Raw genomic sequence first — 230686 nt, forward strand, 5'->3', positions numbered from 1 at the left:
AAAAACTCGCGTAAATCGGTAGATACAATGTCAAATATTGAAGTTCCTATAGCTTCTTTTGCTGAAGACAGCGTTTTAAAATCACCAGCCACATTATCCGTCATTGTACGACTGACTTTTTCCGCTGTGCCTTTCGCATCTTTAAGCATATTTTCATAGTTTTGAATTGTGTCTTTTGCTTGTGTTACCAATTCGGAGGCACCAGCTAACCCAATTTTGCCAAAAATATTATCAAAATATTCAAGGCGTTTAGCCGTTCCCATTTTTTCGGTTTTCTGCATTATCTGTTTGAGAATTTCGGGAACTTGTTTTAAATTACCTTTGGCATCTTTAGTGGATACACCAAGTTTTTTTAAGGCTTTTTCCGCTTCTTTTGGCGGTGCGGCTAAACGCACAAACATATTTTTTAAAGTCGTGCCGGCTTGAGAACCTTTAATCCCTACATTTCCCAATAACCCCGCTAATGCTGCCGCACTTTCAAAAGATTGACCTGCAGCAGTCGCAATAGGTGCACCTTCTTTCATAGTCTCATAAAGTGTTTCAAGAGAGGTATTAGAGGTAGTAAATGTAAGTGTTAACACATCAGCAACACGCCCCATATCATCAGCCTGAATTTTAAAACCTGAAGATATATCAGAAGCAATGTCCGCAACACGAGCTAAATCCGTACCTGATGCCATAGACATGTTTAACATAGAAGGGACGGAAGATTTAATTTGCTTGTCATTAAATCCCGCCATAGCTAAATAGCCTTGTGCCTCTGCAACTTCTGTTTGGGTAAAAGCCGTTTCGGCACCTAGTTTAATAGCCTGATCTCTTAATGCCTTAATTCGTTCCGCATCTTTGATTTTATCTAATCTTGTTAAGGCTTGCACCTTAGAAAAAGCCTTTTCAAATTCAATAGCAGTAGAAAGAATGCTACCGGCAACCATACCCGTCGAAGCAGCCGTAATCATAGACTGTTGCCCATATTGTTTTAAATTATTACTTGTATTTTTTAGGACTTCTATTTTTTTATTATATTTCTCTTGCTTTTTCTTTTGTTGATTTAATTTTTCAAGAGCTTGAGTTTGTTTTTTTATTTCTTGAGTGGTTTTCTCAATTTTATTTTTTAATCTTTCTTGAGCTTGCGTTAACCCTGTTTTTTTTACTCGCTCTTGTGCATTTTCCAATTTTTTTAATAGGTTTTTATTGGCTATTATTGCTTGTGAGGTTGATTTTATTTGTTTTGATGTATTGCGAAAAGGAGCGGTCAATTTATCAACGGCATTTAGCAATACTTGTATTTTTAAATTTTTGTTCATAAACAATCCTTTTTTTCATTTATTTTTTATTATCAATAATCACGATCTCGAGAACAATTTATTAATGTGTTTAAATAAGATTGACAACGTAGAAAAAATAAACAAAGATACACAAAAAACACAGGAGGTTTTTATGCGACACGATGAATTAAAGTATGAAAATTTTACTTTTTTTTGGGTTACTCATTTGTACTACATCAGTGCTATGTTTACCGTTATTGTGTTGTTTGGTATTTCGCTAAGGATGAGTTGGGAAACCTTATCTGTCATTCATTTTTTCAGTTCCTTGCTTATTTCCGTTTTTTTGCTTTCTATCCCTGTCGGTATAGGTTGCGTGTTATTCACGTTTGCATTAACGCCTTTGATGTTACTTTTGGATACAGTGCTAATGGCAATTCAAAAGAAATCCGGACGTTATCATGCTAAAGAACAGGTCGATTATCAATTTAGCCTTGAATGGGGCATAAGTGCCATCATTCTTATTGCGGTTATTTGCTATTTTTTAATATAAAAAGACAATAACGACAAAAACTACGGTGGTTCTATGAAAAGTAAATTGACTGTTAATGATTTTATTGACCTTATTTTTGTGTTAATTGTCGCGTGTCCTTACCTTATTTGTTATTTTTATTTTGATTTAAGCGTTGGGCTGACGTTTATTTTTGGCAGTGTTGCTTTATTTTTTATCTTTGTGTTGTTTTATGATACGTCCAATCGTGATAAAAATTGTTGCCACTGCAAAAATAAGAATTTAGATGATGACATCTAATCAATATTTTCACTCAATGCCTTAATCACAAACGCTTCAATCATTTCTTTGTCCCGTTCCGTAAAGCCGAGCAATTCACGCTTGGCGTATTGTACTTTGTGTTCTTTGTGTCGTTCTACTCTTGCTCTTAATCCATATTGATGAATAGTGGCGATGTAGGCGGTATTTCCGCTAAACCCTAGTTCTATACCGTCTTTTTGGCGGCGTAGCTTCATGTGCCTTGCTTGGGTGATTTTTTTAAACATGGCTTGGGTTTTAATTCTGCCTTTTTTTGACCGCACTTTTTGCTTGCGTGGTTGATAGGCTGAACCGTCCGGATTTTGCTGTGCTTTAATTCGTTTGCGTTGACTGCGTGCGAGTTCTCGTCCGATTTGTTGGTAAAGCAGTCTTAGCCGTTTTGGTGAAACGTTTTTAAGCAGACGTTCAAAAGCGGTTTTTACCTGTAGCATTTCATCCATGTTGTAGCTCTTTTATTTTTCTGTCTTTTTTTCTATGATTTCTTGGTATTTTTGTGAGCTTGGTTCATCAAGATGTGTGATGATATTTTTTCCGTTCTCTTCTTTTACCGATATTCGTTCGGTGAGTTTTAGGAAGATGGATAGATCTATGCTGTCGTGGTTGTTGTGATCGGCGATAAAGCGGAATCCGTCTTTTCTTTTGTCCGGATTATGGATTAAATCAGGTTGGTTTTCTCGGATAAAGTCCATAATCGGGGCAAAAATCATATTGGGCGATCCGTTAAAATCACGTACGATAATATTTAAGGTGTATTGCAATTCATAGGAGGAAGATGTCGCACCGGCACTAACGACAACCCCTTCATCAATGAATAATTCCAATTTATCAGGGTTGGTATTGAGGTCTTTTGAGGTGCTTTGTAACAAACTGCGGATAAGCTCTGCTTTTAACATGTTCTCTTCCTTAACTGATTGACGAGTATCTATAAATACGTTGGTGTTTTTCGATAATGCGTTGACAATCTATACAACGACAATAGCCGTTCTTTTGGCGTATCTCCGGTATTTCTTCTTGGCAATCTAGACAGTATTTCACTGTGCTTTTTTTCCGTGTTTTTTGTTGGTGTTTTTGGATGGCAAGTTGTTGCATTATTTCTGTGTATTCGTTGGCTCTGTCTACGTGATCAGTCATGTTTTTTTTCCTGTAATGTGCGGTTGTAGTTTTCTATGCACTGTGTAAGTGCTTGATTTATCAGCGTACATTTTTCTATTTCATTGAGTGTTTTATCCAAGGCAACGACGAGATCTCCGTTATTTTTTAGTGTTATTGTCGGTTTTTGGCATAGTTGATCTGTCGGGCAAAGTAGCGGTATCGGCTCTATTAATCTGATGTGTTCGTTCGTTGAACAGGCGGATAATGCGATTAGGCACAGGCTGACCGCTCCAGCTCTCATATTGTAACGCTTGTTTAATTTCATCAGTCCGTTTCTCCGCTTGGTGTAAATGAGTTAAGAGGTTGTCATTCAGTTTTTTTACTTGTTCTTGATAGTGGTTGAGTTGTTTTTTTGCATGATCTAATTGAGCCTTTAGTTGTTTGGTCGTTTCCTTTTCTTGGTTGAGGATGTTGTTTGCGTTGATGAGCTTTTGTTCTTTTACCTGGTTGTTAAAATACAAATAGCCGTTGATGCTGATAAGTATAGCAACTGCAACGATGATGACTTTGTTTAATGTGGTGTTTAAAAATAATGCACGGTTAATCATGGTATTCACCTAAACAGAAGGCTTTTTCTTTTGCTCTGCGTGCTACTAAGCCGTTTAATTTTTTTCCGCCTGCGTAAATCCAGCGTTCAAACTGGTGACAGAGTTGAGGGGTAAAGCCTTGGTTTGCTTGTTTAAATAAGGTGCTTTTTTGCATTTTTCCACATCCTACATTAAAGGTAATGGAAACAAAGGCATCAAACGCCCCTTGCGGTAGATTTTTGCCGTTTCCATAGCGGTTTACGCATTGTTCCGCCAGGCGTAAATCATATGCCCATCGTTGGGCTATTTCTTTGTCGCTATAACGTTTTTTGGGGTCAATGTTTTTTCCGTTTGCTTCCGTGGAGCCTATGCCCACCGTTAAGACGTCGGCGGGGCAGTGATAGGGGTCTCTTCTGCAACCTTCTACATTTCCTATAAGGTCTAAGCCTTGTTGACTTATGCGTAACTCTTGATGGTTTGTTTTGACAAGGGCAATAATGGCAACTACGCTACAAATAGCCCCTGTCCCCCATTTTGTGAATTTATTCATGGTCGCCTTCCTTTAAGTCAATCTTTTGTTTGAGTGCGGTTTCTTTTAATTTGATTTCTTTGTTTTTGTAATACCAGTTAATCAGCATGGTAAATAAGCCGAATAAAATTCCAAAGATAGCTGCCCAGTCTGCCAAGGTAAAGCCGCTATAAATGGCGATGGCAGATCCGACATACGCCCCTGTTGTTTCACTATTTTTTAACATGTTAAACCTCATTTAATCCCATAAACTCAATGTATTTTTGTTGGTGGTCGTTTGTATATCTTCACTATTAGGCAAGATAACGACGGTACCAATGGCGAGGATTGGTAAGTTGGCTAATGTTGGGTTTAGCTCCAATACGTGTTCTACTAAGCCAAGCGTTTTCCCAAAATAACGATAGACAATGCTATCTAGTGTGTCGTTTTGTTTTGCATAAACCATTCTTGCCATTAGATTAACTCTACTATCATTCTGTGTTGTCCTACTATATCGCGGATAGCAAAGCGTCCGTCACGTCTTAAATCATCTACGCTTTGTTCAAAGTCCTGTGCTTTTTCCGCCCCTTGTTTGGTGGTGTCGTATGAGCGATAGCGTTCGTTTAAATTGGCTAAGGCGAAACAATACACCGCTCTTTTGTAGCGTTGTATTACGATATTTTCGCCGTTGATTTTTTCGTCATCCATGTCTTCAAGGCGATGAATGTGTTTTTCTTTTAGGGTTTTTTGGTAATGTTTTAAGGCGTTGTTAGCGGTTGCTATGGCTTCGATAACTTCCATTTTCAACCGTTCATTCGTTACCGTTCCGTCTATTCGCATTGCATTTCTTACATCAAGTAAATGAATATCAGGGAAAAAGCCGTTGTTTTGGATTGTTTCGTTATCTGTTGCTTGTTCTTCCGCCTGTCGTTTTAAGTCGTCCATGGCGTAATTTTTGACTTTTTTGATGGCGATGCTGTTATGCATGATGTTCCTTTAACTGTAAAAAAGCGAGGTGAGGAAAGTGATGAGGCAAAAAACCTTTACTTTCCGCCTCGCTTGGCTTGTGCTAGGTTGCTCTGTTTCGTGTTCAGCGGGGATTTTCTTGCGTTAATTGTTTTCGCAATTTTTTTACATCCCCTTGAACGCCAATATTTAAATTCAGTTCTAATGCCTTTTCCAAGTAGGCTAAGGCGGTTTGCGGTGCTGATGTGAGCTTTAATAGTCCGATTTCTCTATAAAGTCTCGCTCTACTTTCATCCGGTATATCTTGGTCATCAGTGAGGTTCGCTACTCGTTCTAAATAAGCCACGTCAAAAGGGCGGTTAAGTTTTTGTGCAATTTTGGCTTTATCAGCAAATTCTTCCGCTAGGGCAGAACATAAGGTGCGGTTAAAGTTTTCGGGTAATACTAATCCTTGATGTATAGCATAGTCGGCAATTTGTAATGCGAGGTGATATTGCTCACAGTCTATTGACCAAATTAGCCATGTCATTAAGACGTTATCTTGTTTGCCACTTGCACTACTTAACGCTCCCTCTATCCAAGGTAAATAATCCGGTAAAATGTTCTTTTTGTAGTCCGCTTTTAACGCCATAGAATGAATTTGTTTTAAATCCTTTTTATGGCGTGCAAGAAGATACAACATTCTTTCGTATTCCGTCGCTTCGCTAAGTATGCGTTCTTCTTGCATATGTGCCTTTTTCGCTGAAACTTCTAGAAAATGCCTTCTTGTTGGACGCATTCACACTTTCCTTATTCAGCTTTTTTCGCTTTGATGTCTTCAGGGGCGTCTATCATGTTGATATTTTTTAACAATGCCACACTTTCATAGTTTTCGACGACAAAGTCATCATTAGAAGAGGTGTAATCTTCATAGCGGTCATATTCTGCATTATCTTTTAATGTTCGACGCATTGCCCCTTCTTGGTAATAGATTGACAGGTTATCAAGTCGGGTAATTAAGATGGTGCCTTTTGGTACAAAAGGGGCTTGAACGGCTTGTAATCCGCCCACTCGTTTTGTACTCATAATAATATCACCGGCAACTTGTTCACTCGCCTTGCTTTGATTGAGCAGAGGGAAGTATTTATCAGCCAGCAAATCACGGCTCATAATGGCGACTAATTTCGTGTCATCTTGGAATTGAGGTGCGATTAAATCGCTGACAGCAGAAAACACAAGGGCATCTAAATTTTTGTATGTTTTTCCTTCCCCGACTTCAATTTTTCCGCTGGACTTTTTGTCTTCTGTCATGACACGTTCAGGTGCATTGTCTTCAATTTTTTTCAACCAGCCTACAGCGACATCTTGTAATAATGGGTTTGTCTTTCTGTTAGAGGTTGCTGCACGACTTGTTCCGTTAAAACCGATCATAATTCTATCCAGTGCCATGCGTTCGGCTTTTAATGTGCCGATGCGTTTAGCGAAATCAGGGAATTTTGCCCACATATCCAAGATGGCATATTTGAGATGTGTATCATAGTTAATTTGTTGGCAGTGATACGGAATTTTGTTTAACGCATGAATGGCTTGCGTTTTACGTCCTGTCGCATTGGTATCTGTTGTTCCTGCAATGGTACCTGATACGCCTAACCCTAAGATTTCACCTTGTTGTTCATCTACCGGTACAATGTTGATCAGTTTTAGGAAATCCGAGCTTTCTTGTACTGCATTTTCAAGACGTTGCTGTACACTTGGCGTCACATTAAATTTCGCCCCTCTTGCAATTCTTGAGAAATCCTCTTGGTTATCGTTTGAAATACCTTGAATGTAATTCATTAATGTTTGTGCGGTGGTTTTTTTCATCGTGTTTAAGTCCTGATAATTGATTAAAAGAAACGTCCATCATTCATACTATCGCCACTAATTAAAGGGCGTTCGGTATAGTTGGTATGCGGTTTTTTTTCTAACACGGCGAATTTTTCGCTGTGTTCGTTTGTTTTTTCTGTGTATTCATTTAGCGTTTGTTTTAGCGTTTGATTTTCCGTTTCAAGTGCGGTGGTTTTTTGATGGAGATGTTGTACTTCTTTTGAAAGTAACATGACCGCTTGATCTATATCGTTAAAACGTTGTTTATCTGTCCGCTCTTTTTGGCTAAACATCGCTGTAATGCGTTCAAAGAGAGTAGGTTTTTCCGGCTCCACGTCGTTAAATTCTAAGCAGACTTCTACGGCTTCAGTAAACAAATTTTCTGTTTTTAATTTGCGAGCATTAAACGGATTGGCTTTTGCTGTTGCTGCAAACTGTAACATTTCCGTCCCTAAACTTGCCGGGTTATCCGTGACTGCAAGACCTACTAAATAGGCTTTTCCTGTGTCGCTGAAATTGATATCGATTTCAATTGAGGTATACACTTTTTGACGTTTTTTGTTTAACGCAATGAGTTCTTCTGTGGGGTCAATTTGTGCTAAGAGTTGTAATTTTCCTTCGCTTTCTTGGGTTTTTAAGGCGATGACATCACCGTAAGCTTGAGCGTGCGGTTCTTCTTCTCGGTAAAGATAAGATTTGATGTGATCTATATTAATACGTGCTCCATAGGTTTTAGGATTATAGCTTTCTGCCATTTGTTCAATCCAAACTCGTGAAATATTACGTCCGTCTGTGGTCGCCCCCTCGGTTGCAACAACAAACCATTTTGATTTGTATTTTTTCATGGGTGTATTCCTATTTTTTCTTTTCAATTTGTTTTTATACTGGTTGATTTCTTTTTTCTTGTCATTTGCTTATCAATGTTAATTTTTTTTTGACAGTTTACAGGGGTCATGCATTTTCTTGGATTTCCTTATTATGCTGTGAGTGAGAATTAAGGATGGATAGATGATTGATATAACGTTAGACAGTAAGCGTGAAAGCCGTTTGCTTTATTTTTCAGGTTGGCGGATTACGGATATTGCCGACAAATTAGGGGTGCCTATTTCCACGATTTCAAGTTGGAAAGACAGGGAGAAGTGGGATGATATCGCCCCTGTCGGTCGGGTTGAAAATACCTTAGAGGCGAGATTGAATTTACTTATTTTAAAAGAAGATAAAACCGGTCAGGATTTTAAAGAAATTGATTTGTTGGGTCGCCAAATGGAAAAAATGGCAAGAATTAAGAAATATTCCAACGGTGGCGGTAATGAGGTTGATTTAAACCCTATAAAAGCTCAAGCGTTTACCTAGGCAAACAAAATAGAAATGGAAATAATGGAAAATTTATACCAAGATGTAGCTAACATACCATTTGAGCACGTGATCGACAGATACCTAAACGAAGTAACATCACAAAAAAGTAGGAGTAGAGTGTTCCGAAATAATCACATCATCATTGATTACTTTTACCGATATTTTTTATTCACCTTAATTATTCTACTTTTCAAAAGATTGTTTATAAAAGAAAGCCTGTTTTCACAGGCTTCCTATTTATCTCATTAGAATGTTAGCTCTGCACTAAGTTTGAAGTTACGTCCCGGGGCATTGAAGCGGTTTAAACCTTTGCCGGTGACGTAATCAATTTTATTGCTTGTACCAAATTGTCTAATTGAACGAGCAGAATCCCAAGTGACATATTTACGATTAGTGAGATTATAAACACCAAATTGTAAGATCAAATTTTTGATTGGTTTGGCATAAGCGATTACATCAACCAAAGTGTAAGCATCACTTCTCCATCTAATAGAGCTGTCAGTGGTAACATTAGTATTACCGATGTTGGTAGGATTAGTTATTTTTTCTTCATTTTGTGTTTCTCTCCACGTATCATTATATGTATCAGATGCTTTTTTAGCGGCAACACGAGTTACATATAAATCCACACCAAATTTACCATTTGTATTATGATAACTTAGCCCATAAATGCTTGTTTTTGGCTGAATAGCATTCATTGGAGCGGTAATATTAATAAATTCATTTGGGTTTGCAGGGTTTAAATACTCTTTAACTTTTACTCGCCCTTTTTGCTTACTAAATTTATAACTAAACTCAAATTCACTTAAGGCTTTATGCAAAATGCTCAAATTTAAACGAGCGTTAATCTCAATCCCACTCGATTTAGCGGATTCTCTGTTTATATTTTGTCTAATTTCATATGGAGTTTTACCACCATTTGAATTTTTGTGATATCCAATCGTTCTAGCAAAATCAATGAAGTTTTTATATTTCGTTTCAAAATAATTGAAGGTAATAAAGCCGAAATCTTTATAGAAAGTTAGTGCGATTTGATTCGTTTTAGCTAACTCTGGTTTTAATTGAATATTAGGTACAACATGCAAGGTATCTCCATATTTAGGGTTAAAATCCCCCATTTTAAATGCGAAATATATTTCATCGGATGTTGGTGCTCTAAAGCCTTTTGAGTGTTTAAATTGTAAGAGCATAAAATCAAAAGGATCTGTGTTTACACCCAAAGAATAAGAATGTGCAGCAAAACTTTTTTCTTTAACAAAAGCATCAATATTTGCCTGATGACGAGCTAATTTATTTTTCTCTGCGATTTTTTTATTTTGTACAACAGCTTCATTGTATGCTACTACAGAATCATCATATTTACTTTTTTCCTTATTATATTCATTTACTTTCTGATAACCATAATCCGAAAACTTAGGTTCAGGTAATTTTTTTGGTAGCTCGACTGGTTTATATGGATCTTTAAAATCATGAGCGAATCCACCGACAATATCATCTGGAATTTTTGGGGTGACACCGGCAGTATAGCTAGGCTGATATTTAATTTGATCATAACGATAGCCCAACTCGAAACTAATACGATCATTCAATTTAAAATCATCCGCAAAATAAAGGGCCCTTGAAGTTGCTTTAACAGGAACTAAGAAAGAGAAAATATTGCTTTTACCACATAGACTAGAATAACTTGTTTTACAATTCTCTGGATACAATGCCCACCATTTGACATTGATAGCTGAATCGCCCGATTGATTAACCATTTCTTTTTGGGATTTAGACAAAGAGCCACCGTAACTTATATTGTGATCCGTTTTCCCTAATATAAGATATTTTGTGAAATCTAAATTAAATTGTTTGGTGTTTGTGTTCAAAGAGCGGTCTGTCCAAAGATTGGTGTTATGCCCCTTAGATGAAGGTAAAAATAATCTATCTGAATGTAATGCCTCACCACCGATTTTTAATATCGCTAAGTTACGCTCTTTATCTACTTTAAATCCCAATCTTTTGGGCTGATTGTGTTCATCAATAACGGCTATTGTCGAGTCACCATCTCTATCTTTGTCTTTGGTATCACAACTAATGCCATCACAAGATAATAAAAGAGGTGAATTTGTTTGGTATTTCTCAATCCACTTACTGTTTTCCTTGAGAGTTAAGTCAGAATAAACTTGACCATTTGAAATTAATTGCTCCGTAATTATTGTTGCATATATAGGTATCCTACACTTATCAGGGTGTTCAGAAGAGATATCTTTATAACAACTTGTTACACTAGTAGGAACATCCTTTAAAACTCCTAATTTTTCATATTTCTCTTTTATATCATCAGGTATCTTCTCGTTCCAAGTATCAAATACATCTTGACTAACATATTCATAATAAGTTTGTTTCTGATTTGAATATTTATATGTAATAGGATTTCCATCTTTATCAACTAGTTCATTATTTTTGTTGTATTTAATTCCCAATGGGTTTAATGAGCTATTACATTTATCATTCCCATCACAATAATCTTCATTTCTAGCTCTTGTTTTAATTTTTTGCTCAGAATAAGTAAATTTCATCGTATCCCATAAAGGATTGCTAGAATAATTTTCATAAGAGAATGCATAGTTGGTTCGTTTTACCTGATCATTATTATGACGATATTCAAGTTCGGGAGGATCATTTGATTTTTGGAGACCGGTTGCTTTTAATGTATAGGAAAGATCTGCTCCTTTAGAGCGACTATCATATAAATCGGCGGTAACAGTAAAGCGATGATTTTCTGTGGGTTGAAAAGATAATTTTAGTAATGTACTGTCTAAATGTTTGTGATAAGGATCTGCTTTTTCTCTTCTTTTACCTTGTACTGCAGCATCAAAATGGTTATAACCATAGTTCTGTAGTTCATGACCATCACGTTTTGTTTTCACTAATAAGGCATCAAACCATTTATAACGACCGGCTAAAGTCATGGAATCTATATGCTGACGATCCGCACTGTTGTAACCTTTTTTGTAAGAAACATACCAGTTTTTCTCTGTGAGAAAATCTCTAGCGTCTTTAGTTTTAAAAATGACAGCACCACCTAATGCACCGCTGCCAACTTTGAGTGAATTGGCTCCTTTAGCAAGTTGCACTTGTTTCAGAGTTTCAACTTCCGCTCCATTTCTCGTATTATTAAAATTACCATAGCCTTCAAATAATTCTTTAAAGCCCTGAGAACTCAACGTTTCCGCTTGGTGTAAACCATCTATCGTAATGGCTACTCGGTTTTCATCAACACCTCTCATTGCATAGCCACTGGTACCAAAGCGTCCTTTCTCTACAGCAGTGATTCCCGTTTCATAACGCACTAAATCACGAGCATCCTGCACTTGTTGACGTTTTAGTTGTTTTGCACTTTTAATTGTTTCGCCGACCTTTTTTTGTTGTATATCTTGGTCATCTAAATCTGATACAACTTTAATCTCACCTAACTCCGTGATAGTTGAGTTAGTTTGAGCCTGAGAGGGGGGGGAAGTGAGCCATAAACGGACAATACCATTGTGGCTACGATAGAGAGTTTTATTTTATGAGGTGCATGAATTTCAAACATATTTCTGCCTTGCATTAAAAATTAAGTATTTTGATGGCCTTCAACCAAATGAACGAAGCTCACTAAATCTTCATTACTTACTTGGAAAGCTTGACCAAAACCTTTTACAAATAAACCTTGAATCGGTTTAAAACTAAATAAATAAAAATCCTTATAAGTACTAATTTCATCAATTAATGCACCATGGCGTTCTCTAAGAACAGCAATACTTGCTTTCCATTCTTCGGTTTCACGTTCAATCACACGAGATGTGGCATCAAAAGATAAACGACGGCGAGCAAAAATCTCACGACTTTTACTTTCGTCTTCAATAAGCATTAAGGAAACTTTAGGTACTTCCTGTAAATTACGTGCGTGACGGGCAATAGTTGAAATAAAAACCTGATATTCTCCATTAGAAATGGCGAATGGGGCATAGCTCACATTAGGTGTACCATCTTGTCCAACGGTGGCTAACATAATGGTTTTGCTTTGTGCCTTTAATTCTTGAATTTCTGGGCCTAATCGATTTTGTAATACTTCTTGACGGTTTGTTGCTGTCATTTTGATTTCCTCGTTAATTAAATAAATTGCTTAAATTTTTCTACTTGGTGCGGGAATAACTGACGTTGTTCATCACGACCAAGATAGACCTTAAAAATGGTTTGTCCGTTGTTAGCAATAAAGGCGATGTTGTAACTTTCTTTGCCTCTAAATGGCAAACTGACAAATGCGATTTGGGCGAGATTGCTGAGTTTCAAATGGCCATGTAAGGTGCCTTCATTATCTTTCATGTTGAGGTTGTAATAACCACGCCCAACCATACCTGTTGGAAAACGATCTTTAATTTCAAAAATTGAACCTTCTTTTTCAATAATGGTTGTAAAAGTTCCCCATTCGCTAATTTCAGTCATAATTTCCACCGCTCTTTCAGCAGAGAAAATTCGCACAAATTCCTCAGGTAATGCACAAAGAATATTGCCTTCCGGTTGCTGAAAATGTTCCGCCATCTCAAGCGTGATAGAAAGAGGGTTTTGAGCAATGTAATCTGCGATTTGCTGTTTTAATGTGTGCATATAAGTTTTACTTAAATTAGAAATTTCATTTCATAAATGATAATTATTCTTAATTGTATTTGAATTTATCTACTTTGAAAAGAGGGGAGAAGTGGAGTTGAATCGATAATTATTATAATTTTTTAATTTAACGTTTTTTAGATACTTGAAGTCTAAAATAACAACCTTATATTACGAAAACTGCTACAAGAATTAAAAAATTATGGGAAAGAAAAAACGTTCAGCAAGCTCCAGCCGTTGGTTAAATGAGCATTTTAAAGATCCTTTTGTGCAAAAGGCACATAAGCAAAAACTTCGTTCAAGAGCTTATTTTAAATTGGACGAAATTCAGCAATCAGATCGTTTATTTAAACATGGTATGACGGTTGTTGATCTTGGTGCTGCACCAGGAGGTTGGTCGCAATATGCTGTTAGACAAATTGGAGATCTGGGGCGAGTAATTGCTTGTGATATTTTGGAAATGGATCCAATCGTCGGTGTTGATTTTTTACAGGGCGATTTCCGTGATGAAAATGTATTACAGGCTTTATTGGAGCGTGTCGGTGAGAAAAAAGTAGATGTGGTTATGTCTGATATGGCACCAAATTTTAGCGGTATGCCAGCGGTAGATATTCCTAGAGCAATGTATTTAGTTGAACTTGCCCTTGATATGTGTAAACAAGTTTTAGCAACAAATGGATGTTTTGTCGTTAAAGTTTTTCAAGGAGAAGGGTTTGATGACTATTTAAAGGAAATTCGATCATTATTTAACACAGTTAAAGTACGTAAACCTGAGGCATCACGTGGACGATCCCGTGAGGTATATATCGTAGCTATGGGTTATATGGGATAGAAATAACTGGTCTGTTGTCTTATTAATAAATAATAGCCAATTAATCTGATAACTTTAAATCCAAATAGATTTATAGTATCTTATGAAAAATTTTTAATTACTGAAATATGGAGTTCAAACCTTGAACGATATGGTGAAAAATATAGTCCTTTGGATCGTAGTCGCTGTCGTCATGATGACAGCCTATCAGAGTTTTAGTGGAAACTCATCAAATAACGCAATTGATTACACCACTTTTATTAGCGATGTAGAAAATAACCAAGTTTCAGCCACTAAATTTAATGAGGTCGGTGAAATTTTTGTAACTAAAAAAGATGGTTCAAAATATACGACAGTTCTTCCTACACCGTTAGAAGATCGTAAGTTATTAGATGATCTGATTAAATCAAAGGTGAAAATTGATGGTGCTTTGCCTGAGCAACGGGGATTTTTATCGCAAATTTTAATTTCTTGGTTTCCAATGATCTTATTAATTGGCGTTTGGTTCTTTTTTATGCGTCAAATGCAAGGCGGTGGCGGCAAAGCAATGAGTTTTGGTAAAAGTCGTGCCAAAATGCTAACGAAAGAACAAATTAAAACTACTTTTGCCGATGTTGCAGGCTGTGATGAGGCTAAAGAAGAAGTCGGTGAAATCGTTGATTTCTTACGTGATCCAAGCAAATTCCAAAAGTTAGGTGGTAAAATTCCAAAAGGAATTTTAATGGTTGGACCTCCCGGTACAGGTAAAACCTTATTAGCAAAAGCTATCGCCGGTGAAGCACAAGTACCATTTTTTACGATTTCAGGATCTGATTTCGTAGAAATGTTTGTTGGTGTAGGTGCTTCCCGTGTCCGTGATATGTTTGAACAAGCGAAGAAAAATGCACCTTGTTTGATTTTTATTGATGAGATTGATGCGGTCGGTCGTCAACGTGGTGCAGGTCTTGGAGGAGGGCATGATGAACGTGAACAAACCTTGAACCAAATGCTTGTTGAGATGGATGGCTTTGAAGGCAACGAAGGTGTAATAGTGATTGCGGCAACGAACCGCCCTGACGTACTTGATCCTGCGTTGACTCGTCCAGGACGATTTGACCGTCAAGTCGTTGTTGGATTGCCGGATGTACGTGGTCGTGAGCATATTTTAAAAGTTCATATGCGAAAAGTGCCTGTGGCGGATGATGTTGATGCAATGACATTAGCTCGTGGTACACCGGGATATTCAGGTGCGGATTTAGCTAATCTTGTGAATGAAGCCGCACTATTTGCCGCACGTACTAATAAGAAATTGGTTACCATGTTAGAGTTTGAAAAAGCAAAAGATAAAATTAACATGGGACCAGAACGCCGTTCTATGATTATGACCGATAAAGTGAAAGAGAGTACCGCTTATCACGAAGCAGGGCATGCAATCGTTGGTTACTTAGTACCTGAACATGATCCCGTACATAAAGTGACTATTATTCCTCGAGGACGTGCTTTAGGCGTAACTTTCTTTTTACCGGAAGGGGATCAAGTCAGTATTAGTCAAAAGCAACTAGAAAGTAAGCTTTCTACGTTATATGCGGGTCGTTTAGCTGAGGAGCTTATTTACGGTGAAGAAAATATTTCAACCGGTGCTTCCAATGACATTAAAGTGGCAACCAACATTGCTCGTAATATGGTAACTCAATGGGGTTTTTCAGATAAATTGGGACCGATTTTATATTCAGAAGATGAAGGCGAAGTGTTTCTAGGTCGGTCAATGGCGAAAGCTAAACATATGTCTGATGAAACCGCACATACGATAGATGAAGAAGTAAGATCAATAGTGAATCGTAATTATCAAAGAGCAAGACAAATTCTGATTGATAATATGGATATTTTGCATGCAATGAAAGATGCTTTAGTAAAATATGAAACCATTGAAGAAGATCAAATTAGGCAATTAATGAATAGAGAACCGGTTGTTGCTCCTGCAGGTTGGACTAATAATGAGTAAAATTTATTTGTAGTTTTGGCAACGTTTAGTAAAATGTTCCGACTATGTCGTAGGTTCTGATTTTTTAATAAGGGAAAGGGGTTGAAAGTCGGTAATGTAACAGAAGTAACCCCAAACAATTATTCTTTATTTTGGGTAGAGTATGACTTTGGGATTTTGTTACGAGACGGCGGAAGAACAGTTAAGAATATTGAAAAAAACATAATAATAGGGGCGATCTACTATAGCCCCTATTTTTATTGCAATTTAGATAAAGTTTATTTTTTATCGTTACTGAGTTTTTTATTGAAAAATAAATGTGATTAAAAAATATAAAGACTGAGAGTATAGTTATGAAAAAAATTTTTTTAAAAGAATTACAAATGATTTCTTTAGATATTTTGGATTATTTTCATCATATATGTGAAGCACATAATATACAGTATTCACTGGGGGGGGGAACTTTGATTGGTGCAATTAGGCATCAAGGTTTTATTCCTTGGGACGATGATATTGATGTATATATGCTGTGGAGTGAATACCAAAAATTTGTCTCAGTTTGGAATAAATTATCACATAATTTCTATAAAATATCTCCTATTGAAACTTTTGATGGGGATGTTGTGGGGGAAATGGCTAAAATTTATGATGAGAGAACTTATTTATCAGAAAAACATAGGGCAAGTCATATATTTATAGATATTTTTATTTTAGATTATGTGCCTAGTGATTTAGGTATTTTGTATAAATCTATGAAGAAGCATCGTAGATTAACACTTAGGTTTAAGTCTTTAAGGAAACGTTTTTATCGAGCTAAAGATAAGAGTGGTTGTAAAAAAATATTTGGTAAATTATCACAAATTTATTATGAAAAAATGCAAGCTAATCTCAGTCGATTAAGAGAAACGTACAATGAAAAAAACAGTGATAATATCGGTCTTTTTTTATCTGACTATGCTTGCTGGAAAAAATCTTATATGCCTAAAGAATATTTTCGGTCGTTTAAAAAAGTTAAGTTTGAGAATAAATATTTTTATGTAACGGAATATTATCATCAGCACTTAACAGATTATTACGGTGATTATATGACATTACCGCCGGAAGATGAAAGATCTCCTAAGCATGGAATAGAAGTATATTGGAAAGAGTGAGGTTACAAAATTTTATGGCTTATTTTTTTATCTAAATTAACAGCAAACAATAAAACAATAGATAACTTAGAGAAACAAAATGTTGTAAGTTAGATTAATTGAAGGACTGGATTTTGTATGTTAAATAGACCCAGTCCTTTTAGTTTGATACAAATAATATTTGTAATAAATTTCTGTAATTTTTATTTTTTAAAGATAATGTAGATCTGAAATAACATGTGTAATGCTATTAAAAGGTTAGTGGGGTGATACATTTTTTAGTTAATTGAAAAAGTATCACCTTCGTCCATTAGATTTTAGCCCGATTTTTAGGTATAGCCAGTAACATTGGTCATGTTTCCTATTATTAAAATTTCATTGAAATACTCATCTTAACATTACGTCCAACACCTGAAACTTTTTCACTTAGATAAGGGTTGTACTTGCGATTAAAGATATTGTCTATGCTTAGAGAAAGCTTCATTCCGTGTATTTTCTTAGGTTCCCATATGGCAAATAGATGATGTAATGAGTAGCCACTGGATTTAGGAAGTGACCAATACCCCGCATCCGGATCATTATCAATAGGTGATCTATCTTGTCGACGGAAAAACTCACCTTGCCAACCAATTGATATATTCCATTTGGGTAGGTTTGTACCTAATGTCATTATTGCCTTACGAGGAGGGATCTCTGCTATCCAATCTTTGCTTCTAGATTAACTAAAGGATGATCTGATATGTAAGCCCAGTCTAGAGAGACACTTTCGTCAGTCAGTTTGCGATATACCAGTTTCCTTTTCCAAGCAATATCTTCTCCCCATTTCTTTATGTCGGATATACTTGGTGAGGGTAAATTATCACGCATAGCGGCAAACGGTGTCCAACCGGAGTTATTGGAGCGTACAGCTGAAAGCGTAAATTTTTGCTTATCTGAAGGATAAAAATTGACTTTTAATAAATAGCTCTTATTGTCATTTTCAGAGTATAAGAAACGAGATCCGTCAGGGCGTTTTATGTTTTGACTATTACGAACGGTCGTGTAAAATAAGCCCTCCAGATTTTTTGCTTGATTGCGTAGAAAAATTGCACCGCTCCAAATATTCTGTTTATCATTCGTATGGTAACTATATTTAGCAAATCCACCTATATTTTGATTTTCATTGAGAAAATCGCTCGGATTTTTAGTTATAAATTTTAAGGTTCCACCAAATCCGCTATTCCCATATTTTGTAGAAAAGCTTCCTTTATCAACCTCCACCCGACGCAGTAATTCCGGTTCTATAAATACAGATCCTTGACGATATCTTTCAAAGTTTTTTTGTATCCCGTCTAATTCAATACGGACATCTTCACTATCACCAAATCCCCAATATTGATATTTTGACCTCCCGGTCTAGGTGAACCTGACATATTGACACCAGGCAAAACATTAACTAAGGCTGCGGCATTGTCAGCTTGCTGTCGGTCAATATTTTTTGTTAATAGTGTTGAACGTCCGATATCATACTGTTCATTTTGAACTAAGATGACAGGAAGAGCGTCGTATTGTTGAGCGATTAATTTGCTTGTATAAAACGTAGATGAAAGCAATATAGTGATGAGACGGTAGCATTATTGTCCAAACTTGATGTCGATAAACATATAGATGTTGAAATTAAGCTTGATGAGCTTGATTTGACAAGTGCCGAAAGTAAAGCGACTTATGCACAAATCAAGGAATATATATTGGAAAAATTTGATTTAAAGGTTTCGAAACTCTATATTGCACAGATTAAAAAGAAATGTGGAATTGTACTGAGGGAGCATTATAATAAATCAAAAAAAGAGAAACAGGTTATTCCACAATGCACACCGGAAAAAGAGGAAGCTATCATGGATGCGTTAAAGCATTTTAAAATGATTTAGTAGAAATGGAGGGTATTTATGAGATGGATAATAAAAATAATTTTGTTTCCAATAATATTACTTCTATCAATACTAATTTCTTTTCTAAAATTTATAATCAGCGTTAGTGGAATGATTTTAGGAATATTATCATTCTTAGTGGTATTAGGTTCGATTGCAGCACTTGTGCAAAAAGACACAACTACTTTTATTCAAGCACTGATAATAGCATTTTTGATAAGTCCCTATGGATTACCTAAAATTGCATTATGGGTTACAGCATATATTGAATTTGCAAGAGATAGATTGAAATAAATATAAAGAAACTAATGAGGCGATAGATAAAATACTATCGTCTTTTTTCATGCTAAAAATTGAAAAGAAAGGAGGCGACGATATGAGTATGTATTTATTTGATGAACAGCCTATTGTTGCAAATAAAGCATTAGCAAGAGCATTAGGGTTAAATGAAGCCTTAGTATTGCAACAGATAAACTATTGGATTGAGATAAATAAGAAGTCCGGTAAAAACTATCATGATGAGAAATATTGGACATACAATTCTATAAGGGCATGGCAAGAAAATGATTTTGACTATATGAGTGTTGATACAGTAAAAAGAACTTTTGCCAAACTTGAAAAGGCGGGTTATCTTTTGGTTGGAAACTATAATAAAGATCCAAGAGATAAAACAAAATGGTATACGATAAATGATGAAAAATTAGAAGAATTATATCTTGAATTGAATAAGAAAAAGCTGGAACATGAAAGAAGCATTTTAGAGAAAGAAAGTCAAAATACCATGCACAATGCATTAGGGCAAAATGCACCAATGCAATGATGCATATAGCACTGATGCATTCAATGAAAATCTACCAACGCATTATGGCAAATTGCATGAACCGTTACCAGAGATCCCGAGTATTCATCCAACTGATATTTTAATGGGCGTGGGAGTAGCAGTTTTAATTAAATTTATAGTCTATACAAAAGGTAAAAATGCAAAAAAATTCAGGCAGGGGAAAGAGTATGGATCAGCACGATGGGGAACTGCAAAAGATATTCAGCCGTATATGGATGAAAAGTTTCAAAACAATATCTTGCTTACTCAATCTATAAGGATAACGCTGATACAATCGTAGGTAACTGTGATAGTACCTTGTTTCTTGGTGGCAAGAAAGACCACATTAAAGGAACTTTCTGAAACACTGGGAAAAGAAACGATAGATTTATATAACACATCGGAAACAAGGAGTAATCAAAAGAGCTTTGGACTTAATTACCAAAAGACAGGTAAGGAGCTTATGAGCCAAGATGAGATTACTGTAATGGATGGTGGTAAATGTATCTTTCAGCTTAGAGGTGTCAGACCTTTTCTTTCAGATAAATACGATATTACAAAGCACAAGAATTATAAGCTCCTAGAAGATTATGATAAGAAAAATATCTTTAATATTGAAGACTATATCAAGAGAAAAGGTAAAGCCAAGCTTAATAAAAATACTTCAATTATAAGGCTTTAGCAGTTATTTTTACACTGTATGGGTATATTTGATATAATGATATATATACATTTTAAAATATTAGATAATATATCCTGAGGAGGTAAAACTGTGCTAGAAAACTTAAAGCTACTAAAAAAGGATATGGAAAGGCTTGATTGGACAATATGTAGTTTTATTTTTAACTACAAGGACATTGAGTATATCGTTTTAGTAAAAAGATTTGTTGAAAATGAACCAAGGAAAAATAAATATGCCTTGGTAAAATTACATTTTATGAGATCAAATGATTTGTCAAATGATTTGGTTTGTGAAGCAAATAGTCATAGTTTATTAGTAGATACAAGAACTATGAGAGAATACTTTGAAATAGAATATGCAGAAAATTTAGGTGACATATTAAGCCAGTTTACTGATTATTTTGGACGTTATATTCCTATTAGTGTTCCAAACCATATTTCTGAAATAGAAAAAATATCTATGGTAAATTCATTAAGTATAAGTGATGCAGAAGATCCAAGAAAGATATATTGTAGGAATGTAAAGAGAAATCCAGAGGGGCAAAAAAGAACCATGTTTAATGCAGATAAAGCAAAGTTTTTAAGAAAATCATTGTTTGAGCATTTTAAGGATGATAAAAGTGTAAGCTTTTGTTTTTCGATATATCCAGAAAAGGAAAATGATGATGCAGAAATATTGAAGAAATTTGCAATAAATAATTGATTATAATCTAGTTGATATAGCGACATAATAACATGATTTATTATTTTATATTTTGTGAAAGGAGTGTTTGCAATTGTATTATCAAGTTTTAGTTGAAATTAAAGAAAAGATTGGCAAGTCAAATCAAAATAAAGAAATTACAGTTTTAGATGTGGAATCAAGGGATGAGGTGTTAAATGATATAGTCATTCCATATCTTAACAATGAGGAATTTGTTTTTAATGGTTATATGTTAAATAAACGAGAAATAAATAGGCTGAAGGTAATGACAACGGAACAAACAGTTAGGTCGTTATCTCAATATGAAAATGATAATATGCCACAGGGACTTATAATGTATGTGTCACCGAATGACATACTTACATATGATAAATATATAACTGACGTAACCAAAGAATTACTTGATGAAGGTAAGAAAACACAACATACAATATTGGATAGGCATAAAGATGAAATAATAGGAAAAGATAAAAATAAAGTGTTTATTGTTCATGGAAGAGATAATGAAACTAAGCAAGAAGTTGCACGTTTCATAGAAAAGATGGGCTTTGAACCAATCATATTACACGAACAGTCAAGTTTGGGTATGACTATCATTGAAAAAATAGAAAAATACACAAATGTTGGTTTTGGAATTGTACTATATACTCCGTGTGATAAAGGTTACGAAAAAGATAGTCCTAAGGAGATAAAGAGTAGAGCAAGACAGAACGTGGTTTTTGAACATGGATTTTTAATTTCTAAATTGGGAAGAAATAATGTATGTGCTTTAGTAAAAGATGACATTGAAAAACCGAATGATATATCAGGGGTTGTTTATATAACTTTTGATAGTAATGGCGGGTGGAAAATACCACTTGCAAAAGAAATGAAAAGTTCTGGATATGAAGTGGATTTCAATTTGTTTATGTAATTATAGTAATGTTTTAAGCAGTAAGTCTAAAAGATAGATTTGCTGCTTTTTTATTACTCAAAATCAGGAGGCAAGATGATAAGGATCAGAAGTCCCACTAAGGAAACAATTAAATAGTATGAGCGTTAGCGATTGGAAAAGAAAAACTCCGGTCGCTTTTTTTATTGAAAAGAAAAGGAGAAATTTTTAAATGAAGCAAGAAATGATTAACATCAACGCCAACTTATTGGCAGAGCCTACTTTCTCAAGTTTTGAAAATGAAGGAGAGAAAGTGGAAGTTGCAAACTTCACGCTTGTAAAAAAGTACGGAAAGGGAAAGGAGTACATCAACTGTGCAGCTTATGGAGAAAAAGCGGATAAAGCAAAATCCTTTGAAAAGGGCGATTTAATTCATGTATTCGGCTACTTTAAGAAGCGTGAAAAAGAGGGAAGAGGAAGCTACGCAGAAAACAGAGGATAAGAGCTTAACGAAATCTCCCTGCTTAAAGTCTTTTGGAATATCACTCTTTTCTCCATAAGCGGAGCAATTATGATATATCTTGTTACCATCATCATCTTTGGATACTACGGAAAAATTCGCTACCTTGAAGGCTTCTCTGTTCTTATTTTCCCTTTCAACTACATCAACCTCTCCAACGATATTTCCGACAATATTGATAAGATTATCCTTTTCTTCCTGAACATAAGGTAAGTCTTTTATCTGTCCCTGTTCTCTTAAATCCTCAATCATATAGTCAAATTCCTCATGTAGCAAATTAAGGCTGTCATTGTCCATATAAGCATCATAGAGCTTGTCTAGAGCACTTTCATCATTGATACCTTTTTCCATGCTTATAATCGCCTTCATAAAGTCCTTGTGGTTATCATTTACCATATCTTCAATTTTATCTCTTATTGTTTTGTAATCCATATTTTTATCTCCCTTCATGGTAAAGGGGAGGTTGCCCTCCCCTTATCTTAAAAATTCCTGTTCTTTTGTAGTGTGTTTTTCTTCCGTTTTACTTTCTTCCTGATAAGCTCTTATCTGTCCTAAAATAGACGGCTTTGGTCAGATTAGAACTTCCGTTGATGATAAAGGCAAGGAACATACTAACATTAGAATACTTTCTTCAAAGCTCTTAAAGGCAAAAGAACAGATGAAAGGACAGGAAGAAAAGAAAGAATCTGTACTTGGAGCTATCAAAAAGTATCAGGCTGAAGATAAGGAAAAGCCAAAAGAAAAGAAAGAAGCAAACAAAGAAGCAGAGAGATAAATTTACGGTCGGTGTGGTCTTAGGACTGCACCGACTCTTTTTTGTTTGCAAGAGTTCGAATAAAGAGAATATATTTATGAAAAAAGTATATTTTATGGTATAATGTAACAAATATTAGTTTTCTTGAAGGGAGTTTGTTGAATGAAAAAATTTGATAATGAAAAATATCAAATATTAGCAAAAGATTTAATGGGGGATATTTTTTATTCGGAGACATCTAATCGAAATAAAATTGCTACCATTCGCCAGTATGCAGAAGTGATAGTGAGAAAAATTTTAGATATTGACCCAAGTCAAAAGATGACGATTGGTGCGAATGAAATATCTAAAAAAATTGATACTCTTAAAAATAGTAAGTTTTTAAAAGAAGCGTTAGAGAATATTAAAAAGGATGGTAATAAATTTACACATACTGAGTATTTAGAAGAGGTTACATCTAATGAATTTGATATAATTGTTGATAAGCTTTTGGATATGCTTTCTTTTATGCTTATTAATTATTTTGAAACTTATAAATTTGGATCAAGAAACGATGTTTTGCAGTCATTTTCATTGTTACCACCAATAGTACGATATAAGGTGCTAATATTTTTATACAGCAAATATCCTAACAATGTACATGTTGTTGATAAATTAGCGTTAGCAATTGTTAAAGCATTTAGTAGAGAAGAAGCCATTAGATGGACTGAGGAAGAAAAAGATAACCTGATTAATTTAAATGCGATGTCAGATAAGGGATTTGCTGAGATTGCAAAAAATAAAGGGATAGAAATCGCAGAAATCATTAGACTTAGTTTGCCTTATAAAAATATGTATGAGTTGTGTATTGATAAAATTATGAAAATCGGAAATGAAATAGATTCAAAAGGTCATTTATACATTGATTTTGAAGGTGCATTGCCGTATTACAAGCAATATGGAATTATAGATGAGGATAGTGAAGAAATAAAAGAATTTAATGATATTATGGATTTTTTATATCTTGGAAGAAGAACAAAATTAGACGATTTTATTAAACTAAAAGAGCCATATTTGGTTCTAAATGCAATTATAGAGGACGATAATATAGATGAGAGTATTTAGCTATAAAAGACTATTCAAAAAACTTATTGATTTAGATATGACAAATAATGAATTGATGGAAAAGGCAAAAATAAGTAAAAGCACATTTTACAAAATGAAGAATGGGCAGAATATAACGACGGATGTTTTACTTAGAATTTGCAATACTTTGGATTGTGGTATTGAAGAAATTATGGAGTGTAGTGATGAATATAGATAGTGAAGAATTTGAACCAATATTTATGGATATTAAGGAGCGATACCTATCAGGTGTAAATTTCCCCAAATTAATAGTTGGAACAGGGCTTTCTATTGCAATGAATATTCCGGGAATGTCAAAATTGGCTGAAAAATTGGAGGAATCGTTTGAAAGTATCGGTGATTTAGAGTTACAGAAGCAGTGGAACAAATATAAAGGGAAGATCAAAGATGAAGGATTAGAAGCAGCCTTATTAGATGTTTCAATAAGTGAAGAATCGTTTGTGGAAATAATTCGAGAGATAACGAGTGAATTTATTTTAGATGAAGAATATAATCAGCATCGTAATATATTAAATGAAATTTCCGGATTTGAAAAATTATTAAAGTACTTATTAGGAACTGTAAGTGTAAATAATCAAGTAATCGATATAATGACTCCTAATTATGACAGAATTGTAGAACTAATTTGCGATAAATTAAAACTATCAACTACATTAGGATTTTCGGGGAATATGTATCAAACTTTTAATGCAAATATACTAAAGCAACCTTATGATTTTTTTCTAAAAGCGTTCCTTTAGTAAGATTATTTAAGCCACATGGATCAGTTAATTGGATAAAAAAGAATGAGAGAGAATATCAGATTAATGATTATAAGTTACTAAAAGATAACAAGTGCTATATAGATATTATTACACCAGGCAGTATGAAATATAAGTCAGGAATGATTAACGGTATTTTTAGATGTCATAGGGAAATTTTTAATGAATTGATAACAGACTCTAAAAAGAATTTTTCTATATTTATTTATGGATATGGTTTTAATGACCAGCATTTTAATACAGTATTCGAGGATACTCAAAAGGATGTGGTTGTCTTGACAAGGACGATTAAAAAATCATTTTTAGATAGAGCAATGAAAAACGAAAACTGGACTTTATTTTATAAATATGAAGATAAAGAAGAAAATACAGAAGAAGGAAATTATATGGTATATAAAGGTAAAAAATATAATATAAATAAGGAATTGTGGGATATAAATGTATTTTCAGAAACTTTTTTAGGATAGGAGGAAATTATGGAAGATATTCAAAATTATTTAAATCAAGAAATTGGAGTTGTTCAAAATGTTGATACCAAGAAAGTATCTGTGTCAGTAGAAAAGGAAGAAATTTTAAATAGGTTAAAAATAAATGATATAGTTGTTTTATCTGGAAATAATGCAGATGAAAAACTAATTGGAATAGTAACTAGAGTAAGTAAAAAGAGAATTGACATCGATGATGAAGAAGCTGAAGAACAAGAATATTCATTTAACTTTTGTAATATAACTTTAGTAGGTACGTTTTATAAAAAACTGTCTTCAACTAAACAAAATATTTTTAAAAGAGCGGTGAATACTTACCCTGAAATCAATAGCAAGGTTTATTTGGCAGATGGTAAAGCTCTCTCTATTATTATGAACTCTCTTGAAAATGAGATATCTTCAGAAAAAAGATTAATTATTGGCAAATATGCAAGTAATAAAACGGTTGAAGCAATTTTGGATGGAAATAGATTTTTTCAAAGACACGCAACCATAGTGGGTAGTACTGGAAGTGGAAAATCTTTTACTGTAGCAAATATTCTTGAGAAGGCGAATGAGTTGGAACATGCTAATTTAATTGTTTTTGATTTGCATGGTGAATACAATGAATTAAGTTATGCTGAACAGATAAAAATTTGTGACTCTGAGGATGGGTTACATATTCCTCTGTGGTTTTTTAATTATGAGGAAATTCATTCTTTGTTTATTGAATCTTCTGAAGGGACATATACAAATCAAAGGGCAACAGTAATTAAATATATTTTAGAGCATAAGAAAAGGTATCTTGAAGAAAATATGACTGAATTTTCATCAGAAATAATTACAGCAGATACGCCGATTCCTTTTTCAGCAAAAGGGTTAAAAGCATATTTAGAGGATGAAAATATAAAGGAAGAAACAACAGGTGAAGTATATAAAACCGGAGATAAAAAAGGACAAGAAAAGACGAAACAAGGTCAATACTATGGGAAATTAACAAACCTTATTACGAGACTTCAGACAAAAATAGATGATAAAAAATATGGGTTTGTATTTAATGAGAATAACACTGGAAGAGCTGAATATTTGAAAGAATTTATTGATAAAATAATGGGGCTAGATAAAAAAATAAAAGTAATAGATTTATCAGAAGTCCCATCAGATATGTTACCTATAATAATAGGTATTGTAACAAGGTTGGTATATGAAGTTCAATTTTGGATGTCGCCTAAAACAGATGAGACTCGACATCCTATAGCCTTCATTTGCGATGAAGCACACTTATACATGCCAAGAGATACAACAAAATTGAAAGCGGTTGAGAACAAATCGCTGGAGATATTTGAAAAAATCTCTAAGGAGGGGAGAAAATATGGTGTTTCATTGGTGATTGTTTCTCAAAGACCTGCAGAACTAAATTCCACTATCATATCTCAATGCAATAATATTATAAGTTTGAAAATTACGAATGATAGAGATAAATCGGCAGTAGCAACTATGTTAACTGATTCATTGGTAGGTTTGGTTGAAACATTACCCAATCTTGATGTTGGAGAATGTATTGTTATTGGAGATTCGATTAAGCTACCTACTAAAATTATTTTAGATAAACCTAAAGAAGAACCTAAAAGCTCAACTATTGATTTTTGGGATCGATGGATAGACGGAAAAGGTACAGTTTTCGATATTGATGAAGCAATTAAGTGTATGATCAAACAAATAAGGTAAGAGGAGAATATAGAAAAGCTATCTCTCCATCTCCTTGCCCATATAAATTCCGTAATTTTTTCGTATCTTGTAAAGTTCGTCCATAGTAGATTTTGTAGAAGAATACTCTTGCATAAGGGTATTCTTTTTTTCTTGCAATTTATCAAGTTCAGCTAAAATATCTTTTGAATTTGGAATAAGATTTTTTAAGCTCTGAAAGGGCGTTTTCATATAGAGTGATTTGAGTTTTATACTCTTCAAAAAATGCATTGTCAGAAGGATTAGCCTTATATTCATTGTAGCACGCCCTGTATTTTTTTACGGTATGAACTTGTTCCATAGTGGCAGAAAGCAACAGCATTTCCTTATCAATAACCTTGATTTTATCCTGTAAATTTTGCCTTTCATCGGCTGCTTTTTGGATGTACTCATCAAGTTGCTTAACGGATTTAATACCTTGTTCTCTGAGGAAGATAACAGACTCAGCCATTGTATTAAGGTTATGTTTGGTTGCCCAATATTCATAGCCTTTGCTTTCTTTTACTTTAAGATTTGTGTTCATATCAATAACCTTGCCGATGCGTTTTTTGACGGCAGGAGTCTTGATATACTCTCTTTCTGCAATACGTTCTTTTAATCTTTCTTCGGTATAATCTTCTCCGATTGTTTTAGCCCTTGTAAATCTCGCCTTATCTTTTGGCTTAAAAGCAATGTGTTTGCCATACTTAATTTCATAGTCAAGATCAGCCATCTTTTTTAGAAACTCATCCCAATCCTTAGACTGTTTTATCATTCTATCAATGTCAAATTGAAGCTTGCTTTTCCAAGAAGCCCCATGCTTTGTCTGTTCGTTTTCATACCAAGATTTACCGGTAGTCTTATATTTTTTCTTATAGCTTTCGTAAAACTCGTCAACGATGGATAGGCTATTTTCTTTGCATAGCTTATCGCTCTGATAACGGATTTTATGATAGCTTTTTTTATTAGACTGGTAGCACCTACCTGTTACCATATTTACATTGTTAAAGATGATGTGATTGTGTATATGCCCTTTATCTATATGGGTAGATAAGACAAATTCGTACTCGTCTTTGAGTATCTTTGAATTTCTTATTAAATTATACCAGAAGGACACCATAATTTCCACATATAACCTGACAAATATTGAATTATAATTTATTATTAAATATAAATTCAGTATTGGGATGGAAAGAGGTGTGCTATGGCACAAGTATTAAAAGAAGAAGTTAGAAATAGAATACTCGAAGCAGCAGAAAAAGTATTTTATAAAAAGGATTATAGAGGTGCTAAATTAACAGATATTGCAAAAGAAGCAAATATTCCTGTGGCACTCATTTATACCTATTTTAAAAACAAGGAAGTTTTGTTTGATGCAGTAGTAAGTTCTGTTTATATAAACTTCGAGTCAGCTTTTAATGAGGAAGAATCTTTGGAAAAAGGTTCTGCTTCTGAAAGGTTTGATGAGGTTGGAGAAAATTATATTCATGAACTTTTAAAAGAGCGTAAGAAGTTAATTATTTTAATGGATAAAAGCTCAGGTACTAAGCATACAGAAGCAAAGCAAAAACTCATATCGCAAATGCAGGTTCATATTGAAGTAAGTTTAAAAAGACAATCGAAACAGGAATATGATCCAATGCTTGCCCATATTTTAGCCAGTAACTTTACAGAGGGGCTTCTTGAAATAGCAAGGCACTATCAAAGTGAAAAGTGGGCAAAAGATATGTTAAAACTTATTGCAAGGTGTTATTACAAGGGAGTGGAATCCCTATAATCAGCACTAAAAAAATAGACTTTGCGTAATCAGCAAAGTCTTACTTTAAATCTTAATACTAAATTAAAATTCAATATTATTCAATTTTGAAAGGAGAGTTGTTCATGCCGGAAAAAGAATTAAGGAAAAAAGTGATTGGGAAAAATGGTTTACCCAATTCACTTCTTGCTTTAAAAATAGTATTTGATTTGATACCACAAATCTTACTTGTATATTTGATTAGTTCTTTAATCACAAACAATATTAACGAAGGTAATTTAAAGTATATATTCTTGGGAATCTTTATATCGTTTGTATTAAAAGGCGTGTTTTACTATTTTGCAACAAAGGTTGCTCATGAGAAGGCATACGAAAAATTGACAGAACTTAGGATAGATATTATCGGGCATCTAAAAAAACTAAGTTTGGGATTTTTCAAAGAACATAATACAGGGGAGCTTACGAACATTGTTCAGCATGATGTGGAGCAAGTGGAAGTATACCTTGCTCATGGTCTTCCTGAAATAATGGCAGTTACACTTCTGCCTATGTTTCGGCGGTAGATAGTTACGAAAGACTTTCAAGAATTTTATATGCAGATGTAATCCCGGATAAAGTGAATGGAATTGTTCCGAAAGATAATGATATAGCTTTTGAAAACATAGATTTTTCCTATGAAAAAGATGAATTTAAAATGGAAAAATTGAGCTTTTCTATTGCTGAAAAAACAATGACAGCCTTAGTTGGAGAATCAGGTAGTGGAAAGACTACTATAATGGATATGTCATATTTTGTCTTTCAAGATTCAGACTACCAGTTGTTTTCGGAAAGTGTACTTGATGAAATGCTGCTTGGTATTTCAAGTAAAGATAAAAAAGAAAATACCCAAAAGGCAAAGTCTATTTTGAATGTACTTGGCTTAGATAAATACATTGATAGACGATGCTGTCGCTGAGGTAATAATCAAGTTAGTAAGCAATCCTAAATTTGCGTCTATGATACAAGAAAAAATCAATATGAAGGTTGATACATCAGCTATTGAAAATGAGATAGATAATTACCAAAAAGAGCTGAGAAAAAGTCATTCTACAAAGTTTAAGCTCATTGAAGAAATAGATAACTTAGATGTTGATGATAAACATTATAGGAGAAGAAAAACCGATTTAGATGACAGGCTTTATCGTATGTATGATAAAATTGAAGAGTTAGAAGGTCAGTTAATAGAAGCTAAAGCAAAAAAAGAAACAATAGAAGCTGAGAAACTTACTGGCGATATATATATAAGGTTTTGATTTATTTTGACAAACTTTATAAAGTCATGAACGATGTTGAACGCAGACAGTTAATAGAATCACTTATTTCAGAAATTCAAATTTATGAAGAGAAGCAGCCAAATAGACAATGGCTAAAGTCCATTACTTTTAAGCTACCTATCATAGATGAGGATCTAAATATAAGTTTTGACAATGATGAGTAAGTTGATGTATGAAGGGGGGGGAATTTAACAAATTTATTACACATGATTATCGTAATTAATGTAAATAATTGGGAATATAACTAATTATCATTTTAATGTAAAGGTTTTTATATAAGGGAATAAAAAAGAATATGAATTGTATAAACATTCAATATAGAGTTCAAAGGTAAGCTACTTTGGGCGTTTTTCAGTGTTTTATTCATTATTTTTGTATTTATTCTCAAAAATTTTTTTATTTTTGTTCATTCCAATATTCCGCTATAATTGACCGCACTTTTAACTTGATTGCGTAGCAGAGCAAATGAAATTACAAGCAAATAATAAAACTTTAGATCTTTCAAATCCTCAGATTATGGGGATTTTGAATTTTACGCCGGATTCTTTTTCAGACAGTGGACGCTTCTTTTCTTTAGATAAAGCCTTATTTCAGGCAGAAAGAATGTTATCGGAAGGTGCGAGTATTATTGATATTGGTGGTGAATCCACTCGTTCTAATGCGGCAGAAGTAAGTTTGGAGCAAGAATTGGATCGTGTTGTGCCTTTAGTTGAAGCTGTAAGAAAACGTTTTGATTGTTGGATTTCAGTAGATACCTCTAAAGCTGAAGTAATGTTGGAAAGTGCTAAAGTCGGTATGGATATAATCAATGATATTCGTGCATTACAAGAGCCTAATGCCTTAGAGACAGCGGTAAAATTAGGGTTACCGACTTGTATTATGCATATGCAAGGGCAACCTCGTACAATGCAACAAAATCCCCAATATAATAATGTAGTGCAGGAAGTATTGGAATTTTTACAAAATCACACCGCACTTTGTTTACAAGCGGGCATGAAAAAAGAAAATATTATTTGGGATCCCGGTTTAGGTTTTGGTAAAACTGTGCAACAGAATTATAAATTATTACAGCAAGTTGCCCGATTTTGTCAGCAGGATATTCCTGTTTTAGTGGGGTTATCACGTAAGTCTATGATTGGTGCGGTGTTGGATAAACCTGTAGGCCAAAGAGTAATAGGAAGTGCGACAGGTGCATTACTTGCGGCAATGAACGGTGCAAAAATTTTGCGTGTACATGATGTTGATGAAACATTAGATGCATTGAAAATTTGGCAAGCAACAGAACAGGCTTAGTTTTAAAGAGTTGTTCTACAATAAGTTGATTTCACAGAGTGAAGGATAATTTTGCTTCTCTTGCGTTGATGAATAATCAAGGAACGAAAAATGGCGGAACGTAAATATTTTGGAACTGATGGTGTGCGTGGCAAAGTAGGAAGTTATCCTATTACTCCCGATTTTGTGCTGAAATTAGGATGGGCAGCAGGTAAAGTGCTAGCTACACAGGGAACTGGTAAAGTCCTAATTGGTAAAGATACACGTATTTCCGGATATATGTTGGAATCTGCATTAGAAGCGGGGTTGGCAGCTGCAGGATTATCTGCCGCATTTACCGGACCAATGCCAACACCGGCAATTGCTTATTTAACACGTACTTTTCGTTCGGAGGCGGGAATTGTTATTTCTGCTTCACATAATCCTTTTTATGACAATGGAATTAAGTTTTTTTCTGCACAAGGTACAAAATTACCTGATGATGTGGAAGAAGCAATAGAGGCTATGTTGGAACAGCCTATGGATTGTGTTGAATCAGCTAAATTGGGGCGTGCAAGCCGTATTAATGATGCGGCAGGTCGTTATATTGAGTTTTGTAAAAGTACTTTTCCGGCACATTTAAGTTTAGATAAGTATAAAATCGTGGTGGACTGTGCAAATGGTGCAACTTACCATATTGCACCGAATGTCATGCGTGAACTTGGTGCAGAAGTTATTGAAATTGGTACGCAACCCGATGGTATGAATATCAATGAAAACTGCGGTGCAACAGATATCAAAGCATTACAAAATCAAGTATTGGAAACAAAAGCTGATATCGGTTTAGCCTATGATGGCGATGGTGATCGCTTAATTATGGTTGATCATTTTGGTAATAAAGTTGATGGCGATCAGATCTTGTTTATTATTGCTCGTGAGGCGTTACGTTCAGGTAACTTAAAAGGTGGCGTGGTGGGCACGTTAATGAGCAATATGAGCTTAGAGCTCGCTTTAAAGCAATTGGGAATTCCATTTGTTCGTGCAAATGTAGGTGACCGCTATGTGTTAGAAAAAATGCAAGAATATAATTGGATTTTGGGTGGTGAAAATTCAGGTCATATTATTATTGCGGATAAAAATACTACCGGAGACGGTGTGATCGCTTCCTTGGCGGTATTAGCTGCAATGGTGCAACATAAATTGTCTTTAAACGAATTAGCAAGTGCGGTGAAATTATTTCCACAAGTGTTAATTAATGTACGTTTTGCAGGTGGTGCAAATCCATTGGAAAGTGATGCAGTAAAAGCAGTTGCAACAGAGGTCGAAAAACAACTTGCAGGCAAGGGCAGAATTTTATTACGCAAATCCGGAACGGAGCCATTAATTAGAGTGATGGTGGAATGTGAGGATGCTGAACTGGCACAGCTCAGTGCAGAAAAAATTGCTGAGGCAGTTAGATCTAATTAGGTGTGATAGGATAATGAAAATATTTGTAATGCGACATGGCGAAGCAGAAGTGATGGCTAATTCGGATAAAGAACGCCGCTTAACCTCTCGAGGTCGGTTGCAAGTTAGCGAACGAGGTTATTGGTTAAAAACGGTTATTCCTGATTTTGATAAGGTTTTGGTAAGTCCTTATAGAAGAGCGGTAGAAAGTTTTGAAAAAATCGATGAGGCTTATCATCATCAACTAAGTTCAAAGCAGGAAATTTGGGAAGGTATTACACCTTATGGAAGTAGTCATTTGGTGATAGATTATTTATCTGTATTGGCAAATAAAGGTGTTGATAAGGTCTTGATTGTTTCACATTTACCTTTAGTGTGGGATATTGTCACAGAATTGTGTTCTAAACGTAGCCCCATCAGTTTTTATCCCTCTACAATTGTTGGTTTACAGTGGGATTGTGAGCAAAGTGCGGTCATTACGGAGATAAAATATCCGGAGTAGTAATATGCAAAATAACGATTTCTTATCCGCCTTTATTTTTTCAACCAGCGTTACTCTGCCGACATTGTTAATGCTGATGTTGGGTGTTACGTTACGAGCAAAACGAGTCATTGATGATCGTTTCAGCGGACAAGCAACTAAAATTATTTTTAATATTACCCTGCCTGTTTTATTATTTTTAAGTATTTTTAAAAATCCTGTGGATTATAGCCAACAAGTGCCTCTTTTATTGGCAGGAGTGGTTGGTACATTAATTTTATTTGTTGGTGCTGAGATTTTTGCCGCAAAATTTGTTGCAGATAAACGTGAAAGAGGCACTTTTGTGCAAAGTGTTTATCGAGGTAATAACGGCATTTTAGGTTTAGCATTTTGCATTAATGCTTATGGGGATTTAGCGTTGGCACCGGCGTCAATTTATGCGGCTGCATTAACTTTTTTATATAATATTTTAGGTGTTATTACGCTAAGTCGTTCTTTATCCGATGGTAAAGTCGGTGTCAAAAAAATTGTTTTCAATGTTTTAAAAAATCCATTAATTATTGGTATCTTACTCGGTATTTTGGCAAGTTTTAATCAGGTGGTTTTTCCAAAAGCAATCTTGACGACCGCTGATTATCTTGCGAGCATGACCTTACCTTTAGCATTAATTTGTACCGGTGCCAGTATTGATGTGAAAGGATTATTTAAGATTAATGCGGTATCTTTATGGGCGAGTATCGGACGATTACTGGTCGCACCTATTTTTATGGTAGTGATTGGCAAAGTTTTAGGTATCACCGGTATACATTTAGGTATCGTGTTATTGATGTCTTCAACACCTTTAGCAACAGCTGCTTACGCCATGATTAGAGGAATGGGCGGTAATGCTGTAACAGCTGCGAATATTATTGGATTGACAACTTTTGGATCTATGTTTAGTTCTGTTACAGGTCTGTTATTACTGAATCAAATAGGCTGGATTTAAATAATTTTTTCGTTTTTATTTGATTTTGTTATTATTCGGTAACGTTTATATAGTGAATCTATTTTTTGGCAAAATATAACCGCACTTTGGACTTATCTATAAAAGTGCGGTTTAAATTTATAAATCAATGCAACAAATCATTCAAACATTTTCCGGCAACGGCGTATTAAGTAAAAATATCAAAGGTTTTCGTCCTCGAGTTGAGCAAACGGAAATGGCAAAAGCTGTAGGTCGGGCAATTAGTCAAAAAAGTACTTTAGTTGTGGAAGCCGGTACAGGAACAGGAAAAACATTTGCGTATTTAGTCCCGGCGTTATTGGCAAAAAAGAAAACGATTATTTCCACAGGTTCAAAGAATTTACAAGATCAACTTTTTAGTCGAGATCTCCCCACTATAAAAAAAGCCTTGAACTATAGCGGTAAAATTGCCTTATTAAAAGGACGAGCCAATTATTTATGTTTGGAACGCTTGGAACAAGTTATTGCTCAAGGCGTTTTGGGGAATAGAGAAGTGTTGGCGGATTTGGCAAGCGTACGTCGCTGGAATAATGCAACAAAAACGGGCGATTTAACTGAATGTGTTGAACTTGCGGAAGATAGCCCTATTTTACCGCAACTGACCAGTACGGCAGAAAGTTGTTTAGGGGCAGAGTGTCCTCATTATGCAGATTGTTATATTGCCCTTGCACGCAAAAAAGCACTTAATGCTGATTTAGTTGTAGTCAACCATCATTTATTTTTTGCCGATATAGTCGTGAAAGAAAGTGGTTTTGGTGAATTAATTCCGCAAGCTGAAGTGATTATTTTTGATGAAGCACATCAACTTCCCGACATTGCAAGTCAATATTTCGGTCAAAGCATTACTTCTCGCCAATTTTTTGATTTATGTAAAGATATTAATATTGTTTATCGAACTGAAATAAAAGATATGGCACAGCTTGGTGTAGCTTCCGACACGCTGTTAAAAGCGGTGCAAGACTTTCGTTTATTGCTGGGTGAAGGGAATTTAAGAGGCAATTGGCGTGAAGTTTTACGCCAAAGTGCGGTAGAAAAATCGTTCAGTTTGTTACAAGAAAAAGTAGATTTTACAGCGGAAGTTATCAAATTAGGGTTAGGACGTTCACAAACGTTAGACAGTATTTTTGAGCGTATTATTCAGCTGAAAGCAATGCTTCAACGCTTACAAGCAACAGATATCGTAGGATTTTGTTATTGGTATGAAACCATGGGAAGGCAATTCGGTTTACATATTACACCTTTAACCGTTGCTGATAAATTTGGTGAGCAAATGAAAGCTAAAGAAGTCGCATGGATTTTTACCTCGGCAACTTTAGAGGTGGCAGGAACGTTTACTCATTTCTGCAAACGCTTAGGTATTGAAAAGGCGGAACAGCAAGTTTTACCCAGCCCATTTAATTTTACCGAACAAGCACTATTTTGTGTACCTCGTTATTTACCCGTCACCAATCATCGTAACACATTAAATCAATTGGCTGAAATGTTATTGCCGGTGATTGAAAGTAATAATGGATGTTGTTTTGTCCTTTGTACTTCTTATTTGATGATGAAAGGATTAGCTGAGTATTTTCGTGAACATAGTCAATTAAGTGTTCTGCTTCAAGGGGAAACTTCTAAAGGAAAACTGTTAGAGCAATTCATTAAAGAAGATCATTCTGTTTTGGTGGCAACGTCGAGTTTTTGGGAGGGAGTTGATGTGCGTGGAAAAGCTTTATCTTTAGTGATTATTGATAAGTTACCTTTTACTGCACCGGATGAACCTTTACTTAAAGCAAGAATTGAAGATTGTCGTTTACAAGGTGGAGACCCTTTCAATGATATTCAAATTCCGGAAGCGGTCATTGCCCTGAAACAAGGTGTTGGGCGTTTAATTCGAGATGTTACTGATCGAGGTGCGGTGATTATTTGTGATAGTCGGTTGGTTTTTCGACCTTATGGTGAACTATTTTTACATAGCCTGCCTAACGCAAAACGTACCCGAGATTTAAACAAGGTGGTACAATTTCTGGCTCAAATTAAAAAGGAGAAATAACAGAATGATGACAACTTTATTAGCACTTGATACATCAACAGAAGCCTGTTCAGTCGCACTTTTATACAAAGGAGAAGTCACCTATTTTGATGAGTTGGCACAACGCACTCATGCTAAACGCATTTTACCAATGATCGATGAGATTTTGGTGCAGTCCGGTATTCAACTAAATCAATTAGATGCCTTGGTATTTGGGCGTGGACCAGGAAGTTTTACCGGTGTACGTGTTGGTGCGGGGATTGTGCAAGGCTTAGCTTTTGGGGCGGATTTGCCTGTGATTCCTATTTCTAATTTAACCGCAATGGCACAACAGGCTTATGAGCAATATGGGGCGGAACAAGTTTTGTGTGCAATTGATGCCAGAATGAACGAAGTTTATTTTAGTCAATTACAGGCAGAAAAAGTGCGGTTGGAAAATACTGATTTTGTTCAATGGCAAGAGTTAGTCAACGAACAAGTTTGTTCGCCACAGCAGGCCTTAGCTCAATTAAAAGATATCCAGATTGAAGATTGGACAATGGTCGGTACTGGTTGGGAATATGCTGAATTCACCGTAGCGGGATTGAGTGAGAAGACGCAAATTGATCTACCATCTGCCCGTTATATGCTTTCTCTAGCTTTGCCTTCTTATCATCAAAAACACTGGATAAGTGCGGTAGAAGTTGAGCCTGTTTATTTGCGTAATGAAGTAACTTGGAAGAAACTTCCGGGACGTGAATAATTCATGATGTGTTTATTTTTCTATTGCTCGTGTACTTGCTGAATTTTATTTTGAAGAAAATCTTGATTTATAGGGGAAGATTGAAAGATGTTTTATTGCATTGAGGTTTTTGCTAAGAGAAATAAATCTGCTCAAAATAAAAAATTGAAGTATAATGCACTCGATTTTTCACAGAAAAATAGTAAAAATGATAGAAATATCAGTTAATTAAAGAGGATAAATACCATGCAAAAACCTTGGTTTCAAAATTACCCTGAGGGCTCACCGCTGGAACTGGACACTTCAAAATATGAAAGTTTGTTAGACATGTTTGATAAAGCTATTCGTGAGCATCCTGATCGTCCGGCTTATGTAAATATGGGGCAGGTTTTAACTTTCCGTAAATTAGAAGAACGTAGTCGAGCTTTTGCTGCTTATTTACAAAATGAACTAAAATTAAAGCGAGGTGAGCGTGTTGCTTTAATGATGCCGAATTTATTGCAATATCCAATTGCATTATTCGGGACTTTGCGTGCAGGTTTGGTTGTGGTCAATGTTAATCCACTTTATACACCGAGAGAACTGGAGCATCAATTACAGGATAGCGGTGCAACAGCAATTGTTGTGGTATCAAATTTTGCGTCAACTTTAGAAAAAGTCGTTTTTAATACGAATATCAAGCACGTCATCCTCACTAGAATGGGGGATCAGCTCTCTTTTGGTAAACGTACTTTGGTCAATTTTGTAGTGAAATATATTAAGAAATTGGTGCCAAAATATAAGTTACCGAGTGCGGTAACATTTCGTGAAGTTTTGGCTGTCGGTAAAAACCGTCAATATGTACGTCCACAAGTGGAACGCACTGACTTAGCCTTTTTACAATATACAGGTGGCACAACAGGTGTGGCAAAAGGTGCAATGTTGACACATGGAAATATTATTACAAATATTTTTCAAGCGGCTTGGATTGCCTCACCCTTTGTAGGCGATCATAAAAAACAGCGTAAAGCCATTATAGCTTTACCGCTTTATCATATATTTGCATTAACAGCAAACTGTTTACTTTTTATTGAATTAGGTATTACCGCAGTTTTAATTACTAATCCTCGTGATATTGACGGTTTCATTAAAGAATTAAAAAAACATCGTTTTGTAGGGATAACTGGGGTGAATACTTTATTTAATGCCTTGCTGAATAACGAAAACTTTAAAGAGGTTGATTTTTCCGCATTGAAGTTGTCTGTGGGAGGCGGTATGGCTATCCAACAATCTGTAGCGACTCGTTGGCATGAATTGACTGGTTGCAATATTATTGAAGGCTATGGAATGACAGAATGTTCGCCTTTAATTGCAGCATGCCCAATCAATGTAGTTAAACATAATGGAACTATTGGTGTTCCAGTACCGAATACAGATATTAAAATTGTCAAAGATGACGGTTCTTTAGCTGAACTTGATGAACCTGGAGAACTTTGGGTTAAAGGTGAGCAGGTAATGCAAGGGTATTGGCAACGTCCAGAGGCAACGGAAGAAGTGTTAAAAGACGGCTGGCTGGCAACGGGTGATATCGTTATTATGGATAAAACTTATAGTTTACGCATAGTAGATCGTAAAAAAGACATTATTATTGTATCTGGTTTTAATGTTTATCCGAATGAGATTGAAGATGTTGTAATGCTTAATCCTAAAGTAGCGGAAGTTGTTGCTATTGGTATTCCGGATGAAGTTTCAGGTGAAAAAATCAAAATTTTTGTTGTGAAAAAAGATGATAGTTTAACTCGTGATGAAATACGCCAGCATTGTCGTCAATATCTTACAGGGTACAAAATTCCGAAATATATTGAGTTTCGTGATGAATTACCGAAAAGTAATGTAGGTAAAATTTTGCGTCGAGTATTACGTGATGAAGAGCTGGCAAAACATGCGTAAAAATAAATATCAAGTGGGCGATTAAACGCCCACTTTTTGTGTATCGTTTTACCCACAATGATGTAGCAATGAGAAAGGTTATTGAATAATAGATAATTAGCAAGTATGTCCGTTTTAATAAAAGAAATCCAAAATTCACCGCAGTTTCAATTGATTACTACAAATGATCGTTTATATGAGATTTGCCAACAGGCACAACAAAAAACGGTGATTGCTTTGGATACTGAGTTTGTTCGCACCAAAAGTTTTTATCCCAAACTAGGATTGATTCAACTTTATGACGGTGAGCAAGTGAGCTTAATAGATCCTTTTGAGTTGAATGATTTTTCTCCTTTTATTCAACTTTTAGCCAATCAAAAGGTCACAAAAGTATTGCACGCTTGCAGTGAGGATCTGGAAGTTTTTCAACATTATTTTCAGCAGTTGCCAACGCCAATGTTAGATACTCAAATTATGGCGGCATTTTTGCAACATGGCAATTCCATTGGTTTAGCTACATTGCTAAAACATTATTTCAAGCTGGAAATAGATAAAGGGATTTCTCGCACTAATTGGCTTGCTCGCCCTTTGTCTGACGTACAATTGCACTATGCTGCTGCCGATGTATGGTATTTATTGCCATTATATCAACGTATGCAACAAAAATTAGCTCAAACCTCTTGGCAAAGTGCGGTGCAAAATGATTGTGAAAATTTGTTGAAAAAATATACTCAGATAAAAGATAGTAACAATGCTTATTTTTCTATATCTGGAGCGTGGAAATTAAACTCTCAGGAATTAATGCGTTTAAAGCTGTTAGCAAAATGGAGACAAGAAGAAGCGATAAAGCGTAATCTTGCATTAAATTTTGTTATTCGTGCAGAGCATTTGATTTTATTAGCACAACATAATCCAAAATATACTTCACAGCTGTTATCCATTGGTTTATCTCTGCTGGAAGTGCGTATTCATGGTAAAAAAATATTACAACTCTTAGAGAAAGCAAACAAAGCACCGGCGTATGACTATCCACCACCAATTTTGCGAGTCACTGATGATCATCGTTATCGTGTAGCAATTAAATTGCTACAAGCAACGTTACGGGAAATCACTCCGGCAGATTTACCGACTGAAGTTTTGTCAACTAAGCGTATGTTAGATCAGCTGATAAAGTGGCATTGGATTAAACAAGACAATCCTCATGATTTACCTGATTTGCTTTGCGGATGGCGTAGGGAGTTTGGATTATTGTTATTAAAGGCTTTGCATTAATTAGATGCTTTCTTAAATTTTTTGGAACGAACTCAAGAAATCAAAGGGTATACAAATTGATACCCTCTATATTTTTAGACAGGGAAGAATGTTGATCTCTCCCCTATATGTCAATCTTTAATCAAGATATTTGATTACTTTAATTACTTTATTTACCCCTGAAACATGACGAGCGACTTCTGCAGCTGCATCTGCTTGAGATTGAGTTAAATTTCCCATTAAGAATACTTCACCATTTTCAGTAATCACTTTAATATCCGCTGATTTAATATTTGAATTGACGAATAACTTAGATTTAATTTGTGTAGTGATCCAGCCATCCTTACTAATTTGTCCAATAGTAATTGGTTGTGCAAGGCGTAACTCATTATATACTTCGTCAACAAGTTCCACCCCTCTGGCTAAATTAGTTGCCTGTACTTTTAAACTATTATTCGGAACTTGTCCGATTAATAAAATTCGGGAGCTATAAGAAACTACATTAACACGCCCTTCAGCTTTTATTTGTGCATCTTTTTTAATCGCTGACAAGACTTTTTCTTCCAGTGTTTCATCATCAATTTGAGTACCTACTGTTCTCGGATCCGTTGCAACTTTTACCGCAACTGCCGTACCGGTAGCAATACCAATCACAGTGGCTGTTGCACAACCTTGTAATAAAAGAGCTGAACTCAGCAATAGCCCTAACGTTTTATTTATTTTCATCTGATTTCTCCTTGTTGAAATTTTGCCTAGTTTGGGTTGAAACATGGCTTTTTGTCAAGAACTATGAATGTGAAAATAATGAATAATCAATAAGCTCACATAATGTGTTAATAATTAGCAGATGATTTTCAAGAATACGACTTTCCTTACCGGTCGGTACTGAAATTTCTAAATCATTTGCCGTTAAAAATCCTTGTATATGACCGTTATTTTCACCGGTTAAAGCGATAATTTGTACATCTTTATTTAATGCACATTGCAATATATTTAGCATCGTTTCTTCATTGCCGAAAGGAGAAAAAATAATTAATAGATCACCTTGTTGTGCAATTGCGTTAAATTGTCTTTGATACAACATAGTATGACAATTTTCGGAAATAATGGCAGAACCGACCGCACTATCCAAACTTAGTAGAACGGAAGGAAAGCTAGGGCGTTCCAATTCATATCTATTGAGTAAATTTGCTACTAAAAATTGTGCATTAGCATAGGATCTACCATGCCCACTGACAATAATTTTATTACCTTTCAGCAGGCAATTTACAATATGTTGAGTTGCCTCTACGATTTTTGTTGCAAGTAAGCTGGAGGAAGAAATTTGAGTTTGAATACTTTCCGTATAAATATCTTTAACTTTTTCTAACATAATTTTTATTCATCAAGAAAATTAGGTATCCATTGGATATCATTTGTTGTTGCTCCAAAAGCGACCAGATCGAAACGGCAGTCCGCATCTTCTAAACTGGAATCATATTGTGCTAACCATAGGTTGGCTGCATCAAGCCATTTTTGCTGCTTTTTCCAATCTACACTGTCAATTGCTGAACCGAAAATTTGATTTTTACGCTGACGAACCTCAACAAAAACGATCGTTTGCTGATCTTGCATAATCAAATCCAATTCACCGCAGTTAAAGCGTTGGTTAGCTGCAATAAAGGTTAAACCTTGTCTCTCTAAAAAGAGGCGAGCCTGATATTCAAAACTCGCACCTTGTTGACGTTTGGATTGTATCATTCTTCGTTAATCAGATAGATGCTGTCATCTTGCTCGTTAAGCGGATAGATACTGCCATTTTGATATTGGAACCAAGTCATATCACGTTCAACATTACAGTTAGGGCCGGCACTGAGTTTTCCTGTTAACCCATCAATGGTAAATCCGGGAATTTGACGGAATTCATTAAATTGATTTATTAATAACCAAGCATCATAACCCATAGCATATAAATGCATTAATGAGTAATCATTATTGGTCATTTTTTCAATTTTTTTATATTGTTCCGATTCCCTATCTTTGAAGAACGGAATATCACTAAATTGCAGATTATTCAGAAACAAACGATGTTCAGGACCACTGTTAGGCGAATTACTACGTGAACTTGCATAAAGTTTTAGGGTCGGATTAATATTATCCAACACTGCTTTAATTTCAGCTAATTGTTTGTTATTAGCAATAATATACACGCCGTCAGTACTTTCACTTAACCCCGATTTTAATGCAAAATTAATATCTGCAGTTTGATTATAGAATTTAATATTGGCATCAGTACCCAATAGTTGTTGCCAACGTAGAGTAAATGCCGCTGCCGTGCGTCGCCCCAGATTATTTTGCGGTACTAAAACAAGTGGAATACGTACTGTATCATTCCACATTTTACTTGCCGCACTTTCAGCTTCATCTTCAGGCGATAGTCCATAATAACAAAGGTGTTCAATTGCCCGTGCATTAGGCGTAGAGTTCAACGCTAACACATTTAAATCTTGTACCAAATACGGATTATTGACTATAACATCAACATTTTGTTTGAGTAATGGTCCGACAAGAGTGTTAATTCCCTGTTTTTTTGCTTGATTAATAATTTGTTCTATAGACATTTTCATTGAGTCAAATACGTGAACTTGAACATTGTAATTGACTTTGGCATCATCAAACCCGTTTTTAATTGTTTCACCGATAAGTCGTGTATTGCCGCTTAAAGGGAGTATTAGACCGACTTGCGTTAAAGTAGTTTGTTGAAAATTGGCAAGCCCTTGTAATTCTGTAGGTAATAAATGTGCTGCCGTATGTGTTGGATAATAATTTTTCCAAGTCAGTAATGTTTGAATTAATTGTGCAGGTTGATTAAGGTTATCATTGTATAGTTGAGCTAATGTTAACCAACCGCTCAATGTAATATTTCCTTCCGCATCAGTATTATTTAGTACTTCACTATCTGTATTGCGTAGCAATGCCCAAGTGCGGTCATTATTTTGTTGTTTTCGTTGAATATCACTTAAAAAATTATCCATTTGAATTCGAGCTTTTATCGCTGAAATATTATCATGACGATTTTCTGCAATACGAGAAACAATCTCATAATAACGTGATTTTTGTGAAGGACTAAGTGATGTCAAGTGAATTAAAGATAATTGATATTCTGCCGTTTCATTTTTGCCTTTAACGGCAGAAATATGAGCTTCAATCAGGGATTTATCTAGTTTTTGTTCATCATTTAAATCTATCAATTCAGCAAGATATGCTTCCGCTTGCGGGATTTTATTTTCTGTTACTAAAACTCGAGCAGCTAAAAGTTTATAGGTTTGTAAATCTTGTTGATTTTGTGTTTGTTCAATTTTCCGAATGTAAAAATCAGAACTTGCATTGGCATCATTTTTTAAGCTTGCCGTAAAGCTACTGCCTAATAAATTGACACAGCCTGCTAAAAAAAACATAACTAAAATCGGGAGAAAGCATTTTTTTAAGCGTAAACCTTGCATTAAAATAGATAACATAAATTGCTCCTTGAGTATGTGCAATGTAAAATGCACGGTGATCTTACTTATCTCACCAATTAAAAGCAAATAAAAGAAGTGAAAAATGAATAATTCGACAGGAACTCTATACGTTGTTGCAACGCCAATCGGTAATTTACAAGATATTACTCAACGTGCTTTAGATGTATTTACCAAAGTTGATTTGATCGCTGCGGAAGATACACGTCATAGCGGTTTATTACTGAATCACTACGGCATTAAAAGAAATTTTTTTGCGTTACATGATCATAATGAACAACAAAAAGCAGATGTACTGATTGAGAAATTACAACAAGGGTTAAATATAGCACTTATTTCTGATGCTGGTACACCTTTAATCAGTGATCCGGGGTTTCACGTGGTGCGTAAATGTCACCAAGCAAATATCCGAGTGGTCCCATTACCTGGAGCTTGTGCGGCAATAACCGCATTATGTGCATCAGGCATCGCTTCCGATCGTTTCTGCTTCGAGGGATTTTTACCTGCCAAGAGTAAGGCAAGACGAGATAAATTGGCAAACTTAGCAAATGAAGACCGCACTTTGATTTTTTATGAGTCAACGCATCGTATTTTGGATTGCTTGACTGATATTGAACTTGAATTGGGAGCCGATCGCTATGTAGTGCTTGCACGTGAAATCACAAAGACTTGGGAAACAATTCGAGGAGATCAAGTTGGAAAGTTGCATCAATGGCTACAAGAAGATCCTAATCGAACGAAAGGAGAAATGGTGCTAATTGTTGAGGGCAAATCAAAAAGAGAAGATGAAACATTTTCCCCTCAAGCGATTAAAACATTACAATTGGTTAGCCAAGAATTACCTTTAAAGAAAGCAGCATCTATTGTTGCTGAAATTTATGGCTATAAGAAAAATGCACTTTACCAATTTGGTCTTATTCAAGGTTACTAATATAATGAGGCTATAATCTCAGGTTTAATTTGGGTATAATCGCCAAACTTTTTAGGTCTGATTTTTAAGGACAAATATGAGTCAATTTTTTTATGTTCATTCAGAAAATCCACAATCCAGACTGATTAATCAGGCAGTGGAGATTTTACGTCAAGGCGGCGTAATTGTTTATCCGACCGATTCCGGTTATGCACTAGGTTGTATGATTGGAGATAAGCATGCAATGGATCGTATTGTGAAAATTCGCCAACTACCCGAAGGGCATAATTTTACCTTAGTTTGTAGCGACCTGTCTGAGTTATCAACTTATTCAGTAGTGAATAATTCGGTATATCGTTTGATTAAAAATAATACACCGGGTCGTTATACTTTTATTCTAAGTGCAACAAAAGAATTACCTCGTCGTTTAATGACATCAAAACGTAAAACCATCGGTATTCGTGTTCCGGATAATCAAATTGCGTTAGATCTATTAAAATCCTTAGGCGAACCAATTTTATCTTGCTCTTTAATGTTGCCCGGAGAAGAATATACAACACAATCCGATCCGGAGGAAATTCGAGATCGCCTTGAGCACCAAGTAGATTTAATCATTCATGGCGGATATTTAAGTCAGCAACCGACAACAGTAGTGGATCTGACAGAAGATAACCCGGTTATTTTACGAGAAGGAAGCGGTGATATTCGCCCTTTTATATAAATTAACTTTATTCATTCCCATTATCATAGACGCTTGTGAAAGCGACAGTAAGGAAAATAAATGAAAGTAAATAAGCAAAAATCCCGTCCAACTAAACCGCACTTTGCAAAGCAGGTTACCAACGAGTCTATGCGAGATAATACGAAGCGATTTGCAAACAAAGAAACAGTATCTGAACGTAAAAGTGCGGTAAAAAACACTCAAATTTCTCCAATATCAACAAAATCAACTCATGCTATCAATCAGCAAAAAGTCGAAGGGGAAAGACTACAGAAAGTGTTGGCTAGAGTAGGACAAGGGTCACGTCGGACAATTGAAGCAATGATTAGTGCCAATCGTATTAGTATTGACGGAAAAATGGCGACTTTAGGTGATCGTGTTGATATACATTCCGGCGTAAAAATCAGAATTGATGGACATATTGTCAATTTAACTCAAGCACAAAAAGAAGTATGTCGCGTTTTACTCTATTACAAACCGGAAGGAGAACTTTGCACTCGACATGATCCAGAAGGAAGAGCAACGGTTTTTGATCGTTTACCCCGTTTAAACGGATCTCGTTGGATTGCGGTTGGTCGTTTGGATATTAATACATCCGGACTACTTTTATTTACGACTGATGGTGAGTTAGCTAATCGTTTAATGCACCCACGACACGAAGTTGAACGCGAATATGCCGTGCGTGTTTTTGGGGAAGTAGATGATACAATGATTGCTCGTTTACGTAAAGGCGTTCAATTAGAAGATGGACCTGCTAACTTTACCAGTATTAAAGCAACAGGCGGGCAAGGAATGAACCAATGGTTCGATGTCACCTTGATAGAGGGGCGAAACCGAGAAGTTCGTCGATTGTGGGAATCACAAGGCATTCAAGTAAGTCGTTTAATTCGTATTCGCTACGGTAATATTAAATTAACGAAATCGTTACCACGTGGCGGCTGGGAAGAAATGGATCTAACCAATATTAATTATTTACGGAAACTTGTTGGGCTACCGCCTGAAACAGATAGCAAAATTGATACTAAAAAACCTCGTCGTATAAAAACGGGACAAATTCGTAAAGCTGTTAAACGCTATACTGAATTGAATAAACGTTATAAGAAATAAAAAACTTAGGGGCTGTATTAGATTAGTAAGTATGCTAGTCTATAAAAATGAAAATAACTCATTGTAAATTAAAGAAATCTATACAGAAAAAGCTCCTTGAGTTTTTTGTGTTAGAAGTGACAGCTCGATCAGCAGCTAATATTTTAGGTATCAATCCAAATTCAAGTGCCTTGTTTTATCGTAAAATTCGTGAAGTCATCAGCTATCATTTAGCCCTTGAAGCCGATGATGTTTTTGATGGACAGATTGAGCTTGATGAAAGCTATTTTGGTGGTCATCGTAAAGGAAAACGAGGGCGTGGAGCAACCGGTAAAGTGGCTGTTTTTGGCTTGTTAAAACGACAGGGAAAGGTATTTACGGTGGTGGTAGAAAATACCAAAACCGAAACGATAATGCCTGTAATCACAAGGAAAATCAAGCCTGACAGTTGGGTTTATACCGATACATATCGTAGCTATGATGCTCTTGATGTGAGCCAATTTCACCACGAACGCATCAATCATTCGGAGTTGTTTGCAGTGAAAGAAAATCACATCAACGGTATAGAAAACTTTTGGAGTCAAGCCAAACGGATACTCCGAAAATATAATGGAATTGACCGAAAAAACTTTCCTTTGTTCTTGAAGGAATGTGAATTTCGGTTTAACTTTGGAACACCAAAAGAGCAGTTAAAAACATTGCGAAAATGGTGTGGAATTTAGGGCTGATCTAATACAGCCCCAAAACTTATTTAAAAGTGTGAATTAACTCACAAATTTTAAATTACGTATTTGCATTATAGAACATGATTTTTTACATTGCACCTTATAAAAAGTGCTATAAAAAAGTAGCCAACATATTTTGCTTTCCGAGTAGTGCCTCTTTTGAGGCACTTTTTTTGTGTTTGAATAAAACAAAAAACCTAGCAATTCAAAGGTTATCGCTAGGTTAGATAAATAAATTAGTTAAACACGCCGCTGACGCCGACACGGAAACCAACTCGGCCTCTACTATCAGAAGAAATGCCGCCGGATATGGCATATTTTCCGTTTGCGGAAGTTCTACCGAGGTTTAAAGAGACCGCACTTTCGCTGCTATAACGAGCGGCACCGGCGGCATAAGACCATTTACCCGGGACGAAAGGCACATCTTTAAAAGCCATCGCGGCGGCGATACCGGCTTTAGCGTCTTTATTGACCTCTTCAACACGTTGGTTAGTTGCGTGTAATTGACTACCGTTTACTGCGTCAGTTGAGCGATGAGAAAGCAAACCGGCGGCAACATTTTGAATACGGCGTTCATTGCCTTTGCTGCCCACGGAAACGACGCCTTTTGCATCAACGCCGGCGTAATTGCCGTTGACTTTACCGATACCGCCCGTTGTTTCGCCTTTTTCTACATAAGCAGAAGAATCACCGAGGAAGACGGAGTTATCAACCTCAACATTAATATTATTACCGATAACGGTAGTTTTAGTTCCTTTGTTTACAATACTACTACCAATTGAGAATGAGCGTTCTTTATGTGTTTGTACATCGTTACCAATACTTAAAGAGCGATCTCCATACACTTTTGCTTGAGGACCGATGGCTTGTGATCTAAGTCCAGCAGCATGTGAATCCCAACCTATTGCTGTAGATAATTCATTGATGCTTTTAGATTTATAACCAAAAGCATTACTATAATTGCCAGAAGCCGTAGCACCTTGTCCAAGAGCCGAAGCAAATTTCGCAGTTGCTTTCGCTTCATCACCTACTGCTACTGCAAATTTTTCAGTTGCTTTAGAATCTTTACCTATAGAAACCGCCTGTACACCTGCATTTGCTTGGTAGCCCATTGCTACGGCATAAGATTGTGCCTTTGCTGTCTTACCAACCGCAGTTGCTCCTTCATGTGCAGCATTTGCATCAAAGCCTACAGCGACACTAGACTCAGCTACTTTGGCATTTTTTCCAACGGCAACGGATTTGGTATCATCCTTATACCTTCCTTCTGCCTTAGCACCTTCACCAATATAAATATGCCCATTACTAACATTAATATTATTACTATTTGATTGTTGAGCTTGAGCCATAGCCGAATGAGCAGTTAAAACAACTACCGCAGTTAAAGATAAATAAAAAATTTTCACTTAAAAGAAACCCTTAAAAAAAGAGTTAACATAGAAAAATCATAAAAAAGCTAACCGCACTAAGAGGCGATAATTTATGACACGCCTTAAAAAGAGGTAGTGGTTCTACCAAAGCGGGCGAAATTTTAAGCGGGGGGGGGTACTGTCAATAAAAAAATGAAAAAATGTGAAAAAAGATAAAAAAAGTAAAAAATGAAGATAAGAAGCAAAAAAGTGAGAAGTACAAGTAAAAAAAGTAAAAAAAGCCCGCACTTTTTAACAAAAAGTGCGGGTTGGATTGGGAAATTTTGGGTTATGTAGAAAGCGAGAAGCTATGATGATAGTTTTGGCTTGTGGCTTATAAGTAACGTTTAATCCGTTAAGATTTTTTTTACCTTTTCTTTCATTTGGTTGAACTCCAATGATATTCATTGGAGAGTAGTTCTGAAAGTTCATTGAAAGTGTTTTGCGTAAAAAAGAGGAATGCTAGTCTCTTAATTTAGCGGGAGGAATTAGTAGAATAATATCCGCCCATCGCACTGTAAATCGCATTTTGACTTTGAATTAAACTGTATTTCGCATTCAGAATGGCTAATTGAGAGGCATTTTCCATATTAGCTGCATTAAGCCATTCTATTAATTCTGCGATACCGGCATCATAGCGGTTTTTGTAATATTGCGTAATACGTTTGTTGTAACGGTAAGTCTCTTGTAAATTTGCAACATTTTCTTTTGCTTGGGTATAAGAGAAATAGAGGTTGTCTATTTCATTTAGAGCTTTGGTGATGTTTTGTTCAAAATTCAGTTTTGCATTTTCATAAGCTGCCTCAGAAATTTTAACATTCCATTTTACTGTATTCCAATTTAAGAAAGGTAAGTTTATGCCTACCGTTCCTGTCGCAATCGGTATGTTGAAAGCATTGTCAATTTTATTACCGCTTGATGATAATCCTGCTCCCAGTGTGATTGATGGAAACCAACTTTTTTGCATTGCTTTCGCATTTTTAAATGCACTATTGAGGCGATATAAAGAGCCTTTAATATCCGGACGATTGGCAATGGTTGATAATGGAATATCCAAATTTACCTCTGCACTTTTGACTTCCAAGATATGTGGTGTTTTGATGTTTAAATCTTCATTCGGTTTTAAGTTAAGCAAATTACGCAGGGTAGTTTCGGCACGTTTTTTTTGTGTTTGATAATTAATCAGATTATTACGAGCCTTAAGAATTGATTGTTGTGATTGATCTGTACTTGCCCGATCTGCCATACCTTGGTTGAATTTATTTTGCATAATTCGACTAATTTTTGAGTAATAATTAATCGTTTGGTTTGTTACTGCAATGGCATCATTTAAATAGGCAAGTTGATAGTAAGTTGTGACAACTGAGTTGATCAGAGAGAGTTTTGTTGCTTGTAAATCTTGTTGCGTAGCGGAATGTGTCCATTTTGCAGCAGAGGTTTTATCGGCTAAACGTTGCCATAAATCTAGGGTGTAGCTAATATTGAGTGAACCGCCGTGAGTAATTTTAGAGTTACTCCCTGTGTTAATATTTTTGGCGGCTGAAGAATTAACGCCTGTTTGGCGTGTGAAATTTGGTACTAAATCCGCCGCAACCAAATTGGCATTGTACAGAGCCGTGTTTACTGCAATAGTGGCTTTGGCAAGATCTTTATTATTTTCCAAAGCTTGTTTCACCAGTTGGTTAAGCGGTTCGTCATTATATTGTGTCCACCAATTTTCCTGAATGTTATATTGTTGAGTCAATGCTTCATATTGCTGAAAATCTTGTAATGTTGCATGGTAACTGTCATCAATATTTGCACAACCGATTAATATATTAGACACCACTATTGCAAACGTCATTTTAGAAAGTTTTAACATAAGTTTTCCTTATCTTGTAAGCAGAAAAGTGCGGTCTTTTTTTCCGCATTTTCTGCAAATTTTATCATGCTTTTATTCATGTGTCAGAGAGGAAATTGAGTTTAATTTAGATGCCTTTTTGAAGGTATATTTACTTTAAAAAATGGCTTGGTAGTTCCTGATCACATACGATTATGTCAAATTTATCTATCTTATCAATATAAGCTTTTTGAACTTGATTTATTTTTGATGAATCAATTACCAAAATAGCTTGCTCGGTTTTCTCCATTGCTTTTTGTTTTGTTTTTACTTCATCAAAATTAAAGCAAGTTACGCCTTTATTTACATCAATCCCTGCAGCTGAGATGAACGCTTTTGTTGTGCAAATTGCATCCAGTTCATTAGTTAGCTGAATAGGAATTAAAAAAGAGTTATTCTTTGAATAATTTCCACCGCACAAAATGACTTCACAATGAGGTTTATCTTGTAACACCATAAAGGTATTAATTGAACAGCAAAGTGCGGTGAATTTAATGGCAGGATCGATTTGTGAGGCGACGAAAGGAATTGTTGAACCACAGTCAAAAAAACACACATCGCCGTCTTTAATGAAATTAGCCGCAATGCGACCCACTTCCATTTTTTCGGCAATATGCTTTGTTTCTTGTTCAAAAATTTGGTAGCTGTTATCGGTGTTTTTTTGTGGATTTTTGACAATATAGCCACCAAGTAAAACAACTGAGCCTGTATCTGAAGCCAAATCACGGCGAATTGTCATTTCCGATACATTTAAAATAGTGGCAGCATCACGCAAGTGAATTTTATCCATTTGTTTGAGCAAAAAGTCTAATTTTTGAATACGTGATTGTATTTTCTTATCCATAACAGGCTCTATTAATTAAAACGGTTAATAAATAGCGTTATTGTCTGTTAAACCGTTAATAATAGCAATCCCTGAACTTGATCCAATTCTTGTCGCACCATTTTTAATCATTTCAATTGCGGTTTTAGTATCACGCACACCACCTGAAGCTTTGACACCGATATTTTCTCCAACCACTTGACGCATTAGTGCGATATTTTCAACCGTTGCACCGCCTTTATTGAAACCGGTTGATGTTTTAACAAATCCGACCCCCAGTTCACGACAAATCTTACAAGCAGTGATAATTTCCTCTTTGGTTAACAAGCAAGTTTCCAAAATAACTTTAAGTAAAGCACCTTCACAAGCAGCTAAAACAGCTTGAATGTCTGCTTTTACGGATTCCCACTGATTTGATTTAATCCAACCAATGTTAATCACCATGTCTATTTCCGTTGCACCGGCTTTTATTGCTTCTTTAGCTTCAAAAGCTTTTACAGTAGATAAATTAGCACCTAATGGAAATCCAACTACTGTGCATATTTTAACATTTGTATTTTGTAATTTTTGTCTTGCTAGCGGAATATAACCTGAATTAATACAAACAGAAAAGAAATTATGTTCAATCGCTTCGTTACAAAGATCTAGTATATCCTGTTCTGTTTTCTCCGCAGTTAATGCTGTATGGTCAATGAATTGAGCAATGTCATAAGATTGCATAAATATCCTCCTTATTTTAGGTTTATGTGATTATTTTCACTTTTTTATATGATACTGCAAAAAAAATTAAAAACTGTGACTTTGATCACTTTTTTAACATTTTTAATTTTATATACTGAATAAAATGAATTTTGTGAGAATTATAACATTTATTACGGAGAAAAACATTATGGATATTGCAGTCATTGGCTCAAATATGGTGGATTTAATTAGCTATATTAATGATATGCCGAAAATGGGTGAAACGCTAGAAGCTCATGATTTTAAAATGGGTTGTGGCGGAAAGGGAGCAAATCAAGCTATTGCAGCCGCTAAATTAGGTGCATCAGTAATGATGATGACTAAGGTTGGTGATGATGTATTTGCAGATAATACTATTAATAATTTCAAGCAATATGGTGTGAATACCGATTTTGTCGAAAAAGTGGTGGGTGTATCGAGTGGTGTAGCCCCTATTTTTGTTGATCGTTCTTCACAAAATCGCATTTTAATTATTAAAGGTGCGAATTCTTACTTGAAACCGGCAGATATTGATCATGCTGAAGTTCAGTTGAAAAACTGCAAGCTGCTTATTTTACAACTGGAAATTCCTTTAGAAACAGTTTATTACGCAATTGATTTTGCCAATAAACATCAAATTCCAGTCATTCTTAATCCTGCTCCTGCAAGTAAGGAATTAGACATTAGTTATGCTTGTAAATGTGATTTCTTTATGCCGAATGAAACTGAATTGGAAATTCTAACCGGTATGCCAGTTGACAATATGGAACAGATTCAAGCAGCAGCTAATAGCTTATTTTTGAAAGGATTAAAAAATCTGATTGTGACTTTAGGCGAAAAAGGATCGGTTTGGTTTCATCGGGATCAGGTAACACATGTTTCCTCGCACAAAGTTAATGCTATTGATACTAGTGGTGCTGGAGATGCTTTCATTGGTTGTTTTGCACATTTTTATATACAAACTAATGATGTCAAACAAGCAATGCAAATGGCATCAGCCTATTCAGCCTATAGTGTAACCGGACAAGGTACGCAATCTTCTTATCCGGATAAAGCACAATTCGAACAATTTCTACAATCGTTAAAATAAGGAGTATGGTATGAAAAATATTCAACAAATGCCCGATGGTTATCTCAATAAAACACCTATTTTCCAATTTATTTTGCTTTCTTGTTTATTCCCACTTTGGGGAGCAGCAGCCAGCTTAAATGATATTTTAATCACTCAGTTTAAAAGTGTATTTACGCTGAGTGATTTTGCCAGTGCTTTAGTACAAAGTGCATTTTATGGAGGATATTTTTTAATTGCGATACCTGCATCATTGGTGATCAAAAAAACCAGCTATAAAATTGCTATTTTAATTGGCTTAATGCTATATATCGGTGGTTGTTCACTGTTCTATCCAGCCTCGCATATGGCAACATACACAATGTTTTTAGTGGCTATTTTCTCTATTGCGATTGGGTTAAGTTTCTTGGAAACCTCTGCGAATACTTATAGTTCAATGATTGGACATAAAGATCATGCAACATTGAGATTAAATATAAGCCAGACTTTCTATCCAGTTGGTGCTATTTCAGGTATTTTATTAGGTAAATACCTCATCTTCCAAGAAGGTGCCAGTCTTGAAGAACGAATGGTAGGAATGACACCGGAACAGTTGCATTCATTTAAATTATCAATGTTAGAACATACGTTATCGCCATATAAATACTTAATCTTCATATTGATTGCGGTTACTTTTTTATTCGTAATTACCTCTTTTCCTAAATGTAAAGCAGTTACACAAACAGGTAAATCAGAAGTGAAATTTACCGATACGCTAAAATATCTAGCAAGTAATACAAAATTTAAAAAGGGAATTGTTGCTCAATTTCTCTACGTTGGTATGCAAGTTGCCGTATGGTCATTTACTATTCGTTTGGCACTCAATTTAAGTGATATGAATGAACGTGAAGCCTCAAATTTTATGATTTATAGCTTTATTGGATTCTTTATTGGCAAATTTGTCGCTAATTTCTTAATGACTAAATTTAAGTCAGATCTCGTTTTACTTTGGTATTCCATTTTAGGTGTGATCACTCTAGCTTATACCTCTTTTGTTCATGATTTTTCTGCTGTTTATGCGGCTATTTTCGCCAGTTTGTTGTTTGGTCCTTGCTGGGCAACAATCTATGCCTCCGTACTGGATACTGTTAAGCAAGAGCATAGAGAAGTGGGTGGGGCTGTTGTCGTCATGTCTATTATCGGTGCAGCTGTTGTTCCCGCAATTCACGGTTATGTCTCAGATACATTAGGATCTCTCCAACTTGCATTTATTGTACCTTTATTCTGTTTTGCTTATGTTGGCTATTATTTTTATGGAAAATTAAAAGAAAACAAGGAGAAATAGTATGAAAAGCTACCTTTATTTATCTAAATCACAATTTACAGATAAAGAACAACTTATTTTTAAAAATGAAAAGCTAAGTGCGGTCGCATTTCAATATCAATCCGGTATTGAGGCGGTCAAACTGATCAATAGTAAAGGTTTTCTAATTGTTTTACCTTTTTATGGGCAAATCATTTGGGACGTTCAATTTAACGGACAAACTCTCACAATGAAAAATATGTTCAACGAACCTAAGCGGGGAACAACTATTATTGATACCTACGGGTGTTTTGCTTTCCATTCAGGCTTAATTCGTAATGGTTGCCCAAGTCCAAAAGACGAGCATCCTTTGCATGGTGAAATGCCTTGTGCCGTAATGGATAAGGCTTGGTTGATTATTGAAGATGACAAATTAGGGATTGGTGGTGAAGTTGAATATGTGAAAGGTTTCGGTGAGCATTATTCAGCTAGACCGGAGGTGATATTATCTGCTGACAGTACATTATTTAATATCAATATGGCAGTGACAAACCTTGCCAGTGTTGATATGCCGTTACAGTATATGTGTCATATGAATTATTGCTATGAACATGGTGCAACATTCAGCCAAAATATCCCTGAAAGTGCGGTGCAATTACGCCAAACTATTCCGGCTCATGTGAAACCGACACCGCAATGGCTATCGTTTAATGAGGAGATTAAGAAAGGGAATTATACACTGTCATCGTTGGAAAATGATGAAATGTATAATCCGGAGATAGTGTTTTTTATGGATAATTTGCAACAATATCAGTCACAACTTGAATATCGTATGCACTCCCCGAAAGGTCATAATTATTTGGTAAAATTCTCGTCAGCACAATTCAATTATGCAACACGCTGGATTTTATATAATGCCGATCAGCAAGTGGGTGCTTTTGTCTTACCTGCAACCTGTCGTCCGGAAGGATTTTTGGCAGCTCAAAATAATGGCTCATTAATTATGCTAAAACCAAAAGAAATGCGGTATTTTAGTGTCATAACAGGTATTGAATAACATATAGCGAACAACATAAATACGGTTGACAAAAGTTTAACGGCATTGCTAAATGTATATTTAGTTAAAATATCCTAATGAAATGTTTAAAAAAATTGGCTTTTATAAAAATCTCTTGTATAATCGCCGGACCCTGTGAATGTGTCGGATTTCCCACCGCACATTATTTTATCAAGATCACACTCGAAGGGGTGGAGATTAAGATTGATGGTTGTGCTTAAGTTTAATAAGCACTGGGTATTAATATTATTTTATTGGTAATTAATTAATGAAAACTTTTGTAGCAAAACCGGAAACGGTTAAACGTGACTGGTATGTAGTGGATGCGACAGGTAAAACTTTAGGTCGCTTAGCGGCTGAGTTAGCTCGTCGCCTTCGTGGTAAACATAAAGCTGAGTATACTCCGCATGTTGATACGGGTGATTATATCGTTGTTATCAATGCAGAAAAAGTTGCAGTAACAGGTAATAAAGAAACTGATAAACTTTACTACTGGCATACTGGCTATGTAGGTGGTATTAAACAAGCGACTTTCAAAGAAATGATTGCACGCCGTCCGGAAGCAGTGATTGAAATTGCAGTTAAGGGTATGTTGCCAAAGGGTCCGTTAGGTCGAGCAATGTTCCGTAAATTAAAAGTGTATGCAGGTTCAGAACATAACCATGCAGCACAACAACCACAAGTTCTAGATATTTAATCACGAGGTTAGGAAAATGGCAGAGAATCAAAACTACGGCACAGGTCGCCGCAAAAGCTCTTCAGCTCGTGTATTTATCAAACCGGGCAGTGGTAAAATTGTTATCAACCAACGTGAGTTGGACGTATATTTCGGTCGTGAAACATCTCGTATGATCGTACGCCAACCGTTAGAATTGGTTGAATTAACTGATAAATTAGATTTATACGTCACAGTTAAAGGTGGTGGTATTTCCGGTCAAGCGGGTGCAATTCGCCATGGTATAACTCGTGCATTAATTGAGTATGATGAAACACTACGTCCTGCATTGCGTGCGGCTGGTTTTGTTACTCGTGATGCTCGCCGTGTTGAACGTAAGAAAATCGGCTTACACAAAGCACGTCGCCGTCCACAATACTCAAAACGTTAATTTCATATACAAAATTGCAAGCCAAATGGCTTGCAATTTTTTTTCTTATTTTGTCGGTAAATTATGATTGAGGCTTATGCATTGCCTTTTCATTTATGGTAGAATGGAAAGTCTTTATTAATTTTCAAGTCGTCGGAGGAAAAGATGACAAGCGCTGCGAATAAACGTTCAATAATGACTCTTTTTTTAGATAAGGTTGATATTTATTGCCATCAGGTTCGTATTGTTTTAGCTGAAAAAGGTGTTGCTTATGCAACAGAAATAGTTGATTCTGAATCTATATCAGAAGATTTAATGGAATTAAATCCCTATGGCACAATTCCTACTTTGGTTGATCGTGATTTAGTTTTATTCAACTCTCGTATCATTATGGAATATTTAGATGAGCGTTTTCCGCACCCTCCATTGATGCCGGTTTATCCGGTTTCTCGTGGTAAAAGCCGTTTATTAATGTTACGTATTGAACAAGATTGGTATCCTGTATTAGAAAAAGCAGAAAAAGGTTCAGAGAGTGAAAGAGCTATTGCATTGAAACAATTAAAAGAAGAAATCTTGGCAATAGCACCTGTATTTGGCCAGTCACTTTATTTTATGAGCGAAGAATTCAGTTTAGTTGATTGCTATATTGCGCCGTTATTATGGCGAATGCAGCAACTTGGTGTTGTATTTACAGGCACAGGCAGTAAAGCGATTAAATCTTATATGGAGCGAGTGTTTCAACGTGATTCATTTTTACAATCTGTTGGTGAAATGACACCTAAAAATTTAATGGAGGATAAATAGGATTAATATGTCGTATAAATTTTTACCTAAACGTCCCTATTTATTAAGAGCCTATTATGATTGGTTGATTGATAACGACTTAACTCCTTATCTTGTTGTAAATGCAACTTATTCAGGTGTAAAGGTTCCTGTTGAGTATGTCAAAGATGGTCAAATTGTTTTGAATTTATCTGCAAATGCGACAGGTAATTTATTGCTGAATAATGAGGCAATTCAGTTTAGTGCTCGTTTTCAGGGGGTATCTAGAGATATTTATATTCCTATGGGAGCGGCATTAGCTATTTATGCACGAGAAAATGGCGATGGAGTCATGTTTGAACCGGAAGCATTTTATGATGAATTAAATATTGACAGTGTTGATGAACAGCCTTTAGGTTTTGCTGAAGCAGTTGATCAAAAGAAAGTGAAAAAAACTGAAACAAAAACACAGAAAGGAACATCACATTTGCGTATTGTGAAATAAACTAAAGCAATTTTTTGAACCGCACTTAAAGTGCGGTTTTTTTATGAAAAGTAATTTAATCAATTCTTGTAGTTAGAAATTTGCATTACGAGGTGTGCGAGGGAATGGAATTACGTCACGAATATTTTGCACGCCTGTAACATAAACAATTAAACGCTCAAAACCTAATCCAAAACCTGCATGTGGAACTGTTCCATAACGTCGTAAATCACGATACCACCAATAATCTTCAGCTTTTAGTCCCATTTCTGCTATGCGTTTGTCAAGCACTTCTAAACGTTCTTCGCGTTGAGAACCGCCGATAATTTCACCAATTCCGGGGGCCAGAACATCCATTGCAGCGACTGTTTTACCATCATCATTCAAACGCATATAGAAAGCTTTTATATCTTTAGGATAGTTTTTAACTACAACCGGCGATTTGAAGTATTCTTCGGCTAAATAACGCTCATGCTCAGAAGATAAATCAATTCCCCAAGATACAGGAAATTCAAACGCTTTACCGGATTTTAACAGAATATCAATCGCATCAGTATAGTCTATTTGAGCAAAGTCTGAATTGATGAAATCTTTTAAGCGAGTAATTACATTTTTATCAACATGCTTTTCAAAGAATTTTAAGTCATCTTCACGTTCATTTAATACCGCACGGAAAACATATTTCAGCATATCTTCTGCTAATTTTGCATTGTCAGCTAAAGTTGCAAAAGCAATCTCAGGTTCAACCATCCAAAATTCAGCTAAATGACGCGTTGTATTTGAATTTTCTGCACGGAATGTCGGACCAAAAGTATAGATTTTGCTTAATGCACAAGCATAACTTTCACCATTTAATTGGCCCGATACCGTTAGAAAAGACTCTTTACCAAAAAAATCTTGGCTAAAATCAACCGCACCTTTATCTGTGCGAGGCAGATTTTCTAGGTCCAAAGTTGATACACGGAACATCTCACCGGCACCTTCAGTATCAGAAGCTGTGATCAATGGTGTTGCTACCCAGTAGAAACCTTGTTCATGGAAAAAACGATGAATAGCTTGAGCTAAGCAATGACGAACACGAGCTACTGCACCAATGATATTAGTGCGTGGACGCAAGTGTGCCACTTCACGTAAATATTCGATACTATGGCGTTTTGCAGACATTGGATAAGTTTCAGGATCATCAACCCAACCGGAAACTTCAATTTTATCGGCTTGTAATTCAACAGCTTGTCCTTCAGCAGGAGACTCGACAATTTTTCCAGTGACAACAACGGAACAACCGGTAGTTAAACGTAAAATTTCCGTTTCATAGTTCTCAATATCATTATTTACAATAGCTTGGATAGGATCAAAGCAAGAACCATCGTAAATAGCTAAGAAAGATAGTCCTGCTTTAGAATCCCGACGAGTGCGAATCCAACCACGTACTGTTACAGTTTCACCGACCGTGATTTTTCCTTTTAGAATATTAGCCACAGATGCAATTTTTGTCATATAAACCTCAAATCAGTTTTTATAATTGTAAAAATTAGTCATTTTACCGTAACTCATTAAAATTACCAAAATGTATCGGAACTTTTTGTTTTTGTGAGATAGCACACATAATTTATATAAGTCCCTTGTTTATTAGGAAAATTTCTTGGTATAAATGAACAATTTTATGAATTAAAATAATCAGGTAGAACAGGTAGAAAATATGGCAAAAGTGAGAAAAGAGGATAAATTACCTCTGAGAATGAAGCAGCTAGGCAAAATTTATCGCTTAATTGAACAATTTGAAGAAATTTCACGTATTGATTTATCCAAGTTATCTCAACTGGCTCCTGCAACTATCACCTCCTTAACTAGAGAACTTATAGAAAAAAAATTGGTGATTGAAAGAGCGGTACAAAATACGGAAAATCGTGGTCGTCCAGCAGTTGGATTATGTGTCTCACCATTTTACTGGCAATCTCTTTGTGCAACACTGACATACGATCATTTTGATATTTTGCTATGTGAGCTGGATGGCACAACAATAGCCCAAGAAGTTTATCCTCTTGATCTTTCTGATTTATCTTCATTAGAACAAATGTTGCCTTGCTATTTTGAGGATTTTTTATCAAAAGTTGGGACTAAATTGAGTCGTCCGATTACTTTTTCTATTGCAGTGGCGGGTAAACTACACCATTTGTCTGGTTTTCTGCAACGTTTGGGGGAGATCGAATTAAATGTGGATCTAACATCTTTATTTGCAGGCTATTTTGATATACCGATTATTGTAACGGAATATTTTGAAACTTGGTTATTAGCGGAAAGCACATTAGGAAGCGTAATAGGATATGATGATGTGATTTTCTTGCAAATTGATGAAGTCATTAATTTGAGTGTTTTATCAAAAGGGGGTATTCTACAGAGTGATCATAAAACTTGTATGAATATTGACCAAATTATTGTTCCTCGCCTTTATCCAATGCAAGATAAGATCAATCAACATTTATTTGAGCTTGAGCGATATCAAATACATAATCAATTGACTTATAAAGCATTTTGTCAATTTATAGATCTGTATTATCCAAATAATAATTTAATTAACACGACAGAAAAGATCAATTTTTTATGTAAAAAAGCACAGCTTAAAGATCCTTTAGCATTAGAAATTTTAGCTAACATAGCCGATATTATTGCATACATCTTATCCAATTTAGTTAATCTTTTTTCACCTGAGAAAATTATGTTTACTTCTCGTTTGCTATCCGTCAAACATGTTTTCCTTAATCAAATAAATCAGCGTTTAGCACATTATTTGCATAATTCAAAAATATGTGAAGTAATGACGAGCCAGTATGAATGGAATAGTCATGAAGTTATTGCTGCTGCTATTAAACAAAAGATTTATGATGGTAGTTTGTTAGTTTATATGGAAAAATATTAAAATTTTCTTCACTTAGCTGTCAAAAAGGCGTTAGAAAGCATTTTTGATTGCTTGACTATAAATAAAGGTTTCAGCTGAAAGTATCATAGCAAGACTTTTAACTTTTAAGAGTTAAAGGCTTTTGGGGTAGCGAATTTACGCCCCCAGCTCTTTTGAAATGGATTGTGCTGTTTGTTTGAGATGCATGAGCAATATATCTTTGCCGATTTGGTTTAAACGTGCAGTTGATAGAGAAATTGATACGGAGTAGATTACATTGCTATTGATGTCAAATATCGGGCAAGCTAAACAAGTTACGCCTGTTTCATTTTCTTCATTATCTACGGCATACCCTAATTCTCGAATCTTATTTAACTCCAGCTCCATAGCACTCAGTGTTACAATTGTATTAGCTGTTAATTTTGTAATATTCGTTTGATTTTTCTCCCAATAATCATCTAGAATGTGTCTCTTTTCGTATGCCATAAAAATTTTTCCCATAGCTGAACAATAAAGTTCTAAACGCTGACCAATATACGCTCGTGTACGCATCATACCTGTTGTTGGTTCAAGTTTATAAATCATTACAGCATGATGATGATCACGCATAGATAAATTGACTGTTTCACCTGTATTCAAATTAAGTTGCTCTAAGTAAGGGGATGTAATATTTAATATATTAAGTGAACTCAAGGTTTTTTGCCCAATCGTTAAACACTTCATTGTTAAACGATATGTACCAATTGTATTGGTAGGTTTGACATAACCACAGGTTTGTAGTGTTTGTAGCATACGATATGTTGTACTTTTATTTAGATTAGATAATTCAGATAGTTTAGCTAATGGACAACCATTAGGGAAATTGCTCAAAATATCAATTAGTAATAAACCCTTAATTAAACTTTGGTTGCTGCTAGCTTGTTTATTTTTATTCTCTTCTTTCATTTTTTATTCCTAAATAGCTTTTTTGGTTAGTTTTATTTTAGTGATATATCGATAAAATAAAAATGAGATCTTGATCACAAAAAATAAAAAAATTTATATCTATATGATTTATAAAAACTTTTATTTCTTATTTTCATTTGCATACAAATTTTATTCAGACTATAATTTTTTAAAATATCGTTTCAATATATGAAATAAAGATTGGCGTAATGAGGTTAAAACATGAAAGTCAGCTACGAAATACTCAAACAAGAATTTAAACGTATATTACTTGCAAGAAATGTTCGTGAAGACATTGCTGAAGAATGTGCGACTATATTTGCAGATACAACTGAGTCAGGAGTATATTCTCATGGGGTGAACCGGTTTCCTCGTTTTATTTCTCAACTGGAAAAAGGAGATATTGTACCGGAAGCGATTCCGACTAAAGTTCTTTCTTTAGGTGCGATTGAACAATGGGATGCTCATCAAGCGATTGGTAATATCACGGCAAAAAAAATGATGGATCGAGCCATGGAAATTGCGGATCAATTTGGCATTGGCGTTGTAGCTCTTAAAAATGCAAACCATTGGATGCGAGGCGGTGGCTACGGTTGGCAAGCAGCTGAAAAAGGTTATATAGGAATTTGCTGGACTAATTCAATTGCAGTCATGCCGCCATGGGGAGCAAAAGAATGTCGTATTGGCACTAATCCATTGATTATTGCTGTACCGACCAACCCTATAACAATGGTTGATATGTCTTGTTCTATGTATTCTTACGGTATGTTAGAAGTTCATCGTTTAGCGGGTCAACAAACATTTGTTGATGCCGGATTTGATGATGAAGGTAATTTAACTCGTGATCCCGGTACTGTTGAAAAAAATCGTCGCTTATTACCTATGGGATTTTGGAAAGGATCAGGTTTATCTATTGTTCTAGATATGATTGCAACCATACTATCTAATGGTTTATCTGTTGCAGAAGTTACCGAAGAAAAAGATGATGAATATTGTGTTTCACAAATCTTCATTGCTATTGAAGTAGATCGTTTAATTGATGGTAAAACAAAAGATGAGAAACTTAATAAAATCATGGACTATGTGAAAACAGCTGAACGAGTAGATGCTGATGTTGCAATACGCCTACCGGGTCATAAATTTGCGGCAGTTCGTGCTGAAAATAAAATTCATGGTATTCCGGTCGATGATTCTGTTTGGGAAAAAATTAAATCCCTATAACCTATAAGGAATACTTGTTCTCTGGTCATTGTTTTGATCAATAATCAACTAAACCCGTAAAGTTGTTATTAAAATTACGGTAAATGTGAATTAGAGGTAGCATGATGAGATCGATTAGTTTAACCGTAACTAAACTATTAGAAGCATTGGTTGTTATTATTTTAGCAACGATGTCTTGCTTGGTATTCCTTAATGTCGTACTACGCTATGGCTTTAATAGCAGTATCAATATTACAGAAGAAGTTTCACGCTACTTATTTGTTTGGTTGGCATTTCTTGGTGCTATCTTAGCCTTTAACGAAAATCGTCATGTTAATGTTACGATTTTTATCGAGCGTTTATCTCAGCATCAGCGAAATTTTCTACGCTTATTAACGGACAGCCTAATGTTGTTTTGCTGTTATCTTTTAATTACAGGTGGCTGGATACAATTTCAGCTTAATCTAACTAATATGGCACCTATTTCTGGTATCCCAACAGGTATTACTTATTTAGCTAGTTTTATTACAGGCTTAGTTATTGCCATACTACTTATCATTCGACTTTTTTCTAATGCTGGTGCTTTGATAAAAGGAGAAAACAAATGACGGTTATTATCTTTCTTTCCACTTTATTAGGAGGTATTTTATTAGGTATTCCTGTCGCCTTTTCTCTGTTATTGTGCGGTATAGCATTAATGTTGTATTTAGACTTATTTGATGCACAAATTTTGGCACAACAAATCGTGAGTGGTGCAGATAGTTTTTCTTTAATGGCAATTCCATTCTTTATCTTAGCTGGTGAAATTATGAATGAAGGGGGATTATCAAAACGGATTATTGATTTGCCGATGAAATTAGTAGGACATAAATGTGGAGGATTAGGTTTTGTTGCAATTCTTGCAGCGATGATTATGGCGAGTTTGTCAGGTTCGGCTGTTGCGGATACCGCTGCGGTGGCAGCGATGCTATTACCTATGATGAAAACAACAGGTTATCCGCTGGATCGTTCGGCTGGTTTGATTGGTACGGCTGGTATTATTGCACCTATTATCCCGCCTTCTATTCCGTTTATTATCTTTGGAGTCTCTAGTGGTGTGTCTATTACTAAGCTGTTTCTAGCGGGAATTGTACCGGGAATCCTAATGGGAATTTGTTTAGCTGCCCTATGGTGGTGGCAAGCAAAGCACCTTCGCTTAATGACTTTTTCCAAGGCAAGAAAAGAAGAACTTTGTGCTTCCTTTAAAAATAGTATTTGGGCATTAATGTTACCTGTAATCATTATTGGTGGTTTCCGTTCTGGTATTTTTACCCCAACAGAAGCAGGTGCTGTTGCAGCATTTTATGCATTATTTGTCGCACTCTTTGTATATAAGGAATTGAAAATCAAGCAACTTTATCAAGTTTTTCTCGCAGCGGCAAAAACAACTGCGGTAGTTATGTTTCTCGTTGCTGCTGCTCAAGTTACAGGTTGGTTAATCACGATTGCTGAATTACCACATATGATGACAGCATTGTTAGAGCCACTAATTGATACACCAACTTTATTACTTATTGTCGTAATGCTATTTGTTTTTTTGATTGGTATGGTGATGGATCTTACGCCTACTGTATTAATTCTCACACCGGTATTAATGCCATTGGTTGAGGAAGCAGGAATTAACCCTATCTATTTTGGTGTGCTCTTTATTTTGAATACTTCAATTGGTTTAATTACGCCACCGGTAGGTAATGTCCTTAATGTCATTACAGGTGTATCTAAATTGCCATTTGATCAAGTGACAAAGGGCATACTTCCTTATTTATTGATGATGATTGTGTTGCTCTTTATCTTTATTTTCTTCCCTGCTTTAATTTTAATGCCACTTAATTGGTTACAACTTTAAATCTTCATAGGAGAACATTATGACACTATTAAATTTTAAAACGCTTTCTGTGTTCATGGCTAGCATGACTATATTCTCAGGCACTGCCAGTGCTGCAACAACATTACGTTTTGGTTATGAAGCTCCTCGTGGTGATACACAACATGAAGCAGCAAAGAAATTTAACGACCTTTTAAAGGAAAAAACAAAAGGAGAAATCAAGCTAACACTTTTTCCAGACAGTACGTTAGGTAACGCACAAACTATGATCAGTGCTGTACGTGGTGGAACGATTGACTTGGAAATGTCAGGTTCTCCAAATTTTTCTGGATTAGTACCAAAATTAAATGTGATTGATATTCCATTCATTTTCCAAAACCGCGAGCATGTATATGCCGTATTGGATAGTGAAATTGGTCAAAGTTTATTAAAAGAATTAGAAGCCAAAGGATTAAAAGGTTTAGCTTTTTGGGAAGTAGGATTTCGATCTTTTACTAACTCAAAACATCCTGTAAAATCCCCTGATGATATTAAAGGGTTAAAAGTGCGGACTAACCAAAATCCAATGTATATTCAAGCATTTTCAATCTTAGGGGCAAATCCAGTTCCAATGCCATTATCCGAACTTTATACCGCACTTGAAACACGTGCGGTAGATGCTCAAGAACATCCTGTTGGTATTGTTTGGTCTGCTAAATTATATGAGGTGCAAAAATACTTAAGCTTAACTAACCATGGTTATACGCCATTGATTGTTGTTATGAACAAAGCCAAATTCGATGCCTTGTCTCCGGCATTGCAAACAGCATTAGTCGAAGCTGCACAAGAAGCAGGTGCTTATCAACGCCAGCTTAACCTTAGAAATGAAAAAAGCATTATTGAAAAAATGCAAAAAGCGGGCGTTGAAATTATTGAGCGTGTTGATACCGGACCGTTTAGGGCAGCCATTGAAAACGAAGTACGCAAGGCATTCATTGAGAAAAATGGTGATGATTTAGTTAAAAAAATTGATGCATTAGCAAAATAAGTATATTCAATGATAAGAAACAGAATTTTTATTAAATTGACCGCACTTTTACTTATTCCTTATTCGGAAGGAGGAGCTTATGTTGGCAAATGGAGACGTTCCAATCCTTCAGCTACAGCATATCGTCAAACGATTCGGTAATCAGGTAGCAGTAAATGATGTTAGCCTTAATATTCACCAAGGAGAAATTGTTGCATTGCTCGGTGAGAATGGTGCGGGCAAATCCACTTTAATTAAAATTCTGGCAGGTATCTATTCTCGTGATGAAGGTGAAATTTATTTTCATCAACAAAAAATCCAATCGGCACAATCTCTTACCAATAAAAATAAACAACCTATTGCTTTTATTCATCAAGATTTAGGGCTGGTTGAATGGATGACGATTGCTGAAAATATGGCATTTGTAATGGGATTTCCTCGCCGTTTCGGCTTGATTGATTGGAAAAAAATTAATCAACAAGCACAAGAAGCATTGGATTTTGTTGGTATTCACCTTTCTGCTCAAACTCGAGTTTTTGACTTAAGTCGTACAGAAAAAGCGTTATTGACCATTGCTCGTGCGATTGCTGTCAATGCTGAGATTTTAGTGTTGGATGAACCAACTGCCTCTCTACCTGCAGGTGATGTTGAACATTTATTCAAGGTGCTTAATCGCCTACGTAAACAGGGCGTTGGTATGATTTATGTCACTCACCGATTGGATGAGGTCATTAGGCTTTCTGATCGCATTTTAGTCATGCGTGATGGTTATTCTGTGGCAGAAGGTTCGACTAAAGATTATGATGTGAAAGCTCTAGTGAAGGCTATTGTTGGTGAAGAAACAAGAGAAAAACAACGTGAACCATTGCCTAAAAACACACCAGAAGTGGTACGGCTTAACGAAGTTGTTGTTGGTGATACCGGTCCTGTTTCCTTTAGTTTACATCAGGGCGAAATGATTGCATTAGCAGGATTGCGAGGTGCGGGACAAGAAGAGATAGGACGATTATTATTTGGACTACGTAAGTTGGAAAGTGGAGACATTAGTTTAAATGAATGTGCTTATCATGCCGAGTCGCCATGTGAGGCAATTTATAAAGGTGTAGCACTTGTTGCCGGAGACCGTATCCGAGAAGGTCTTGTCATGTCAATGACAACCATGGAAAATCTCTTTATCAATCCTATCTTAAGTGGTCATTTTCCATTAAAAAATTATGCAAGCAAAAAAGAAAGGTCTGAATGTTGGTATCAATTCCAGCTCTTTGATATTCGGCCAAAAAATTTATTTATTGAGGTCAGTTCGCTTTCAGGAGGTAATCAACAGAAAATTGTGCTTGCACGTTGGATGCAGCTCAATACACCTGTGCTGATTTTAGAAGATCCAACTGCGGGTGTAGACGTTGGTGCACGAGCAGAAATTTATGACTTATTAAATCAAGCCTTGAAAAAAGGTGTTGCAATTATTGTGATTTCAAACGATTTTGAAGAAATTGCACATCTTTGTAATCGAGCCTTGGTATTCAACCGAGGCGATATCGTGGGTGAATTATTCAATGAACAAGTCACATTTGCGAATTTGCTGGCACTCGCTTCGGACGCATCTGCTACCATAAATTAATTTTCGTGTTTTTAGACCGCACTTAAACAATAGGAGAGCATCATGGCTCAAACAAATATTAAATCAACCGCTTTAGAACAGCCTGTATCTATTGCACGTGATGGGTTTTGGGCGTGGGTTTCTCAAATGATCACTCGATATGGGTTACTCTGCTTATGTTTTTTACTTATCATACTTTTCTCTATGACAACAGATTCTTTTGCCTCTATGCTAACCTTACATGCGATTTTAGAAAGTAAATCAAAAATTGCACTATTGGCACTCGCAGCGACGACGACCATGATTGTAGGCAAAATTGACTTAAATGTAGGCTTTGGTATTGTTCTTTGGCATATTTTAGCTATTACACTACAAGTTCAATTCGGTTTTTCATGGCAAATGGCGACTATCACAGTACTCATTGTGGCAGCAATTTATGGCTTACTTAATGGGATTTTAGTTGCACTTGCTGACATTGATAGCTTCGTCGCTACATTGGGAACGGGAACGGTATTGTATGCAATTGCTTTATGGCATTCAGGCGGTCGCCAAATTGTCGGTGATTTACCTGATGCTTTTATTGCTATTAACAGTACTGAGATCTTAGGTATTCCTATCTCGGCTTTTTATGTGTTAATCGTTGCTATTGTCATGTGGCTGGTGACTGAACATACCCCAACAGGACGTTGTATGTATGCTGTAGGAGGAAATCCTACCGCCGCTTATTTGAATGGTATTTCGATTAAGAAATATACGATTGTGCCATTTATTGTATCTAGTTTAATCACAGGGTTTACCGGAGTTCTCATCGCAGCACAACAGGGTGTTGGGCAAGCAAGTGTCGGAATGGATTATCTTTTACCCGCACTGGTAGGTGCGTTCTTAGGCAGCACTACAATTAAACCGGGTCGGATTAATGTTTGGGGTACCGTTATTGGGATTGCAATTCTTGCTATTGGCATTTCTGGTATTCAACAATTCGGCGGTGCTTTTTGGGTCGAGCCATTATTTAATGGTGCAACTTTATTATTATCTATCACTATCGCAGGTTATGCACAACGTAAACGTTTATTAGGTCAAAAAGCAGTACACAAGAAAGCAGCAACAAAATAATTTGTTGTGTTAATTACCCATTAAAAGGAGAAAATTTATGAAACAGTTTTTTCATTGTAGTTTAAGTGTAGTGGCTTCTGTAGTCGCACTCTCTTTTGCCGGCAACACTATGGCAAATGATCCATTTGTCGCTGAAGCAAAACAACAAGTTGCTACAGCTGCTGCTCAAAAAACAACTTGGGATGGACCAACAACAGGTCCAAAAGTACAACAAGGAAAAAATATTATTTTCATTGCTTCTGATATGAAAAATGGCGGTGTATTAGGTGTAATTGATGGTATGAAAGAGGCAACGAGTATAGCTGGCTGGAAATTAGATATTCTTGATGGAGCAGGTGCGGTCAATAATCAACTTTCTGCTTTAAACCAAGCGATTGCTCGTAAACCTGATGCCATTGTCATTGGGGGTTGGAATCCAAATGTGGCAAAAATTCCACTTAGCAAGGCAACTAAAAATGGAATCACATTGGTTGCATGGCATGCTACACCGGAACCGGGACCAATTAATAAATATAATATTTTCTATAATGTCACCTCTGATTCTGACCAAATTGCTAAACTTTCAGCTCAACTTGCTGTAGCAAACTCAGATGGAAAAGCAAAAGTGGTTATTCTTACCGATTCACTATATGAAATTGCGTTACGTAAAGCGAATGTGATGAAAGAAATTATTGAACAATGTAAAGAATGTCAGGTATTAGAGTTCATTGATACGCCGCTTGCAGATACCTCAAGTCGTATGCCGAGCCTAACTTTTAGTTTATTACAAAAATATGGTGATAACTTACAATACACACTTGCTATTAACGATCTCTATTTTGATTTTATGACACCGTCCTTACGTTCTGCAAACAAAGGAGAAATGCCATACAACATTTCTGCAGGAGATGGTTCAGTTACTGCCTATCAACGTATTCGGAATAATAATCATCAATTTGCTACCGTACCGGAACCCCTGAATTTACATGGTTGGCAATTAGTGGATGAACTTAATCGTGCTTTTGCTGGAGAAAAACCCTCTGGTTATGTCACTCCTGCTCACCTAGTGATTAAAGACAACGTGGCATTTGATGGTGGGAATAAGAACCTTTATGATCCACAAAATGGTTATAAAGAAGCCTATAAGGCGATTTGGAACGTGAAGTAATCAACTATTGTGGTCGCAAAAAATTGTCAAAAAAGACCGCACTTTCCTAGTAAGGAGAGTATATGTTATCAGCTAAAATTGAAGTTTATGATTCACGCTTTTACCAATTAGTTGGCACTGAAGCTAGATTAGAAGAATTGTTTGACAAAGCGATTTGGGCAGAGGGACCTGTTTGGCTAGAAAAACAGCAAGCTGTTATATTTAGTGATGTCAAAGGTAATACAATGTATCGCTGGACGGCTGAACAAGGTACACAAATATTCCGACAACCATCACAATTTGCCAATGGTAATGCAGTGGATGCTGCAGGTAATTTGATTACTTGTGAACACGGTCGTCGAGCTATTAGCTTAACGGATCATGCAGGTAATATTCGAGTGTTGGTCAATAAATTAGAAGGTAAGCGACTAAATTCACCTAATGATGTAGTTGTGAAATCTGATGGAACAATTTGGTTTACAGATCCACCTTACGGTATTTTAAGTGATGCAGAGGGCAAAAAATCGCCTAGTGAAATAATTGGCTGTTATGTATATTGCTATGATCCTATAACTGACGATATCCATATCGCAACTTTTAATGTCATGCGACCAAATGGTTTAGCTTTCTGTGAAAATGAAACTAAGCTAGTGGTAGCAGATATGTCGGTAGTCGAGTTTAAAAGAACAGGCTTACACCATCTTGTAGTGTTTGATGTTATTGATAATCAGTTATATAACCGTACAAGCATTGCTGCTATTTCGCCAGGTATTCCTGATGGATTCTGTATTGATCACAATAATGTGATTTATTGTAGCTGTGAAACAGGACTGCTGGTTTTGTTACTTGATGGGACTTTTTTAGGAAGAATTTTACTAGATAAAACCGCTTCTAATTGTACCTTTGGTTTAGATCAAAAAACCTTGTTTATTACAGCTACTAATAGTTTGTATTGTTTAACCTTTAAATAAAAAGAGCTGGTAAGGATTATAGAAAATAATCTTTACCGGCTTTTAGCTTTATATATTTATTGAGGATTAATAATTTTGTTTAGCTTTAGCCTGGTCAACCACTACAGGATCAATATAATAAACCTCGGGGATATCTTGCTTATTAATTTGTTTAATTGCATGTTCAATTGCGACAGCAACTTGTTTTTTCGGTAATTGATCAATTGTATTTTGCATTTTGCCTTGTTTAACGTATTCAATAGCGAGAGGAATACCATCATAGCCAGTTATAAGCACTTTGCCTGCTAATCCTGCATTTTCAACCGCAGTAACTGCACCTATTGCCATATTATCATTTGCGGCAAAAATACCTTGAATGTTAGGGTTGGCAGTTAAGATGTTAGTGGTTACATTTAAAGCCTGTTCTGTTTCCCAGTTCGCAGATTGTGAAGCAACAATTTTGATATCAGGATATTCAGAGAATGCTTTTAAAGCTCCGGCTTTACGTTGTTCTCCATTATCGACACCAGGAATCCCCTCAAGTATGGCAATATTTCCTTTTTTACCTATCGCTTCTGCAAGGTTTTTAGCTTCTAAATAACCCCCACTAAAATTATCTACGCCAACATAGTTAAATTTTAATCCAGCTTTTTTAGCTGCTTCTGCATCAAGTCTTACATCTAAATCAATAATTGGAATCCCTGCTTTTTGGGCCTTTTGGAAAGCAGGGATAAAGGCAATAGAATCATTTGGTGTAACAATAATTGCATCTACTTTTTTTGCGATCATATTTTCAACTAATCCAACAAGTTGTTCAGTTGAGTCTTCTTTTTCCGCAACTTGAATTGTCAAATCTACATTTAGTTGTTTAGCAGTTTCTTTAGCACCCTGTTGCATAGAAATGAAATATTCATTGCTTAGTGTTTTCATTAATAATGCAATTTGAGGTTTTTCTGCTGCAAAAAGAGAGGTAGAAATAGCCAATGTACTTGTTATAAGCATTGCTTTGAATAGTTTAGATTTCATAATTGATCTCCAGTGAGTTTGTAGTTAAAAATTGGTAGCAATCCTAAAATAAAACTTGTCTAAAAACTGTGATCTAGTTCTCAAAATAAATAAAACTTTAAAAGTCTATTTTCTCAGCTTTTAAGTTTATTTACTTTGTGTGATACCTATCACGATTTTATTAGTCTTTTTATGTTATTCTTAATATACAGATTGATAAAAAGGGATAATTGCTGTGTTAGATACTTTACCTATTTTGTCACTTAGAAATATTAGTAAAAATTTCTATGACGTAGCGGTTTTAGACAAAATTAATCTTGATATATATTCAGGCGAAGTGCATTGTTTAATTGGAGAAAATGGAGCAGGAAAATCTACGTTATGCAAGATTATCGCTGGCATCTATAATTCAGATGGTGGCGAAATGTTTTTTCATGGTAAAATTTATTCTCCTCGTAATGTAAAAGACGGTCAAAAATATGGAGTTGGTTTTATTCATCAGGAACTAATGCTAGTACCTCAACTTACTGTACTGGAAAATATTTTTTTAGGAAAAGAACATGCGAATTTAGGAAATCGCATGGACTGGAAAATAATGAGAGAGAAAACACTAAAAATTATTCGTGAATTAGAACTCGATATACAGCCGGATGATTTAGTATCAGATCTTTCGATTGCACAACAACAAATGGTTGAAATTGCTAAAGCTATTTTTAGTGAATATAAAGTATTAATTTTTGATGAACCTACTTCTTCTATATCTCGTAAAAATACAGAAACTCTTTTTAGAATTATTCACCGGTTAAAAGAAAAAGGTGTAGCGATGATTTATATTTCTCACCGTTTAGAAGAGTTTCAATATATTTCAGATAAAGTTACAGTATTACGAGACGGAAATATTACTGGCACGATGTTGTATAAAGAAACATCTGTAGAAGAAATTGTCAGATTGATGGTTGGTCGAGAAATTAATTTAGGACATTATCAAAGAGATACAATATTTACACAGGAAAAATTATGTGTTGAAAATATTACTAATAAAAAAATTAAATCAGCTTCTTTTACTGTGCATAAAGGAGAAATATTAGGATTTGCAGGTTTGGTTGGAGCAGGTAGAACAGAACTTTTAAGAGCAATTTATGGAGCAGATGATGCTAAAGGAAATATTTTTATAGATAAGTTAAAAGTTTGCATTAGATCACCGGAACAAGCCGTAAAACATAAAATTGGATTTATTACAGAGGATCGTAAACTACAAGGTCTCATATTAGATCAGAGTATTCGGAAGAATATAACATTACCAATATTAAATCGTTTCTGGACAGGAATTAGATTAGATCAAGAAAAAGAAAAAAATGTAGCAGAGAGCCAACGTGATCGCTTGAGAATCGTGTCTAACAGTGGTGAACAGCACACTAGAACTCTTTCAGGAGGAAATCAGCAAAAGGTTGTAATTGCTCGATGGTTAGAAAGTGGTGTGGATATTTTATTTTTTGATGAGCCTACAAGAGGAATTGATGTTGGTGCTAAATCTGAGATTTATGACTTGATGAGAGAATTTACAGACAACGGCGGTACTATCATTATGGTATCGTCTGATTTACCTGAATTAATCACAATGTCAGATAGGGTAATGGTCATGAGGAATGGTGAAATTGTAGAAGAAGTTAAAGATCGTTCTAGAATTACTGAAGAAAACCTAATGAAAGCTATGGTTGGTGTATGAGGTCTAAAATGGATAACTTAAAATTAATTTTTTCAAAATTAGGAATTGGTATTGCATTAATTGTAATGATTATTGGAATGTCATTTGCATCTGATGCATTTTTATCAGCTCATAATATTCTAAATATTTTATTACAAGTTTCAGTTATATGTATTATTGCTGTAGGTATGACTTATGTTATTTTAACTGGAGGGATAGATCTTTCTGTAGGTTCTATCGTTGCACTAAGTGCCGTATGCTTAGGATTATTTACTCATCTAGGTCTTAAGTGGTTAGGCGATGAAGTATCAGATTTTGCCGTATTAGCGGTGGTTTTAATTGCTATATTAGGGAGCGTTTTAGTTGGTGCACTATGTGGATATATAAATGGAATTATCATTGTGTATGGTAAAGTTACTTCATTTATTGCAACACTTGGTATGATGGGGATTGCTAGGGGATTGGCACTAACGATATCAGATGGAAAAACAATTTATAACTTTCCTGATGCTCTGCGTTTTTTTGGTAATGGAAGAATACCTATTTCAGATTCGTTTTCTATACCTATCCCAGTAATCATTGCTATTTTGGTTGTGTTGGTTAGTTTTTATGTGCTAACGCAAACGATTTTTGGTCGCCAAATTTATGCTTTAGGTGGAAATCGAGAGGCGGTTCGTTTGTCTGGTGTAAATGTTGAGAAATTAGAAGTCAAAACATATGTAATTAATGGGGCATTGGCTGCAGTAGGTGCGGTAATTTTAGTAGGACGTTTGAATGCGGCACAACCTATCGCAGGTACAGGTTATGAATTAGATGCTATTGCTGCAACTGTTATTGGTGGTACAAGTTTGATGGGTGGTTTTGGTTCAGTTATTGGAACTTCAATCGGTGCATTAATTATGGGAGTACTGCAAAATGGTCTGACTTTATTAGATGTGACGTCTTATTTACAACGCCTAATTATTGGTGTTGTTATTATTCTAGCAGTATTTTTTGACCAATTACGGCGTGGTAAAGTTTCAATAGGACAATTAAAGCGTATTTTCTTTAGAGAATAACTTAGAAGATAGTCTAAATAGTTAATAATTTTAATTATTGGTATGCACAGTTATTTGAATAAATATATTGCTTGCTGAAATTTAGGATAAGGAATAGTGAAATGAATTACACACTTGGTATTGACTGTGGAGGCACTTTTATCAAGGCTGCACTCTTTGATACTTTTGGAAAAATGATTGGTTGCGTGCGTGAAAATGTTGATGTGATTAGCGAGCAAGCCGGCTATGCCGAACGTGATATGTATGAATTATGGCAAGTTTGTGCAAGTGTGATTCGTAAGACAATTGAACATAGCCAAATTGAACCTAGTAATATCAAAGGTGTGGGCATTTCTGCACAAGGTAAAGGTGCTTTTTTATTAGATAAGAATCATCGACCTCTTGGGCGTGCGATTTTATCTTCCGATCAACGTTCACTTGATATCGTGAAACAATGGCAAGCTGATGGTATTCCTGAACAACTTTATCCAATAACTCGCCAGACTTTATGGACAGGTCATCCCGTCTCAATTTTGCGTTGGGTAAAAGAACACCAGCCAAAACGTTATGAGGAAATAGGTGCGGTATTAATGTCTCACGATTATTTGCGTTTTTGCTTAACAGGAAAGCTTTTTTGTGAAGAAACAAATATTTCTGAATCTAACTTATATAATATACTTACAAGGCAATATGATCCTGCCTTGGCTGATTTACTAGGTTTATCAGGCATTATTGATAAACTTCCGCCTATTATTGAGTCCAATCAAATTGCAGGCTATATCACGCCTGAAGCGGCTACTTTAACTGGTTTATGTGTTGGTACAGTTGTGGTTGGCGGATTATTTGATGTTGTTTCAACCGCACTTTGTGCAGATTTGGATGATGAAACTAAACTTAATGCTGTATTAGGCACTTGGTCAGTGATAAGTGGGATCACTGATGGTATTGACGATAATCAAACACTTCCTTTTGTTTATGGACGCTATGCACAATCTGAGAAATTAATTATTCATGAAGCCAGTCCAACTTCAGCAGGTAATTTAGAATGGTTTGTGAAGCAATGGCAGCTTGATTATCAACAAATTAATCAACTTATCGGGGAGCTTGAACCTGCTACCAGTTCAGTTTTATTTGTTCCATTTTTGTATGGTTCAAATGCAGGATTAGGTATGCAAGCTGGCTTTTATGGTCTCCAAGCACATCATACACAAGCTCATTTATTGCAAGCAATTTATGAAGGAGTACTATTTAGTTTAATGCATCATCTTAATCGGATGTTACAACGCTTTCCAAATGTGAAGTTATTACGTGTTACAGGTGGTCCGACAAAATCTAAAATCTGGTTACAGATGCTTGCTGATCTCACAGGAATGAAACTGGAAGTACCACAAATTGAAGAAACGGGATGTTTTGGAGCTGCATTGATGGCGAAGCAGGGTTCTAGTGAGTCAACCACTGATGTTTTCCAAACGCAAACTATGTTCAGTGTTGAGCCTAATCCTATTTATTTCACAGCATATCAAAGAAAATATCAACGTTATCAAAAACTTATAGATTCGTTAAAAGCAATGATTTAATGAGGAAAAAATGACAAAGCCACTTATTCAACTTGCACTAGATGAAACAGATTTAAACACCGCACTTGTTACTGCTAAGCAAGTAGCAGACTCGGTTGATGTTATTGAAGTAGGCACTATTCTTGCTTTTGCAGAAGGTATGGGAGCAGTACGTATGTTACGAGCACGATATCCAAAGCATATTTTAGTTTGCGATATGAAAACAACAGATGCGGGTGGTATTTTAGCTGAAATGGCATTTAACGCAGGTGCTGACTGGATTACTGTTTCTGCTGCAGCTCATATTGCAACAATTGAGAGTTGTAAGAAAATAGCTGATTACTATCAAAAAGAAATTCAAATCGAAATCTATGGCAATTGGACATTCGATGATGCTCAAGCTTGGGTCGATTTAGGTATCAATCAGGCTATTTATCACCGTGCACGTGATGCGGAAATAGCAGGTAAAGGCTGGACGGAAGATGACTTAGTAACAATGAAAAAATTATCAAAAATGGGATTATCGCTCTCAATTACAGGTGGAATTGTGCCTGAAAATATCTATTTATTTAAAGATATCAATGCTAAAGCATTTATTGCCGGACGGGCTTTTACAGGTGAAAAAGGAAAATTTACTGTAGAAAAAATGCGGTTAGAAATTGATAAATATTGGTCCTAATATTGCAGAGATAAACATGGAGTATATTGTGAGAACACATAAAATCGGTATTTATGAGAAAGCATTACCTAAGAACCTAAGTTGGCAAGACCGTTTATCCATTGCAAAAGCATGTGGCTTTGATTTTGTCGAAATCTCAATAGATGAAACAGATGAACGTTTAGCACGATTAGATTGGAGTAAAGCTGAGCGTATTGAATTAGTAACTGCTATTATTTCAACGGGCATTACTATCCCATCTATGTGCTTATCAGGCCATCGTCGCTTTCCATTTGGTAGCCGGGATGAAGCAACTCGCCAAAAAGCCTTTGAGATCATGAAAAAAGCAATTCAGCTTGCTGTTGATCTTGGTATTCGAACTATTCAATTAGCTGGTTATGATGTGTACTATGAAGAACAAGATGAAGGAACAATTCAACGCTTCCAGCAGGGATTGGAATGGGCTGTTAAACTTGCGGCAAGTCACCAAGTTACCATTGCTGTTGAAATTATGGATACACAATTTATTAGCTCAATCAGTCGTTGGAAAAAGTGGGATAATATAATCCGCTCACCGTGGTTCACAGTTTATCCCGATTTAGGTAATCTTTCTGCTTGGAATGAAAATGTGAGTGAAGAACTCAAATTAGGCATTGATAAAATATCAGCAATCCACTTAAAAGATACTTATAAAGTGACAACTACTAGCAAAGGGCAATTCCGTGATGTACCTTTCGGTGCGGGCTGTGTAGATTTTGTACAATGTTTTCGTACCTTATCTGAATTAAATTATCGTGGTGCATTTTTAGTTGAAATGTGGACAGAAAAAGCAGAAGAACCAATCACAGAAATTATTAATGCACGTCGTTGGATTGAACAAAAAATGAAAGAGGGTGGTTTTCAATGTTAGAACAATTAAAGCAAAAAGTATTTGAAGCAAATTTAGCGTTACCTAAATATCATTTAGTGACATTTACTTGGGGTAATGTAAGCGGTATTGATCGTGAAAAAAATCTAGTCGTGATTAAACCTTCCGGAGTGGAATATGAGGTAATGACGCCTGAAGATATGGTAGTTGTGGATTTATTCACAGGTCGAGTAGTGGAGGGCAATAAAAAGCCTTCATCTGATACTGCTACCCATCTAATACTTTACCGTGAATTTCCAACACTTGGTGGTATCGTTCATACTCATTCTCGTCATGCTACTATATGGGCACAAGCTGGGGAAGATTTGATTGCTGCAGGCACAACCCACGCAGATTATTTTTATGGTGCTATTCCTTGTACACGCAAAATGACACCTGTAGAAATTCAGGGTGACTATGAACTTGAAACAGGGAAGGTAATTGTAGAAACATTTCGTGTACGAGGGATTGATCCTAAAGATGTGCCTGCGGTATTAGTTCATTCACATGGTCCTTTTGCATGGGGAAATGATCCGGATAATGCCGTACACAATGCTGTTGTTTTAGAAGAGATTGGCTATATGAATTTATTTAGTCGCCAACTTCGTCCTAATTTATCGTCGATGCAACAAGAGTTGCTGGATAAGCATTACTTACGTAAACATGGTAAGAATGCTTATTACGGACAGTAAATATGACATAAGTGCTAAAGTAAATTGCTTTAGCACTGAGTTTTAGATGTTATTAAGAATAGCGTCTAAGACAGAAGCAATTCCCGCTTTATCATGATGTAGAGTAACCATGTTTGCTTGTTGTTTAATTTCGTCCTCTGCATTACCCATTGCGACACCCAGTCCAACTAATTTAAGCATAGAAATATCATTATGATTATCCCCAAAAGCCACAACAAATTGAGGGTCAATGTGCCATGTGTTTAGTAACTCCAATAATCTTGAGCCTTTTGTATTTCCGCTATTGGCAATATCAACACGATCAACCCATGACCACTCACAACTAAACCCAATTGAAGATAAATGATCAACCGCAGTTTGCATCAAGGCATGATCAGGATGGCTAATTACAAATTTCCATATCGTTTCCTGATCATTTAATAACACATTAAAATCAGGAACATGGCGTAGTTTGGGATGTACTTGGGGAGGACAACGCTGTACCCATTCGGAAAATTTACGCAGATGCTCATTCATTATTGAGTAATTCATTGTATCACGTGAATACATTAATAAATGTAAATTGTATTTTTCTGCCAGTTGAATGACTTGTCGGGATTGTTCTAAAGAGAGAGGATTTGCTGCAAGTACGGTATCTGTTTGTGGTTGATACATATAGGTACCGTTACAACAAATCATGGGAGTAGTTAAACTCAGCTCATGGTAATAAGGATAGGCGGCGGTATGATGTCTTCCCGTGACTAAAATGACTTTTAAGCCTTTATCAATACAACGTTGAATCATGATTTTATTTGACGTTAAAATTTGCCCTTGGCTATTTAACAACGTGCCATCAAGATCAAATGCAATGACTTGGTATTTCATCTTTTTTCCTGTTTTGAATATTATTTAGTTGGTACAGTATAGAGCTTTTTAAATCCAAAGGGAATATATTAGTCTTTGCAGGGATAGGACAACTGTATAATTCTGTATAGGAAAATTAAATAAAACTGACCGCACTTTTATGCTCACCTTATACCGCTACGATGCAATTATTTTCAATAGGTACAATGATGAAATGTGTTATGATTAACACATTTCCAGTTTTGATGTAGAGTAAATTATGAGTCAACATGAATCTCACTTCAATCATTTTGCCTTAGCCGAACTGTATCCTTTTGCTACACAATTTCCTTTGCAAAATATAATAGGAAAAAAAGGAATACGAATCGTCTATCGCCATTTTGTTCAAGAACATTGTGCTGAACGTAGATTAGTGATTTTGGTCAATGGACGTGCAGAAAACTTGTTGAAATGGACAGAGTTGGCTTATGACTTTTATCGACAAGGCTATGATGTTTTAGCGTTTGATCATCGTGGACAAGGCTATTCTCAGCGTTTATTAAAAGACCATGACAAAGGCTATATTGATGAGTTTCGTTTTTATGCGGATGATCTTACTTTGTTAGTGGAAAAAATTACTTCGTTGTATCACTATCGTAGCCAACATATTTTGGCACATTCTTTAGGCACTTTAATCAGCACTTATTATCTTGCCAATGATAATCACCAAATAAAAAGTGCGGTATTTTCTGCACCATTTTATGGTATTCCACTGCAGCATTCATTACGAGATGAATTCATTATTAATTTAATGATGTTGCTTGGGCAGGGCTCACGCTATGTATTTGGCAAAGGTGAGTATAAACCCGCTGATTTAGATAAGAATGATTTGAGTCTTTGTCGTACTAGAATGAAATGGATGAATCGTATTAATCGTCGATACCCACATATTCATTTAGGCGGACCAACTTTTCGTTGGGTATATGAGTGTATGTATGCCATTAAAAAATTACCCGTTGTCTTACCCCGAATTGAAATTCCGGTACTAGTTTTACAATCAGAAAGAGAAAAAATTGTGGATAACCAAAATCTGCAAAAATTGACCGCACTTTTGCCTCAAGCTCAACTAGTGCAGATTGAACATAGTAGGCATGAGATTTTATTTGAACGTGATCGAATTCGAGATTTAGCACTAGCAAAAATCAATCAGTTTTTTACTGAAAATAACGCCAAATAAACACGCCTAATGTTGTAAAAAACAAGCAACCGAGAATATGTAACGATGTAATAGTTATGCCTTCTAGCCATTTATGTTGAAGCAGATTTTCAATAACTTCTGCACTGAATGCCGAAAATGTTGTTAAACTACCTAAAAATCCAGTTACAAAAAATAGGCGATATTCAGTTGAAAAAGCAGACGAATGCCAAAACATAGCCAGCATTATTCCCATAATTAAACAACCGATATAATTTGCAATTAATGTGCCAAAGGACAAGAAAGTAAACAACGGATTGAGTAATAATGTCAATCCATGACGAGACATTGCACCAAGAGAAGCACCACAGCTAATTAAGAATAAATGTGTAAATAGATTCATATGTGTATAATAAACAGAATTAAATGATATTAAATAGCGTGCAGAGATACCTCGCTACCGATTCTTGTGCGTTTAACCCAATGATTTCTAAATTCGGGCAAGCTGACTTTAAACGTGGATCAGCATTGCTCATCACACAACCTTTACCAACTTGGGTTAACATTTGTATATCATTCATACCATCTCCAAAAGCAATACATTGCTGCATTCCATAATTCCGCTCAGCTAATACCTGCTCTAGTGCAGTGGCTTTTGATACATTTTGATTCATTATTTCTAAACAAACGGGAGTTGAATAAGTAATGCTGAGTTTATCTCCATATGTGGTTTTGAGAGATGTTTCGATATTGACTAAGTCTTGCGGTTCACGGCCAAGGAAAAACACTTTTTCTGTAGTTTTTCCATGATGTTGAGCAAAATTCACTACTTTATACATAAAACCGGAATCTTGATGGTATTTACGCAACTGAGGAACTTCTGTATTAATAAACCAATCATCCCCTTGATATGAATTAACACATATATGTGTACGATCAAAAGGTAAGTTCATAATTTCAAATGCTATTGTTTCAGGAATGTAATTGCGGACTAAAAGATTGCCTTGCAAATCCTGTGCTCTTGCACCGTTAGAAGTAATCATTACTGCATTGTTGATCTTAATTTTTTTTAAGATTGGTAGCAAATCCGTATGGTTACGCCCTGTTGCTAAGATAATATCTATACCTTGAGATGCAAGCTTTTGTAGTGTCTCGATAGTGAAATCGCCAATCATATGATTGGCATTAAGTAATGTACCGTCTAAATCAGAGACGATGGCACGAAAAGGAACATTTTGCATAGCCTATCTTTATCCTATACTGAAATCACAGAACAGATTATTTAACCCAAGTGACGATTTCATTAAGGGATTTACGGGATTTTGGCTTAATTTCTTTTGCTCGGTAGCCGAAAGTTGCCATTACCGAAACTCCCCATTCGTCTGAATCTAATACACCTGCGTCAGTTAAAATTTGATTTACTTTTTCATAATTAAAACCTTCAATTGGACAACTGTCTATTCCAATTAATGCAGCACCAGTTAACATATTTGCTAAGGCAATATAGGTTTGTTTACTTGCCCAGTCAAATAAAGTGCGGTCATTCTCAAGCGTTTTCATATGTTCTGCTTGAAAGAGATGATATTTTTCTTTGGTAGCTTGTATTTGTTCGCCGGATAACCCACGTCTTTTCATGGATTGTACTAAAAATTCTGAATCATAGCGTGCATTCTTTTTCGCTAAGATAACAACTAAATGACTGGCATCGTCAATTTGAGTTGCCATCCCCCAGCTGACAGGTTTTAATTTTGCCCGTAGTTCCGGATTTTGGATTACTAAAAAATGCCAAGGTTCAGAGCCGACAGAACTTGGCGAAAGGCGAGCAAATTCCAAAACATAAGAGAAATCTTCATCGCTGATTTTTTTATTTGGATCATAGTAACGTGTGGATGCACGACGATTAAAACTATCCAGCACGTGTTCTTTTGAAATAGTCGTCATAATAAATGTCCTTTAAATATTTAGCGAATTGCCATTTGGAATAAAACCACTTCAGCTTGACAACCAAAAACAATACGCATTTTTAAACGAAAACCATTTGAAATGTCGGTAATTTGACTCTCAATATTTGCAGGGTCATTTTCAATATCACGAGCTTTCTGAATAAAATAATCACGAGCGTTTAACGCTTGTTTTTCCGTATCGTATTCCGCTTCAAAAACAACTTCTCTTGCGGAATTATCCAGCATTGAATCGCCTTTGATACGGCACATATTGTGTGCTTCTGCCACTTTTTGTTGCAATGTTTTATCACTCATGATTATTTCCTTATGTTTAATAAATTAACCTACCACACTTGGTAATAAACCTGCTTGAACTAGGAATGGAATAATCACAATAAATACACCAATAACTAATACAGCGATAAGGGAGGCGGAGCCACCTTTTACTCGATACGGTAAGTGCGGGTAAATTTTACGTAATTTCCATACCATTGCAATAGGTAAAACGATTGCATAGAATGCAAACATTTGTCCTGCATATCCTAAAGCTAGAATAAACCCTTGGGGATAGAATAGTGCAAAAGCAAGTGGCGGTAAGAAAGTGAGCAGACCAACTGAAACACGATTAGCTGAAATATTTACTCGTTTTAGCAGATCTTCAATTGCTTCGAACAAACCTAAGGCAACACCTAAGAATGAAGTAATTAATGCAAATGCAGAGAATAGACGAACTGCACCGCCAATAATTTCACTTCCTGTAATTGTAATTGTTGCTGTCACCAATCCATTTAAGGTTGGATCTTGTTGTAAGATTGCCAAAAATTCTGTTTGGCTTAGTACGCCATGAGTGGCTAATTGCCATAGAATATAAGCAACAAGTGGAATAAAGGTTCCGACTAAGATAGAAACGCGTAATGCCTTTACATCGCCATCAAGGTATTTATTCAGGCTGGGAATAGAACCGTGAAAGCCGAAAGAGGTAAAGAAAATAGGGCTTGCTGAGATGATTAAGGCATTATCAATTGGAAGTGCGAGTAAGTTTTCTAAAGAGACTTTAGGCAGTAATAAGAAAAGCACTACAACAAAGAAAGCAATTTTACTGAAAAAAATGATGCGATTAATCTTATCTACGCTATTTGTGCCTGAAATAATGAAAATACCGAAAAGTACAGTAAATAATACACCTGCAATCCGAGATGTGGTTTGTTCATCGTGAATGGTGGGCAACAGTCCTGCAAGTAAAGAGCTTCCGCCGGAAATGTAAGCTGAAACTAAAGCGTAAAGAAAAATTAACAGTACAACAGTAGAAAGAATACGTCCGAAAGATCCGTAATATTTTTCAGCCAAAGTCCCAATTCCAGCATCACTGTCTACAGTCTGATATAGCTCAACGAAAAGTAGGGCGGCAAAAGAGAGTAATAGCCAAAGCCCGATTAATAAAGTAAGTGTAAAGCCAAAACCGATTCCGGCTGAGGTTAATGGCATAGCGAGCATGCCACCGCCAATTGTTGTTCCCGCTACAATAAGCGTACTTCCAAGCGTTTTGTTCATATTTTTCTCCCATAATGAAAATAAAAGTGCGGTTATTGTAACTTATATTTTTTTAAAAGTGTAATTTTATTTTTACAAAATGTAATATTATGTTTACATATTTGTTTTAGGAAAGAGAATTGGCTTAGGATCTTGATAGAACAATTGTACTTTTTGTCCAATTTCTAAGGATTGCATTGTTTGAATGGTGATTTGTTGTACATCAGATAGAGTAACTTGGTACTGATAATATTGCCCTAAAAATTGACTTTGAGCTATTGTGCCATGTCCCTGTAAAGTTGGTATGACCTGAATTTGATGCGGGCGAACCAGCCAATGTAACTCCGTATTTTGTAATAGTGGAGATTGATCAGCGAGTGTGAGTAAGTTGTCGATAGGCTGTATACCAAAGATTGAATGTAATTGATTTTGTTGATCAATATAGCAATCAATATAGTTATATTTACCTAAAAATTCAGCCACAAATTTACTGTTAGGTTGGTAATAGAGTTGATCTGTTGCTCCGACTTGAATAATTTTTCCATCTTTCATCAATGCAATATTATCGGCAAAAGCAAATGCTTCTTCTTTGCTGTGAGTTACAAAGATTGCTGAAATGCTTTGTTGTTTCACTATTTGTTTAATCTCATCAATCATTTGATAGCGAACTTGGCTATCAATATTTGAAAAAGGCTCATCAAGCAATAGTAGTTTTGGCTTGCATGCTAAGGCTCGAGCAATAGCGACACGCTGTTGTTGACCTCCTGACAGTTGGTGAGGGTAACGATCTTCCAGTCCATCTAGATGAACTAAGTTAAGCATATTTTGCGAAATTTGCTTTTTTTCCATCGCACTTTTTTTATCCAAACCAAACTGAATATTTTCTTTGACTGTTAAATGAGGAAAAAGAGCATAATCCTGAAAAATAAAACCTATGTTGCGTTGTTCTACAGGGACAGGTGTTAAATCTTGTCCATTTAAGTAGATTTTTCCTTGTGTAATAGGCTGTAATCCGGCGATGGCTTTTAATAGTGTCGTTTTTCCGCAACCACTTGCTCCCAATAAACATAAAATTTCATTTTTTTTCAATTCTAGATCGAGTTGATGTAAGACAATTTGTTGTTTGTATTGACAACTAAGTGATTGAATTTTAAGACTATTCATTATCGATCCTTTTCTGAATGTAAAATGAGTGAACGAGTGAGCCAAATAACAGGGATTAAACCAACGAGAATTAACGTTAATGCAGGCAAAGCGGCATGTTCTAATTGTTCATCGGAAGTAAAAGAAAAAACATAAGTTGCTAGGGTATCAAAATTAAAAGGTCGCAATAACAATGAGGCGTTAAGTTCTTTCATACTTTCAATAAACACCATTAAAAGTGCGGTTAAAATTCCTTTAGAAAGTAATGGGAAGTGTACTTTTTTTAACATTTTTATGCCATTAGTACCTAAGCTTTGACTTGCCATATCTAATGTAGGAGGAATTTTTTGTAATGATGTTTCAATACTTCCGAGAGCCATAGCGGAAAAGCGAATGACATAAGCGGAAACTAAAGCAAACATTGATCCTGAAAAAATTAATCCTACAGGAGATAAATTTAACTGAGCCAGTATAGCGTTAATTTGATGATCCGCAAATGTGTAAGGAATTAAAATACCGATCGCTAAAACTGTACCTGGAATAGCGTAGCTTAAACTCGCAAAGCGTAAGGTGAATTGTGCACTACGTTGTATGTGATTTGAATGTAGATTTAAGCGTTGGTAAAAATGTAAAAGTAGAGCGAAAATTACACAAACAATTGAGGCGGTAATAGAAACTGACAAACTGTTATAAGCATATTGTGAAAATTTATAGAGTTGTGATTGTTCAAAATAATGAATTGCCCAATAACTCAATTGTGCAACAGGAATAAAGAAAGCACAAGTGACTAATCCCCAGCAATAAGTTTGTACTAAAAAGCCTTTTATTCCTTTTAATGGCTTAAGTGCGGTCTTTTTTTCATACCCTCGTTGATAGGTTTTTTGTTTGTAACGGCTATAATTTTCCAGCAACAAGAGACTAAAAATAAGCAATAAAATGAACATTGAGATTTGAGCAGCCGAGCCGAGATCTCCCAGTCCTAACCAAGTGTCATAAACTGCGGTTGTTAATGTTGGCACTGCAAAATAAGATACAGTGCCGAAATCGCCCAAGGTTTCCATCGCAACTAAAGCACAACCAATAGCAATTGCAGGGCGAGTTAAAGGAAAAATAATTTTTTGTAATAACTTGCGTGGTGAGCTTCCAAGTAATTTAGCACTTTGAATTAAATTTTCGCTTTGTTCCAATAAGGCTAAACGTACTAATAGGAAAATGTAAGGGAAAAGAACTAAAGCAAGAACAATGCAAGCTCCCCATAATGTTCTAATGGAAATAAACCAATAATCTTGTGCACTTGACCATGAAAAAGTTTGCCGTAAAAATACTTGTACAGCACCGGCATAGTCTAATAAATCCGTATAAAGATAAGCAACTAAATAGCCGGGCATAGCGAGAGGTAAACACAATAGCCATTGTAAGATTTTTTGTCCGGTAAATTGATATTGAGAAATAAACCAAGCACAAGGCAAAGCGAAAACTAAACTAAAAGAAACAGTTCCAATAACGAGAAGCAAAGAGTTTAGCAGATAATCAAACAGAACAGTTTGCCAAAGATGTTGAATGTTTTGCCAATTGAGGCTCCAAGATTGATAAAAAATAGCAATGATCGGTGTTACAAAAAACAACGTAATAAAAAGTGCGGTTAAAAACCAAATAATTTTATTTAATCTTGAGGAAAATAAAAACATTCGAAAACTAATTATAAAGTAATGTAAAGTTTAATGGGGCAATTATAGCATAAACTCAAAGTCAGTGAGATCATTAAATGCCCAGTTTAGAAACAGGATAAACAAAGAAAAAAGCCTAGTGGATTTAGCATACTAGGCTTATTCTTTTAGCAAATATTAAAGATCGAATTTAACTTCATCAATAAGTTTTAATGCTTTATCGTAGTTTTCCGCTATTTTATTTAGTGGTAGCGGATCTTTCTTAAATGTTCCCCAAGATTTTACTTTTTCAGACGGTTCAACACCAGCTTTTACTGGATATTCATGATTAAGCTCTGCGTATAAATGCTGTGCTTTATCACCACTTAAATATTCAGCAAGTTTAATTGCATTTTCTTTATTTGGTGCATATTTTGCAATAGCGATACCGCTAATATTAACGTGAGTACCTTTTGCTTTTTGGTTAGGGAAGTTGATATAAACAGCCTCCGCCCAAGAGCGTTGTTTTTCATCGTCTAGCATTTTTCCGAAGTAGTAACTATTGCCTAAAGAATAGTCACATACACCTTCTTTAATTGCTTTAACCTGGTCACGATCGCCACCTTGTGGTTTTTGTGCCAAGTTGTTTTTTAGTCCTTCTAAAAATGCTTTTGCTTTTGCTTCACCATCATGAGCAATCATAGAAGCAACAAGAGAAACGTTGTAAGTGTGTTTACCAGAACGCACACAAACTTTTCCTTTTAATTCAGGTTTTGCTAAGTCATAATAAGTGAAATCAGCAGGTAATTTACCTACACGATCTTTAGAAGTGTAAATCGCACGAGCACGAGTTGTTAGTCCAAACCATTGATCATTAGCATCTCTATATTGTGCTGGAATATTTTTTTCTAAGATTTCGCTATGGATAGGTTGTGCAAGACCCGCATTCACAATTTCCATCACACGTTTAATATCAACAGTTAATAATACGTCTGCTGGACTTAATTCACCTTCACGTTTTACACGTTCAACTAAGCCTTTATTATCAAAAAGAACATTAACTTTAATCCCTGTTTCTTTTTCAAACTCTTTTAAAATCGGTTCAATAAGATAAGGTTGACGATAGGAATAAACATTAACTTCATTTGCAGCTAAAGCACTGGCGGAAACGGTCGCTGCTAAGGCTAAGGTTAATGTGCTGAGTGATTTTTTCATGAAAACTCCTTGTAAGAATAAATATTAAGTAAAGGATACGAAAGAGCTGTATTAAATACTTTAATAGATTAAAAGTCAATAAGAATTATTCTTGATTGTGTAAGTAAAATTTTAAATTTTATGACCGCACTTTACACAAAAGGGAAAATAACTTGATTATTTTCCCTTTTAATTCAATTTGGTAAAGCGGTTATTGCCAATATTTTTTCTTTGAGGTTTGACCTATTCCCGGATTGAAACTATTTGTTGGGTCAAGGGCTTTGTAGAATTTGCGTAATTCCGGTTTTGCTTGATACAAATGCCCAACATTATGTTCCGCCGGATATTCCGCACCACGCTGATCTAATAAATCAAGCATTTGGTGTTCCAATTCTATACAATTATGACCTTTTTTAATGATATAGTCTTGGTGAAAAACATGGCACATAAAATGACCGTAATAAAGTTTGTGTATAATTTTATTTTCAATTTCAGCAGGTAATTTTTCAAACCATTCTTTGTCATTACGACGCAAGGCAACATCCAAAGCAACGATATCTTCAACATCTTTATCGTGAATTGCACGATAACGAATTGCAGCTGAAGCAACAGCAAAACGGTGTAACATTGCTGCTTGAGTTTCTTCTGCATTACATTGGAAATAATTACCTTTAGAGTTATCGGAAAAATACTCTTTTAAGTATTCTTGAGCTTCTTGAACACCTGTACCACCTATTTTTACAATAAGATGATGTTCATATTGGTCACGGTATTGCCATAAAGATTTCGGTAAATGTTCCGGCATCGCTTTTGATAAAATTTGCATAAACTTATCACTGAAATCATTGGGTAAAAAACTGACTTTTTTGGCGATTCGGTCAACTTTAGCTTTCAAGGCAAATAATTTAGGTAAGCGGTGTGTGCCAAATTTTTTAATAATCCAAAAAGTATCTTTACCGTATTTGGCGGCAATGTCAAAAGCATCACGATGAATATATTCGCCAGAGATTGGCAATTGTTGGAAATTAGCTAACATATGGCGACGAATGTCGTTTAACACATCTGTTTGATTTGTTCCAATGTAGAAAACTGCGGTATGTTTTTCCATCGGAAACGTATCTAAGCGGACTGCAAAAACAGCTAATTTTCCGGCACTCCCGGAGGTTTCATAATGTCGGCTTGGATCAGCGTTAAATCTTGCTGGAGAGTTTTCATCAATTTGGCGTACATGTTCGCAATAAGAATGATCGTGTCCTCTGCCACAATGTTGTTGAATATCTTTGCGTTGATAACGTTGGTTTTGTAAATTTTCCAAAATTTCTTCAGGATCATTACCTAAGTCAATGCCTAAATGATTTTTGAGTTCCAATTCTCCCTGTTCATTAAGTTGAGCATAAAGTGCCATTTCTGTGTAAGCCGGTCCTCTTTGCACCAATGCACCGCCTGAATTATTACATATACCGCCAATAACAGAAGCACCAATACAGGATGAACCGATAACGGAATGAGGCTCACGCCCATGTGTTTTTAATAAAATTTCCAATTCATTTAATGTCGAACCAGGTAAGCAAACGGCTTGCTCGGCATTATTGATTAGCTGAATACCGTTCATATACATTGTATTGATAATCACAATATCACGATCATAGTCATTACCGCTTGGTGTTGATCCTCCGGTTAAACCGGTATTTGCCGCTTGATTGATAATAATTACATCAGCCTCAACACAGGCTTTTAATACGTTCCAATATTCAACCAAATTGGTAGGGCGAACAACAGCAATCGCATTTCCGTTGCCAAAACGATAGCCGCTACGATAACTTTCAGTTTTACTTGGATCTGTAATAATAAATTTATTGCCTACAATGTCGGTGAGCTTGGAGATAAGTTGTTGAGTTGTCATCGTCATAAAATGTTCCTTGCTTATTTGAAAAAATCGACAACATTATAACAAATGAATGTTGACTAGAAATGATGAAATTCTATTCAATTATACAGTTTTTTTGATGATTAAAAAGATAATTGAGTTTGAGCTAACAATAAAAGATGAGTTTTGTTGAGAAATATGATACAAAAGACACCGAATTTTTATTTACTCTTAATTAGGAAACGATATGTCGAATTTACAAAATATTATTGAGTGTGCATTTGAACGTGTAGCAGAAATTACCCCGACAAATGCTGAAGCAGAACTTAGAGCGGCGGTAGATGAAGCGATTGAAGGATTAGATAAAGGTATTTATCGTGTTGCGGAGAAAAATGAACAAGGCGAATGGATTGTTAATCAATGGTTGAAAAAAGCGGTTCTTCTTTCTTTTCGTTTAAATGACAATGTTGTAGTTGATGGTGCAGAAACAAAATATTATGACAAAGTGCCGGTGAAATTTGCAGATTATGATGTAGAACGTTTTAAAACTGAAGGATTTAGAGCCGTACCGGGAGCGGTTGTTCGTAAAGGTTCTCATATTTCTAAAGGTGTTGTTTTAATGCCGTCTTTTGTCAATATTGGTGCTTATGTCGGTGAAGGGACAATGGTCGATACTTGGGCAACAGTGGGTTCTTGTGCACAAATCGGTAAAAATGTGCATTTATCCGGAGGCGTAGGGATTGGCGGAGTATTGGAGCCATTGCAAGCAAATCCAACGATTATCGGCGATAATTGCTTTATTGGTGCACGTTCTGAAATTGTGGAAGGTGTGATTGTTGAAGAGGGGTGCGTAATTTCCATGGGGGTATTCATCGGTCAATCAACCAAAATTTACGATCGTGAAACCGGCGAGATTTTCTATGGTCGTGTTCCGGCGGGTTCAGTCGTTGTATCAGGTAGCTTACCTTCCAAGTGCGGTAAATATAATCTTTATTGTGCAGTAATTGTAAAAAAAGTTGATGCGAAGACGTTAGGCAAAGTAGGCATTAACGAATTATTAAGAACTATCGAATAGTTAAAATTCATGTAGTTTCTATTATCTACCTGCCTCTTAACATAAGAGGCAGATTTTTTATAAAACGATAGTTTTATTTTGATACACAAAAATTCTGTCATGAAGTGCCAAATCTAAAGCCTGCGTTAGTACCGCTTTTTCTACATCACGTCCAGCTTTCATCATGGCTTCCGCATTATAAGTATGATCAACATTAATGACATTTTGCATAATAATTGGTCCCTGATCTAGCTCATTATTAATAAAATGTGCTGTCGCACCAATAATTTTAACCCCCCTTTCATAAGCTTGATGATAAGGTTTTGCACCGATAAATGCGGGTAAAAATGAATGGTGAATATTAATCACTCTATTGGGATAACGGCTGACGAATTCGGGATTTAAAACACGCATATATTTAGCCAAAACAATATAATCTGGAGCATATTCGTCAATTTTTTCAGCTAGTAATTTATCATGTTCTACTCGAGTTAATCCTTCATGGCTTACACAATGAAACGGAATATCAAAACGCTCGACTAACGAACATAAAGTTTCATGATTCCCAATCACAGCGGCAATTTCTACATCTAATCCGCCATAATAGGTTTTCATTAAAATGTCGCCTACGCAATGTGCCTCTTTGGTAACTAAAATTACAATACGTTTTCTTTTTGCATCAACTAAACGGCAATTTGTACCATTCGGTAAACTATAGTCTAAATCGGCAAGTAAAGTTTGTTGATTAAAAATACCTTCCAATTCAGTACGCATAAAAAAGTGTTTAGTTTCAAAATCAACAAATTCATTATTATGAATAATATTGAGCTGGTGTTTGTAACAAATATTAGTAATTTTAGCGATTAAACCTTTATCATCAGGACAATCTGTTAATAGGATTTTATTTTCAACCATAATAAATAGTGATTTATTGTGTTAAGTTAATAAAAACTTAAGTTAGAGATTTATAGCATGATTAAATTTCGAAATCAGCCAATGTTTTTCCTGTATTTAATTCCGCTTGCAGAGATAAAGGCATACGCCCCTGCCCCGTCCAAGTTTTTACTTTACCATTTTGATCTGTATACTGGTATTTTGCTTTGCGAGGAGCTATTTTTTTACGAGGGCGTTTAGTGGTAAAGGTTGGATCATCGACTAAATCAGTCAAGGTTAAGCCGTCTTGTGCTAGCAATGCTTTATATTTTGCGATACGTTCCAAACGTTCTTGTTCTTTTCGTTGATTTTCTTCAATTAGTTGACGTCGTTCATTTGTAATTAATTGAAATTTCTCCAATATACTTTCTAACTCTTGCAGAGTGAATTCTTTTGTTGCTACACGCAATGCTCGAATACTGGTTAATGTTTTTAATAGGTCAGACATTTTTACTCCTTAATTTTATATTGATAATTCGCTTTCAAATAATAACGAAAAAATATTTTTAGGTAAATCTTAATTTAAAAATAGTCTAAATTTTAATTTTATATATTAGTTTAATTATTTTACATTAATTATAGATTAATACTTGGAATTTTGATTTTCTTATTGTAATCTTACTCGCTCCTACATATGTAGAGGTGCGGCTGTTATAAGTAATTTTTTGAGTGGATAACGATGAAAAAAATGAAAGGAATAGTTGCCGAAATCAATTAAAAGTCATTTTAATTGGTTGGGGGCGTATTCGAAAGAAACGTCACTGTCATAGTATTTATCCACTATGGAGCGCTACTGGTTAGGTTGGTATGGGTTATTTCGATCACCTTATTTTAATTATATTTAAAATATCAATCTCAGTGGTTCTCCCTTAAATTAGGAAGAACAACATGGAACTTGTAAATTATTCCACATCTATTTATTCGGTTATTCCACCGATATTAGCTTTGCTATTAGCCATTGTAACTCGGAAAGTCATTTTATCTTTAAGCATTGGTATTATTACCGGTGCTTTAATGTTGACCAAAGATACATCCATATTGGATAGTATTCCTTATTTGTGGAATCATATCTCCGCTTTGGTTTATAGTATTGAAGAAAACGGCTCAATCGCATTTGCGTGGGACACAATAAATATTATCCTCTTTTTAGTTTTACTTGGTATTTTGACCGCACTTTTAACTGTATCCGGTAGTAACCAAGCCTTTGCTGAATGGGCTCAGAAACGTATTAAAGGTCGTCGTGGTGCAAAATTAATGGCGGCTGCTTTGGTATTCGTTACATTTATTGATGATTATTTCCATAGTTTAGCGGTTGGTGCAATTGCCCGTCCGGTTACGGATAAATTCAATGTATCTCGAGCAAAATTAGCTTATATTCTTGATTCAACAGCAGCACCTATGTGCGTTATGATGCCTGTATCCAGTTGGGGGGCTTATATCATTACCTTGATTTCGGGACTATTAGCAACTTATGCCATTACCGATTACTCTCCAATCGGTGCATTTATGGCGATGAGTTCAATGAATTTCTATGCAATTTTCTCTATTTTATTGGTATTTTTCGTGGCTTATTTTTCATTTGATATTGGATCAATGGCGAGACATGAAAGATTGGCATTAGAGAGAGGGGATACAGAAAGAGAAGTTGAAATACAAACAAAGATAAAAGGGCATGTACGAAATCTTGTTTTGCCAATAGTGGTATTGATTGTAGCAACTGTGGCAATGATGATGTATACCGGCGGACAAGCATTAATTGCTGACGGTAAAGCCTTTAGCGTGCTGGGTGCATTTGAAAACACAACGGTAGGGATTTCTCTCGTTGTTGGTGGAATTGCCTCAGTGGTGATGGTTACTCTCTGTATTTTAACTGATGGTCAGATTAGTTTAAATGAATATATTAAATCTTGGGGATTGGGTGCAAAATCGATGTCCGGTGCCATTTTAATTCTGTGCTTTGCATGGACGATTAATTCGGTTGTGAAAGATATGCAAACAGGGACATATTTATCCAGCCTTGTATCTGGCAATCTTCCTATTGCAACGTTACCGGCATTACTTTTCATCCTCGGTGCAGTGATGGCATTTTCCACAGGAACCAGCTGGGGAACATTTGGAATAATGCTACCAATTGCCGCAGAAATTGCATCAAATGCTGCCCCTGAATTAATGTTACCTTGCTTATCTGCGGTAATGGCTGGTGCAGTTTGTGGAGATCATTGTTCCCCTGTATCTGATACAACAATTTTGTCCTCTACCGGAGCGAAATGTAACCACATGGATCACGTAACAACACAATTACCTTATGCGTTAACATTAGCTATGGCAACAATTGTAGGCTACTTAGTTGTCGGTTTCACGTTATCCGGATTGTTAGGTTTTATCGCTTGTGGCGTAACATTAGCTGTTTTAATGTTAATTTTAAGAAAACGCTAATATCGTTTTAATTTTGTTTTTGAACCGCACTCATAAGTGCGGTTTTTATTAGAGCGGAGTTTAAAATAAGTGTAGAATGGACAAAAGTTATCGTTCATTTCTTATTTAGGAGTAGGAGCAAAACATGGCAATCTTAGTTACCGGCGGTGCCGGCTATATCGGTTCGCATACGGTTGTTGAATTATTGAATCATCATTTTGAAATTGTTGTTTTAGATAATTTATCAAATTCCTCGGAAGTTTCTTTACAGCGAGTACAACAAATTACCGGAAAAAATATCACTTTTTATCAAGGCGACATTTTAGATCGAGAAATACTACAGCGTATTTTTTCAACACATAAAATTGAAGCGGTGATCCATTTTGCAGGATTGAAAGCGGTAGGAGAAAGCGTAAAAAAACCGTTGCACTATTATCAGAATAATGTGAACGGTTCGATTACGTTACTGGAAGAAATGCTAAAAGCAGGCATATATAACTTAGTTTTTAGTTCATCAGCAACTGTCTATGGAGACCCTGAAATCATTCCAATTACCGAAACTTGTAAAGTTGGTGGAACAACTAATCCTTACGGCACATCTAAATTTATGGTAGAACGTATTTTACAAGACGCAGTGAGTGCAAATCCGCACTTGAGTGTTGTCATACTTCGCTATTTTAATCCTGTCGGTGCGCATGAAAGTGGTTTAATTGGTGAAGATCCTAATGGTATTCCAAATAATTTATTGCCTTATATCAGTCAAGTAGCAGTAGGAAAATTACCACAGCTTTCAGTTTTCGGTAGTGATTATGATACACACGATGGTACAGGTGTGCGTGATTATATTCATGTGGTCGATCTTGCAATTGGGCATCTAAAAGCACTGGAGAAACACCAAAATGATCCAGGTTGTCATATTTATAATCTAGGCACGGGAATTGGATATTCCGTTTTGGATATGGTAAAAGCCTTCGAAAAAGCAAATGATATTCAAATTCCTTATAAGCTAGTTGAACGCCGCCCAGGGGATATAGCAACGTGTTATTCCAATCCTCAAAAAGCATTAGAAAAATTAGGTTGGAAAACTGAGCGAGATTTAACACAAATGATGAAAGATACGTGGAATTGGCAAAAAAATAATCCTAATGGTTATAAATCGTAAGTCGTAAGTGAGCGTTTTAACATACGGATAAGACAATTCAGCTATCAACATTTTAATAACAACAGAACAACATTGATTGTTTCTGTTGTTATTTTAAACGATTTAGCAAAAAAGATAGGCGATAAATTGCAAAGAATAAACTTTTTTCTAAAAAACATTTTCTTTACATTTAAAGTTAGGATAAAATCGCCCGAATAAATTAATAATACTTGACAAATAAAAATAGAATAGAAAAATGTCTACAGTCTACAGTCTACAGTCTACAGTCTACAGTCTACAGTCTACAGTCTACAGTCTACAGTCTACAGTCTAGTATATTGCCTAAAATCAACCTTGCAAGGTAAATTTGTGAGGTTGGACATGTTCAAACAATATCTTAAAAATCACCTATTTCAACCTCAACCTTTCGGCGAAAGTATTATTCGCCTTTTTTTGTTGTGTCTTAAAAAGCAAGGCATCGCCGATTTATTCATCAAACTATCTAAAAAGCAAAAAGTTTAATTAATCAAAAACCATAAAAAAGTTAAAAAAAATCAACAAAATAAACAATTGAAAAAAACATTTTAAAAGATTAAAGAGAGTGAATTTATGAACAAAATCTTCAAAACCAAATACGATGTAACAACGGGTCAAACGAAAGTTGTGTCTGAATTAGCGAATAACCGTCAAGTGGCGAGCCGTGTTGAGGCGACGGAGAGTAAGCCGAAGTGCGGTGTGTTTTTAGGCATGTTTAAGGTGTTGCCGTTGGCGTTGGTGGTGTCGGTAGCTCTCTCATCAAATACTTTTGCTGCATGGATAGGCACTTATGGAGGTACTGTAGGTTCAGAAAAAAGAGAAATGGAATATATTTATAAAGGTAGGGATAAATATAGATTACATGGAGTTGCTTTGAATCCTTCAGGAAATAATAATGGCTCAAATTATTCTAAAGTTAGTATAGGAGGTGTGGCTGTAGGACATGATGCTTGGGCATCAGGGGATAATTCAACAGGTGTTGGGGCAGACGCACACGCTATAGGTATGCAGTCTGTGGTAGTGGGTAATAATTCTGGAGCTAACAATCAGTCTGTCGCTATAGGAAGTGACGTATTTGCTTATGGTAAATCTGCTATTGCTATTGGTAATGATGATATAGATGATCATAGGTTTAATGATAGATTGCCGGTAACAACGATTAACAATTTGTTTAGTAACCTTGGTTCGAATCTAGAATTTTTTAAAGACGGTTGGTCTTCTTTTGCAAAAAAATACATCAGTGACAACGGTACAGATAATCGTCATTACAGCCCTACGTATGCTAAAGGCGTGGGTAGTATTGCGATAGGTTCAAGAAACATTGCGGGTGGAGAGTTTGCTACTTCCTTAGGTGCATTATCTTTTGCATTAGCAGACAGGTCAACAGCCATTGGAGTTCGTGCATTTGTTGACCAAAATTCCACAGGTGGTGTTGCTATTGGAGATGAATCAAGGGTTTTTGCTGCAAATTCATTTGCTATAGGAAATAAAGCTGAATCAACAAATAAAGGCTCTTTATCATATGGTTCAGGAGCAAAAGCGGTAGGAGAAGGATCCATAGCGATAGGGTCGACAGTAATATCTAATGCTAAATATAAAGATGGAACGGATGAAAAGTTTAGAACAAAACTTATGTCTGAATTAGGTATTGGAATGGTTACCGAAAAAGTAGATACTTCAAATCACGTAAAAGAAACCTCAGCAAAGGTAAGTAATCTTAAAGTTGGAAATAATAATGAAATTGTTCAATCCGGATTTTCTGCTCATTTAGATAGAGATCAAATTAATGAAAAAATTAATAAGGTTATTCAAGGCTTAACATTCGCTTATGAAGAAGAAAAAGATACTTTATTATCAGTAGGTGGTACAGATATCAAGAAAACAAAGAGCGATGGAAAACATGGCATAACTGTTGGGTATTACACTGTCAATAGTGGTGATAATACTGTCGCTATAGGTACAGCTTCCTATGTAAAAGGAAGAAATTCTGTCGTTTTAGGTGCGTTAAATAATGTCGGACAATATGCAAGTAATACGATAGCGATTGGGGTTGGGACAAATGTACATAAAGAAAACTCAATCGCTTTAGGAACGGGCACAACAGTAACAGGTGCGGGCGTTGTGGCTATCGGTTCCGGCGTTGGTGTAACAAAAGACAATACAATAGCTGTGGGTTATGGAGCATTGGGAAAATCAGGAGAAAGTATTGTTTTAGGTAATTCAGCAACATTAGAAGAGCATGCCTCAAAATCTATCGTGATAGGTAATGGTGCAAAAGTTGAAAATACAAAGAAAGATGACACAATTAAAAAACTAAGTTGGCCTGAGGATGAAAAATATAGGAATGGTGAAAAAGAATTAGAAATGTCGGCTATTGCTATAGGAACTAGTGCAACAGCTAACGCTCAAAATAGTGTAGCGTTCGGAAATGAAGCTCAAGTAAGCATGGAAAATTCTGTGGCATTAGGGAATAAATCACATACAAAATATTTCTATCAAGATGATAATAACAAAAACATAGCCACGCTCATCGGAAACGGCAAAAATGATGCGATTAATTTAGATCCCTATGTTCCAGAGGGTTCTAGCTATAACTTAAAAACCGATAAAGCGGCGGGTATTGTGTCCGTCGGTTGGACAAAAAATGGCAACGGCAAAACACAAGAACTGGGCTTAAGACGGATTGTCGGGGTAGCACCGGGTGCGTTGGACTCTGATGTAGTAACCGTAGGGCAATTAAAAGCGTTATATTACGTTAAAAAAGAAGGCGTGGTGACTTACTATACTAAAGACGGAAATAATATTATCAAACTTACCAAAGATGCTGATGGTAAGTTCTATAAAGTCAACACCAAAGACGGCACGCCTTACAAGGACTTAGGTGCGGTTGACGCAAAAAATGTTTTCGTTGGTCCAAAAGGGGCGAATGAAACCACCAAAGAAGAAACGATTCAGCGGAAAAAATACTCGCTTGGCGATATGGGAAATAAAATTAAATTCGCTCATATTTTAGATGGCAATATTGAAACAGGATCAGATCAAGCGATTACGGGCAATCAGCTTCATCAGCTTGGTAGCACTATCTTAGGGTTGAAGGTTAAAAATAGTAAAACAGAATTTGAGAAAGTCCAATTTGAAGCAGTAGAAGTAACAGATCCAAAAAAGAAAACGGGAAAGACAGACACTTTTAAAGAAGCCTTAACTGAGGTTATTGAGGCGATTAATAGAGGTTATAAATTTAGTGCTGACCAAGTAAACAATAAAGCCAATGAAACACCTTTCTATCTTGGTGCTACCATTGAAATTAAAGCAGGGGATGTTACAAAGCCAGGTAACACGATAGAGAAATATCTAGGCAAAAACCTAAAAACAGAATTTAAAAACGATAGTTCAAAAGCGACATTCACCATCGGCTTGAAAGAAGACCCGAGCTTTAAAAAAGTCACGATTGAAGACACGATTGAGGATAAAGAAGCTAATAAAAAACTTGCCGTCAACAAAGAGTATGTGGATAACAAACTCAAAAACGTCTCAACCAATTTGCATTTCTTATCAGTACAAGGGAATGATAAAGCCGCAGTCAACTATAATAACGATGGAGCAAAAGCAAATTATTCTGTTGCTATTGGGGTGAATGCTCAAGTAGCAGATCCTATTAATAGTGGAGTGCCTAAAAACAAACCAAAACCGACAGCAACAGCAGGTATAGCGATAGGATATAACGCTAAATCTGAAGCAGAAAATGCGGTTGCTATAGGTAGAGATGTAAGTATTGACGTACCGAATTCTTTTGTTATGGGGTCTAATAATATTGTGACACAAAGTGATAAGGATGTAAGAAGTGCGGTCGTTGTAATAGGTAGTGGAACAAAATTAGTAGAATCAAAAAGTTCTATCGCTATAGGTGCGGTTTATGTGGAAAGAGGTGACAAAAAAGATGGTACTGTAATAGAGAATGCGGCTTGGACAGCGTCTATAGGGAATAAAAATAAAATTAAAAACGGTACGGATATTGTTGCTGTAGGTAATAATATTGAAGTTAAAGATGATACAAATGAGGAAAATCCAAAAAATAAAACAAAAATTGCGAATAATGATTTAATTCTGATTGGTAATGGAGCGACAGCTGAAACTGCAAAAGAAAGTGTGCTTATTGGGGCAAAATCAAACGCCGGCAAGGGTGCAAAAAGTGCGGTGATTATTGGTCATAGTGCTAAAGCAGAGACAAACGCCGTCGGTGCAGTAGCGATTGGGCAAGGTGCAACAGTAAAAACCGACGCCGGCAACTCCATTGCCTTGGGGCAAGGGTCAGAAGCGACGGCAAAAGAAGAGGCTAAAAAAGATGCTACTGTAAGTTTTGACAGTACAAATATTAAATTTAAATGGACAGGAGGCGTTAGTTCCAATAGTGGTGATAAAAAATCCGTTTTAAGCATAGGTAAGAAAAATAATGAGCGTATCATCAAGCACGTCGCTGCAGGTGCGGTAACGGCAACGTCGACCGACGCTATCAACGGAAGCCAACTTTACGCTGTCGCCGATGAATTTTCTAAATTGGCGGTGAATGTATTGGGTGCGGAAAAAGCCGACGGCGATACAGCAGGATTTAAAAAATCGACATTTGACGTGGCTAAATATCAGGGAAGTACAAATACACCAGCACAAAAAGAAATGACCTTTAAAGACGCAATTGGTCAAAATACAACAGCGATTAATAAAGGCTTTATTTTTGGCGTTGGCGATCAAACTAATGAATATGGAACGCATTACTTAGGCGATAAATTAATCATCAAAGCGGGAGCAATCGATAAACCGACGACAATCACGACATCAGAAGATGGCTATTCGCCGAATAATATTAAAACGCACTATGAAAAAAATAGTAAAAATATATTAATCGGCATAAAAGATAAACCGACGTTTAAAAATGTGATTATTGAAAATGGTATTCCTGAAGATGAGGAAGAGCTTAAGAAAGGTAATTATGATAAGCATGCTGTCAACAAAAAATATTTAGACAAAAGATTAGAAAAAGTCGCCGCTAATTTCACGGTTAAGGGGGATAATCCTAAGGCTGGAGAAGGATATACATTAGATAAAGATCATAATGAATTAATAATTGCAGGAGATAGTAAAAATATTGAAACTACAGTTGATAAGGACCATAAAAAAGTCAGTATCAACTTAAAAGATACTTTAACAGGTATCACTTCAATTGCTAATAATGATACAAAAATTGAATTAAACAATGGAACTGGTGGAAATGGAACAAAATCTATCGTTTTCACATCAGGAGATAACAGTAAATCTGTAACGTTAACTGGCGATAAATTCAGCGGAGTTTCTGAAATTGGAAAAGATGATCAGGCTAAAATCACTTTCAAAAATAATGGTTCAAATGAAATAGACTTTAAAGCAGGGAGTACAACCTATAAATTCACTGACAGCGGATTAGATTTAGCTAGCAAAGCAATCACAAATCTAGCAAGTGGATTAGATAATGTTGTAAATAATGGTAAAAAAGACTTAGACGAGTTATTAAAACTTGTTGCTACAAATGGACAATCAAGTGGATCTTCAAATGATGGCAAATTAAACAAAGCAGTCAATGTTAAAGATTTACTTCATGTCGCTAATGAATTAAAAAATAAAGGGCTGACTTTCCAAGGAAATGGCGATGATACTGATAAAGTTACCAGAAAACTGGGCGAAACCTTAAAAATAGTTGGAGAAACATCGTCAACAGGTAGCACACAAACAACAGAAACTGCAGCTGGTAACATTACCGTCGCTAAGAAAAATGGCACGACTAATGAAGCTGATACCTTAGAGATTAAATTGTCTAAAAATTTAAAAGGTATTGGATCAGTTGCTAATGGAGACGATGTAAAAATTGAATTAAAAACTACTGGAACTAGTGGAAGTAATACAAAATCTATCGTTTTCACAGCTGGAGATAGCAGTAACTCTGTAACGCTAACTGGCGATAAATTCAGTGGCGTTTCTGAAATTAGTGGTAAAAACAGTAAATCTAAATTGACACTTGGTGCTGATAACGCAACTGTAGAATTAGCTCATGACAAATCAAAACTTGAATTAAAAGATACTGAAGCAACAATCACAGCTGGAGATAATGCCGGAAGTATTAAAATTACAAGTAATGGAAGCAAGAAAATTGAGTTAAGCCCTGAAAACGGAGCTAAATTAACACTTGAAAAAGATAGCACTACTAATAGTGGTTCTAACTATGTTAAAGCCACTGGTTTATCTCATGTCGGGTTAGATAATGATAACGCTTTAATCTTTAAAAATGGAAATAACAATGGCAATACCGCTGTTTTAAAAGTGGGTAATGCTGATTTAACATTTACACCAACCGGAAGTAATGGAAATCAAAAAGTCCAGATTTCAGGATTATCAAGCGGATTAACTGATATTGGTTCTTCTACCGGTACTAGTGGCAATAATAGTACTCAAAAATTAGATGAATTATTAAAACTAAAACCACAATCAAGTGGAACATCAAATAATCAAGACAAATTAAGCAGAGCAGTAAATGTAGAAGATTTACTTGATATTGCTCAAGGCTTGGTTGATAAAGGACTTAAATTCCAAGGAAATGACACTTCAAGCACAATAACAACAAAACTAGGCGGTACTTTAAAAATAGTTGGAGAAACAGCAACTTCAACATCGGGAACAACTGCAACAACTCAAATTACCACCGCACCTGATAACATTACGGTTAAGAAAAAATCAGGTAGTGAAGATACTTTAGAAATAGGGTTATCTGATGCTTTAAAAGGTATTACTTCTATTAGTGGTAAAAATGGCAGCAATGGAAGTGCGGTAGCGAAAATTGAATTTACGAATGGCGGTACTGGTGGCAGTGCTTCAACCAGCCCAACGGTCAAAATCACCGCTGGCGGTGGAACATTTACCTTTGGTGACAATGGATTAGATTTAGGTAATAAAAAAATCACTAAACTTGAAAGCGGTTTGGGATTAACAAACGGTGTCGGTACAGGTGGAAGTACTGTAAACGGAAACGAGGAAATTATTAAAAAAGTCCTCGAAGGAAATCCTGACGGCACTAATGGTTCCCCTAAAATTTCCAACAACGCCGTCAACGTCAAAGACCTGTCCGAAGTCGCCAAAGCGATTGTGACTAAAGGCTTGACCTTTGCAGGGAATACAGGTGAGGCTAAAGCCGCACTCGGCGATAAAATCACGATTAAGGGTGATGGAACGTATTTGACCAGCAAGGCTTCTTCAAATGGTAGTAAAGAAATTGAGTTTTCATTGACGGATAGTACGAAAAATAAAGTCGATATTATCAATGTCGGCACTACCAACAACGGCGACAATTCCTTTGCGTTGGGTAAAGATTCCAAATGGGAAGGGAAAAAGACCGCACCTAGTGGAATTATACCGAATGCAGGAAAAGATGAAGTCAAATTTAGCTGGACAACAGCAGGGGCTTCTAAAACTACAAATCCTGTTGATATGAAAGAAGTCATTAGTGTTGGTAATACAAACGCTGAACGCATTATTACGCACGTCGCCGCAGGTAAAGTCGATACCGGCTCAACCGATGCGATTAACGGTGGACAACTAAAAAGCGTAATCGATGTCTTTGCTAATTTAGGGATAAATGTATTGGGTGCGGAGAAAGCCGAAGCTGACAAAGACGGCTTTAAGAAAACTACATTTACAGCATTGAAAAATACAAGCGGAGCAAATGAAGCAACTAAAGACACATTTAAAGATGCAATCAATGCCAATACTGCCAAAATCAACAAGGGCTTGAAATTTAAAGGAGATACTAACAATGGAAGCAACGGCGAGCAACAACTCTACCTCGGCTCAACCTTGACGATTAAGGGAGCGGAAACCACCGCACAAACATCTACTCAAGGTGCGGGTGCAGCCAAACATCAAAACATTACTACAACGGCAAAAGATGGTGGAATACTTGAAATCGCTTTGAACACGAATTTGAAGGACATTACCTCTATTGGGAAAGATGAAAATAATGTTTTAACGTTTAAAAATAGTACAAGTGGTGGAAACTCAGCGGACTTAAAAGTCGGTGGAGCCTCTTTAACATTCACTAAATCAGATAATGGTGACAAAGTTAAAATCTCAGGTATTGCAGATGGTGAAAGTGAGAACGATGCGGTAACTGTCAAACAATTAACCTCCTCAAAATTGCACTATTTGTCAGTGAAAGGACCAAATGGAACTTCAAATGGAGACAATTACAACAATGACGGTGCAAAAGCCCAAAATTCTATTGCTATAGGTTCTAAGGCAAGTGTAAAAGACGACAAATCACACGATGCCATCGCTATTGGTTATAACTCATTGGTAGAAAACGCAAAATGGTCAATGGCAATTGGTGCCAATACTCAGGCTAAATCCATTCAATCCTTAGCGTTGGGGTATCAAGCAAAAGTATTGGAAAAGAGTGATGCTTCAATAGCCATCGGTGTATCTGACACAAAAATAGAAAATGCTAAATGGGCAGTAGCATTAGGAAACAAAATAACAATAAATGGTTCCGGTAATAATGTTGTTGCAATAGGAAGTAATATTAATGTAGGAAGTGGCAACGATGATTTAATCGTAATAGGAAATAGAGGCGACAGTTCACCACAAATAACAAACGCCAAAAACTCCGTCATTATCGGCAAACAGGCAATTTCTCAAGCTGAAAGTGCGGTGGTTATTGGTAAAGGTGCAAATGTTGAAACAAACGCAACAGGTGCTGTGGCGATTGGTGATGGTGCAACGGTAGCTGAAACCGCCGGAGATTCTGTAGCGATTGGTAAAAACTCAAGAGCAGATGAAAAAATGTTTGCACCGGACGGAATAGACGCTAATGTTGGTAGTCAGTCGTTGAAAATCAATTGGAAAGACGCAGGTGCTTCAGCTACAGATAAAGATTATAAATCAGTGTTCAGCATAGGAGATGCTGGTAATGAAAGAGTAATAACAAATGTAGCTGCAGGATATGTAATAGATGGGTCAACAGATGCAGTAAACGGCGGACAGTTATATAGTGTAATACACACATTTGGTAATTTAGCAAGTGATGTACTTGGTGCAGAAGTTAATACTGATACGGATAAGGAGGCAGATGGAACACCTAAGTATGGCTTCAAAAAATCAACGTTTGTTGCGGTGAATTATAAGGATAGTACAAAACAAGCGAAAGACACATTCAAAGGTGCAATTGATGAAACCATTACCGCCATTAACAAAGGGCTGAAATTTGCCGGTAATACTGGTGAAAAGCAACTTCAACTGGGCGATACTTTAGCGATTAAAGGTAAAGAAGATAGTGCAAACAGCTCCCATAAAAACATCAGCACAGAAGCGAAAGACGGTGGTATTTTGGAAATCGCCTTGAATTCAGAGTTGAAAGGTATTCAATCCATCGCTAATGGTGATAATGCAAAAATTGCTTTGGATAAAGACGCAAAAACCATTAAATTTACCTCAGGGGATACACCGACAGAGGTTAGTTTAAAAGCTAGTACCTTGAGCGGTATCACTGAGATTAATAAGGCAACGGACAAGGGGGCGTTAAAACTCACTGAGAACAGTGCGACCTTAGAAAGCACGAAAGACAATTCAAAACTTGAATTGAAAGACAAAACGGCGACTTTAGAAAGTGCGAAAGATAAGTCAAAACTTGAGTTAGCAGAAGACAGTGCAACGTTAAGTGCGGGTAATGGTAAAGGAAGCATTAAAGTTAGCAATGGAACATCTAACAAAATCGAGTTAAGCCCGGAAAACGGCTCAACTGTTACGTTTGCAAAAGACACAGCAAATGGTAATACTGTCAAAGCCACCGGCTTGTCTACCATCGGTAAAGATGAGAATAACGCTTTAGTGTTTAAAAACGGTACGAGTGGCACAAGTGGCACGAACACGGCAGAGTTAAAAGTGGGTGGTGCGACGTTAACATTCACGCCAACGAATGGAACTGGAAATGCTAAGACCGTGAAAATCTCAAATGTGGCGGTTGGTAAGATAGAAAGTAGTTCATTAGAAGCTATTACAGGCGGACAACTTGCCGATTTAGCTACTCATTTAGGGGTTGATGTTGATAGCTCAGGTAAAACTGCGTTTACAGCACCATCATTTAATGCGATAAATGGCGGTACAACTCAAAAAACCTTTAAAGGGGCGATTGATCAATTAATCACCGCCGTGAATGGTGGCTTGACCTTTAAAGGGAATGATACTTCCCCAACTTCAACCACATTACAATTAGGCGGTACGTTGACCATTGATAGCTCGACGGTTGGTAGCGGTGCTAATGGAACGACTGAAAAAGACATCACTGTATCATTAGCACCAAATGATAAAGATGTTAAAGATGCCGGTACACTCACGCTTAAATTAAATAAAGCGACAGAAGTTAAAGAAGGCGATGAAAAAGTCGTGACTTCTAAAGCGGTAGCAACAGAGTTGAAAAAATATACGACAACAGCTGATTTAGATAAAGGCTATCTCAAAGTCGATGGGTCGAATATTGGTGAAGATGAAGAGAAGAAGAAACAAGGCAGAAAAACATTCGGTAGCAATGTCGGTATTGCTGAAATCAAGTTAGATGGTGAAAAAAGCAGCACTGAATTAGTACAGGCGGATGCGGTTATCAAGTATCTAAAAGGTAAAGGTGAAAAATCAGTTAAAGTATCCGATAATCCAGAAACTGAGGCTGAAGGAGTCGGTTCTATTGCGATTGGCGATAAAGCGATAGCAAAAAATGAAGGGGCAATTGCTATCGGTTATGGTGCTAATGCTAAAAATAGAAACGCACTTTCTATAGGCAGAGATAGTGAGGTATTGGGCGAGCATGCTACGGCTATTGGTTTCCAAAATAATGTATTGGGTAACGATTCCGGTGCATTCGGTAAAGATAATAAGGTTAGCGGAGAGCATGCTTATGTATTGGGTGCTTATAATGAAATAGGCGGCGAACACACTTATGTCTTGGGTTCAAGTGTCACGACAACTAAAGATATAACAAATGCTGTCATTTTAGGCAATAAATCAACAGGTGTATCGGGAGCAGTATCAGTAGGTGGTGCTGGCGATGGCGAACAAAGAAGAATTGTTTATGTAGCAAACCCAGAAAATCAATACGATGCGGTGAATAAACAATATGTTGATGGACTTGGATTAAAATTCAAAGGTAATGATAGTCAAGAGATCCGCAAAAAATTATCACAAATTTTAGAAATAGTTGGTAAGGGTTTAAATAAAGCCCAAACTGCTAAATTTAAAGGCACAAATGGAAATATTGCCGTTAAATCAAGTAGTGGTAAAGATAAAAAATTAGAAATATCTCTTAATGAGAAATTATCAAATATTAAAACAATAGAAAATAAAGGTAGTTCAATAGAATTTAATGCAAATGATAAAAATGGATCTAGCAAAACAATTAAAAATTTACTTCTTACAGGAAATGGAACAAAAATGGTTCTTTCTTACAAAGGAGTACATTTAAATGAAAAACAATTGATTGGACTAAAAAGTGGACTATTAGAAAAACACAACGGAAAAGATCAAGAAAGAAAAGGTTTAGACGATTTAATAGGAGAAAATTTTGATAAATCATCGATTAAAACTCATGCCGTCAATGTTGGAGATTTAGCTAAAATTTCTAAGGAAATAGTTGAAAAAGGGTATAAGTATAGAGCGGACATTCCGTCAGGTAATAGCAATGATACCAGCATAAAACTAGGCTCAACCATATCTATTGTTAAATGGACAGACACACCGGCATCAGGGACTGGACAACCAGCTGTTAAGTACACAGGAGATAATTTAACAACTCGATATACCTATGACAGTGGCAACGCTAAGATAGAAATTGGATTTAAAGACGCACCGACATTTAGCAAAGTAATGCTTGCTGAAGAACAAACATATAATGACGTAAATGGAAATGGCGGAAGAGGAACTAGCGGAAATACAGATTGGAAAAAAGAACTCATCACCAAAGGCTACCTTGAACAAGCATTAGATAAGTTTAAGTTCAAGGTTGTTAATGGTGATGGTAAACCTATTGAAATCGGTCGTAATGATACGTTGAAGTTTAATGCCGGCTTGAATATTAAACTAGCGTTAGAAGAGGGCGAAAAACCGGCAAATGGTACAACGTCTACCAGTACCACAAGTGCGGTAACTTCAACCCCAGCACCAGCAGTGGCAAGCAGTCCGTCAGGTGGTACAAGTACAAACGGCGGTGGTGCAAATAGAGGAGGTAGCTCAAATGGTGCAGGTTCAAATGGTGGCGGTTCAAACGGGATGGCTTCGCCAAGTACAACCGCTTCAACTGGTACTGGCATGGCTACGACAGGTGCTACCTCAAGCACAATGCCAACAAGTACACCAACAACCACTACTACACCACCAACAACAACAGCTGTAGTAACCATTGGTACAAAAAATGATTTAACTGATATCACCTCGATTTCTTCTAAACCTAAAGATGGAAGTACGGGCGGAAATGGTGCTGGCTCAACTGGAGAAGTGACTAAACTTACCTTAGATCCAACTGATGGTGCGACTTTCCAAGTGGGCAAGCAAGGTGCGAAAGTTAATATTGATAATATGGGCATGAAATTCACACCACAAGGAGCGAATGGTGCAGGTGGGGCGAATGATCCAAATGCTGACAAACCATCTATTACCATTAACGCAGGTTCTGTATCAGCTGCTCCAAACAGTTCAGCACAACCTGCCGAACCAAACTTGCCTGCTGTTGATAACGGACCATCTATTACTTTCTCTACAAAAGACGAGAATGGTAAGAAAATCGGTTTCGGTACGATCAAAGGTCTTGCGGACATTAAGCCGAATGAAACTGATGGAAGCATTGCAGCGAATAAAAACTATGTTGATAGCAAAATAAAAGAAGTGACAGCTGGTCAACCTTTTGAATATGCTACGATAAAGGATAACGCTAAAGTTGTGAGAGGGTTGGACGGTAAACTGTATAAAGAGGCTGATCTGAATAAGTATTATTACGATGAGAAAACTGCTTCATATAAACCAAGGGATCCGAAAAATTCTAGTATGACTGAGTTAAAAGCATTAAAAAATGATGAGGTTATCGTAAACTTAATGCCAAAAGGAGATGATAAATCTCCGATAGCAATTGGAAATGTAAAAAGTATTTTAGATGCAGAGGCTTCAACAAACCAAGATAAAGCAGCAAAAGCAATTGAAGAGCTTATTAAAGAACAGGGAACGTTATCAACTAAGAAAGATAATGTTGCGACAGGTTCTGATATAGCCGCTTTGGCGAAAGCAGGTCTGAATTTTGGTGTGAGTGCAGGAGAAGATGTTCATAGAAATTTAGGCGAAAAAATATCTATTGTAGGTAGAGATCTGAAAGCAGAAATTCTAAAAGAAATGAACATTTCTAATGGAAAAGTTGATGATGATAAAAAAGCGGAATATGAAGCTAAATTGGCGGTAGCTAAGAAAGCAATTGCTGATGGATTTAGCACTAAGAACGTGGTTACTATTGCCAATCAAAATTCTGTTGTGATCAATATTGCAGATAAACCTGAGTTTAAAGCTATTTCTATTAAAGATGAAACAGCACCTGGCATGTCTTTAGATTTAAATCCAAATGCGATTAGTATGGAAGACGATGATGGTAATAACACAGTCATGGATGCTGGCGGTATGGTAGTTACTGATAATAACGGAAGTACCGAAGTAAATGCCAACAATATTAGTTTGACGGATTCCGAGGACAAAGAAAGCAATTTAGAAGCGGGTAAATTGGTATTGTCCCATACAGACAAAGAGCTTGTTATTGAGGCGGGTGAAAAAGGTGGCAAGATAACAGGCCTGGCAGTTCGTCATCCAACAGATAGCGATTATGGTACTGATACAACTCGTGCTGCAACGGAAAGTGCGGTGAAGAAAAACCGAGATGATGTTGAGGATGGCGTAATTGGTCCGATGGTTTATACTGATAACAAAGGTAATCGCTTAGTTAAAGTAGAAGGTAAATATTACCTCGTTTCAGATGTTGAAAATGGTAAAGCCAAGGAAAAAGCCAATGCGGTGGCAAATCCAGCTCTGTCGTTAGTGAATGCTGATAGAAATGGAGGAGATACAAAAGCCCCTGTTGTGTTAAATAATGTTGCAGCCGGAGAACTTTCTGAAAATAGTCGTCAAGCGGTAAATGGGGCTCAGTTACATCAAACTAATGTGCATGTTCAAAACAATAGCTTGCGTATTAATAACTTGCAAAACCAAGTCAATATCTTAAACAAAGATATGCGAGCAGGTGTGGCACAAGCTGTTGCACAAGCGAACTTGCCGGTCAATATATTACCGGGTAAAAGTACGTTAAGTTTGGCGACCGGTAACTATATGGGTACGCAAGCCTTTGCGGTAGGTTATTCCAGAGTATCTGATAATGGTAAACTTAGCGTCAAATTCAGCTTAGGACATGGCGATAAGAAAACTTCTGTGGGTGCGGGAATTGGTTATAGCTGGTAATTCTGGACTTTTCATCCATCAAAAAAGGGCGTTTATACGCCCTTTTTTCTATTAGTGTCGATATTTTTTGTCAATCTAACCGCACTTTTCGTAAATACTAAATTAATTTAAGCAATACCTTTATGTCGCAGTAGTGCATCTAATTGAGGCTCACGACCTCTAAAGCGTTTAAATAGAATCATAGGTTCTTCCGATCCTCCACGAGTTAAAATTTCATCTAAAAATGAACGACCTGTTTCCGCATTAAAAATTCCTTCTTCTTCAAAACGGGAATAAGCATCGGCAGATAAAACTTCAGCCCAAAGATAGCTGTAGTATCCGGCAGAATATCCGCCTGCAAAAATATGACTAAAGCTGTGAGGTGTTCTTGCCCAATCCACACCTTTGATCACCGCAACGTCAGATTTAACCTGTTTTAAGGTCGCTAGGATTTGATTTGGTTTATTAGCTTCAAAATAATGGTGTAAACGGAAGTCGAATAAACCGAATTCTAATTGACGTAAAACAAACATTGCCGCTTGAAAGTTTTTCGCTTTTAGTAATTGATCTAATTTTTCTTTTGGTAGTGGCTTGCCGGTTTCATAATGTCCTGAGATGAATGCTAACGCCTCTTCTTCCCAACACCAATTTTCCAAAAATTGACTTGGCAATTCTACTGCATCCCAAGGTACACCATTAATTCCGGCAACATCAGCGACATCAATTTTTGTGAGCATATGATGAATACCATGTCCAAATTCATGGAATAGGGTAGTGACTTCGTCATGGGTGAATAAAGCAGGTTTGTCGCCAATCGGAGCATTAAAATTACAAGTCAGGTATGCAACAGGTTTTTGAATTGAACCGTCAGCTTTACGTTTTCGTCCAATACAATCATCCATCCAAGCACCGCCACGTTTATTTTCTCGAGCATAAAGATCTAAGTAGAAACTTCCTCTCACTTCATTTTTTTCATCAATTAAATCAAAGAAGCGTACATCTTTGTGCCAAGTGTCTACGTCAAAACGCTCTACTGCTCGAATATTGAAAATTCGTTTAATTAATTCAAATAGACCTGAAATAACTTGATCTTCTGGAAAATAAGGACGAAGTTCCTCATCATTAATTGAGTATAAATACTGTTTTTGTTTTTCGCTATAAAAGCTAATATCCCAAGGTTCAAGTGCGGTGATATTATAATTTTTTTGGCAAAATTCTTGTAATTCGGTCAATTCTTTCTCGCCTTGATTTTTTGAACGTTTTGCTAAACTTTCCAAGAAATCAATAACTTGTTGTGGAGTGTCCGCCATTTTGGTCGCAAGAGAAAGCTCTGTATAAGTATTAAAGCCTAACAAATGAGCAAGTTCGACACGCAAAGTCAAAATTTCTTGCATAACATCTGTATTATCCCATTTTCCTGCATTTGGTCCCAGTTCTGAAGCACGAGTAGCAAAAGCTCGATACATTTCTTCTCGTAGTTCTCGGTTTTCACAATAGGTCATGACGGGTAAATAACTAGGGAATTCCAAGGTAAAACGATAACCATCAAGCCCTTTAGATTGTGCGGATTGTTTTGCTGCTTGTAATGCACTTTCAGGCAAGCCAATTAGATCTTGTTCATTTTCGACGACTTTATCCCATCCCATTGTTGCATCAAGGACATTATTACTAAATTTAGCGTTTAGTTCAGATAAACGAGCAACGATTTCACCGTATCTTTGCTGTTTATCTTCTGATAAGGCAATACCCGATAATTCAAAATCACGCAACGCATTTTCTATCGCTTTTTTTTGTGCAACCGTATATTGGGTAAATTCCGGACTATTTTTTAGTTGCACATAGGCATTATATAACCCTTTATGTTGCCCTAACCAAGTACTATATTCTGAAATCAGCGGTAAACAAGCTTGATAAGCGGCACGCAATTCAGGACTGTTTTTCACCGCATTTAAATGAGAAACAGGCGACCAAGCACGACCAAGTTTTTCCTCTTTATCGTTTAGGGGTTGAATAAAATTCTCCCATGTAAAGTGCGGTTGTTTTAACACTTGTTCTACCGTTTCACGATTTTGTTGGATCAATTGCTCAATCGCCGGTTGAATATGTTCAGGTTTGATTTTTGAAAATTGTGGAAGTTCTGAATGGGTTAACAGTGGATTAGACATAAGTGTTCCTCAAAATAGACAGTTATTTTATATAAAAAAGTGGTAAGTAGATTGGGATTTATTCTAGAAAATCAAGGTTGAGGTCTAAAAAATGTGAATAATTTAGGGGTATTTTATTAATAGTTCATAGGAAAATTTTTATTTTGTTTTCATTTTATTTTTCATATCTTATTTTGTGTACTAGATCACAAAAAAGAAAAAAAGTAAATTAAATATTAAAATTAATAATTTAAAAGATTAATTTCAATAGATAAACTTACTTAAAGTTAGAAAACAGGGGAATTCCATGAAAGAGTTATCTGTGGATTGTATTATTGAGCGGAGAGATTGTCATAGTGCTAAATGGGAATTAGCAAAAAAATATAGTGAAGATATTATTCCTATGTCGGTAGCTGATATGGATATTCCTTCACCTAGAGAGTTAATAGAGTATTTAGGAAAGTTAAATAAAAAAGGGATATATGGATATACTATTTTTCCTAATAATTATAAAAAAATAATTCAAAAATATTTTTTAAGACATTATGGAAGTTATATAGATGAAGAAAGTATAGTATTTTGTCCAAGAATAATACAGGCTGTTTCTATTTATATCAGAGAGTTTACATGTATAAATGATAATATATCTATTTTATCACCTTCTTATAAACCATTGGTAAATGCAATTTCTTTAAATAAAAGAAATGCAATTTTATGTGATTTAATATATAAAAATAATCAATACTATATTAATTTTGATTTGTTAGAAGATTGCTTTAAGAAATCAAAAGTATTTATATTTATTTCTCCACATAATCCTACAGGAACAGTATGGAGTAAAAATGATTTGGAAAAAATAGCCATGTTAGCAGAAAAATATGGCGTTTTTATTATATCTGATGATATACATGCAGATTTTAATTTTTCCAACAATAAGCATATTTTTATTTCATCTGTTAGTGAATATGTTGAGAATAATTCTATTATATGTACATCCCCGTCTAAAACTTTTAATATTCCTGGATTAGAAATATCAAACTTATTAATAAAAAATACCTGCATTAGAAATAAATTTAAACATCACTTAGAAGCATTGGGATTTCATAATCCAAATTATTTTTCTGCATCTGCATTAATAATTACATATAGTAATTGTGATGAGTGGAGAAAAGAATTATTGGAATATATTAGAGAAAATAGATCTTTGGTGAAAGATTTTTTTGAAAAAGAGATTCCTGAGTTAGAGGTTGTTAATAGTCAAGGGACATATCTTGTTTGGATTAACTATAAAAAATTAAATCTAAATGAAGATAAATTAAAATATTGGCTCATTAACTTATCTAAAATTGAAATGTCTTGGGGGTCTGATTTCTTAAGAGGTGGTGAATATTTTTTTAGAATGAATATAGCTATGCCAAGAATAGTTTTAATATCTTGTTTAAGAAAAATAAAAGAAGGATTAATTTTGCTATTAGAGGAATCAAATTATGGAAAATAATATGAAAAGAAAACCGAAATTATTAGAGGCATTATCTCCAATTTTATTTATGCTATTTTTATTGGGGTGCGGTTATGCATTTTTTGATTTGCCACCAGAGCCTTTAATGATTCTTTCATGTGTATTTGCAGGTATTTTAGTGAAAAAGTTAGGGTATTCTTATAATGATATTTTAGATTCAATTTCATTTAAAATATCTAAAACTATGCCTGCATTATTAATTTTAATTACTGTTGGCTTATTAATTGGAACTTGGATCATTGGCGGTACTATACCAATGATGATTTATTATGGATTAAAGGTCATTGATCCTAAATTTATTTATATTACAGCATTATTTCTAACAGCAATAGTATCAATTTGTACAGGAACATCCTGGGGGTCAGCGGGTACAGTTGGTGTTGCATTTATGGGTGTTGCAATTGGTTTGGATGCCAATTTAGCTGCCACAGCGGGTGCCATTGTTGCCGGTGCTTATTTTGGAGATAAACTTTCACCATTATCTGATACAACAAATATAGCTTCTGCTGCAACTAATGTTGATTTATATGAACATATTGCTCACTTACTTTACACAACATTACCATCTTTTCTAATTTCTGCTTTAGTTTATATTGTATATGGATTTAATATTAATATTGATAATGTAGCAACACCTGATAAAGTATTATTGATGATTTCAGGGTTAGAAAGTATTTATAATTTTAATTTATTTTTATTGATACCTGTAATAATTATTTTGTGGGGATCTATCACCAAAAAACCAACAATTCCAGTTATGTTATTTTCAGCAGTTATAGCATCATTTAATGCAATTTTTATTCAACATTTCTCATTAAATGATGTTATTAATAGTGCATTAAATGGATTTAATATCTCAATGTTACCTGATTCTTTAAATATTAGTTCAGATCTTGCCCGTTTACTGAATCGGGGAGGGATGAATTCTATGATGGGAACCTTATTAATTTGTTTTTGTGCGTTATCTTTTGCAGGGATACTTTCACTTAGTGGTGCATTAGATGTAATCATTAATTACTTATTGAGATTAGTGAGATCAACGGCTTCATTAATTTTTATTACTATTCTTTGTGGTCTTACTATGATTGGTGTGACTTGCAATGGGCAAATTTCAATATTAATTCCAGGAGAAATGCTTAAAGATGCTTACATTGACAGAGGTTTACATCCTAAAAATTTAAGTCGTACTGTTGAGGATTCAGCTACAATTATAGAGCCTATCCTTCCTTGGACTGCTGCAGGGGCTTATATGGCTGGTACTTTAGGTGTTGCCACATTAACTTATTTACCTTGGGCAATCCTTTGTTGGAGCGGTATTGTATTTGCGATGATCTACGGTATAAGTGGGATTGGTATCGCTAAATTAAAACAAGAGTAACGTAGGAAGAAAATACTTAAGGAATTACTCGTCCTTTTAATTAAAACCAGTGAAAAAGAGCGGTTAGTTTTAGAAAATTTTATATGAAGCAATTTTTCGTATTTGTATGGTGAAGCGAAAGCTCGATATTATTAAAGGAAGATACATGGATAACACACAAAAATATTACCGCATTGCTTTATTGTTCAACGCCAATAAGGTGTATGATCGAGAGGTGGTGGCTGGCATTGGACAGTATATTCAAGCATCGCAATGCACATGGAATATTTTTGTGGAGGATGATTTTGTTTACCATAAAGAAACCATTGAACGACTGTCTATTGATGGTATTATTGCTGATTTTGACGATCCTGAAACCGTTTCCTTGTTGAAAAATATTGATGTTCCCACTATTGCGGTAGGGGGATCTTATCAGAATTTTGCTGATTATCCGCACTTCCCTTATGTCGCTACTGATAATTACGCTTTAGTCGAAACCGCTTTTTCCCATTTAAAACATAAAGGAATTAGTCAATTTGCCTTCTATGGTTTGCCGACTCAAGGCAATCGGCATTGGGCAAATGAGCGGAAAAATGCTTTTGTAGATTTAATGGAAAAATATGCTTATCAATTTTCTGTATATTTAGGTGATAAAACTGATTCAGGCAGTTGGCAAGTGGCACAATCGGAATTATGCCAATGGCTACAAACATTGCCGGCACATACCGGCATTATTGCAGTAACGGATGCTAGGGCAAGGCATTTATTACAAGCCTGCGAATATTTGAAAATAGCCGTTCCTGAGAAACTTTGTGTGATTGGTATTGATAACGAAGAATTGATCCAATATTTATCTCGCATTTCTCTATCGTCTGTTGCTCAAGGTACCAAACAAATTGGTTATCAAGCAGCGAAAATGTTGCATAGTCTGTTAAGTGGACATAAAGTGAGATTACAACCAATTTTAATTCCTCCCTTAAAAGTAGAAGAACGGGCTTCTACGGATTACCGTTCTTTGCGTGATCCTTTTGTGATTCAAGCAATGCATTATATTCGCCAACGAGCCTGTCATGGTATTAAAACAGAGCAAGTATTGGATCATTTAAAAATTTCCCGTTCTAACTTGGAACAACGTTTCAAATTGGAATTAAACAAAACCGTTCATCAAATTATCCATGAAGAAAAACTTAACCGAGCCGTGTATTTACTTCGCTTTACCGATATTTCTATGCCAGAAATTGCTGAAATATGCGGTTATCCTTCTTTGCAATATTTTTATGCAGTAATGAAGAAAGCCTATGGGATAACCCCAAAGGCTTTTCGTCGATAAATTACTAAAGCACTAATGATTTAGTTACTGATTGAGTAAAATCAGGGTTGAAAATCTAAAAAAAATGAGAATAATTGAAAACTGTTTTTATTTTATTAGTAAGCTGTATGAAAATCGTTTATTTAAGTTTTGGTTTTATTTTTCTCGCATTAGGTATTCTTGGCATTATTATGCCGGGATTACCGGGTTTTCCATTTTTACTCTTGACTATTTTTTGTTTTAGTCGAAGTTCGGAGCGTGTGCATAATTGGTTTTTGCAGACAGAAATATACCAAAAGCATGTTCTACCTTTTAACGAAAATAGGGGGATGCGTAAGAAAACAAAATACAATATCTTAATTTTTGCGACTATTATGATGGCAATTGCTTTTTACTTTACACCCAGTGCGGTTGGCAAATCGATCATTCTTGTTGCCTTAGTCATTAAATATTGGTATTTCTTATTTAAAATCAAAAATTTAAAAACGTAACTGATCTTGTTTACGTGTTTTTGTATAATGTCTCAAATAATTTAAATAAGTAACAAAAATGCCTTTTTATTTCCTTCGTGTTTATCTGTTTTTATTGCTAAAAAGTGCGGTGCTTTTTAGTATGCTTTTTTTATCTGCTTGTAATGAAAAACAAGAAAATATTAAGACTGAAGTTTTTCAACATAAACAGTCTGAGCAAGTTCAGTTGCAAGAAATAGAAAAAAAGCAATTAACACGAGGTATTTATGCTGAGTTGGTCGTAGATCCTTTGTTGCTGAAAGAAGAAGGACAGGCAGAGATTTTGCGTGATATTTTCGAAGGATTAACAGGCTACAATACGCAGGGTAAGATTATTCCGGCGGTTGCAGAATATTGGCAAACGGAAGACAACAAAAACTGGATTTTTGTGTTGCGTAAAGATGCAAAATGGTCTAACGGCGTCAAGGTCATCGCACAAGATTTTGTGGATAGTTGGCATAGACTGGCTTTATCTGATAATCCATTGAAGATTTATTTTCGTCTAATGAATGTCAGTAATGCGGAATCAGTTTTAAATAAAATGTTACCGGTAGATAAATTGGGGGTTTTTGCATCAAATGAACGCTTATTACATATTCAACTTGATAAACCGACACCACAATTACCGGCAATGTTGACCCATGCTGTTTTATTACCTAAATATCAATCGACAGATAATGAATTTATAACAAATGGTGCTTATCAAATTGCTGAACGACAAGAAAAACAAATTGCTTTAGCAAAAAATCCTTATTATCGAGAATCGGAAAACGTTTATTTTGATCGAGTTATTTATCGAGAAATTTCCCAAAATCAATCGATTAACTCTTTAGATTTCGTTCTGAATGCAAAATCATCGCAGGAAAACTTAATTTATTTGCCCCAATTATGTGTTTATTTTTATGAGTTTAATTTTTCTCACCCCCATTTGAAAAAAAGTGCGGTTCGTAGAGCATTAATTTCAATGGCAACCATTCCACAAACTTTTTTTTCAGCGAAAATGCAAGCAATTCATTCTTTTTTGCCTCATTCTTTGCGATTAGGACAAGAAGACATTTGGGAGCCGACTATTGTGGAAAAATTATTCGCAGAAAGCCAAATTACAGAAAAATCGCCGTTAAAATTCACGTTAACTTACGATAAAACGGAAATACAAGAAAACATTGCAAGAAAATTTATTCAACATTGGTCGCAATTAGATTTAATTCATGTAAGAGCAAATCCGGTTTCAAGAGAAGAATTACTGCAACAACGGGCAATTGGTGATTTTGATATTATTCGTTCAGGCTGGTGTGCGGATTATAAGGAACCGTCAAGTTTTTTGCTTAATTTTCATTCTAAGAGTCCGGACAATAAAACAGGCTACCAAAATCCTCAAGTAGATCAATTACTGGAAAAAGCGTTGCAGTCTTTAGAAGAAAAAGAGCGTAATATTTTGTATATGGAAATAATAAAAATTTTGCAACAAGAGCAAGTGGTATTACCTATTTTTCAGCCTCTTATCCCCGTTTGGCAAAACAACATTTTGGGTATTGAACAGAACAATGACAGTGGTGTGATATATAGCAAAGATTTGTATCGACAGAACAAAGCAAGCGAATAAGAATATCTTATTTCCGCATAAATAACCTATTTAACTTTTAAACATATTAAGGAATTATTGTGGCATTAGTGAGTTTAACCAATGGCTATCTTTCTTTTGGTGATCAGCCGTTATTAGATTGTGCAGAATTACATATTGAGGCGGGTGAACGAGTTTGTTTAGTCGGTCGTAATGGAGCAGGAAAATCGACATTAATGAAAATATTGGCACAAGACGTCATGATGGATGATGGACACTTGCAATTTGAACGAGATTTGATTGTGTCTCGGTTACCTCAAGATCCGCCAAACTATGCAGAAGGCAATGTATTTGATTATGTAGCGGAAGGTATTGGACATTTAGCTGATTTATTAAAAGATTATCATCGTATTTCTCTACGATTAGAAAAAGAATACAGTGAAACATTGCTTAATCAATTAGCACATATTCAAGCTGAACTGGAACATACCGGCGGTTGGCAATTTGAAACAAAAATTAAAGAAATTCTAACTAAATTAGATTTGAATCCAGATACTTTATTAAATGAGCTGTCAGGGGGTGGCTACGCAAAGTTGCCCTTGCCAAAGCGTTAGTTTGTAATCCACATGTTTTATTACTTGATGAGCCGACTAACCATTTAGATGTTGACGCAATTGAATGGCTCGAAGAATTTTTATTGACCTTTAGTGGCAGTATTATTTTTATTTCTCATGACCGCTCTTTTATTCGAAAAATGGCGACACGTATTGTGGATTTAGATCGAGGTAAATTAGTTTCTTATCCGGGCAATTATGATTTGTATTTAACAGCCAAAGAGGAAAATTTACGGGTTGAAGCACTAAAAAATGAACTCTTTGACAAAAAATTAGCACAAGAAGAAGTTTGGATTAGACAAGGAATTAAAGCTCGCCGAACTAGAAATGAAGGTCGTGTAAGAGCGTTAAAAGCATTGCGTGAAGAACGTCGGCAACGGAGAGAGGTACTGGGCAAAGCTAAACTACAATTAGATAATTCAAGTCGCTCAGGAAAGATCGTGTTTGAATTAGAAAATGTTTGTTATGAGGTAGCAGGGAAAACCTTGTTAAAAGATTTCACAACGACCATTTTGCGTGGAGATAAAATTGCTTTAGTCGGTGTAAACGGGTGTGGTAAGACAACGTTTATCAAGTTGTTGTTGGGAGAAATTAAACCAACGTCCGGAATAATTCGTTGCGGTACAAAATTAGAAATTGCTTATTTTGATCAGTATCGTGCCGATCTCGATCCGGAAAAATCGGTTATGGATAATGTAGCTGATGGCAAACAAGATATTGAAGTGAATGGTATTAAACGCCATGTTTTAGGTTATTTGCAAGATTTCTTATTTCCGCCTAAACGTGCTATGACACCCGTAAAAGCACTTTCCGGCGGAGAGCGTAATCGCCTGTTGTTAGCAAAATTATTACTCAAACCCAGTAATTTATTAATTCTTGATGAACCGACAAATGATTTAGACGTGGAAACATTGGAATTGTTGGAAGAATTATTGGCGGATTATCAAGGAACGCTTTTAATTGTCAGTCATGATCGTCAATTTATTGATAATACAGCAACAGAATGTTATATGTTTGAGGGAAATGGCGTTCTGAATAAATATGTGGGCGGTTTTTTTGATGCAAAACAACAGCAAGCTAATTATTTTGCTTGTAAAGCAGAGGAACAAGTTAAGCAGAAAAAACATGAAGAAGAGAAAAGAGGCGTAAATTCAGTCGTTGAGAAAGCAGAATACAAAACTCGCCAAGTTAAATTATCCTATAAAGAGCGGCTTGAACTGGAACAATTACCTCAGTTGTTGGAAGAATTAGAAGAAAAAATCACCGCCCTTCAAACGGAAATTAGTGATGTAGATTTCTTTCAGCAACCGCATGAATATACATCAACAAAATTACAAACTTTAGCAGATATGGAGCAAGATTTAGAGACGGCTTTTTTACGTTGGGAAGAATTGGAAGAAAAAAGGAGTTTAGCCAATTGAAATTGGGTTTAAAGGGTAAAATTTAAGGTTTTGTTATCAACAAAAACCGCACTTTTTCAGCAAATGGTAAAAAAAGTAAGAAATTGAAGCGATGTTTTACTAATCCGACCACTTTAATAAAACCCTAAATTTATTTGTTCATATATTTCCTTTGCTTTAGAATTCGACAAATTTTAATGTCATCAAATAAGGAATTGATTGAAAAATGAACGTCAATAAAAAAAAAATCGCTTCTTGCTAAACCTCTAATTGCATCAGTATTGTCGTTATCTGCCGCTTATGCCAATGCGGCAGCTTTCCAACTCGCCGAGGTATCCAGTTCCGGTTTGGGACGTGCTTATGCAGGTGAAGCGGCGATTGCTGATAATGCCGCCGTTGTAGCGACTAACCCTGCCTTAATGAGTTTGTTTAAAGCAAATCAATTTTCTATAGGTGGGGTTTATGTTCAATCTAGAATTAATATAAATGGTGAAGTAAATGTTAATGTAGGGAAGGGAGTTGTACAAGTTGCAGAGGAAAAAGCAGATCAGAAAAAAGTTGTACCCGGTGCATTAGTTCCCAATTTGTATTTTGTTGCACCTATTAATGACAAATTTGCTATCGGTGCGGGTATGAATGTCAACTTTGGATTACAAAGCAAATATAAAAAGGATTATGATGCCGGTGTTTTTGGCGGAACTACTGAGCTGAATTCCATTAATTTAAATTTAAGCGGTTCATATCGTATCAGCAAAGGATTAAGCATTGGAGCCGGATTAAATGCGGTTTATGCTAAAGCAAAAATTGAGCGTCATGCGGGTGTTCTAGATAAGGCAATTGATACTATTGCCGATTATAATGGAATGGTTGGGGGTATCAAAATTCCTTCATTGCAAGTGTTAGTCCCAATTTTCTCCAAGTTAAAAAATGGAGTGAATACGGATACTCTCTTAACACAATTACAAGATAATAATGCATGGGGATTCGGTTGGAATATCGGGGCGGTTTATGAATTTAATCAAGGTAACCGTATCGGTATTGCCTACCACTCTAAAGTAGATATTAATTTTAAAGATGATGATGCCTTGAGTTATCAATTTGAAGCAGTAAATATTATCCCTGTTAAAGAGAAAGGTGGGTTAACGCTACATTTGCCGGATTATTTCGAAATTTCCGGTTTCCATCAATTAACGGCAAAATTCGCCATGCACTACAGCTATAAATATACTAAATGGAGCCGTTTACAAAGTTTACATGCCACTTATGATAACGGTAAGGTTGCTTTCCATAAAGATGAAAAATTTCATGACAGTTCACGTGTAGCTCTAGGGGCGACTTATAATGTGAATGATAAATTAACCCTGCGTGCAGGTATTGCTTATGATGAGTCTGCCGACCATCCGAGTGCTTCAATCCCCGATACCGACCGCACTTGGTATAGCTTGGGTGCAACCTATAACTTTACGCCTAATCTTTCTGTTGATGTAGGTTTTGCTCATTTACGTGGTAAAAAACAGCAATTTAAGGAAAAGCATAAGATTGGAAGTACAGGTGTTGAGTTCGGCAGTATAGATGCAAACTATAAATCAACAGCACGTGCCAATTTGTACGGCTTAAATCTTAACTACCGTTTCTAACGGTTATCCGATTGTTTATTAGTTATAGAAGGCGTATTTTTGAATACGCCTTCTATTTTTTTGTTCAAAACATTACAAAATGTTAGGGGCTGTATTAGATCAGCCCTAAATTCCACACCATTTTCGCAATGTTTTTAACTGCTCTTTTGGTGTTCCAAAGTTAAACCGAAATTCACATTCCTTCAAGAACAAAGGAAAGTTTTTTCGGTCAATTCCATTATATTTTCGGAGTATCCGTTTGGCTTGACTCCAAAAGTTTTCTATACCGTTGATGTGATTTTCTTTCACTGCAAACAACTCCGAATGATTGATGCGTTCGTGGTGAAATTGGCTCACATCAAGAGCATCATAGCTACGATATGTATCGGTATAAACCCAACTGTCAGGCTTGATTTTCCTTGTGATTACAGGCATTATCGTTTCGGTTTTGGTATTTTCTACCACCACCGTAAATACCTTTCCCTGTCGTTTTAACAAGCCAAAAACAGCCACTTTACCGGTTGCTCCACGCCCTCGTTTTCCTTTACGATGACCACCAAAATAGCTTTCATCAAGCTCAATCTGTCCATCAAAAACATCATCGGCTTCAAGGGCTAAATGATAGCTGATGACTTCACGAATTTTACGATAAAACAAGGCACTTGAATTTGGATTGATACCTAAAATATTAGCTGCTGATCGAGCTGTCACTTCTAACACAAAAAACTCAAGGAGCTTTTTCTGTATAGATTTCTTTAATTTACAATGAGTTATTTTCATTTTTATAGACTGGCATACTTACTAATCTAATACAGCCCCAAATGTTAAGTGAATAATTGTCAAGGTTCAGTTTACTTTCGATAGTTATTTTCCCAAAATCTCCGCAAAGACATGAATACCTTTAACGCCCAATGCAGTTGCTAACCCAACGAAATTTGCACCGGCAGTTTTCATTCGTTCAAAACCTGCTTTGTCATTAACACCACCTACACCGATAATTTGTAGGTCTTTTAATTTAGGTTCTTTATCCAGCATTTGACGCAGAGTATAGACATTACCTAATGATAATGCGTGAATTGCTGTTCCTGCCAGTCCTCCAATGCCTGTTCCCGTTTCAGAATTTAATATGGATTTTCCCTCTTGCATCACTAATGAAGAGCCAAGCGTATTAGTAGAAGTAATAAAGGAAATCGGTAGCGTTTTATTTTCTGTTAGCGATTTTAATAGTCCATTAATTAATTCATCATATTGGTTTTGATAGGTAAATGGTGGAATTTTAATGCCAATCGGTAAAGCCTCTTCCCCTAGACTTAACTTGGCTAAAGTGGTTTGTAACGCATTTAAATAAGGTAATAACTCTTCTGCGGCATAGGCAGGCGAAATTTCTCCGGGCATATTGGGGCAAGAAATATTGATTTCCATTGCTAAGGGCATCTTCACTTCTGTTTGTAGCGTCACGATTTGCTCATAGCATTCTCCTACTTCTTCAGGTGAACCAAACACGGAAATAATGAAAGGCTTGTTGGAAGTGGTTTTTAATTCATCGGAGATAGTACGAATAAAGCGAATGGTAGTCGCTAAATTATTGGGACTAAGTCCAATTGTATTTAGGCTGGTAGTTTGTTGTGGAGTAGCATTGGGGGTATTAACACTGGCTGTTTTTTGTGATGTTGAATCAAATAATACATATTGGTTTTTTGTCCAGTCATGAGGATAGGGAACTAGCATAGACGTGCGAGTTGTAACCGCACCTGTATATTGACAAGCATAAAGTTCACGTAAATTTTCTAATTCGGAACACCAAGGGCAAGGGGTATTTAATAGGGCAGGGTGAATGTTAAGTTTTTTCATTTTGGTTTTCTCCATAATTAGATCATAGTTAATAAAAAAGGACGCTATAAATAGCGTCCCGGTAAGTTAAGATTAATTCTTTTCAGATGTAACAAATTCAATAGAATGGTAACTGAATCACAAGATTTGATGTTTTTTAATGAAAATTTATGGATATATATTAACATGTTGCTGATGCAGAAAAAACATTACCATAGAAAGAGGGTTGAACGTGGTTGAGAAAGTCAATCTTTTATTTATACAAGATTTCTAAACCACGTTATTAAACTGGGGCGGTAATATAACTTATTTCAGCAAAAATGAGAAGCTAATTTAGCTATATTTTATCTAAAAATTTTAGGGTATTAGAATTCAGTCAAAATTTTATCCTTTGAAAGAGGGTAATATGTTAAACATCGATAGAAAATGGAAAAGTGCGGTAACAATACCAAATAGAATAACCAGTAGAATAGTGACATTTCCGCCTGCAACCATAAATCCTTGTTTACCATTAGGTAATTGACGTGATTTGTAAGCCAATAATGCAGGGATAATACAAGCCCAAATTGTTGCCACCGCACCTGCATAACCGATAGCTTTCAAAAAACCTAATGGGAAAGCAACTGATAATATTAATGGAGGAAGGAAAGTTACTGCCCAAGATTTTGTTCTCCCTATTTTGTTGTCATCAAATTTAAATAAGTCAGCCAAGAAGTCAAATACACCTAAACCTACACCAATGAAAGAGGATAGAATTGCAGCAATGGAAAAAGCATTAATAGCTTGTTTAACTGATGCAGATTCAATTACATTTCCCAAAGCTTTGAGTAACACATCTAAATTGCCATCACTGGCAATAATTGGTGCAAATTGATTTCGTGGCAGATTACCAAAAATGGAAATGACCCATAGTAAATAAAGTGCAAGGGCAATTATTGTTCCGCCTAAAATAGCTAATTTGGCTTTATGTTCATTTTTATAGTATGCACGCATTGTTGCAACCGAGTGGTGATAACCGAATGATGTTAATGCAACGGGTAATAAACCCATAGTATATATTACATAACTATTATCTGAGTCGGTATTTGTATTAAATAAAATGGCTAAGTCAATATTTTTAGTTAAGCCAAATACACTAAGCATAAAGGAGGTTGCCATAAAAATAATTAATATAACGGAAATGCGATCGACAATGCGAGTGGAATGCCAAACAAAGAAAGAGAATATCAAAACGAAGATAATTGACCAAACTCGAGAGTCAATGTTGAACATTTCATTTGTTAATCCACTTAGGATGCCACCTGATGCTGTAGTATAAGCGTATAGTAAAATACCTCCAACAAAATAAACGGATAAATTGTTGATGATGTTGACAGTATTACCTAATAGGCTTTTGGTGACTGTATTAAAAGAAGCTCGTAAATCAAAATGTTTATAAGCCTCAAGTAATAACCAACCGGATAACGTCATGCAAGTCATCGTAAATCCAATGGTGAGGACAGACCAAATAGTCCAAGCTCCCGCACCAGATGTAGGTAAGCCTAACATTCCGGCACCGACACAGACACTCGCAATAATGCAAGCGCCACCGAAAATAGAAGGTGATTTTTGCATAATATAGCTCCTTTTGAAAACTATAAAAAAACACCGCACTTTTTGTTAAAAGTGCGGTGCCAAATTTAAATCTCTTTTAATCGAGCGGTGAAATGACGCAGTACTTTAGGTTCATAAGTAAAATCTAACCCTTTGATATTTTTTGCATTCTCTTTCACTTGTTTGAATGCTTCAATGATGAAGTCCATATGTGTTTGAGTGTAGGTCGCACGAGGAATAGTTAAACGTAACAATTCAGCCGGGCAAGGTAATTGTTGACCTGTTTTCGGATCTCGTCCTAATAGGAGAGAACCGATTTCTACGGATCGAATACCTGCTACTTTATATAATTCACAAGCAAGAGCCTGAGCTGGGAATTGTTCTGCTGGGATATGTGGTAATAATTTGCCTGCATCCACAAAGGCGGCATGTCCACCGGGTTGTTGACAAACAACACCGATCTTTTCTAAACCTTGTACAAGGTATTCAATTTGGCTAATACGATAAGCTAACCAATCTTGACGCATACCATCACGTAAACCTACAGCTAGGCGTTCCATTGCACCACCTTCTAGACCACCATAGGTAGGGAAACCTTCTTGTACAACACAAAGTGTACGACACTCGTTGTAAACATCTTCCATTGAATTATCTTTGAAGCAGAGTAGTCCTCCAATAGGTACCATTGCATCTTTTTTTGCAGACATAGCCAAGGCATCTGCATATTTATAGCTTTCGTAAGTAATTTGTTCAATAGTCCAATCTTTGTATTCTGCTTCACGTTGTTGAATAAAGTAGGCATTTTCAGCGAAGCGAGCCGAATCCATAATCACAGGAATATCATATTTACGTGCAATTTGGTACATGGCTTTCATATTGGCAAGAGATACCGGTTGTCCACCGGCAGAATTACAGGTAATAGTACATACAATGTAAGGAACATTATTTGCTCCAACTTCTAAAATACCTTGTTCCAGTTTTTCTAAATCAAAATTACCTTTGAAATCATGATCTACATCTGTGTCAAAAGCTTCTTTTATATAGACATTACGTACAGTTGCACCATTTAATTGACTATGACCTTGAGTAGTGTCAAAAAAATAGTTAGAGAAAACAACCATTTTATTTCGATCCAACCCTTTTTCTTGCTCACGTTTTTTGATCAAGACAGGAATATAAATTTGTTCTGCACCACGACCTTGATGGGTTGGAATTGTGTATTCATAACCAAAGATTTCTTTCACTGCATTGGCAAGAGCATAGTAACTGCGACTTCCGCTATAAGCTTCATCACCTCTTAGCATGGCAGCTTGCATATCTTGAGTAACGGCACCTGTACCACTATCAGTTAATAGATCAATAAAAATATCTTCACTGTCTAATAAAAATAGATTCATACCTGCTTTTAAGATAGCTTCATCACGATAGGCACGAGTTGTACGTTTGACAGGTTCAATAACACGAATACGGAACGGTTCTGGTAAATGTTTGAAATTTTCCATGATTAAATCCTCAAATAATTGATTAAAAAATGTATATTACAAAAATATTATTAGGATTGAGGAGTTATGGGAAAATACAGGGATAGCTTTGGATCTACAAGTATCCAAACTTGATTTGGTGATAAAACATTTACCATAGCTTATCCCTTTTTAGAAATGAAATGTAATTTATCTCAGACGAGGAAGATAGTAACTTAGCAATTGCACTTTGTCATATAGAATGTTTTAAATTTGTGAACTAAGTCAAAAATTTTGATAAAAAATAAGACTCTACTTATAGAGTCTTATTTTTATGAAAGTGCGGTTTGTTTCCGCAAATTTTTATTGTGTCGCTTGAATTGCAGTTAATGCAATAGTATACACAATATCATCAACCAATGCTCCACGAGATAGGTCATTGACCGGCTTACGCATACCTTGTAACATCGGACCAATAGAGATTAAATCTGCTGAGCGTTGTACTGCTTTATAGGTTGTATTTCCGGTGTTGAGATCTGGGAAGACAAATACTGTCGCTTTACCGGCAACCGGAGAATTTGGTGCTTTAGATTTTGCTACATCTTCCATTACTGCCGCATCATATTGTAATGGGCCATCTATTAATAAATCCGGGCGTTTTTCTTGGGCAATACGAGTTGCTTCTTTTACTTTCTCAACATCAGCACCGGAACCTGACGTGCCTGTTGAGTAAGAGATCATCGCCACTTTTGGATCAATACCGAATGCTTTTGCGGAATCAGCAGATTGAATTGCAATCTCTGCCAATTGTTCGGCAGTTGGATCAGGATTAACTGCACAGTCACCATAAACAAGCACTTGATCAGGTAATAACATAAAGAAGATTGAAGAAACAATTGAGTTACCAGGTGCTGTTTTAATGATTTGCATCGGTGGACGAATAGTATTCGCTGTTGTATGTATCGCACCTGAAACAAGTCCATCGACTTCGTTAGCCTCAAGCATCATAGTGCCTAATACGACGGTATCTTCTAATTGCTCTCGTGCAGACGTTTCAGTCATACCTTTGGCTTTACGTAATTCTACTAAACGGTCTACATAATTTTCACGTACAGAGACAGGATCAATTATTGTAATACCTTTTCCTAATACAACGCCTTGAGCATCAGCAACACGTTTAACATCATCAGGATTTGCTAATAAGATACATTCTGCAATACCACGTTCTGCACAAAGACTAGCAGCTTTAACTGTACGAGGTTCATCTCCCTCAGGTAATACTATTCGTTTTTTGGCTGCACGAGCTAACTCAGTTAATTGAAAACGGAATGCAGGAGGAGATAAACGACGAGGACGAGTTGAGGCGGCAACTAAATTTTCAATAAATGAAGATTTAAATTGTTGGCTTGTGTATTGTTTAATGTTTTCGATGCGTTCTTTATCATCAACAGGTACTTCAAGGTTGAAGCTTTGTAGAGCCAATGCACTTTGCCATGTATTACCTTCAATTCGAAAAATAGGTAAGCCGGTATTTTCAAATACTGGTTGGCATAGTTTTTTAATTTGATTGTCAATTTTGTAACCACCTGTGAGTAAAATACCACCTAGCTCGATCCCGTTAGTCGCAGCAAGTGCGGAGGCGGTTAGGACATCAGGACGATCAGCGGAGGTAACTAACAGACTACCTGTTTTGAAATGCTCAACCATATTTTGTAATGAACGAGCACAGAAAGTAATACTACGAATACGACGAGTTTTAATATCACCCTCATGTAGAATAGAAGCACCTAAATGATTGACCAAATCAATAGCACGAGTTGCAATAAGCTCCGCATTCCACGGAACGCAAGCTAATACTTTAATAGGGCTTTTTTCAAATAGCTTGTAAACCTCATTAAGGTTATTTTGTTTATGTTGGTAAGCATCAAAAATTTCACTTAGGTCTGGACGAGTACGTCCGGATTCATCAATTGGGGCATTAAATTTATTAATTATGACACCAAGTAAGTTTGGATTATTTTTTCCGCCAAATTGGGAGGCCGCTGCTTCAATGCGTTCTTTTAACTCTGCCGGCGTTTCTGTTGCAGGTGCTGCAACTAATACGATTTCAGCATCTAACGCCTTTGCAATTTCGTAGTTGATACTGTTTGCATAGCCATGCTTGCGAGTTGGAACTAAGCCTTCAACAATAATCAATTCATTATTTTTAGCTAGTTGTTGATGATTTTCAACAATCTTTTCCAGTAACACATCGGATTGATTTTGACCGATTAGATTTTCAGCCACACTTAGCATAAACGGTTCGGCTGTTTCAAGTGTTGTACTGGTACGCACAATTGAAGTAGTGCGGTCTAATTTATCTTCATCGGTACTTGGTTGCGAAATTGGCTTCATGAAACCGATTTTTGCCCCTTTTTGTTCAAGAGCGTGGATTAAACCTAAACTTACACTGGTTAAACCAACACCGGTGCTAATAGGAATAAGGATGATTGTACGAGACATAAAAAAACCTTAAATAATGTTGTTAAAAAAGAAACTGCCGAATTTATCGGCAGCCTATAGATTACAATTAGAAACTTAAACGAGCAGTATCTTGTGCAATTACAAGTTCTTCGTTTGTTGGAATAACGATTGCGATTGGCGTATTATCCGCTGTAATAACACCTTCATTACCAAAACGAGCTGCTGAGTTTTTCTCATCGTCAATTTTATAACCAAATAGTTTTAAATGATTTAAAGTAATTTGACGAACCAAGGCGGCGTTTTCACCAATACCGCCGGTAAAGACAATCGCATCTAAGTTTTCGCCAATAATAGCCATGTATGAACCGATATATTTTGCTAAACGATAGCAGAATACATCTAATGCACGTTTTGCAGCACTTTCTTTTTCATAGTTATCTTCAGAATAACGGCAATCACTCGTTACTTCTGTTAAACCTAACAAACCTGATTTTTTAACTAAAGTTTCCTCAATCTGAGCTACTGACATGCCTAACGTATTGTGCATGTAAAAAATGATTGCTGGATCAAGATCACCGGAACGAGTACCCATCACCAAGCCTTCCAGTGGAGTAAAGCCCATGGAAGTATCAATACATTTACCTTGGCGAATTGCAGCAACAGAGGCACCGTTGCCTAGATGACAGGTAATTACGTTTATTTTATCTTCAGCAATATTTAAACGTTTGGCAGCTTCACGACTCACGAAATAGTGGCTGGTTCCATGCATACCATAACGGCGAACGCCATGTTCTTTGTATAAAGAATATGGCAGAGCGTATAAGAAAGCTTCTTCTGGCATTGTTTGATGGAAGGCTGTATCAAATACGGCTACGTTGTTATCTTTTAAATGAGGAAATGCTTTAAATGCTTCTTCGATACCGATCAAATGTGCAGGGTTATGAAGAGGAGCAAATTCAGCAGCATCTTTAATGCCTTGGATAACTTCATCGGTAATAACAACAGATTTGGTATATTTTTCACCTCCATGAACAACACGGTGTCCAATGGCTGCGATTGAATTTTTAAGATCTTCAGTTAAGATAGTTGAAACGATAAAGTTTAATGCTTCACTATGTGCTGCACCGGCACCTAAATCTGCATTACCTTTCTCACCATTAAGTTTCCACTTAATTCGGGCATCCGGTAGGTAGAACGCCTCGGCCAAACCTGATAATTTTTCAGCACCTGAAACTGGATCAAGAATAGCAAATTTTAAAGATGAACTACCGCAGTTAAGAATTAGGACTAATTTTTGAGACATACGAGACCTATTTTGAAAGTTAAGTTAAAAAATAAATTCATTTACTCAACAATATTCCAAGTAAATGAACTGACATGAAAGTCTTTGCCCTGCATAGAATATACTTTTCAGATAATAAAATAAATTGGTAAAATTAAAAAATACGACTTTTATCAAAAAATGTATCAAACTCATCGTTTAATTTTCTTGATAAAAATGATAGATTTTTTTATAAATAATTCTAAACGAATATGTATCAAACACTAAAATTAGGTCAACGTTATTTGGAAACTTGGCCTTCAATACCTAAACTGAGTATTATTTTTCCTGAAAATCGAGTTATTAAGGTAACATTATTTGCACAAAAATTTATGCCGTTTTTAGCAGTATTTTCATTAGTTTGGCAACAAGTTTATATAAAACATGATCTGGTTGCTTTAGCTATTGCAGTTTTAACCGCTTTGTTTGCGTTGAGCTTGCCATTACAAGGTCTATATTGGCTAGGTAAACGATCAAAGTTGCCTTTACCTCCACAAACAAAGGTATGGTTTGATAAGATAGTTGAGGTGTTACAGCAAAAAAATACTAATCTTGTTTCTATTGAGCAACCAACGTATCAGGATTTGGCAGGGTTATTGCGTAAAGCTGAACAGAAATTAGATACTGAGTTTTGGCAGAGTATTTGAACGAAGTTCATCGCTAAACAGCAAGTGATACATCTAATGGGGTAAATATAGTAAAATTTTCCCCGCACTTGGGTATCAAGTAGCTTATTTTTTCACTAGATAAGGAAAGAAAATGCTTTGTGCTATTTACAAGACTAAAAGAAAAGAAGGGATGTATCTTTATATTGAAAAACGGGGGCATTTTGATTCCGTTCCATCTTCCTTACTTGAGTCATTCGGCAAGCCAATTTTTGTGATGTTATTTAATTTAGCAGGACAAAAATCATTGATTAATGCTAATAATGAAGATGTGCAACAACAAATTAAACAAAATGGATTTTATTTGCAGATGCCAAAACAGCAAGAAAATTTACTTGAACAAGAAAGACAGTATCTTAAGCACAATAAATGACATAATCAATGATATGATTTTTTAAAATTTTTACCGCACTTTGACACTTTTGAAAAAATAAAGGCGATCATAGATCGCCTTAAATGTATAAATTATGCTACACAGACCGTTTCGGTTGGTCAAATACCGTCACTTTCGGTGCGGCTTCTGTGTATTTTTCCACTTGAACAATACATGTATTCGGGGAATTACCTTGTGCTAATTTTGAAGTACCTTCATCACGTGTCAGTACGTTGGCACAACCATTTTTACATAAAGGTTGTTCTGATTGACCTAAATCAGCCGGATCATACCAAGCCCCCTCATGTAATGCGACCGTACCTTTAATAATTCCTTCAGTAACTACCGCACCTGCCAATACTTGTCCTCTTTTGTTGAAAATACGAACAATATCACCATCCATGATGCCACGAGCCATTGCATCTTCTTTATGAATTAACACAGGTTCACGATCGTTTACTGCATATTTTTTCCGTAACGATGTGTGAGCCAATTGACTGTGTAAGCGATAGTAAGGATGTGGTGTAACTAATGCTAAAGGGGCTTCCGTCGTTGTATTACCTGCAAATTCTTCAGGAACAAACCAATATGGATGACCTTTACAATCATCATAATTCATTTTTGCGACAACATCAGAGTAAATTTCAATTTTTCCTGATGGTGTACCAAGTGGATTCAGTAAAGGATCATTGCGGAATGCTTCGTAACGTACCCATTTTTTTGATTTTTCAGTTGGTTTAAAGTTAACAGGTTTATTTTCTTGCCAGAATTTTTCAAATTTCGGCATAAGTACACGATTTTTACGTGCTGCATTAAATGCCACGTTGTAAAAATCTTGCAACCATTCCATTTCCGTTTTTCCTTCAGTAAATTTGTCTTCTACTCCTGCACGTTTGGCTAATTCTGCAAAAATATCATAGTCATTTTTCGCTTCAAATTGTGGAGGAACAACTTGTTTCATTGGAAAAATATTCATCATGGCATAATCACCGGACATAGTTAAGTCGTTACGTTCATAGCTCGTTGTGGCTGGTAATACAATATCCGCCATGCGAGCAGTCGGTGTCCAGTTAACTTCATTGACAATAACAGTTTCAGGTTTTTGCCATGCTTTCACTAATGTATTTGTATCTTGGTGATGAACGAAAGGATTACCACCCGCCCAATAAATTAACTTAATGTCAGGATAGGTCACTTTAGAGCCATTATAATCAATTGTTTTTCCGGGATTCAGCAATACATCAGCAATACGTGCTAATGGGAAAGAGAATTTTGATGTATCATCAAGCCATGTTTTTTCTCCGGCTTGTAGTGATGGATTAGCTGTAATTGAACCAATAATACCACCGACTGCGGAAGGTGCACCACCATTAGAATAATGATAACTGAAACCAAATCCGCCTCCAGGTAACCCAATTTGTCCCAGCATCGCCGCTAAAGTAACTAATGTCCAGTGAGTTTGTTCACCATGGCGTTGACGTTGCATACCCCAACCGCCCATTAACATAGTACGTTTTGACGAAAAATCAGCAGCTAACTGTTTGATGATATCTGCAGGTAATCCACAAATTTTGCTTGCCCAATTTGCGTCTTTCGGTTGACCGTCAGTTTTTCCTAATAAATATTGTTCAAATTTATCATAGCCAGTAGTGTATTTTTTCAAGAATGCCTTATCATGTTTATCTGTAGTAACCAACGTATGTGCAATCCCCAACATTAAAGGAACATCGGTGCCTGTATGCACAGGTAACCATTCTGCATTTAAGAATTCACAGCTTTCACTTCTAACTGGATCAATACAAATAATACGTTTACCGCTTTCTTTCAATTTTTTGAAATACTCAATACCTTGTTGATCGGTGGAAGTCCATGCAATTCGCAAAGTCGTAAGAGGATTGGCAGCCCATAAAACAACAATATCTGAATTTTCTAAAACGGTTTCCCAGCTGGTTTGTTGTTCATAAACTTCAATTGTACCTAATACATGAGGCATAATTACTTGTGCCGCACCTGTTGAATAGTCCCCTTTGACTCCGACAAATCCACCGGTAACATTCATGTAACGCTGTAACAAAGTACGGCTAGCATGTAATGCACCTGAGCTATACCAACCATAAGAACCGGCAAAAATACCGCCTGCACCATAAGCATCACGAACACGTTTCATTTCACCTGCAACTAACTCAAAGGCTTTATCCCAAGAAACACGAACCCATTCATCACGTCCACGCAAACTGGTATCTTTATTACCCTCCAAAAATCCTTTACGAACCATTGGATATTTTACCCTTGTTTCACTATAAAGTTGGTCAGCTACTACGCTTTGTAATTCATTTTCGACTGAAATTGGCATTGCAGATCCTGATTTAACTACCTTGCCATTTTCTACAACTACACCTAAAGCCCCCCAATGAGCAGCTGTTACAACGGTATGTTGTTCAGCCGCAACAGCTTTCGAAGCTAATGTTCCGACAACACCGCCACTTAGAGATACGCCAGCCACGCCTAATGATGAATTTTTTAAAAAATCACGGCGACTTGTATTAACTTTATTTTGTGTTTTCATTTTAAACCTCGTTATTTACTAGGCTCACAATGAACTGGTGAAAGAAAAGACATCGAAACGGTTAGAAAACACACCGCACTTTCTCCAACACATTGTGAAAGTTTTATTTTCGACACCTTTCTAAAGGGAGTGGCACAACCATTTCTAGTTATACCATGTGCAACATTTGACAATGTTACAGGCTTGCAACCTTATTTTGCAACTTAGGTCAACAAGCTCGGAGTCGTCAGTTTTTTCAAAAATTTCAGCGTTTCCTTTAAGCGTAGCTTAATGGCTTTTTTCGCCAAAATCTTTGGCATTGCGTTGTAAATAGATTGTTACAGATCGTACGTCATCTGCTGTCATTGATGTACGATCTTTCATCGAATTTACAACACCAATCCATTGATTTGCAGTGTAATGATCTGCCCCAATTGGTGCATGACAACCACTACAATGAGTTTGATTTAAATTATTTCCAAACTGATTTAATGCCTCTAAATTAGACGTTAGTGCATTTTTTGCCACGTTTATTTCAAACGTAACCTCTTTCCACTCAGAATCTGTGACTTTGTCATGAACAGTTTGCAACACGTTCACATTTTTCTCAATTCCATCACCTAAAGCCAACATAATGCGTTGCCCTAATTGTGCATAGACTATTGTTTCCGCCCCTACTTGTTGCCAACCGTGAATTGTGCCGATAACATTGTCATCTTGCAATTTCCAATCATTCACTTCTGCAAACGGCATTAACCGCACTTCATCGCCTTGTGCCAGCTGTGCCGGACTCATTGCCAAACTATATAATATTTTATCGGTTTGCTTAAATTCTCCTGCATGTTTAGTTAATTCACCATATGCGGCTGTATCATCAACCTCTATTTCAGGCATAAAATGAGCAATACCTTTATGGCAATCAATACAAGTTTGATTTGTTTCGATGCCGGTTTTGTGCATTTTTTGTGCTGTCGGTGTTTGCGAAGACATTTCCATTGCTTCGAAACTATGACAACTGCGACAAGTGGCAGAATCTGATTCTTTTAAATCTTGCCAAACGGACTTCGCCATTTCTAAACGATGCTTTTCAAATGCTTCTTCATCAGGCAATTTATCAGTAACATAAGTATGCCAAAGATCTTTCACTGCAAAGACTTTTGTTTTCACATAATGGAAAACGTTATCTTGCGGGATATGGCAATCCGCACATTCGGCACGAATCCCTTTTCGGTTAGAGAAATGTATAGAGGCTTCCCATTCTGCTTGAGGTTGTTGCATTGAATGGCAAGAAACGCAAAATTCAGTGGTACTGGTTGCTTTCATTGCATACTGTACTCCCGCTAAAATAATCACCCCTAATAACACACCAACGATTCCACTAAACAGCCATTTTTTATTTGATTTTGCCATTCGCTTTTCCCCCAAAAATAAAATTCAATAAATCAATTACAACAAAAAAATCATACTCTTATATTGTAACGATATGATGTTGGTAATTCACTAGGCACACACGAAAAATAACGGCTATTTGCACCGCTCTTGACGTAGATCAATATTTAAATTTAAGAGTGAATATGTGAAATAAAATGCGTAATTTTATGTGGCATTTTTAGTATTTTCACCCATAAATTGAAAGGATTGATATGGTACAATTTTGTTTTTTATCTTATGCAGAGGAAAAGGATAGGTTCTTTTTTGTGCCACTATTAAAGTTAAAGGAGAAAAGCAATCTTGTTGTTTTTTTTCACTCAAATTGACTTGATCGAGTATTTCAAAATTTAATAATTTTATCCAATCAAGGATACGCCAAGTGAAATATTGTTTAAAGGGAAGTGCGGTTTGATTTTTATGATTTAAATTTTGTTTGAAAATCAATGGGCTATAAGGGTTAAATAAGGAAATAAAGAGATAACCGTCATTTTCTAAAACCCTGGCTATTTCACCTAATAATTGATGGGAATGTTGCGTGAAGTTTAATGTATTGGCTAATACGCAAGCGTGAATAGATTGTTGTACAAAAGGAAGTTGTAATGGATCAGCTTGTATCAGACTAATTTCTTCTGTTACGTTTTGATTAGCTGGAAAAAGTGCGGTAGGATTTTTCGTCATTTCCGGCATGAGGATTATTTTGTGGCGTAAAGGTAAATTGAGTTCTAATTCAGCACTTAATCCGCCAATCATGAGCCACTGATCGCCCAAGACTTTTGGAAACCAATCTGCAAAAAAATCATTGATTAGGCTACAATACGTTGTTCCTTTTTGGATATGTTGCCAACTCATCGGCAATCGATAATTTTTTACTGATTTTATGTTGAATTTCATATTTTCTAACTTGATACCCTTTGGAGGAGCTTGATGTTAATTCCTATTCCTGCACTTAATGATAACTATATTTGGGTGTATAAACGAGAGAATTTATCTGTAATTGTGATCGATATACCGGAAATAGCTGCATTATCTCAATTTATACAGGCACAAAATTTAGTGATTGGAGCTTTGCTGATCACACATAACCATAGGGATCATATTGGTGCTTTGGCTGAATTTAAGCAGTTTTATCCTCATGTTCATATTTATGGTCCGGCAGAATGTGCCGATCAAGGGGTGACACAAGTCATTGATGCAGGAAGGTTAATTATTGATGAATATCATATAGATGTATTACCGACCGGCGGGCATACGGCACAGCATCTTAGTTTTTTGGTAGATGGTCATTTATTTTGTGGAGATACTTTATTTTCTGCTGGTTGCGGGCGTGTTTTTACGGGAGACTATTCGCAAATGTTTACTTCTTTACAGTTACTCAAATCCTTGCCGGATGAAACAATAGTTTGCCCAGCTCATGAATATACGTTAGGCAATTTAGCGTTTGCTTTAACTACAGGCAAAAATAAAAGTGCGGTTCAAAAGCAACTTGAAAAAGTAAAAAAACTAAGAGCAGAAAATAATCCCAGTTTGCCGACAACATTAGCATTAGAAAAACAAATTAACCCATTTTTGCAAGTTGAGGGCCTTGAGGAATTTATTGAGTTGCGTAAAGCAAAAGATATGTTTTAACCTAAATTAGCAATTCTATTGTATTGATAGACAATCGAATTTGCTCAATGTGAGACAATTTATTAGAATAGCGACGTTTTTTACATGAATTTCCCAACAATAAATTATTTATGACCATTCTTGTTCTCGGTATTAATCATAAAACTGCGTCTGTTGCACTACGAGAGAAAGTTGCTTTTTCTGACGAAAAGCGTTTGTTGGCATTGAAGCAAATTAAACAAACTCAGCTGGCAGAATGTGCGGTGATTTTATCAACTTGCAATCGAACGGAAGTGTATTTACATAATAAAAATGTTGGACCTCAAAATGATGAAGTCTGGTTAGATAGTTGTGTTCAATGGTTTGCAGATATTCATCAAGTAGATTTAGAAGAACTGAAAAGTTGTTTATATAGTCAGCAGAATTTACAAGCATCTCGTCATTTAATGCGGGTTGCTTCCGGTTTAGATTCTTTGATTCTCGGGGAGCCACAAATTTTAGGTCAAGTAAAACAGGCCTATCAAATGAGTGAAGAGTATTATTCACTGCATTCTGATATTGGCATGATGAGTACTGAGTTATCTCGCTTATTTCAAAAAACTTTTGCTACGGCAAAACGAGTTCGTACTGAAACTCATATTGGAGAAAGTGCGGTATCGGTTGCTTATGCAGCCTGTAGTTTAGCTCGTCAAATTTTTGATAGCTTACGCAATTTGAATATTTTGCTTGTGGGTGCCGGAGAAACCATTGAATTAGTCAGCCGTCATTTATTGCGTCATGGAGTGAACGGCTTAGCTATTGCTAACCGTACGTTATCTCGTGCGGAAAAATTGGTGGAAAAACTAGAAACAACACAAAAGATAGATATTTTTAGTTTAGACAGACTTTCGGAAGGGTTAAAGAGAGCAGATATTGTTATTACCTCTACCGGCAGTCCTCATGTTTTAATCTCCCGAAACTTGATTGAACAGGCACAGCAAATGCGTCATTACAAACCAATGCTGATTGTTGATATTGCGGTTCCTCGTGATGTGGAGGAAAGTGCGGGGGAAATTGAATCTGTATATCATTACACTGTAGATGATCTACATAATATTATTCAACATAACATCAACCAACGTGAACAAGCTTCTCAACAAGCTGAACATATTATTCAGCAAGAAAGTGCAGATTTCTTTGAATGGCTTAAAGTACATCAATTTTCTAATTTGATTCGCAATTATCGAGAAAGCGCGGAGATAATTAGACAAGATTTACTCGAAAAAGCCTTGCAGGCTCTGCAAAATGGTGAGAATACAGAGCAAGTTTTACAAGAGTTGAGTCATAAACTGACTAAGAAGCTGATCCATCAACCTACTCAAGCTATGCAAACGATGGTAAAAGCCGGTAATACAGAAGGTTTACAGGCTTTTTCTCATGCAGTTAAGTCCTAGGAAAGTACAATTTATTTAAGTTTATCCAGTTTTGCCAATAAAATAGGTGCTGGTTGTTGTTGAATTTTATACATACGCCAAAGCAGTAAAATAGCAGCGATTGTTAAACTCACTACAAAAGATACCCAAAAGCCGGCAGCACCGATACTTGGAATAATCCAGTCGGTTCTTGATAAGGAAAATCCTAACGGCATGCCAATGCCCCAATAACAAAAAAGGGTAATGTATAAAATAGCTTGTGTATCTTTATATCCCCGTAATGCACCACTGGAAACTACTTGAGCTGTATCCGAAAATTGATAAAGTGCGACGAGCATCAGCAGACTACTTGATATAGCAATCACTTCTTTATCATTTACAAAAATTGCTGCTATTTCATAGCGGAAGAAAAAGATGATGGATGCCGTCAGGAAAGCAATAGATAAACCTACAGTAAGAGCAGAGAAAGATATCTGCTTGGCATTATCTATTTTGCCTTCGCCTAGACGTTGACCAACAAGAATAGTAGTAGCCATACCTAAAGACATAGGTAACATAAATGCAAAGGAGCTGGTATTTAGTGCAATTTGATGGCTTGCTACAACTTGAGTACCGAGAGGTGATAATAATAGTGAGGTAAGTGCAAATAATGCCACTTCACAACATAAAGAAACCGCAATAGGCAATCCTAAACGAAATAATTTTGCCAAAGTTTTCGTATCAGGTTTTTCAAATAAATGTTCAAAAACCTTGAGATCACGTTGATTTCTAGCATGCTTACTATAGACGATCATCATTAAGCACATTATCCAGTTGACAATAGCTGTTGCAATGCCACAACCAACCGCTCCAAACGCCGGAATACCTAATTTGCCGTAAATAAAAATATAGTTTAGAGGGATATTGCATAGTAAGCCAAAAAATGTAATCACCATAGCCGGTTTTGTTTTGGCAATGCCGTCATTTAAGCAACGGAAGTTAATTAATAATAAATAACCAGGTAATCCCCATAACATTGCACGCAAATAACCGATGGTAATATTGGCAAGTTTTTCTTCCATTTTCATATATTGAATGACAAAATCGCTATTGTAGATTAATAAGCCAAGAGGAATACAGCTAATAAAAACAATCCATAAGCCTTGGCGTATTTGATGAGCAATATGATCTCGTTGTCCGGAACCATTTAAATAAGAGATTGTTGGAGGCAAGGCAAGTAATAAGCCATGTCCAAATAATACTAGGGGTAACCAAATAGATGCCCCAACTGCAACGGCAGCCATATCTGCTGCACTAACACGTCCAGCCATTATTGTATCTACTAACCCCATGGAATTTTGTGCTACTTGTGCAAGTAAAATAGGGGTAGCGATGGCAATTAATTTTTTAGCTTCTGTGTGATATTGTTGAAAACGAGTTAATTTCATAAAAATCCGATTTTGCTATAATATTGGAAATATTTATTTAGAGAGAACTTTATATGTTTACAGGAATTGTCCAAGGAACAGCACAAATTCAGTCTATTATTGAGAAAGCTAATTTTAGAACACAGGTAATTAAAATGCCACAGGATTTATTAGCAAATTTAGAAATTGGTGCATCTATTGCAAATAATGGTGTTTGTTTAACGGTTACAGAAATTAAGGGTGATTTGATTAGCTTCGACTTAATGGCGGAAACATTACGTATTACAAATTTAGGTAATTTAGCGGTAGGCGATTTTGTTAATGTTGAACGTGCAATGAAAATGGGGGATGAAATTGGCGGGCATATTTTATCCGGTCATGTTTATTGCACTGCAACAATCCAAAATCGTATTCAAGCAGAGAATAATTTGCAAATTTGGTTTGAAATGCCTACAGCTGAATTAATGAAATATGTGTTAACTAAAGGATTTATTGCTATTGATGGAATTAGTTTAACCGTTGGCGAAGTCAAAGGGCAGTGCTTTTGTGTGAATTTAATTCCTGAAACAATTAACCGCACTGTGATTGCAAAATATGATATAGGTGATTTAGTCAATATTGAAATAGATTCTCAAACACAGGCGGTTGTGGACACAGTAGAACGATACTTGGCAAACAGATAAATTCATTTTGCCTAAAATCTAAAATTGTGGGAGTGTACTCTCACAATTGTATCTATTTATAGCGTTTTTTTGTGCTTTGCTCATCTAAATTATGCAATCGTGCTAATTTTTCTTTAAGTTGAATTTCCAGTCCACGATCTGTAGGAAAATAAAATTTCGTATCTTTTAATTCTTTTGGAAAATAATTTTCTCCTGCCGCATAGGCATTAGGTTCATCATGAGCATAACGATATTCTGCTCCATATCCCAACTCTTTCATTAAATGAGTTGGTGCATTACGCAAATGTACCGGTACATCATAATCCGGCATTTCTTTTGCGAGTTTTTTTGCTTGTTTAAAGGCAACATATACAGCGTTACTTTTAGGTGCAACAGCTAAATATACAATCGCTTGTGCGATAGCACGTTCTCCTTCAGCTGCACCAACTCGAGTAAAACAATCCCATGCTGCAAGTGCTACTTGCATTGCTCTCGGATCGGCATTGCCTACGTCTTCGGAGGCAATAGCTAATAAACGCCTTGCAACATAGAGAGGATCACCTCCGGCAGTAATAATTCTAGCATACCAATATAAAGCAGCATCGGGAGCGGAGCCACGAATAGATTTATGTAGAGCGGAAATTAGATCATAAAATCGATCCCCTTGCTTGTCGAAGCGAGCCTGTCGTTCCCCTAATACTTCAGTTAGGAGACGATGATTAATCAATTTCCCTTTTTCTGTTTCATCTGCCATATCCACCATGAGTTCTAAACAATTTAGTGCTAAACGGGCATCCCCATTGACATATTCAGCTAAGGTTTCAAGAACATTTTCAGCGAAAATCAACCGCTCTTTTCCCAATCCTTGCTCTGCATCTTGGATGGCATTTTGTAACACTGTCACAATATTAGATGTAGTTAAAGGTTTCAAAATATAAACTTTGACACGAGAGAGTAACGCATTATTTAATTCAAATGATGGATTTTCTGTGGTTGCACCTATAAAAATGATAGTGCCGTTTTCAATATGAGGCAAAAAAGCATCTTGTTGGGTTTTATTAAAACGGTGAACTTCATCAACAAATAAAATAGTTTGTTGACCCATTAAACGGTTTTGTTTTGCCCGTTCAATACTTTCCCGAATCTCTTTCACTCCGGCGGTAACTGCAGAAATACGCTCAACTTGGGCATGAATTTGTTGTGCAATAATCTCTGCCAGCGTTGTTTTTCCTGTACCAGGCGGGCCCCAAAAAATCATAGAATGAATATGTCCGTTTTCAATGGCTTTATATAGTGGCTTTCCAGCTCCGATTAAATGTTCTTGGCCACAATATTGCTTCAGTGTTTGCGGTCTCATTTTTGCGGCTAAGGGTTGAAATGCCGAGTGAGAGAAATCAAGTGAAAAAGTGGACATATAAAACTCCATTAAATGATTAAAAGTGGACGTTTATTACGTCCAATCATTTCAATTTTAATTAATTATTTTTTACGTTGATCGTCAAATTCAACGCCCTTAGGCAAGGTAAATGTGAATATTGCATCATTTAAGGCTGGATTGGTAATCTTACGCAGAATATACAAGTTACTTTGCCCATCTTTCTCTATTGTACTAAAATTTTTTAATACACCATCTTTTTCAATTCGAATATTAAATTGCTTGATGGTACTTTTCTTAGATTTTGGTTTAATAATAAACGTATCGGATTTTTGCTCAACAATATATTGTTGCCAATGACTTGGATTATTACTTGTTAGCAAAACAAAGGGGGTATCGCTTAAGGTATCTTCAACCCAATTTGCTGTTACTTGCTCAACAAAAGGATCGTAGAACCATAATGTTTTTCCATCTGCAATAATTTGACTTTCTTGAGGTGTTTCATTGTCCATACGAAATAAATTAGGACGTTTGAGTTGTATTTTTCCACTACCTTGCTGTATTTTTTTTCCCTGTGCATCAGTCACTTGTTGTGTATAGTCAGCACTTAACACATCAATTTTATTTAAACGATTTTGTAACTCATTAACCGCATTTGCCCAAGTTACATTACTGATACCTACTAATAAAAGTGCGGTTAAATTTAGATATTTTTTCATTATTTGTCCTTTTCAATTGAAAATGAATTGATTCGATATAATCAAAAGGCTGAAATGTTGTATAACATATCATAAAAGATAAGTATAACCCCTAAAAAATAAATAATATTCCGTTCAGTTTATGATACTGTGATCTAGTGCAAAGAAAAATTTTTTTCGCTAGCTATAATACAACTTGGTAGTTTAACAGTTTATTTGAGGAGTATTTCTTATGCAAAATTGGGCACCTGAGGTATGGCAAAGTGCATTAATTGGTTTATGTATTGGAGTTTTTATCGGTTACTTATTATTGCGTTTCACTAAAGGAACGGTCAAAAAACAGATAAAAACAGAGGCTGAGTTGGAGCAAGTGAAAATTCAACTTAACAATCAGAAACGACAATTAGAGCAACATTTTGCTGAAAGTGCAGAGTTGTTAAAAAATATTGCACAGGATTATCAAAAACTTTATTTACATTTAGCTAATTCATCTACAACACTATTGCCTGAATTGGCACAGAAAGAATTATTTTCACCGCATTTATTAGCCACGGAATCTATTTCGTCACAACAAGATAAATCAAAAGATAATCAGCCTAGAGATTATTCTGAGGGTTCATCAGGTATTCTTAAAGCTGAAAAATAACTATTTCTAAATAGGCACATTGAGGTGCCTATTTTGCTGTTTTTCTTTAATCTCTTTGAATTTCTGAAACTTTTTTGTATTTTTTCTGTCTTAAATTAGCGATATGTATGATTTAAATGGAGAAAAAAGTGAAAAAATCTAGCTTTGTTTTAACCGGTATTGCTTTAGGGTTAAGTGTTCTAACAACATCAATTAATGTTCAAGCAAGTTTGCCTATGGCAGTTGATGAACAATCTCTTCCAAGCTTAGCACCAATGTTACAAAAAGTTTTACCCGCAGTGGTTTCTATTGCGGTAGAAGGGAAACAAAAAAATAATTTTTCTTTCAATAATGAAATTCCTGAAGAGTTTCGCCGTTTTTTTGGTGACAGCTTTGGTTTTGAAGGATTTAGCAGTCGTGCACCGCGGAGTTTTCGTGGTATTGGATCTGGAGTGATTATTGATGCAGAAAAAGGTTATGTATTGACAAATAATCACGTGATTGATCAGGCTGATAAAATCACGGTCAAATTAGAAGATGGGCGTGAATTCAAGGCAAAGGTTCTTGGCAAGGATGATATGTCGGATATTGCACTTATTCAATTAGAAAATCCTAAAAATCTGACCGCAGTTAAGATCGCTGATTCTGATAAATTAAGAGTTGGGGATTTTACAGTTGCTATCGGTAATCCATTCGGTTTGGGGCAAACCGCAACATCGGGAATTGTTTCGGCATTAGGGCGTTCAACAGGATTTGATAGCGGAGCTTATGAGAACTATATTCAAACTGATGCTGCTGTAAATAGAGGTAATTCCGGAGGACCATTAGTAAATTTAAATGGTGAGCTTATAGGGATTAATACTGCTATTATTTCTCCAAGTGGCGGAAATGCGGGAATTGCATTTGCGATTCCAAGTAATATGGCAATCAGTTTAGTTAAGCAAATTATTGAATTTGGCGAAGTTCGTCGAGGATTACTCGGTATTAAAGGAGGTGAATTGAATGCCAACTTAGCAAAAGAATTCAATATTGATGTACAACAAGGTGCGTTTGTGAGTGAAGTATTGCCAAATTCAGCGGCAGAAAAAGCCGGACTTCAAGCGGGTGATGTGATCACGGCAATTGATGGACAAAAACTGGCAAGTTTTGCGGAGTTGCGTGCAAAAATTGCAACAAGTGGTGCCGGTAAAGAAATTAAATTGACCTATTTACGTGACGGTAAATCGAAAACTGCGAAAGTGAAATTGCAATCTGATGATGGAGATACAATTTCTGCAGTTGGTAACATTTCTATATTAGAAGGTGCGGAATTAAGTAATTATAATCAAAAAGGCACAAAAGGCGTTGAAATTAAAGAAGTTAAATCAAGATCTCTTGCTGCTCAATATGGTTTAGAAAAAGGCGATATTATTATTGGAGTGAACCGCCATAAAGTAGAAAATTTATCTGATTTACGTAAAATTTTAGGCAAAAAACCTTCAGCTATTGCCTTGAACATTTTACGAGATGACAGTCGTTTTTATTTATTAATCCAATAATTTTACTGAACCTATAATTCTTATTAAGACAAAACGAAATCCGCACTTTAAAGATTGACCGATCAAAGTGCGGATTTTTTGTGTTTAAAGATGATGTTCTTGTCTAATTTTTTTGAGTAACTCATCGCAGCATTTATCCAGTAATTGATAAGTCTGCTGAAAATTGCCGGTATACCAAGGATCTGGAATATGATCACAAGCTAAATCTTCACATATCGTGGTTATTTGAAAAAGTTTAGATGGTGCTTTCGTAAAGAATTTTTCTAAATCATGTAGATTGTTGTTATCCATTGCGATTAAATAATCAAATTGTTGCCAATCACTATTGCGAATTTTTCGGCTGGTAAACCCTCTGTTATCAATAGCATATTGGGTAAGAATCTTTGCCGTTTCTTGGTGCATATTTTCTCCATCATGCCAACCGGAAGTTCCGGCACTATCTGTAAAAATTTGATTATCTAAATGAGCTAATCGAATTTTTTCACGCATAATATATTCTGCCATTGGGGAGCGACAGATATTACCTAAACAGACAAATAAAATTTTAATTTGTGGTTTCATGTTAAGCCTTTGCCTTATGATGAATAAAAGTGCGGTTGTAATTGTACATGTTTTGTGCCAATTTAGATAAGTTTTTATTAGCAATAATCTATGGTAATATTCGCTTCCCCTTTATTTTAAAAGTGACTAATCATGTCTTTACCAAAATATGTTGAACAACTGTTAAAAGAGAAAAGTAATGTTCGGGTATTCTCGTTTAAATATGATGGGAAATCTTATTGGCTAAAACAAACCGAAAAACTTTCTTTTATTTGGCGGTTCTTGAAATCCAATCCAGCGGAAATGTTAAAAAGTGAAATTATTCGCTTACAAGAACTTAATAAAAAATCAGCACCTGTACCTAAGTTAGTTTTATTTGGTGATAACTTTTTTGTGACTGAAGATGTGGGAAGTAGTGCAAATACTTGGGTTGAAAATGAGGATTTATCTATTGAATTAAGAAATAAGGTTTTGTTTGATTGTGCTCAAGCATTGGCAAGTTTACATAAACAAAATATTACTCATGGTCGCCCAGCCTTGAGAGACATGATTTGGTGTGAAGAAAAAGTTATTTTTGTTGATTTTGAATGTACCTCGTCAAGTAATAACATAGATTGGCAAAAAATTCGTGATGGATTAGTTTTTATTCATAGCTTAGGACGTTCTTCAACTGTTTCGGATGAGCAAATAGCATTGACTGTTACTCATTATCGTCAGTATTGTGATGCTGATATTTGGCAGAAAACTGCTGATTTCATCTATAAATATCGTTGGGCATATTATGTTCTTCGTATTTTCAAACCTGTTGCAAGAATGGATTTAATTGCTATTTATCGTTTATTCGAAGCTATTTTAAAAAATCAGGAAACATTATGATAAAAAAAAGTGATTGTTTGGAGTATTTGTGCGGTTTGGTAATGGCAGTTTAAGTGTTAGGGGCATAATAATAGTATTCGACTTTTTATTAAATTGTTTATAACATCAACAAATAACAATAAATTAGTAATTTTATCTTGCTATTTTTTTTATGACAGATATAATGTGTCGCATATTTCGGACGCGGGGTGGAGCAGCTTGGTAGCTCGTCGGGCTCATAACCCGAAGGTCGTTGGTTCAAATCCAGCCCCCGCAACCACTTTACATAGAAGTTTTCGTAAAGGACCCCACTGTGACTTGGGGTTTTTTTATGCGAGTAAACTTGAGATTTAGTAAACGGGCTGATAGCCCTTTTTTTACATCTGTTTGTTATGAAATGTAGAAAAAAACTCAATCTTACGTGCTATTTTGAGAGGAGAGGATAGTGGCAACATTAGAGGATAAATTACAAGAATTATTACAACCTTCAGTAGAGGATTTAGGTTGTGAGCTTTGGGGTATTGAATGCCAACGTTCCGGACGTTTTTTTACAGTACGTTTATATATTGATAAAAAAGATGGCGGTGTAACGGTTGATGATTGTGCTGATGTCAGTCGTCAAGTAAGTGCGGTGCTGGATGTGGAAGATCCTATTGCGGATAAATATAATTTGGAAGTGTCTTCGCCAGGCTTAAATCGACCATTGTTTACATTAAAACAATTTGAGAATTATATCGGACAGGATATTTCTGTTCATTTACGTGTTCCTATGTTTGACCGTCGTAAATGGCAAGGTAAGTTAGAGAAAATTGAAAATGATATGCTGACTTTGATTGTTGATAACCAGCCACAAGTATTAGTTTTTGGCAATATTCAAAAAGCCAATGTTGTTCCCAAATTCAATTAATTAGAGAGACAAAAATGAGTAAAGAAATTTTATTAGCCGCTGAAGCGGTTTCCAATGAAAAATTGTTACCCCGTGAGAAAATTTTTGAAGCATTGGAAAGTGCAATTGCACTTTCGACGAAGAAAAAATATGAACAAGAAATTGATGTTCGTGTAGTCATCAATACTAAAACCGGTGAGTTTTCTACGTTTCGTCGTTGGTTAGTGGTTGAAACAGTACTCAATCCAACGAAAGAGATTACATTAGAAGCAGCTCAATTTGAAGATCCGGAAATAAAATTAGGTGACTATATTGAAGATGAAATTGATTCGATTGCTTTTGATCGCATTGCGATGCAAACAGCACGTCAAGTAATTAGTACCAAAATTCGTGAAGCAGAGCGTAATAAAATTGTGGAACAGTTCCGTTCACAGGAAGGTGAAATTGTTTCCGGTACAGTGAAAAAAGTAAATCGTGATTCTATTATTTTAGATTTAAGTCAACAGGCTGAAGCTGTTATTTTGCGTGAAGATATGTTACCGCGTGAAAATTTCCGTCCGGGTGATAGAGTTCGTGGTGTACTATACAAAGTAAGTCCGGAAAACAAGGGTATTCAATTGTTTGTGACTCGTGCTAAGCCTGAAATGTTAGTGGAATTGTTCCGTATTGAAGTTCCTGAAATCGGCGAAGAGTTGATTGAAATTAAAGGTGCCTCACGTGATCCGGGATTACGTGCAAAAATTGCTGTCAAAAGCAATGATAAGCGAATTGATCCAGTTGGAGCTTGTGTCGGTATGCGTGGCTCTCGAGTTCAAGCAATTACCAATGAATTGGGGGGGGAGCGTGTAGATATTGTGTTATGGGATGATAATCCTGCACAATTTGTAATTAATGCAATGGCACCGGCAGATGTGAGCTCAATTGTTGTTGATGAAGATAATCATTCTATGGATATTGCCGTTGAACCGGAAAATTTAGCACAAGCTATTGGACGCAATGGTCAAAATGTACGTTTAGCAACACAGTTAACTGGTTGGGTCTTAAATGTTATGACAATAGATGATTTAAATGCTAAACACCAAGCGGAAGATAACAAGATTTTAGCTTTATTTATGACCGCACTAGAGATTGATGAGGAGTTTGCTCATATCCTTGTTGATGAAGGATTCACTAATTTGGAAGAGATTGCTTATGTTGCTGTAAACGAATTAACGGCAATTGATGGCTTAGAAGATGAGGATCTTGTTGAGGAATTACAAGCTCGAGCGAAAAATGCGATTACTGCAAGGATGTTAGCTGAAGAAGAAGCATTGAAACAAGCTCAGGTTGAAGAAAAATTATTAAATTTAGAAGGTATGTCTCGTCATATTGCATTTAGATTATCAGAAAAACAAATTACAACTCTTGAAGAATTAGCTGAACAAGGTGTTGATGATTTATCAGATATTGAAGAATTAAGTGCTGAACAAGCTGCAGATTTAATTATGGCTGCACGTAATATTTGTTGGTTCAATTAGGAATAAAGAGTAATAAGATTATGGCAGATGAAATAAAAAAAGAAAATGCACCCAAAAAGTTGAGTATTCAACGTCGAACAAAAACTACAGTGAGTGGAACAAGTACAACGGGAAAAAGTAAAGAGGTTCAGGTTGAGGTGCGTAAAAAGCGTACAGTTACTACCGATCTTGAACGTAAAGCTCAAGAACAAGCCAAATTAAAAGCCAAAGAGGAAGCAGAGAAAAGAGCTGCTGAGGAAAAGCTTGCTGAAAAAGCGAAGCGAGAAGCGGAAAAAGCTAAAGCTGAGCAAATAAAGATAGAGAAAGCTAAGGCTGAACAAGCTAAAGCAAGTAAGAAAAACGTTGATGTAGAAAAAGAAAAACGTCGAGCGGAAGAGGCTGAATTACGTCGTAAAGCCGATGAATTGGCTCGTCAAAAGGCAGAAGAAAAAGCACAAAAAGCGGCTGAAGAAGCTAAACGTTACGCTGATTTTGATGATAGTGACAATGATAACGGTAAGTTGGATGATTATAGCGATTATCACTTAACTTCCAGCTATGCACTTGAGGCAGAAAATGAAGAAGAACGTCGTAATGAAAATCGCGGACGTAGTAAAAATAAAGTAGTTAAAGCTAAGAAAGGTGGACGAGATGATGAAAATGGTAATAAAAATGAACGTCAATCAGATCGCCGTAACCAAAAAGATGTAAAAGGTAAGGGAAAGCACGCTAAAAAAGCCAGTGCGTTACAGCAAGCATTTACTAAACCTGCTCAAGTTGCTAAAGCTGACGTAGTGATTGGTGAAACTATTACTGTGGCTGAGCTTGCAGCAAAAATGGCAGTTAAGGCAACAGAAATTATCAAAACCATGATGAAAATGGGAGAAATGGTAACGATCAATCAAGTGATCGATCAAGATACTGCACAGCTTGTGGCTGAGGAAATGGGACACAAAGTTATTCTACGAAAAGAGAATGAACTTGAAGAAATGGTCATGGAGGATCGTGATGTAAATGCTGAAAAAGTTCATCGTGCACCGGTGGTTACTATTATGGGACACGTTGACCATGGTAAAACTTCATTACTTGATTATATCCGTAAAGCAAAAGTTGCTGCAGGTGAAGCGGGAGGTATTACTCAGCATATTGGTGCTTATCATGTTGAAACTAATGATGGCAAAATGATCACGTTTTTGGATACGCCGGGGCATGCTGCATTTACTTCTATGCGTGCTCGTGGTGCGAAAGCAACGGACATAGTTGTTTTGGTAGTTGCGGCAGATGATGGTGTGATGCCTCAAACTATTGAAGCGATCCAACATGCTAAAGCCGCCAATGCACCATTGGTGGTCGCTGTAAACAAAATTGATAAGCCAGAAGCAAACCCTGATCGAGTAGAGCAAGAATTACTGCAACACGAAGTGATTTCAGAGAAATTTGGTGGAGATGTTCAATTTGTTCCGGTTTCTGCGAAAAAAGGCTTAGGTATTGATGATTTATTGGAAGCAATTTTGCTCCAATCAGAAGTCTTAGAATTAACCGCCGTTAAAGATGGCATGGCAAGCGGTGTTGTCATTGAATCTTATTTGGATAAAGGTCGTGGTCCAGTAGCAACTATTTTAGTTCAATCCGGTACATTAAACCGTGGTGACATTGTACTGTGTGGTTTTGAATATGGTCGTGTGCGTGCAATGCGTGATGAAAATGGTAAAGATATTCAATCGGCAGGTCCATCAATTCCTGTAGAAGTACTAGGTCTTTCAGGTGTTCCGGCAGCAGGCGATGAAGCAACAGTCGTGCGTGATGAGAAAAAAGCTCGTGAGGTTGCTCTTTATCGTCAAGGTAAATTCCGTGAAGTGAAATTAGCTCGTCAGCAAAAAGCGAAACTGGAAAACATGTTTAGCAATATGGCAGAAGGTGATGTTGCAGAGTTGAATGTTATTGTTAAAGCGGATGTACAAGGTTCTGTGGAAGCCATTGTTCAAGCATTACATGAATTATCAACGGCAGAAGTAAAAGTAAAAGTTGTGGGTTCCGGAGTGGGAGGAATCACTGAAACTGATGCAACTCTTGCAGCTGCTTCAAATGCGATTATGGTTGGTTTCAATGTTCGTGCTGATGCAACAGCTCGTCGTGTAATTGAAAATGAAAATATTGATTTACGTTATTATTCAATAATTTATGAATTACTAAATGAAATCAAAGCGGCTATGAGTGGTATGTTACAGCCGGAATTTAAACAAGAAATTATTGGCTTGGCTGAGGTGCGGGATGTATTCCGTCATCCGAAATTCGGTGCAATTGCCGGTTGTATGGTAACTGAAGGGCTGGTTAAACGTAACAACCCAATCCGTGTATTACGTGATAACGTGGTAATTTTTGAAGGAGAACTTGAATCTCTCCGTCGTTTTAAAGATGATGTCAGTGAAGTACGTAGTGGTATGGAATGTGGCATTGGCGTAAAAAATTACAATGATGTTAAAGTCGGCGATCAAATTGAAGTCTTTGAAGTAGTGGAAGTTAAAAGAGCGATTTAATTTGTAACCGGTAATATAATTTTGTTGGTTGAATTATAACTAAAGAGCGAGATTATCATATATTAAGTTGCTTAATGTTTTTGTGGATAAGAATGCCCTTAACTTTGTTTTTTAAGGTTAAGGGCATTGGAGTTTTATCATGTTTGAGAAGAGCAACTGTGTATAGTGGTAAAAATTAGGAAAACTCACCGCTCTTTTTAAGGTGTAATTTCTCAACTCTAGAGTGAATTTACCAACATTAATGGAGAAAAATATGGCAAGAGAATTTAAACGTAGCGATAGAGTAGCACAAGAAATACAAAAAGAAGTAGCAGTTATTTTACAACGTGAGGTTAAAGATCCTCGTATTGGTATGGTCACGGTGTCGGATGTGGAAATATCAAGTGATTTAGCGTATGCAAAAATATTTGTCACTTTTTTATTTGATCAAGATGAAAATGTTATTGAGCAAGGTATGAAGGGATTGGAAAAAGCCAGTCCTTATATTCGTAGTTTATTAGGCAAAGTGATGCGTTTGCGTATTGTGCCTGAGTTACGCTTTATTTATGACCAATCTTTAGTTGATGGTATGCGTATGTCCAATCTTGTGACGAATGTTGTGCGTGAAGATGAAAAGCGTCATGTAGAAGAATAAGCGAATAAAAATATGAGTAAACCACGTAAAAAAGGGCGTGATATCAACGGTATTTTTTTGTTGGATAAATCTCAAGGGATGAGTTCCAATGACATTATGCAAAAAGTTAAACGTCTTTTCCAAGCGAATAAAGCGGGACATACCGGTGCCTTGGATCCGCTGGCAACAGGAATGTTGCCAATTTGTTTAGGTGAGGCAACAAAATTTTCACAATATTTACTTGATGCGGATAAACGTTATCAAGTTATCGCTAAATTAGGCGAGCGTACAGATACTTCTGATGCCGATGGGCAAGTTGTGCAAAAGCGAGAGGTCAATATTGATTTAGCAAAAATTTTGACCGCACTTGAGCAATTTCGTGGTGAAATTATGCAAGTGCCTACTATGTTTTCAGCATTGAAATATCAAGGCAAAGCTTTGTATGAATATGCTCGTGCAGGCATTACTATTGAGCGTGAAGCTCGTCCAATTAGTATTTTTGAATTGAAGTTTATTGACTATCAAATACCTTATTTAACATTGGAAGTACATTGTTCTAAAGGAACTTATATTAGAACCTTAGTAGATGATTTAGGTGAAGTATTGGGTTGTGGTGCTCATGTTACTAGGTTGCGTCGGATTGCTGTTGCAGATTATCCTTATAACAAGATGATGACGTTAGAACAATTGCAGCAATTCTCTGAACAGGAAGATTTGGATTTATTGGATCAACATTTGTTACCTATGGAAAGTGCGGTTATTCGTTTACCTGGATTGCACTTAACAAAAGAACAGGCAAGAGCTGTAGGATTTGGACAACGGATTAAGTTTTTAAATGAACAAGGCATACAAGGACAAGTGCGGTTAATTTCTCCTGAAAATTTATTTTTGGGTGTTGCTGTTATTGATGAAAACAGCATTGTCCATCCTCAGAGAATGGTTGTTATTAAACCCGAATAAATCCAACCGCACTTAAGGGCAGATTTATTCTGCCCTTGTTTTGTCAATTAAGCTAATTCCGCTCGTAATTTTTTAGTGACCGACATCATCACTTCAAGTTGTGCAATGGTCTCTGACCAGCCACGTGTTTTCAAGCCACAATCTGGATTGACCCATAAACGCTCTTTTGGTACAACGTTAAGAGCTTTGCGAAGTAAATGTTCAATTTCTTCTGCTGTTGGTACACGAGGACTATGAATATCATACACACCCGGTCCAATATCGTTTGGATATTTGAAATCACCGAAAGCGGTTAGTAATTCCATATCGGAACGAGAGGTTTCAATGGTGATCACGTCCGCATCTAAAGCTGCAATAGCCGGTAAAATATCGTTAAATTCAGAGTAACACATATGAGTATGGATTTGTGTATCGTCTGCTACACCCATTGAGCTTAAACGAAATGCCTCTCCCGCCCATTGTAAATAAGTATCCCAATCGGCTCGTTTGAGTGGCAATCCTTCACGGATAGCGGGTTCATCAATTTGGATGACTTTGATTCCTGCTTTTTCTAAATCCAATACTTCGTCTGAAAGTGCCACACCAATTTGCTTACATACCGTTGAACGTGGAATATCGTTACGTACGAATGACCACTGTAGAATTGTTACAGGACCAGTGAGCATACCTTTCATCACTTTCTTGGTTAGACTTTGTGCATATTTTGACCAACGTACTGTCATTGGTTCAGGACGAACAACATCACCATAAATTACAGGCGGCTTCACACAACGTGATCCATAGCTTTGTACCCAACCAAATTTAGTGAAAGCAAAACCATCTAATAATTCACCGAAGTATTCTACCATGTCATTACGTTCCGGTTCACCATGGACCAGCACATCTAAATCCAATTTTTCTTGTTCACGCACAACAAGTTCAATCTCTTTTTTCATTGAATTTTCATACTCTTCTAAAGAGAGATCGCCTTTCTTAAACGCTGCTCGAGCACGACGAATTTCGGTAGTTTGTGGAAACGAACCGATACTGGTTGTTGGTAAGAGCGGTAGATTTAGCCAAGCATTTTGTAATTTGATACGTTCACCAAAAGGTGATTTACGTTGATCGGCATTTTTTGGCAAATTAGCTAAACGTTCAGCTACTTCCGGACGGTGAATTTCTTTTGAATTTGCACGAGCATCTGCTGCTACTTGGCTTGCATCTAATTCTACATTTACCGCATTACGACCTTTTTCAAGAGCGGTTTTTAAGACGCTTAACTCTTGTACTTTTTGTAAGGTGAAAGCTAACCAGCTATAAAGAGCAGGGTTGTTCTCTTGTAATTGGGTTTCAACATTTAAATCAAATGGTGTATGGAGTAAGGAACAGCTTGGAGCAATCCATAAACGCTCACCCAGTTTTTCTTTTAGTGGCTCTAATACATCAAGTACAGTATTTAAGTTAGCTCGCCAAATATTACGTCCGTCAATTACGCCGGCAGACAATACCTTGTTGTAATCTTCGAATGCTACTAGTTGCTCCGGAGCACGAACTAAATCTAAGTGTAACCCATCTACTGGTAATTCTTTTAATAAAGTAGCGTGTTCTGTTACTGAACCGAAATAAGTAGCTAATAATAATTTCGCATTCACTTTTTCAGATAGCGTTGCGTAAACGTCTTTGTACGCATTAACCCACTCTTTTGGTAAATCTACCGCTAGTGCAGGTTCATCAATTTGGATCCACTCGGTACCTTCTGCCACGAGTGCGTTTAAAATCTCTACATACACAGGAACAAGTTGAGCGAGTAATTCAAAACGGTTAAAGGATTCGCCTTTCTCTTTCCCTAACCATAAAAATGTTAAAGGCCCAACAATTACAGGTTTAACTTGGTGTCCTGCAACTTTCGCTTCACGAATTTGGTTTACATAATGTGTTGGGTTTGCTTTGAATTGTGTGTCTTTATGAAACTCCGGTACTAAATAGTGGTAGTTGGTATCAAACCATTTGGTCATTTCAATAGCAAATTGGTCTTTGTTACCTCGTGCTAATTGAAAGTACTGATCAAGTGTCAAATTTTTACTATCGAAACCGAAACGAGCAGGAATAGCTCCTGTTGCGACTTGAAGATCTAAAATATGATCATAAAAGGTAAAATCACCTACTGCCATAAAATCCGCATTAGCATCAGCTTGGTGTTTCCAATTTTTTTCACGTAATGCCTTAGCTAAATCTAATAGATCTTGCTCAGCCAACTCTTTACGCCAGTAACGCTCTTGAGCGAATTTTAGTTCTCTTTTGGCTCCAACACGTGGAAAACCTAAAACGTGGAATGTTGTCATAACTAAATCTCCTGTATGGTAAGTACAATTTTGAATAGACGTCTAAACGTCTGTGTTTTGGTATAATGCAATAAAAGTCTTTAATGATGCAATCTCATAATTTTCACGTTTTGTATGAAAAAAATTAATAAAAGAGCGGTGTAATTTAGGTAAGATTAATAGAAAAAAGTAATGAGCATGAAGAGGTTGTTATTGAGGCGTTTTTTTATGGGCTTGGTTTAGCCTCTTCAACAGGTGCAGATAGAACATCCCAAATAGATGGCTTTGGCTCTTCGGGAATGTCATTACAAAAAAATTGATCGTTATTTATCCAAACAGGAAGCTTTTTAGGACTTGAGCAATTCCAGTTTCCATAAGAGTCTATACCAATCCATTCAATTTTAGCTGGTGTTTGTGGATTTAACATTTTTATTTCAGCACGAGATAAATAATCTTGATAGATTTTTAATGCACCACTCGCACCGGTTAATTTTGTTGTTACATTATCATCTCGCCCTAACCATACAGTAACAACATTCTCACCATCAATACCAACATACCAAGTATCTCTTGATTCATTTGTTGTACCTGTTTTTCCGGCAAGTTTAAGTGAAGCGTATTGATTTTGTAAGCTACGAGCTGTCCCTCGTTCAACGACTTGTTGCATAGCAAATAAGGTTTGGAAAGCTGCTTCTTGGGGAACGACTTGTTGTGGCATTATTGAACGTTGGTAAATCAGATTCCCCTGCTTGTCTGTAATACTGTCAAGAGTTGACAACGGAATATGTTTTCCTTCATTGGCAATAGTTTGGAATAATTCTGTAACCTCATAAGGGGAAATAGAGTAACTACCTAACAAAGTTGAAGGCACGTTAGGTATTTTTACATTATCCCAACCCATTGCCATTTGCATTTCAATTACTTTGTTTAAGCCTACTTTCATACCAATATTAACTGTTGGAATATTGAGCGAGCGAACAAGTGCATCTATTAGCATGACGGAACCACTGTATTTTCTATCGTAGTTACGAGGCTGCCATGGCTGAGTTCCTTTGATACGAATTGTAATAGGCTGATTTTGAATAAGCGTATTAAGGCGAAATTGCTCAGGATCAGATAACGCCGCTAAGTAAATTGACGGTTTAACTAAGGAACCAATTTGGCGACGAGCGTGTAAAGCACGGTTAAATCCCGCATAGTTTGTCTGTAAACCACCAACAATGGCTTTTACTTCACCCATTTTATAATCAGCAATAATCATCGCACTTTCTAAATGTGGATTTTTATATTTTCGCTGTAATTCTGAGACTGCTTTTATCACGGATTTTTCTGCATGTTCTTGTTGTTTCGGATCCAAAGTAGAGAAAATTCTTGCACCGGATAAAGAGGAAAGTTTGTTTTCGCCCAGTTTGCTTCTTAATTCTTGCTGTAGAGTTTGAATAAATGCCGGATACTTGCGGTTAATTTGTCCTCTTTTTTGTACGCCGAGAGGACGTTTACTGAGTAAGTCATAGAGTTCATTACTAATCATTTTATGATTGAGCATTAATTTTAATACAACATTACGACGTTCTAAGGCCTTTTGAGGGTTACGCCAAGGATTGTATAGTGAAGGACCTTTTACCATGCCAACCAACAAGGCAATCTGATCCAAACTGATTTCCCGAACAGGTAGCCCAAAATAAAAATGGCTTGCCAATTCAAATCCATGAATTTGTGTGCTGCCATTTTGTCCCAAATAAATTTCATTAAGATAGGTTTCTAATATGCGATTTTTATCGTAACGAAAATCTAAAATCAAAGCCATTAATGCTTCATTCATTTTACGGCTTAATGTGCGTTCGTTGCTTAAAAATAAATTTTTAACCAGTTGTTGTGTCAGTGTACTTCCGCCTTGTACATTATGTCCTGCTTTGATGTTGGTAATTAAAGCACGAATAATGCCAAGCAAACTTATTCCATCATGTTCATAAAAATTGCGATCTTCGGTTAAAAGTAAAGTATCGATCAATAATCTTGGATAATGTTGTAGCGGAATAGCTAGACGTTCTTCTCTATCTGATTGCAACATCGCAATAAGTTTTGGATCAAGACGAAACTCACTGATGGTTTTTACATTGATCAGGTCTTCAATGATAGAAAGTTTATTATCATTATTAAAACGTAGGCGAAAAAGGCGTTGTGCTTCAGGTTGACTTGGGAAAGGGAAGGCTCTGCGTAAAATAACCAAAGTATTATTTTCAATTTTAAAATCACCGGGCGTGGCAAGCATGGTCGTTTGGCGATATTCATTTTCTAACAGTGCTTGTTTGATTTGTTCCAGATTCAGTTGATCAGATAAACGTATGTTTTCAATACGGCTATAAACCTCGGCGGGTAACTGCCAAATTTGACCATCCATTTTATTGCGGATTTTTCCGTCTAAATAAATACCGTAAAATGCAATTCCACATAATAGAGTAAAACCAAGTTTTGCACTAAAAATAAACAACCGTTGTTTTTTATTTTTCTTTTTTGGTTGAGTTGTATTTCGTTTTTGTTTCGCAGCCATTTTTATTTAGTTTAAGCAATAAAAGAGAGATAGGATTTTAGAAAATATTCAAAATCTTCTAAGCCACAAAAAGCAATACTTTCTTCATCATAATAATGGAAATCAGCTTCCAGTTCATCGTGTTCTTCAATTGCTAAATTATTGGCTTTAATCATAACTTCATCTGAATGAATAAAAACAGAAAATTCGTTTCCAATGAGACTAAACTCCTTTTCATTGCGTGATTGTTTTGCTTGTTGCAGATAATTAAGTGCGGTAGGAATCAAGTCAGAATTTAACCGCACCTCTATATTGAACCAATTAGCTATTGCCTCATGTTCCATAGAAAAATTAACTGTTACTTGATCAGCGTTGTGAGTAAATTGATAGTCCATTATTTAGATGCTAAAAGATGAGCCGCAACCGCAAGTTGTTGATGCATTTGGATTGTTTACAATAAATCTTGAGCCTTCTAAACCTTCAGTATAGTCCACAGTACCACCGACCAGGTATTGTAAACTCATTGGATCTACAACCAATTTAACGCCTGAATTTTCAACGATTAAATCGCCGTCATTGGTTTTTTCATCGAAAGTAAAGCCATATTGGAAACCACTACACCCCCCACCGGTAATATAAACACGTAATTTTAATTCTGTATTTTCTTCTTCTGAAATTAAGGTTTTGACTTTATTTGCCGCTGCATCAGTAAATGTCAAAGGAACTGCAATATCTGCCATAGTATTTTCCGATAATAAAAATTAGTGGGCTATTATCTAATAACCAACCAAACCATTCAAGATTTATAAAAAATTTAATGTTATAATGCACGACAAATTTTATGTCTAGAGAAGATATTATGGCGATTCCATTAAGAACAGAACAAGAAATAATAAAGTTACGTACAGCTTGTAAATTGGCATCTGACGTGTTGGTTATGATTGAACCTTATGTTAAGGCAGGTATAACAACCGGTGAGTTAGATCGTATTTGTCACGAATATATTGTGAATGAGCAAAAGGCAATTCCTGCTTGTTTAGGCTATTATGGCTTTCCGAAAGCAACTTGTATTTCATTAAATGAGGTTGTTTGTCATGGCATTCCGACTGAAGGCAAAGTGTTAAAAAATGGTGATATTGTAAACATTGATGTTACGGTGATTAAAGACGGCTACTACGGCGATAACTCAAAAATGTATATTGTCGGTGAAACCAATATCCGCAGTAAAAAATTAGTTGAGGCGGCACAAGAGGCATTATATGTTGGTTTACGAGTGGTGAAGCCGGGGATTCGTTTAAATGAAATTGGTAGAGCAGTGCAAAAATATACCGAGAGTCAAGGCTTCAGTGTAGTGCGTGAGTATTGTGGACATGGCATTGGTACCGAATTTCATTGTGATCCTCAAGTGTTACATTATTATGCTGATGATGGTGGTGTTATTTTACGGGAGGGTATGGTTTTTACTATTGAACCTATGATTAATGCGGGCAAAAAAGAAGTGCGTTTAATGGGCGACGGTTGGACAGTAAAAACCAAAGATCGTAGCCATTCTGCTCAATATGAGCATCAACTTGTTGTAACGAAAGATGGTTGTGAAGTGATGACGATTCGTGAGGAAGAAGAAAAAGTCGGACGAATTAGTAGAATAATGGTTAATATATAGTATCAATTCAACGTGCAATCTTTTCAAGGTTGCATTTCTTTTATTTCAGGACATGCTATGTTTTCTTATCTTCCAATTCCAAATCCAACGATAGCAACAATAAAAGCACAAAAAGAACAGCTTAAACAGTTTGAGTTGACATATTTTCAGCGGTTTTCTGTTGATCAACTCATTCGTAATCGTTCAGTATTTTGTGATCAGTTATTAATTCACCTATGGCAAATTTTTCAGCTTGAGAAAAATCACTTAACCCTTGTTGCAGTAGGCGGTTATGGACGGGAAGAACTTTTTCCTTTATCGGATCTTGATGTTTTGTTGTTAGTTGAAGATGAACCTACTATCGAGCTGGAGGAAAAAATTGCACATTTTTTTCGGTTTCTATGGGATTGTGGATTTGAGGTTGGGCATTCAGTACGCACTTTAGCCCAATGTGAACAAAGTGGACGAGAAGACATCACCATTGCGACCAACTTATTAGAAAGCCGATATTTATGTGGGCAACAAGATTTATTCGAAAAATTAACCGCACTTTTGCAACAAAAAAATTTTTGGCGAAATGAGGATTTTTTTAATGCTAAAGTTGCAGAAAAAGTTACACGCTATCAGCGTTACCATAATACCGGTTATAACCTTGAACCTGATTTAAAGTATAGCCCAGGAGGATTGCGTGATTTACATCTTATTTATTGGTTGGCTTTAAAGCATATAGGTGCTAAAAATTTAGAAGATATTTTGCACGCTGGTTTTATTTATCCACAAGAATATTCTTTATTAAAGCAAAGTCAGCAATTTTTATTTCAAGTGCGGTTTGCTTTACATTTAATTTTAAAACGTTATGACAATCGCCTGTTATTTGATCGTCAGCTTAAAGTTTGTGAATTATTAGGTTTTGTTGGTGAGGGCAATCAAAAGGTTGAGAAAATGATGAAAGTCTTTTTTCAAGCTTCACAATCTATTTCTGTATTAAGTGATATTTTGGTTAAACATTACCAAGAGCATTTTTTAGCCGGTTCACAAATTATTGAGCAACAAGATTTAGATTCCGATTTTTATCTTATCAATAATGCAATTTGTGTAAAAAATCCTGATATATTTATTCAAATGCCGGATAAAATATTGATGCTATTTTACTATTTGACACAACACTCTCATGTTGAAATTCATTCTGCAACATTACGCAAGTTGTATATTGTTACTCAACAATTTACTGGGAATTTATCTGATTTTCCTCTTGCAAGAGAACGTTTTTTACGTTTATTTTCACAACCTAATTCTATTTCTCGTGCTTTGTTACCGATGCACAAATACGGTGTATTGAACATTTATTTACCACAATGGAAAGGGATTAACGGATTGATGCAGTTTGATTTATTTCATTCTTATACTGTTGATGAACATACTTTGCGAGTGATGTTAAAATTAGAAGAGTTTTTAGTGGAAGAGGCGAAAAAAAATTATCCGATCTGCCACACCATTTTCTCATCATTAACTGACCGCACTTTATTATATCTTGCCGCTTTATTTCATGATATTGCAAAAGGCAGAGGAGGGGATCATGCTGAATTAGGTGCAGTTGATATGCGTATTTTTGCACAACAACATGGCTTTGATAGTCGAGAAAGTGAAACTATGGCATGGCTTGTACAGCGACATTTGCTTATGTCTGTTACTGCACAGCGTCGAGATATTCATGATCCTGAGGTTATTCTCAATTTTGCTGAAGAAGTACAAAATAAAGTGCGGTTAGATTATTTAACTTGTTTGACTGTGGCTGATATTTGTGCAACGAATGAAACTTTATGGAATAGTTGGAAAAGATCCTTATTTACGACTTTATACCAATACAGCCTAGATCAGTTTCAACAAGGAATAGATATTTTATTAAATCATCAAGAAAAAGCTGAAGAAAACCGCAAACAAGCGTGTATTTTATTACAACAAAAGTATGGATTTTTATCTGAAGCTCAAATTGAGCATCACTGGCAAGATTTTCCTTGTGAGTATTTTTGGCGTAATAGCCCGAAGCAAATTGCTTGGCATTCTGAGTTGTTACTTGATAATAATCAAGATTTATTGATTAAAGTCAGTAATCGTTTTTCTTATGCAGGGACAGAAATTTTTATTTATTGCCAAGATCAAGCGAATTTATTTTATAAAGTTGCCAGCATTATTGGAGCAAAGAAATTGAGTATTCATGGAGCACAAATTATCACAGGAAAAAATGGCTATGTATTCGATAGTTTGATTGTTACCGAGTTGGATGGGGGCTTGCTGAACAATGATCGTCGCCGTCAATTGGAAGGTGCATTAATTAAAGGATTAAAAACAAACAAGATTGTTAACCCAGTTCGTATAAATAACCATAAATTACAACATTTCCATGTTAAAACAGAAGTCAGATTTTTAAATGTTCATAAGCAAGAACAAACTGAAATGGAGCTTTGTGCTTTAGATAGAGCAGGTTTATTAGCAGAAATTAGTCAAATATTTGTACAATTGGAGTTGAACTTATTAAATGCAAAAATTTCTACAATTGGTGAAAAAGTAGAGGATTTTTTCATTTTAACCAATAAGAAAAATGTAGCTTTAACAGAACAAGAAAGGTTACGTTTACAAGATCGTATTGAAAGTAATTTTAGCTAAAGATAAATGTCTACATTGCATAGATTTTTTATGCTAAAATCCGCAACCGATTTATTTTATTGCTGAATAGGAAAAAGAATGAAGGTTTTAGAAGGTATAGTTACAGCACCTAATGCCAAAATTGCTGTTGTTATTGCACGGTTTAATAGTTTTATTAATGAAAGTTTATTAGAGGGAGCATTGGACGCTCTAAAACGTATTGGTCAAGTTAAAGATGAAAATATTACTTTAGTTCGTGTACCAGGAGCTTATGAATTGCCTTTAATTGCTCGTCGTTTAGCCGATAGTAAAAAATATGATGCCATTGTAGCGTTGGGTACTGTTATTCGTGGCGGTACAGCACATTTTGAATATGTAGCAGGGGAAGCAAGTAGTGGTTTAGGGCAGGTTGCAATGCAGGCGGAAATTCCGGTTGCCTTTGGTGTATTAACTACAGAAAATATTGAACAAGCAATTGAGCGTGCGGGAACTAAAGCTGGTAATAAGGGGGCGGAAGCTGCACTTGTTGCATTAGAAATGGTGAATTTGTTAGCTCAAATTGACAAGGCATAGTAGATAAAATGACAGAAAAAGTAAAAAAAATATCCCCACGTCGTCGAGCAAGAGAATGTGCGGTACAAAACCTTTATTCTTGGGCTATTTCAAAAAATTCACCTGAAGAAATAGAATTAAACTTCATTGTGGATCAAGATAATGAGATGAAAGGCGTGGATATGCCGTATTTCAGAAAGTTGTTTCATCAAACAATTAACCATGTTGAAACTATTGATAGTACAATGGCACCTTACTTAGATCGTGATAATGTTGAGTTAGATCCTATTGAATGTGCAATTCTACGTTTAGCTGTTTATGAATTGAAATTTGAATTGGATGTACCTTATAAAGTGGTGATCAATGAAGCTATTGAGGTTGCTAAAGTATTTGGTGCAGAAGAAAGCCATAAATATATTAATGGTGTTTTAGATAAAATTGCACCTGCACTTTCTCGTAAATAGATAGGTTTATCATAATGAGCAATGGCGAATTTGATATTATTCAACGCTATTTCATCGGATCAAAACGTCCGCAACGTAAAGATGTGATTGTTTCTATCGGTGATGATTGTGCTATTACTGAACATTATCAAAATCAGCGAATTGCTATTACGACTGATACGATGGTAGAAAATGTCCATTTTCTGTCTTCTATTAATCCTTCGGATTTAGCATATAAAGCTGTTGCAACAAATTTAAGCGATCTTGCTGCAATGGGGGCGACTCCCGCATGGTTTTCTCTTGCAATCACTTTACCTTATGTTGATGAAAAATGGCTCAATGAATTTAGTCAAAGTTTATTTGATGTATTGGATCATTATAATGTGTCGCTTATTGGTGGAGATACAACAAAAGGTCCCGTATATACAATAACTATTACTGCACAAGGCATCGTACCTAAAGGGAAAGCACTTTGTCGCCATAGTGCACAAGATGGTGACTGGATCTATGTTTCCGGCACATTAGGAGACAGTGCGGCAGGATTGGAATTACTATTAAAAAATACAGAGGAAACGCATAGTAAAAGTCATCAAAGTGCGGTTGATTCTGCACAAGAATATTTAATTCAACGCCATTTGCGTCCAACCCCCAGAGTTTTGCTTGGTCTGGAACTAGCTAGTGCTGAGTTAGCAAATGCTGCGATTGATATTTCTGATGGATTTATTGCAGATTTAGGACATATTTTACAGCGTAGTCAATGCGGTGCAGTGATCGATTTAGATAAATTACCTTTATCTGAGCAGTTAATCAAAACTGTTGGTATAGAGCGAGCGGAGCGATTTGCTTTAACTGGCGGAGAAGATTATGAGTTGTGCTTTACAGTTCCTGATCGTAATCTTGAAAAGTTAGAGCGAGCTTTAACCCATATTGGTGTGAATTATAGCTGTGTTGGGCAAATTCGTAATAAAAAACGTATCAGTTTTCAACGCAGCGGTAAAACCGTTGAGATTGGTTCATTACTCGGCTTTGATCATTTTAAATAAGATTTCATTATGACAAATAATCCTTTATCTCGTATTTCTTTAACCAATCCTATTCATTTTTTTGCACTTGGCTTAGGTTCAGGGCTTATTCATCCTGCTCCCGGAACTTGGGGTACCCTTGCCGGATTAATTGTTGGTTGTTTGCTATTACAGATAATGTCGGTGTTTTCTTTTGCAATTTTCACTGCACTTTGTTTTTTATTAGGATGCTATTTGTGTCAACAAACAGCGGATGATATGGGCGTACATGATCATGGCTCAATTGTGTGGGATGAGTTCGTCGGTATTTTTACCGTATTACTCGCTATTCCTGAATTATCATTGATATGGTGTAGCATTGCTTTCGTTGTATTCCGTATTTTTGATATTTTAAAGCCTTATCCTATTCATTATTTTGATCATAGATTAGAAAGTGGCTTCGGTATTATGTTAGATGATGTTTTAGCTGCTATTTATACGGTCATAAGTATTTCTATCTTAAATTATCTCGTGTAGAGGCGATTGATTATGCTGAATTTATTATTGGTTAATTTATTCGGGTTACTTACCCCGGGACCTGATTTTTTTTACATAAGTCGTTTAGCAGCTAGTCATTCTAAGAGAAATGCTATTTGTGCTGCGTTTGGTATTAGCTTGGGTTGTTTAGTTTGGTCAACTTCAGCAATTCTTGGACTGGCTGTTTTATTGACAACTTACCCAAGTTTGCAAGGCATTATTATGATGCTAGGTGGCGGATATTTGGCTTACCTTGGTGTATTAATGGTGAAAAGTCATAACAATATTGTCTTTGATAATCGTGAACAAGCAGAAAATTTAAGAAACAGTATGGGTAAAGAAATCTTAAAAGGATTACTGATTAATTTATCTAATGCAAAGGCTATTATCTTCTTTAGTAGCGTGATGTCTTTTGTATTGGTTGATTTAACTGAAACATGGCAGATTATTACCGCACTTATTTTATTAACTCTTGAAGTATTTTTGTATTTTTCTTTTATTGCACTTATTTTTTCTCGTAAAACCGTAAAAAAATTTTATAGCCAATATAGCCATTATATTGATAACTTTGCAGGGATCTTTTTTCTTTGTTTTGGCGGTTATTTAATTTATAGTGCTCTTTTCATAGGATTTGGCAATTGATAAATAGGGAGGGATAAAATGACGTTAAAAATTGGTATTGTTGGTTCGGGTGGTCGTATGGGGCGTCAACTTATACAGGCAGTATATCATACTGAAGGTGTAGAACTTGGTGCGGCATTTGAGCGTGTTGGTTCATCTTTAGTTGGAACTGATGCGGGAGAACTGGCTGGAATAGGTAGGATTGGTATTAAAGTAACCGATAATTTAACTCAAGAAAAAGGTAACTTTGACATATTAATTGATTTTACTCGACCGGAAGGTACCATTCAGCATTTAGCATTTTGTGTAGAGCAACATAAAAATATAGTTATCGGTACAACAGGATTTGATGATCAATCCAAACAAGCTATTCAACAAGCAGCACAGAATATTGCAATTGTTTTTGCCTCTAATTATAGTGTGGGCGTTAATTTAGTTTTTAAACTGTTAGAGAAAGCGGCTAAGGTCATGGGCGATTATTGCGATATTGAGATTATTGAAGCTCATCATCGTCATAAAGTAGATGCACCTTCCGGTACTGCACTATCTATGGGGGAACATATTGCCAAAACGTTAGGCAGAGATTTAAAAACGCATGGCGTGTTTTCTCGGGAAGGTATTACAGGTGAACGTAAGCCGGATGAAATTGGATTCTCAACAATTCGTGCGGCGGATGTTGTTGGTGAGCATACAGTATGGTTTGCGGATATCGGTGAACGAGTAGAAATATCTCATAAAGCCTCCAGTCGAATGACTTTTGCTAATGGTGCTGTAAGAGCTGCAAAATGGCTTTCTACTAAGCAAGAGGGGCTTTTTGATATGACAGATGTACTGGATTTAAATAATCTGTAAGTGCGGTTAGATTTGGTTCTTGAAAATTGTGCATCTTTGATCTTTCAGTATTCGTCATTTAAGATGTTGCTAAGATGTTGATGGAATAAAATCAATGCCAAAATTTTAGTCAGTCCGAAAAATGGGTATAATGCCCACTGATATTATATATTTTAGGAATAGTAGTATGAAATTTATTTCATTTAATATTAATGGGTTAAGAGCAAGACCTCATCAACTTGACAGGATTGTAGAGAAATATCAGCCTGATGTTATTGGGTTACAGGAAATTAAAGTGTCTGATGAAGACTTTCCCTATAATCTTGTTGAACATTTAGGCTACCATATTTATCATCATGGGCAAAAAGGGCATTATGGTGTTGCTTTGTTATTGAAACAAGAACCTAAAGTAATTCGTAGAGGCTTTTCTACTGACGATGAAAATGCACAAAAGCGTATAATTATGGCGGATTTAGAAACAGATTTTGGGTTGCTAACAGTAATTAATGGTTATTTTCCGCAAGGTGAAAACCGCCAGCATGAAACAAAGTTTCCAGCCAAAGAAAAATTTTATGCGGATCTGCAACATTATGTAGAGCAAGAGCATGACAGAAATAATCCAATTTTAATTATGGGGGATATGAATATCAGCCCGACAGATTTAGATATTGGTATTGGTGAAGAAAATCGAAAACGTTGGTTGCGTACAGGAAAATGCTCATTTTTACCGGAAGAAAGAGAATGGATAAATCGTCTATATAATTATGGGCTGATTGATACCTTTCGTCATAAAAATCCGACAATCAATGATCAATTTTCATGGTTTGATTACCGCTCAAAAGGCTTTGATGATAATAGAGGGTTACGAATTGATCATATTTTAGTGAATCAATTATTATTAGAACGTTGCGTTGACGCCGGTATAGCTTTTGATATTAGAGCGATGGAAAAACCATCTGATCATGCTCCGATTTGGGCGGAATTTAAGTGAGGAACATAGAATGGGAATTGAACAAGAATGGCAAAATTATCGATCTAAAATTAATGATAAATTAGCCGTATTTTCAGTTAATTTAAAACTTCTTGAACAATTTCCAGTCGTAAATCATATATGTGAAATTGTTGTCCATTTTGAAGTCCCTTATATTTCAGATGCACAAGGCTTACCGCAAATAGAAAGTTACGCCGGTTTGCAACAAGATTTGCTCAAAATATCCAGTTTAATTTCTGCCCAACCTAATGTTTATTACGCAGGCAATATTCTTTGTAATGGCAATGCTACATTGTATTTCTATTGTAACGATGCTTTAGATATTACAGATGTATTATCTGATAATTTTCCAAACGCTGTAAATATTGAGAAACAATTCGATTCAACGTGGGATCTATATTTTGATTTTTTGATGGCATCTCAGGCAGATTTGAAAGTAAATGCAGCAGAAGAATTATTGGCAACTTTAATTGAAAAAGGAGAAGATATCTCGAAAAGTTATCAAATTGAGCATACTTTTTACTTTTACAAAGAAAATGATCTTTACTTATTTTTGGAGAATATTGCTACTTCTGATATATCATTTTTATCGCTAAAACATTCTTCTAAGCAAATAAGTGTGAATGGATATAATGTATATATTGCTAAAATAGAGCAAGAATTGTATTTAAATGATGCCAGTATCTATGAATATATAAGAAATTTTGAAGAACTCGCTTTGCAACATTCAGGTGAATATATTGGTTGGGAGAGCGAAGATATTGGTATAAATAAAAATCAACTAAATTAATTTTTAAATTTAAAAAACCTTACAACAGAATAAGATGTAAGGTTTTTAATCGGATTAAAGCACCTTGACAATACTTTCACATAAATAACGAATATTATCTTCAGTTACACCGGCTAAATTAATACGTCCTGAACGCACAGCATAAATGGCAAATTCTTCTTTTAAGCGATCCACCTGTTCTGCATTTAGACCACTAAAAGAGAACATGCCATTTTGTTCAATAATGAAGCTAAAGTCTTGCTTTGCACCATATTCTTTTAACAATTCAACAAATTGATAACGCATACGTTTAATGCGATTACGCATTTCGGTTAATTCGGATTCCCATTGTTGACGTAATAGGTCATCACCTAAAATGATAGAAACAGCTGTAGCACCATGAGAAGCTGGGTTAGAGTAGAGAGTACGAATAATTGATTTCACTTGTGTTAATGCTATTGCTGAAATTTCTTCTGTTTCTGCTACTAAAGTAAAGGCACCAACACGTTCATTGTATAAACCAAAGTTTTTGGAATAAGAACTTGCGACTAATAATTCTTTATGATTTTCTGCAAAAGTTCGCAAACCAATAGCATCTTCTTCTAACCCGTTAGCAAGACCTTGATAAGCAAAATCAAAGAGCGGTAACCAACCATTTTTTTCTGACATTTCTGCTAGTATTTTCCATTGCTCAGGGGTTGGATCAATACCCGTTGGGTTATGACAACAACCATGTAATAACACCACATCACCTTCACTGGCATTGCTTAAGTCAGCAATTAAATTATCCCAATCTAAAGCTTTTTTCTCTGCATCGTAGTAACGATATTCACGGATTGTCATACCTACAGCGTTGAAAATAGCATTATGGTTTGGCCAAGTTGGTGAACTAATCCAAACGTTTTGAGATGTGGTTTGACGTTTGATAAATTCGGCAGCAATGCGTAACGCACCGGTTCCTCCTAAACTTTGTACTGTTTTAGCACGTCCTTGTTTAATAATTTTAGAATTTGTACCAAATAATAATTCTTTAGTGTATGAATTAAACTCTGCAATACCATCAATAGTTAAATAGTTTTTAGTGGTTTCTAATTCAAATAGACGATTTTCAGCTTCTTTAACAGCTTTCATAATGGGGGTGTTACCATTAGCATCTTTATAGACCCCAATACCCAAGTTAATTTTATTGGCACGCATTTCAGATTTAAAAGCCTCACCTAAACCTAAAATTGGATCAGCGGGTGCCGCATTAATATTCTCGAACATAGTAGTATCCTCAATAAATAGTTGTGTTTGAATAGATTTCTTTATACTGGTAAAAACTTATCTTTGCAAGCCTTTAGCTAAGTTAAATTTAATTATTTAATTTTAACTTTATAAAATATATTAAAAATTATTTGCTAGATTAAATTATTTCAATTTTTCTAATGCCCAATCTAAACCAAATTGATAATCTTGCGGTAGTATGTAGCGTAATTTTTGTAAATTATCTATTAAAATAGACGGAGTTGGATGAGATAAATTAAGATGCCCAACTTTACGACCTTCTCGTACTTCTTTTCCATACCAATGTAATTGTGAAAATGGCAAATTTAACCATTGTAGATTATGTTCAGTGCCAATTAAATTCACCATAACCGACGGCATAGCCACTTGTAAATCAGGCGTAGGTAAATCTAATAACGCACGAAGATGTAATTCAAATTGGCTAATCGAACAACCTAATTGCGTCCAATGTCCGCTATTATGTACTCTTGGTGCCAATTCATTGACTAATAATTGATCTTGCACAACAAAACATTCCATTGCCATTACGCCAACATAATCTAATTTATCCATAATTTTAGCCAACATTATTTCGGCTTGTTTTTGTTGTTGTGATTGTTGTGGAAAATTTAAATTCATGACGCTGTAACGTAAAATACCATTCTGTTGCAGATTATGCGTAACAGGATAAAAACGAGTTTTGCCATTTTTAAACCTTGCACCAACCAAAGAAATTTCATAATCAAAAGGAATAAATTTTTCGGCAATAACTTCGCCAAAAAGCTCATTGCCGATTACATCTTGATTATTTTTATCTACAATCCATTGTCCTCGTCCGTCGTAACCTCCCATGCGACGTTTTACAACAACTTTTTCACCAATTTCTGTAAAAATAGTGAAAAAATCCTCCGCACTTTGTACCAACCTCCAAGGGGAAGTAGGAATATTTAGTGCGTTAAGCAAGGTTTTTTGTGTAAAACGATCTGCTGTAGTGGCAAAAATTTTTTGATTAATAAATTTATCGTGATTAGCCAACATTTCTGTAAGGGGTGTTTTTTCCCAACGCTCAATTTCTGCTGTAATAATACTGTCAGCAGGCAAATCAAAAACAGGTGCATCAAAAGCAAGAGGTTGGACATTAATATCTAAAGGTGCACCCGCATAACGCAACATTCTGCCCAATTGCCCATTACCTAAAACATACACTGTAGGATATAAAGTGCGGTTTACCATTAAATGATCCTTATACTTAATTAAGATATTGTAAATTTTTATTTACTCTGATTTTACTTGATGAGGTTTTAGTAGTAACTCATCTTCGTTCAATTTAAATAATTTTGCTATTGTATCACGATAGGATATTTCTAAAGTTTCTCGGCTGGTTGCCGTTACACCTTGATCAATTAAAAAACCGTCGTTAACATCATAAATCCAGCCATGCAAAGAAAGTTTTTTTCCACTTTTCCAAGCTGATTTAACAATAGATGAGCTGCCTAAGTTATACACTTGTTCCGCAACATTAATTCTTGTCAACATATCAGCGCGTTTTTCGGGAGATAACTTACCCAATAAATGACCATGTTTAAACCAAATATCACGAATATGTAACAACCAGTTATTAATCAATCCCAGATCTTGATCCACCATAGCTGCTTTAATACCACCGCAGTTGGTATGCCCGCAAATAATAATGTGCTCAATATTCAGTACATCGACAGCATATTGCACCACAGATAAACAATTTAAATCAGTATGAATAACTTGATTTGCTACATTCCTATGCACAAATAATTCACCGGGTTTTAAATTTGTCAAATTTTCAGCAGGAACACGACTATCGGAACAACCAATCCATAAATAGCTAGGTGTTTGATTTTCTGCTAACGCTTTAAAATACTCAGCATTTTCTTCTTTCATCCTATTTGCCCAACTAAAATTATTGGCAAATAACTGTTCAATTTTTTTCATTTTTTTACCGCTCCTAAAGATGCACAGTATAGCCTAGAATAGAAAAACGGTAAAATAAAAAGCCCTGTAAGATAACAGGGCGGTGAAATTTAGGTAGGATTGAATATCATCACAACAATGTCGCTTGTTTCATTTTCTGCACGAATTCTGCCAATTCGGAGAGGCATTTTTCTCGATCTGTGAGATTTTGTTCAATGATTTGCACTATAGCTGAACCCGAAATTGCACCGGCAACACCTGATTTTAACACGTCTTTAACTTGTTGTGGTTGAGCTATACCAAAACCTTGTAAAATCGGAGCTGAGCCATATTTTTTTAAGCCTTTGATGAGATTAGCCAGATTTTTCGCACTTTGTTGATTTTCAGCACTTGTTACGCCGGCTCGAGAAACTAAATAAATGTAGCCTTTGCTTTTTTCCGCTACTGCTTTAAGGGTTGTTTCATCTGCATTGGGTGGACAGATAAAAACCGGTTGAATGTCATATTTTTGAGCGGATTGAATATACGGTTCAGAAGCAAGCAGAGGAATATCAGCCACCAATACCGCATCAACTCCGACTTCAGCACAGCGTTGATAAAATCCATCTAAAGTTTGAGCATAAATTAAGTTGGCACAAAGGAGTAGACTGATCGGAATATCGGGATATTTGGACCGCACTTTGGCAATTAGTTGAAAACTTTCTTTTGTACTGCAGCCTGCGTTTAAAGCACGATGATTAGCAGCTTGAATAACCGAACCGTCAAGTAAAGGATCGGAGAAAGGAAACCCAAGTTCTAAAGCATCTGCACCGTTATCCACTAAGGTACAAATAATTTCAAAAGAGCGGTCGAAATTTGGATCGCATAAAGTAACAAAAGGAACAAAAGCACCTTGTTTTTGCTTTTGTAGTTGTAAAAATTTTTGTTCAAAATATCCCATCAGATAATTCCTTTCTCGGTTAAAATTTTATCTACAGTAAAAATATCTTTATCGCCTCGACCTGATAAATTTACTACAAGTAATTGTTCTTTTTCCGGATTTTGTACAATGAGTTTTAAAGCATAAGCCAAAGCATGTGAGCTTTCTAAAGCAGGAATAATACCTTCATGTTTGGCTAGGGCTTGAAATGCCTCAATTGCTTCATCGTCAGTAATACTTTCATATTGAGCTCGCCCAATAGTATGTAAATAGGCGTGTTCAGGACCAACGGATGGAAAGTCTAAGCCGGCGGAAATAGAATAAGATTCCTCAATTTGTCCGTCTTGAGTTTGCATAATCGGGGATTTCATACCAAAGTAAATGCCAATGGAGCCATGACGAAGTGGTGCTCCATGCTTTCCTGTATGAATACCGTTGCCGGCAGGTTCAATTCCAATAAGTTGTACTGATTTTTCTGCAATAAACTCAGCAAACATACCAATTGCGTTTGAACCTCCACCTACTGCGGCAATAACAGCATCAGGTAAGCGATTTTCCTTAGCTAAAATTTGACATTTAGTCTCTTCACCAATCATTTTTTGAAATTCTCGCACAATAGTCGGGAATGGGTGCGGTCCTGCTGCTGTACCTAATAAATAATGGGTTGTCTCATAATTAGCTGACCAATCACGCATAGCCTCACAACAAGCATCTTTTAATGAGCAAGAACCTTTTTCAACAGGAATAACTTCGGCGCCCATTAAACGCATACGAAATACGTTCGGCGATTGACGCTCAACATCTTTTGCTCCCATGTAAACTCGGCAAGGCATATCCAACATGGCACAAGCTAAAGCTGTGGCTACACCGTGTTGCCCCGCACCGGTTTCCGCAATAATACGTGTTTTTCCCATACGTTTTGCTAGCAAAATTTGCCCTAATACTTGATTGGTTTTATGTGCCCCGCCGTGAAGTAAATCTTCACGTTTTAAATACAATTTTGTTTTTGTACCTTTAGTGAGGTTGCGACATAAAGTTAACGCTGTTGGACGACCCGCATAATTTTTAAGCAAATCTTGAAATTCTTGCTGAAACACAGGATCGTGCTGTGCTTCAACAAAAGCCTTTTCTAATTGTTTTAGTACCGGTACCAGAATTTCCGGTACATACATTCCACCAAATTCGCCAAAATAGGGATTTAAAATTGTACCCATCATATTTTTTCCTTATTGATTTTTGATTTTGTCAAAAACTGTTTGTAATTTTATTTGATCTTTTATGCCGTTGGCACATTCAACACCTGAATTTAAATCAATCCCTAGACAATGTTGTTGCAATGCTTGTTCAATATTTTGAATATTTATTCCACCGGCAAGCATGACTTTGTATTTAATGGAGGGAGGAATATAATTCCAGTTAAAAGTTTGTCCTGTGCCACCTTGTCGATTATCTGCCTTACTATCAAAAACATAACGATCTACATAAGGAATTTCTTCAAAATCTACCGCACTTTTCCCTTGTTCATATTGCTCGGTAACGTCAATCGTAACAGCTTTCCAAATTTGACATTGTGTAGGTAGAACTTGGCGAAGTGCGGTAATAAATTCAGCATTTTCATCACCATGTAACTGCACGGCGAACAATTGTAATTGTGTAGCGATGTTATGGATAAACGCAATAGACTGATTTTGGAAAACGCCAACAAAAAGCAAAGGTGCTTGCTTAACCAATTTCTGTGCTTGACATAGGGAGAGTTTACGAGGAGAACCTTCAGCAAAAATCAATCCGCCGTATAAAGCACCTTGAGCATAGCTTGCTTTGACATCTTGTCCTCGTGTTAAACCACAAACTTTGTGCTCCCCCAAAAGTACCGAACGTACGGCATTGTTAAGATCTTTACCACTAGTTAAACTGCTACCGATTAAAAAGCCATGTACATAGGGTTTTAATTGTTGTACTTGTTGATGAGAAGAAATACCTGACTCGCTGATCACAATGCGATCTGCCGGAATTTGTCTTGCCAAAGGAGGCGTGCGGTTAAGATCTACGGAGAGATCGTGTAAATTTCGATTATTAATTCCAATTACTTTTGCACCCAGTTTTATGGCTCGATCTAATTCCTTTTGGTTGGATGTCTCAGTTAAAACGCCCATTCCAAGGTTATGTGCAAGATCAGATAAAGTGCGGTAAGTTTCATCATCAAGTATCGACAACATCAATAAAATTCCATCAGCTTGATAATAACGTGCTAAATACACTTGATATTTACTCAGTATAAAATCCTTACAAAGAACAGGTTGAGTAGCCTTCTTACGTACTAAGGGCAAGTAGTTAAAATCTCCTTGGAAATATTTTTCATCTGTTAAAACAGAAATGACCGAAGCATAATTTTTATAGACATTTGCAATTTCTACTATATTAAAATCAGAACGAATTAAACCTTTCGAAGGTGATGCTTTTTTGCACTCTAAAATGAAAGCGGGGCGTTGATGTGAGCCTTGGCTTAACACTTGATAAAAAGAGCGGTCGGAATTTTTAATTTCTTGCTGAAAATGAGCAAGAGGAAATGCAGCTTGTTTTTCTGCGATCCATCGTTTTTTATCTTGTACAATTTTTTGCAAAATAGAGGGGATATTGGGTTGCATGATAATTCCTATTTATTGATACAGTTTTAATTGGTTTAATGTTTCAAATGCTTTACCGTTTGCCATAATATTTAAGGCTTTTTCTGCATTGGCTTTAATATCATCATTGCCAAATAACTTCATTAATAAAGCAGTATTCATAGCAACAGCTTGATTATGCTCATCTTTACCTTTCCCTTGTAAAAGTGCGGTCAATATTTTGGCATTTTCTTCTGCTGTACCGCCACGTAACGTTTCTAATGGTTTAGGAGTAAAACCAAAGTCATGAGGTGTTAAACTATAATATTCAATTTTTCCATGACAAATTTCCGCAACATCGGTTTTTCCATGAATAGCAACTTCATCTAAACCGGAACCATGAATAACGATACTATGCTGATGCCCTAGTCTTAATGCACTTTCAGCATAGATTTTAAGTAAGTGCGGTGTATAAACCCCCAGTAGTTGATGTTTTGGGCGAGCGGGATTGCATAAAGGACCTAAAATATTGAAAATCGTGCGTGTTTTTAATATTTGTCGTACAGGTGCGACATGTTTAAATCCTAGATGATATTGTTGTGCCCAGAGAAAACAAAGGTTGAGATTATCTAGGGCTTGTTTGGACTTTTCAGCAGATAAGTCAATTTTTATCCCTAAAGCATTTAATACATCACTTGCACCGCTTTTGCTGGATACACTTCGATTACCATGTTTTACCACTTTGTATCCTAATGTTGCAGCAACAATTGCCGCAGTAGTTGAAATATTGATGGTATTAGCATTATCACCTCCCGTTCCGACAATATCGGCAAAAGGGTAGTCTATGAATGGAAATGGCTTAGCGTTGGCAATAATGGCTTTTACTGCACCGCTAATTTCATCTGTTTGTTCACCACGAAATTTTAAGGCGATAAGTACGCCTGCAAGTTGTTCATTAGAAAGTTGTCCTTGAATAATATAATGAAATAACTGTTGTATTTGTTCTTGGTTTAAATGTTGTCCGTCGAAAAGTTGACTGATTAATTGTTCTGTTTGCATGTTGTTTTCCTTCTTATTTTTCGTTCTATTTTGACGTCGGTAAATCATAAATAATTATATTGTTCTCTACTTTGAGCCAATAACCATTGAATACTTTGCTCTAATAACTGTGAGCCTTGCTTCGTTAATATACTTTCAGGGTGAAATTGAAAACTACAAATAGGCAAGGTTTTATGGCGGATAGCCATAATGATGCCCTTATATTCAGCATTAATAATAAACTCTTCCGAAATTTTTCTTCCCATTAAAGAATGATAACGAGCAACTGGCATAGGATTATCTAACCCCTGAAACATCATTTGGTTATCATGATAAATATTTGATACTTTCCCATGTGAAATTTCACCGGAGGGAACAACGTCTCCACCGAATGCTTCAATCAAAGCCTGATGCCCCAAACAAATGCCAATCATAGCTACTTTACCTTTTAGTGTTTGAATTAAAGGCAATAAAATTCCCGCCTGTGCAGGAGTACCTGGACCTGGTGAGAGGGCTAAAACAGTCTCTTTTTCTGCTAAAATAATTTGAGTTAATAACTTTAAATCGAAGTTATTGCAAAAAACTTGTACTTGATGCCCTAAACTGCGGAATTGATCTACTAGATTGTAAGTAAAGGAATCAAAGTTATCTAAAAATATAATTCTTGCCATATTGTCTCCTTAGTCTTGAGTATTGGTTTGCAATATTGCATTAATCACAGCTTTAGCTTTGTGACGGGTTTCATCAGCCTCCATTTGCGGATCGGAATCTAAGACTTCACCACAACCTGCTTGAATATAAGCAATACCTTGTTGTACAAAAGCGGAACGTATCACAATACAGGTATCAAAATTACCATCAGAAGATAAATATCCTATTGCACCGCCATAACTATGACGCTTTTGTTTTTCAACTTGGTAAATTAATTGCATTGCTTTAATTTTCGGGGCACCAGTTAAAGTCCCCATATTCATACAAGCCTGATAAGCATGAAAGGCATCAAGCTCGGGGCGTAATTTTCCGACTACACGAGAAACAAGGTGCATAATATGAGAATAGCGATCTACTTGCATTAGCTCCTTAACCTGTCTTGTACCGCTTTCACAGACTCGAGCAATATCGTTACGAGCAAGATCAACGAGCATAAGATGTTCTGCGAGCTCTTTCTTGTCTAAACGCAATTCCAACTCCAAACGAGTATCTAATTCAGGATCGATATTACCCTGTTGATCAAAGCCACGAGAACGAGATCCAGCAATCGGATAAATTTCTACTTGGCGATTTTCAGCATTATATTTCAATGCACTTTCAGGAGAGGAACCAAATAAGATGAAATCGGTATCTTGCATAAAAAACATATAAGGACTTGGGTTATTTTTCTTTAATTGACGGTAGCTGGCCAACGTATTTGGGCATTCCAGCATAAAGCGACGAGAAGGAACAATTTGGAAAATATTTCCTGTATAAATATGCTGTTTTAATTGTTCAATAATGGCTTTAAAAGATTCGTCTTCTAAATTTACTTGTACTAAAACACTCGCTTTTGAGACAGCTAAGTGCGGTTCAATTTTCGTTAATTTTTGACAAATTTCCATCGCACTTTTTTGCACATTACCTAATTCTTGCGAATGAAAACAGAATGATTGTAGAGTAGTTTGTTGTAATTGATGATCAATCACCAATAAATTTTCTGCCAAATAAAATACATAGTCAGGACAGGTTAATCCATCATCTTCTAGGCTAATATTTTCCATTGGTATAAAATTAATTACTAAATCATAGGCAAATAATCCCCCTAGAAAAATGGGTATTTTTGATTGAGCATAAATATCTGTTAAACAACGTAAGCCATCAAAAACGGTTGTTGCCTGTAATTTGCTATCTTCATCGAGATTGGGATTAATCGGAGGGATAATAACTTCTAAATCGCTTTCAGACTTCACAAGTATTTTTGCTTTTGGCTGTAATTTTTCTTTAATAAGAGGTAAAACTGTTTTTCCATTGCTGGTTAAAGCGTTAAATATAATAGTATTACCGAAACAAGATATTTTGATTGCGGAATTTACGAACAATAGGCTTTTTAAACTATTTTTACTGGAGATTTCCGCACTTTCTAACAACAATGTATTAGTTCTTTGTTGACAAAGTGTTGCAAAAACTGCGGTAGGATCTTTGTAATAAGGTAACTTCTGAGTTAATACTTCAATAAAGGGGGCAAACATAAAAGAATCCTTCTTTAGAATAAATTTAAAGATGAACTATTAAACTAGTGCGAATTTGTTTTGTCAATAGTGAAGTAGCATTATTTTAAAAGTAAGTATTTGAAATAAAAAAATTGCAATTTTCTTGCGAGAAAGCATAAGCAATAAAATTGCACTTTTAAATAAATTCGTTATGATAATCGACTCATAATTTGACTTATATAAGGAAGAAAAAATGTGGTCTGAGTTATTGATTGGTTATGGCTTGTTTATTTTAGAAATACTCACAATTTTATTAATTGTTGCAGGGATAGTGATGATGATTATGACACTGAAAGAACGTAAATCACATCAAGTCGGAGAGTTGGTTATTACAGATTTATCACGAGAATATGAAAATAACAGTAAAAAATTGCGTGATTTTTACCTGAGTGACGATGCGTTAAAACAACGTGAAAAAGAGCAGAAAAAAGCCGATAAACTTAAAGCAAAAGAAGAAAAAGCCCAACGTAAAAAAGGGGAAACGTTAGCAGAAAAAAGAAAACCACACCTTTTTGTATTGCATTTTAAAGGTGATATTTCTGCTTCAGAAACCACCGCACTTCGAGAAGAAATTAGTGCGATTATTGCGGTTGCAAAAGAAGATGACGAGGTTTTATTACGCTTAGAAAGTCCCGGTGGAGTTGTGCATGGCTATGGATTGGCTGCCTCTCAATTAGCTCGTTTAAAACAACGCAATATTAAGCTAACTGTAGCAGTGGACAAAGTTGCTGCAAGCGGGGGGTATATGATGGCTTGTGTTGCAGATAAAATTATTTCCGCTCCTTTTGCCATCATTGGATCTATTGGTGTTGTTGCTCAAATTCCCAATATTCATCGTTTATTAAAAAAACATGATATAGACGTTGATGTAATGACTGCTGGTGAATATAAACGCACAATGACCATTTTGGGTGAAAATACAGAAAAAGGAAAAGCAAAATTTCAACAAGATCTAGAAGACACTCATTTATTGTTTAAACAATTCGTTACACAAAACAGACCGCACTTGGATATTGATAAAATTGCAACAGGTGAACATTGGTTCGGCAAACAAGCATTAGCGTTACATTTAGTTGATGAAATTGCGACAAGTGATGATTTATTGTTACAAGCAATCAAAGATAAAACAGTGCTTTCGGTAAAATATATGATGAAAAAATCACTCATTCAAAAATTAGGCAAACAAGCAGAAGAAAGTGCTAATAATGTGTTGTTACGATTGCTGAAACGTGATGAGAGTACTTTGATATAAGCTTACTCAACATTGCCCAAAAAGAGATTAAAATTTGGTTTACATTTTTGTTATTTGATATTAATATCTCAAGCAGTGCTGACGTGATTTAATGCGACAATATTTTTGTAAAGATAGAAAATTAAATCGTAAGCTATTCAAAAAATTTGAAGAAATTTATATACATAAAATTAAGGTAAAATAATGAAACTATCACGTTTTGTATTATCTGCTGTTGTAGCAGCAACATTGTCGGCTTGTGGTAATTTAAGTAATGTCACCGAAGAGGGTACATCAGATAACTTAAAGTGGCCTAAAATTGATCAGTCAAGATTTAATCATGATGGTAGCCAATTTGGATCGTGGCCAAACTGGGATAACCTACGTATGGTTGAACGTGGAATGAATAAAGATCAACTGTATAACCTATTGGGACGTCCGCATTTTTCGGAAGGTTTATATGGTGTTCGTGAGTGGGACTATGCTTTTAATTATCGTGAGAATGGCGAGCATAAAATTTGCCAATACAAAATTCTATTCGATAAAAATATGAATGCCCAAAATTTCTATTGGTTTCCAAATGGTTGTAACGGTTATGCATCTTTTAGTTTAAATACGGATCTCTTATTTGATTTTGATCAAGATACGTTGACCTCAAAAGGTGAAGAAGCTGTTGATAATGTTGCAATGCAATTAGAAGCGTTTTCAGCCAAAGAAATTAAAATTGTTGGTTTTACTGATCGATTGGGTACAGATTCTTATAACTTGGATCTTTCTCAACGCCGAGCTGATCGTGTTAAAGAGCGTTTAATTGAAAAAGGGTTAAATATTGATATTATCGCTATTGGATATGGTAAAACGCAACAGATTAAGGCTTGCAATGATGTACCTGCCAAAGAACTAAAAGATTGCTTACGTCCAAACCGTCGTGTTGAAATTTCAGCATACGGAAACATTTCAAAAAAATATGGTAATGGTGAGCTGAAGGGGGGAACAACCGGTCCATCATTATATTACGAAAAATAATCTCTCTTGATATAGGTAAGGGCATCAAACGATGCCCTTTATTTATAGAATTATTTATCACTTTTGTGCAAAATTTGATTAATCAATTTCTGAGTGAGAGAAACATAACTTTGCTTTTTATTATAATAGCGATAGCTGAAATTGAGCAGATAATAGAGCTGATAAATAAGTTTTCTTTCTAAGTAACCTTCTTCCAGTGGATATATTTCATTATAGCGTTGATAAAAATTAGTTGGGAAAGGCTCAAAAAGTGATGAAAAAGCAATATCGCATTCTCTATCTCCCCAATAGCAAGCAGGATTGCAGACAAAAATTTTATCATCTACTTGAATACAGTTTTCAATCCATAAATTGCCATGCAGTATAGAGGGTTTGGGGTTATGTTTGCTCAAAGTATCTGCAACAATTTGCACAATGAGATCTATATTTCCAAATATCAAACCTTTTTCTTTACATACTTGCAATTGCCAACCAATACGATTTTCGCTGAAAAATTTGGCCCAACTTGTCTGCCAATCATTTGGTTGATAAATAGGACCTAACCAAGTATCAAAATCTAATCCATATTTATCTGGTCCTTGTATTTGATGTAGCTGTGCTATTTTTTCAGCGAATATTGTAAAAGAAGACTGTTTATTCTTTGACTTATTTAACGCTTCTAACAGTAAAAAACTATGCCCTTGTGAATTGCCAATTCCATAAACTAAAGGGACATTAATTGAATTAGTTTTAGCTAAAAGAGCTAACTGGTCTGCTTCTGCACGAAACATAGAGCGGTAGGATCTTTCGTTTATCTTAACAAAAACAGTTTGAACCTCATCATTAATCAGCCAAATTTCATTCATTTCACCTGAATATAATTTTTCTTTATGTTTAATAAAATAGTAGGCACCAAATTGTTCTGCCAGTACCTGAGAAATAGATTTCCACATAGCTCCTCCGATATGATTCAAGTTAGCCTGACTAGATGATAATCTGAATACCGGTAATATTCTGTGATAAATATCAAGTTTTAATAAATATCTTATTAAGTAGTGAATTTATGTAACTCTTATCTATTTATATCTTTACTCATATGTTATGTGGATTGAATATTTCAGCGAAATGATAAGGATATACCAATTACTCTAGTTGTTACTAATACAGTAAAATAGATACGTTTTCTAAGAGTTTTCTGTTAAAATGCACCGCACTTTTATTGTACAAGGTAGGTATAAATAAAAGTGCGGTGCTTTCAGCACTTTTTTATTTTATGTTTAACTTAATTTACAAGTAACCTTTCGTATGGGCTACCACTGTATAAGGATTCACAATGCCAATTATTACTTTACCTGACGGTTCACAACGTCAATTCGATAATCCCGTTTCTGTATTGGAAGTTGCTCAATCAATCGGTTCCGGACTCGCTAAGGCTACTATTGCCGGTCGTGTGAACGGCGAGCGTCGAGATGCCTCAGATATGATTAGTGAGGATGCCAATCTTGAAATTATTACTGCAAAAGATGAAGACGGTTTAGAGATTATCCGACACTCAACGGCACATTTATTAGGGCATGCTATCAAGCAACTTTTCCCAAATGTGAAGATGGCTATCGGCCCAACTATTGACAATGGTTTTTATTACGACATTGATTTGGACCGCTCTTTAACCCAAGAAGATATTGATACCCTAGAAAAACGTATGCTGGAGCTGGCAAAAACGAATTATGACGTGATAAAAAAACGTGTCAGTTGGCAAGAAGCAAGAGATACTTTTGAAAGTCGTGCTGAGCCTTACAAAATAGCTATCTTAGATGAAAATATTGCAAAAGACGACCAACCTGCACTTTATCATCACGAAGAATATATTGATATGTGTCGTGGTCCGCACGTACCCAATATGCGTTTTTGTCACCATTTTAAATTAATGAAAGTAGCTGGTGCATATTGGCGTGGAAATAGTGATAATAAAATGCTCCAACGCATTTATGGTACGGCTTGGGCAGATAAAAAACAATTAGCCGATTATTTACATCGATTAGAAGAAGCTGCAAAACGTGATCATCGTAAAATCGGTAAGGCATTGAATTTATACCATATGCAAGAGGAAGCACCCGGTATGGTATTTTGGCATAATGACGGTTGGACAATCTTCCGTGAGCTGGAAACATTTGTGCGTACAAAGTTAAAAGAATACGATTATCAAGAAGTAAAAGGTCCATTTATGATGGATCGAGTGCTTTGGGAACGTACAGGACACTGGCAAAATTATGCTGATTTAATGTTTACTACACAATCTGAAAATAGAGAATATGCCATTAAGCCAATGAATTGTCCTGGACATGTTCAAATTTTCAATCAAGGCTTGAAATCTTATCGTGATTTACCTATTCGTATGGCTGAATTTGGTTCTTGCCATCGTAATGAACCATCAGGATCTTTACATGGATTAATGCGTGTGCGTGGTTTTACACAGGATGATGCACATATTTTCTGTACCGAAGATCAAATTGAATCGGAAGTAACGAGCTGTATTAAAATGGTTTATGACATTTATAGTACGTTTGGCTTTACCGATATTTTTGTCAAACTTTCTACTCGTCCTGAAAAACGCATTGGTGAAGATGTCATGTGGGATCGTGCAGAGCAAGGATTGGCAAATGCACTTAAACACAATGGTCTTGAATATGAAATTCAAGAGGGGGAAGGGGCATTTTATGGACCGAAAATTGAATTTGCATTAAGAGATTGTTTAGATCGTGAATGGCAATGCGGTACAATCCAATTAGATTTTGCGTTACCCGGACGTCTAGATGCTACCTATGTTGCAGAAGATAATGCCCGTCGTACACCTGTCATGATACATCGTGCTATCTTAGGTTCAATTGAACGTTTTATCGGTATTATCACTGAAGAATATGCAGGTTTTTTCCCAGCGTGGTTAGCACCGATTCAAGCTGTTGTGATGAATATTACTGATAGTCAAGCGGATTATGTGCAAAAAGTAGTTAAGCAATTTTCTGAAGCGGGATTACGTGTAAAAGCGGATATACGCAATGAAAAAGTCGGTTTCAAAATTCGTGAACATACCTTACGTCGAGTACCTTATATGCTAGTTTGCGGCGATAAAGAAATTGTGGAAAACAAGATTGCAGTTCGTACCCGTAAAGGGACGGATTTAGGCACGTTTAGTGTTGAAGAATTTGTTGAGATTTTAAAACAACAAGTGAGAAAACGTGAGTTAACCTTGTTAGGTGAATAATGATAAAAAATATAATCGGCACTTAAAGGTGCCGATTTTTTATGGAATTGTTCACTTAATACAGTAATGAATACAACAAACGACGAAATTTATTTGTAATCGGATCGTTATTACCAATGGCAGCTAAAATCGCTAAAAATTGTTGCTTAGCCTCTCCATTTAACGCATTAAGATCTTGTTTTAATATATCAAACAGCAAATTTAATGAAGCCTCATTACGATTGGCTTGATGCAATTGTAATGCTAGTTTTAATGCAATTTCTGCTGTTGGATTTTTAGCAAAATCAGCTTGCAATTGCTGAATTTCAGGGGTATCAGTCGCTTTTATTAAAAGCTCAATTTGAGCAATTAAACCATGCCAGCGACTATCACGATCTTGTAGCGGAATTTTATCTAAAATCTCTTGGGCGGGTTCAATGCGTTTTATCGTAATATAGGTTTCAGCGTAGAGTAGAGCAATATCGCTATTTTTCTTATCAGATAATTCCCATGCTTCTTTGAGCAACGGTAGAGCGTCATTATATTGTTCTTGTTCCAACAAATTTAATGCCTGATTAAATTTCATTTCTTCTTCCTTCGGTAAAATTAGAGATAAACGTTGTTGTAACATAATTTCATCTAAAGAACCTTGGAAAGCATCTAATACTTGTGCTTGATTAAATAAATAAGTTGTTGGTAATGATTGAATATGAAATTGTGCGGCAAGCATTTTTTCTGTTTCACAATTCACTTTACCTAATAAAAATTGTCCTTGATATTTTTCTGCATAACGAGTCAAAAGTGCGGTAAATTCTAAAGAGATTTTGTTACTTGGGGTATAAAAAATTAAAACAAGAGGTGTTTGTACAGAACTTTGTAATACACTTGTTAGATTTTGCTCATTAATATCAATAATATATGACATAAAATTTCCTACGTTTATTTAAAGGTAAAGTGGGTAAATTGTAACAAACCAATCATTTTTTGGGAAAATATTTCTTCGATTTAAGATTTTCTTAATATTTTTTAATAATACAAAACAGCTGATAAAGAATTCGGTCAGGATGCTAAAATAGATGTAACAGAAGTGCAGAAATTAATAAAAACCTTGGTATTGTTTGATATGAGACTGATTTAAAACGTCATTATAAATTCTCCAAAATTTAATCGCTAAAATAGAAGATCTTTGCTAGAATCCGTACGAAAAACACCTTTCTAATGTTTTTCATTTTTGTCATTAATTCATTTGGAAACACATATAATGGAAAATCAATCTTTTCTACAAAAATACTTCAAGTTTAACGAAAAAAAGACGACTACAAAAACAGAAATCATTGCGGGAATTACCACATTTTTTACTATGGTTTATATCGTTTTTGTCAATCCGTCGATTTTAGGTGATGCAGGAATGGATAAACAGGTTGTCTTTGTAACGACTTGTTTAATTGCCGGTTTGGGAACAATTGCAATGGGATTATTTAGTAATTTACCTATTGCACTTGCACCAGCGATGGGATTGAATGCCTTTTTTGCTTACGTCGTGGTAGGAAAACTAGGGTATTCTTGGGAAATTGGTATGGGGACAATTTTCTGGGGATCGGTAGGGTTACTTTTACTAACTGTCTTTCAAATTCGCTATTGGCTGATGGCATCTATTCCGCTGAGTTTGCGTGTCGGTATCGGAGCTGGGATAGGATTTTTTATTGCTTTAATCGGCTTTAAAAATATGGGACTGGTTGTACCTAATCCGGTAACGTTGGTTTCGCTTGGTGACTTACATAGCCCGCAAGTTTTAATGGGGGTTTTGGGATTTTTTATTATTGTAGTGTTGGCTGCACGTAATATTTATTCTGGAGTCTTGGTTTCTATTGTTACTATTACGGCTTTAGCATTGATTTTTGATGAAAATGTGGTTTTTAACGGCGTTATTTCTATGCCCCCAAGCCTTGATGCTGTAGTCGGAAAAGTTGATGTTTTAGGTGCATTAGATACCGCACTTTTAGGCATTATTTTTTCTTTTTTGTTAGTAAATTTATTTGATTCATCCGGAACTTTGCTTGGTGTAACAGATAAGGCCGGTTTTAGTGATGCTCAAGGTCGTTTCCCAAAAATGAAGCAAGCGTTATATGTAGACAGTATTAGTGCTGTAACGGGTTCTTATATCGGTACATCGGCAATCAGCACTTATATTGAAAGTGGTGCCGGAGTATCTGTCGGAGGTCGTACCGGAATGACCGCTGTTGTAGTCGGAATTTTATTTTTACTTACTATTTTCTTCTCTCCATTGGCTGGTATGGTGCCGGCTTACGCAACAGCGGGGGCATTAGTTTATGTAGGTATTTTGATGGCATCAAGCTTAATTCGAGTTGAATGGGACGATTTAACTGAAGCAACATCAGCTTTTATTACTGCGGCAATGATGCCATTTACTTATTCAATTACCGAAGGTATTGCCTTTGGTTTTATCAGCTATTGTGTCATGAAGACTTGTACTGGTCGCTGGAAAGAGATTAATGCACCGGTTTGGGTTGTATCTTTGCTTTTTGTAGCGAAATTTGTTTGGGTTGGATAAATCATTAATTATTGAATAGATCTTTCTAAAGCGGACATTAGTCCGCTTTCTTGTTGATTTAACTAGAATTTTGGGATTTTTATGGAACATAAATTAGAAGATATTATTTACATTTTTAATCGATGCTTTGAGCAAGAGTATAATACAAGGTTAGTTAAAGGTGGCGATGAGCCGCTTTATGTTCCTGCCAATAAAGATTGCTCTTATAATGCTATTTATTTCGCACGTGGTTTTTATAGTAGTGCTTTACATGAGATTGCACATTGGCTTATTGCAGGAAAAGAGCGGCGAAAATTAGAGGATTTTGGTTATTGGTATGAACCTGATGGGCGTTCAATGGAAAAACAGCGTGAATTTGAGCAAGCAGAGGTAAAACCTCAGGCATTGGAATGGATTTTAGCAACTGCGGCGGGATTTCGCTATTTTGCGAGTAGCGATAATTTAAACGGCAATCCGGGAGATACACAACCTTTTAAGTTGGCAGTTTATGAACAAGTCAGATTTTATGCAAAAAAGGGGTTACCGAAACGAGCTGAAACTTTGCGTAAAGCCTTAGCAGAATTTTATAAAACAGAAGACTGCATTGATCTGAGTAAATTTGACGTAGCGAGAATATAAATGTTAGCTTTAGAAATTAAACAATTGACAAAAGAATATAAAAATGGGGTTAAAGCACTATCCGGAATTGAGCTTAGTGTAGAAGAGGGAGATTTTTATGCGTTGTTGGGACATAACGGTGCAGGCAAATCAACAACCATTGGCATCATCAGCTCTTTAATAAATAAAACCAGCGGAACAATAAAAGTGTTTGGTTATGATTTGGATCGGCAATTAGCTCAATTAAAACGGCATATTGGCTTAGTACCACAAGAATTTAACTTTAATCAATTTGAAAAAATTCAAGACATTCTAGTGAATCAAGCCGGCTATTATGGTATTGAGCGAAAAGAAGCACTTAAGAGATCTGAAATATGGCTAAAAAAATTAGATTTATGGGAAAAGAAAGATCAACAAGCTATGCGTTTATCAGGTGGTATGAAACGCCGTTTAATGATTGCTCGAGCATTAATGCACAATCCTAAACTATTAATTTTAGATGAGCCTACCGCCGGTGTTGATATTGAACTGCGACGTGCTATGTGGACTTTTTTAAAAGAACTTAATCAACAAGGAACAACGATTATTTTAACCACACATTACTTAGAGGAAGCTGAAAATTTATGCCGTCATATTGGCATTATTCAGCAAGGTAAACTGATTGTTGATATGTCGATAAAAGCCTTATTGTCACAGTTAGAGACAGAAACTTTTATTTTAGATTTAGCACTTTCTAGTTCAACGCCAAAGGTTGATAATTACAACGTCACAATTATTGATGAGCTAACAATGGAAGTTGAAGTTAAGCGTGGGCAAGGATTAAACCAACTCTTTTCTCAATTAAGCGAACAAGGAATTATCGTATTAAGTATGCGCAATAAGGCTAATCGCTTAGAGGAACTATTTGTTTCTATGGCATTAAATAAACCAAAAATCACGGAGAAAATATAATGTTAGCTTGGATTGCGTTTAAAACAATTTTAACTAAAGAAATTCGTCGTTTTACTCGTATTTGGGTACAAACTTTAGTCCCACCGGTCATTACAATGACACTTTATTTTATTATTTTTGGTCATTTGATTGGATCAAGAATTGGAGAAATGAACGGCTTTAGCTACATGCAGTTTATCGTACCAGGACTAATTATGATGTCCGCATTAACCAATTCCTTTGCTAATGTGGCTTCTTCCTTTTACAGTACCAAATTTGCTAAAAATATAGAAGAATTACTCATTTCACCTACTTCTTCTCATATTATTATTTTAGGATATATGGCTGGTGGTATAGCCAGAGGTTTGTGCGTTGGTATTTTAGTAACAATCGTTGCTATGTTTTTTGTGGAAATGACTGTCTATTCATGGCTAATTATTGTGTTGACACTTTTAATGACAACAGCAACCTTTGCTTTGGGTGGTTTAATCAATGCCGTTTTTGCCCGCTCTTTTGATGATATAAGTATTATTCCAACTTTCGTTTTAACCCCCTTAACTTATCTTGGCGGCGTTTTTTATTCTATTTCTTTGCTTCCGGAATTATGGCAAAACCTATCTAAACTTAATCCTATTGTTTATATGATCAATGGGTTTAGATATGGTTTTTTAGGTATTAGTGATGTTGAAATTTACTATACTTTCTTTGTTTTGGCGTTATTCATTACCGCACTTTATAGCTTGGCATATTACTTGATTAGTCGTGGGGTAGGGTTAAGAAATTAGCCGTCAGATCAATACAAACAAAGGCGAATAATCAATACTCGCCTTACTTTTATGAACCTAAGTTTTTTCCTTTAATAAACAAATAAATTTGCAATTGTTTATATTTGATCTATTTAGGTAGTTTTCCTTGATTTTCTATTTCATAGCAAGGTTCATAAGCATCACCTCCAGGTAATTTCATTCTGTGCTGGTTGATGAAATCTTGCAATAAATTGTCGACTTTTTCCATTAATACGGGATCACCTTTTAGTTTGAATTTTCCTAATTCTGCAATTTTATCTTGAGTATCCGGTTTGATATTTCCCGCTACAATTCCTGAGAAAACTCGGCGTAAATTAGCAGCTAAATCAACTTTAGATTGGTCAAAATGTAAAGCTAAATTTGCCATGTTTTCATGAGTTGGGATAAACGGTTTTTGAAATTCAGCAGTAATTTCTAATGACCAGTTGAAATAATACGACTCATTTTTTTCATAGCGTGATTTTTTAATATCACTTATGGTTTCGTTCATGTGACGAGCAACCGACACAGGATCATCAATAATAATTTGATATAAAGATTGTGCATCTTCCCCTAAAGTGTCACCAATGAATTGATCAATTGAAGCGAAATAATCCGCACTTTCTTTTGGTCCGGTTAAGATTAACGGCAACTTTTGTGCATTATTGGCAGGGTTAAGTTTAATACCTAAAATATAAAGTAATTCTTCAAAAGTACCGGGACCGCCGGGGAAAATAATAATTCCATGTCCCATACGAACAAATGCTTCTAGGCGTTTTTCAATATCAGGCATGATAATGAGTTCATTTACAAGTGGATTTGGCGGTTCTGAAGCAATAATAGACGGTTCTGTAATACCAATAAAACGACTTTGTTTATAACGTTGGTTCGCATGACCGATAGCTGCTCCTTTCATCGGTGCCTCCATGGCACCTGTTCCGCAACCTGTAATAATATTTAATTCACGAAGCCCAAGCTCCAACCCCACAGCACGACAATATTGATATTCAATTTGATTAATTGAATGTCCGCCCCAACAAACGACTAGATTTGGTTGTTCTCCATTAGTGAAAGCCTTTGCATTACGTAAAATAGAGAAGACTTGGTTAGTGATATGTTTACTGTCTTGAATATCACAAGGGTTAATGCGTTGATTTAAGACATTAACAAATAAAATATCACGCAGCACAGCAAATAAATGATATTGAATATTTTTAATCATTTTATTATCAACAAAAGCATTTACCGGTGGGTTATGCAACTCTAAAGCAATGCCACGTTCTCTTGCTACCAAATTAATATCAAAATCGGAATATTGATTTAACAACGCACGGCTGTCGTCCGTAATTGCACCTGAGTTTAATACGGCTAATGAACAATTGCGATAAAGTTGATAAAGCTTACTTTTAGCTTTTTTGGTTAATTGTTCAACTTCCATATGTGAAAGTTGATCCATACTTCCTTTGGGATTAACATAATGTATATTTTTCATAAAAGTTCCTTTTTATTGGCGTGCAAGACGCTGGTTAAGCGGAATAGGCTCAAAATTGGAACGAAATGGATTAATATCCAATCCGCCTCTTCGTGTATATCGAGCATAAACACTCAGTTTTTCAGGTTGTGCAAATTTCATCAGATCACAGAAAATACGCTCTACACATTGTTCATGAAATTCATTGTGTTGTCGAAAGGAAATAAGATAACGCAAGAGTTTTTCTCTGTTTATTTGGTTACCAATATAATGAATTTGCACAGTTCCCCAATCCGGTTGATTGGTAATTAGGCAATTTGATTTCAGCAAATGGCTGACTAATTTTTCTTCGACCCATTGCTTGTTGGTGCAATTTTCTAATAAATTTGGATCAAATTCATAGCATAGTATTTCAATATCTTGTTCATCAATACATTCACCTTGTAGAGTAGCGATGGGTTGTTGAGCATAATTCTGTAACGAATTTAACCGCACTTTTACTTGCCCTTTTGCACATTTTATTAAATCTTGTTGCAGTATTTGTTCAACCTGTTGTAGATTTTCAAACTGACTTTGATTAAAACTATTTAAATAAAGTTTAAAACTTTTTGATTCAATCAGATTTTCACTTTGATAATCAATTTCAACATCAGCAATAGCAACTTGAGGAACACCTTTTAAATTTAGCCAAGAAATTTCATAGGCCGTCCAAATATCCGCACCGAAGCTAAAGGGCTGTTTTGTACTAATACCTAAATCATCTCGGTTAAGTTTGCGTGGTACCGCTTGTAATAAAGTGCGGTCGTAAGTAGAGATATATTCTGTTTTTTTTCCTAATTTTAATGTTTGTAAACTTTGGTCATGGTATTGCATGATTCGTCCTTTTTGTTATTGCCAATGCCAAGATAAATTGGAAACTAGGCGACAATGATCACATTTAAAATGAAAGAGGTTAAATAACGGTTTATCTAAATGCCATTTTTGCTGACAATTAGGACATAAGCGTTGTTGTTCACTTTGCAGATTATCACCGCCAATGCGATAAAGATAATAAAAAGTGGGGATACCGGTATGTTTTTCAATTTCTTGAGTCAGATAATAGCCGTGTTTAGTTAAATGACTATTGAAATCACTGATTTCATACAGTGCTTGTTGCTCTAAAATTGAACCGTTCATTTGCAATTGATCACAAGCCTGCCAATTTTCTTGCCATTTAATAATATCCATACTCAAGTGCGGTATGTTTTTAAATTGTTTATATAATGGAATGGGCAATAAATTATCACCGCTATGTAGCGGAGAACAAGATTGCAAATACGTTGTATACAGCACTTGCCAAGTCGCTACCTCTTTTGGGTAAGTTATATCTGAATTTAAATCATCCGCAATGATTTGAAAACTATCAAAAAAAATCCCCGCACTTTTTGCTTGTTCAAGGGCTTTATCTACTTGTATGTTATTGAATGTAGGTAACAAACTTTGCTGTTCTGGACAAGTTACTCGCAATGCAAATCCCTCTTCATTATTTTGAACTGCAACAAATAATGGAATTTCACGTCCAATAATTTGTCCGTTATAACGCCATTGCTCAATAATTTGATTAATTAGATAAGAAATATTACTAATTGGCAATTTTTGAGGTTGTCGATAGGTAAAAAATACTTCAACTAGATACATATTTATTGTTTGATGATTATTCGAAAGGGTAGATTAACATAATTAATTTGCATAGAATACCGCTTTTTATTTTGGAATATAACGCATGAAAATTGAAATCAAAACGCACTTAAAAGCGTTACAAAAAATTATGCAAGACTTAGAATTATGGCAATCCTTTCCGCCCGATGAACAGGCTTTTTCAAGCACCGCCCCTTTTTCTATGGATACTATGAGTGCTAATGAATGGTTACAGTGGGTTTTTATCCCTCGTATGTATGCGTTGCTGGAGAGTCAACAATCTTTACCGTATAAAATGGCAATTACGCCTTATATCGAAGAAGCATTAAAAGATCTTGATGGATTAAATGACCTACTACAGCCTATTCATGAAATTGAGAAATTATGTCAGAGCCAATAGAATTGGATATTTTATATCAAGATGAGTTTCTCGTTGTAGTGAATAAACCTGCCGGAATGTTGGTTCACCGCAGTTGGCTAGATCGTCATGAAACTCAATTTGTCATGCAAACTTTACGAGATCAAATTGGTCAACATGTTTTTCCTATTCATCGTTTAGATCGTCCAACATCAGGTGTTTTACTTTTTGCCTTAAATGCTGGAATTGCTAATTTATTATGTTCACAATTTGAATTAAAACAAGTGAAAAAAAGCTATTTGGCGATAGTTCGTGGTTATTTGAGCGATGCTCAACGAATTGATTATCCGCTTAAAGTGCAACTGGACAAAATTGCAGATAAATTTAGTCGAAAAGAAGAACTGCAAGATGCAATAACGGATTATTATGGTTTAAAAACCGTTGAAATGCCTTATGGCGTAGGGCGTTATAGCTCTTCCCGCTATTCACTTGTACGTTTAATGCCTTATACGGGACGTAAGCATCAATTACGTCGCCATTTAAAGCATATTTTTCATCCTATTTTGGGTGATACTCAATATGGTGATTTACACCAAAATCGGGCTTTCAGTCAAAATCTTGGTGTAAGCAGGTTAATGTTACATGCTGAAAAACTTTGTTTTCAACATCCGGTAACTAATGAAACAATAGAAATTGTTGCTGATTTAGATGAGCAATGGAAATTGTTATTCAAAATATTTAATTGGTAAATAGCTCAGAACATTTGAGGAAGTATATGTTAAATAATGTAAAATTAACTCATGAAGAACAGCAAAGTGCGGTAGAAAAAATTCAAGAATTAATGCGACAAGGTATGAGTAGTGGGGAGGCTATAGCCTTAGTTGCGAAGGTGTTACGTGAAAAAAAGTTACACCCTGAATCAAAATATAATGAAATTTTGTGATCTCTGTCGGATTTTTGAATATTATTTATTGCAAATATAGTTAATTTCGTTGAGTATTTAGTTAAATTTTAGGAAGGTGGTAAGGCTCACAGTCTTATTATGAAGTATAGAGGTCTGTAAAGGCTTAAAACCAAAGAGGTTAAAATATTATGGAAGTAGGTATTGTTAAGTGGTTTAATAATGCAAAAGGATTTGGATTCCTGTCTGTTGAAAGTAGTGATGTTGATGTTTTTGCACATTATTCAGTCATTGAAATGGAAGGGTATCGTTCTTTAAAGGCGGGACAGAAAGTACAATGTGAAGTCGTGCATGGAGATAAAGGTTCTCATGCCACAAAAATTATCCCCATGGTTGAATAATAAAATCAAAGCTTTTTGTTTCGGTGTATTGAGCAAGGTTTTAACCTTGCTTTTTTATGTGATAAAACTCGCTATTTTAGCAGATCTTTAAGACCTTCTTTCATAACGGAAACTTGATTTTCATATAAGACCTTGCTTTCTCTTTCATCAATCATATAAGAAATAGTTTCCGATAAAGTCATTTTCATTTTACGTGAATAACGAGATAATCGAAGCCAGACCGCATATTCTAGATCAATTGATTTTTTCTTTGTAGATTGTTTCTCGCCATTGAAAAAACGTTTTCTTCTTGCTCTTATAGCTTGATCCAACTTAATAACTAAATTTGATGACAAATGATTTTCTATCCAATCTTCAATTTTTTCAGGGTAGTTTTGGTGTGTCATTAATTGCCGAACAATGTCTTCTTGTAAACTTTGTTCTGTATAACGTGTAATATTTTCACCCTCGCGTGATTTTTTGATCAAATAGAGCCATTTCCAATTTGCTTCTTGATTTGTCAGCTTCTGATATTTCATTTTGTTTACTCATCTGTGACATTGTAACCTATGTAATAATATACGCTTTTTATATTATTTTCTAGTAAATTTTAATCAAGAATACAGAAGTGAATTAAATAGAAATATGCGATAATATGACCTTAATCGTTTAATTTGATAGAGAGTACATGTGACAATTGAGCAAAAAATAAAAAAAAGAGCCGACGAATGCTTGTCAGAACAGTTAATTTCTTGGCAAAATTTATTACCCATGTTACAACTTGATAATGATTTTTTAGACGCTTCATTATCTGAGATTGATTTTTTTACTTTGCAACCAAGAGCTAAAAGTGCGGTTGATCTTTTCCTAAAAAATCCTCAACGATCATTGCTTGTTTTAAAAGCAGATGATCAAGCTGAATATGCAACTTTACTACAAGAATATATAGAACAAAAACTTCCTGTTTCTGAAACAATTAGTGGTGTTCAGTATATTATTGAACAGGGAGACAGTTTTTCTTTTCCACAAATCAGTCTGGCACAGGCAGCATCAGTGGAAGACAACTTTGCAGGAAAACAAAAAGTGGCGAGTGCTTTATTTTTCGATCAAAGTCAGTTATTCGGATCAGTTGTAATTCATCCCAGTTCTCATGATATTCAACTTAATTCAGGATTAGTACATCAAGTAAATAATGGTGTATTGATTTTGAGTGCCGGTGCATTGTTGGAGCAATTTGAGATATGGCATCGTTTAAAACACTTATTACTAACAGGTATTTTCAGTTGGTATTCTCTTAATCCTTTGAAAACATTACCTTGCACAATTCCTAATTATCCCCTAAATCTAAAAGTTATCATTTTAGGTAATCGTTCAGAGTTGGCAACCCTAGGTGAATTGGAGGAGGAACTGTATCATTTCGCAGATTATGCAGAAATTGAAAGTTATTTTTCGCTTAATGATGCACAATCTCATCAAAAGTGGGCAAGTTATGTTCATACGTTGGCAAAAAAACAAGGAATTGAGCTGAGTATTGAAGGAATAAATGCACTTTATCAACTTTTTGTGAGAGAAAGTGAAGATCGTTACTTAATTAGTATCTCACCATTAAAATTAAAAGGGATCTTATTTGACACACAAATTTTAAGTCAAAGAAAACATTTAAGTGCGGTAGATTTTCAATTATTTTTTCAACAAAAAGAACAACAGTACTGTTTCTTACGTGAGCAGGCGTATAAAGGCATTTTACAGGAGCAAATTTTTATTGCTACAGATGGGGAAATAATAGGACAAATTAACGGATTATCAGTCATTGAATATCCCGGTACGCCGGTTTCTTTTGGCGAGCCTTCAAGAATAAGTTGCATTGTTCAATTTGGTGATGGTGAAGTAATTGATATTGAAAGAAAAAGTGATCTGGCAGGGAATATCCATGGCAAAAGCATTATGATTGCAGAAACTTGTCTTGCCGGCATTTTAGATCTTCCTTCTCAATTGCCTTTTTCAGCCTCAATTGCATTTGAGCAATCTTATGGTGATATTGATGGTGATAGTGCGTCTTTGGCTGTTTTCTGCTCGTTATTAAGTGCGTTGGCTGATTTGCCGTTACCACAAAATATTGCCGTAACAGGTAGTATTGATCAATTTGGTTTAGTGCATGCTGTTGGTGGTGTTAACGATAAAATTGAAGGCTTTTTTGAAGTTTGTCAGCGTCGTAGATTAACGGGAAAGCAAGGTGTAATTATTCCAAGTGCGGTATTAAATCAACTCAGTTTATCCAGTAAAGTAATCGAAGCTGTTCAACAAGAAAAATTCTTTATTTGGGCAGTTGACGATATTTTTCAGACTACTGAAATCCTATTTAAGCGATATTTAGTAAGCGAACAGGATGCTGGATTGGAAAAAAATCTTCCCCTCGTAGATGTGATTCGACAACGATTAGAAGAGAGATCTGAACAACAGCATAAAGGTCGTTTTTGGAACTTTTTCTTTAATCGCCATTAAATGTTAAGAAACACGTGATTTTTTAACAGGTTAGTATTATTATTAGGGGCATTTTCGTTTAAACATTGGATTTTTAATTATTTAGAGGACAGGTATGTATAACCTACAAGAAATTACTGAAGAAGCACGGAAAGCAATTGAGGCACTGCAAGATAAGAGCATTGAAAGCTTGGAGGCAATTCGTGTGGAATATTTTGGTAAAAAGGGACATTTTACACAATTAATGCAAGGGTTACGTGATGTGTCGGCAGAGGAAAGACCGGCAGTTGGTGCAAAAATTAATGAAGCGAAACAGAAAGTTCAAGCGATATTAAATGCAAAAAAAGTGGAATGGGAAGAAATAGCGTTAAATGAAAGATTAGCCCAAGAACGAATTGATGTTAGTTTGCCGGGAAGAAAAATGGAACTGGGAGGGTTACATCCTGTTTCAATTACTATTAACCGTGTTGTACAATTTTTTTCAAAACTAGGATTTACTGTTGAGATAGGTCCTGAGATTGAAACGGATTATTACAATTTTGATGCGTTAAATATTCCTAAACATCATCCCGCCAGAGCTGATCATGATACATTTTGGTTTGATGCAGAACGTTTGTTACGTACTCAAACTTCAGGAGTACAAATTCGTACTATGGAAAAAATGTGTCCTCCAATTCGTATTATGGCACCGGGCAAAGTATATCGTAATGATTATGATCAAACGCATACGCCAATGTTTCACCAAATTGAATTATTGTATGTTGATAAAAAAGCTAATTTTACTGAATTAAAAGGGTTGTTGCATGATTTCTTGCGAGCTTTCTTTGAAGAAGATTTACAAGTGCGGTTTCGTCCATCTTATTTTCCATTTACAGAACCTTCGGCAGAAGTGGATGTAATGGGAAAAAATGGTAAATGGCTTGAGGTGTTGGGTTGTGGTATGGTTCACCCGAATGTGTTGCGTAATGTGGGTATTGATCCAAATGAGTATTCAGGGTTTGCAGTCGGTATGGGAGTAGAACGTTTAACCATGTTACGCTACAACGTCACAGATTTACGTTCATTTTTTGAAAATGACTTACGTTTTTTAAAACAATTTAAATAATAAGGGCAAAAAATATGAAAAAATTAATATCAGTCGCGTTGGTTATGTTTTCCCCTTTTACATTCGCTTTTTCACAGGGACAAGTTAAATTGCCTATGCAGGAAAAACAACCGGCAGCAGTCATTCGTGTATTTGATAATTCGGTTAAACCCTATAAAATCATTGAAGGAAAGAAACTATCTCGTAGCAAACCACGTCATCTTTGTTTATATATACTTAATGTCGATCTTCAGGAAAGAAATCTTTTAGCTCAATATGTACAAGCTCCTGCACCGATAAAGGTAAATGTGCCGAATGTTAATGCTAAAGTACGAATGGAAGATAACCAGAAGAATTTTTTGATTATGTTTGACATGATGAAAAAAGATATTAGAAATAATACACCTACTCTATGTTGGGCACTTGGTACAGATGACCCTATCGGCATTTACAAATTGGATGTGCAATTTAATAATGTTGTGTTTGAAAACTTAGAATTTGAATTATTAAAATAGAGAGAGAATTATAAATGAAGTTTAGTGAACAATGGGTGCGTGAATGGGTAAATCCTGCAATAAGTACTGAACAGTTATGTGAACAAATTACAATGTTGGGCTTAGAAGTAGATGATATAGCAAAAGTCGCAGCAGATTTTTCAGGGGTTGTCGTTGGTGAAGTTGTAGAGTGTGCTAAACATCCGGATGCAGACAAATTACGGGTAACCAAAGTTAATATTGGTGGCGAGCGTTTATTAGATATAGTATGTGGGGCACCGAATTGTCGCAAAGGATTGAAAGTCGCTTGTGCAATAGACGGGGCTATATTACCTGGTAATTTTAAAATTAAAAAAACTAAATTACGTGGTCAGCCATCGGAAGGAATGTTATGCTCCTTTAACGAGCTTGGTATTAATGAGGACTCCAGCGGTATTATTGAATTACCGCAAAATGCACCGATAGGTGTTAATTTACGTGAATATTTAACTCTGAATGATAACAATATTGAAATTAGTCTAACACCAAATCGTGCTGATTGTTTAAGTATAGCCGGAATTGCTCGTGAAATTGGTGTAGTCAATAAACTTGAACTAAACTCACCGCACTTTGAACCGGTCAAAGCAAGTATTAAAGATAAAGTCACTATTGAAGTATTAGCACCTGAGGCTTGCCCACGTTATCTTTTACGTGTGGTGAAAAATATTAATGTTAAAGTCGACACACCGATGTGGTTACAAGAAAAATTGCATCGTTGCGGTATTCGTTCAATCGATCCCGTGGTGGATATAACTAACTATATTTTGTTAGAACTTGGGCAACCAATGCACGCATTTGACATGGCAAAAGTGACTCAACCTGTACAGGTTCGTATGGCAAAGCAGGGGGAGGAATTGGTTCTATTGGACGGTTCAACAGCAAAATTGAAAGAAAATACGCTGATAATCGCAGATCAAGAGGGGCCGTTAGCCATGGCAGGCATCTTTGGCGGACAGGCAAGTGGTGTTAATGCAGAAACTAAAGATGTTATTTTAGAAGCGGCATTTTTTGCACCATTGGCTATTGCAGGACGTGCAAGACAATACGGGTTACATACGGATTCTTCGCATCGTTTTGAACGTGGTGTGGATTTTGAATTGGCACATAAAGCAATGGAAAGAGCAACCGCACTTTTAATTCAAATTTGTGGCGGTGATGCCGGTGAAATTTGTGAGGCTTTAAGTGAAGCACATTTACCAAAAGTAAAACAAATTCAGCTACGTCGTACGAAATTAGATACCTTACTTGGCCATCATATTGAAACAGAAACCGTTACTGATATATTCCAACGTTTAGGATTTGCAGTGGAATATGCGAATGATGTCTGGACGGTTACTTCTGCAAGCTGGCGTTTTGATATTGAAATTGAAGAAGATTTAATTGAAGAGGTTGCCCGTATTTATGGTTACAATGTGATTCCAAATAATGCACCTTTAGCACATCTACAAATGAAGGAATTACCAGAGAAATTATTAGATCTCAATCGTATCCGTACCGCATTTGTGGACAGCGACTATCAAGAGATTATTTCTTATAGCTTTGTTGATCCTGACATACAAAAATTGTTACACCCAGAACTAGATGCACTTGTATTGCCAAATCCGATTTCAAAAGAAATGTCGGCAATGCGATTATCGTTATTGCCGGGCTTGCTGAGTGCGGTTGCATATAACCAAAATCGGCAACAAAATCGAATTCGTTTGTTTGAGGCAGGATTACGTTTTATTCCTGATACTACAGCAGAATGCGGTATTCGCCAAGAATATGTGATTGGGGGCGTAATTGTTGGTGATAAACGTCCTGTTCATTGGGAACAAAAAGGTGAACATGTTGATTTCTTTGATTTAAAAGGTGATTTAGAACATATTTTGTCTTTAACTCACGTTGGACATCGTTTGCGTTTCGTGGCTAAATCTTATCCGGCACTACATCCCGGACAATCGGCAGAAATTTTACTTGATAACAAAGAAATTGGTTTTATCGGTACAGTTCATCCAAAAATTGTACAAAAATTGGATTTGTCCGGAAAACCGATTGTATTCCAAATTGAATGGAATGCGATTTCTGAGTGTAATGTCCCTACAGCACAAGAAATTTCTCGCTTCCCAGCCAATAAACGTGATCTTGCCATTGTTGTAGACGCTGACGTTGTGGCTGGAGAAGTACTGGAAGTTTGTCGTGCTGTTGGAGGTAAACAACTCATTAATGTAAATTTATTTGATGTTTATCAGGGGGTAAATCTACCTGCCGATAAGAAAAGTTTAGCACTTAGCTTAATGATTCAAGATACAGAGAAGACCCTTGAAGAAAAAGATATTAATGCGGTAATATCTGTTGTATTATCTGCGTTGCAACAAAATTTTAATGCTTACTTGAGAGATTGATTATGGCACTGACTAAAATTGAACTTAAAAATAGCTTGATTGAACAGGGTTTAAATAAATTAGAGGCGAAGAAAGTAGTAGAGGGCTTCTTTGAACAAATTCGAGTTTCATTAGAAAATGGTGAAGATGTTAAGTTATCCGGATTTGGTAATTTTGAATTAAGAGATAAGTCATCTCGCCCGGGACGTAATCCTAAAACAGGTGAAGCTATTCCTGTTTCTGCTCGTCGTGTCGTTGTATTCAGACCAGGACAGAAATTACGTTCAAGAGTGGAAAAAACCAAACCTAAAAATTAGGGATTTTTTGTTTCTTTAAGAAAAGCCGTTTACATTAAGTAAATGGCTTTTATATTTTAACGTAATAGAAAAGGTATAATGGACAAAATAGTTGCTAAAAAGTGCGGTCAGTATTTTATTTTTTTACACCGCACTTTCTTACCTTAATTTACCTCTTTGAAACTAATCATTTCGCCTTGAATAAAATCTATTTTTTCATCGTTTTCTTGAACGAGGGGAGTAGGTGAGAATGCTTCTTTATCAAAGGCAATATCACCTTCTATTCCTTCCGGAATCTTTCCATGTCGGATACGTTTAAAATCAAATAAGTTAGAATCACATAAATGTGAAGGCACTATATTTTGTATCGCACTAAACATAGTTTCAATGCGTCCGGGATATTGACGATCCCATTTTTGCAACATTTCTTTGACAACTTGACGTTGTAGATTTGGTTGAGAACCACATAAATTACAAGGAATAATTGGAAATTGTTTGGCAACTGCATATTTTTCAATATCTTTTTCTTTACAGTAAGCCAAAGGACGAATAACAATCTGTTTGCCATCATCACTGATCAGTTTTGGCGGCATAGATTTTAATTTGCCCCCATAAAACATATTCAAAAACAAAGTTTCCAGCATATCATCACGATGATGTCCTAAAGCAATTTTAGTTGCCCCCAATTCTGTTGCGGTGCGGTATAAAATTCCTCGACGTAAACGAGAACAGAGAGAACAAGTGGTTTTTCCCTCAGGAATTTTTTCTTTTACAATACCATATGTATTTTCTGCCACAATTTTGTAATCTACACTAATGCTTTTTAAATATTCGGGCAAAATATGTTCAGGAAAGCCAGGTTGTTTTTGATCCAAATTCACTGCCACAATATCAAAATGAATAGGTGCATTGAGGCGTAAATTTAATAAAATATCTAACAAAGTATAACTGTCTTTACCACCGGATAGGCAAACCATCACTTTGTCTCCATTTTCAATCATATTAAAGTCAGCAATAGCGTTGCCTACATTGCGACGTAATCGCTTTTGTAATTTATTCAAGTTATAACTTTGTTTTTTATCTTTTTCGGTAATGATATTTAAACTCATACAGTTTCTGATCTTGTTAAGAATGCGATATAGTAAAGGGGAATTGCCACTTTGCCAACAGAAAACTGTGTTTTTAATGATCTATTATTTAAATTAAGTACGAGATAAAAGTGCGGTAGTTTTTAGTCATATATCTATTAGAAAAAGCAAAATTACGCTATAATCTTGCACAATTTTGCGTAAATTATTGCATTGTGAGAATTGTTAATGCTCGAAACATCACAAACTATTCCTGAATTAGTCAACTGGACGAGAGAACGAGAGTTTTCTTTGAGTCTATCTACAGAACGCTTGGCGTTTTTGCTGGCTATTGCTATTTACAATAATGAAAGACTTGACGGTGAAATGTTGGAAACTGATCTCATTGATATTTTTCGCCATATTTCAAACACGTTTGAACAATCCGCTGAAACTGTTAGTACAAGAGCGAATAACTCCATCAATGAATTAGTGAAACAACGTTTTTTAAATCGCTTTAGTAGTGAGTTTACTGAAGGGTTATCTATTTATCGCTTAACTCCTTTAGGTGTAGGGGTATCCGATTACTATATTCGCCAGCGAGAATTTTCCGCTTTACGTTTATCTGTTCAGCTTTCTATTGTAGCAGATGAAATTCAACGAGCTTCAGAATCTGCGGAAGAAGGCGGTGATGAACATTATTGGCGTAAAAATGTATTTGCACCATTGAAATATTCTGTAGCGGAAATCTTTGATAGCATTGATTTATCTCAACGTATGATGGATGAAAATCAACAGCATATCAAAGAGGAAATTGCTGAACTGCTTACTAAAGATTGGCAAACGGCTATTGCCAGTTGTGAACGTTTATTAGATGAAACCTCGGGAAATTTACGTGAATTGCAAGATACGCTCAATGCTGCCGGCGATAAATTACAGTCTCAATTGTTACGTATTCAAGACTGTGTAATAGGGCATGACAATTTGTATTTTGTTGAGCAACTTATTGTAGATTTACAAGCGAAACTCGACCGCATTATAAGCTGGGGGCAACAAGCTATTGATTTATGGATTGGTTACGATCGCCATGTACATAAATTTATCCGTACAGCCATTGATTTGGATAAAAATCGTGTCTTTTCACAGCGTTTACGTCAGTCTATTCATCATTATTTTGATCATCCTTGGTTCCTTTGGATCGCACAGGCTGAACGCTTAATTGATTTGAGGGAAGAAGAATTAACATTACGTGAAGAAGAAGCCCTTGGGGAACTGCCCGAAGAATTGCAATATGAATCCCTTGCTGATTTACATGAGCAAATTGTGGAAACAATGCAATCTTTATTAATTGAATATCGTCTACAAAATACCCCTATTGATTTGAGTGAGGTTTTGACCGCTCAACTAAAACAATACCCACTTGCTAATCATTTTGATATAGCTCGTATTATTATTGATCAGGCCGTTCGTTTAGGTTTAGCTCAAGATGATTTAAACGGTATTTATCCTAATTGGAGATCGATTAACGAAAATGGTGCAGAAGTACAGGCTCATGTAATTGATAAATATTAACCCAATTTAACCGCACTTTTTGTAACTGATTAATTTAACAACTTTCTGAAAAGAAAAGAGAAAAATATGACAGATAGTATTCAAGATTTACTTTCCATTAAATTAGCTAGAGCTATTGCAAATCCTTTATTCCCTGAAGTGGATAGCCAATTGCGTTCAGGTAAGCACATTGGACAAGAGTATTTAGATAATTATTCATTTTTGGCAGATTTTCAACATGAATTAGATAGTTTCTACCGGCGTTATAATGTGGAATTGATTCGTGCTCCGGAAGGATTTTTCTACTTACGTCCAAAAGCAACCACGTTAATTGCTCGCTCAGTGTTGAGTGAATTGGAAATGTTAGTTGGAAAAGTGCTTTGTTACCTGTATCTCAGTCCGGAACGTTTGGCACAACAAGGGATTTTTACTGTTCAAGAAGTTCATGATGAATTGATCAACTTGGCTGATGAAACTAAGTTATTGAAAGCGATTAATTTGCGTGCAGGTGGTTCTGATTTGGATAAACAAAAATTAGCGGAAAAAGTTCGTTCAGCTATCAGTCGTTTACGCCGTTTAGGTATGATTCATGCGGTAGGCGATCAACATAGCGGTAAATTTACGATTTCTGAATCTGTGTTTCGTTTCGGTGCAGAAGTTCGTTCAGGGGACGATCCGCTTGAGGCTCAATTACGTTTAATTCGAGAAGGGGAAGCGGCAACGGCTCAATCATTACAAGAAGAAAAAAATGGCTTGAAAGATAATATGGATCAAAGTGCGGTAGAAAATGAACAATATTTTGAAAATGAAGAAAATGAGGGGATTGCATAATGGTAGATTTAGCGTTACAGCCGACCATGTCTGAAGAAAACATTGATCAAGTTGAACTACAGGATAAACAAGAATCCCTCGAAAATTTTACGGCATTTTCGCCTTTTCGTTCTCAGGGGGGAGTGGAGCGAGGTAAGTTTCGTTCTTTAACCTTAATTAACTGGAATGGTTTTTTTGCCCGCACTTTTGATTTAGATGAATTAGTAACTACGCTTTCAGGCGGTAATGGTGCAGGTAAATCTACAACGATGGCAGGATTTGTAACTGCACTTATTCCGGATTTAACTTTATTACATTTCCGTAACACCACTGAAGCCGGTGCAACAAGCGGTTCTCGTGATAAAGGGTTACATGGAAAACTTCGCCCCGGAGTTTGTTATGCGGTTTTAGATACTATTAATTCACGTCATCAAAGAACTTTAGTGGGAGCAAGATTACAACAAGTGGCAGGTCGTGATAAAAAAGTAGATATTAAAACCTTTTCTGTTCAAGGCTTAGCATTATCACAAAATCCAACCGCACTTTTCACTCAAATAATTGATGAGCGTCAAGCGAGGATATTAAATCTTAATGAATTAAAAGACAAAGTTGAAAAACTCAATGCTCAATTCAAACAATATCATTCAATAACAGATTATCATGCGATGATGTTTGATTTGGGGATTATCCCGAAACGTCTGCGTTCTTCTTCAGATCGCAGTAAGTTCTACAAATTAATTGAAGCATCTTTGTACGGGGGTATTTCAAGTGCCATTACCCGATCATTGCGTGATTATTTATTGCCTGAAAATTTGGGGGTTCGTAAGGCTTTTCAGGATATGGAATCAGCTTTACGTGAAAACCGTATGACCCTAGAAGCCATTAAGATTACTCAATCTGATCGTGATTTATTTAAGCATTTAATTACTGAAACGACTAATTATGTAGCATCGGATTATATGCGTAATGTCAATGAGCGTTTAGGTAATATTCAACGTGCGATTAATTTTCGTCGAGATTGGTATAAAGCAAAAGGTGAGCAATATTTATCACAACATCGCTTAGTGGAATTGAGTAAAGAAGCTGCTGATTTGGCTGAAAATGAGAAAATCTTAGAAATAGATCATCAAAGTGCGGTAGATCATTTGAATTTAGTTCTAAATGCTTTACGTCATCAGGAAAAAATTGAACGTTATCAACAAGATGTGCTTGAAATCACAGAACGTTTAGATGAGCAAACTTTAGTCGTGGAAAATGCGAATGAGCAGGTAATTGACACTGAAGTACAGTTACAGAATGTAGAAAGTGAATTGGATCAGATTCGTAATCAATTAGCGGATTATAAGCAAGCCTTAGATGCACAACAAACTCGTAATTTACAATATCAACAAGCCATACAAGCATTAGAAAAAGCTAAACATTTATGTGGATTACCTGATTTAGCTGTTAAAAATATTGACGATTATCACCAAGAGTTTGCGGTTCAAGCTGATCAATTAACTGAGAATGTACTGGATCTTGAGCAAAAAATGTCTTTGACGCAAGTTGCAAAAACACAATTTGATAAAGCTTATCAATTGGTATGTAAAATTGCCGGCGAAGTACCTCGTTCAGCAGCATTTGAGCAAGCTAAGGAATTGTTGAGAGAGTATCCGACACAAAAAATACAAGCTCAACAAGTCTCTCAATTAAGTGCTAAATTACATGAGCTTGAGCAACGTTATCAACAGCAACAAAGTGCGGTACGTTTATTAAAAGAACTGAATCAGCGTGCGGATTTACAGGTCGATGAAGCAGAACAGTTGGAAGATTATTATGTAGAACAAGAAACATTGATTGAAGATTTAACCGACAAATTATCAGAGCAAATAGAAAACCGCTCTGTCTTGCGTCAAAAAAGGGATCAACTAACCGCACTTCATCAAGAAAATAGCCAAAAAGCACCGGCATGGCTAACAGCCCAAGCCGCATTGGAGCGTTTACAAGAACAAAGTGGCGAACATTTTGCAGATAGTCAAGATGTCATGAATTTCATGCAAGCACAGTTGATTAAAGAACGCAACTTGACGATTGAACGTGATCAATTTGAGCAAAAGCGTCAGCAGTTAGACATTCAGATTTCTCGTTTAAGTCAGCCGGACGGCTCAGAGGATGCTCGTTTAAATATGCTGGCGGAACGTTTCGGAGGTGTGCTGTTATCTGAATTATATGATGATGTACCTATTGAAGATGCACCTTATTTTTCTGCGTTATATGGACCGGCTCGCCACGCCATTGTAGTACGAGATATAAGTGCGGTGAAATCTCAGCTGGATAATTTGGAAGATTGCCCTGAAGACTTGTATTTAATTGAAGGCGATCCAACCGCATTTGATGACAATGTATTGGATTCAAAAGAATTGGCTCATGGGGTAGTTGTACAGATTTCAGATCGTGAGTTACGGTATTCGAAATTCCCTGAAGTTCCTTTATTTGGTCGAGCGGCTCGAGAAAAACGTTTAGAAGAATTAAATATTGAACGTGATGAAATTTCGGAACTTTATGCACAAAGAGCTTTTGATGTACAAAAATGTCAACGTTTGCATCAGCATTTTAGCCAGTTTGTCGGGTTGCATTTGGCTTTAGCATTTTTACCTAATCCGGAACAAACTATTGCTGAAATTAATCAGCAACGCAATGAAGTAGATCGTGAATTAAATCTACTTAACAGTACAGAACAACAATTGCGTCTTCAATTGGATCAAGCCAAAGAAAAGTGGCAATTACTTAACAAATTAAGACCGCACTTTGCTCTATTGGCTGAGGACAGTTTAATAGATCGTATTGAAGAATGTCGTGAGCAACTGGATTTTGCACAACAAGATGAGTTGTTTATTCGTCAGCATGGTGCGAATTTATCGCAACTTGAACCTATTGTAAGTAGTTTACAAAGCGATCCTGAACATTATGATCGTTTAAAAGTTGATTATGACGAAGCAGTTATTTTGCAAAAAAAAGTACAGCAATGTTTGTTTGCTTTATCTGATGTAATGCAGCGTAAAGCTCATTTTGCCTATCAAAATGAAGTTCAAACCGAAACTTCTGATTTGAATGAGAAACTTCGTCAACGTTTAGAGCAAACGCAACAACAGCGTAATGATTTCCGTGAAAAATTACGTCAAAAGCAAGAACAATTTGCCCAATATAATAAAGTTTTAATTGAGCTGACATCTTCTTTGCATAATAAACAACAAGTACTAAATGAGTTGTTACAAGAAGTAGGTGATCTTGGTGTTAGAGTAGTTCAAGGGGCAGAGCAGTTGGCTCAATCTCGTCGAGATGAGTTATATCAACAACTTTCTATCACTCGCCAACGTCGCACTCATGTCGAGAAAGAATTAACTCGAATTGAAAGCGAATCGCAAAGCTTGCATACCCGTATTCGCAAAGCGGAACGAGAATATAAGGCTCAACGTGAAACAGTAGTAGCGGCGAAAATTAGCTGGTGTGTGGTGATGAGATTATCTCGTGGCAGTGATGTCGAAAAACGTCTAAATCGCCGTGAGTTTGCTTATTTATCTGCCAATGAATTGCGTTCTATGTCAGATAAAGCCCTTGGTGCATTACGTCAAGCTGTAGCGGATAATGAATATTTGCGTGATTCATTGCGAATTTCAGAAGATAGTCGCAAACCTGAAAATAAAGTGCGGTTCTTTATTGCAGTTTATCAACATTTGCGTGAACGTATTCGCCAAGATATTCTTAAAACGGACGATCCTATTGATGCTATTGAGCAAATGGAAATTGAACTTAACCGTTTAACTAACGAACTGACTCAACGAGAACAAAAATTAGCGATTAGTTCAGAAAGTGTGGCAAATATTATGCGTAAGACAATTCAACGTGAACAAAATCGTATTCGTATGCTAAATCAAGGTCTGCAAAATATTGCTTTTGGACAAGTCAAATCTGTGCGTTTAGTAGTGAATATTCGTGATTCTCATGCTATGTTGCTCAATGCCTTATCTAATGAACAGACCGAATATCAAGAACTCTTTACGGATACTCGCATAACCTTCTCCGAGGCTATTGCTAAGTTATATCAACGCCTTAATCCTCATATTGATATAGGGCAACGTACCGCACAAACGATTGGTGAAGAACTTTTAGATTATCGTAATTACCTTGATTTAGAAGTAGAAGTCTATCGTGGTGCGGATGGCTGGTTGCGTGCAGAAAGCGGTGCTTTATCTACCGGTGAAGCTATTGGTACGGGTATGTCAATTCTCTTAATGGTTGTACAAAGCTGGGAAGAAGAAAGTCGCCGTATTCGAGGAAAAGATATTATTCCTTGCCGTTTGTTATTCCTAGATGAAGCAGCACGTTTAGATGGTAAATCCATCTCAACGTTATTTGAATTGTGTGAGCGTTTAGATATGCAACTTCTCATTGCAGCACCTGAAAATATTAGTCCGGAAAAAGGTACAACGTATAAGTTAGTTCGTAAAATTTCAGGCAATCAAGAACATGTTCATGTTGTCGGATTGCGTGGATTTGGTGCAACAGAGTAGTCAAATAAAAGAAAGTGCGGTTAAAAATAAGCAATTTTTGACCGCACTTTTTTGAGGAAAATAATATATGTTGGTTTTCCAAAAAGAAAAAACACAAAAGCTCTCTCTTTTAGAGGAAATACCTTTTAAATTGGAAAAGGACATTCAACGTCTTTTTGAACAAAATCTATCAGAAATCACATCTTATGATTTGGTCAAATCCGAATTTTCAATTAAAAATTATCGCATTGATACATTAGCTTTTGACGAGGAAAGTAATTTTTTGTTATTATTGAATATAAAAGAAATCAAAATATTAGTCTTGTTGATCAGGGAATTTCTTATCTTAGTTTAATGCTTGATAATAAAGGTGAGTTTATTCTTGAATATAATGAAAAAAATGAAACAAAATCATTAAAAAGAAATGAAGTAAATTGGTCTCAGTCAAAAATTATTTTTGTGTCCCCATCATTTACTGATTTTCAAATTCAAGCTACGAATTTTAAGGATTTGCCTATTGAGTTATGGGAAATAAATCAATTCAATCAAGATATTATAACTATCAAACAGATTAAAAAATCCAAATCTGCACCTAGCGTAAAACAGATTAAGGTTACCCAAGATTCATCTTTAGATAAATTAACGAAAGAGATTAAGATTTATACAGAACAAGAACATCTTGAAAATCAATCTGATGAAATAAAAGAACTCTACGATGAATTTAAGCAAGCTATTTTGAAATTAGATAGTGAAATAGAAATAGTTGCCAAAAAAGTTTATATCGCATTTAAAAAGAAATCTAATATTGTTGATATTCAAATTAAGAAGAAAAATTTAAAACTATGGATCAATTTATCTAAAGGAAAACTAGATGATCCTAAAAAACTAGCAGTTGAAGTTGATAAAAAAGGGCATCATGGTAATGGAGATTATCAATTAATCATTAAAAATACTGATAATATTGAATATATTATGAGTTTAGTTAAACAAGCTGTTTAGGAGAAATAATGTATTATCTAATTCTTGCTATTTTTTGTAGTGTTTCTGTTTCCATTTTATTTAAATTCACCAAAAAATATCAAATTGTAACCGCACAAATGATTGCATTTGGTTATGTGGTTGCCTTGTCATTGAGCTATTTTTTATTAGCACCTAATTTTAAGGGACTTACTTTTACCGAATTTTTTGCACAAAGTGAAGCTAAGCCGATCTTTATCAGTTTAGGGATTTTATTGCCTGTCGGTTTTTTAGTGATGTCGAAAGCAGTGGAGTATGGCGGTATTATTCGCACAGATGCTGCACAACGTTTGGCATTGTTCTTGCAAATTATCGCTGCAGTTGTGATTTTCGGTGAAACCTTAAGCGATATGCGAATTGTCGGTATCATTGTCGCATTTTTCGCTTTATTTTTCCTATTAAGCAAACCTGCCGGAGGGATAAAAAGTGCGGTCAAAGCCGCTTTTGCTCTTGCCGGCGTTTGGTTAATTTGGGGAGCAACAGGGATTTTATTTAAGAAAATTGCACTAATGGGCGGTGCATTTCCTACAACCTTGTTTATCACTTTTGTCCTAGCCGGTGTGATTATGTTTATCTACCTATTAATCAAACGCACTAATTGGACAGTATCCAGCCTGATTGGTGGCATTATTTTAGGTTGTTTGAATTTCGGTAATATCCTGTTTTATATCTACGCACATCAACATTTCAAAGAAAATCCAACCATTGTTTTTGCCACAATGGATCTCGGCGTAATCTGTCTTGGTACATTAGTAGGTGCAACTATATTTAAAGAAAAAATCAGCAAATTCAATGGTATTGGGATCTTATTAGGTCTTGTCGCTATTTTGTTGTTACGGGTTTAGGGGAAAATTAAATGATAATCAGCATTCAACAACGTTCTGAACTCCATCGCCAAATTTGGCAAATTGCAAACGAAGTTCGTGGAGCCGTAGATGGTTGGGATTTTAAACAATATGTATTAGGCACACTGTTTTACCGCTTTATCAGTGAAAAATTTGAGAAATATAATGACTGTGCTTTTGAGATTATTGGATATTTAGCAGACTGGGGCAGCTGTTCGAGTGGTGCTTATCATTTTTTTGATTATTATAGGCAAAAAACAGCAGAAGAATTTAAAGAATGTGTGATGAGAGAACTTACGAAAAATTACGAAGAAAACCCTGATGTGAGAACAAAAATGACAGTTGCAGAAATAGAAAAAGAGTTTCTGACTCGTCTATGAACAAGGTAGTTAATTAAGTTTTAAAAGAGGGAAAAAGAGGACTTTATTTTAAATAAAACTACTTATTCTTCATAAATTATGGAAACCAATATTTCAAAGGAGAAGGACTATGCAAATAACAAAAGAAGCATTTAAAACATTAAGTAATAAAGGAAGATTAGAAGTTATTCAAAACCTTGATTGGTGGTCTGATAGAGATAAAATATTAGAATTATTATTGTCAGTTGATATTAGTACATTGGATAGCCGCTTACTTTCAGAACTGGGAAAAGTCTATAACAATACCTTCGAGTATGAAAAAGCGGTCTCAGTTTTGGAAAGGGTAGCAGAAGACGAAAGAGATTCATCATGGTATTATCGCTATGCTTATTCTCATAGTGGATTGGCAACTGAGTCTAACTATGATTTTGAAACCGAAGTGAAAAATGCACTTGAAAAGCTTGAAAAAGCGATCAAGATTTCTAATGATGAAGAAACAATCAGATGGTGTTTAGAACTGGTAGATTTAAGCAATTTTGAGGAAATTCTAGGAAAAAACAAGGAGAAATATCCTATTTTAACAGAGAAATACTTTGAATATATCAAACAAGAAAATGAAAAAATAGAGGAAACAATTGAGATGGCTCAAGCACAAAAGAAATTAAAGTATGTAAAGTTTACCGTAGAAGATATCAAAAGTGTAGCAGAGAACGATTCTAATGATGATATCGTTGAACCGATGTGGGAAACAATTAACATTTATGATGGATATGAGAAGTATCTTCAATCAGCAAAGGATTTTACTTTAGAGCAAAGATATTTATTAGCCATTAATCGGTATTTTGTAGAAGTAAATAATGGAGGTCATCACCAGTTTTTCTATAATTCTACAGGGATCGTTTGGGAAGATGCTCTAAATGGTTTAAAACATTTCGGAATGAACGAGTTTGCAGCTAATTTTCAGAAAGTTATAGACTATTGTGGTGGGACAATATCTTTTGATAGAGAAGAAAGATGCCGTATGCTAGAGATATTAGAGGAAAATGAAGAGGAATTTTATAAGGTCTTAGATGAAGCAGATGACTTTGTTTATGAGTATGAGGGAGAAGAAAATGAACTAATTTACATCAAAAATCATCCAAAGAAATTTGTATTTGAAGGAAAATATTGGACATACGACATTAGAAGTTAGCGAGCTTAGCAAGTTACTAGTCTTTATGTTATGCAAGCTATAAATTTTGTACGAATACTGCATGGCAGACAATTAGAATTTGTAAATTTGAATTTGGAGGTAATATAAAATGGGAATGATAGCCAATTATCAATATTTAAGCAATGAAAATTTGCGGAAAATGAAATCCTTTAATGAAGAAAACGATGAGATTTTTGAAGAACTCTAAGATAGGAATGAAGAAGCAAAGATACTTCTTGATTTAGATAAGATGTGGGATGCACTTCATTTTGTACTTACGGGAGTGAACAGTCTTGAACCAATAGAGAATAATCCTCTCAGTGAAGCAGTTGTAGGCGTATCGTATGCGAAAATGGTACAGATTTAAATGATATTTTGCCGAAAATGAGTCCGCTTAACCCACAATATAAAATGAAAAAACAGACGGTGTTTGAGAAGATTTCCGCCTTTGTGGAAAAATTTAAGGGGATTGGGGGAATGTTTTAATGAATTCTACAAAGTGCGGTAAGTTTTTTAAGGTTTTTGTATATGCAAAATGATTTCAGTTTTTTTATCTACGATTACGAAAGTTTTGGGATTAATCCTGCCACTGACAGACCGGCTCAATTCGCTGGTATTCGTACAGATCAAGATTTTAATATTATTGGCGAGCCTGTAATGTTTTATTGTAAGCAAACCGATGATTATTTACCGTCGCCGGAATCGGTTTTGGTAACCGGTATTACACCGCAAATTTGTAATGAGAAAGGTATTCCCGAACCGGAATTCGCAGAGAAAATTTTAGCTGAATTTAGTCACCCCAACACTTGTATTATGGGGTATAACAATGTCCGTTATGACGATGAGATGACACGTTATACCTTTTATCGTAACTTTATTGATCCCTATGAATACAGTTGGAAAAACGGCAATTCTCGCTGGGATTTAATAGATGTAGTCCGAGCTTGTTACGCTTTACGTCCGGATGGAATAAATTGGGCTTACGATGATGATGGAATGCCGAGTTTTCGTTTGGAAAAATTAACACAGGTAAATGGTATAGAGCATGGTAATGCTCATGATGCAATGGCTGATGTCTATGCCACGATTGCAATGGCAAAATTGATTAAACAAAAACAACCAAAACTTTTTCAATTTTTCTTTGAAAATAGAGGAAAGAGGGAAGTTGAGAAGTTGATTGATATCGCTAATATGAAACCTTTAGTACATGTATCAGGCATGTTGGGTAATTATCGAGGTAATACCAGCTGGGTTGTGCCATTAGCTTGGCATCCTATAAATCAGAATGCTGTTATTGTTTGTGATTTAGCAAAGGATATTGATGACTTATTGGCTAAAAGTGCGGTCGAATTACGTCAAAATTTGTATACACCAAAAGTTGAATTGGAACAACATAATATTTTACCTGTACCACTTAAATTAGTGCATATTAATAAATGTCCTATTCTTGCTCCTGCAAAAACATTATTGCCGGAAAATGCAACCAAATTGGGAATTGATCGAGAATTCTGTTTGCAAAATTTGCAAAAACTGCGTCAATCTCCAGATATTCGAGATAAGGTCATTGAAATTTTCCATGATGAAAGAGAAGTAATACACAGTGATAATGTAGAAACTGAGTTATACAATCAGTTTTTCAGTAATAATGATAAAAACAATATGACGATTTTGCGTCAATTATCTCCGGAGAAATTAAACGAGCATAATTTATCTTTTTCAGATAAACGTATCCCGGATTTATTATTTCATTATCGAGCAAGACATTTCTATAAAACGCTTGATCGCTCTGAACAGATAAAATGGCAAAAATATCGCCAACGTAAACTGGAAAAAAGTGCGGTTCAATTTGAGGAAAGTTTACAACGTCTAGTAGAAGAGTATCAAAATAATCCTGAAAAATTATTGTTGTTACAACAAGTATATGAATATGGAGCAACTTTACTTCGTAAGTTATATTGATAATAGCAATATCTAGAAATGCAGGATGAAAAGGTATTTGGTAAATAAAATAAAAGAGACAACGTAACAACTATAATTTTATTTACTAAAATTTATAGAGGAGAAGAGGGTTGAATATTTTAATTGATTTTGATGGTACTTGTGTAACGCATAATTTTCCTGAAATAGGCGAAGATATTGGTGCTGCACAAGTATTAAGAGATTTGGTTAAGAATGGCCATAACTTGATTTTATTCACAATGAGATCGGAAGATTGTTATCTTGATGAGGCATTGACATGGTTCAAAAATAATGGGATTGAGTTATACGCTGTTAATATCAATCCTGAACAATCTAAGTTTACCAGTTCTCCTAAAGCCTATGGAGATCTTATTATTGATGATATTGCATTAGGCATTCCGAAATGGTCCTGCCATTTTTATCGCCCTTGTGTTGATTGGAAATTGGTGTCGGAAATGCTGTATAGTCAAAAATTGCTAACATTTGAACAAATCAATAAATATGATTTTAGCATGAGAAATTATTTATAATTATGAAACGTTTTAAAAGCAACGCTCACAGCTATGCGAGGACGTTGCTTTTTTTGTAGCTTTTATTTATTAAGCTTTTTCTCCTTAAGACCACACTACAAAACTATTACAAATCATCTCTCTATTTAATAAAGTTAAATAATAATACCTTTCAATGTACAAGGGAGTCTTTATCTGTCTTGCTTAGCTGGTATAACTGGCTTGTGCATAAGTCTGAGATTTATTTATATCGTAGTTTTCGCTAACCGTATAACTGATTACTCATAATGTATATTATGTTAAATTAAATAATTAGATATGTAACTTTTGGACTGGTTTGCCCCTCTATTTTGCTATGAAATATTCTGTTAATTAGATGAGATTAAAAAAATAAAAACGATAAAAATAAAAACTAGTTTTTTATTTTTTTATATTTGATACGGTGTCACTAAATTAAATATAATTTTCATAAAAAAAGCCCTATGACTTTCATCATAGGGCTTAAAATTTTGAAAACTTTATTTATACACGTTTAAAATCAATATGGACTAATTTTGGCTTGAATGGATGGCGTTGCATCGCTTGTACTTTAACAGAAATTTCCTTCCCTTCAATAACTAGGATAATAGTATCCGAATAGAAAGAATCATGAATTTGAGCGTTATTTAATTCATCATGATTTAATACAATTGAAACAGGTGCTTCACTACCACCATAAACGATAGCAGGGATTTGACCATTATGACGCAGGCGGCGGCTCGCACCCTTACCTTGCTTAGAACGAACTTCAGCGTTAAATTTAAATGACATTTTTTATGTTCTCTTGAATAAAATAAAAAAACAAAAAAACCGCAGGCGACCCAGCGATTTCCCTTACGTTATGCTAAAACTTATAGTCATGTTTTAGACATGGTGCTGATTATAATGAGTTATTCTCTATAAATCAAATAAAACATTGAATTTAAACTGGATATTTCTACTAAAAAAGCTAAAATAGCCGTCATACTTTCTTATTATAAATGGGTAGTTCATGGACTTATTAATTAATTTTTTTACTGATTATGGGTATTTTGCAGTTTTCTTTGTTCTCATTATCTGTGGCTTTGGAGTTCCTATTCCGGAGGATATTACTTTGGTTTCAGGGGGGGTTATTGCAGGTTTATACCCTAATGAAGTTAATGTTCATATCATGCTGATTGTGAGTATGCTTGGTGTGTTAATTGGTGACAGTACAATGTATTGGCTTGGTCGCATTTATGGTGTGAAAATATTAAGAACTCGTTTAATCAAGAAAATAGTAACCCTTAAACGTTTAAAAATGGTGAAAGAAAAATTTGCTAAATATGGCAATAGAGTTTTATTTGTGGCACGTTTTTTACCTGGTTTAAGGGCACCAATTTATATGATATCAGGCATTACTCGTCGTGTTAGTTTTATTCGTTTTCTCCTAATTGACTTTTTTGCTGCAATTATTTCAGTGCCTATTTGGGTATATTTGGGTGATTTTGGTGCAAGCAATCTAGACTGGTTACATCAACAAATAAAGAAAGGTCAATTTGCAATTTATATCTTAATACTTCTACTCGCATTGTTCTTATTTTGGAAATGGAAACGTAGTAAGAAAAAAGATATGTAATTTAGACCATCTTACAGGGCGTATTTAATTATGCCCTATTTTATTTACGGTATAGTGATTCGTAAAAAATAACCATACTCTTCTACTTTCGATACACTAGATATCGTATAAAATATTGGGGATATATAATTTAAAAAGGGTACTATAAAAAGTACCCTAATTTATCTTTAAATTAAAGTGCAGATTTTGCTTTCTCAACTAATGCTGTAAAAGCAACTTTATCAAACACAGCAATATCAGCCAAAATCTTACGATCGATCTCAACAGATGCTTTTTTCAAACCGTTGATAAATTTGCTATACGATAAACCGTTTTGACGAGTAGCCGCATTGATACGAGCAATCCATAGTTGACGGAATTGACGTTTACGTTGACGGCGGTCACGGTAAGCATATTGACCAGCTTTAATTACTGCTTGGAATGCAACACGATAAACACGTGAACGTGCACCATAATAACCTTTAGCTGCCTTAAGAACTTTCTTATGGCGTGCTCTTGCAATAACACCACGTTTAACACGAGCCATTATCTAATCTCCTATTGTCCATGAATCTTAAAAAATTTAACTAATCGTATGATTGTGCCCAAAACGCTATTTATGCGTATGGTAAGCATGCTACCACTAAAACTTGGTCTGCTTTCGCAACCATTGATTTATGACGTAAATGACGTTTACGTTTAGTTGTCTTTTTAGTCAAAATGTGACGTAAGTGAGATTGTTTACGTTTGAAACCACCTGAAGCAGTTTTCTTGAAACGCTTAGCAGCACCACGTAAGGTTTTAATTTTAGGCATTGTTTATAACTCCGCATTGTTTAAGTTTAACATCAGATAATTAGGCGAATAAAAATACGGCAATTCATACCGCACTTTACTACTTGAATTTGCACTAATTATTTCTTTTTGGGGGCAAGTACCATAATAGCTTGGCGACCTTCTAATTTGCCAGGTGCAGATTCAACAACAGCAATATCAGCAAGATCATTTTTAACACGTTCTAACATGTCTAAACCAATATCTTGGTGAGCCATTTCACGTCCGCGAAAACGAACAGTGATTTTAGCTTTATCCCCATCCTCTAAAAAGCGAATCAGGCTGCGTAGTTTTACCTGATAGTCGCCTTCGTCTGTACCAGGACGGAATTTAATTTCCTTCACTTGTACAACTTTCTGCTTTTTCTTCTGCTCTTTTGCAGCTTTACCTTTTTCATAAAGGAACTTACCGTAGTTCATAATACGGCATACCGGTGGTTCTGCATTTGGACTAATTTCAACAAGGTCTAAATCTGCTTGCTCTGCCATATTTAAAGCTTGTTGGATAGATACAATACCTACTTGTTCGCCATCTTGGTCAATCAAACGAACTTCTTTCACTCTAATTTCATCATTAATACGATTAGGGCGATTTGTTGCCGGAGCTTTTTTTACGGTTTTAATAATGTTATTCCTCTAACGATTTTAAACTACTATCAAACTGCAATACTGCAGAAGACATAAACGATTGCTGTATTTTTAGCAAAAAACGGCGAGATTTTATAAGATTTTCAATTACTATGCAAGGTATTAAGGCATATATTGACAAGTTTTATAAATAAATGCACTTAATAAAATACATAGAACGCATAGAATTTGAATAAGTTTTTTCTTTGTTAGCTTTTCTGCCGGCATAACTAGTTTCCTTTGCACTTTTTAAATTTAAAACTTCTTAATTATTTTATTTAATGTTATCATTTCTTGAGTTAGATCAAGTTTTGCATTACACGCTTTTATCTCAGTTTCAATGCTTTTGAGGAATGAATGAAAACTTTTCCCTATGAACAAAAAATTGGACGACGAGTTCAATCTACTGGTTGTGCTATTCACTGTCAAGCTTGTAGTATTAGTCAACTGTGTATTCCGTTTATGTTTAATGAACATGAATTAGATCAGCTTGATAATATTATTGAGCGTAAAAAACCTATTCAAAAATCTCAAATTTTATTTAAAGCAGGCGATGAACTGATTTCTCTCTATGCTATTCGATCCGGCTCCATTAAAAGTTATACTATTGGTGAAACTGGAGAAGAACAAATCACCGCCTTTCATTTACCTGGTGATTTAGTAGGATTTGATGCGATTAATGGTATGCGACATTTTAGTTTTGCACAAGCTTTAGAAACATCTATGGTGTGTGAAATTCCTTTTGATATTCTTGATGATCTATCAGGAAAAATGCCGAAATTACGACAACAAATAATGCGTTTGATGAGTCATGAAATCAAAACAGATCAAGAAATGATTTTGTTATTATCTAAAATGAGTGCTGAAGAACGTCTAGCAGCTTTCATCCATAACCTTTCAAATCGATACTCTGCTCGTGGTTTTTCTGCACGAGAATTTCGTCTAACAATGACCCGTAGTGATATAGGTAATTATTTGGGATTAACTGTTGAAACAATCAGTCGTTTGCTGGGACGTTTTCAAAAAAACGGTCTTTTATCCGTGCAAGGAAAATATATTACTATTAATAATATGTCAGAACTTTCTACACTTGCAGGAACGACAAAACCTAAAATTAAAATGATCGGATAAAAACTTGGACGCAATAATAAGTTACTACTTTCGATCATTTTTTAAAGTACAATTACTTGTCATTTTTATAAATATTGCCTATTCTATTTCTATAGTTTGTTTCCACTGGAAAAATATGTTTATTGTTTTTGCAAAATATCGGAGGTTATTATGCAATTTAATAATATACTTGTCGTTTTAAATCCCGAATCAGAAAAGCAATATGCTTTGGCTCGAGCAGTTCGTTTGGTACAAGAACAAAAGAGCGAGAATAGAGTAAGAATTACAACTTTTATGACGGTGTATGATTTTTCTTATGAAATGTCAACTTTGCTTTCTTCCAAAGAAAGAGAAACAATGTGTAAAAGCATTATTAAGCAACATCAGCAAGCTGTTCAACCATATCTCGAAAAATATGCGGATCCGAATATTGAATTTAATTCAATTGTTCTTTGGCACAGTAATGAAGCGGAAGCTATTACAAATGCTGTTGCGGAACATAATTATGATCTTGTCATTAAATATACTCAGGAGAAGGAATCTTTATCGGCATTAATTTTTACACCTCAAGACTGGCAATTACTACGCAAATGTCCTGCACCTATTATGGTAGTACGTGATGGAAATTGGAAACATCAACGTCGAATTTTGGTAGCGGTTAATGTTTCCAATAATCAAGAGGAATATACTTCATTAAATAATGAACTTGTTTCTTTAGGAATTGATTTAGCGGATAAATTAGAACGAGGTAATATTCATCTTGTTACCGCTTACCCTCCCACTCCAATTAATATGGCAATTGATTTACCTGAATTTACAACAACAGAATATGGTGATAGTGTTCGTGGACAATATCTTTTAAATATGAAAGCATTACGCCAACAATTTTGTATAGATGAAGAGCATACTCATGTAAGAGAAGGATTTCCTGAAGATGTTATTCCTGCTGTCGCAAAAGAGCTGGAGGCTGAATTGGTTGTTTTGGGAACAGTAGGAAGAACAGGACTATCTGCTGCATTCTTAGGAAATACAGCAGAACATGTTATTAGCAAATTAGAATGTAACTTGTTGGCAATTAAACCGAGTAAAAAATAACAAAATTATTACACGAAAATCCTAACTTAATCGTTAGGATTTTTTTAAAGTAATTTTAAAAATGAGCCTACGGTATAGAATGAGCCAAATACTAAAATAATATCCTTTTCTGTGGCATTTTGTACCGCACTTTTTACTCCCTCATATACAGAAGAATAAGTTTGAGCAGATAGCTCATTAGTTGTTGATATTTGTTGTAATGTCATAAATAATTCATGACTACTCTGCCCTCTTACGCCATCTAAGGTTACTAAATTCCACTGATCAACAACTTTGATTAAAGGCGATAATATTCCTTGACTATCTTTATCTTTTAGAATGCCACATACCGAAATAATTTTTCCGATTGATTTAGCTTTAAGTGCGGTTAATCTTTCTAATAAATAGGAAGCTGCATGAGGATTATGACCAACATCAACAATAATTTGAGGTAATTGTTTAACTGTTTTTTTACTTAATTTAGCTAAATTTAATAATTTTTCTGGGTTGATTTTCTGAAAACGCCCTGCCAGTTCAACTTCTCTAAGTGATTTATGAATAACTGATATAGAAATATCAAAAGGTAAATAAGCCAACGTTGCTAAAGCTGTTGCAGCATTTGCCAAGGGAATACTACAAATAGGTAAATTATCCATATAAATAGCTTTATTACCTTTTATTGTTTCCCATGTCCAGCCATTTTCCTGTTTGCTGAATTTCCAATCTTTATTACGACAAAATAATATTGAATCTAATTTTTTCCCTTGTTCTAATAAAGAACAGGGAATATTGTTTTCACCAATAACGGCAGGCTTATTTGGACGAAAAATACCCGATTTTTCAAAAGCGATCTCTTCTCGAGTATTACCCAAGAAATCCGTATGATCGATGTCAATACTGGTAATTACGGCAAGATCTGCATCAACAATATTAGTAGCGTCCAAACGACCGCCTAACCCTACTTCTAAGATAACAACATCCAAATTAGCTTGCTTAAAGAGATACAAAGCAGAAAGTGTACTAAATTCAAAATAAGTTAAAGATTGTGATTTATGTTGCTCAATAAAAGCAAATGCTTGAGTATGTTCTTCATCAGCTAATTCTTGATTTTGAATTCTTACTCTCTCGTTATAACGAATTAAATGAGGAGAGGAATAAACACCAACACGAAATCCTGAGTTTAGTAATAATATTTCCAGTAGACGACATGTCGTCCCTTTTCCATTTGTTCCTCCCACAGTAATAACAAAAGGAGCAGGCTGTAATAAATCTAATTGTTGAGCAACTGTCTTGACCCTATCTAATCCTAAGTCAATTGCTTTAGCATGTGCTTTTTCTAAAAAACAAAGCCACTGTTCAAGTGGCGATGTTGCAAATAAATTTAAACTAGACATCATCAGATTTTTCTTGAATTAATTCAGGTTCAACAAAAGGGGATGGCATATTCATGAGCTTGCTTAAAAGATTAGCTAAAGTTTCACGCATCTCAGAACGTTTAACAATCATATCAATAGCTCCATGCTCCAGTAAAAATTCACTGCGTTGAAAACCCTCTGGTAATTTTTCACGCACAGTCTGTTCAATAACACGAGGTCCGGCAAATCCAATTAATGCTTTGGGCTCTGCAATATTAATATCACCCAACATTGCAAAACTTGCAGACACACCGCCTAAAGTCGGATCTGTTAATACTGAAATAAAAGGAACACCTTTTTCTTTCATCTTTGCCAATACTGCACTGGTTTTAGCCATTTGCATTAATGAGAACAAAGCCTCTTGCATACGAGCTCCACCACTTGCCGAAAAACAAACTAATGGACAATGTAATTCTATTGCTTTTTCAGCAGCTTGCACAAATTTTGAGCCTACAACAGATCCCATAGACCCTCCCATAAAACTAAAATTCAAGGCAGCCACAACAATTGGCATGCCATAAAGAGTGGCTGAAACAGTAATCAACGCATCTTTTTCGCCTGTTTCTTTTTGGGCGGCTGACAGTCTGTCTTTATATTTTTTTAAATCTCTAAATTTTAAAATATCTTTAGGTTCTAAATCTGCAGCAATTTCAACAATGCTATCTTTATCCAATAAAGCAACAAGGCGTTCTCTTGCATCAATACGCATATGATGACCGCACTTTGGACAAACTTCTAAATGACGTTTTAATTCATCACGATACAACACTTGCTCACAGGAAGTGCATTTGGTCCATACCCCTTCAGGTACATTTGATTTTTTGCTATTTGAAGTTGTATTTTTACTAAAAATTCTATCAATCCAGCTCATGTTTAACCTTTTATTTATTAACTTAAAACTCGCCTCATTAGACCATAAGTCGGGGGAATTTTCCAGAATTTAACAACTCCGACTAGCCTATTAATTCAAGCAATTTAACTGCCATTAACGCTAGATTAAAGTGTTGCTCATCGGCTACAGACCAAAATTCTATTTTATTTTCCGCCGCACTTAATGTACTAATATGCAATTTCACTTTTTCCTCATTGTTTTCATTTTCTCCGTGAGTAACCGGCGTAATTAATTTCTCTGCATGATATTGAATTAGCTCATTTTCTTGCCAAAAATGTAATTGGCTTTCTATATCAACCAAATAATCTGAAAGTGCAGTCACAAACTGCCCCATTCCATAAAATACAGGCACTTGAATTTGATGAAAGACAATATTCTCTAATTGTGGGTAAATTTTTTGTAACTGTATAACTAAATTTTGAGTTTGTACAGGAAAGACATCAAAGGCTAAACGTTGCTGTTCCGTATCCAGCGGAATCCCATTTAATAATTGTGCTGTCTGTCCAGCCAATTTGGCAACTTGTTCTGCTTCTACATAGGAAGCGGGTAATAATGAAGTCACAACCAATTGATGAATGCTATTAACAATATTACTGATAGCTAAAGCACATTGCGTTACTTGTGGATTTGGAAGGGAAACAATATTTCTTTGGCGTAATTCAATCAATTGATCGTCATTAATACCTGGTACAACAACCGGAATATTTGCAAGGCTTGCACAAATGCCCAGTACATCGATCACAATACAACCTGAATCAGCTATTTTTGCCAAAAGATCAACATGCTCAATTGTCCCTGCAAACAAAACATAATTAAACTCTGTCCAATCTGCCTCTTCAGGCATAATTTGAATAACTGCTTTATTGTTAAAACGAATGCCTTGCTCTTCTTTGAAAGGCTTTATTTCAATAATTGTCAAGCTTTCAATTTCAAGCTGAGTGTGTTCTAAAGTTTCGACAATTTTCTCAGATAACTCAAATTCTGCTGCAATAGCAATACTTAACATTTTTCTCTCTTATAAACTCGGATAGAATGCAGTGCATTTTACAAAATAATTCAGGGAAAAGAAAATGCTCCTGTAATTATTTACTAGGAATATTGCTCAGAAAATTAACGCAATAAATCCCAAACAGGACGACAATTTTCCGGTAACACTAGAGATTTTCCCAATTCAATCCAACTACTTGGAAAATGAAAATCGGAACCAACGGAACTGTATAAATCGTACTCTTCCGCCCAACGAGCAAGTAATAAACGTTGATCCTTGGTTTGTCCACAACCTGCTACTTCTATTGCATCCCCACCCCACTGTTTAAAATCAGCGATAAGACGTTTTATCTTTTTTGTTGTCATGGTATAGCGTAATGGATGAGCAAGCACTGCAATTCCGTTGGCTTGATGAATAATCTCTATTGCATTAGGGATATCAACCCATTGTGTTTTGACATATGCAGATTTTCCTTGTGCTAAGTATTTTTTAAAAGCTTGACTAATGTTAATAACCTTGCCTATTTGCACTAAATAACGGGCATAATGTGCTCTTGTTAATTCTCCATTCGTCAGTTTTTGCGTTTCTGCAAAGGCGTTGGCTACACCTAAATGCTCCAATTTTTTACCGATTTCAACCGCTCTTTGTAAACGAATTTTTGCCTGCTCATTCAAAAGTGCGGTCATTTTTTTTGAATTTTCATCAAAACCTAATCCTACAATATGGATACTATAATTTTCCCAAGAAGTAGAAATTTCAACACCATTGATCAATGAAATACCTAATTGTTCTGCTTGAGTACGAGCTTGCGATAATCCTGCAATAGTATCATGATCTGTCAAGGCTAAAACATTTACACCTTGTTGATGTGCCCTTATCACTATCTCTTGTGGTGATAAGGTACCGTCAGATATAGAACTATGGCAATGCAAATCATAAATTTTGTTCATACTTTCCTAAATTACTTATCAAAAATAAAAAGTGCGATAAATTTCACCGCACTTTCACTTAGTTATGTGTCTGTTTTCGCTATTGAAGGGCTTTTTCTATTTTCTCAAACAAATCTTTCGACAAATTTTCCACTTCGCTTAAGCGAACTAAAGCACGTTTCATCAAAGTTTGCCGTTGAGGATCAAAACGAGAGAAACGAATTAGCGGTTCAATTAAGCGTGAAGCAACTTGAGGATTACTTTCATTTAACCTTAACAGGATCTCAGTTAAAAAACGATAACCTGAACCATCGATTGCATGAAATCCTTTTAAATTATGTACACAAAAGCTACCGACTAAAGCTCTTAAACGGTTAGGATTATTAAAATTAAAACTTGGATGTTCCATTAATTGTTGCACATAGTCCAAAGTATTGTCTTCAGGTCTTGTAGCTTGTAAGGCAAACCATTTATCCATAACCAAACCGTCTTGTTGCCATTTTTGCTCAAAATCCGCTAATAATTGGTCTCGACAAGGTAGTTGAGCCTGTGTTGCCGATTTTAAAGCATTTAAACTGTCAGTCATGTTATTTGCTTTGACATAATGTTTATTCACCAAATTGTTACCTAAATCTGTATAAGCCAAATAATTCAAACAGAGATTACGTAATGCTCTCAACGCAATATCTTGCTCAGTTACTTGATATGTCTCTAACTGAATTTCATTATAAATTTTCAAGAATAACTCTTTCAAATTATTTGCAATATGGCGTTGCATAAATTCTCGCACTGCATAAATACCGTCCGGATCGATCGTTTTGAATAATTCGGCAAATTCAGTTTCTTTTGGCAGTGTTAAAATCGTTGTTACTAAACCAATATCTTGCTGGTAATTTTCTAATACTTGATAAAGTGCGGTAAGAATTTCAGCAGAAAACTCCAGTGCCAGTCCTTGTTGATAATGAATTAAGTTACGTCGTAACTCTGCATTAAATAACATTTGAGCCGCATCCCAACGGATAAAATCATTTCCAGCAAATTTCAACAGTATGATTAATTGTTGTGTATTGTAAGCATAATCTAATTTTACCGGTGCGGAAAAATCACACAATAACGCTGGTACAGGACGTGTATAAATGTTTTGAAATTCAAAAACTTGTTCTTTTTGTGTAAGATTTAATACATCAGAAAGATCTTTGCCATCAGCCTGTAAAAATTGCTCCACACCGCTTTCATCGTATAAAGCGATTTTTATTGGAATATGTAAATTGACTTTTTCCATCTGATCGGCAGTTGGCGGGGTAAATTGTGAGATTTTGAGTTGATAAACGTGATTTTTTTCGTCATAAAAATCTGTTACAACCAATTCCGGCGTACCTGATTGACTATACCAACGACGGAATTGGGTTAGATCAAGTTTATTGGCTTGTTCCATTGCAAGGATAAAATCTTCACAGGTCGCCGCCTTGCCATCATGGTCTGCAATATAACGTTGCATACCTGCCTGAAAACCTTTTTCTCCTAATAAAGTATGAAGCATACGGATCACTTCTGCACCTTTTTCATATACTGTAACTGTATAGAAATTATTCATTTCAATCACTTTTTCCGGACGAATTGGATGTGACATCGGGCTTGCATCTTCTGCAAATTGTACTGTACGTAAAAATTTTACATTATTAATGCGATTGATTGCTCGTGAACCGGTATCTGATGAGAACTCTTGATCACGAAATACAGTCAGCCCCTCTTTCAAACTTAATTGGAACCAATCTCGACAAGTTACTCTATTTCCTGTCCAGTTGTGGAAATATTCATGTGCAATTACACTTTCAATCGCTAAATAATCTTCATCCGTGGCAGTTTGCGGATTAGCCAAAACAAATTTAGAATTAAAGATATTTAATCCTTTATTCTCCATGGCTCCCATATTGAAGAAATCAACCGCTACAATCATATAAATATCTAAATCGTATTCTAAATTGAAACGTGCTTCATCCCACTTCATGGACTTTTTCAATGCACTCATTGCCCAATGAGCACGGTCAAGGTTACCCCGATCAACATATAATTCCAGTGCGACATTACGACCGCTCTTTGTTACAAAATTATCCTGTAATAAGTCAAAATCACCTGCAACTAAAGCGAATAAGTAACTTGGTTTAGGGAAAGGATCTTGCCATTCAACCCAGTGACGACCATCTTTCATTTCACCACAAGCAATACGGTTACCGTTCGATAAAAGATAAGGATATTTCGTTTTATCCGCTGTAATTTTTGTGGTATAGCGAGCAAGTACATCGGGACGATCCAACATATAAGTGATTTGACGGAACCCTTCCGCTTCACATTGCGTACAAATACCCTCACCGGATTGATAAAGCCCTTGCAAAGATGTATTTGCACTAGGGTTTAGATGAGTAACAATTTCTAATTCAAAGGTATCGGCATTTACGTTGGTTAAATCCAACACGAGGCTTTCAGCATCTTGTTGATAAGATTTAAACTCTTCATCATTGAGTTTGACTGAAACAAATTGAAAACTATGACCATCAAGACGTAACTGTTTGCTTTCAGGATTAAGACGTTGAAATTGACTTATTGCTGTTACGATGGTTTGTTGCGGATCAAGTTGAAAATCAAGATAAATATCAGTAACAGTAAAATCGGGGGATTGATAATTCTTTCTATATTTGGCTTTTTTTTGCATAATGACAACCTAAATTTATTGAGAAAAACTGTGCTAGGATATGATTTTTCGCTAGGTATTTCAAGTTATAACAATTAAGGGAGCGTTTCGCTCCCTTTTGAAGTTTTGTTACGCTAATTTTAATGGCTCAATTTTCCATATTTTTTCTGCATATTCTAAAATAGTGCGGTCAGATGAGAAGAAACTCATATTCACAATATTTTGCAATGCACTTTCAACCCAAGCTTCTTGATTTTTATATTTTTCATCCACTGCTTTTTGCATCTCAACATAGCTACGAAAATCTGCAAAAGATTGATAATAATCGTAAGAACGCAATGAATTTAACAAATCATGATAGCGAGTAGGTTCTTTGGGTGAGAAACGACCTGCATTAATCTGATCAATAACTTCACGTAATTGTTCATCCGACTGATAAATATCAAATGGATGATAACCATTACGCCGTAACTCTTCTACTTGCTCTACGGTATTACCAAAAATGAAGATATTATCTTTTCCAACATTTTCCAATATCTCCACATTTGCACCATCTAATGTCCCTAGCGTTAACGCACCATTTAAAGCAAATTTCATATTGCTTGTACCAGAGGCTTCTGTTCCGGCAAGCGAAATTTGTTCTGAAATATCAGCCGCCGGAATAATAATTTGGGCAAGACTGACACTATAATTTGGAATAAACACAACTTTTAAACGACCTTGTAAGCGATCATCATTATTAATGATATTTGCCACATCATTAATTAGGTTGATAGTTTGTTTTGCTGCCGTATAAGCTGAAGCTGCTTTACCGGCTAAAATAAAGACCCGAGGTGTCCAATCTTTTTCTGGATTAGCAATCATTTCATTGTAACGAGCAACAATATGTAACACATTAAGAATTTGACGTTTGTACTCATGGATACGTTTTACTTGAACATCAAATAGAGCGTTTGAATTTAATTCAATACCTAACTCTTGTTTTACATAATTCGCTAAACGTTGTTTATTTTTACGTTTAATCTCTGGAATTGCTTTTTTCAATTCAGGATCTTGAATATGTGCTTTAAGCGTTTCTAATTGAGTTAAATCTTTACGCCATTCAGTGCCTATATATTTATCAAATAATGCGGATAAATCAGGATTCGCTACCGCAATCCAACGACGAGGGGTGATTCCGTTAGTGACATTGGTGAAACGTTCAGGATAAATGCGATAAAAATCTGCAAATGTAGAACTTACCATTAAATCCGAATGAATTGCTGCCACACCATTTACTTTATGCGATCCAACAACAGATAGCCACCCCATTCTCACTTTACGTATATTACCTTCCTCAATCAATGATATACGACGAATAAAGTCGTTATCAGTAGTAACAGAAGTGCGGACATATTCTAAGAAATAATCGTTGATTTCAAAGATAATCTGTAAATGACGAGGTAATATCTTCGCCATCATTTCTACCGGCCAAGTTTCTAGTGCTTCAGACATTAATGTATGACAAGTATAAGAGAATATCTGACAGCACATATCCCAAGCTTTTTGCCAAGTATATCCTTCTTGATCAATTAAAATATACATCAACTCTGGAATAGCTAAAGCAGGATGAGTGTCGTTTAAATGAATTGCAATTTTATCCGCTAAATTATCCAATGTATTATAAATTCGCTTATGGCGTTTAATAATATCTTGTAGAGAAGCTGAAACTAAAAAATACTCTTGGCGTAAACGTAATTCTCTGCCTGCAGCTGTTGAATCATCCGGATAAAGTACTCGAGAAACATTCTCACTAGAAGATTTTTCTTCGATAGCATGGAAATAATCACCACGATTGAATGACACTAAATTAAAAGTTTCACCTGCGTTTGCACTCCATAAACGTAGTGTAGCTGCACTGTCATTGCTATATCCCGGAATCATTTGATCGTAAGCAAGTGCGGTGATTTCTTCTGCATTTTTCCAAATACATTTTTTCCCTTCAAAATAAATATGCCCTCCAAAACGGATATTAAAGCGTTTAGACGGACGAATAAATTCCCAAGGATAACCTTTTTCTAACCACGCATCAGGTTTTTCAACTTGTTTGCCATCTTCAATATATTGCTGAAACATACCATATTCATAACGAATACCATATCCCATACCGGGTATTGCAAGCGTTGCGATAGAGTCCATAAAACAAGCTGCTAGACGACCTAATCCACCATTACCAAGACCGGGATCAACTTCTTTCTCCAATACATCTTCTAAATCGACATTAAGTTCAGCTAAAGCATCTTTAGCTAAGTGATATACGCCTTCAGAAATTAAGGCATTAGATAAAGTACGCCCCATGAGAAATTCCATTGAAAGATAATAAACTCGCCGAGTTTCTTCTTTTCTTGCTTGACGGGCAGTGGAAATCCAGCCCTCTGTTACTAAATCACGTATGGCGTATAAAGTTGCATTTAGCCAATCACGTTGACTTGCCTCCTCCGGAGAACGAGCAATTAAAAAAATTAATTTATATACAATCGATTTCTTCAACGAATCCTTCGTATTTTCCGGACGATTATAAGAAAAAGGAAGGGGAAGTGTATTTACCATTAGGCTCAAACTCCTGATTTAATAAAAAACTACCGAATTTTATTCATCTGTATAAAAAAAACAATAAAATTTTATAAAAAATAATTTGAATATTTCTACTCAAATTATTTCGCTAAAAAATTTATTTATGTAAAAGAATATCATATAGGGATTGATATCCTTTTGCAGATGTCTGCCAACTGAAATCCTGTTCCATAGCATTGACTATCACACTTTCCCATTGACTTGGTTTACGCCACAAAGTAAATGCACTATCAATACCATAACATAATCCCCCAACATCAGCATCATTAAATACAAATCCTGTTGCATGACGTGCTTTGATGTTTTCACTGCTACTATCAATGACAGTATCAGCCAAACCGCCTGTTGAACGAACTAACGGTAAAGTTCCATATTTTAATCCGTATAACTGCGTTAAGCCACAAGGCTCGAAACGACTTGGAACAAGAATGACATCTCCTCCGGCAATCATTAAATGTGATAATGCTTCATCATATCCAATTTTTACTGCGATATTTTCCGGATACTCTTGTGCAAGCCAATTAATACCGGCTTCTAAATGTGCTGAACCGGAACCTAAAATTGCTAATTGCCCACCTTGTTGTACAATTCTCTCGGCACTACCAATTAGTAAATCTACACCTTTTTGCTCTGTTAGACGTGTAACCATTACAAATAACAGTGCATTAGGATTTTGTGGTAAATTAAAATAAGCTTGTAATTTTATTTTATTCTTACGTTTACCCTGCATTGATTTCAATTTGTAATGATCTTCAATATACGGATCACTATACGGATGCCAAATTTTTTCATCTACGCCATTCAAAATACCAACCAATCGTCCCTGTGCTTTCAAAGTTTGCAACAACCCTTGTAAACCATAAGCAAATTCAGGTGTTGTAATTTCTTTGGCATAGGTTGGACTAACTGCAGTAGAAATATCGGAATAATACAGTCCGGCTTTTAAATAAGACATTTCACCATATAATTCCAATCCATCTACATTAAACATCCACCAAGGCAATCCAATTTCAGTTAGATGATAAGGTAAAAAACGTCCTTGATAGGCTAAATTATGGATAGTAAACACCGATTTAGCAGGGCGTCCTTTATGATGCAAATAAGCAGCTGTTAAGCCTGCATGCCAATCATGAGCATGCACAATTTCAGCACGCCACCAAAAGTCTAATCCTGTAGCCAACTCTGCCCCAACCCAAGCCAATAAAGCAAAACGCTTATAGTTGTCCGTATAATCGTTATACCACATATCATGGTATGGATTACCTTCACGGGCATATAAATGCGGTGCATCGATTAAATAAACACCAATACCATTGTATTCACCATAACGTAGTACAACATGTCCGGCAAAATTATCAAATTCAGCAACTACAACGGTATTTGGAATACCACGAGAAATAGCAGGATAAGCCGGTAAAACAAGTCTAGCATCAATACCAATTTCATTTTGTGCAAAAGGTAAAGCCCCCATTACATCAGCCAATCCGCCTGTTTTTAATAATGGATATAATTCGGAACAAACATGTAATACTTTCATTGTTAATTTTAATCCTCCCATCAAGGCGGTAAAAATAAAAAATTCTACCGCACTTATTTATATTTACACCTAGTCTAAATGAATTTCAGAGACAACTTTTTCGCCATTTAATTTTTTCATCATTGATTCAGTTACCAAAATAACTTTTCCGGTACTACTTACACGGAAGCGTTTGCGATCCTCTTCAATATTTACACCAATAACTGTGTTATCCGGGATAACTACTTGGCGATCAATAATACAATTACGTAAAATACAATTTTTACCGATAGTTACTTGAGGCAACACCACTGAATATTCTACTTTAGAATCAGCTTTCACTTTCACTTGATCAAATAACACAGAATAACTAATTTCTGCATCAGTAATCACACAACCACCGGAAATAAGCGAATTATCTACCGGTTTAATATCTTGCTTGTTATAGAAGAATTTTGATGGATAAGTTTGGGTCGGATTACCGCGAATTGGCCAGCGTTGGTCATAAATATCCAATTGCGGATGTTCAGATACTAAATCAATATTTGATTGCCAAAAACTATCTAACGTCCCCACATCACGCCAATAAATCTCCCCATCCGTATTACGTCCCATACAAGATCGGCTAAACGGATGTGCATATAAAACTTCTTCCTCTAAAGATTTTGGCAGAATATCTTTACCAAAGTCATGAGAGGTATACGGTGTATTTACTTCACGCATCAATACATCATATAGATAATCTGCATCAAACACATAAATTCCCATTGAAGCTAAAGAAGTATCCGGTTTATTTGGAATCGCCGGTGGATCTTTTGGCTTCTCAACAAATGCTTTTACTTTCAAATTTTCATCCACTGCCATCACACCAAACTCTGATGCTTGTTCACGTGGAACTTCAATACAGCCTACAGTACATTTTGCATTGCTTGAAACATGATCTAAGAGCATTTGGCTATAATCTTGTTTATAAATATGATCACCGGCTAAAATTAAAATATATTTTGGACGGTAATGATCACGAATAATTGCCATATTTTGATAAACCGCATCAGCTGTGCCACGATACCAAGTAGAATCATCAATTTGCTGACGTGCCGGTAACATATCAATAAATTCACCACGTTCTTGCGGTAGAAATGACCACCCTTTTTGTAAATGGCGTAATAAAGAATGAGCAGCATATTGCGT

General features: G+C 35.7%; 208 protein-coding genes, 1 tRNA gene, 3 pseudogenes and 2 riboswitches (2 of these 214 cut by a window edge). Of the genes and pseudogenes, 123 read left to right on the top strand and 89 right to left on the bottom strand.

From position 1 onward, the window contains the following. Positions 1 to 1304 carry the 5' portion of a phage tail tape measure protein gene (locus HSM_RS05990; RefSeq protein WP_012340339.1) on the bottom strand. It extends 1195 nt beyond the left edge of the window, so only the first 1304 of its 2499 coding nucleotides appear in the window; its start codon is at positions 1302 to 1304; its stop codon lies off the left edge, out of view. Positions 1305 to 1437: 133 nt separating this feature from the next. On the opposite strand from HSM_RS05990, the gene HSM_RS05995 reads away from it, so the two are divergent. Next, a complete protein-coding gene (locus tag HSM_RS05995; RefSeq protein ID WP_012341730.1) occupies positions 1438 to 1815 on the top strand; it encodes a hypothetical protein in 378 nt (125 codons plus the stop codon). Between the two features lie 254 nt (positions 1816 to 2069). Here the strand turns inward: HSM_RS05995 and HSM_RS06005 are convergent, their stop codons facing one another. From HSM_RS06005 to HSM_RS06055, 12 genes are all read right to left on the bottom strand, one after another. Next, positions 2070 to 2531 carry a phage virion morphogenesis protein gene (locus HSM_RS06005; RefSeq protein WP_012340340.1) on the bottom strand — a complete coding sequence of 154 codons (462 nt, stop codon included), beginning with the start codon at positions 2529 to 2531 and terminating at the stop codon, positions 2070 to 2072. A gap of 12 nt (positions 2532 to 2543) precedes the next feature. Next, positions 2544 to 2984: a phage tail protein gene (locus HSM_RS06010; RefSeq protein ID WP_012340341.1), complete on the bottom strand. Its 441-nt coding sequence runs from the start codon at positions 2982 to 2984 to the stop codon at positions 2544 to 2546. A gap of 10 nt (positions 2985 to 2994) precedes the next feature. Next, complete coding sequence (locus tag HSM_RS06015; protein ID WP_041605081.1) at positions 2995 to 3222, bottom strand: TraR/DksA C4-type zinc finger protein; 228 nt, start codon at positions 3220 to 3222, stop codon at positions 2995 to 2997. Then, entirely contained in the window at positions 3215 to 3454 is a 240-nt protein-coding gene (lysC, locus tag HSM_RS11280) for an Rz1-like lysis system protein LysC (protein ID WP_370483414.1), read from the bottom strand. Before lysC ends, HSM_RS06015 begins: the two co-directional genes overlap by 8 nt. Next, the gene (locus HSM_RS06020) at positions 3342 to 3791 is read right to left on the bottom strand and encodes a hypothetical protein (protein WP_041605083.1); all 450 of its coding nucleotides are present in this window, start codon (positions 3789 to 3791) and stop codon (positions 3342 to 3344) included. Before HSM_RS06020 ends, lysC begins: the two co-directional genes overlap by 113 nt. Beyond that, positions 3784 to 4320: a lysozyme gene (locus HSM_RS06025; RefSeq protein WP_012340344.1), complete on the bottom strand. Its 537-nt coding sequence runs from the start codon at positions 4318 to 4320 to the stop codon at positions 3784 to 3786. The genes HSM_RS06020 and HSM_RS06025 overlap by 8 nt, the downstream gene beginning before the upstream one ends. Continuing rightward, positions 4313 to 4525 (bottom strand): phage holin family protein, encoded by a 213-nt coding sequence (locus tag HSM_RS06030; protein WP_041605085.1) that lies wholly within the window; start codon positions 4523 to 4525, stop codon positions 4313 to 4315. Before HSM_RS06030 ends, HSM_RS06025 begins: the two co-directional genes overlap by 8 nt. Positions 4526 to 4537: 12 nt before the next feature. Beyond that, positions 4538 to 4753, bottom strand: a complete 216-nt coding sequence (locus HSM_RS06035) for a tail protein X (protein WP_012340346.1) — start codon at positions 4751 to 4753, stop codon at positions 4538 to 4540. Beyond that, positions 4753 to 5265, bottom strand: coding sequence for a head completion/stabilization protein (locus HSM_RS06040; RefSeq protein ID WP_012340347.1), 513 nt, complete (start codon positions 5263 to 5265; stop codon positions 4753 to 4755). The genes HSM_RS06035 and HSM_RS06040 overlap by 1 nt, the downstream gene beginning before the upstream one ends. A 103-nt stretch (positions 5266 to 5368) precedes the next feature. Next, the gene (locus tag HSM_RS06045) at positions 5369 to 6022 is read right to left on the bottom strand and encodes a phage terminase small subunit (RefSeq protein WP_012340348.1); all 654 of its coding nucleotides are present in this window, start codon (positions 6020 to 6022) and stop codon (positions 5369 to 5371) included. A gap of 11 nt (positions 6023 to 6033) precedes the next feature. Beyond that, positions 6034 to 7086, bottom strand: a complete 1053-nt coding sequence (locus HSM_RS06050; RefSeq protein ID WP_012340349.1) for a phage major capsid protein, P2 family — start codon at positions 7084 to 7086, stop codon at positions 6034 to 6036. A 23-nt stretch (positions 7087 to 7109) separates the two neighbouring features. Next, entirely contained in the window at positions 7110 to 7934 is an 825-nt protein-coding gene (locus tag HSM_RS06055) for a GPO family capsid scaffolding protein (RefSeq protein ID WP_012340350.1), read from the bottom strand. A gap of 163 nt (positions 7935 to 8097) precedes the next feature. Between HSM_RS06055 and HSM_RS06060 the strand changes: the two are divergent. Next, positions 8098 to 8418: pseudogene (locus tag HSM_RS06060) on the top strand (terminase gpP N-terminus-related DNA-binding protein); the annotation flags it as partial. A gap of 272 nt (positions 8419 to 8690) precedes the next feature. Here HSM_RS06060 and HSM_RS06065 read toward each other — a convergent pair. The 3 genes from HSM_RS06065 to hutX form a co-directional block, all read right to left on the bottom strand. Then, complete coding sequence (locus HSM_RS06065) at positions 8691 to 11966, bottom strand: TonB-dependent hemoglobin/transferrin/lactoferrin family receptor (protein WP_075320246.1); 3276 nt, start codon at positions 11964 to 11966, stop codon at positions 8691 to 8693. A 77-nt stretch (positions 11967 to 12043) separates the two neighbouring features. Continuing rightward, on the bottom strand, positions 12044 to 12565 hold the full coding sequence (hutZ, locus tag HSM_RS06070) for a heme utilization protein HutZ (RefSeq protein ID WP_011608875.1): 522 nt from the start codon (positions 12563 to 12565) through the stop codon (positions 12044 to 12046). Between the two features lie 17 nt (positions 12566 to 12582). Further along, positions 12583 to 13077 (bottom strand): heme utilization cystosolic carrier protein HutX, encoded by a 495-nt coding sequence (gene hutX, locus HSM_RS06075; protein ID WP_011608876.1) that lies wholly within the window; start codon positions 13075 to 13077, stop codon positions 12583 to 12585. Positions 13078 to 13279: 202 nt separating this feature from the next. Here hutX and rlmE point away from each other — a divergent pair, with 202 nt between their 5' ends. The 3 genes from rlmE to HSM_RS06090 all read left to right on the top strand — a co-directional run bounded on the left by rlmE (position 13280) and on the right by HSM_RS06090 (position 16999). Continuing rightward, on the top strand, positions 13280 to 13909 hold the full coding sequence (rlmE, locus tag HSM_RS06080; protein ID WP_012340354.1) for a 23S rRNA (uridine(2552)-2'-O)-methyltransferase RlmE: 630 nt from the start codon (positions 13280 to 13282) through the stop codon (positions 13907 to 13909). A 130-nt stretch (positions 13910 to 14039) separates the two neighbouring features. Continuing rightward, on the top strand, positions 14040 to 15869 hold the full coding sequence (gene ftsH / locus HSM_RS06085; RefSeq protein ID WP_012340355.1) for an ATP-dependent zinc metalloprotease FtsH: 1830 nt from the start codon (positions 14040 to 14042) through the stop codon (positions 15867 to 15869). Between the two features lie 332 nt (positions 15870 to 16201). Beyond that, positions 16202 to 16999, top strand: a complete 798-nt coding sequence (locus tag HSM_RS06090) for a LicD family protein (RefSeq protein ID WP_012340356.1) — start codon at positions 16202 to 16204, stop codon at positions 16997 to 16999. Between the two features lie 346 nt (positions 17000 to 17345). Here HSM_RS06090 and HSM_RS11285 read toward each other — a convergent pair. Next, positions 17346 to 18579 (bottom strand): annotated as a pseudogene (locus tag HSM_RS11285) (TonB-dependent receptor plug domain-containing protein). A gap of 15 nt (positions 18580 to 18594) precedes the next feature. Between HSM_RS11285 and HSM_RS06110 the strand changes: the two are divergent. From HSM_RS06110 to HSM_RS06140, 8 genes are all read left to right on the top strand, one after another. Continuing rightward, positions 18595 to 18885: a hypothetical protein gene (locus HSM_RS06110; RefSeq protein WP_012340358.1), complete on the top strand. Its 291-nt coding sequence runs from the start codon at positions 18595 to 18597 to the stop codon at positions 18883 to 18885. Between the two features lie 18 nt (positions 18886 to 18903). Further along, positions 18904 to 19179, top strand: coding sequence for a CD1845 family protein (locus HSM_RS06115; protein WP_041605090.1), 276 nt, complete (start codon positions 18904 to 18906; stop codon positions 19177 to 19179). Positions 19180 to 19261: 82 nt separating this feature from the next. Beyond that, complete coding sequence (locus HSM_RS06120; RefSeq protein WP_012340359.1) at positions 19262 to 19705, top strand: hypothetical protein; 444 nt, start codon at positions 19262 to 19264, stop codon at positions 19703 to 19705. Beyond that, positions 19689 to 20006 (top strand): hypothetical protein, encoded by a 318-nt coding sequence (locus HSM_RS11345; RefSeq protein ID WP_203414990.1) that lies wholly within the window; start codon positions 19689 to 19691, stop codon positions 20004 to 20006. The genes HSM_RS06120 and HSM_RS11345 overlap by 17 nt, the downstream gene beginning before the upstream one ends. 27 nt (positions 20007 to 20033) lie before the next feature. Then, positions 20034 to 20387 (top strand): TraM recognition domain-containing protein, encoded by a 354-nt coding sequence (locus tag HSM_RS06125; protein ID WP_256692751.1) that lies wholly within the window; start codon positions 20034 to 20036, stop codon positions 20385 to 20387. Between the two features lie 90 nt (positions 20388 to 20477). Beyond that, complete coding sequence (locus HSM_RS06130; protein WP_041605092.1) at positions 20478 to 21089, top strand: DUF6037 family protein; 612 nt, start codon at positions 20478 to 20480, stop codon at positions 21087 to 21089. A gap of 73 nt (positions 21090 to 21162) precedes the next feature. Continuing rightward, complete coding sequence (locus HSM_RS06135) at positions 21163 to 22002, top strand: TIR domain-containing protein (protein WP_012340361.1); 840 nt, start codon at positions 21163 to 21165, stop codon at positions 22000 to 22002. Positions 22003 to 22192: 190 nt separating this feature from the next. Next, a complete protein-coding gene (locus HSM_RS06140; RefSeq protein ID WP_012340362.1) occupies positions 22193 to 22462 on the top strand; it encodes a hypothetical protein in 270 nt (89 codons plus the stop codon). On the opposite strand, the gene HSM_RS06145 is transcribed toward HSM_RS06140, so the two are convergent. Further along, positions 22388 to 22912 (bottom strand): hypothetical protein, encoded by a 525-nt coding sequence (locus tag HSM_RS06145; RefSeq protein ID WP_431308817.1) that lies wholly within the window; start codon positions 22910 to 22912, stop codon positions 22388 to 22390. The genes HSM_RS06140 and HSM_RS06145 overlap by 75 nt on opposite strands. A gap of 484 nt (positions 22913 to 23396) precedes the next feature. Between HSM_RS06145 and HSM_RS06155 the strand changes: the two genes are divergently transcribed. The 5 genes from HSM_RS06155 to HSM_RS06175 all read left to right on the top strand — a co-directional run bounded on the left by HSM_RS06155 (position 23397) and on the right by HSM_RS06175 (position 27312). Further along, complete coding sequence (locus HSM_RS06155; protein WP_012340365.1) at positions 23397 to 24338, top strand: hypothetical protein; 942 nt, start codon at positions 23397 to 23399, stop codon at positions 24336 to 24338. Further along, positions 24325 to 24537, top strand: a complete 213-nt coding sequence (locus tag HSM_RS06160) for a helix-turn-helix domain-containing protein (RefSeq protein ID WP_003033056.1) — start codon at positions 24325 to 24327, stop codon at positions 24535 to 24537. The genes HSM_RS06155 and HSM_RS06160 overlap by 14 nt, the downstream gene beginning before the upstream one ends. Next, the gene (locus HSM_RS11010) at positions 24524 to 25099 is read left to right on the top strand and encodes a hypothetical protein (RefSeq protein WP_012340366.1); all 576 of its coding nucleotides are present in this window, start codon (positions 24524 to 24526) and stop codon (positions 25097 to 25099) included. Before HSM_RS06160 ends, HSM_RS11010 begins: the two co-directional genes overlap by 14 nt. 125 nt (positions 25100 to 25224) lie before the next feature. Beyond that, complete coding sequence (locus HSM_RS11015) at positions 25225 to 25587, top strand: hypothetical protein (RefSeq protein ID WP_012340367.1); 363 nt, start codon at positions 25225 to 25227, stop codon at positions 25585 to 25587. Positions 25588 to 25596: 9 nt separating this feature from the next. Further along, positions 25597 to 27312 (top strand): ATP-binding protein, encoded by a 1716-nt coding sequence (locus HSM_RS06175; protein ID WP_012340368.1) that lies wholly within the window; start codon positions 25597 to 25599, stop codon positions 27310 to 27312. 148 nt (positions 27313 to 27460) lie between these two features. Here HSM_RS06175 and HSM_RS06180 read toward each other — a convergent pair whose 3' ends face one another. Continuing rightward, a complete protein-coding gene (locus HSM_RS06180; protein WP_012340369.1) occupies positions 27461 to 28429 on the bottom strand; it encodes a relaxase/mobilization nuclease domain-containing protein in 969 nt (322 codons plus the stop codon). Positions 28430 to 28513: 84 nt separating this feature from the next. On the opposite strand from HSM_RS06180, the gene HSM_RS06185 reads away from it, so the two are divergent. From HSM_RS06185 to rnd, 12 genes are all read left to right on the top strand, one after another. Next, entirely contained in the window at positions 28514 to 29086 is a 573-nt protein-coding gene (locus tag HSM_RS06185) for a TetR/AcrR family transcriptional regulator (RefSeq protein WP_012340370.1), read from the top strand. Positions 29087 to 29190: 104 nt separating this feature from the next. Beyond that, positions 29191 to 29628 (top strand): ABC transporter transmembrane domain-containing protein, encoded by a 438-nt coding sequence (locus tag HSM_RS06190; RefSeq protein ID WP_041605095.1) that lies wholly within the window; start codon positions 29191 to 29193, stop codon positions 29626 to 29628. A 53-nt stretch (positions 29629 to 29681) separates the two neighbouring features. Beyond that, positions 29682 to 30020: an ATP-binding cassette domain-containing protein gene (locus HSM_RS11350; RefSeq protein WP_012340372.1), complete on the top strand. Its 339-nt coding sequence runs from the start codon at positions 29682 to 29684 to the stop codon at positions 30018 to 30020. Then, a complete protein-coding gene (locus HSM_RS11020) occupies positions 29998 to 30357 on the top strand; it encodes a hypothetical protein (RefSeq protein ID WP_203414992.1) in 360 nt (119 codons plus the stop codon). Before HSM_RS11350 ends, HSM_RS11020 begins: the two co-directional genes overlap by 23 nt. Positions 30358 to 30843: 486 nt before the next feature. Next, positions 30844 to 31671 carry a dihydropteroate synthase gene (gene folP, locus HSM_RS06205; RefSeq protein ID WP_012340373.1) on the top strand — a complete coding sequence of 276 codons (828 nt, stop codon included), beginning with the start codon at positions 30844 to 30846 and terminating at the stop codon, positions 31669 to 31671. A gap of 90 nt (positions 31672 to 31761) precedes the next feature. Then, positions 31762 to 33096, top strand: coding sequence for a phosphoglucosamine mutase (gene glmM, locus HSM_RS06210; protein WP_012340374.1), 1335 nt, complete (start codon positions 31762 to 31764; stop codon positions 33094 to 33096). Between the two features lie 13 nt (positions 33097 to 33109). Next, complete coding sequence (gene sixA, locus HSM_RS06215; protein ID WP_012340375.1) at positions 33110 to 33577, top strand: phosphohistidine phosphatase SixA; 468 nt, start codon at positions 33110 to 33112, stop codon at positions 33575 to 33577. Between the two features lie 4 nt (positions 33578 to 33581). Continuing rightward, complete coding sequence (locus HSM_RS06220; RefSeq protein WP_011608885.1) at positions 33582 to 34541, top strand: AEC family transporter; 960 nt, start codon at positions 33582 to 33584, stop codon at positions 34539 to 34541. Between the two features lie 127 nt (positions 34542 to 34668). After that, positions 34669 to 36591, top strand: a complete 1923-nt coding sequence (locus HSM_RS06225) for an ATP-dependent DNA helicase (protein ID WP_012340378.1) — start codon at positions 34669 to 34671, stop codon at positions 36589 to 36591. Between the two features lie 4 nt (positions 36592 to 36595). After that, positions 36596 to 37312, top strand: a complete 717-nt coding sequence (gene tsaB, locus HSM_RS06230; RefSeq protein WP_012340379.1) for a tRNA (adenosine(37)-N6)-threonylcarbamoyltransferase complex dimerization subunit type 1 TsaB — start codon at positions 36596 to 36598, stop codon at positions 37310 to 37312. A 225-nt stretch (positions 37313 to 37537) separates the two neighbouring features. Further along, entirely contained in the window at positions 37538 to 39220 is a 1683-nt protein-coding gene (gene fadD / locus HSM_RS06235; protein ID WP_012340380.1) for a long-chain-fatty-acid--CoA ligase FadD, read from the top strand. Positions 39221 to 39325: 105 nt separating this feature from the next. After that, positions 39326 to 40471 carry a ribonuclease D gene (gene rnd, locus HSM_RS06240; protein ID WP_012340381.1) on the top strand — a complete coding sequence of 382 codons (1146 nt, stop codon included), beginning with the start codon at positions 39326 to 39328 and terminating at the stop codon, positions 40469 to 40471. A 117-nt stretch (positions 40472 to 40588) separates the two neighbouring features. Here rnd and dolP read toward each other — a convergent pair whose 3' ends face one another. The 4 genes from dolP to HSM_RS06260 form a co-directional block, all read right to left on the bottom strand. After that, positions 40589 to 41176: a division/outer membrane stress-associated lipid-binding lipoprotein gene (dolP, locus tag HSM_RS06245; RefSeq protein WP_011608890.1), complete on the bottom strand. Its 588-nt coding sequence runs from the start codon at positions 41174 to 41176 to the stop codon at positions 40589 to 40591. A gap of 61 nt (positions 41177 to 41237) precedes the next feature. Next, complete coding sequence (locus tag HSM_RS06250; protein WP_011608891.1) at positions 41238 to 41822, bottom strand: D-sedoheptulose-7-phosphate isomerase; 585 nt, start codon at positions 41820 to 41822, stop codon at positions 41238 to 41240. A gap of 5 nt (positions 41823 to 41827) precedes the next feature. Further along, complete coding sequence (locus HSM_RS06255) at positions 41828 to 42190, bottom strand: YraN family protein (protein WP_012340382.1); 363 nt, start codon at positions 42188 to 42190, stop codon at positions 41828 to 41830. Further along, positions 42187 to 43947 (bottom strand): penicillin-binding protein activator, encoded by a 1761-nt coding sequence (locus tag HSM_RS06260; protein WP_012340383.1) that lies wholly within the window; start codon positions 43945 to 43947, stop codon positions 42187 to 42189. The genes HSM_RS06255 and HSM_RS06260 overlap by 4 nt, the downstream gene beginning before the upstream one ends. An 85-nt stretch (positions 43948 to 44032) precedes the next feature. On the opposite strand from HSM_RS06260, the gene rsmI reads away from it, so the two are divergent. The 4 genes from rsmI to HSM_RS06280 all read left to right on the top strand — a co-directional run bounded on the left by rsmI (position 44033) and on the right by HSM_RS06280 (position 47386). Continuing rightward, positions 44033 to 44878, top strand: a complete 846-nt coding sequence (gene rsmI, locus HSM_RS06265) for a 16S rRNA (cytidine(1402)-2'-O)-methyltransferase (RefSeq protein ID WP_012340384.1) — start codon at positions 44033 to 44035, stop codon at positions 44876 to 44878. 76 nt (positions 44879 to 44954) lie between these two features. Further along, positions 44955 to 45578, top strand: coding sequence for an L-threonylcarbamoyladenylate synthase (locus tag HSM_RS06270; protein ID WP_011608895.1), 624 nt, complete (start codon positions 44955 to 44957; stop codon positions 45576 to 45578). Positions 45579 to 45638: 60 nt separating this feature from the next. Next, positions 45639 to 46685 carry a 23S rRNA pseudouridine(2605) synthase RluB gene (rluB, locus tag HSM_RS06275; protein ID WP_012340386.1) on the top strand — a complete coding sequence of 349 codons (1047 nt, stop codon included), beginning with the start codon at positions 45639 to 45641 and terminating at the stop codon, positions 46683 to 46685. A 47-nt stretch (positions 46686 to 46732) separates the two neighbouring features. Continuing rightward, on the top strand, positions 46733 to 47386 hold the full coding sequence (locus HSM_RS06280; protein WP_011608478.1) for an IS1595-like element IS1016C2 family transposase: 654 nt from the start codon (positions 46733 to 46735) through the stop codon (positions 47384 to 47386). A gap of 239 nt (positions 47387 to 47625) precedes the next feature. Here HSM_RS06280 and HSM_RS06285 read toward each other — a convergent pair whose 3' ends face one another. The 4 genes from HSM_RS06285 to deoC all read right to left on the bottom strand — a co-directional run bounded on the left by HSM_RS06285 (position 47626) and on the right by deoC (position 52220). Then, entirely contained in the window at positions 47626 to 48795 is a 1170-nt protein-coding gene (locus HSM_RS06285; protein WP_012340387.1) for a YadA-like family protein, read from the bottom strand. A gap of 478 nt (positions 48796 to 49273) precedes the next feature. After that, a complete protein-coding gene (gene tdeA, locus HSM_RS06290; RefSeq protein ID WP_012340388.1) occupies positions 49274 to 50659 on the bottom strand; it encodes a toxin/drug exporter TdeA in 1386 nt (461 codons plus the stop codon). Positions 50660 to 50789: 130 nt separating this feature from the next. Continuing rightward, positions 50790 to 51521 (bottom strand): DNA-binding transcriptional repressor DeoR, encoded by a 732-nt coding sequence (gene deoR / locus HSM_RS06295; protein WP_011608900.1) that lies wholly within the window; start codon positions 51519 to 51521, stop codon positions 50790 to 50792. A gap of 24 nt (positions 51522 to 51545) precedes the next feature. Beyond that, positions 51546 to 52220 carry a deoxyribose-phosphate aldolase gene (deoC, locus tag HSM_RS06300; RefSeq protein WP_011608901.1) on the bottom strand — a complete coding sequence of 225 codons (675 nt, stop codon included), beginning with the start codon at positions 52218 to 52220 and terminating at the stop codon, positions 51546 to 51548. A gap of 169 nt (positions 52221 to 52389) precedes the next feature. On the opposite strand from deoC, the gene rbsK reads away from it, so the two are divergent. The 7 genes from rbsK (at position 52390) to HSM_RS06335 (ending at position 57980) form a co-directional block, all read left to right on the top strand. Continuing rightward, a complete protein-coding gene (gene rbsK, locus HSM_RS06305) occupies positions 52390 to 53310 on the top strand; it encodes a ribokinase (protein WP_011608902.1) in 921 nt (306 codons plus the stop codon). Between the two features lie 10 nt (positions 53311 to 53320). After that, entirely contained in the window at positions 53321 to 54613 is a 1293-nt protein-coding gene (gene fucP / locus HSM_RS06310; RefSeq protein WP_012340389.1) for an L-fucose:H+ symporter permease, read from the top strand. A gap of 1 nt (position 54614) precedes the next feature. After that, complete coding sequence (locus HSM_RS06315) at positions 54615 to 55628, top strand: aldose 1-epimerase family protein (RefSeq protein WP_012340390.1); 1014 nt, start codon at positions 54615 to 54617, stop codon at positions 55626 to 55628. Between the two features lie 268 nt (positions 55629 to 55896). After that, positions 55897 to 56325 (top strand): 50S ribosomal protein L13, encoded by a 429-nt coding sequence (gene rplM, locus HSM_RS06320; RefSeq protein WP_012340391.1) that lies wholly within the window; start codon positions 55897 to 55899, stop codon positions 56323 to 56325. Between the two features lie 16 nt (positions 56326 to 56341). Then, positions 56342 to 56734: a 30S ribosomal protein S9 gene (gene rpsI / locus HSM_RS06325; RefSeq protein ID WP_011608906.1), complete on the top strand. Its 393-nt coding sequence runs from the start codon at positions 56342 to 56344 to the stop codon at positions 56732 to 56734. A gap of 144 nt (positions 56735 to 56878) precedes the next feature. Then, positions 56879 to 57517: a stringent starvation protein SspA gene (gene sspA, locus HSM_RS06330; RefSeq protein ID WP_012340393.1), complete on the top strand. Its 639-nt coding sequence runs from the start codon at positions 56879 to 56881 to the stop codon at positions 57515 to 57517. A gap of 7 nt (positions 57518 to 57524) precedes the next feature. Continuing rightward, on the top strand, positions 57525 to 57980 hold the full coding sequence (locus HSM_RS06335; protein ID WP_012340394.1) for a ClpXP protease specificity-enhancing factor: 456 nt from the start codon (positions 57525 to 57527) through the stop codon (positions 57978 to 57980). 72 nt (positions 57981 to 58052) lie between these two features. Here HSM_RS06335 and asnS read toward each other — a convergent pair whose 3' ends face one another. After that, on the bottom strand, positions 58053 to 59456 hold the full coding sequence (gene asnS / locus HSM_RS06340) for an asparagine--tRNA ligase (RefSeq protein WP_012340395.1): 1404 nt from the start codon (positions 59454 to 59456) through the stop codon (positions 58053 to 58055). A gap of 202 nt (positions 59457 to 59658) precedes the next feature. On the opposite strand from asnS, the gene HSM_RS06345 reads away from it, so the two are divergent. Then, on the top strand, positions 59659 to 60876 hold the full coding sequence (locus tag HSM_RS06345; protein ID WP_012340396.1) for an ROK family protein: 1218 nt from the start codon (positions 59659 to 59661) through the stop codon (positions 60874 to 60876). A 135-nt stretch (positions 60877 to 61011) separates the two neighbouring features. On the opposite strand, the gene HSM_RS06350 is transcribed toward HSM_RS06345, so the two are convergent. Continuing rightward, positions 61012 to 61800, bottom strand: coding sequence for an IclR family transcriptional regulator (locus tag HSM_RS06350; protein WP_012340397.1), 789 nt, complete (start codon positions 61798 to 61800; stop codon positions 61012 to 61014). Between the two features lie 222 nt (positions 61801 to 62022). On the opposite strand from HSM_RS06350, the gene yiaK reads away from it, so the two are divergent. From yiaK to HSM_RS06390, 8 genes are all read left to right on the top strand, one after another. Continuing rightward, a complete protein-coding gene (gene yiaK, locus HSM_RS06355; RefSeq protein WP_011608912.1) occupies positions 62023 to 63021 on the top strand; it encodes a 3-dehydro-L-gulonate 2-dehydrogenase in 999 nt (332 codons plus the stop codon). A 104-nt stretch (positions 63022 to 63125) separates the two neighbouring features. Continuing rightward, a complete protein-coding gene (locus HSM_RS06360; protein WP_012340398.1) occupies positions 63126 to 63608 on the top strand; it encodes a TRAP transporter small permease in 483 nt (160 codons plus the stop codon). Next, complete coding sequence (locus HSM_RS06365; protein ID WP_012340399.1) at positions 63605 to 64885, top strand: TRAP transporter large permease subunit; 1281 nt, start codon at positions 63605 to 63607, stop codon at positions 64883 to 64885. The genes HSM_RS06360 and HSM_RS06365 overlap by 4 nt, the downstream gene beginning before the upstream one ends. A gap of 19 nt (positions 64886 to 64904) precedes the next feature. Continuing rightward, entirely contained in the window at positions 64905 to 65891 is a 987-nt protein-coding gene (locus HSM_RS06370) for a TRAP transporter substrate-binding protein (protein WP_012340400.1), read from the top strand. Positions 65892 to 65970: 79 nt separating this feature from the next. Next, positions 65971 to 67488, top strand: coding sequence for a sugar ABC transporter ATP-binding protein (locus HSM_RS06375; RefSeq protein ID WP_012340402.1), 1518 nt, complete (start codon positions 65971 to 65973; stop codon positions 67486 to 67488). A gap of 42 nt (positions 67489 to 67530) precedes the next feature. Beyond that, positions 67531 to 68580 (top strand): ABC transporter permease, encoded by a 1050-nt coding sequence (locus HSM_RS06380; protein WP_012340403.1) that lies wholly within the window; start codon positions 67531 to 67533, stop codon positions 68578 to 68580. 37 nt (positions 68581 to 68617) lie between these two features. Next, positions 68618 to 69727, top strand: coding sequence for an ABC transporter substrate-binding protein (locus tag HSM_RS06385; RefSeq protein WP_012340404.1), 1110 nt, complete (start codon positions 68618 to 68620; stop codon positions 69725 to 69727). 62 nt (positions 69728 to 69789) lie between these two features. After that, positions 69790 to 70677, top strand: coding sequence for an SMP-30/gluconolactonase/LRE family protein (locus tag HSM_RS06390; RefSeq protein WP_011608919.1), 888 nt, complete (start codon positions 69790 to 69792; stop codon positions 70675 to 70677). Between the two features lie 66 nt (positions 70678 to 70743). Here HSM_RS06390 and HSM_RS06395 read toward each other — a convergent pair whose 3' ends face one another. After that, positions 70744 to 71682: a sugar ABC transporter substrate-binding protein gene (locus HSM_RS06395; protein ID WP_012340405.1), complete on the bottom strand. Its 939-nt coding sequence runs from the start codon at positions 71680 to 71682 to the stop codon at positions 70744 to 70746. Between the two features lie 214 nt (positions 71683 to 71896). Between HSM_RS06395 and HSM_RS06400 the strand changes: the two genes are divergently transcribed. The 6 genes from HSM_RS06400 (at position 71897) to araD (ending at position 78216) form a co-directional block, all read left to right on the top strand. After that, positions 71897 to 73387 carry a sugar ABC transporter ATP-binding protein gene (locus HSM_RS06400; RefSeq protein ID WP_012340406.1) on the top strand — a complete coding sequence of 497 codons (1491 nt, stop codon included), beginning with the start codon at positions 71897 to 71899 and terminating at the stop codon, positions 73385 to 73387. Positions 73388 to 73395: 8 nt separating this feature from the next. Further along, positions 73396 to 74424: an ABC transporter permease gene (locus HSM_RS06405; protein WP_011608922.1), complete on the top strand. Its 1029-nt coding sequence runs from the start codon at positions 73396 to 73398 to the stop codon at positions 74422 to 74424. Between the two features lie 101 nt (positions 74425 to 74525). Next, the gene (locus HSM_RS06410; protein WP_012340407.1) at positions 74526 to 75980 is read left to right on the top strand and encodes an FGGY-family carbohydrate kinase; all 1455 of its coding nucleotides are present in this window, start codon (positions 74526 to 74528) and stop codon (positions 75978 to 75980) included. A 10-nt stretch (positions 75981 to 75990) separates the two neighbouring features. Continuing rightward, complete coding sequence (locus tag HSM_RS06415) at positions 75991 to 76638, top strand: 3-keto-L-gulonate-6-phosphate decarboxylase UlaD (protein ID WP_011608924.1); 648 nt, start codon at positions 75991 to 75993, stop codon at positions 76636 to 76638. 28 nt (positions 76639 to 76666) lie between these two features. Next, entirely contained in the window at positions 76667 to 77527 is an 861-nt protein-coding gene (locus HSM_RS06420; RefSeq protein ID WP_041605287.1) for an L-ribulose-5-phosphate 3-epimerase, read from the top strand. Further along, positions 77521 to 78216, top strand: a complete 696-nt coding sequence (araD, locus tag HSM_RS06425; RefSeq protein WP_011608926.1) for an L-ribulose-5-phosphate 4-epimerase — start codon at positions 77521 to 77523, stop codon at positions 78214 to 78216. Before HSM_RS06420 ends, araD begins: the two co-directional genes overlap by 7 nt. Before the next feature lie 42 nt (positions 78217 to 78258). On the opposite strand, the gene HSM_RS06430 is transcribed toward araD, so the two are convergent. Continuing rightward, positions 78259 to 79080 carry a pyridoxal phosphatase gene (locus HSM_RS06430; RefSeq protein ID WP_012340410.1) on the bottom strand — a complete coding sequence of 274 codons (822 nt, stop codon included), beginning with the start codon at positions 79078 to 79080 and terminating at the stop codon, positions 78259 to 78261. Between the two features lie 238 nt (positions 79081 to 79318). On the opposite strand from HSM_RS06430, the gene HSM_RS06435 reads away from it, so the two are divergent. Further along, the gene (locus HSM_RS06435) at positions 79319 to 80275 is read left to right on the top strand and encodes an alpha/beta fold hydrolase (RefSeq protein WP_012340411.1); all 957 of its coding nucleotides are present in this window, start codon (positions 79319 to 79321) and stop codon (positions 80273 to 80275) included. On the opposite strand, the gene HSM_RS06440 is transcribed toward HSM_RS06435, so the two are convergent. From HSM_RS06440 to dld, 9 genes are all read right to left on the bottom strand, one after another. Next, positions 80253 to 80636 carry a CrcB family protein gene (locus tag HSM_RS06440; RefSeq protein WP_011608929.1) on the bottom strand — a complete coding sequence of 128 codons (384 nt, stop codon included), beginning with the start codon at positions 80634 to 80636 and terminating at the stop codon, positions 80253 to 80255. The genes HSM_RS06435 and HSM_RS06440 overlap by 23 nt on opposite strands. 19 nt (positions 80637 to 80655) lie before the next feature. After that, on the bottom strand, positions 80656 to 81474 hold the full coding sequence (locus HSM_RS06445; RefSeq protein WP_012340412.1) for a Cof-type HAD-IIB family hydrolase: 819 nt from the start codon (positions 81472 to 81474) through the stop codon (positions 80656 to 80658). Between the two features lie 37 nt (positions 81475 to 81511). After that, positions 81512 to 82174 carry an NAD(P)H-dependent oxidoreductase gene (locus HSM_RS06450; protein WP_012340413.1) on the bottom strand — a complete coding sequence of 221 codons (663 nt, stop codon included), beginning with the start codon at positions 82172 to 82174 and terminating at the stop codon, positions 81512 to 81514. 20 nt (positions 82175 to 82194) lie between these two features. After that, the gene (locus HSM_RS06455; protein ID WP_011608932.1) at positions 82195 to 82491 is read right to left on the bottom strand and encodes a YfcZ/YiiS family protein; all 297 of its coding nucleotides are present in this window, start codon (positions 82489 to 82491) and stop codon (positions 82195 to 82197) included. A 24-nt stretch (positions 82492 to 82515) separates the two neighbouring features. Beyond that, positions 82516 to 83727, bottom strand: a complete 1212-nt coding sequence (locus tag HSM_RS06460) for an aromatic amino acid transporter (protein WP_011608933.1) — start codon at positions 83725 to 83727, stop codon at positions 82516 to 82518. Between the two features lie 93 nt (positions 83728 to 83820). Next, on the bottom strand, positions 83821 to 84870 hold the full coding sequence (locus tag HSM_RS06465; RefSeq protein ID WP_012340414.1) for an ABC transporter ATP-binding protein: 1050 nt from the start codon (positions 84868 to 84870) through the stop codon (positions 83821 to 83823). After that, positions 84870 to 86537 carry an ABC transporter permease gene (locus HSM_RS06470; protein WP_011608935.1) on the bottom strand — a complete coding sequence of 556 codons (1668 nt, stop codon included), beginning with the start codon at positions 86535 to 86537 and terminating at the stop codon, positions 84870 to 84872. The genes HSM_RS06465 and HSM_RS06470 overlap by 1 nt, the downstream gene beginning before the upstream one ends. A 156-nt stretch (positions 86538 to 86693) precedes the next feature. Beyond that, positions 86694 to 87710, bottom strand: coding sequence for a Fe(3+) ABC transporter substrate-binding protein (locus HSM_RS06475; protein ID WP_011608936.1), 1017 nt, complete (start codon positions 87708 to 87710; stop codon positions 86694 to 86696). Between the two features lie 190 nt (positions 87711 to 87900). Beyond that, entirely contained in the window at positions 87901 to 89592 is a 1692-nt protein-coding gene (gene dld / locus HSM_RS06480) for a D-lactate dehydrogenase (RefSeq protein ID WP_041605289.1), read from the bottom strand. 211 nt (positions 89593 to 89803) lie between these two features. Between dld and dapD the strand changes: the two genes are divergently transcribed. Then, complete coding sequence (gene dapD / locus HSM_RS06485; protein ID WP_011608938.1) at positions 89804 to 90631, top strand: 2,3,4,5-tetrahydropyridine-2,6-dicarboxylate N-succinyltransferase; 828 nt, start codon at positions 89804 to 89806, stop codon at positions 90629 to 90631. A 57-nt stretch (positions 90632 to 90688) separates the two neighbouring features. Here dapD and purU read toward each other — a convergent pair whose 3' ends face one another. Further along, positions 90689 to 91525, bottom strand: a complete 837-nt coding sequence (purU, locus tag HSM_RS06490; RefSeq protein WP_011608939.1) for a formyltetrahydrofolate deformylase — start codon at positions 91523 to 91525, stop codon at positions 90689 to 90691. Between the two features lie 61 nt (positions 91526 to 91586). Beyond that, positions 91587 to 91991, bottom strand: a complete 405-nt coding sequence (locus HSM_RS06495) for an H-NS family histone-like protein (RefSeq protein ID WP_012340417.1) — start codon at positions 91989 to 91991, stop codon at positions 91587 to 91589. Between the two features lie 181 nt (positions 91992 to 92172). Continuing rightward, a riboswitch (Lysine riboswitch) is annotated at positions 92173 to 92344 on the top strand. An 87-nt stretch (positions 92345 to 92431) separates the two neighbouring features. Between HSM_RS06495 and HSM_RS06500 the strand changes: the two genes are divergently transcribed. The 3 genes from HSM_RS06500 to HSM_RS06510 all read left to right on the top strand — a co-directional run bounded on the left by HSM_RS06500 (position 92432) and on the right by HSM_RS06510 (position 109679). Continuing rightward, entirely contained in the window at positions 92432 to 93979 is a 1548-nt protein-coding gene (locus HSM_RS06500; RefSeq protein WP_012340418.1) for a Na+/H+ antiporter NhaC family protein, read from the top strand. Positions 93980 to 94103: 124 nt separating this feature from the next. After that, a complete protein-coding gene (gene galE / locus HSM_RS06505; RefSeq protein WP_012340419.1) occupies positions 94104 to 95120 on the top strand; it encodes a UDP-glucose 4-epimerase GalE in 1017 nt (338 codons plus the stop codon). 588 nt (positions 95121 to 95708) lie between these two features. Continuing rightward, the gene (locus HSM_RS06510) at positions 95709 to 109679 is read left to right on the top strand and encodes a YadA-like family protein (protein WP_012340420.1); all 13971 of its coding nucleotides are present in this window, start codon (positions 95709 to 95711) and stop codon (positions 109677 to 109679) included. Positions 109680 to 109786: 107 nt separating this feature from the next. Here HSM_RS06510 and prlC read toward each other — a convergent pair whose 3' ends face one another. Continuing rightward, positions 109787 to 111823, bottom strand: coding sequence for an oligopeptidase A (gene prlC, locus HSM_RS06515; RefSeq protein WP_012340421.1), 2037 nt, complete (start codon positions 111821 to 111823; stop codon positions 109787 to 109789). 286 nt (positions 111824 to 112109) lie between these two features. On the opposite strand from prlC, the gene HSM_RS06520 reads away from it, so the two are divergent. The 8 genes from HSM_RS06520 to HSM_RS06550 all read left to right on the top strand — a co-directional run bounded on the left by HSM_RS06520 (position 112110) and on the right by HSM_RS06550 (position 121708). Beyond that, positions 112110 to 113300, top strand: coding sequence for a MalY/PatB family protein (locus HSM_RS06520; RefSeq protein ID WP_012340422.1), 1191 nt, complete (start codon positions 112110 to 112112; stop codon positions 113298 to 113300). Then, positions 113290 to 114699, top strand: coding sequence for a Na+/H+ antiporter NhaC (gene nhaC, locus HSM_RS06525; protein ID WP_012340423.1), 1410 nt, complete (start codon positions 113290 to 113292; stop codon positions 114697 to 114699). The genes HSM_RS06520 and nhaC overlap by 11 nt, the downstream gene beginning before the upstream one ends. A gap of 145 nt (positions 114700 to 114844) precedes the next feature. Then, positions 114845 to 116008 (top strand): XylR family transcriptional regulator, encoded by a 1164-nt coding sequence (locus tag HSM_RS06530; RefSeq protein WP_012340424.1) that lies wholly within the window; start codon positions 114845 to 114847, stop codon positions 116006 to 116008. Positions 116009 to 116115: 107 nt separating this feature from the next. After that, entirely contained in the window at positions 116116 to 116478 is a 363-nt protein-coding gene (locus tag HSM_RS06535) for a YbaN family protein (RefSeq protein WP_012340425.1), read from the top strand. 58 nt (positions 116479 to 116536) lie between these two features. Further along, the gene (locus HSM_RS06540) at positions 116537 to 118099 is read left to right on the top strand and encodes a peptide ABC transporter substrate-binding protein (RefSeq protein ID WP_052292872.1); all 1563 of its coding nucleotides are present in this window, start codon (positions 116537 to 116539) and stop codon (positions 118097 to 118099) included. Positions 118100 to 118158: 59 nt separating this feature from the next. After that, positions 118159 to 118671, top strand: a complete 513-nt coding sequence (locus tag HSM_RS11355) for an ATP-binding cassette domain-containing protein (protein ID WP_431308818.1) — start codon at positions 118159 to 118161, stop codon at positions 118669 to 118671. Between the two features lie 140 nt (positions 118672 to 118811). After that, entirely contained in the window at positions 118812 to 120092 is a 1281-nt protein-coding gene (locus HSM_RS06545; protein ID WP_431308821.1) for an ATP-binding cassette domain-containing protein, read from the top strand. 260 nt (positions 120093 to 120352) lie between these two features. Then, positions 120353 to 121708, top strand: coding sequence for a porin (locus HSM_RS06550; protein WP_012340427.1), 1356 nt, complete (start codon positions 120353 to 120355; stop codon positions 121706 to 121708). Between the two features lie 105 nt (positions 121709 to 121813). Here the strand turns inward: HSM_RS06550 and HSM_RS06555 are convergent, their stop codons facing one another. The 7 genes from HSM_RS06555 to HSM_RS06580 form a co-directional block, all read right to left on the bottom strand. Continuing rightward, a complete protein-coding gene (locus tag HSM_RS06555; protein ID WP_011608478.1) occupies positions 121814 to 122467 on the bottom strand; it encodes an IS1595-like element IS1016C2 family transposase in 654 nt (217 codons plus the stop codon). An 84-nt stretch (positions 122468 to 122551) separates the two neighbouring features. After that, positions 122552 to 123538: a beta/alpha barrel domain-containing protein gene (locus tag HSM_RS06560; RefSeq protein ID WP_012340428.1), complete on the bottom strand. Its 987-nt coding sequence runs from the start codon at positions 123536 to 123538 to the stop codon at positions 122552 to 122554. A 363-nt stretch (positions 123539 to 123901) separates the two neighbouring features. Then, positions 123902 to 125131 carry an aromatic amino acid transporter gene (locus HSM_RS06565; protein ID WP_012340429.1) on the bottom strand — a complete coding sequence of 410 codons (1230 nt, stop codon included), beginning with the start codon at positions 125129 to 125131 and terminating at the stop codon, positions 123902 to 123904. A gap of 65 nt (positions 125132 to 125196) precedes the next feature. Next, positions 125197 to 126612, bottom strand: coding sequence for a tryptophanase (gene tnaA / locus HSM_RS06570; protein ID WP_012340430.1), 1416 nt, complete (start codon positions 126610 to 126612; stop codon positions 125197 to 125199). A 50-nt stretch (positions 126613 to 126662) separates the two neighbouring features. Beyond that, the gene (gene tnaC / locus HSM_RS11295; RefSeq protein WP_075290610.1) at positions 126663 to 126749 is read right to left on the bottom strand and encodes a tryptophanase leader peptide; all 87 of its coding nucleotides are present in this window, start codon (positions 126747 to 126749) and stop codon (positions 126663 to 126665) included. Positions 126750 to 126933: 184 nt separating this feature from the next. Then, on the bottom strand, positions 126934 to 129072 hold the full coding sequence (gene pta / locus HSM_RS06575) for a phosphate acetyltransferase (protein WP_012340431.1): 2139 nt from the start codon (positions 129070 to 129072) through the stop codon (positions 126934 to 126936). A 67-nt stretch (positions 129073 to 129139) separates the two neighbouring features. Further along, on the bottom strand, positions 129140 to 130336 hold the full coding sequence (locus tag HSM_RS06580) for an acetate kinase (RefSeq protein WP_012340432.1): 1197 nt from the start codon (positions 130334 to 130336) through the stop codon (positions 129140 to 129142). A gap of 230 nt (positions 130337 to 130566) precedes the next feature. Between HSM_RS06580 and yfbV the strand changes: the two genes are divergently transcribed. Next, on the top strand, positions 130567 to 131001 hold the full coding sequence (yfbV, locus tag HSM_RS06585) for a terminus macrodomain insulation protein YfbV (RefSeq protein WP_012340433.1): 435 nt from the start codon (positions 130567 to 130569) through the stop codon (positions 130999 to 131001). Positions 131002 to 131113: 112 nt separating this feature from the next. Further along, on the top strand, positions 131114 to 131392 hold the full coding sequence (locus HSM_RS06590) for a YcgL domain-containing protein (protein WP_011608958.1): 279 nt from the start codon (positions 131114 to 131116) through the stop codon (positions 131390 to 131392). A 97-nt stretch (positions 131393 to 131489) separates the two neighbouring features. On the opposite strand, the gene torA is transcribed toward HSM_RS06590, so the two are convergent. From torA to HSM_RS06605, 3 genes are all read right to left on the bottom strand, one after another. Further along, entirely contained in the window at positions 131490 to 133958 is a 2469-nt protein-coding gene (torA, locus tag HSM_RS06595) for a trimethylamine-N-oxide reductase TorA (protein ID WP_012340434.1), read from the bottom strand. Between the two features lie 97 nt (positions 133959 to 134055). Then, positions 134056 to 134193: riboswitch (molybdenum cofactor riboswitch) on the bottom strand. A 32-nt stretch (positions 134194 to 134225) separates the two neighbouring features. Beyond that, positions 134226 to 135347 (bottom strand): NapC/NirT family cytochrome c, encoded by a 1122-nt coding sequence (locus HSM_RS06600; RefSeq protein WP_012340435.1) that lies wholly within the window; start codon positions 135345 to 135347, stop codon positions 134226 to 134228. Positions 135348 to 135533: 186 nt separating this feature from the next. Then, positions 135534 to 136259: a class I SAM-dependent methyltransferase gene (locus HSM_RS06605; RefSeq protein ID WP_012340436.1), complete on the bottom strand. Its 726-nt coding sequence runs from the start codon at positions 136257 to 136259 to the stop codon at positions 135534 to 135536. A 33-nt stretch (positions 136260 to 136292) separates the two neighbouring features. On the opposite strand from HSM_RS06605, the gene gloB reads away from it, so the two are divergent. Both gloB and hemA read left to right on the top strand, forming a co-directional pair. Next, positions 136293 to 136994, top strand: coding sequence for a hydroxyacylglutathione hydrolase (gloB, locus tag HSM_RS06610; protein ID WP_012340437.1), 702 nt, complete (start codon positions 136293 to 136295; stop codon positions 136992 to 136994). 110 nt (positions 136995 to 137104) lie between these two features. Next, a complete protein-coding gene (gene hemA, locus HSM_RS06615; RefSeq protein WP_012340438.1) occupies positions 137105 to 138406 on the top strand; it encodes a glutamyl-tRNA reductase in 1302 nt (433 codons plus the stop codon). A gap of 11 nt (positions 138407 to 138417) precedes the next feature. Here the strand turns inward: hemA and HSM_RS06620 are convergent, their stop codons facing one another. Beyond that, positions 138418 to 139812, bottom strand: a complete 1395-nt coding sequence (locus tag HSM_RS06620) for an MATE family efflux transporter (protein ID WP_012340439.1) — start codon at positions 139810 to 139812, stop codon at positions 138418 to 138420. A gap of 53 nt (positions 139813 to 139865) precedes the next feature. Here HSM_RS06620 and HSM_RS06625 point away from each other — a divergent pair, with 53 nt between their 5' ends. Continuing rightward, complete coding sequence (locus tag HSM_RS06625; RefSeq protein WP_012340440.1) at positions 139866 to 140474, top strand: riboflavin synthase; 609 nt, start codon at positions 139866 to 139868, stop codon at positions 140472 to 140474. Positions 140475 to 140526: 52 nt separating this feature from the next. Here HSM_RS06625 and HSM_RS06630 read toward each other — a convergent pair whose 3' ends face one another. Together HSM_RS06630 and lolA are read right to left on the bottom strand one after the other, a co-directional pair. Next, positions 140527 to 141867, bottom strand: coding sequence for a replication-associated recombination protein A (locus HSM_RS06630; RefSeq protein ID WP_012340441.1), 1341 nt, complete (start codon positions 141865 to 141867; stop codon positions 140527 to 140529). Positions 141868 to 141932: 65 nt separating this feature from the next. Next, the gene (lolA, locus tag HSM_RS06635; protein WP_012340442.1) at positions 141933 to 142547 is read right to left on the bottom strand and encodes an outer membrane lipoprotein chaperone LolA; all 615 of its coding nucleotides are present in this window, start codon (positions 142545 to 142547) and stop codon (positions 141933 to 141935) included. A gap of 211 nt (positions 142548 to 142758) precedes the next feature. On the opposite strand from lolA, the gene HSM_RS06640 reads away from it, so the two are divergent. Next, entirely contained in the window at positions 142759 to 143172 is a 414-nt protein-coding gene (locus tag HSM_RS06640; RefSeq protein WP_012340443.1) for a YhcB family protein, read from the top strand. Positions 143173 to 143300: 128 nt separating this feature from the next. After that, complete coding sequence (locus tag HSM_RS06645) at positions 143301 to 144689, top strand: Do family serine endopeptidase (protein WP_041605098.1); 1389 nt, start codon at positions 143301 to 143303, stop codon at positions 144687 to 144689. An 84-nt stretch (positions 144690 to 144773) separates the two neighbouring features. Here the strand turns inward: HSM_RS06645 and HSM_RS06650 are convergent, their stop codons facing one another. Continuing rightward, positions 144774 to 145250, bottom strand: coding sequence for a low molecular weight protein-tyrosine-phosphatase (locus tag HSM_RS06650; protein ID WP_012340445.1), 477 nt, complete (start codon positions 145248 to 145250; stop codon positions 144774 to 144776). A gap of 132 nt (positions 145251 to 145382) precedes the next feature. Here HSM_RS06650 and HSM_RS06655 point away from each other — a divergent pair, with 132 nt between their 5' ends. The 7 genes from HSM_RS06655 to truB all read left to right on the top strand — a co-directional run bounded on the left by HSM_RS06655 (position 145383) and on the right by truB (position 152576). Beyond that, a complete protein-coding gene (locus tag HSM_RS06655; protein ID WP_011608971.1) occupies positions 145383 to 146105 on the top strand; it encodes a phosphotransferase in 723 nt (240 codons plus the stop codon). Positions 146106 to 146287: 182 nt separating this feature from the next. Then, positions 146288 to 146364 (top strand) — tRNA-Met (locus HSM_RS06660). A 165-nt stretch (positions 146365 to 146529) separates the two neighbouring features. Further along, a complete protein-coding gene (gene rimP, locus HSM_RS06665) occupies positions 146530 to 146991 on the top strand; it encodes a ribosome maturation factor RimP (RefSeq protein WP_012340446.1) in 462 nt (153 codons plus the stop codon). Between the two features lie 14 nt (positions 146992 to 147005). Further along, positions 147006 to 148487, top strand: a complete 1482-nt coding sequence (nusA, locus tag HSM_RS06670) for a transcription termination factor NusA (protein WP_012340447.1) — start codon at positions 147006 to 147008, stop codon at positions 148485 to 148487. A 20-nt stretch (positions 148488 to 148507) separates the two neighbouring features. Then, a complete protein-coding gene (gene infB / locus HSM_RS06675; RefSeq protein ID WP_012340449.1) occupies positions 148508 to 151003 on the top strand; it encodes a translation initiation factor IF-2 in 2496 nt (831 codons plus the stop codon). Between the two features lie 253 nt (positions 151004 to 151256). Beyond that, on the top strand, positions 151257 to 151637 hold the full coding sequence (rbfA, locus tag HSM_RS06680) for a 30S ribosome-binding factor RbfA (RefSeq protein WP_011608975.1): 381 nt from the start codon (positions 151257 to 151259) through the stop codon (positions 151635 to 151637). Positions 151638 to 151649: 12 nt separating this feature from the next. Further along, positions 151650 to 152576 carry a tRNA pseudouridine(55) synthase TruB gene (gene truB, locus HSM_RS06685; RefSeq protein WP_011608976.1) on the top strand — a complete coding sequence of 309 codons (927 nt, stop codon included), beginning with the start codon at positions 151650 to 151652 and terminating at the stop codon, positions 152574 to 152576. 47 nt (positions 152577 to 152623) lie between these two features. On the opposite strand, the gene metE is transcribed toward truB, so the two are convergent. From metE to erpA, 4 genes are all read right to left on the bottom strand, one after another. After that, positions 152624 to 154897, bottom strand: a complete 2274-nt coding sequence (metE, locus tag HSM_RS06690) for a 5-methyltetrahydropteroyltriglutamate--homocysteine S-methyltransferase (protein ID WP_012340450.1) — start codon at positions 154895 to 154897, stop codon at positions 152624 to 152626. Positions 154898 to 155102: 205 nt separating this feature from the next. Further along, on the bottom strand, positions 155103 to 157427 hold the full coding sequence (gene mrcB, locus HSM_RS06695; protein WP_012340451.1) for a penicillin-binding protein 1B: 2325 nt from the start codon (positions 157425 to 157427) through the stop codon (positions 155103 to 155105). Between the two features lie 11 nt (positions 157428 to 157438). Further along, the gene (locus HSM_RS06700; RefSeq protein ID WP_012340452.1) at positions 157439 to 157801 is read right to left on the bottom strand and encodes a YacL family protein; all 363 of its coding nucleotides are present in this window, start codon (positions 157799 to 157801) and stop codon (positions 157439 to 157441) included. 3 nt (positions 157802 to 157804) lie between these two features. Beyond that, positions 157805 to 158146 (bottom strand): iron-sulfur cluster insertion protein ErpA, encoded by a 342-nt coding sequence (gene erpA / locus HSM_RS06705; protein ID WP_012340453.1) that lies wholly within the window; start codon positions 158144 to 158146, stop codon positions 157805 to 157807. A 119-nt stretch (positions 158147 to 158265) separates the two neighbouring features. Here erpA and map point away from each other — a divergent pair, with 119 nt between their 5' ends. From map to HSM_RS06755, 10 genes are all read left to right on the top strand, one after another. Next, complete coding sequence (gene map, locus HSM_RS06710; protein WP_041605100.1) at positions 158266 to 159069, top strand: type I methionyl aminopeptidase; 804 nt, start codon at positions 158266 to 158268, stop codon at positions 159067 to 159069. Positions 159070 to 159126: 57 nt separating this feature from the next. Beyond that, positions 159127 to 161712, top strand: coding sequence for a bifunctional uridylyltransferase/uridylyl-removing protein GlnD (glnD, locus tag HSM_RS06715; protein WP_012340455.1), 2586 nt, complete (start codon positions 159127 to 159129; stop codon positions 161710 to 161712). A 78-nt stretch (positions 161713 to 161790) separates the two neighbouring features. Further along, positions 161791 to 162264, top strand: coding sequence for a 6,7-dimethyl-8-ribityllumazine synthase (ribH, locus tag HSM_RS06720; RefSeq protein ID WP_011608983.1), 474 nt, complete (start codon positions 161791 to 161793; stop codon positions 162262 to 162264). An 8-nt stretch (positions 162265 to 162272) separates the two neighbouring features. Then, positions 162273 to 162707 (top strand): transcription antitermination factor NusB, encoded by a 435-nt coding sequence (gene nusB, locus HSM_RS06725; protein ID WP_012340458.1) that lies wholly within the window; start codon positions 162273 to 162275, stop codon positions 162705 to 162707. 14 nt (positions 162708 to 162721) lie between these two features. Further along, positions 162722 to 163729 carry a thiamine-phosphate kinase gene (gene thiL / locus HSM_RS06730; protein ID WP_012340459.1) on the top strand — a complete coding sequence of 336 codons (1008 nt, stop codon included), beginning with the start codon at positions 162722 to 162724 and terminating at the stop codon, positions 163727 to 163729. Between the two features lie 9 nt (positions 163730 to 163738). Then, positions 163739 to 164224: a phosphatidylglycerophosphatase A family protein gene (locus tag HSM_RS06735; RefSeq protein ID WP_012340460.1), complete on the top strand. Its 486-nt coding sequence runs from the start codon at positions 163739 to 163741 to the stop codon at positions 164222 to 164224. Positions 164225 to 164236: 12 nt separating this feature from the next. Continuing rightward, complete coding sequence (locus HSM_RS06740) at positions 164237 to 164866, top strand: LysE family transporter (protein WP_012340461.1); 630 nt, start codon at positions 164237 to 164239, stop codon at positions 164864 to 164866. A gap of 18 nt (positions 164867 to 164884) precedes the next feature. Then, a complete protein-coding gene (gene dapB, locus HSM_RS06745; protein WP_012340462.1) occupies positions 164885 to 165697 on the top strand; it encodes a 4-hydroxy-tetrahydrodipicolinate reductase in 813 nt (270 codons plus the stop codon). 166 nt (positions 165698 to 165863) lie between these two features. Further along, positions 165864 to 166667, top strand: coding sequence for an exodeoxyribonuclease III (gene xthA / locus HSM_RS06750; protein WP_012340463.1), 804 nt, complete (start codon positions 165864 to 165866; stop codon positions 166665 to 166667). A gap of 10 nt (positions 166668 to 166677) precedes the next feature. After that, on the top strand, positions 166678 to 167457 hold the full coding sequence (locus tag HSM_RS06755; protein ID WP_012340464.1) for a TIGR01619 family protein: 780 nt from the start codon (positions 166678 to 166680) through the stop codon (positions 167455 to 167457). 54 nt (positions 167458 to 167511) lie between these two features. Here HSM_RS06755 and HSM_RS06760 read toward each other — a convergent pair whose 3' ends face one another. The 9 genes from HSM_RS06760 to trpE form a co-directional block, all read right to left on the bottom strand. Next, positions 167512 to 168702: an amino acid aminotransferase gene (locus tag HSM_RS06760; RefSeq protein WP_012340465.1), complete on the bottom strand. Its 1191-nt coding sequence runs from the start codon at positions 168700 to 168702 to the stop codon at positions 167512 to 167514. Between the two features lie 144 nt (positions 168703 to 168846). After that, entirely contained in the window at positions 168847 to 169935 is a 1089-nt protein-coding gene (gene purK / locus HSM_RS06765) for a 5-(carboxyamino)imidazole ribonucleotide synthase (protein ID WP_012340466.1), read from the bottom strand. 42 nt (positions 169936 to 169977) lie between these two features. Continuing rightward, positions 169978 to 170670 carry a carbonate dehydratase gene (can, locus tag HSM_RS06770; protein WP_011608993.1) on the bottom strand — a complete coding sequence of 231 codons (693 nt, stop codon included), beginning with the start codon at positions 170668 to 170670 and terminating at the stop codon, positions 169978 to 169980. Positions 170671 to 170779: 109 nt separating this feature from the next. Then, positions 170780 to 171589 (bottom strand): tryptophan synthase subunit alpha, encoded by an 810-nt coding sequence (trpA, locus tag HSM_RS06775; RefSeq protein ID WP_012340468.1) that lies wholly within the window; start codon positions 171587 to 171589, stop codon positions 170780 to 170782. Beyond that, a complete protein-coding gene (trpB, locus tag HSM_RS06780) occupies positions 171589 to 172785 on the bottom strand; it encodes a tryptophan synthase subunit beta (RefSeq protein ID WP_012340469.1) in 1197 nt (398 codons plus the stop codon). The genes trpA and trpB overlap by 1 nt, the downstream gene beginning before the upstream one ends. Positions 172786 to 172794: 9 nt before the next feature. After that, complete coding sequence (gene trpCF / locus HSM_RS06785; protein WP_012340470.1) at positions 172795 to 174213, bottom strand: bifunctional indole-3-glycerol-phosphate synthase TrpC/phosphoribosylanthranilate isomerase TrpF; 1419 nt, start codon at positions 174211 to 174213, stop codon at positions 172795 to 172797. A gap of 12 nt (positions 174214 to 174225) precedes the next feature. Further along, entirely contained in the window at positions 174226 to 175230 is a 1005-nt protein-coding gene (trpD, locus tag HSM_RS06790; protein WP_012340471.1) for an anthranilate phosphoribosyltransferase, read from the bottom strand. A gap of 44 nt (positions 175231 to 175274) precedes the next feature. Next, positions 175275 to 175880: an aminodeoxychorismate/anthranilate synthase component II gene (locus HSM_RS06795; RefSeq protein ID WP_012340472.1), complete on the bottom strand. Its 606-nt coding sequence runs from the start codon at positions 175878 to 175880 to the stop codon at positions 175275 to 175277. A 9-nt stretch (positions 175881 to 175889) separates the two neighbouring features. Next, entirely contained in the window at positions 175890 to 177431 is a 1542-nt protein-coding gene (gene trpE, locus HSM_RS06800) for an anthranilate synthase component I (RefSeq protein WP_012340473.1), read from the bottom strand. 214 nt (positions 177432 to 177645) lie between these two features. On the opposite strand from trpE, the gene sohB reads away from it, so the two are divergent. Beyond that, positions 177646 to 178704 carry a protease SohB gene (sohB, locus tag HSM_RS06805; RefSeq protein WP_012340474.1) on the top strand — a complete coding sequence of 353 codons (1059 nt, stop codon included), beginning with the start codon at positions 177646 to 177648 and terminating at the stop codon, positions 178702 to 178704. Between the two features lie 183 nt (positions 178705 to 178887). After that, entirely contained in the window at positions 178888 to 179709 is an 822-nt protein-coding gene (locus HSM_RS06810) for an OmpA family protein (protein ID WP_011608995.1), read from the top strand. Positions 179710 to 179759: 50 nt separating this feature from the next. Here the strand turns inward: HSM_RS06810 and HSM_RS06815 are convergent, their stop codons facing one another. Further along, the gene (locus tag HSM_RS06815) at positions 179760 to 180641 is read right to left on the bottom strand and encodes a fructosamine kinase family protein (RefSeq protein ID WP_012340475.1); all 882 of its coding nucleotides are present in this window, start codon (positions 180639 to 180641) and stop codon (positions 179760 to 179762) included. Between the two features lie 380 nt (positions 180642 to 181021). Between HSM_RS06815 and thrS the strand changes: the two genes are divergently transcribed. After that, positions 181022 to 182950: a threonine--tRNA ligase gene (thrS, locus tag HSM_RS06820; protein WP_012340476.1), complete on the top strand. Its 1929-nt coding sequence runs from the start codon at positions 181022 to 181024 to the stop codon at positions 182948 to 182950. A gap of 55 nt (positions 182951 to 183005) precedes the next feature. Here the strand turns inward: thrS and HSM_RS06825 are convergent, their stop codons facing one another. Beyond that, entirely contained in the window at positions 183006 to 183854 is an 849-nt protein-coding gene (locus HSM_RS06825) for a co-chaperone YbbN (RefSeq protein WP_012340478.1), read from the bottom strand. 336 nt (positions 183855 to 184190) lie between these two features. Between HSM_RS06825 and HSM_RS06830 the strand changes: the two genes are divergently transcribed. The 4 genes from HSM_RS06830 to HSM_RS06845 all read left to right on the top strand — a co-directional run bounded on the left by HSM_RS06830 (position 184191) and on the right by HSM_RS06845 (position 187813). After that, positions 184191 to 185501: an NCS2 family permease gene (locus HSM_RS06830; protein ID WP_012340479.1), complete on the top strand. Its 1311-nt coding sequence runs from the start codon at positions 184191 to 184193 to the stop codon at positions 185499 to 185501. 81 nt (positions 185502 to 185582) lie between these two features. After that, the gene (locus HSM_RS06835; protein WP_012340480.1) at positions 185583 to 186119 is read left to right on the top strand and encodes an elongation factor P hydroxylase; all 537 of its coding nucleotides are present in this window, start codon (positions 185583 to 185585) and stop codon (positions 186117 to 186119) included. Continuing rightward, a complete protein-coding gene (locus tag HSM_RS06840) occupies positions 186120 to 187049 on the top strand; it encodes an ABC transporter ATP-binding protein (RefSeq protein WP_012340481.1) in 930 nt (309 codons plus the stop codon). Next, on the top strand, positions 187049 to 187813 hold the full coding sequence (locus tag HSM_RS06845) for an ABC transporter permease (protein WP_012340482.1): 765 nt from the start codon (positions 187049 to 187051) through the stop codon (positions 187811 to 187813). The genes HSM_RS06840 and HSM_RS06845 overlap by 1 nt, the downstream gene beginning before the upstream one ends. Positions 187814 to 187922: 109 nt before the next feature. On the opposite strand, the gene ppnN is transcribed toward HSM_RS06845, so the two are convergent. Genes ppnN through HSM_RS06860 form a run of 3 tightly spaced genes read right to left on the bottom strand, consistent with a single transcriptional unit; the run spans position 187923 to position 190961 of the window. Continuing rightward, positions 187923 to 189305, bottom strand: coding sequence for a nucleotide 5'-monophosphate nucleosidase PpnN (gene ppnN / locus HSM_RS06850; protein ID WP_012340483.1), 1383 nt, complete (start codon positions 189303 to 189305; stop codon positions 187923 to 187925). A 12-nt stretch (positions 189306 to 189317) separates the two neighbouring features. Further along, positions 189318 to 190157: an NADPH-dependent 7-cyano-7-deazaguanine reductase QueF gene (gene queF / locus HSM_RS06855; protein WP_012340484.1), complete on the bottom strand. Its 840-nt coding sequence runs from the start codon at positions 190155 to 190157 to the stop codon at positions 189318 to 189320. A 15-nt stretch (positions 190158 to 190172) separates the two neighbouring features. Continuing rightward, the gene (locus HSM_RS06860; protein WP_012340485.1) at positions 190173 to 190961 is read right to left on the bottom strand and encodes a Zn-ribbon-containing protein; all 789 of its coding nucleotides are present in this window, start codon (positions 190959 to 190961) and stop codon (positions 190173 to 190175) included. A gap of 85 nt (positions 190962 to 191046) precedes the next feature. Here HSM_RS06860 and HSM_RS06865 point away from each other — a divergent pair, with 85 nt between their 5' ends. From HSM_RS06865 to cspD, 4 genes are all read left to right on the top strand, one after another. After that, on the top strand, positions 191047 to 191361 hold the full coding sequence (locus HSM_RS06865; protein WP_012340486.1) for a YqcC family protein: 315 nt from the start codon (positions 191047 to 191049) through the stop codon (positions 191359 to 191361). Continuing rightward, complete coding sequence (gene truC / locus HSM_RS06870; RefSeq protein ID WP_012340487.1) at positions 191346 to 192068, top strand: tRNA pseudouridine(65) synthase TruC; 723 nt, start codon at positions 191346 to 191348, stop codon at positions 192066 to 192068. The genes HSM_RS06865 and truC overlap by 16 nt, the downstream gene beginning before the upstream one ends. 26 nt (positions 192069 to 192094) lie before the next feature. After that, entirely contained in the window at positions 192095 to 192262 is a 168-nt protein-coding gene (locus tag HSM_RS10625; RefSeq protein ID WP_012340488.1) for a YoaH family protein, read from the top strand. Between the two features lie 149 nt (positions 192263 to 192411). Beyond that, positions 192412 to 192621 carry a cold shock domain-containing protein CspD gene (gene cspD, locus HSM_RS06875; protein WP_011609009.1) on the top strand — a complete coding sequence of 70 codons (210 nt, stop codon included), beginning with the start codon at positions 192412 to 192414 and terminating at the stop codon, positions 192619 to 192621. Positions 192622 to 192692: 71 nt separating this feature from the next. Here cspD and matP read toward each other — a convergent pair whose 3' ends face one another. Next, positions 192693 to 193139: a macrodomain Ter protein MatP gene (matP, locus tag HSM_RS06880; protein ID WP_011609010.1), complete on the bottom strand. Its 447-nt coding sequence runs from the start codon at positions 193137 to 193139 to the stop codon at positions 192693 to 192695. A 232-nt stretch (positions 193140 to 193371) separates the two neighbouring features. Here matP and HSM_RS06885 point away from each other — a divergent pair, with 232 nt between their 5' ends. The 5 genes from HSM_RS06885 (at position 193372) to HSM_RS06905 (ending at position 199378) form a co-directional block, all read left to right on the top strand. Beyond that, a complete protein-coding gene (locus HSM_RS06885; protein WP_233145392.1) occupies positions 193372 to 195102 on the top strand; it encodes an AAA family ATPase in 1731 nt (576 codons plus the stop codon). Between the two features lie 94 nt (positions 195103 to 195196). Continuing rightward, positions 195197 to 196186: a phenylalanine--tRNA ligase subunit alpha gene (gene pheS, locus HSM_RS06890; RefSeq protein WP_012340490.1), complete on the top strand. Its 990-nt coding sequence runs from the start codon at positions 195197 to 195199 to the stop codon at positions 196184 to 196186. Between the two features lie 14 nt (positions 196187 to 196200). Then, positions 196201 to 196680: a hypothetical protein gene (locus HSM_RS06895; protein WP_012340491.1), complete on the top strand. Its 480-nt coding sequence runs from the start codon at positions 196201 to 196203 to the stop codon at positions 196678 to 196680. Between the two features lie 14 nt (positions 196681 to 196694). Then, positions 196695 to 199082 (top strand): phenylalanine--tRNA ligase subunit beta, encoded by a 2388-nt coding sequence (gene pheT, locus HSM_RS06900; protein ID WP_012340492.1) that lies wholly within the window; start codon positions 196695 to 196697, stop codon positions 199080 to 199082. A 2-nt stretch (positions 199083 to 199084) separates the two neighbouring features. Then, positions 199085 to 199378, top strand: coding sequence for an integration host factor subunit alpha (locus HSM_RS06905; protein ID WP_011609015.1), 294 nt, complete (start codon positions 199085 to 199087; stop codon positions 199376 to 199378). 143 nt (positions 199379 to 199521) lie between these two features. On the opposite strand, the gene ttcA is transcribed toward HSM_RS06905, so the two are convergent. Continuing rightward, positions 199522 to 200466 carry a tRNA 2-thiocytidine(32) synthetase TtcA gene (gene ttcA, locus HSM_RS06910; RefSeq protein ID WP_012340493.1) on the bottom strand — a complete coding sequence of 315 codons (945 nt, stop codon included), beginning with the start codon at positions 200464 to 200466 and terminating at the stop codon, positions 199522 to 199524. Between the two features lie 207 nt (positions 200467 to 200673). Here ttcA and mukF point away from each other — a divergent pair, with 207 nt between their 5' ends. From mukF to HSM_RS06960, 11 genes and pseudogenes are all read left to right on the top strand, one after another. Then, a complete protein-coding gene (mukF, locus tag HSM_RS06915) occupies positions 200674 to 201996 on the top strand; it encodes a chromosome partition protein MukF (RefSeq protein WP_012340494.1) in 1323 nt (440 codons plus the stop codon). Positions 201997 to 202062: 66 nt separating this feature from the next. Beyond that, positions 202063 to 202806, top strand: coding sequence for a chromosome partition protein MukE (gene mukE, locus HSM_RS06920; RefSeq protein WP_012340496.1), 744 nt, complete (start codon positions 202063 to 202065; stop codon positions 202804 to 202806). A 26-nt stretch (positions 202807 to 202832) separates the two neighbouring features. After that, positions 202833 to 207335 carry a chromosome partition protein MukB gene (gene mukB / locus HSM_RS06925; protein ID WP_041605294.1) on the top strand — a complete coding sequence of 1501 codons (4503 nt, stop codon included), beginning with the start codon at positions 202833 to 202835 and terminating at the stop codon, positions 207333 to 207335. Positions 207336 to 207402: 67 nt separating this feature from the next. After that, on the top strand, positions 207403 to 207669 hold the full coding sequence (locus tag HSM_RS11160; RefSeq protein WP_265468931.1) for a hypothetical protein: 267 nt from the start codon (positions 207403 to 207405) through the stop codon (positions 207667 to 207669). Further along, entirely contained in the window at positions 207669 to 208313 is a 645-nt protein-coding gene (locus HSM_RS06930; protein WP_265468932.1) for a DUF5655 domain-containing protein, read from the top strand. Before HSM_RS11160 ends, HSM_RS06930 begins: the two co-directional genes overlap by 1 nt. Positions 208314 to 208321: 8 nt before the next feature. Further along, positions 208322 to 209176 carry an EamA family transporter gene (locus tag HSM_RS06935; RefSeq protein ID WP_012340498.1) on the top strand — a complete coding sequence of 285 codons (855 nt, stop codon included), beginning with the start codon at positions 208322 to 208324 and terminating at the stop codon, positions 209174 to 209176. Between the two features lie 14 nt (positions 209177 to 209190). Then, positions 209191 to 209335: pseudogene (locus HSM_RS11230) on the top strand (type I restriction-modification system subunit M N-terminal domain-containing protein); the annotation flags it as partial. 330 nt (positions 209336 to 209665) lie between these two features. Then, positions 209666 to 210727, top strand: coding sequence for a DMP19 family protein (locus HSM_RS06945; RefSeq protein ID WP_012340500.1), 1062 nt, complete (start codon positions 209666 to 209668; stop codon positions 210725 to 210727). Between the two features lie 250 nt (positions 210728 to 210977). Further along, positions 210978 to 211094 carry a DUF1877 family protein gene (locus tag HSM_RS11300; protein ID WP_012340502.1) on the top strand — a complete coding sequence of 39 codons (117 nt, stop codon included), beginning with the start codon at positions 210978 to 210980 and terminating at the stop codon, positions 211092 to 211094. 161 nt (positions 211095 to 211255) lie between these two features. Then, complete coding sequence (sbcB, locus tag HSM_RS06955; protein ID WP_012340505.1) at positions 211256 to 212686, top strand: exodeoxyribonuclease I; 1431 nt, start codon at positions 211256 to 211258, stop codon at positions 212684 to 212686. A gap of 110 nt (positions 212687 to 212796) precedes the next feature. Next, positions 212797 to 213216: a hypothetical protein gene (locus HSM_RS06960; RefSeq protein ID WP_012340506.1), complete on the top strand. Its 420-nt coding sequence runs from the start codon at positions 212797 to 212799 to the stop codon at positions 213214 to 213216. 501 nt (positions 213217 to 213717) lie between these two features. Here HSM_RS06960 and rplY read toward each other — a convergent pair. Further along, a complete protein-coding gene (gene rplY / locus HSM_RS06965) occupies positions 213718 to 214005 on the bottom strand; it encodes a 50S ribosomal protein L25 (protein ID WP_011609026.1) in 288 nt (95 codons plus the stop codon). 220 nt (positions 214006 to 214225) lie between these two features. On the opposite strand from rplY, the gene HSM_RS06970 reads away from it, so the two are divergent. Further along, entirely contained in the window at positions 214226 to 214831 is a 606-nt protein-coding gene (locus HSM_RS06970) for a DedA family protein (protein WP_012340507.1), read from the top strand. A gap of 172 nt (positions 214832 to 215003) precedes the next feature. On the opposite strand, the gene rplT is transcribed toward HSM_RS06970, so the two are convergent. From rplT to infC, 3 genes are all read right to left on the bottom strand, one after another. Beyond that, complete coding sequence (gene rplT, locus HSM_RS06975) at positions 215004 to 215357, bottom strand: 50S ribosomal protein L20 (RefSeq protein ID WP_011609028.1); 354 nt, start codon at positions 215355 to 215357, stop codon at positions 215004 to 215006. A gap of 70 nt (positions 215358 to 215427) precedes the next feature. After that, positions 215428 to 215625 (bottom strand): 50S ribosomal protein L35, encoded by a 198-nt coding sequence (gene rpmI, locus HSM_RS06980; RefSeq protein ID WP_011609029.1) that lies wholly within the window; start codon positions 215623 to 215625, stop codon positions 215428 to 215430. 98 nt (positions 215626 to 215723) lie between these two features. Continuing rightward, positions 215724 to 216269 (bottom strand): translation initiation factor IF-3, encoded by a 546-nt coding sequence (gene infC / locus HSM_RS06985; protein WP_431308819.1) that lies wholly within the window; start codon positions 216267 to 216269, stop codon positions 215724 to 215726. A gap of 357 nt (positions 216270 to 216626) precedes the next feature. Here infC and HSM_RS06990 point away from each other — a divergent pair, with 357 nt between their 5' ends. Continuing rightward, positions 216627 to 217400 carry an FNR family transcription factor gene (locus HSM_RS06990; protein WP_012340509.1) on the top strand — a complete coding sequence of 258 codons (774 nt, stop codon included), beginning with the start codon at positions 216627 to 216629 and terminating at the stop codon, positions 217398 to 217400. A gap of 150 nt (positions 217401 to 217550) precedes the next feature. Then, a complete protein-coding gene (gene uspE, locus HSM_RS06995) occupies positions 217551 to 218474 on the top strand; it encodes a universal stress protein UspE (RefSeq protein WP_012340510.1) in 924 nt (307 codons plus the stop codon). Between the two features lie 44 nt (positions 218475 to 218518). Here the strand turns inward: uspE and folC are convergent, their stop codons facing one another. From folC to glgC, 8 genes are all read right to left on the bottom strand, one after another. Further along, positions 218519 to 219850 (bottom strand): bifunctional tetrahydrofolate synthase/dihydrofolate synthase, encoded by a 1332-nt coding sequence (gene folC, locus HSM_RS07000; protein ID WP_012340511.1) that lies wholly within the window; start codon positions 219848 to 219850, stop codon positions 218519 to 218521. Beyond that, positions 219840 to 220739, bottom strand: coding sequence for an acetyl-CoA carboxylase, carboxyltransferase subunit beta (accD, locus tag HSM_RS07005; RefSeq protein ID WP_011609034.1), 900 nt, complete (start codon positions 220737 to 220739; stop codon positions 219840 to 219842). The genes folC and accD overlap by 11 nt, the downstream gene beginning before the upstream one ends. Positions 220740 to 220821: 82 nt before the next feature. Then, positions 220822 to 221766 (bottom strand): oxidoreductase, encoded by a 945-nt coding sequence (locus HSM_RS07010; protein WP_012340513.1) that lies wholly within the window; start codon positions 221764 to 221766, stop codon positions 220822 to 220824. Positions 221767 to 221870: 104 nt separating this feature from the next. Then, the gene (locus HSM_RS07015; RefSeq protein ID WP_012340514.1) at positions 221871 to 222698 is read right to left on the bottom strand and encodes a PHP domain-containing protein; all 828 of its coding nucleotides are present in this window, start codon (positions 222696 to 222698) and stop codon (positions 221871 to 221873) included. Positions 222699 to 222777: 79 nt separating this feature from the next. Next, a complete protein-coding gene (pepN, locus tag HSM_RS07020) occupies positions 222778 to 225387 on the bottom strand; it encodes an aminopeptidase N (protein WP_012340515.1) in 2610 nt (869 codons plus the stop codon). Positions 225388 to 225495: 108 nt separating this feature from the next. Further along, complete coding sequence (locus HSM_RS07025) at positions 225496 to 227955, bottom strand: glycogen/starch/alpha-glucan phosphorylase (RefSeq protein WP_012340516.1); 2460 nt, start codon at positions 227953 to 227955, stop codon at positions 225496 to 225498. A gap of 121 nt (positions 227956 to 228076) precedes the next feature. Then, a complete protein-coding gene (glgA, locus tag HSM_RS07030) occupies positions 228077 to 229516 on the bottom strand; it encodes a glycogen synthase GlgA (RefSeq protein WP_041605103.1) in 1440 nt (479 codons plus the stop codon). A 69-nt stretch (positions 229517 to 229585) separates the two neighbouring features. Then, positions 229586 to 230686, bottom strand: the 3' portion of a protein-coding gene (gene glgC / locus HSM_RS07035) for a glucose-1-phosphate adenylyltransferase (RefSeq protein WP_011609040.1). It continues 210 nt past the right edge of the window; the window shows 1101 of its 1311 coding nt (coding positions 211-1311); its start codon lies off the right edge, out of view; its stop codon occupies positions 229586 to 229588.

Origin of the sequence: Histophilus somni 2336 (genome assembly GCF_000019405.1) — a bacterium.
In the GTDB taxonomy this organism is placed as follows: domain Bacteria; phylum Pseudomonadota; class Gammaproteobacteria; order Enterobacterales; family Pasteurellaceae; genus Histophilus; species Histophilus somni.

Excerpts from the sequence above, each read along its gene's own strand:
- trpE (WP_012340473.1), bottom strand. The coding sequence starts at position 177,431 with ATGTTTGCCCCCTTTATTGAAGTATTAACTCAGAAGTTACCTTATTAC.
- prlC (WP_012340421.1), bottom strand. The coding sequence starts at position 111,823 with ATGTCTAATCCACTGTTAACCCATTCAGAACTTCCACAATTTTCAAAA.
- dolP (WP_011608890.1), bottom strand. The coding sequence starts at position 41,176 with ATGAAAATAAATAAAACGTTAGGGCTATTGCTGAGTTCAGCTCTTTTA.
- HSM_RS06835 (WP_012340480.1), top strand. The coding sequence starts at position 185,583 with ATGGAACATAAATTAGAAGATATTATTTACATTTTTAATCGATGCTTT.
- HSM_RS06495 (WP_012340417.1), bottom strand. The coding sequence starts at position 91,991 with ATGTCTGACCTATTAAAAACATTAACCAGTATTCGAGCATTGCGTGTA.
- folC (WP_012340511.1), bottom strand. The coding sequence starts at position 219,850 with ATGATGTCTAGTTTAAATTTATTTGCAACATCGCCACTTGAACAGTGG.
- HSM_RS06845 (WP_012340482.1), top strand. The coding sequence starts at position 187,049 with ATGTTAGCTTGGATTGCGTTTAAAACAATTTTAACTAAAGAAATTCGT.
- HSM_RS06650 (WP_012340445.1), bottom strand. The coding sequence starts at position 145,250 with ATGAAACCACAAATTAAAATTTTATTTGTCTGTTTAGGTAATATCTGT.
- HSM_RS06500 (WP_012340418.1), top strand. The coding sequence starts at position 92,432 with ATGGAACTTGTAAATTATTCCACATCTATTTATTCGGTTATTCCACCG.
- HSM_RS06010 (WP_012340341.1), bottom strand. The coding sequence starts at position 2,984 with ATGTTAAAAGCAGAGCTTATCCGCAGTTTGTTACAAAGCACCTCAAAA.
- pepN (WP_012340515.1), bottom strand. The coding sequence starts at position 225,387 with ATGCAAAAAAAAGCCAAATATAGAAAGAATTATCAATCCCCCGATTTT.
- HSM_RS06025 (WP_012340344.1), bottom strand. The coding sequence starts at position 4,320 with ATGAATAAATTCACAAAATGGGGGACAGGGGCTATTTGTAGCGTAGTT.
- HSM_RS06260 (WP_012340383.1), bottom strand. The coding sequence starts at position 43,947 with ATGTTATCTATTTTAATGCAAGGTTTACGCTTAAAAAAATGCTTTCTC.
- HSM_RS06740 (WP_012340461.1), top strand. The coding sequence starts at position 164,237 with ATGCTGAATTTATTATTGGTTAATTTATTCGGGTTACTTACCCCGGGA.
- trpD (WP_012340471.1), bottom strand. The coding sequence starts at position 175,230 with ATGCAAACAGAACAATTAATCAGTCAACTTTTCGACGGACAACATTTA.
- matP (WP_011609010.1), bottom strand. The coding sequence starts at position 193,139 with ATGAAATATCAGAAGCTGACAAATCAAGAAGCAAATTGGAAATGGCTC.
- pheT (WP_012340492.1), top strand. The coding sequence starts at position 196,695 with ATGAAGTTTAGTGAACAATGGGTGCGTGAATGGGTAAATCCTGCAATA.
- HSM_RS06830 (WP_012340479.1), top strand. The coding sequence starts at position 184,191 with ATGGAAAATCAATCTTTTCTACAAAAATACTTCAAGTTTAACGAAAAA.
- HSM_RS06435 (WP_012340411.1), top strand. The coding sequence starts at position 79,319 with ATGAGTCAACATGAATCTCACTTCAATCATTTTGCCTTAGCCGAACTG.
- HSM_RS06945 (WP_012340500.1), top strand. The coding sequence starts at position 209,666 with ATGCAAATAACAAAAGAAGCATTTAAAACATTAAGTAATAAAGGAAGA.
- HSM_RS06565 (WP_012340429.1), bottom strand. The coding sequence starts at position 125,131 with ATGCAAAAATCACCTTCTATTTTCGGTGGCGCTTGCATTATTGCGAGT.
- HSM_RS06535 (WP_012340425.1), top strand. The coding sequence starts at position 116,116 with ATGAAAATCGTTTATTTAAGTTTTGGTTTTATTTTTCTCGCATTAGGT.
- HSM_RS06220 (WP_011608885.1), top strand. The coding sequence starts at position 33,582 with ATGCAAAATAACGATTTCTTATCCGCCTTTATTTTTTCAACCAGCGTT.
- HSM_RS06755 (WP_012340464.1), top strand. The coding sequence starts at position 166,678 with ATGGGAATTGAACAAGAATGGCAAAATTATCGATCTAAAATTAATGAT.
- HSM_RS06815 (WP_012340475.1), bottom strand. The coding sequence starts at position 180,641 with ATGTGGAAATCTATTTCTCAGGTACTGGCAGAACAATTTGGTGCCTAC.
- truB (WP_011608976.1), top strand. The coding sequence starts at position 151,650 with ATGAGTAAACCACGTAAAAAAGGGCGTGATATCAACGGTATTTTTTTG.
- HSM_RS06600 (WP_012340435.1), bottom strand. The coding sequence starts at position 135,347 with ATGGCAAAATCAAATAAAAAATGGCTGTTTAGTGGAATCGTTGGTGTG.
- HSM_RS06630 (WP_012340441.1), bottom strand. The coding sequence starts at position 141,867 with ATGTCCACTTTTTCACTTGATTTCTCTCACTCGGCATTTCAACCCTTA.
- HSM_RS06180 (WP_012340369.1), bottom strand. The coding sequence starts at position 28,429 with ATGGTGTCCTTCTGGTATAATTTAATAAGAAATTCAAAGATACTCAAA.
- lolA (WP_012340442.1), bottom strand. The coding sequence starts at position 142,547 with ATGAAAAAATATCTAAATTTAACCGCACTTTTATTAGTAGGTATCAGT.
- HSM_RS11345 (WP_203414990.1), top strand. The coding sequence starts at position 19,689 with ATGCACCAATGCAATGATGCATATAGCACTGATGCATTCAATGAAAAT.
- HSM_RS06370 (WP_012340400.1), top strand. The coding sequence starts at position 64,905 with ATGACACTATTAAATTTTAAAACGCTTTCTGTGTTCATGGCTAGCATG.
- HSM_RS06540 (WP_052292872.1), top strand. The coding sequence starts at position 116,537 with ATGCCTTTTTATTTCCTTCGTGTTTATCTGTTTTTATTGCTAAAAAGT.
- araD (WP_011608926.1), top strand. The coding sequence starts at position 77,521 with ATGTTAGAACAATTAAAGCAAAAAGTATTTGAAGCAAATTTAGCGTTA.
- HSM_RS06035 (WP_012340346.1), bottom strand. The coding sequence starts at position 4,753 with ATGGCAAGAATGGTTTATGCAAAACAAAACGACACACTAGATAGCATT.
- HSM_RS06145 (WP_431308817.1), bottom strand. The coding sequence starts at position 22,912 with ATGGATTACAAAACAATAAGAGATAAAATTGAAGATATGGTAAATGAT.
- rlmE (WP_012340354.1), top strand. The coding sequence starts at position 13,280 with ATGGGAAAGAAAAAACGTTCAGCAAGCTCCAGCCGTTGGTTAAATGAG.
- HSM_RS06360 (WP_012340398.1), top strand. The coding sequence starts at position 63,126 with ATGAGATCGATTAGTTTAACCGTAACTAAACTATTAGAAGCATTGGTT.
- yiaK (WP_011608912.1), top strand. The coding sequence starts at position 62,023 with ATGAAAGTCAGCTACGAAATACTCAAACAAGAATTTAAACGTATATTA.
- tnaC (WP_075290610.1), bottom strand. The coding sequence starts at position 126,749 with ATGGTAAATGTTTTATCACCAAATCAAGTTTGGATACTTGTAGATCCA.
- glgA (WP_041605103.1), bottom strand. The coding sequence starts at position 229,516 with ATGAAAGTATTACATGTTTGTTCCGAATTATATCCATTATTAAAAACA.
- queF (WP_012340484.1), bottom strand. The coding sequence starts at position 190,157 with ATGCAATACCATGACCAAAGTTTACAAACATTAAAATTAGGAAAAAAA.
- HSM_RS06250 (WP_011608891.1), bottom strand. The coding sequence starts at position 41,822 with ATGTTAGAAAAAGTTAAAGATATTTATACGGAAAGTATTCAAACTCAA.
- deoR (WP_011608900.1), bottom strand. The coding sequence starts at position 51,521 with ATGGATAAGAAAATACAATCACGTATTCAAAAATTAGACTTTTTGCTC.
- glnD (WP_012340455.1), top strand. The coding sequence starts at position 159,127 with ATGTTTTCTTATCTTCCAATTCCAAATCCAACGATAGCAACAATAAAA.
- uspE (WP_012340510.1), top strand. The coding sequence starts at position 217,551 with ATGCAATTTAATAATATACTTGTCGTTTTAAATCCCGAATCAGAAAAG.
- hutZ (WP_011608875.1), bottom strand. The coding sequence starts at position 12,565 with ATGACAGCAACAAACCGTCAAGAAGTATTACAAAATCGATTAGGCCCA.
- HSM_RS06735 (WP_012340460.1), top strand. The coding sequence starts at position 163,739 with ATGACAAATAATCCTTTATCTCGTATTTCTTTAACCAATCCTATTCAT.
- rpsI (WP_011608906.1), top strand. The coding sequence starts at position 56,342 with ATGGCAGAGAATCAAAACTACGGCACAGGTCGCCGCAAAAGCTCTTCA.
- map (WP_041605100.1), top strand. The coding sequence starts at position 158,266 with ATGGCGATTCCATTAAGAACAGAACAAGAAATAATAAAGTTACGTACA.
- hutX (WP_011608876.1), bottom strand. The coding sequence starts at position 13,077 with ATGCACACATTAAAACAGCAAATCGCAGATTACATTGCTCAAAACCCT.
- HSM_RS06395 (WP_012340405.1), bottom strand. The coding sequence starts at position 71,682 with ATGAAATCTAAACTATTCAAAGCAATGCTTATAACAAGTACATTGGCT.
- erpA (WP_012340453.1), bottom strand. The coding sequence starts at position 158,146 with ATGGCAGATATTGCAGTTCCTTTGACATTTACTGATGCAGCGGCAAAT.
- HSM_RS06465 (WP_012340414.1), bottom strand. The coding sequence starts at position 84,870 with ATGAATAGTCTTAAAATTCAATCACTTAGTTGTCAATACAAACAACAA.
- trpCF (WP_012340470.1), bottom strand. The coding sequence starts at position 174,213 with ATGCAACCCAATATCCCCTCTATTTTGCAAAAAATTGTACAAGATAAA.
- asnS (WP_012340395.1), bottom strand. The coding sequence starts at position 59,456 with ATGACAAAAATTGCATCTGTGGCTAATATTCTAAAAGGAAAAATCACG.
- HSM_RS06895 (WP_012340491.1), top strand. The coding sequence starts at position 196,201 with ATGAAAAAATTAATATCAGTCGCGTTGGTTATGTTTTCCCCTTTTACA.
- HSM_RS06795 (WP_012340472.1), bottom strand. The coding sequence starts at position 175,880 with ATGGCAAGAATTATATTTTTAGATAACTTTGATTCCTTTACTTACAAT.
- HSM_RS06140 (WP_012340362.1), top strand. The coding sequence starts at position 22,193 with ATGAAGCAAGAAATGATTAACATCAACGCCAACTTATTGGCAGAGCCT.
- HSM_RS06175 (WP_012340368.1), top strand. The coding sequence starts at position 25,597 with ATGGAAGATATTCAAAATTATTTAAATCAAGAAATTGGAGTTGTTCAA.
- gloB (WP_012340437.1), top strand. The coding sequence starts at position 136,293 with ATGTTAATTCCTATTCCTGCACTTAATGATAACTATATTTGGGTGTAT.
- HSM_RS06930 (WP_265468932.1), top strand. The coding sequence starts at position 207,669 with ATGCTTGATAATAAAGGTGAGTTTATTCTTGAATATAATGAAAAAAAT.
- HSM_RS06970 (WP_012340507.1), top strand. The coding sequence starts at position 214,226 with ATGGACTTATTAATTAATTTTTTTACTGATTATGGGTATTTTGCAGTT.
- HSM_RS06050 (WP_012340349.1), bottom strand. The coding sequence starts at position 7,086 with ATGAAAAAAACCACCGCACAAACATTAATGAATTACATTCAAGGTATT.
- HSM_RS06350 (WP_012340397.1), bottom strand. The coding sequence starts at position 61,800 with ATGAAAGAAGAGAATAAAAATAAACAAGCTAGCAGCAACCAAAGTTTA.
- HSM_RS06520 (WP_012340422.1), top strand. The coding sequence starts at position 112,110 with ATGAAAGAGTTATCTGTGGATTGTATTATTGAGCGGAGAGATTGTCAT.
- HSM_RS06625 (WP_012340440.1), top strand. The coding sequence starts at position 139,866 with ATGTTTACAGGAATTGTCCAAGGAACAGCACAAATTCAGTCTATTATT.
- HSM_RS06040 (WP_012340347.1), bottom strand. The coding sequence starts at position 5,265 with ATGCATAACAGCATCGCCATCAAAAAAGTCAAAAATTACGCCATGGAC.
- HSM_RS06700 (WP_012340452.1), bottom strand. The coding sequence starts at position 157,801 with ATGGACTATCAATTTACTCACAACGCTGATCAAGTAACAGTTAATTTT.
- HSM_RS06270 (WP_011608895.1), top strand. The coding sequence starts at position 44,955 with ATGAGTCAATTTTTTTATGTTCATTCAGAAAATCCACAATCCAGACTG.
- xthA (WP_012340463.1), top strand. The coding sequence starts at position 165,864 with ATGAAATTTATTTCATTTAATATTAATGGGTTAAGAGCAAGACCTCAT.
- rsmI (WP_012340384.1), top strand. The coding sequence starts at position 44,033 with ATGAATAATTCGACAGGAACTCTATACGTTGTTGCAACGCCAATCGGT.
- HSM_RS06190 (WP_041605095.1), top strand. The coding sequence starts at position 29,191 with ATGCCGGAAAAAGAATTAAGGAAAAAAGTGATTGGGAAAAATGGTTTA.
- HSM_RS06530 (WP_012340424.1), top strand. The coding sequence starts at position 114,845 with ATGGATAACACACAAAAATATTACCGCATTGCTTTATTGTTCAACGCC.
- dld (WP_041605289.1), bottom strand. The coding sequence starts at position 89,592 with ATGACAACTCAACAACTTATCTCCAAGCTCACCGACATTGTAGGCAAT.
- rplT (WP_011609028.1), bottom strand. The coding sequence starts at position 215,357 with ATGGCTCGTGTTAAACGTGGTGTTATTGCAAGAGCACGCCATAAGAAA.
- purK (WP_012340466.1), bottom strand. The coding sequence starts at position 169,935 with ATGGTAAACCGCACTTTATATCCTACAGTGTATGTTTTAGGTAATGGG.
- rnd (WP_012340381.1), top strand. The coding sequence starts at position 39,326 with ATGTCCGTTTTAATAAAAGAAATCCAAAATTCACCGCAGTTTCAATTG.
- HSM_RS06030 (WP_041605085.1), bottom strand. The coding sequence starts at position 4,525 with ATGTTAAAAAATAGTGAAACAACAGGGGCGTATGTCGGATCTGCCATC.
- ribH (WP_011608983.1), top strand. The coding sequence starts at position 161,791 with ATGAAGGTTTTAGAAGGTATAGTTACAGCACCTAATGCCAAAATTGCT.
- dapD (WP_011608938.1), top strand. The coding sequence starts at position 89,804 with ATGTCGAATTTACAAAATATTATTGAGTGTGCATTTGAACGTGTAGCA.
- HSM_RS06810 (WP_011608995.1), top strand. The coding sequence starts at position 178,888 with ATGAAACTATCACGTTTTGTATTATCTGCTGTTGTAGCAGCAACATTG.
- rplY (WP_011609026.1), bottom strand. The coding sequence starts at position 214,005 with ATGTCATTTAAATTTAACGCTGAAGTTCGTTCTAAGCAAGGTAAGGGT.
- can (WP_011608993.1), bottom strand. The coding sequence starts at position 170,670 with ATGAAAAAAATTGAACAGTTATTTGCCAATAATTTTAGTTGGGCAAAT.
- glmM (WP_012340374.1), top strand. The coding sequence starts at position 31,762 with ATGGCGGAACGTAAATATTTTGGAACTGATGGTGTGCGTGGCAAAGTA.
- HSM_RS06860 (WP_012340485.1), bottom strand. The coding sequence starts at position 190,961 with ATGTATCTAGTTGAAGTATTTTTTACCTATCGACAACCTCAAAAATTG.
- sspA (WP_012340393.1), top strand. The coding sequence starts at position 56,879 with ATGACAAGCGCTGCGAATAAACGTTCAATAATGACTCTTTTTTTAGAT.
- HSM_RS06445 (WP_012340412.1), bottom strand. The coding sequence starts at position 81,474 with ATGCAAAATGTTCCTTTTCGTGCCATCGTCTCTGATTTAGACGGTACA.
- HSM_RS06605 (WP_012340436.1), bottom strand. The coding sequence starts at position 136,259 with ATGAAATTCAACATAAAATCAGTAAAAAATTATCGATTGCCGATGAGT.
- HSM_RS06115 (WP_041605090.1), top strand. The coding sequence starts at position 18,904 with ATGAGATGGATAATAAAAATAATTTTGTTTCCAATAATATTACTTCTA.
- ttcA (WP_012340493.1), bottom strand. The coding sequence starts at position 200,466 with ATGAGTTTAAATATCATTACCGAAAAAGATAAAAAACAAAGTTATAAC.
- galE (WP_012340419.1), top strand. The coding sequence starts at position 94,104 with ATGGCAATCTTAGTTACCGGCGGTGCCGGCTATATCGGTTCGCATACG.
- hemA (WP_012340438.1), top strand. The coding sequence starts at position 137,105 with ATGACCATTCTTGTTCTCGGTATTAATCATAAAACTGCGTCTGTTGCA.
- HSM_RS06555 (WP_011608478.1), bottom strand. The coding sequence starts at position 122,467 with ATGAAAATAACTCATTGTAAATTAAAGAAATCTATACAGAAAAAGCTC.
- rplM (WP_012340391.1), top strand. The coding sequence starts at position 55,897 with ATGAAAACTTTTGTAGCAAAACCGGAAACGGTTAAACGTGACTGGTAT.
- truC (WP_012340487.1), top strand. The coding sequence starts at position 191,346 with ATGTCAGAGCCAATAGAATTGGATATTTTATATCAAGATGAGTTTCTC.
- tdeA (WP_012340388.1), bottom strand. The coding sequence starts at position 50,659 with ATGTTAAAACTTTCTAAAATGACGTTTGCAATAGTGGTGTCTAATATA.
- HSM_RS06385 (WP_012340404.1), top strand. The coding sequence starts at position 68,618 with ATGAAACAGTTTTTTCATTGTAGTTTAAGTGTAGTGGCTTCTGTAGTC.
- torA (WP_012340434.1), bottom strand. The coding sequence starts at position 133,958 with ATGAAAACACAAAATAAAGTTAATACAAGTCGCCGTGATTTTTTAAAA.
- HSM_RS06475 (WP_011608936.1), bottom strand. The coding sequence starts at position 87,710 with ATGAAAAAATCACTCAGCACATTAACCTTAGCCTTAGCAGCGACCGTT.
- HSM_RS06280 (WP_011608478.1), top strand. The coding sequence starts at position 46,733 with ATGAAAATAACTCATTGTAAATTAAAGAAATCTATACAGAAAAAGCTC.
- HSM_RS06825 (WP_012340478.1), bottom strand. The coding sequence starts at position 183,854 with ATGTCATATATTATTGATATTAATGAGCAAAATCTAACAAGTGTATTA.
- thiL (WP_012340459.1), top strand. The coding sequence starts at position 162,722 with ATGAGCAATGGCGAATTTGATATTATTCAACGCTATTTCATCGGATCA.
- HSM_RS06155 (WP_012340365.1), top strand. The coding sequence starts at position 23,397 with ATGAAAAAATTTGATAATGAAAAATATCAAATATTAGCAAAAGATTTA.
- tnaA (WP_012340430.1), bottom strand. The coding sequence starts at position 126,612 with ATGGAAAATTTCAAACATTTACCAGAACCGTTCCGTATTCGTGTTATT.
- HSM_RS06885 (WP_233145392.1), top strand. The coding sequence starts at position 193,372 with ATGTTACAACTTGATAATGATTTTTTAGACGCTTCATTATCTGAGATT.
- rbsK (WP_011608902.1), top strand. The coding sequence starts at position 52,390 with ATGGATATTGCAGTCATTGGCTCAAATATGGTGGATTTAATTAGCTAT.
- purU (WP_011608939.1), bottom strand. The coding sequence starts at position 91,525 with ATGGTTGAAAATAAAATCCTATTAACAGATTGTCCTGATGATAAAGGT.
- HSM_RS11015 (WP_012340367.1), top strand. The coding sequence starts at position 25,225 with ATGAAATATAAGTCAGGAATGATTAACGGTATTTTTAGATGTCATAGG.
- yfbV (WP_012340433.1), top strand. The coding sequence starts at position 130,567 with ATGTATCAAACACTAAAATTAGGTCAACGTTATTTGGAAACTTGGCCT.
- HSM_RS06415 (WP_011608924.1), top strand. The coding sequence starts at position 75,991 with ATGACAAAGCCACTTATTCAACTTGCACTAGATGAAACAGATTTAAAC.
- tsaB (WP_012340379.1), top strand. The coding sequence starts at position 36,596 with ATGATGACAACTTTATTAGCACTTGATACATCAACAGAAGCCTGTTCA.
- rpmI (WP_011609029.1), bottom strand. The coding sequence starts at position 215,625 with ATGCCTAAAATTAAAACCTTACGTGGTGCTGCTAAGCGTTTCAAGAAA.
- HSM_RS06015 (WP_041605081.1), bottom strand. The coding sequence starts at position 3,222 with ATGACTGATCACGTAGACAGAGCCAACGAATACACAGAAATAATGCAA.
- accD (WP_011609034.1), bottom strand. The coding sequence starts at position 220,739 with ATGAGCTGGATTGATAGAATTTTTAGTAAAAATACAACTTCAAATAGC.
- folP (WP_012340373.1), top strand. The coding sequence starts at position 30,844 with ATGAAATTACAAGCAAATAATAAAACTTTAGATCTTTCAAATCCTCAG.
- HSM_RS06905 (WP_011609015.1), top strand. The coding sequence starts at position 199,085 with ATGGCACTGACTAAAATTGAACTTAAAAATAGCTTGATTGAACAGGGT.
- HSM_RS06055 (WP_012340350.1), bottom strand. The coding sequence starts at position 7,934 with ATGAAAAAATACAAATCAAAATGGTTTGTTGTTGCAACCGAGGGGGCG.
- HSM_RS07010 (WP_012340513.1), bottom strand. The coding sequence starts at position 221,766 with ATGTTAAGTATTGCTATTGCAGCAGAATTTGAGTTATCTGAGAAAATT.
- sixA (WP_012340375.1), top strand. The coding sequence starts at position 33,110 with ATGAAAATATTTGTAATGCGACATGGCGAAGCAGAAGTGATGGCTAAT.
- HSM_RS06560 (WP_012340428.1), bottom strand. The coding sequence starts at position 123,538 with ATGAAAAAACTTAACATTCACCCTGCCCTATTAAATACCCCTTGCCCT.
- HSM_RS10625 (WP_012340488.1), top strand. The coding sequence starts at position 192,095 with ATGTTAAATAATGTAAAATTAACTCATGAAGAACAGCAAAGTGCGGTA.
- mukF (WP_012340494.1), top strand. The coding sequence starts at position 200,674 with ATGCTCGAAACATCACAAACTATTCCTGAATTAGTCAACTGGACGAGA.
- HSM_RS06005 (WP_012340340.1), bottom strand. The coding sequence starts at position 2,531 with ATGGATGAAATGCTACAGGTAAAAACCGCTTTTGAACGTCTGCTTAAA.
- HSM_RS06450 (WP_012340413.1), bottom strand. The coding sequence starts at position 82,174 with ATGACGACTATTTCAAAAGAACACGTGCTGGATAGTTTTAATCGTCGT.
- HSM_RS06760 (WP_012340465.1), bottom strand. The coding sequence starts at position 168,702 with ATGTTCGAGAATATTAATGCGGCACCCGCTGATCCAATTTTAGGTTTA.
- pta (WP_012340431.1), bottom strand. The coding sequence starts at position 129,072 with ATGTCTCGTACAATCATCCTTATTCCTATTAGCACCGGTGTTGGTTTA.
- HSM_RS06460 (WP_011608933.1), bottom strand. The coding sequence starts at position 83,727 with ATGAACAAAACGCTTGGAAGTACGCTTATTGTAGCGGGAACAACAATT.
- HSM_RS06045 (WP_012340348.1), bottom strand. The coding sequence starts at position 6,022 with ATGCGTCCAACAAGAAGGCATTTTCTAGAAGTTTCAGCGAAAAAGGCA.
- HSM_RS06315 (WP_012340390.1), top strand. The coding sequence starts at position 54,615 with ATGAAAAGCTACCTTTATTTATCTAAATCACAATTTACAGATAAAGAA.
- HSM_RS06090 (WP_012340356.1), top strand. The coding sequence starts at position 16,202 with ATGAAAAAAATTTTTTTAAAAGAATTACAAATGATTTCTTTAGATATT.
- mukE (WP_012340496.1), top strand. The coding sequence starts at position 202,063 with ATGACAGATAGTATTCAAGATTTACTTTCCATTAAATTAGCTAGAGCT.
- ftsH (WP_012340355.1), top strand. The coding sequence starts at position 14,040 with ATGGTGAAAAATATAGTCCTTTGGATCGTAGTCGCTGTCGTCATGATG.
- HSM_RS06640 (WP_012340443.1), top strand. The coding sequence starts at position 142,759 with ATGCAAAATTGGGCACCTGAGGTATGGCAAAGTGCATTAATTGGTTTA.
- HSM_RS06335 (WP_012340394.1), top strand. The coding sequence starts at position 57,525 with ATGTCGTATAAATTTTTACCTAAACGTCCCTATTTATTAAGAGCCTAT.
- mukB (WP_041605294.1), top strand. The coding sequence starts at position 202,833 with ATGTCTGAAGAAAACATTGATCAAGTTGAACTACAGGATAAACAAGAA.
- pheS (WP_012340490.1), top strand. The coding sequence starts at position 195,197 with ATGTATAACCTACAAGAAATTACTGAAGAAGCACGGAAAGCAATTGAG.
- HSM_RS06470 (WP_011608935.1), bottom strand. The coding sequence starts at position 86,537 with ATGTTTTTATTTTCCTCAAGATTAAATAAAATTATTTGGTTTTTAACC.
- HSM_RS06410 (WP_012340407.1), top strand. The coding sequence starts at position 74,526 with ATGAATTACACACTTGGTATTGACTGTGGAGGCACTTTTATCAAGGCT.
- HSM_RS06935 (WP_012340498.1), top strand. The coding sequence starts at position 208,322 with ATGTATTATCTAATTCTTGCTATTTTTTGTAGTGTTTCTGTTTCCATT.
- HSM_RS07015 (WP_012340514.1), bottom strand. The coding sequence starts at position 222,698 with ATGAACAAAATTTATGATTTGCATTGCCATAGTTCTATATCTGACGGT.
- rbfA (WP_011608975.1), top strand. The coding sequence starts at position 151,257 with ATGGCAAGAGAATTTAAACGTAGCGATAGAGTAGCACAAGAAATACAA.
- HSM_RS05995 (WP_012341730.1), top strand. The coding sequence starts at position 1,438 with ATGCGACACGATGAATTAAAGTATGAAAATTTTACTTTTTTTTGGGTT.
- HSM_RS11160 (WP_265468931.1), top strand. The coding sequence starts at position 207,403 with ATGTTGGTTTTCCAAAAAGAAAAAACACAAAAGCTCTCTCTTTTAGAG.
- fadD (WP_012340380.1), top strand. The coding sequence starts at position 37,538 with ATGCAAAAACCTTGGTTTCAAAATTACCCTGAGGGCTCACCGCTGGAA.
- HSM_RS06580 (WP_012340432.1), bottom strand. The coding sequence starts at position 130,336 with ATGTCTCAAAAATTAGTCCTAATTCTTAACTGCGGTAGTTCATCTTTA.
- HSM_RS06375 (WP_012340402.1), top strand. The coding sequence starts at position 65,971 with ATGTTGGCAAATGGAGACGTTCCAATCCTTCAGCTACAGCATATCGTC.
- deoC (WP_011608901.1), bottom strand. The coding sequence starts at position 52,220 with ATGCAATCTTATGACATTGCTCAATTCATTGACCATACAGCATTAACT.
- dapB (WP_012340462.1), top strand. The coding sequence starts at position 164,885 with ATGACGTTAAAAATTGGTATTGTTGGTTCGGGTGGTCGTATGGGGCGT.
- HSM_RS06865 (WP_012340486.1), top strand. The coding sequence starts at position 191,047 with ATGAAAATTGAAATCAAAACGCACTTAAAAGCGTTACAAAAAATTATG.
- HSM_RS06120 (WP_012340359.1), top strand. The coding sequence starts at position 19,262 with ATGAGTATGTATTTATTTGATGAACAGCCTATTGTTGCAAATAAAGCA.
- infB (WP_012340449.1), top strand. The coding sequence starts at position 148,508 with ATGGCAGATGAAATAAAAAAAGAAAATGCACCCAAAAAGTTGAGTATT.
- sohB (WP_012340474.1), top strand. The coding sequence starts at position 177,646 with ATGTGGTCTGAGTTATTGATTGGTTATGGCTTGTTTATTTTAGAAATA.
- HSM_RS06655 (WP_011608971.1), top strand. The coding sequence starts at position 145,383 with ATGTCTTTACCAAAATATGTTGAACAACTGTTAAAAGAGAAAAGTAAT.
- fucP (WP_012340389.1), top strand. The coding sequence starts at position 53,321 with ATGAAAAATATTCAACAAATGCCCGATGGTTATCTCAATAAAACACCT.
- nhaC (WP_012340423.1), top strand. The coding sequence starts at position 113,290 with ATGGAAAATAATATGAAAAGAAAACCGAAATTATTAGAGGCATTATCT.
- HSM_RS11300 (WP_012340502.1), top strand. The coding sequence starts at position 210,978 with ATGTGGGATGCACTTCATTTTGTACTTACGGGAGTGAACAGTCTTGAA.
- HSM_RS06225 (WP_012340378.1), top strand. The coding sequence starts at position 34,669 with ATGCAACAAATCATTCAAACATTTTCCGGCAACGGCGTATTAAGTAAA.
- HSM_RS06020 (WP_041605083.1), bottom strand. The coding sequence starts at position 3,791 with ATGATTAACCGTGCATTATTTTTAAACACCACATTAAACAAAGTCATC.
- HSM_RS06440 (WP_011608929.1), bottom strand. The coding sequence starts at position 80,636 with ATGAATCTATTTACACATTTATTCTTAATTAGCTGTGGTGCTTCTCTT.
- trpA (WP_012340468.1), bottom strand. The coding sequence starts at position 171,589 with ATGGGATATTTTGAACAAAAATTTTTACAACTACAAAAGCAAAAACAA.
- thrS (WP_012340476.1), top strand. The coding sequence starts at position 181,022 with ATGCCAATTATTACTTTACCTGACGGTTCACAACGTCAATTCGATAAT.
- ppnN (WP_012340483.1), bottom strand. The coding sequence starts at position 189,305 with ATGAAAAATATACATTATGTTAATCCCAAAGGAAGTATGGATCAACTT.
- HSM_RS07025 (WP_012340516.1), bottom strand. The coding sequence starts at position 227,955 with ATGGTAAATACACTTCCCCTTCCTTTTTCTTATAATCGTCCGGAAAAT.
- HSM_RS06620 (WP_012340439.1), bottom strand. The coding sequence starts at position 139,812 with ATGAAATTAACTCGTTTTCAACAATATCACACAGAAGCTAAAAAATTA.
- sbcB (WP_012340505.1), top strand. The coding sequence starts at position 211,256 with ATGCAAAATGATTTCAGTTTTTTTATCTACGATTACGAAAGTTTTGGG.
- trpB (WP_012340469.1), bottom strand. The coding sequence starts at position 172,785 with ATGATGGGTACAATTTTAAATCCCTATTTTGGCGAATTTGGTGGAATG.
- HSM_RS06255 (WP_012340382.1), bottom strand. The coding sequence starts at position 42,190 with ATGATACAATCCAAACGTCAACAAGGTGCGAGTTTTGAATATCAGGCT.
- HSM_RS06390 (WP_011608919.1), top strand. The coding sequence starts at position 69,790 with ATGTTATCAGCTAAAATTGAAGTTTATGATTCACGCTTTTACCAATTA.
- HSM_RS06510 (WP_012340420.1), top strand. The coding sequence starts at position 95,709 with ATGAACAAAATCTTCAAAACCAAATACGATGTAACAACGGGTCAAACG.
- HSM_RS06545 (WP_431308821.1), top strand. The coding sequence starts at position 118,812 with ATGGCGACACGTATTGTGGATTTAGATCGAGGTAAATTAGTTTCTTAT.
- HSM_RS06590 (WP_011608958.1), top strand. The coding sequence starts at position 131,114 with ATGCTTTGTGCTATTTACAAGACTAAAAGAAAAGAAGGGATGTATCTT.
- HSM_RS06840 (WP_012340481.1), top strand. The coding sequence starts at position 186,120 with ATGTTAGCTTTAGAAATTAAACAATTGACAAAAGAATATAAAAATGGG.
- cspD (WP_011609009.1), top strand. The coding sequence starts at position 192,412 with ATGGAAGTAGGTATTGTTAAGTGGTTTAATAATGCAAAAGGATTTGGA.
- HSM_RS06365 (WP_012340399.1), top strand. The coding sequence starts at position 63,605 with ATGACGGTTATTATCTTTCTTTCCACTTTATTAGGAGGTATTTTATTA.
- nusB (WP_012340458.1), top strand. The coding sequence starts at position 162,273 with ATGACAGAAAAAGTAAAAAAAATATCCCCACGTCGTCGAGCAAGAGAA.
- mrcB (WP_012340451.1), bottom strand. The coding sequence starts at position 157,427 with ATGGCTGCGAAACAAAAACGAAATACAACTCAACCAAAAAAGAAAAAT.
- HSM_RS06455 (WP_011608932.1), bottom strand. The coding sequence starts at position 82,491 with ATGAGTGATAAAACATTGCAACAAAAAGTGGCAGAAGCACACAATATG.
- HSM_RS06430 (WP_012340410.1), bottom strand. The coding sequence starts at position 79,080 with ATGAAATACCAAGTCATTGCATTTGATCTTGATGGCACGTTGTTAAAT.
- nusA (WP_012340447.1), top strand. The coding sequence starts at position 147,006 with ATGAGTAAAGAAATTTTATTAGCCGCTGAAGCGGTTTCCAATGAAAAA.
- HSM_RS06345 (WP_012340396.1), top strand. The coding sequence starts at position 59,659 with ATGGCAAAAGTGAGAAAAGAGGATAAATTACCTCTGAGAATGAAGCAG.
- HSM_RS06405 (WP_011608922.1), top strand. The coding sequence starts at position 73,396 with ATGGATAACTTAAAATTAATTTTTTCAAAATTAGGAATTGGTATTGCA.
- HSM_RS06185 (WP_012340370.1), top strand. The coding sequence starts at position 28,514 with ATGGCACAAGTATTAAAAGAAGAAGTTAGAAATAGAATACTCGAAGCA.
- HSM_RS06380 (WP_012340403.1), top strand. The coding sequence starts at position 67,531 with ATGGCTCAAACAAATATTAAATCAACCGCTTTAGAACAGCCTGTATCT.
- HSM_RS06160 (WP_003033056.1), top strand. The coding sequence starts at position 24,325 with ATGAGAGTATTTAGCTATAAAAGACTATTCAAAAAACTTATTGATTTA.
- metE (WP_012340450.1), bottom strand. The coding sequence starts at position 154,897 with ATGACAACATTCCACGTTTTAGGTTTTCCACGTGTTGGAGCCAAAAGA.
- HSM_RS11010 (WP_012340366.1), top strand. The coding sequence starts at position 24,524 with ATGAATATAGATAGTGAAGAATTTGAACCAATATTTATGGATATTAAG.
- rluB (WP_012340386.1), top strand. The coding sequence starts at position 45,639 with ATGAAAGTAAATAAGCAAAAATCCCGTCCAACTAAACCGCACTTTGCA.
- HSM_RS06990 (WP_012340509.1), top strand. The coding sequence starts at position 216,627 with ATGAAAACTTTTCCCTATGAACAAAAAATTGGACGACGAGTTCAATCT.